General features: G+C 67.4%; 229 protein-coding genes, 3 tRNA genes and 2 pseudogenes (2 of these 234 running past the window's edge). 131 read left to right on the top strand and 103 right to left on the bottom strand.

The genetic code is table 11. The annotated features are described in order from the left end of the window. Both ligA and recG read left to right on the top strand, forming a co-directional pair. A protein-coding gene (gene ligA / locus I0K15_RS19975; RefSeq protein WP_196103227.1) for an NAD-dependent DNA ligase LigA crosses the window boundary here: on the top strand, window positions 1–1,415 show its 3' portion. It extends 691 nt beyond the left edge of the window; 1,415 of the gene's 2,106 nt are visible here — the last part of the coding sequence; the start codon falls outside the window, past its left edge; its stop codon occupies window positions 1,413–1,415. A gap of 72 nt (window positions 1,416–1,487) precedes the next feature. After that, window positions 1,488–3,575: an ATP-dependent DNA helicase RecG gene (gene recG, locus I0K15_RS19970; RefSeq protein ID WP_196103226.1), complete on the top strand. Its 2,088-nt coding sequence runs from the start codon at window positions 1,488–1,490 to the stop codon at window positions 3,573–3,575. 291 nt (window positions 3,576–3,866) lie between these two features. Here recG and I0K15_RS19965 read toward each other — a convergent pair whose 3' ends face one another. Beyond that, entirely contained in the window at window positions 3,867–4,322 is a 456-nt protein-coding gene (locus I0K15_RS19965; RefSeq protein WP_196103225.1) for an iron-sulfur cluster assembly scaffold protein, read from the bottom strand. A 70-nt stretch (window positions 4,323–4,392) separates the two neighbouring features. Between I0K15_RS19965 and hisI the strand changes: the two genes are divergently transcribed. Further along, window positions 4,393–4,755, top strand: a complete 363-nt coding sequence (hisI, locus tag I0K15_RS19960) for a phosphoribosyl-AMP cyclohydrolase (protein ID WP_196103224.1) — start codon at window positions 4,393–4,395, stop codon at window positions 4,753–4,755. Here the strand turns inward: hisI and I0K15_RS19955 are convergent. The 11 genes from I0K15_RS19955 to I0K15_RS19905 form a co-directional block, all read right to left on the bottom strand. Then, window positions 4,752–5,153 carry a hypothetical protein gene (locus I0K15_RS19955; protein ID WP_196103223.1) on the bottom strand — a complete coding sequence of 134 codons (402 nt, stop codon included), beginning with the start codon at window positions 5,151–5,153 and terminating at the stop codon, window positions 4,752–4,754. The genes hisI and I0K15_RS19955 overlap by 4 nt on opposite strands. Then, a complete protein-coding gene (locus tag I0K15_RS19950; protein WP_196103222.1) occupies window positions 5,150–5,488 on the bottom strand; it encodes a hypothetical protein in 339 nt (112 codons plus the stop codon). The genes I0K15_RS19955 and I0K15_RS19950 overlap by 4 nt, the downstream gene beginning before the upstream one ends. After that, window positions 5,467–6,357, bottom strand: a complete 891-nt coding sequence (gene gluQRS, locus I0K15_RS19945; RefSeq protein ID WP_196103221.1) for a tRNA glutamyl-Q(34) synthetase GluQRS — start codon at window positions 6,355–6,357, stop codon at window positions 5,467–5,469. The genes I0K15_RS19950 and gluQRS overlap by 22 nt, the downstream gene beginning before the upstream one ends. Beyond that, window positions 6,338–6,943 carry a class I SAM-dependent DNA methyltransferase gene (locus I0K15_RS19940; protein WP_196103220.1) on the bottom strand — a complete coding sequence of 202 codons (606 nt, stop codon included), beginning with the start codon at window positions 6,941–6,943 and terminating at the stop codon, window positions 6,338–6,340. Before I0K15_RS19940 ends, gluQRS begins: the two co-directional genes overlap by 20 nt. A gap of 255 nt (window positions 6,944–7,198) precedes the next feature. Then, window positions 7,199–8,569: a methylenetetrahydrofolate--tRNA-(uracil(54)-C(5))-methyltransferase (FADH(2)-oxidizing) TrmFO gene (trmFO, locus tag I0K15_RS19935; RefSeq protein ID WP_196103219.1), complete on the bottom strand. Its 1,371-nt coding sequence runs from the start codon at window positions 8,567–8,569 to the stop codon at window positions 7,199–7,201. A 39-nt stretch (window positions 8,570–8,608) separates the two neighbouring features. Continuing rightward, window positions 8,609–9,442: a tRNA (adenosine(37)-N6)-dimethylallyltransferase MiaA gene (gene miaA, locus I0K15_RS19930; protein ID WP_230374418.1), complete on the bottom strand. Its 834-nt coding sequence runs from the start codon at window positions 9,440–9,442 to the stop codon at window positions 8,609–8,611. A 56-nt stretch (window positions 9,443–9,498) separates the two neighbouring features. Beyond that, window positions 9,499–10,098: an ATP-binding cassette domain-containing protein gene (locus tag I0K15_RS19925; protein ID WP_230374198.1), complete on the bottom strand. Its 600-nt coding sequence runs from the start codon at window positions 10,096–10,098 to the stop codon at window positions 9,499–9,501. Then, complete coding sequence (gene modB / locus I0K15_RS19920) at window positions 10,095–10,787, bottom strand: molybdate ABC transporter permease subunit (RefSeq protein ID WP_196103216.1); 693 nt, start codon at window positions 10,785–10,787, stop codon at window positions 10,095–10,097. The genes I0K15_RS19925 and modB overlap by 4 nt, the downstream gene beginning before the upstream one ends. Window positions 10,788–10,811: 24 nt before the next feature. Further along, a complete protein-coding gene (locus tag I0K15_RS19915) occupies window positions 10,812–11,741 on the bottom strand; it encodes a pseudouridine-5'-phosphate glycosidase (RefSeq protein ID WP_196103215.1) in 930 nt (309 codons plus the stop codon). Then, on the bottom strand, window positions 11,738–12,559 hold the full coding sequence (locus tag I0K15_RS19910) for a PfkB family carbohydrate kinase (protein WP_230374197.1): 822 nt from the start codon (window positions 12,557–12,559) through the stop codon (window positions 11,738–11,740). The genes I0K15_RS19915 and I0K15_RS19910 overlap by 4 nt, the downstream gene beginning before the upstream one ends. Further along, window positions 12,556–13,476, bottom strand: a complete 921-nt coding sequence (locus I0K15_RS19905; protein ID WP_196103213.1) for an AEC family transporter — start codon at window positions 13,474–13,476, stop codon at window positions 12,556–12,558. Before I0K15_RS19905 ends, I0K15_RS19910 begins: the two co-directional genes overlap by 4 nt. Window positions 13,477–13,561: 85 nt before the next feature. On the opposite strand from I0K15_RS19905, the pseudogene I0K15_RS19900 reads away from it, so the two are divergent. From I0K15_RS19900 to I0K15_RS19885, 4 genes and pseudogenes are all read left to right on the top strand, one after another. Further along, window positions 13,562–15,160 (top strand): annotated as a pseudogene (locus I0K15_RS19900) (PhoX family protein). A 133-nt stretch (window positions 15,161–15,293) separates the two neighbouring features. Beyond that, window positions 15,294–15,815 carry a TerB family tellurite resistance protein gene (locus I0K15_RS19895; protein ID WP_196103212.1) on the top strand — a complete coding sequence of 174 codons (522 nt, stop codon included), beginning with the start codon at window positions 15,294–15,296 and terminating at the stop codon, window positions 15,813–15,815. A gap of 206 nt (window positions 15,816–16,021) precedes the next feature. Continuing rightward, the gene (locus I0K15_RS19890; RefSeq protein WP_196103211.1) at window positions 16,022–16,495 is read left to right on the top strand and encodes a hypothetical protein; all 474 of its coding nucleotides are present in this window, start codon (window positions 16,022–16,024) and stop codon (window positions 16,493–16,495) included. 325 nt (window positions 16,496–16,820) lie between these two features. Next, window positions 16,821–17,342 carry a hypothetical protein gene (locus I0K15_RS19885; protein WP_196103210.1) on the top strand — a complete coding sequence of 174 codons (522 nt, stop codon included), beginning with the start codon at window positions 16,821–16,823 and terminating at the stop codon, window positions 17,340–17,342. Between the two features lie 39 nt (window positions 17,343–17,381). Here the strand turns inward: I0K15_RS19885 and I0K15_RS19880 are convergent, their stop codons facing one another. After that, window positions 17,382–17,780, bottom strand: a complete 399-nt coding sequence (locus I0K15_RS19880) for a hypothetical protein (RefSeq protein WP_196103209.1) — start codon at window positions 17,778–17,780, stop codon at window positions 17,382–17,384. A 118-nt stretch (window positions 17,781–17,898) separates the two neighbouring features. Here I0K15_RS19880 and I0K15_RS19875 point away from each other — a divergent pair, with 118 nt between their 5' ends. The 3 genes from I0K15_RS19875 (at window position 17,899) to tsf (ending at window position 20,211) form a co-directional block, all read left to right on the top strand. Continuing rightward, window positions 17,899–18,360, top strand: coding sequence for a MarR family winged helix-turn-helix transcriptional regulator (locus tag I0K15_RS19875; protein ID WP_196103208.1), 462 nt, complete (start codon window positions 17,899–17,901; stop codon window positions 18,358–18,360). A gap of 123 nt (window positions 18,361–18,483) precedes the next feature. Then, window positions 18,484–19,260, top strand: coding sequence for a 30S ribosomal protein S2 (rpsB, locus tag I0K15_RS19870; protein ID WP_196103207.1), 777 nt, complete (start codon window positions 18,484–18,486; stop codon window positions 19,258–19,260). A 75-nt stretch (window positions 19,261–19,335) separates the two neighbouring features. After that, entirely contained in the window at window positions 19,336–20,211 is an 876-nt protein-coding gene (tsf, locus tag I0K15_RS19865) for a translation elongation factor Ts (RefSeq protein ID WP_196103206.1), read from the top strand. 393 nt (window positions 20,212–20,604) lie between these two features. Here the strand turns inward: tsf and I0K15_RS19860 are convergent, their stop codons facing one another. Next, window positions 20,605–20,922: a hypothetical protein gene (locus tag I0K15_RS19860; protein WP_196103205.1), complete on the bottom strand. Its 318-nt coding sequence runs from the start codon at window positions 20,920–20,922 to the stop codon at window positions 20,605–20,607. Between the two features lie 126 nt (window positions 20,923–21,048). Here I0K15_RS19860 and I0K15_RS19855 point away from each other — a divergent pair, with 126 nt between their 5' ends. The 13 genes from I0K15_RS19855 to lpxB all read left to right on the top strand — a co-directional run bounded on the left by I0K15_RS19855 (window position 21,049) and on the right by lpxB (window position 33,467). Then, a complete protein-coding gene (locus I0K15_RS19855; RefSeq protein ID WP_196103204.1) occupies window positions 21,049–21,711 on the top strand; it encodes a YitT family protein in 663 nt (220 codons plus the stop codon). A gap of 76 nt (window positions 21,712–21,787) precedes the next feature. Beyond that, window positions 21,788–22,516 carry a UMP kinase gene (gene pyrH, locus I0K15_RS19850; protein WP_196103203.1) on the top strand — a complete coding sequence of 243 codons (729 nt, stop codon included), beginning with the start codon at window positions 21,788–21,790 and terminating at the stop codon, window positions 22,514–22,516. Window positions 22,517–22,531: 15 nt separating this feature from the next. After that, complete coding sequence (frr, locus tag I0K15_RS19845) at window positions 22,532–23,095, top strand: ribosome recycling factor (protein WP_196103202.1); 564 nt, start codon at window positions 22,532–22,534, stop codon at window positions 23,093–23,095. A gap of 40 nt (window positions 23,096–23,135) precedes the next feature. Further along, the gene (uppS, locus tag I0K15_RS19840) at window positions 23,136–23,864 is read left to right on the top strand and encodes a polyprenyl diphosphate synthase (RefSeq protein WP_196103201.1); all 729 of its coding nucleotides are present in this window, start codon (window positions 23,136–23,138) and stop codon (window positions 23,862–23,864) included. Window positions 23,865–23,902: 38 nt separating this feature from the next. Further along, window positions 23,903–24,679 (top strand): phosphatidate cytidylyltransferase, encoded by a 777-nt coding sequence (locus I0K15_RS19835; protein WP_196103200.1) that lies wholly within the window; start codon window positions 23,903–23,905, stop codon window positions 24,677–24,679. A gap of 2 nt (window positions 24,680–24,681) precedes the next feature. Beyond that, window positions 24,682–25,845 carry a 1-deoxy-D-xylulose-5-phosphate reductoisomerase gene (dxr, locus tag I0K15_RS19830; protein WP_196105540.1) on the top strand — a complete coding sequence of 388 codons (1,164 nt, stop codon included), beginning with the start codon at window positions 24,682–24,684 and terminating at the stop codon, window positions 25,843–25,845. Between the two features lie 3 nt (window positions 25,846–25,848). Beyond that, complete coding sequence (rseP, locus tag I0K15_RS19825) at window positions 25,849–27,189, top strand: RIP metalloprotease RseP (protein WP_196103199.1); 1,341 nt, start codon at window positions 25,849–25,851, stop codon at window positions 27,187–27,189. 144 nt (window positions 27,190–27,333) lie between these two features. Next, window positions 27,334–29,610 carry an outer membrane protein assembly factor BamA gene (gene bamA / locus I0K15_RS19820; protein ID WP_230374196.1) on the top strand — a complete coding sequence of 759 codons (2,277 nt, stop codon included), beginning with the start codon at window positions 27,334–27,336 and terminating at the stop codon, window positions 29,608–29,610. After that, window positions 29,610–30,167 (top strand): OmpH/Skp family outer membrane protein, encoded by a 558-nt coding sequence (locus I0K15_RS19815; protein ID WP_196103197.1) that lies wholly within the window; start codon window positions 29,610–29,612, stop codon window positions 30,165–30,167. Before bamA ends, I0K15_RS19815 begins: the two co-directional genes overlap by 1 nt. Before the next feature lie 36 nt (window positions 30,168–30,203). After that, entirely contained in the window at window positions 30,204–30,677 is a 474-nt protein-coding gene (gene fabZ / locus I0K15_RS19810; protein ID WP_196103196.1) for a 3-hydroxyacyl-ACP dehydratase FabZ, read from the top strand. 2 nt (window positions 30,678–30,679) lie between these two features. After that, complete coding sequence (gene lpxA / locus I0K15_RS19805; RefSeq protein WP_196103195.1) at window positions 30,680–31,480, top strand: acyl-ACP--UDP-N-acetylglucosamine O-acyltransferase; 801 nt, start codon at window positions 30,680–30,682, stop codon at window positions 31,478–31,480. Further along, entirely contained in the window at window positions 31,477–32,298 is an 822-nt protein-coding gene (locus I0K15_RS19800) for an LpxI family protein (protein WP_196103194.1), read from the top strand. The genes lpxA and I0K15_RS19800 overlap by 4 nt, the downstream gene beginning before the upstream one ends. Further along, window positions 32,295–33,467 (top strand): lipid-A-disaccharide synthase, encoded by a 1,173-nt coding sequence (lpxB, locus tag I0K15_RS19795; RefSeq protein ID WP_196103193.1) that lies wholly within the window; start codon window positions 32,295–32,297, stop codon window positions 33,465–33,467. Before I0K15_RS19800 ends, lpxB begins: the two co-directional genes overlap by 4 nt. Here lpxB and I0K15_RS19790 read toward each other — a convergent pair. The 4 genes from I0K15_RS19790 to gltX form a co-directional block, all read right to left on the bottom strand. After that, window positions 33,450–33,911: a YbaK/EbsC family protein gene (locus tag I0K15_RS19790; RefSeq protein WP_196103192.1), complete on the bottom strand. Its 462-nt coding sequence runs from the start codon at window positions 33,909–33,911 to the stop codon at window positions 33,450–33,452. The two genes, lpxB and I0K15_RS19790, sit on opposite strands and share 18 nt — an antisense overlap. Then, window positions 33,908–34,603, bottom strand: a complete 696-nt coding sequence (locus I0K15_RS19785; protein WP_196103191.1) for a hypothetical protein — start codon at window positions 34,601–34,603, stop codon at window positions 33,908–33,910. The genes I0K15_RS19790 and I0K15_RS19785 overlap by 4 nt, the downstream gene beginning before the upstream one ends. A gap of 129 nt (window positions 34,604–34,732) precedes the next feature. Then, entirely contained in the window at window positions 34,733–36,037 is a 1,305-nt protein-coding gene (gene gltA / locus I0K15_RS19780) for a citrate synthase (RefSeq protein ID WP_422393993.1), read from the bottom strand. Between the two features lie 145 nt (window positions 36,038–36,182). Continuing rightward, window positions 36,183–37,592 carry a glutamate--tRNA ligase gene (gene gltX / locus I0K15_RS19775; protein WP_196103190.1) on the bottom strand — a complete coding sequence of 470 codons (1,410 nt, stop codon included), beginning with the start codon at window positions 37,590–37,592 and terminating at the stop codon, window positions 36,183–36,185. 46 nt (window positions 37,593–37,638) lie between these two features. On the opposite strand from gltX, the gene I0K15_RS19770 reads away from it, so the two are divergent. Next, entirely contained in the window at window positions 37,639–39,714 is a 2,076-nt protein-coding gene (locus I0K15_RS19770) for a ComEC/Rec2 family competence protein (protein ID WP_196103189.1), read from the top strand. 66 nt (window positions 39,715–39,780) lie between these two features. On the opposite strand, the gene lexA is transcribed toward I0K15_RS19770, so the two are convergent. From lexA to I0K15_RS19720, 10 genes are all read right to left on the bottom strand, one after another. Continuing rightward, complete coding sequence (gene lexA, locus I0K15_RS19765) at window positions 39,781–40,464, bottom strand: transcriptional repressor LexA (RefSeq protein WP_196103188.1); 684 nt, start codon at window positions 40,462–40,464, stop codon at window positions 39,781–39,783. A 90-nt stretch (window positions 40,465–40,554) separates the two neighbouring features. Then, the gene (locus I0K15_RS19760; protein WP_196103187.1) at window positions 40,555–41,727 is read right to left on the bottom strand and encodes a molybdopterin molybdotransferase MoeA; all 1,173 of its coding nucleotides are present in this window, start codon (window positions 41,725–41,727) and stop codon (window positions 40,555–40,557) included. Window positions 41,728–41,748: 21 nt separating this feature from the next. Beyond that, entirely contained in the window at window positions 41,749–42,219 is a 471-nt protein-coding gene (gene moaC / locus I0K15_RS19755) for a cyclic pyranopterin monophosphate synthase MoaC (protein WP_196103186.1), read from the bottom strand. Next, window positions 42,216–43,019, bottom strand: coding sequence for an indole-3-glycerol phosphate synthase TrpC (gene trpC, locus I0K15_RS19750; protein WP_196103185.1), 804 nt, complete (start codon window positions 43,017–43,019; stop codon window positions 42,216–42,218). The genes moaC and trpC overlap by 4 nt, the downstream gene beginning before the upstream one ends. A gap of 31 nt (window positions 43,020–43,050) precedes the next feature. Then, window positions 43,051–43,767, bottom strand: coding sequence for a uracil-DNA glycosylase (locus I0K15_RS19745; RefSeq protein ID WP_196103184.1), 717 nt, complete (start codon window positions 43,765–43,767; stop codon window positions 43,051–43,053). A 187-nt stretch (window positions 43,768–43,954) separates the two neighbouring features. After that, a complete protein-coding gene (locus I0K15_RS19740) occupies window positions 43,955–44,329 on the bottom strand; it encodes a hypothetical protein (protein WP_196103183.1) in 375 nt (124 codons plus the stop codon). A gap of 130 nt (window positions 44,330–44,459) precedes the next feature. Beyond that, window positions 44,460–45,239, bottom strand: coding sequence for a flagellar basal body L-ring protein FlgH (locus tag I0K15_RS19735; RefSeq protein WP_196103182.1), 780 nt, complete (start codon window positions 45,237–45,239; stop codon window positions 44,460–44,462). A 78-nt stretch (window positions 45,240–45,317) separates the two neighbouring features. Next, the gene (locus tag I0K15_RS19730) at window positions 45,318–45,569 is read right to left on the bottom strand and encodes a hypothetical protein (RefSeq protein ID WP_196103181.1); all 252 of its coding nucleotides are present in this window, start codon (window positions 45,567–45,569) and stop codon (window positions 45,318–45,320) included. Between the two features lie 30 nt (window positions 45,570–45,599). Then, complete coding sequence (locus tag I0K15_RS19725; RefSeq protein WP_196103180.1) at window positions 45,600–45,764, bottom strand: hypothetical protein; 165 nt, start codon at window positions 45,762–45,764, stop codon at window positions 45,600–45,602. A 785-nt stretch (window positions 45,765–46,549) separates the two neighbouring features. Further along, window positions 46,550–47,691, bottom strand: a protein-coding gene (locus tag I0K15_RS19720) for an IS3 family transposase (protein WP_422393992.1) whose coding sequence is annotated in 2 segments (ribosomal slippage) — window positions 46,550–47,428 and window positions 47,431–47,691 — 1,140 coding nt in all. Because the reading frame shifts where the segments join, the coding sequence is not laid out codon by codon here. A 168-nt stretch (window positions 47,692–47,859) separates the two neighbouring features. On the opposite strand from I0K15_RS19720, the gene I0K15_RS19710 reads away from it, so the two are divergent. From I0K15_RS19710 to I0K15_RS19690, 5 genes are all read left to right on the top strand, one after another. After that, window positions 47,860–48,792 (top strand): LysR family transcriptional regulator, encoded by a 933-nt coding sequence (locus I0K15_RS19710; protein WP_196103178.1) that lies wholly within the window; start codon window positions 47,860–47,862, stop codon window positions 48,790–48,792. Between the two features lie 90 nt (window positions 48,793–48,882). Next, the gene (locus I0K15_RS19705; RefSeq protein ID WP_196103177.1) at window positions 48,883–49,962 is read left to right on the top strand and encodes a tartrate dehydrogenase; all 1,080 of its coding nucleotides are present in this window, start codon (window positions 48,883–48,885) and stop codon (window positions 49,960–49,962) included. 121 nt (window positions 49,963–50,083) lie between these two features. After that, window positions 50,084–51,079 carry a TAXI family TRAP transporter solute-binding subunit gene (locus I0K15_RS19700; RefSeq protein WP_196103176.1) on the top strand — a complete coding sequence of 332 codons (996 nt, stop codon included), beginning with the start codon at window positions 50,084–50,086 and terminating at the stop codon, window positions 51,077–51,079. Window positions 51,080–51,302: 223 nt separating this feature from the next. Further along, window positions 51,303–53,501 carry a TRAP transporter permease gene (locus I0K15_RS19695; RefSeq protein ID WP_196105538.1) on the top strand — a complete coding sequence of 733 codons (2,199 nt, stop codon included), beginning with the start codon at window positions 51,303–51,305 and terminating at the stop codon, window positions 53,499–53,501. Window positions 53,502–53,580: 79 nt separating this feature from the next. Beyond that, window positions 53,581–54,978: an FAD-binding oxidoreductase gene (locus I0K15_RS19690; protein WP_196103175.1), complete on the top strand. Its 1,398-nt coding sequence runs from the start codon at window positions 53,581–53,583 to the stop codon at window positions 54,976–54,978. A gap of 315 nt (window positions 54,979–55,293) precedes the next feature. Here the strand turns inward: I0K15_RS19690 and I0K15_RS19685 are convergent, their stop codons facing one another. Next, window positions 55,294–55,734, bottom strand: a complete 441-nt coding sequence (locus tag I0K15_RS19685; RefSeq protein WP_196103174.1) for an Rrf2 family transcriptional regulator — start codon at window positions 55,732–55,734, stop codon at window positions 55,294–55,296. Window positions 55,735–55,806: 72 nt separating this feature from the next. Here I0K15_RS19685 and I0K15_RS19680 point away from each other — a divergent pair, with 72 nt between their 5' ends. Continuing rightward, entirely contained in the window at window positions 55,807–56,793 is a 987-nt protein-coding gene (locus I0K15_RS19680) for an NAD(P)/FAD-dependent oxidoreductase (RefSeq protein ID WP_196103173.1), read from the top strand. Between the two features lie 285 nt (window positions 56,794–57,078). Here I0K15_RS19680 and I0K15_RS19675 read toward each other — a convergent pair whose 3' ends face one another. After that, on the bottom strand, window positions 57,079–58,593 hold the full coding sequence (locus tag I0K15_RS19675) for an ATP-binding cassette domain-containing protein (RefSeq protein ID WP_196103172.1): 1,515 nt from the start codon (window positions 58,591–58,593) through the stop codon (window positions 57,079–57,081). Between the two features lie 1,138 nt (window positions 58,594–59,731). Between I0K15_RS19675 and I0K15_RS19670 the strand changes: the two genes are divergently transcribed. The 3 genes from I0K15_RS19670 to I0K15_RS19660 all read left to right on the top strand — a co-directional run bounded on the left by I0K15_RS19670 (window position 59,732) and on the right by I0K15_RS19660 (window position 61,191). Next, on the top strand, window positions 59,732–60,280 hold the full coding sequence (locus tag I0K15_RS19670) for a 3'-5' exonuclease (protein WP_196103171.1): 549 nt from the start codon (window positions 59,732–59,734) through the stop codon (window positions 60,278–60,280). Window positions 60,281–60,427: 147 nt separating this feature from the next. After that, window positions 60,428–60,841, top strand: a complete 414-nt coding sequence (locus I0K15_RS19665) for a hypothetical protein (RefSeq protein ID WP_196103170.1) — start codon at window positions 60,428–60,430, stop codon at window positions 60,839–60,841. Window positions 60,842–60,873: 32 nt separating this feature from the next. Next, on the top strand, window positions 60,874–61,191 hold the full coding sequence (locus I0K15_RS19660; protein ID WP_196103169.1) for a hypothetical protein: 318 nt from the start codon (window positions 60,874–60,876) through the stop codon (window positions 61,189–61,191). Window positions 61,192–61,463: 272 nt separating this feature from the next. Here I0K15_RS19660 and I0K15_RS19655 read toward each other — a convergent pair whose 3' ends face one another. Further along, window positions 61,464–62,750 carry a lactonase family protein gene (locus I0K15_RS19655; protein ID WP_196103168.1) on the bottom strand — a complete coding sequence of 429 codons (1,287 nt, stop codon included), beginning with the start codon at window positions 62,748–62,750 and terminating at the stop codon, window positions 61,464–61,466. Window positions 62,751–62,861: 111 nt separating this feature from the next. Between I0K15_RS19655 and I0K15_RS19650 the strand changes: the two genes are divergently transcribed. Next, the gene (locus I0K15_RS19650; protein WP_196103167.1) at window positions 62,862–63,776 is read left to right on the top strand and encodes a LysR family transcriptional regulator; all 915 of its coding nucleotides are present in this window, start codon (window positions 62,862–62,864) and stop codon (window positions 63,774–63,776) included. Between the two features lie 329 nt (window positions 63,777–64,105). On the opposite strand, the gene trpD is transcribed toward I0K15_RS19650, so the two are convergent. Both trpD and I0K15_RS19640 read right to left on the bottom strand, forming a co-directional pair. Continuing rightward, window positions 64,106–65,131, bottom strand: coding sequence for an anthranilate phosphoribosyltransferase (gene trpD, locus I0K15_RS19645; RefSeq protein ID WP_196103166.1), 1,026 nt, complete (start codon window positions 65,129–65,131; stop codon window positions 64,106–64,108). After that, window positions 65,124–65,708 (bottom strand): anthranilate synthase component II, encoded by a 585-nt coding sequence (locus I0K15_RS19640; protein WP_196103165.1) that lies wholly within the window; start codon window positions 65,706–65,708, stop codon window positions 65,124–65,126. Before I0K15_RS19640 ends, trpD begins: the two co-directional genes overlap by 8 nt. Window positions 65,709–65,849: 141 nt before the next feature. On the opposite strand from I0K15_RS19640, the gene I0K15_RS19635 reads away from it, so the two are divergent. Beyond that, window positions 65,850–67,247 (top strand): divergent polysaccharide deacetylase family protein, encoded by a 1,398-nt coding sequence (locus tag I0K15_RS19635; protein WP_196103164.1) that lies wholly within the window; start codon window positions 65,850–65,852, stop codon window positions 67,245–67,247. 120 nt (window positions 67,248–67,367) lie between these two features. Here the strand turns inward: I0K15_RS19635 and trpE are convergent, their stop codons facing one another. The 4 genes from trpE to I0K15_RS19615 form a co-directional block, all read right to left on the bottom strand. Continuing rightward, on the bottom strand, window positions 67,368–68,864 hold the full coding sequence (trpE, locus tag I0K15_RS19630) for an anthranilate synthase component I (protein ID WP_196103163.1): 1,497 nt from the start codon (window positions 68,862–68,864) through the stop codon (window positions 67,368–67,370). Continuing rightward, complete coding sequence (locus I0K15_RS19625) at window positions 68,864–70,711, bottom strand: peptidylprolyl isomerase (RefSeq protein WP_230374195.1); 1,848 nt, start codon at window positions 70,709–70,711, stop codon at window positions 68,864–68,866. Before I0K15_RS19625 ends, trpE begins: the two co-directional genes overlap by 1 nt. A 90-nt stretch (window positions 70,712–70,801) precedes the next feature. Further along, on the bottom strand, window positions 70,802–71,980 hold the full coding sequence (locus I0K15_RS19620; protein ID WP_196103161.1) for an aminotransferase: 1,179 nt from the start codon (window positions 71,978–71,980) through the stop codon (window positions 70,802–70,804). A 31-nt stretch (window positions 71,981–72,011) separates the two neighbouring features. Continuing rightward, window positions 72,012–73,106, bottom strand: a complete 1,095-nt coding sequence (locus tag I0K15_RS19615; RefSeq protein ID WP_196103160.1) for an AraC family transcriptional regulator — start codon at window positions 73,104–73,106, stop codon at window positions 72,012–72,014. 180 nt (window positions 73,107–73,286) lie between these two features. Between I0K15_RS19615 and I0K15_RS19610 the strand changes: the two genes are divergently transcribed. The 3 genes from I0K15_RS19610 to I0K15_RS19600 all read left to right on the top strand — a co-directional run bounded on the left by I0K15_RS19610 (window position 73,287) and on the right by I0K15_RS19600 (window position 75,797). Next, window positions 73,287–73,580 (top strand): hypothetical protein, encoded by a 294-nt coding sequence (locus I0K15_RS19610; RefSeq protein WP_196103159.1) that lies wholly within the window; start codon window positions 73,287–73,289, stop codon window positions 73,578–73,580. 79 nt (window positions 73,581–73,659) lie between these two features. Then, window positions 73,660–75,492, top strand: a complete 1,833-nt coding sequence (locus I0K15_RS19605) for an ABC-F family ATP-binding cassette domain-containing protein (RefSeq protein ID WP_196103158.1) — start codon at window positions 73,660–73,662, stop codon at window positions 75,490–75,492. Then, window positions 75,489–75,797, top strand: a complete 309-nt coding sequence (locus tag I0K15_RS19600; RefSeq protein ID WP_196103157.1) for a hypothetical protein — start codon at window positions 75,489–75,491, stop codon at window positions 75,795–75,797. The genes I0K15_RS19605 and I0K15_RS19600 overlap by 4 nt, the downstream gene beginning before the upstream one ends. A gap of 4 nt (window positions 75,798–75,801) precedes the next feature. Here the strand turns inward: I0K15_RS19600 and I0K15_RS19595 are convergent, their stop codons facing one another. The 9 genes from I0K15_RS19595 to I0K15_RS19555 all read right to left on the bottom strand — a co-directional run bounded on the left by I0K15_RS19595 (window position 75,802) and on the right by I0K15_RS19555 (window position 82,973). After that, window positions 75,802–76,113, bottom strand: coding sequence for a hypothetical protein (locus I0K15_RS19595; protein WP_196103156.1), 312 nt, complete (start codon window positions 76,111–76,113; stop codon window positions 75,802–75,804). 67 nt (window positions 76,114–76,180) lie between these two features. Continuing rightward, on the bottom strand, window positions 76,181–76,888 hold the full coding sequence (locus I0K15_RS19590) for an adenylate/guanylate cyclase domain-containing protein (RefSeq protein WP_196103155.1): 708 nt from the start codon (window positions 76,886–76,888) through the stop codon (window positions 76,181–76,183). Window positions 76,889–76,891: 3 nt separating this feature from the next. Further along, window positions 76,892–77,368, bottom strand: a complete 477-nt coding sequence (locus I0K15_RS19585) for a Pycsar system effector family protein (protein ID WP_196103154.1) — start codon at window positions 77,366–77,368, stop codon at window positions 76,892–76,894. Beyond that, on the bottom strand, window positions 77,361–79,319 hold the full coding sequence (gene parE, locus I0K15_RS19580) for a DNA topoisomerase IV subunit B (protein WP_196103153.1): 1,959 nt from the start codon (window positions 79,317–79,319) through the stop codon (window positions 77,361–77,363). Before parE ends, I0K15_RS19585 begins: the two co-directional genes overlap by 8 nt. Before the next feature lie 261 nt (window positions 79,320–79,580). Next, window positions 79,581–80,045: a hypothetical protein gene (locus I0K15_RS19575; protein ID WP_196103152.1), complete on the bottom strand. Its 465-nt coding sequence runs from the start codon at window positions 80,043–80,045 to the stop codon at window positions 79,581–79,583. Beyond that, complete coding sequence (locus I0K15_RS19570) at window positions 80,042–80,374, bottom strand: hypothetical protein (protein ID WP_196103151.1); 333 nt, start codon at window positions 80,372–80,374, stop codon at window positions 80,042–80,044. Before I0K15_RS19570 ends, I0K15_RS19575 begins: the two co-directional genes overlap by 4 nt. 13 nt (window positions 80,375–80,387) lie before the next feature. Further along, window positions 80,388–81,311 carry a site-specific tyrosine recombinase XerD gene (locus tag I0K15_RS19565; protein WP_196103150.1) on the bottom strand — a complete coding sequence of 308 codons (924 nt, stop codon included), beginning with the start codon at window positions 81,309–81,311 and terminating at the stop codon, window positions 80,388–80,390. After that, complete coding sequence (locus I0K15_RS19560) at window positions 81,308–82,831, bottom strand: hypothetical protein (protein ID WP_196103149.1); 1,524 nt, start codon at window positions 82,829–82,831, stop codon at window positions 81,308–81,310. Before I0K15_RS19560 ends, I0K15_RS19565 begins: the two co-directional genes overlap by 4 nt. Window positions 82,832–82,835: 4 nt before the next feature. Continuing rightward, complete coding sequence (locus tag I0K15_RS19555) at window positions 82,836–82,973, bottom strand: hypothetical protein (RefSeq protein WP_196103148.1); 138 nt, start codon at window positions 82,971–82,973, stop codon at window positions 82,836–82,838. Window positions 82,974–83,103: 130 nt separating this feature from the next. Here I0K15_RS19555 and I0K15_RS19550 point away from each other — a divergent pair, with 130 nt between their 5' ends. Beyond that, entirely contained in the window at window positions 83,104–83,655 is a 552-nt protein-coding gene (locus tag I0K15_RS19550; protein WP_196103147.1) for a shikimate kinase, read from the top strand. Then, window positions 83,652–84,767, top strand: a complete 1,116-nt coding sequence (gene aroB, locus I0K15_RS19545; RefSeq protein WP_196103146.1) for a 3-dehydroquinate synthase — start codon at window positions 83,652–83,654, stop codon at window positions 84,765–84,767. The genes I0K15_RS19550 and aroB overlap by 4 nt, the downstream gene beginning before the upstream one ends. 156 nt (window positions 84,768–84,923) lie before the next feature. Here the strand turns inward: aroB and I0K15_RS19540 are convergent, their stop codons facing one another. Next, entirely contained in the window at window positions 84,924–85,853 is a 930-nt protein-coding gene (locus I0K15_RS19540) for a DMT family transporter (RefSeq protein ID WP_196103145.1), read from the bottom strand. A gap of 221 nt (window positions 85,854–86,074) precedes the next feature. Between I0K15_RS19540 and I0K15_RS19535 the strand changes: the two genes are divergently transcribed. Beyond that, entirely contained in the window at window positions 86,075–86,785 is a 711-nt protein-coding gene (locus tag I0K15_RS19535) for an SDR family NAD(P)-dependent oxidoreductase (protein ID WP_196103144.1), read from the top strand. A 34-nt stretch (window positions 86,786–86,819) separates the two neighbouring features. Here I0K15_RS19535 and I0K15_RS19530 read toward each other — a convergent pair whose 3' ends face one another. The 4 genes from I0K15_RS19530 to I0K15_RS19515 form a co-directional block, all read right to left on the bottom strand. Further along, window positions 86,820–87,296: a GNAT family N-acetyltransferase gene (locus tag I0K15_RS19530; RefSeq protein ID WP_196103143.1), complete on the bottom strand. Its 477-nt coding sequence runs from the start codon at window positions 87,294–87,296 to the stop codon at window positions 86,820–86,822. Window positions 87,297–87,327: 31 nt separating this feature from the next. Then, window positions 87,328–87,403, bottom strand: a tRNA-Gly gene (locus I0K15_RS19525). Between the two features lie 72 nt (window positions 87,404–87,475). Next, the gene (locus tag I0K15_RS19520) at window positions 87,476–87,628 is read right to left on the bottom strand and encodes a hypothetical protein (RefSeq protein ID WP_196103142.1); all 153 of its coding nucleotides are present in this window, start codon (window positions 87,626–87,628) and stop codon (window positions 87,476–87,478) included. A 149-nt stretch (window positions 87,629–87,777) separates the two neighbouring features. Continuing rightward, complete coding sequence (locus tag I0K15_RS19515; protein WP_196103141.1) at window positions 87,778–87,915, bottom strand: hypothetical protein; 138 nt, start codon at window positions 87,913–87,915, stop codon at window positions 87,778–87,780. A gap of 184 nt (window positions 87,916–88,099) precedes the next feature. Here I0K15_RS19515 and I0K15_RS19510 point away from each other — a divergent pair, with 184 nt between their 5' ends. The 7 genes from I0K15_RS19510 to ureC all read left to right on the top strand — a co-directional run bounded on the left by I0K15_RS19510 (window position 88,100) and on the right by ureC (window position 93,461). Continuing rightward, window positions 88,100–89,128 (top strand): AraC family transcriptional regulator, encoded by a 1,029-nt coding sequence (locus I0K15_RS19510; protein ID WP_196103140.1) that lies wholly within the window; start codon window positions 88,100–88,102, stop codon window positions 89,126–89,128. 113 nt (window positions 89,129–89,241) lie between these two features. Then, the gene (locus tag I0K15_RS19505; RefSeq protein WP_196103139.1) at window positions 89,242–90,060 is read left to right on the top strand and encodes an urease accessory protein UreD; all 819 of its coding nucleotides are present in this window, start codon (window positions 89,242–89,244) and stop codon (window positions 90,058–90,060) included. Between the two features lie 6 nt (window positions 90,061–90,066). After that, window positions 90,067–90,369, top strand: a complete 303-nt coding sequence (locus I0K15_RS19500) for an urease subunit gamma (RefSeq protein ID WP_196103138.1) — start codon at window positions 90,067–90,069, stop codon at window positions 90,367–90,369. 48 nt (window positions 90,370–90,417) lie between these two features. Further along, entirely contained in the window at window positions 90,418–90,564 is a 147-nt protein-coding gene (locus I0K15_RS19495) for a peptidase M23 (RefSeq protein ID WP_196103137.1), read from the top strand. Then, window positions 90,561–90,866 carry an urease subunit beta gene (locus I0K15_RS19490; RefSeq protein ID WP_196103136.1) on the top strand — a complete coding sequence of 102 codons (306 nt, stop codon included), beginning with the start codon at window positions 90,561–90,563 and terminating at the stop codon, window positions 90,864–90,866. The genes I0K15_RS19495 and I0K15_RS19490 overlap by 4 nt, the downstream gene beginning before the upstream one ends. A 43-nt stretch (window positions 90,867–90,909) precedes the next feature. After that, the gene (locus I0K15_RS19485) at window positions 90,910–91,716 is read left to right on the top strand and encodes a cyclase family protein (RefSeq protein ID WP_196103135.1); all 807 of its coding nucleotides are present in this window, start codon (window positions 90,910–90,912) and stop codon (window positions 91,714–91,716) included. 44 nt (window positions 91,717–91,760) lie between these two features. Continuing rightward, window positions 91,761–93,461 (top strand): urease subunit alpha, encoded by a 1,701-nt coding sequence (gene ureC / locus I0K15_RS19480; protein ID WP_196103134.1) that lies wholly within the window; start codon window positions 91,761–91,763, stop codon window positions 93,459–93,461. 1 nt (window position 93,462) lies between these two features. Here ureC and I0K15_RS19475 read toward each other — a convergent pair whose 3' ends face one another. Beyond that, window positions 93,463–94,305, bottom strand: a complete 843-nt coding sequence (locus tag I0K15_RS19475) for a DUF7946 domain-containing protein (RefSeq protein WP_196103133.1) — start codon at window positions 94,303–94,305, stop codon at window positions 93,463–93,465. Between the two features lie 49 nt (window positions 94,306–94,354). On the opposite strand from I0K15_RS19475, the gene I0K15_RS19470 reads away from it, so the two are divergent. The 5 genes and pseudogenes from I0K15_RS19470 to ureG all read left to right on the top strand — a co-directional run bounded on the left by I0K15_RS19470 (window position 94,355) and on the right by ureG (window position 96,882). Next, on the top strand, window positions 94,355–94,813 hold the full coding sequence (locus tag I0K15_RS19470) for an urease accessory protein UreE (protein WP_230374194.1): 459 nt from the start codon (window positions 94,355–94,357) through the stop codon (window positions 94,811–94,813). A gap of 39 nt (window positions 94,814–94,852) precedes the next feature. Continuing rightward, the gene (locus I0K15_RS19465) at window positions 94,853–95,470 is read left to right on the top strand and encodes an urease accessory protein UreF (protein WP_196103132.1); all 618 of its coding nucleotides are present in this window, start codon (window positions 94,853–94,855) and stop codon (window positions 95,468–95,470) included. Then, window positions 95,467–95,757 (top strand): annotated as a pseudogene (locus tag I0K15_RS21225) (carboxymuconolactone decarboxylase family protein); the annotation flags it as partial. The gene I0K15_RS19465 and the pseudogene I0K15_RS21225, both read left to right, overlap by 4 nt. 85 nt (window positions 95,758–95,842) lie before the next feature. Continuing rightward, the gene (locus I0K15_RS21135) at window positions 95,843–96,259 is read left to right on the top strand and encodes a DUF3995 domain-containing protein (RefSeq protein ID WP_230374193.1); all 417 of its coding nucleotides are present in this window, start codon (window positions 95,843–95,845) and stop codon (window positions 96,257–96,259) included. Window positions 96,260–96,270: 11 nt separating this feature from the next. Beyond that, complete coding sequence (gene ureG, locus I0K15_RS21130) at window positions 96,271–96,882, top strand: urease accessory protein UreG (protein ID WP_230374192.1); 612 nt, start codon at window positions 96,271–96,273, stop codon at window positions 96,880–96,882. Between the two features lie 123 nt (window positions 96,883–97,005). On the opposite strand, the gene I0K15_RS19455 is transcribed toward ureG, so the two are convergent. After that, complete coding sequence (locus I0K15_RS19455) at window positions 97,006–97,410, bottom strand: hypothetical protein (RefSeq protein ID WP_196103130.1); 405 nt, start codon at window positions 97,408–97,410, stop codon at window positions 97,006–97,008. Further along, window positions 97,407–98,609 (bottom strand): pyridoxal phosphate-dependent aminotransferase, encoded by a 1,203-nt coding sequence (locus tag I0K15_RS19450; RefSeq protein ID WP_196103129.1) that lies wholly within the window; start codon window positions 98,607–98,609, stop codon window positions 97,407–97,409. The genes I0K15_RS19455 and I0K15_RS19450 overlap by 4 nt, the downstream gene beginning before the upstream one ends. Before the next feature lie 164 nt (window positions 98,610–98,773). Between I0K15_RS19450 and I0K15_RS19445 the strand changes: the two genes are divergently transcribed. The 10 genes from I0K15_RS19445 to I0K15_RS19400 all read left to right on the top strand — a co-directional run bounded on the left by I0K15_RS19445 (window position 98,774) and on the right by I0K15_RS19400 (window position 107,386). Beyond that, window positions 98,774–99,166: a helix-turn-helix domain-containing protein gene (locus I0K15_RS19445; RefSeq protein WP_196103128.1), complete on the top strand. Its 393-nt coding sequence runs from the start codon at window positions 98,774–98,776 to the stop codon at window positions 99,164–99,166. Between the two features lie 72 nt (window positions 99,167–99,238). Continuing rightward, entirely contained in the window at window positions 99,239–100,150 is a 912-nt protein-coding gene (locus I0K15_RS19440) for an ROK family protein (protein ID WP_196103127.1), read from the top strand. A gap of 2 nt (window positions 100,151–100,152) precedes the next feature. After that, window positions 100,153–100,407, top strand: a complete 255-nt coding sequence (locus I0K15_RS19435; protein WP_196103126.1) for a succinate dehydrogenase assembly factor 2 — start codon at window positions 100,153–100,155, stop codon at window positions 100,405–100,407. 64 nt (window positions 100,408–100,471) lie between these two features. Continuing rightward, complete coding sequence (locus I0K15_RS19430) at window positions 100,472–100,981, top strand: MarR family winged helix-turn-helix transcriptional regulator (RefSeq protein WP_230374191.1); 510 nt, start codon at window positions 100,472–100,474, stop codon at window positions 100,979–100,981. Between the two features lie 353 nt (window positions 100,982–101,334). Continuing rightward, entirely contained in the window at window positions 101,335–102,546 is a 1,212-nt protein-coding gene (locus I0K15_RS19425; RefSeq protein WP_196103125.1) for a helix-turn-helix domain-containing protein, read from the top strand. A gap of 90 nt (window positions 102,547–102,636) precedes the next feature. Next, window positions 102,637–103,767 (top strand): flavodoxin-dependent (E)-4-hydroxy-3-methylbut-2-enyl-diphosphate synthase, encoded by a 1,131-nt coding sequence (ispG, locus tag I0K15_RS19420; RefSeq protein ID WP_196103124.1) that lies wholly within the window; start codon window positions 102,637–102,639, stop codon window positions 103,765–103,767. Continuing rightward, window positions 103,764–104,693 (top strand): DUF1499 domain-containing protein, encoded by a 930-nt coding sequence (locus I0K15_RS19415; RefSeq protein WP_196103123.1) that lies wholly within the window; start codon window positions 103,764–103,766, stop codon window positions 104,691–104,693. The genes ispG and I0K15_RS19415 overlap by 4 nt, the downstream gene beginning before the upstream one ends. Before the next feature lie 37 nt (window positions 104,694–104,730). Continuing rightward, window positions 104,731–105,792 carry a peptide chain release factor 1 gene (gene prfA / locus I0K15_RS19410; protein WP_196103122.1) on the top strand — a complete coding sequence of 354 codons (1,062 nt, stop codon included), beginning with the start codon at window positions 104,731–104,733 and terminating at the stop codon, window positions 105,790–105,792. Window positions 105,793–105,858: 66 nt separating this feature from the next. Continuing rightward, complete coding sequence (gene prmC, locus I0K15_RS19405) at window positions 105,859–106,680, top strand: peptide chain release factor N(5)-glutamine methyltransferase (RefSeq protein WP_196103121.1); 822 nt, start codon at window positions 105,859–105,861, stop codon at window positions 106,678–106,680. 199 nt (window positions 106,681–106,879) lie between these two features. Next, window positions 106,880–107,386, top strand: a complete 507-nt coding sequence (locus I0K15_RS19400) for a DUF4167 domain-containing protein (RefSeq protein ID WP_196103120.1) — start codon at window positions 106,880–106,882, stop codon at window positions 107,384–107,386. Here I0K15_RS19400 and rsmA read toward each other — a convergent pair. The 6 genes from rsmA to lptF are packed head-to-tail and all read right to left on the bottom strand — an operon-like array spanning window position 107,383 to window position 114,695. Next, entirely contained in the window at window positions 107,383–108,222 is an 840-nt protein-coding gene (rsmA, locus tag I0K15_RS19395; protein ID WP_196103119.1) for a 16S rRNA (adenine(1518)-N(6)/adenine(1519)-N(6))-dimethyltransferase RsmA, read from the bottom strand. The genes I0K15_RS19400 and rsmA overlap by 4 nt on opposite strands. Next, window positions 108,215–109,168 (bottom strand): 4-hydroxythreonine-4-phosphate dehydrogenase PdxA, encoded by a 954-nt coding sequence (gene pdxA / locus I0K15_RS19390; RefSeq protein WP_196103118.1) that lies wholly within the window; start codon window positions 109,166–109,168, stop codon window positions 108,215–108,217. Before pdxA ends, rsmA begins: the two co-directional genes overlap by 8 nt. Then, entirely contained in the window at window positions 109,165–110,379 is a 1,215-nt protein-coding gene (locus tag I0K15_RS19385) for a peptidylprolyl isomerase (protein WP_196103117.1), read from the bottom strand. The genes pdxA and I0K15_RS19385 overlap by 4 nt, the downstream gene beginning before the upstream one ends. Before the next feature lie 17 nt (window positions 110,380–110,396). After that, window positions 110,397–112,511: an LPS-assembly protein LptD gene (locus tag I0K15_RS19380; protein ID WP_196103116.1), complete on the bottom strand. Its 2,115-nt coding sequence runs from the start codon at window positions 112,509–112,511 to the stop codon at window positions 110,397–110,399. A 1-nt stretch (window position 112,512) separates the two neighbouring features. Continuing rightward, window positions 112,513–113,604 (bottom strand): LPS export ABC transporter permease LptG, encoded by a 1,092-nt coding sequence (gene lptG, locus I0K15_RS19375; protein ID WP_196103115.1) that lies wholly within the window; start codon window positions 113,602–113,604, stop codon window positions 112,513–112,515. Beyond that, window positions 113,601–114,695, bottom strand: a complete 1,095-nt coding sequence (gene lptF / locus I0K15_RS19370; RefSeq protein WP_196103114.1) for an LPS export ABC transporter permease LptF — start codon at window positions 114,693–114,695, stop codon at window positions 113,601–113,603. Before lptF ends, lptG begins: the two co-directional genes overlap by 4 nt. 136 nt (window positions 114,696–114,831) lie before the next feature. On the opposite strand from lptF, the gene I0K15_RS19365 reads away from it, so the two are divergent. Genes I0K15_RS19365 through I0K15_RS19355 form a run of 3 tightly spaced genes read left to right on the top strand, consistent with a single transcriptional unit; the run spans window position 114,832 to window position 117,346 of the window. Continuing rightward, entirely contained in the window at window positions 114,832–116,316 is a 1,485-nt protein-coding gene (locus tag I0K15_RS19365; protein WP_196103113.1) for a leucyl aminopeptidase, read from the top strand. Between the two features lies 1 nt (window position 116,317). Next, the gene (locus I0K15_RS19360) at window positions 116,318–116,776 is read left to right on the top strand and encodes a DNA polymerase III subunit chi (protein WP_196103112.1); all 459 of its coding nucleotides are present in this window, start codon (window positions 116,318–116,320) and stop codon (window positions 116,774–116,776) included. A 51-nt stretch (window positions 116,777–116,827) separates the two neighbouring features. After that, window positions 116,828–117,346, top strand: a complete 519-nt coding sequence (locus I0K15_RS19355; RefSeq protein ID WP_196103111.1) for a glutathione S-transferase family protein — start codon at window positions 116,828–116,830, stop codon at window positions 117,344–117,346. A gap of 68 nt (window positions 117,347–117,414) precedes the next feature. On the opposite strand, the gene I0K15_RS19350 is transcribed toward I0K15_RS19355, so the two are convergent. The 4 genes from I0K15_RS19350 to I0K15_RS19335 form a co-directional block, all read right to left on the bottom strand. Further along, window positions 117,415–117,996, bottom strand: coding sequence for a retropepsin-like aspartic protease family protein (locus I0K15_RS19350; RefSeq protein ID WP_196103110.1), 582 nt, complete (start codon window positions 117,994–117,996; stop codon window positions 117,415–117,417). A gap of 3 nt (window positions 117,997–117,999) precedes the next feature. After that, window positions 118,000–118,623: a MarC family protein gene (locus I0K15_RS19345; protein WP_196103109.1), complete on the bottom strand. Its 624-nt coding sequence runs from the start codon at window positions 118,621–118,623 to the stop codon at window positions 118,000–118,002. Window positions 118,624–118,701: 78 nt separating this feature from the next. Beyond that, on the bottom strand, window positions 118,702–118,938 hold the full coding sequence (locus I0K15_RS19340; RefSeq protein ID WP_196103108.1) for a hypothetical protein: 237 nt from the start codon (window positions 118,936–118,938) through the stop codon (window positions 118,702–118,704). Window positions 118,939–118,997: 59 nt separating this feature from the next. Continuing rightward, on the bottom strand, window positions 118,998–120,851 hold the full coding sequence (locus I0K15_RS19335; RefSeq protein ID WP_196103107.1) for an ABC-F family ATP-binding cassette domain-containing protein: 1,854 nt from the start codon (window positions 120,849–120,851) through the stop codon (window positions 118,998–119,000). Window positions 120,852–120,952: 101 nt separating this feature from the next. Here I0K15_RS19335 and ndk point away from each other — a divergent pair, with 101 nt between their 5' ends. Then, entirely contained in the window at window positions 120,953–121,375 is a 423-nt protein-coding gene (gene ndk / locus I0K15_RS19330; RefSeq protein WP_196103106.1) for a nucleoside-diphosphate kinase, read from the top strand. A 252-nt stretch (window positions 121,376–121,627) separates the two neighbouring features. Here ndk and I0K15_RS19325 read toward each other — a convergent pair whose 3' ends face one another. Continuing rightward, window positions 121,628–122,242 (bottom strand): glutathione S-transferase family protein, encoded by a 615-nt coding sequence (locus I0K15_RS19325; RefSeq protein ID WP_196103105.1) that lies wholly within the window; start codon window positions 122,240–122,242, stop codon window positions 121,628–121,630. A gap of 73 nt (window positions 122,243–122,315) precedes the next feature. Here I0K15_RS19325 and I0K15_RS19320 point away from each other — a divergent pair, with 73 nt between their 5' ends. Beyond that, the gene (locus I0K15_RS19320) at window positions 122,316–123,302 is read left to right on the top strand and encodes a DNA topoisomerase IB (RefSeq protein WP_196103104.1); all 987 of its coding nucleotides are present in this window, start codon (window positions 122,316–122,318) and stop codon (window positions 123,300–123,302) included. Window positions 123,303–123,491: 189 nt separating this feature from the next. On the opposite strand, the gene I0K15_RS19315 is transcribed toward I0K15_RS19320, so the two are convergent. From I0K15_RS19315 to I0K15_RS19300, 4 genes are read right to left on the bottom strand one after another with little or no spacing between them, the layout of a single operon-like run. After that, window positions 123,492–123,959, bottom strand: a complete 468-nt coding sequence (locus tag I0K15_RS19315; protein WP_196103103.1) for a CinA family protein — start codon at window positions 123,957–123,959, stop codon at window positions 123,492–123,494. Next, window positions 123,956–124,447, bottom strand: a complete 492-nt coding sequence (locus tag I0K15_RS19310) for a phosphatidylglycerophosphatase A family protein (protein ID WP_196103102.1) — start codon at window positions 124,445–124,447, stop codon at window positions 123,956–123,958. The genes I0K15_RS19315 and I0K15_RS19310 overlap by 4 nt, the downstream gene beginning before the upstream one ends. Further along, window positions 124,444–125,586 carry a bifunctional 2-C-methyl-D-erythritol 4-phosphate cytidylyltransferase/2-C-methyl-D-erythritol 2,4-cyclodiphosphate synthase gene (locus I0K15_RS19305; RefSeq protein WP_196103101.1) on the bottom strand — a complete coding sequence of 381 codons (1,143 nt, stop codon included), beginning with the start codon at window positions 125,584–125,586 and terminating at the stop codon, window positions 124,444–124,446. Before I0K15_RS19305 ends, I0K15_RS19310 begins: the two co-directional genes overlap by 4 nt. Window positions 125,587–125,643: 57 nt before the next feature. Further along, window positions 125,644–126,108 carry a GNAT family N-acetyltransferase gene (locus I0K15_RS19300; protein ID WP_196103100.1) on the bottom strand — a complete coding sequence of 155 codons (465 nt, stop codon included), beginning with the start codon at window positions 126,106–126,108 and terminating at the stop codon, window positions 125,644–125,646. A gap of 149 nt (window positions 126,109–126,257) precedes the next feature. On the opposite strand from I0K15_RS19300, the gene dusB reads away from it, so the two are divergent. The 11 genes from dusB (at window position 126,258) to I0K15_RS19245 (ending at window position 140,653) form a co-directional block, all read left to right on the top strand. After that, complete coding sequence (gene dusB, locus I0K15_RS19295) at window positions 126,258–127,241, top strand: tRNA dihydrouridine synthase DusB (RefSeq protein ID WP_196103099.1); 984 nt, start codon at window positions 126,258–126,260, stop codon at window positions 127,239–127,241. Beyond that, window positions 127,238–128,302 carry a two-component system sensor histidine kinase NtrB gene (locus tag I0K15_RS19290; RefSeq protein ID WP_196103098.1) on the top strand — a complete coding sequence of 355 codons (1,065 nt, stop codon included), beginning with the start codon at window positions 127,238–127,240 and terminating at the stop codon, window positions 128,300–128,302. The genes dusB and I0K15_RS19290 overlap by 4 nt, the downstream gene beginning before the upstream one ends. Beyond that, window positions 128,299–129,750 (top strand): nitrogen regulation protein NR(I), encoded by a 1,452-nt coding sequence (ntrC, locus tag I0K15_RS19285; protein WP_196105536.1) that lies wholly within the window; start codon window positions 128,299–128,301, stop codon window positions 129,748–129,750. The genes I0K15_RS19290 and ntrC overlap by 4 nt, the downstream gene beginning before the upstream one ends. 118 nt (window positions 129,751–129,868) lie before the next feature. Then, window positions 129,869–132,067: a sensor histidine kinase NtrY-like gene (locus I0K15_RS19280; RefSeq protein WP_230374190.1), complete on the top strand. Its 2,199-nt coding sequence runs from the start codon at window positions 129,869–129,871 to the stop codon at window positions 132,065–132,067. Continuing rightward, a complete protein-coding gene (gene ntrX, locus I0K15_RS19275; RefSeq protein WP_196103096.1) occupies window positions 132,060–133,499 on the top strand; it encodes a nitrogen assimilation response regulator NtrX in 1,440 nt (479 codons plus the stop codon). The genes I0K15_RS19280 and ntrX overlap by 8 nt, the downstream gene beginning before the upstream one ends. Before the next feature lie 17 nt (window positions 133,500–133,516). Continuing rightward, window positions 133,517–134,896, top strand: a complete 1,380-nt coding sequence (trkA, locus tag I0K15_RS19270; protein WP_196103095.1) for a Trk system potassium transporter TrkA — start codon at window positions 133,517–133,519, stop codon at window positions 134,894–134,896. 4 nt (window positions 134,897–134,900) lie between these two features. Continuing rightward, a complete protein-coding gene (locus I0K15_RS19265; RefSeq protein WP_196103094.1) occupies window positions 134,901–136,409 on the top strand; it encodes a potassium transporter TrkG in 1,509 nt (502 codons plus the stop codon). A 130-nt stretch (window positions 136,410–136,539) separates the two neighbouring features. Continuing rightward, a complete protein-coding gene (gene hfq / locus I0K15_RS19260; protein WP_196103093.1) occupies window positions 136,540–136,776 on the top strand; it encodes an RNA chaperone Hfq in 237 nt (78 codons plus the stop codon). Beyond that, complete coding sequence (hflX, locus tag I0K15_RS19255; RefSeq protein ID WP_196105535.1) at window positions 136,769–138,082, top strand: GTPase HflX; 1,314 nt, start codon at window positions 136,769–136,771, stop codon at window positions 138,080–138,082. The genes hfq and hflX overlap by 8 nt, the downstream gene beginning before the upstream one ends. Before the next feature lie 786 nt (window positions 138,083–138,868). After that, entirely contained in the window at window positions 138,869–139,537 is a 669-nt protein-coding gene (locus tag I0K15_RS19250) for a toxin-activating lysine-acyltransferase (RefSeq protein ID WP_196103092.1), read from the top strand. A 501-nt stretch (window positions 139,538–140,038) separates the two neighbouring features. Beyond that, window positions 140,039–140,653 (top strand): response regulator transcription factor, encoded by a 615-nt coding sequence (locus I0K15_RS19245; RefSeq protein ID WP_196103091.1) that lies wholly within the window; start codon window positions 140,039–140,041, stop codon window positions 140,651–140,653. Window positions 140,654–140,813: 160 nt separating this feature from the next. On the opposite strand, the gene I0K15_RS19240 is transcribed toward I0K15_RS19245, so the two are convergent. From I0K15_RS19240 to I0K15_RS19210, 7 genes are all read right to left on the bottom strand, one after another. Then, on the bottom strand, window positions 140,814–141,659 hold the full coding sequence (locus I0K15_RS19240) for a CsgG/HfaB family protein (protein ID WP_196103090.1): 846 nt from the start codon (window positions 141,657–141,659) through the stop codon (window positions 140,814–140,816). Next, window positions 141,656–142,018 (bottom strand): curli assembly protein CsgF, encoded by a 363-nt coding sequence (locus tag I0K15_RS19235; protein ID WP_196103089.1) that lies wholly within the window; start codon window positions 142,016–142,018, stop codon window positions 141,656–141,658. The genes I0K15_RS19240 and I0K15_RS19235 overlap by 4 nt, the downstream gene beginning before the upstream one ends. A gap of 20 nt (window positions 142,019–142,038) precedes the next feature. Continuing rightward, the gene (locus I0K15_RS19230) at window positions 142,039–142,584 is read right to left on the bottom strand and encodes a hypothetical protein (protein ID WP_196103088.1); all 546 of its coding nucleotides are present in this window, start codon (window positions 142,582–142,584) and stop codon (window positions 142,039–142,041) included. Further along, window positions 142,584–142,922 (bottom strand): curli-like amyloid fiber formation chaperone CsgH, encoded by a 339-nt coding sequence (gene csgH, locus I0K15_RS19225; protein WP_196103087.1) that lies wholly within the window; start codon window positions 142,920–142,922, stop codon window positions 142,584–142,586. The genes I0K15_RS19230 and csgH overlap by 1 nt, the downstream gene beginning before the upstream one ends. Window positions 142,923–143,008: 86 nt before the next feature. Further along, the gene (locus I0K15_RS19220) at window positions 143,009–143,911 is read right to left on the bottom strand and encodes a hypothetical protein (RefSeq protein WP_196103086.1); all 903 of its coding nucleotides are present in this window, start codon (window positions 143,909–143,911) and stop codon (window positions 143,009–143,011) included. Window positions 143,912–144,363: 452 nt separating this feature from the next. After that, entirely contained in the window at window positions 144,364–145,581 is a 1,218-nt protein-coding gene (locus I0K15_RS19215) for a hybrid nucleoside-diphosphate sugar epimerase/sugar transferase (protein ID WP_230374189.1), read from the bottom strand. Window positions 145,582–145,613: 32 nt separating this feature from the next. Further along, window positions 145,614–145,690: transfer RNA gene (locus tag I0K15_RS19210), tRNA-Ile, on the bottom strand. A 63-nt stretch (window positions 145,691–145,753) separates the two neighbouring features. On the opposite strand from I0K15_RS19210, the gene I0K15_RS19205 reads away from it, so the two are divergent. The 5 genes from I0K15_RS19205 to I0K15_RS19185 all read left to right on the top strand — a co-directional run bounded on the left by I0K15_RS19205 (window position 145,754) and on the right by I0K15_RS19185 (window position 149,622). Then, window positions 145,754–146,182, top strand: a complete 429-nt coding sequence (locus I0K15_RS19205; protein WP_196103085.1) for an ABZJ_00895 family protein — start codon at window positions 145,754–145,756, stop codon at window positions 146,180–146,182. Window positions 146,183–146,237: 55 nt separating this feature from the next. Then, window positions 146,238–147,278 (top strand): phosphoribosylformylglycinamidine cyclo-ligase, encoded by a 1,041-nt coding sequence (gene purM, locus I0K15_RS19200; protein ID WP_196103084.1) that lies wholly within the window; start codon window positions 146,238–146,240, stop codon window positions 147,276–147,278. Continuing rightward, entirely contained in the window at window positions 147,275–147,883 is a 609-nt protein-coding gene (gene purN / locus I0K15_RS19195) for a phosphoribosylglycinamide formyltransferase (protein WP_196103083.1), read from the top strand. Before purM ends, purN begins: the two co-directional genes overlap by 4 nt. Window positions 147,884–147,980: 97 nt before the next feature. After that, window positions 147,981–148,976, top strand: coding sequence for a type I glyceraldehyde-3-phosphate dehydrogenase (gene gap, locus I0K15_RS19190; protein WP_196103082.1), 996 nt, complete (start codon window positions 147,981–147,983; stop codon window positions 148,974–148,976). A gap of 211 nt (window positions 148,977–149,187) precedes the next feature. Continuing rightward, the gene (locus tag I0K15_RS19185) at window positions 149,188–149,622 is read left to right on the top strand and encodes a YHS domain-containing (seleno)protein (RefSeq protein WP_196103081.1); all 435 of its coding nucleotides are present in this window, start codon (window positions 149,188–149,190) and stop codon (window positions 149,620–149,622) included. Between the two features lie 100 nt (window positions 149,623–149,722). Here the strand turns inward: I0K15_RS19185 and I0K15_RS19180 are convergent, their stop codons facing one another. Next, entirely contained in the window at window positions 149,723–152,221 is a 2,499-nt protein-coding gene (locus I0K15_RS19180) for a chemotaxis protein CheB (protein ID WP_230374188.1), read from the bottom strand. A 195-nt stretch (window positions 152,222–152,416) separates the two neighbouring features. On the opposite strand from I0K15_RS19180, the gene I0K15_RS19175 reads away from it, so the two are divergent. Genes I0K15_RS19175 through I0K15_RS19165 form a run of 3 tightly spaced genes read left to right on the top strand, consistent with a single transcriptional unit; the run spans window position 152,417 to window position 154,536 of the window. After that, window positions 152,417–153,184 carry a hypothetical protein gene (locus I0K15_RS19175; RefSeq protein ID WP_196103079.1) on the top strand — a complete coding sequence of 256 codons (768 nt, stop codon included), beginning with the start codon at window positions 152,417–152,419 and terminating at the stop codon, window positions 153,182–153,184. Window positions 153,185–153,194: 10 nt separating this feature from the next. Continuing rightward, window positions 153,195–154,058 (top strand): hypothetical protein, encoded by an 864-nt coding sequence (locus tag I0K15_RS19170; RefSeq protein WP_196103078.1) that lies wholly within the window; start codon window positions 153,195–153,197, stop codon window positions 154,056–154,058. A gap of 7 nt (window positions 154,059–154,065) precedes the next feature. Then, entirely contained in the window at window positions 154,066–154,536 is a 471-nt protein-coding gene (locus tag I0K15_RS19165; protein ID WP_196103077.1) for a response regulator, read from the top strand. Here the strand turns inward: I0K15_RS19165 and I0K15_RS19160 are convergent. Genes I0K15_RS19160 through I0K15_RS19145 form a run of 4 tightly spaced genes read right to left on the bottom strand, consistent with a single transcriptional unit; the run spans window position 154,533 to window position 159,415 of the window. Continuing rightward, window positions 154,533–155,432, bottom strand: a complete 900-nt coding sequence (locus I0K15_RS19160) for a dimethyl sulfoxide reductase anchor subunit family protein (RefSeq protein WP_196103076.1) — start codon at window positions 155,430–155,432, stop codon at window positions 154,533–154,535. The two genes, I0K15_RS19165 and I0K15_RS19160, sit on opposite strands and share 4 nt — an antisense overlap. Next, window positions 155,433–155,816: a Rid family hydrolase gene (locus I0K15_RS19155; RefSeq protein WP_196103075.1), complete on the bottom strand. Its 384-nt coding sequence runs from the start codon at window positions 155,814–155,816 to the stop codon at window positions 155,433–155,435. Window positions 155,817–155,849: 33 nt separating this feature from the next. Continuing rightward, window positions 155,850–156,575, bottom strand: a complete 726-nt coding sequence (locus I0K15_RS19150; RefSeq protein ID WP_196103074.1) for a 4Fe-4S dicluster domain-containing protein — start codon at window positions 156,573–156,575, stop codon at window positions 155,850–155,852. Next, entirely contained in the window at window positions 156,572–159,415 is a 2,844-nt protein-coding gene (locus tag I0K15_RS19145; protein WP_196103073.1) for a molybdopterin oxidoreductase family protein, read from the bottom strand. The genes I0K15_RS19150 and I0K15_RS19145 overlap by 4 nt, the downstream gene beginning before the upstream one ends. A 198-nt stretch (window positions 159,416–159,613) precedes the next feature. Here I0K15_RS19145 and I0K15_RS19140 point away from each other — a divergent pair, with 198 nt between their 5' ends. The 3 genes from I0K15_RS19140 (at window position 159,614) to I0K15_RS19130 (ending at window position 161,991) form a co-directional block, all read left to right on the top strand. Then, window positions 159,614–160,348, top strand: a complete 735-nt coding sequence (locus tag I0K15_RS19140; RefSeq protein WP_196103072.1) for a helix-turn-helix transcriptional regulator — start codon at window positions 159,614–159,616, stop codon at window positions 160,346–160,348. 72 nt (window positions 160,349–160,420) lie between these two features. Next, entirely contained in the window at window positions 160,421–161,203 is a 783-nt protein-coding gene (locus I0K15_RS19135; RefSeq protein ID WP_196103071.1) for an FCD domain-containing protein, read from the top strand. Continuing rightward, entirely contained in the window at window positions 161,200–161,991 is a 792-nt protein-coding gene (locus I0K15_RS19130) for an HTD2 family dehydratase (RefSeq protein WP_196103070.1), read from the top strand. Before I0K15_RS19135 ends, I0K15_RS19130 begins: the two co-directional genes overlap by 4 nt. A 33-nt stretch (window positions 161,992–162,024) precedes the next feature. On the opposite strand, the gene I0K15_RS19125 is transcribed toward I0K15_RS19130, so the two are convergent. Further along, window positions 162,025–163,128, bottom strand: a complete 1,104-nt coding sequence (locus I0K15_RS19125; protein ID WP_196103069.1) for an NAD(P)/FAD-dependent oxidoreductase — start codon at window positions 163,126–163,128, stop codon at window positions 162,025–162,027. A gap of 39 nt (window positions 163,129–163,167) precedes the next feature. Between I0K15_RS19125 and mnmC2 the strand changes: the two genes are divergently transcribed. Next, on the top strand, window positions 163,168–163,860 hold the full coding sequence (gene mnmC2, locus I0K15_RS19120) for a tRNA (5-methylaminomethyl-2-thiouridine)(34)-methyltransferase MnmC2 (RefSeq protein WP_196103068.1): 693 nt from the start codon (window positions 163,168–163,170) through the stop codon (window positions 163,858–163,860). A gap of 71 nt (window positions 163,861–163,931) precedes the next feature. Then, window positions 163,932–164,492 carry a hypothetical protein gene (locus I0K15_RS19115; protein WP_196103067.1) on the top strand — a complete coding sequence of 187 codons (561 nt, stop codon included), beginning with the start codon at window positions 163,932–163,934 and terminating at the stop codon, window positions 164,490–164,492. 25 nt (window positions 164,493–164,517) lie between these two features. Here the strand turns inward: I0K15_RS19115 and fdhF are convergent, their stop codons facing one another. The 4 genes from fdhF to I0K15_RS19095 form a co-directional block, all read right to left on the bottom strand. Next, window positions 164,518–167,253, bottom strand: a complete 2,736-nt coding sequence (gene fdhF / locus I0K15_RS19110; RefSeq protein ID WP_196103066.1) for a formate dehydrogenase subunit alpha — start codon at window positions 167,251–167,253, stop codon at window positions 164,518–164,520. A gap of 201 nt (window positions 167,254–167,454) precedes the next feature. Then, window positions 167,455–167,679: a hypothetical protein gene (locus I0K15_RS19105; protein WP_196103065.1), complete on the bottom strand. Its 225-nt coding sequence runs from the start codon at window positions 167,677–167,679 to the stop codon at window positions 167,455–167,457. 62 nt (window positions 167,680–167,741) lie between these two features. Then, entirely contained in the window at window positions 167,742–168,341 is a 600-nt protein-coding gene (locus tag I0K15_RS19100) for a glutathione S-transferase family protein (protein ID WP_196103064.1), read from the bottom strand. A 13-nt stretch (window positions 168,342–168,354) separates the two neighbouring features. Further along, the gene (locus tag I0K15_RS19095; RefSeq protein WP_196103063.1) at window positions 168,355–168,960 is read right to left on the bottom strand and encodes an FMN-binding negative transcriptional regulator; all 606 of its coding nucleotides are present in this window, start codon (window positions 168,958–168,960) and stop codon (window positions 168,355–168,357) included. A gap of 307 nt (window positions 168,961–169,267) precedes the next feature. Here I0K15_RS19095 and I0K15_RS19090 point away from each other — a divergent pair, with 307 nt between their 5' ends. Further along, the gene (locus tag I0K15_RS19090; protein WP_196103062.1) at window positions 169,268–169,627 is read left to right on the top strand and encodes a hypothetical protein; all 360 of its coding nucleotides are present in this window, start codon (window positions 169,268–169,270) and stop codon (window positions 169,625–169,627) included. A gap of 6 nt (window positions 169,628–169,633) precedes the next feature. Here the strand turns inward: I0K15_RS19090 and I0K15_RS19085 are convergent, their stop codons facing one another. Then, a complete protein-coding gene (locus I0K15_RS19085) occupies window positions 169,634–170,302 on the bottom strand; it encodes a TetR/AcrR family transcriptional regulator (RefSeq protein WP_196103061.1) in 669 nt (222 codons plus the stop codon). 131 nt (window positions 170,303–170,433) lie between these two features. Here I0K15_RS19085 and I0K15_RS19080 point away from each other — a divergent pair, with 131 nt between their 5' ends. Further along, window positions 170,434–170,883 (top strand): (2Fe-2S)-binding protein, encoded by a 450-nt coding sequence (locus I0K15_RS19080; RefSeq protein WP_196103060.1) that lies wholly within the window; start codon window positions 170,434–170,436, stop codon window positions 170,881–170,883. Window positions 170,884–170,886: 3 nt separating this feature from the next. Next, window positions 170,887–173,160 carry a xanthine dehydrogenase family protein molybdopterin-binding subunit gene (locus I0K15_RS19075; protein WP_196103059.1) on the top strand — a complete coding sequence of 758 codons (2,274 nt, stop codon included), beginning with the start codon at window positions 170,887–170,889 and terminating at the stop codon, window positions 173,158–173,160. 119 nt (window positions 173,161–173,279) lie between these two features. Here the strand turns inward: I0K15_RS19075 and mtaB are convergent, their stop codons facing one another. Together mtaB and dapF are read right to left on the bottom strand one after the other, a co-directional pair. Next, complete coding sequence (gene mtaB, locus I0K15_RS19070; RefSeq protein WP_196103058.1) at window positions 173,280–174,536, bottom strand: tRNA (N(6)-L-threonylcarbamoyladenosine(37)-C(2))-methylthiotransferase MtaB; 1,257 nt, start codon at window positions 174,534–174,536, stop codon at window positions 173,280–173,282. Beyond that, a complete protein-coding gene (gene dapF / locus I0K15_RS19065; RefSeq protein WP_196105533.1) occupies window positions 174,533–175,363 on the bottom strand; it encodes a diaminopimelate epimerase in 831 nt (276 codons plus the stop codon). Before dapF ends, mtaB begins: the two co-directional genes overlap by 4 nt. Before the next feature lie 129 nt (window positions 175,364–175,492). Between dapF and I0K15_RS19060 the strand changes: the two genes are divergently transcribed. The 4 genes from I0K15_RS19060 (at window position 175,493) to I0K15_RS19045 (ending at window position 178,034) form a co-directional block, all read left to right on the top strand. After that, window positions 175,493–175,568 (top strand) — tRNA-Lys (locus tag I0K15_RS19060). A 175-nt stretch (window positions 175,569–175,743) separates the two neighbouring features. Next, window positions 175,744–175,920 (top strand): lipoprotein, encoded by a 177-nt coding sequence (locus I0K15_RS19055; protein ID WP_196103057.1) that lies wholly within the window; start codon window positions 175,744–175,746, stop codon window positions 175,918–175,920. A gap of 104 nt (window positions 175,921–176,024) precedes the next feature. Beyond that, window positions 176,025–177,089, top strand: a complete 1,065-nt coding sequence (locus tag I0K15_RS19050) for a peptidoglycan-binding domain-containing protein (RefSeq protein WP_196103056.1) — start codon at window positions 176,025–176,027, stop codon at window positions 177,087–177,089. Window positions 177,090–177,158: 69 nt separating this feature from the next. After that, window positions 177,159–178,034 carry a DMT family transporter gene (locus I0K15_RS19045; protein ID WP_196103055.1) on the top strand — a complete coding sequence of 292 codons (876 nt, stop codon included), beginning with the start codon at window positions 177,159–177,161 and terminating at the stop codon, window positions 178,032–178,034. On the opposite strand, the gene I0K15_RS19040 is transcribed toward I0K15_RS19045, so the two are convergent. Further along, the gene (locus I0K15_RS19040; protein ID WP_277882904.1) at window positions 178,015–178,335 is read right to left on the bottom strand and encodes a DMT family transporter; all 321 of its coding nucleotides are present in this window, start codon (window positions 178,333–178,335) and stop codon (window positions 178,015–178,017) included. The genes I0K15_RS19045 and I0K15_RS19040 overlap by 20 nt on opposite strands. Beyond that, window positions 178,332–178,982 carry a TetR/AcrR family transcriptional regulator gene (locus I0K15_RS19035; protein ID WP_196103054.1) on the bottom strand — a complete coding sequence of 217 codons (651 nt, stop codon included), beginning with the start codon at window positions 178,980–178,982 and terminating at the stop codon, window positions 178,332–178,334. The genes I0K15_RS19040 and I0K15_RS19035 overlap by 4 nt, the downstream gene beginning before the upstream one ends. 80 nt (window positions 178,983–179,062) lie before the next feature. Between I0K15_RS19035 and ppa the strand changes: the two genes are divergently transcribed. From ppa to I0K15_RS18995, 8 genes are all read left to right on the top strand, one after another. Continuing rightward, window positions 179,063–179,599 carry an inorganic diphosphatase gene (ppa, locus tag I0K15_RS19030; protein ID WP_196103053.1) on the top strand — a complete coding sequence of 179 codons (537 nt, stop codon included), beginning with the start codon at window positions 179,063–179,065 and terminating at the stop codon, window positions 179,597–179,599. A 214-nt stretch (window positions 179,600–179,813) separates the two neighbouring features. Continuing rightward, window positions 179,814–181,004: an OmpP1/FadL family transporter gene (locus I0K15_RS19025; RefSeq protein WP_196103052.1), complete on the top strand. Its 1,191-nt coding sequence runs from the start codon at window positions 179,814–179,816 to the stop codon at window positions 181,002–181,004. A 114-nt stretch (window positions 181,005–181,118) separates the two neighbouring features. After that, window positions 181,119–182,039, top strand: a complete 921-nt coding sequence (locus I0K15_RS19020; RefSeq protein ID WP_196103051.1) for a DMT family transporter — start codon at window positions 181,119–181,121, stop codon at window positions 182,037–182,039. Between the two features lie 28 nt (window positions 182,040–182,067). Beyond that, entirely contained in the window at window positions 182,068–182,925 is an 858-nt protein-coding gene (locus I0K15_RS19015) for an ATPase (protein ID WP_196103050.1), read from the top strand. Window positions 182,926–182,981: 56 nt separating this feature from the next. Further along, entirely contained in the window at window positions 182,982–183,890 is a 909-nt protein-coding gene (locus I0K15_RS19010) for a homoserine O-succinyltransferase (protein WP_196103049.1), read from the top strand. Beyond that, window positions 183,887–184,738, top strand: coding sequence for an alpha/beta fold hydrolase (locus I0K15_RS19005; RefSeq protein WP_196103048.1), 852 nt, complete (start codon window positions 183,887–183,889; stop codon window positions 184,736–184,738). The genes I0K15_RS19010 and I0K15_RS19005 overlap by 4 nt, the downstream gene beginning before the upstream one ends. Then, complete coding sequence (gene ppk2 / locus I0K15_RS19000) at window positions 184,723–185,598, top strand: polyphosphate kinase 2 (RefSeq protein ID WP_196103047.1); 876 nt, start codon at window positions 184,723–184,725, stop codon at window positions 185,596–185,598. Before I0K15_RS19005 ends, ppk2 begins: the two co-directional genes overlap by 16 nt. Continuing rightward, entirely contained in the window at window positions 185,591–186,211 is a 621-nt protein-coding gene (locus I0K15_RS18995) for a TetR/AcrR family transcriptional regulator (RefSeq protein ID WP_196103046.1), read from the top strand. The genes ppk2 and I0K15_RS18995 overlap by 8 nt, the downstream gene beginning before the upstream one ends. Before the next feature lie 371 nt (window positions 186,212–186,582). Here the strand turns inward: I0K15_RS18995 and I0K15_RS18990 are convergent, their stop codons facing one another. Beyond that, on the bottom strand, window positions 186,583–188,346 hold the full coding sequence (locus I0K15_RS18990; protein WP_196103045.1) for a putative bifunctional diguanylate cyclase/phosphodiesterase: 1,764 nt from the start codon (window positions 188,344–188,346) through the stop codon (window positions 186,583–186,585). Window positions 188,347–188,519: 173 nt separating this feature from the next. On the opposite strand from I0K15_RS18990, the gene I0K15_RS18985 reads away from it, so the two are divergent. The 6 genes from I0K15_RS18985 to I0K15_RS18960 all read left to right on the top strand — a co-directional run bounded on the left by I0K15_RS18985 (window position 188,520) and on the right by I0K15_RS18960 (window position 192,638). Next, window positions 188,520–188,948, top strand: coding sequence for a DUF2852 domain-containing protein (locus I0K15_RS18985; protein WP_196103044.1), 429 nt, complete (start codon window positions 188,520–188,522; stop codon window positions 188,946–188,948). An 89-nt stretch (window positions 188,949–189,037) separates the two neighbouring features. Continuing rightward, window positions 189,038–189,508, top strand: coding sequence for an RDD family protein (locus tag I0K15_RS18980; protein WP_196103043.1), 471 nt, complete (start codon window positions 189,038–189,040; stop codon window positions 189,506–189,508). A gap of 71 nt (window positions 189,509–189,579) precedes the next feature. Next, on the top strand, window positions 189,580–190,389 hold the full coding sequence (locus I0K15_RS18975) for an arginyltransferase (RefSeq protein WP_196103042.1): 810 nt from the start codon (window positions 189,580–189,582) through the stop codon (window positions 190,387–190,389). 130 nt (window positions 190,390–190,519) lie between these two features. After that, entirely contained in the window at window positions 190,520–191,173 is a 654-nt protein-coding gene (locus I0K15_RS18970; RefSeq protein WP_196103041.1) for a hypothetical protein, read from the top strand. Between the two features lie 156 nt (window positions 191,174–191,329). Next, the gene (locus I0K15_RS18965; protein WP_196103040.1) at window positions 191,330–191,821 is read left to right on the top strand and encodes a hypothetical protein; all 492 of its coding nucleotides are present in this window, start codon (window positions 191,330–191,332) and stop codon (window positions 191,819–191,821) included. Between the two features lie 268 nt (window positions 191,822–192,089). Then, window positions 192,090–192,638: a hypothetical protein gene (locus tag I0K15_RS18960; protein ID WP_196103039.1), complete on the top strand. Its 549-nt coding sequence runs from the start codon at window positions 192,090–192,092 to the stop codon at window positions 192,636–192,638. Window positions 192,639–192,656: 18 nt separating this feature from the next. Here I0K15_RS18960 and I0K15_RS18955 read toward each other — a convergent pair whose 3' ends face one another. The 3 genes from I0K15_RS18955 to I0K15_RS18945 all read right to left on the bottom strand — a co-directional run bounded on the left by I0K15_RS18955 (window position 192,657) and on the right by I0K15_RS18945 (window position 197,115). Continuing rightward, entirely contained in the window at window positions 192,657–195,011 is a 2,355-nt protein-coding gene (locus tag I0K15_RS18955) for a TRAP transporter large permease (protein WP_196103038.1), read from the bottom strand. Between the two features lie 13 nt (window positions 195,012–195,024). Beyond that, the gene (locus I0K15_RS18950) at window positions 195,025–195,909 is read right to left on the bottom strand and encodes a TRAP transporter small permease subunit (protein WP_230374187.1); all 885 of its coding nucleotides are present in this window, start codon (window positions 195,907–195,909) and stop codon (window positions 195,025–195,027) included. Between the two features lie 120 nt (window positions 195,910–196,029). After that, the gene (locus I0K15_RS18945) at window positions 196,030–197,115 is read right to left on the bottom strand and encodes a TRAP transporter substrate-binding protein (protein WP_196103036.1); all 1,086 of its coding nucleotides are present in this window, start codon (window positions 197,113–197,115) and stop codon (window positions 196,030–196,032) included. 167 nt (window positions 197,116–197,282) lie between these two features. Between I0K15_RS18945 and I0K15_RS18940 the strand changes: the two genes are divergently transcribed. Beyond that, window positions 197,283–197,735, top strand: a complete 453-nt coding sequence (locus tag I0K15_RS18940; protein ID WP_196103035.1) for a cupin domain-containing protein — start codon at window positions 197,283–197,285, stop codon at window positions 197,733–197,735. A 7-nt stretch (window positions 197,736–197,742) separates the two neighbouring features. On the opposite strand, the gene I0K15_RS18935 is transcribed toward I0K15_RS18940, so the two are convergent. Further along, window positions 197,743–198,390, bottom strand: coding sequence for an NAD(P)H-dependent oxidoreductase (locus I0K15_RS18935; protein WP_196103034.1), 648 nt, complete (start codon window positions 198,388–198,390; stop codon window positions 197,743–197,745). Window positions 198,391–198,455: 65 nt separating this feature from the next. Here I0K15_RS18935 and I0K15_RS18930 point away from each other — a divergent pair, with 65 nt between their 5' ends. The 10 genes from I0K15_RS18930 to I0K15_RS18885 all read left to right on the top strand — a co-directional run bounded on the left by I0K15_RS18930 (window position 198,456) and on the right by I0K15_RS18885 (window position 206,632). Continuing rightward, window positions 198,456–199,049, top strand: coding sequence for a TetR/AcrR family transcriptional regulator (locus I0K15_RS18930; RefSeq protein ID WP_196103033.1), 594 nt, complete (start codon window positions 198,456–198,458; stop codon window positions 199,047–199,049). A 48-nt stretch (window positions 199,050–199,097) separates the two neighbouring features. Beyond that, the gene (locus I0K15_RS18925; RefSeq protein WP_196103032.1) at window positions 199,098–200,504 is read left to right on the top strand and encodes a cache domain-containing protein; all 1,407 of its coding nucleotides are present in this window, start codon (window positions 199,098–199,100) and stop codon (window positions 200,502–200,504) included. Then, window positions 200,501–201,127 carry a response regulator transcription factor gene (locus I0K15_RS18920; RefSeq protein WP_196103031.1) on the top strand — a complete coding sequence of 209 codons (627 nt, stop codon included), beginning with the start codon at window positions 200,501–200,503 and terminating at the stop codon, window positions 201,125–201,127. The genes I0K15_RS18925 and I0K15_RS18920 overlap by 4 nt, the downstream gene beginning before the upstream one ends. Window positions 201,128–201,391: 264 nt before the next feature. After that, the gene (locus I0K15_RS18915) at window positions 201,392–202,297 is read left to right on the top strand and encodes a calcium/sodium antiporter (protein WP_196103030.1); all 906 of its coding nucleotides are present in this window, start codon (window positions 201,392–201,394) and stop codon (window positions 202,295–202,297) included. Window positions 202,298–202,349: 52 nt separating this feature from the next. Beyond that, window positions 202,350–203,039: a DUF998 domain-containing protein gene (locus I0K15_RS18910; protein ID WP_230374186.1), complete on the top strand. Its 690-nt coding sequence runs from the start codon at window positions 202,350–202,352 to the stop codon at window positions 203,037–203,039. A gap of 200 nt (window positions 203,040–203,239) precedes the next feature. After that, complete coding sequence (locus I0K15_RS18905) at window positions 203,240–204,991, top strand: acetolactate synthase 3 large subunit (RefSeq protein WP_196103029.1); 1,752 nt, start codon at window positions 203,240–203,242, stop codon at window positions 204,989–204,991. Then, window positions 204,988–205,164 carry a hypothetical protein gene (locus I0K15_RS18900; RefSeq protein WP_196103028.1) on the top strand — a complete coding sequence of 59 codons (177 nt, stop codon included), beginning with the start codon at window positions 204,988–204,990 and terminating at the stop codon, window positions 205,162–205,164. Before I0K15_RS18905 ends, I0K15_RS18900 begins: the two co-directional genes overlap by 4 nt. Before the next feature lie 74 nt (window positions 205,165–205,238). Next, on the top strand, window positions 205,239–205,763 hold the full coding sequence (locus I0K15_RS18895) for a hypothetical protein (RefSeq protein WP_196103027.1): 525 nt from the start codon (window positions 205,239–205,241) through the stop codon (window positions 205,761–205,763). Beyond that, entirely contained in the window at window positions 205,760–206,323 is a 564-nt protein-coding gene (gene ilvN, locus I0K15_RS18890) for an acetolactate synthase small subunit (protein WP_196103026.1), read from the top strand. Before I0K15_RS18895 ends, ilvN begins: the two co-directional genes overlap by 4 nt. Window positions 206,324–206,386: 63 nt before the next feature. Then, window positions 206,387–206,632, top strand: coding sequence for a GlsB/YeaQ/YmgE family stress response membrane protein (locus I0K15_RS18885; protein ID WP_196103025.1), 246 nt, complete (start codon window positions 206,387–206,389; stop codon window positions 206,630–206,632). A 75-nt stretch (window positions 206,633–206,707) separates the two neighbouring features. On the opposite strand, the gene I0K15_RS18880 is transcribed toward I0K15_RS18885, so the two are convergent. Both I0K15_RS18880 and I0K15_RS18875 read right to left on the bottom strand, forming a co-directional pair. Then, window positions 206,708–207,145: an Lrp/AsnC family transcriptional regulator gene (locus I0K15_RS18880; RefSeq protein WP_196103024.1), complete on the bottom strand. Its 438-nt coding sequence runs from the start codon at window positions 207,143–207,145 to the stop codon at window positions 206,708–206,710. Beyond that, entirely contained in the window at window positions 207,142–207,597 is a 456-nt protein-coding gene (locus I0K15_RS18875) for an Lrp/AsnC family transcriptional regulator (RefSeq protein WP_196103023.1), read from the bottom strand. The genes I0K15_RS18880 and I0K15_RS18875 overlap by 4 nt, the downstream gene beginning before the upstream one ends. 133 nt (window positions 207,598–207,730) lie before the next feature. Between I0K15_RS18875 and ilvC the strand changes: the two genes are divergently transcribed. Beyond that, window positions 207,731–208,753 carry a ketol-acid reductoisomerase gene (gene ilvC, locus I0K15_RS18870; RefSeq protein ID WP_196103022.1) on the top strand — a complete coding sequence of 341 codons (1,023 nt, stop codon included), beginning with the start codon at window positions 207,731–207,733 and terminating at the stop codon, window positions 208,751–208,753. On the opposite strand, the gene I0K15_RS18865 is transcribed toward ilvC, so the two are convergent. Together I0K15_RS18865 and I0K15_RS18860 are read right to left on the bottom strand one after the other, a co-directional pair. Beyond that, on the bottom strand, window positions 208,754–209,491 hold the full coding sequence (locus I0K15_RS18865; protein ID WP_196103021.1) for a hypothetical protein: 738 nt from the start codon (window positions 209,489–209,491) through the stop codon (window positions 208,754–208,756). A gap of 75 nt (window positions 209,492–209,566) precedes the next feature. Next, window positions 209,567–210,028: a hypothetical protein gene (locus I0K15_RS18860; RefSeq protein ID WP_196103020.1), complete on the bottom strand. Its 462-nt coding sequence runs from the start codon at window positions 210,026–210,028 to the stop codon at window positions 209,567–209,569. A 97-nt stretch (window positions 210,029–210,125) separates the two neighbouring features. Here I0K15_RS18860 and I0K15_RS18855 point away from each other — a divergent pair, with 97 nt between their 5' ends. Then, window positions 210,126–210,689: a hemerythrin domain-containing protein gene (locus I0K15_RS18855; protein WP_196103019.1), complete on the top strand. Its 564-nt coding sequence runs from the start codon at window positions 210,126–210,128 to the stop codon at window positions 210,687–210,689. Here I0K15_RS18855 and I0K15_RS18850 read toward each other — a convergent pair. Continuing rightward, window positions 210,686–211,060 (bottom strand): bleomycin resistance protein, encoded by a 375-nt coding sequence (locus tag I0K15_RS18850; RefSeq protein ID WP_196103018.1) that lies wholly within the window; start codon window positions 211,058–211,060, stop codon window positions 210,686–210,688. The two genes, I0K15_RS18855 and I0K15_RS18850, sit on opposite strands and share 4 nt — an antisense overlap. Before the next feature lie 115 nt (window positions 211,061–211,175). On the opposite strand from I0K15_RS18850, the gene secG reads away from it, so the two are divergent. After that, window positions 211,176–211,577 (top strand): preprotein translocase subunit SecG, encoded by a 402-nt coding sequence (gene secG / locus I0K15_RS18845; RefSeq protein WP_196103017.1) that lies wholly within the window; start codon window positions 211,176–211,178, stop codon window positions 211,575–211,577. Between the two features lie 157 nt (window positions 211,578–211,734). Further along, window positions 211,735–213,378 (top strand): CTP synthase, encoded by a 1,644-nt coding sequence (locus I0K15_RS18840; RefSeq protein WP_196103016.1) that lies wholly within the window; start codon window positions 211,735–211,737, stop codon window positions 213,376–213,378. A 97-nt stretch (window positions 213,379–213,475) separates the two neighbouring features. Here I0K15_RS18840 and I0K15_RS18835 read toward each other — a convergent pair whose 3' ends face one another. After that, window positions 213,476–216,886, bottom strand: coding sequence for an indolepyruvate ferredoxin oxidoreductase family protein (locus I0K15_RS18835; RefSeq protein WP_196103015.1), 3,411 nt, complete (start codon window positions 216,884–216,886; stop codon window positions 213,476–213,478). A gap of 248 nt (window positions 216,887–217,134) precedes the next feature. On the opposite strand from I0K15_RS18835, the gene I0K15_RS18830 reads away from it, so the two are divergent. Together I0K15_RS18830 and I0K15_RS18825 are read left to right on the top strand one after the other, a co-directional pair. Further along, window positions 217,135–217,446 carry a winged helix-turn-helix transcriptional regulator gene (locus I0K15_RS18830; RefSeq protein ID WP_196103014.1) on the top strand — a complete coding sequence of 104 codons (312 nt, stop codon included), beginning with the start codon at window positions 217,135–217,137 and terminating at the stop codon, window positions 217,444–217,446. Between the two features lie 97 nt (window positions 217,447–217,543). Further along, window positions 217,544–218,455 carry a LysR family transcriptional regulator gene (locus tag I0K15_RS18825; RefSeq protein ID WP_196103013.1) on the top strand — a complete coding sequence of 304 codons (912 nt, stop codon included), beginning with the start codon at window positions 217,544–217,546 and terminating at the stop codon, window positions 218,453–218,455. Window positions 218,456–218,836: 381 nt separating this feature from the next. Here I0K15_RS18825 and I0K15_RS18820 read toward each other — a convergent pair whose 3' ends face one another. After that, the gene (locus tag I0K15_RS18820; RefSeq protein WP_196103012.1) at window positions 218,837–219,703 is read right to left on the bottom strand and encodes a LysR family transcriptional regulator; all 867 of its coding nucleotides are present in this window, start codon (window positions 219,701–219,703) and stop codon (window positions 218,837–218,839) included. A 290-nt stretch (window positions 219,704–219,993) separates the two neighbouring features. Between I0K15_RS18820 and purL the strand changes: the two genes are divergently transcribed. Further along, window positions 219,994–220,278, top strand: partial view of a phosphoribosylformylglycinamidine synthase subunit PurL gene (gene purL, locus I0K15_RS18815; RefSeq protein WP_196105531.1) — the beginning only. It continues 1,890 nt past the right edge of the window; the window shows 285 of its 2,175 coding nt (coding positions 1–285); the start codon lies at window positions 219,994–219,996; its stop codon lies off the right edge, out of view.

Here is a 220,278-nt window from a genome sequence, read left to right as displayed (position 1 = left end):
TCTTCGCCTATGCGTGGGGTGAGATCTCATCTCCGCTGGCCGAAACCCAATCCGGCGCCATTGAACGCCTTGCCCAGCTCGGCTTCCAGACCAACCCGCTGACGAAGCTCTGCAAAAGTGCCGAGGAGATGCTGACGCATTACGACGCCATCGCCGCCGCGCGCCCCGATCTCGGCTACGACATCGACGGTGTGGTCTACAAGGTCGACGACCTCGCACTGCAGCGCCGCCTCGGCTTCCGCTCCAACAATCCCCGCTGGGCGACGGCGCACAAATTCCCGGCGGAGGTCGCGGTCACGACGCTGACGGGGATCGAGATCCAGGTCGGTCGCACCGGCGCGCTCTCCCCCGTCGCCCGGCTCGATCCGGTCACGGTGGGCGGCGTCGTCGTCTCCAACGCCACCCTGCACAACGCCGACTACATCGCCGGGCGCGACAGCAAGGGTGAGCCGATCCGCGAGGGCCGCGACATCCGTGTCGGCGACACGGTGGAGATCTACCGCGCCGGCGACGTGATCCCCAAGGTCCGCGACGTGATCCTCGACCGTCGCCCGGCCGACGCCGCCCCTTACGAATTCCCCGAAACCTGCCCCGCCTGCGGCTCCCCCGCGATCCGCGAACCCGGCGAGGCCGTCCACCGCTGCACCGGCGCGCTGATCTGCCCGGCCCAGGCGGTGGAGAAGCTCAAGCACTTCGTCTCCCGCATGGCGTTCGACATCGAGGGGCTGGGCGCGAAGCAGGTCGAGGCGTTCTACGAAGACGAGTGGATCCGCACCCCCGCCGACATCTTCGCGCTGGAGGAGCGCTTCGGCTCCGGCCTGCGCCAGCTCAAGAACCGCGAGGGCTGGGGCGAGAAATCGGCGCAGAACCTCTTCGCCGCGATCCGGGAGCGGCGCACGATCCCGCTCAACCGCCTGATCTTCGGCCTCGGCATCCGCCATGTGGGCGAGACGACGGCGATGCTCCTCGCCCGCCACTACGGTAGCTGGGCGGCGTTCCGCGAGGCCATGGAGGCCGCCGTGCCGGACAGTGCCGAGCGGGCCGAGCTGATTGCCATTGACGGCGTCGGCCCGGTGCTGGCCGAGGCCATCGCGGATTTCTTCGCAGAACCCGCCGCGAAGGACCTGCTCGACAACCTGCTCGCCTATCTCACCGTCGAGGATGTCGCCGCCCCGGCCACCGAGGGCTCGCCCGTCGCCGGCAAGATCGTGGTTTTCACCGGCACGCTGGAAAAGATGACCCGGGCCGAGGCGAAGGCCCGGGCCGAGGCGCTCGGCGCCAAGGTCTCCGGCTCCGTCTCAAAGAAGACCGATATCGTGATCGCGGGGCCCGGCGCAGGCTCGAAGGAGACGAAGGCGCGCGAGCTCGGCGTCGAGATCCTCAGCGAGGATGACTGGCTCGCGCTCATCGGCTGATCTCGTGCTGCGCCTCCGCAAAACCCACCGTGGCGGCTTGCGCGCCATCGGACCATCGCGGCAGATGGCGGCATGACCGGCCGCCCAGAAAGCCTCTTCCCGCTCTTCGCCGATCTCACGGGCCTGCCGGGTGTGGGGAAGAAGACCGCGCCGCTGCTGGAGCGCCTCGACATCCGCTCGCCCAAGGACCTGCTCCTGACACTGCCCACGGGCGGCACCGACCGGCGGCCGAAGCCGAGCATCCAGGACCAGCCGCTGCCCGCCACGATCACGGTGGAGGTCGAGATCGGCGCGCACCAGCCGCCGACGAGCCGCAACCGCCCTTACCGCGTGCAGGTGCGCGACGCGGAGACGGAGTTCCTGCTGGTTTACTTCCACGCCCGCGACGACTGGATGCGCCGGACGCTGCCGCCGGGTGGGCGGCGCGTCGTCTCGGGCCGGGTCGAGCTCTTCGACGGCATCGCGCAGATGGTCCATCCCGACCACGTGCTCAGCCGGGAGGAGGCGGAGGCGCTGCCGCCCTTCGAGCCGACCTATCCGCTGACGGCCGGCGTCACCCTGCGCACGATGACGAAGGCGATCGGCGGCACGCTCGACCGCGTGCCGGACCTGCCGGAGTGGATCGAGCCCTCGGTGGTGGCCGAGAAACAATGGCCCACCTGGGCCGACGCGATCCGCACGGCCCACGCCCCGCAAGGTGCCGCCGACCTCGCCGACACGACGCCCGCGCGCCAGCGCCTCGCCTATGACGAGCTTTTCGCGCACCAACTCACCCTCGCACTCGCCCGCCAGCACGCGCGGAAGAAGCCGGGGCGGAGCACGCAGGGCGACGGCGCGCTGCGCGACCAGGCGCTCGCCGCGCTGCCCTACCAGCCGACCGGAGCCCAGACCCGCGCCGTGGCCGAGATCACCGCCGACATGGCCGCGCCCACCCGCATGAACCGGCTGCTGCAAGGCGATGTGGGATCGGGAAAAACCCTCGTCGCCTTTCTGTCCATGCTCGCCGCGGTGGAGGCCGGGGGGCAGGCGGCCCTCATGGCCCCGACCGAGATACTCGCGCGCCAGCATCTGGAGGGGCTCGCCCCGCTCGCCGAGGGGCTCAACCTGCGCCTCGACATCCTGACGGGCCGCGACAAGGGGGCGGCGCGGGAGCAGAAGCTCGCCGATCTCGCCGCAGGCCGCATCCATATCCTCATCGGCACCCACGCGCTCTTCCAACGCGACGTGGCCTTCGCCGACCTGCGCCTCGCCATCATCGATGAGCAGCACCGCTTCGGCGTGCGGGAGCGGATGGGGCTGGGCGAGAAGGGCGAGAAGGCCGATATCCTGGTAATGACGGCGACGCCGATCCCGCGCTCGCTGAGCCTCGCGCAATACGGCGACATGGAGCTGTCGGTGCTCGATGAGAAGCCGCCGGGCCGCCAGCCCATCGACACCGTTCTCGTCTCCGCCAGCCGCACTGAGGAAGTGGTCGAGCGCCTGCGCGCCGCCCTCGCGCAAGGTCGCCAAGCCTACTGGGTCTGCCCTCTGGTCGAGGAAAGCGAAGTGGTCGAGATGGCGGCCGCCGAGGAGCGCGCCCGCGCCCTGCGCGTCGCCCTTGGCGATCAGGTCGGCCTCGTCCACGGCCGCCTGCCACCGGCCGAGAAGGACACGGCGATGGCCGATTTCGTCGCGGGCCGCACCCGGCTGCTCGTCGCCACCACCGTCATCGAGGTCGGCGTGAACGTGCCCGCCGCCTCCATCATGGTGATCGAGCAGGCCGAACGCTTCGGCCTCGCCCAGCTCCACCAGCTCCGCGGGCGCGTGGGGCGGGGATCGGAGAAATCGACCTGCCTCCTGATGTACTCCCCGCCGCTGGGCGAGACCGCCCGCGCGCGGCTGGAGATCATGCGCGAGACCGAGGACGGCTTCCGCATCGCCGAGGAGGATCTTCGGATCCGCGGGGCAGGGGACGTGCTCGGCACCGCGCAATCGGGCCTGCCGCGCTTCCGCATCGCGGATCTCGAACGGCAGGCGGCCCTGATGCAGCTCGCGCAGCGGGACGCGCGGATGCTGCTGGACCGCGACGGCGGGCTGACGTCGCCGCGCGGCGAGGCGGCGCGAGTGCTGCTCTACCTGCTGGAACAGGACCGCGCGATCCGGCTTCTGTCAGTAGGCTGACAGGGTGTTCACGTTTGTTCTCATTTTTCGTTGACGCGACTCGAACTTTAAGAGAACGTTAAGGCAACAGGAGAGAACGACCGGAGAGCTGCCATGATCGCCCGCCTGATCCACACTGCCCAAGCGAACCGCACGCACATGGTGGGTGACGCCATCGGCCTCGCCGCGATCTGCGTGATGATCGTCTCGTCCCTGATGCTCTGAGCTGACCGCCGAAGGACCCCGGCCCGCCTGTCCCACGGCCGCCTCTGGCTGGTGTGGGCCGGTCTTCGCCCCACTGTCGCCGCACCTCTAGGAGGTTGCGGCGACTTTTTTGTCTGCAAGGCTCTCCATCGCCTCCACCGTCGCCTCGGGCACCAGAAGGATCGAGGCGTGGCGGTTGCGATAATCGCGCGCGGGGCTCAGCGCCTCGTACCCGTCGAAGGGCGCGTCGGGCACCGGCCCGCCCTCCTTGAGCATCGCGCGAAGCTGATCACGCGCGGTCCGCACCTCCTCCAGCGTCCGGCCCACGGCCTGGGCCGCGAACACGGCGGCGGAGGATTGACCGAGCGCGCAGGCCTTCACGTCCTGCCCGAACCGCGTGATCCGCCCGTCCTCCACGTCGAGATCGACGGTTACGGTCGACCCGCAGAGCGGCGAGCGCCGGGTCACGGTGGCCTGCGGATCCTCCAGCCGCTCGCGATGCGGAATGTCGGCTGCCAGCGCCAGAATGCGCTGCGAATAAAGCTTCATCATGTCGTCGGACATCGCGGGCCTCGCTTGTCAGTCAGCCATTCCTTAACTAGACGCCGCATACCGACATGAAAAGGGCCGAGCCATGACCGCGACATTCGACCTCGACAGCCTGCGCCTCACCGCCGACGGCCTGATCCCCGCCATCGCGCAGGCCGAGACGGGCGAGGTCCTGATGATGGCCTGGATGAACCGCGCCTCGATCGAGGAGACGCTGGCGACGGGCCAGGTCACCTACTGGTCCCGTTCCCGCCAGGCGCTGTGGCGCAAGGGCGAGACGTCGGGCCACGTCCAGCGCCTCATCGAGTTCCGGGTGGATTGCGACCGCGACTGCCTGCTCCTGATCGTCGATCAGACCGGCCCCGCCTGCCACACCAACCGCCGCTCCTGCTTCTACACCGCGGTGCGAGAGGGCGAGGAGGTCGAATTGATGGCGCCCGAGGCCTAGTCGCAGCGTTTGTCGTAGAGGCTATTGAGCGTCGCGACCTTGTCGTCCTCGGAGGTCCACGTCACCCGCGCCGTGACCAGGCAGTTGCGCCGCGGCGCCCAGATCTGCGCGTAAGCGGTCTCGGGTGCTACGTCGAAGCCTTCGTCCAGCAGCCCCTCCACCAGTGCCTCGACGGTGATCGGGCGGGGGAAGCGAGCGGCCATGCGCCCTTCGAGCTCCATGTTGGCGGCGGCGATATCCTCGGGCAGGTCCTGCAGGATCGGCGGCAGCGGCGGTAGGGGCCAGACGCGCCAGAGGGCGGACGCGATCACGGCCGCGGCAAGCACCAGCGTGAACGGCCGCTTCCAGATCGGCCGCGGATGGCGCCGTCGCGGGCGGGCGGGGCTGACCTGCGTCACGGGCAGACCAGCCCGTAGGCGCCGCCGATCGCATCCACCGTGCCGCCCTCGTTGTTCCAGACGACCCGGTAGCGACGCAGGCAGAGGCCATCGCGCCGCTCGATATCGGCGAAGCTCACGCTCCGATCCACGGCAAAGCCGTCCGTCTCAAGCACCGCGATCAGGTCATCCTCCGCCAGCGGCAGGGCGAAACGCGCCTGCACCCGCGCATTGAACGCGGCATTCGCCTCCGCCACCTGATCCGGCAGACCGGCAGCGATCTCGGGGAGGGGCGTTTCGGCCGCGAGCGGAGCCGCAACGAGTGCAGCAAGTATCAGGAGGAGGCGCGGTCGCATGGCTCGATCCCGATGGCGCGCATCACATCCTCCTGCGTCCAGCCAGCCTCACGGTACGTCCGAATCGCCCGCGCGTCATCCCGCTTGGCGAGACGCTTGCCGGCCTCGTCCCGGATCAGCCGGTGGTGGCGGTAGAACGGGACCGACAGGCCGAGCAGCGCCTGCAGCAGTCGGTGGATGGGGGTGGCCGGAAACAGATCGCGCCCCCGCGTCACATGCGTCACCCCCTGCGCCGCATCATCGATCACGACCGCCACGTGATAGGAGGTGCCGATATCGCGCCGCGCCAGAACGATATCGCCGATTCCATGCCGCAGCAGTTCGGGATCGAGGGCGATGTCGCCACGCTCGCCACGGTCTCCTTCGTCCAGTTCGGTGAAGGTGAGGCGCCGCACGGCCGCGTCGCCGCCTAGGTGCGCGATGGCCCGGTCCATGTGGAGCCGGATCGCGGCCCCCTCCGCCGGATGCCCCGCGTCCCGGCAGATCCCCGGATAGACCAGCCCGTCGGGCCCATGCACAGGCGCGCCCTCCTGCGGCGCCGACAGCGCCGCCTTGATGTCACCGCGGGTGCACGTACAGGCAAAGGTCAGGCCCATCGCCGTCAGGCGGTCCACCGCGGCGCGATAGTGCTCCAGCCGCTCGGACTGCCGCCAGACAGGCTCCTCCCACGACAGCCCGAGCCACGCCAGATCCTCGCAGATCGCCGCCTCGAATTCGGGGCGGGAGCGGGTGGTATCGATGTCCTCGATCCGCAGCAGGAACCGGCCGCCCTCCGCCGCCCGTCCCGCCGTCAGCGCTGAAAAGGCATGGCCCAGATGCAGCAGACCCGTGGGCGAGGGCGCAAAGCGCTCAACGTTTCCGGAGGACATAGACCGTCGATTTCAGGTCCCGCGCGGGCAGGTGCTCGCCATATTCGCGGAAGACGCAGTGGGCCGCCCCCGCATCGGTCCAGGCCATAACCCGCGCCTCGTAGCTCCGCTCCGCAAGAGCATGATCGTTCAGGGAAAACACGAAATGGCCGCCGCTCGGCAACCGCTCCAGCACCGCATCGATCGTCTCCGCCGGGGCGTGGTCGGGGCTGAAGAGGCCGATGGCCGCGGCGTTGGCATAGTCCTCCGCGCTGAACGGCAGTTCGCCTGCATCGGCGCGGATCAGGCTGCGATAGATCCCCCGCTCCGCCGCCCGGTCGAGCATCGCCTGCGTCAGGTCGAGCCCGTCGAGCGTCTCGAACCCCTCCAGCCGCAGCGCGAGACCGCCGAGACCCGTACCGCAGCCGACATCGATGAGGGGCGCGGCCTTGTCCTCGACCACGCTCGCGAGCGCCGCAGCACAGCGGCCCGGCGTGGCGTAGCCCGCCTCCGCCAGCTCCGCGTCATAGCTCGCCGCCCAGTCGGTGTAGAGCTCCTCCGTACTGCCGTCGATCTCGTAGACCTTGTCGAGAAACTTGTCCGCCATCGCCGCCTCCTGAAACAAAGGATAAGCGGTGCCGGACGTTATGTCCAAAAGTTGACGTGGGAAACGAACGCGGCGCGATGGCGCGGGACCGAAGCAGGTCCCGGCGCCTTGGTCGAGATGGTTAGGTAACGAACCGCCCCGGACCCGATCCGGGGCCTTTTCGAGCGGGGCGCTCAACATCAAAAAGTGGTGGAGAAAGTCTGTGAAAGGTCCCGGCGCTTCGGCCGGGACGATTGTCTCTTCGCGCCGAGCGCCTCAGGCCGCGGCGGGGACCGAGGGCAGGGTGGCGAGCCACGCCTGCCAGTCCGCCTTCGCGCGCTCGGTATAGGCGATCTTCCGGTCCTTCTTGCCGCGCCGACCCTTCGCGGGCGCCTCCAACGGCGGGAAGAGGCCGAAGTTCACGTTCATCGGCTGGAAGGTCTCGGCCTCCGCCCCGCCGGTGATGTGACCCAGCAGCGCCCCGATGGCCGTGGTCTGCGGCGGTGTCGCAACTTCCAGCCGCAGCCGCTCATAGGCCGCGAGCCGTCCCGCGAGCAGGCCCATCGCGGCGGACTCCACATAGCCCTCGACGCCCGTGACCTGCCCGGCGAAGCGCAGAGAGCTGCGCGCACGCAGCCGCATCCGCCCATCGAGCAGCCGCGGCGAGTTCAGGAACGTGTTCCGGTGAATGCCGCCGAGCCGGGCGAACTCCGCGCTCTCCAACCCGGGAATAGACCGGAAAACATCCGCTTGCGCGCCGTACTTCATCTTAGTCTGGAAGCCGACGATGTTGTAGAGCGTGCCGAGCGCGTTCTCCCGCCTGAGCTGCACCACCGCGTGCGGCTTGACGTCCGGTGCGTGCGGGTTGGTCAGCCCCACCGGCTTCATCGGCCCCCAGCGCAGGGTCTCGCGGCCACGCTCCGCCATCACCTCGATGGGCAGGCAGGCGTCGAAATAGGGGGTGTCCTTCTCCCATTCCTTGAACTCGGTCTTGGGCGCTTCGAGCAGCGCGTCGATGAAGGCTTCGTATTGGCCCTCGTCCATCGGGCAGTTGAGGTAGGCGGTCCGCTCCTCCTCCGTCTCGCCCTTGTCATAGCGGGACTGGAACCACGCCTTCGACAGATCGATGCTGTCGGCATGGACGATGGGTGCGATAGCATCGAAGAAGGCAAGGCTCTCCTCGCCCGTCAGCTCCAGCACTGCCTCGGCCAGCGCGGGCGAGGTTAGGGGTCCTGTGGCCACGATCACGCTGTCCCACTCCTCGGGCGGCAGGCCCGCGACTTCGCCCCGCTCGATGGTCACCAGCGGATGTGCTTCCAGCCGCGCCGTGACCTCGTCGGAGAATGCATCGCGATCCACGGCGAGCGCCCCGCCCGCCGGAATGGAATGCTTGTCCCCCATCTCCATGATCAGGCCGCCCGCCTGCCGCATCTCCCAATGCAACAGGCCCACCGCGTTGCTCTCGTCATCGTCGGAGCGGAAGGAGTTGGAGCAGACGAGCTCCGCCAGTCCCTGCGTCTGATGCGCGAAGGTCTCCACCACGGGCCGCATCTCGTGCAGCACCACGGGAACGCCGAGCGATGCGGCCTGCCAGGCGGCTTCGGAGCCCGCCATGCCGCCGCCGATGATATGGATCGGTTGGGTCATGGGCGTCAGATACGTGAGCCGCGCGCCGAGGGGAAGGGGTCAGACCGCCGCGAGCAGGTCCGAAAGCCGCGTCTCCGGCCCGATATCGAGCACCCGCCAGTCCTTCATCCGGTTGCGAAACCAGGTCCGTTGGCGCTTGGCGTATTGCCGGGTGAGGGTGACGGCGCGGTCGCGGGCGTCGTCCAGCGTGAGCTCGCCGCGTAGATGAGCGATCAGCTCCGGCGCGCCGAGTGCCTTGGCCGAGGGGCGCGCCGGGTCCCAGCCGGGCAGGGCGGCACGGGCCTCTTCCAGCGCACCCTCCGCCAGCATCTGGTCGAAGCGCGCGGCGATGCGGGCGTTGAGCCAGGGGATGTCGGGGCGCAGCACCAGCGGCACGGTGGCGGACAGCGGCAGGAGCGGCGGCGGCGTCTCCGCTTGCCAGTCGATCAAGGGGCGGCCGGTCGCCTCCAACACCTCCCACGCGCGCTGCACCCGCATCGGATTGGCGGCGTCAATGGCGGCGAGCGTCGCCGGGTCACGGGCGGCGAGATCGGCGCGCAGGGCCTCGGGACCGAGCGCATCGGCACGGGCGCGCACCTCGGGCGGCGTCTCCGGAATGTCGACCAAGCCACTGGTGAGCGACGTGAAATTGAGCCCGGTGCCGCCGACGATGATCGGGCGGAGGCCCCGCGCGGTGCAGTCCGCCAGCGCCTGCCTCACCTCCCGCAGCCACCGCCCGGTGGAATAGGCGACCTCGCCGGGCACATGGCCGTAGAGCATGTGCGGCGCCCGCGCTTCCTCCTCCGCCGAGGGGCGCGCGGTCAGCACCCGCCAGTCGGCGTAGACCTGCAAAGCATCGGCGTTGATGACCGCGCCGCCGTCCCGCTCCGCCATCGCGAGCGCCAGCGCCGACTTGCCCGAGGCCGTGGGACCCGCGATCAGGACCGGTGTCACGCCAGCCGCCCCTCGGTCATGGTGACGACCTGCGCGCCGAGCGCCTTGGCCTCCCGCGGATCGTGGCTGACCATCAGGAGCCGTGTGCCGCGCCCGGGCAGCTCGCGGAACAGATCAAGCGCAACGGCCTTGCGTGCTTCGTCGAGGGAGGAGAGCGGTTCGTCCAGCAGCAACAGCGACGGCGCCCGCAGCACAGCGCGCCCGATGGCCACCCGCTGCGCCTGTCCGCCGGACAGATCCGCGGGCCGCCGGTCGAGGAACTGCGCGATCTCCAGCCGCTCCGCCACCTCCGCCACGTCGCCGCGCGCACCGTAGAGCAGGTTGCGCCGGACGCTCATATGGGGGAACAGGCGCGGCTCCTGAAAGACCATCGCCATGTCGCGGCCCGCCGGCGGCACCCCGTCGAGCACCCGCCCGCCGACGCACACCCGGCTGCCATTGCCGCGCACCAACCCGGCAACGACGTGGAGAAACAGCGTCTTCCCGGCCCCGGATGGCCCGTGGATCACCGTGATCCCGGCATCGCTCACGAGGTCCGCGGCAAGCGTGAAGGCCCCGCGCTCCAGCCGGGCCGAGATGTCGAGAAACGCACTCACCTCCGCCCCGAGAGCCGCGCGCGGGTCCGCCGCTCCAACCATTCCGACAGGATGAAGGCGGCGACGGCCACGATGACGGAGATCGTGACGAGCCGCGCCGCCGCCTCGTCCCCGGTCGGCGATTGCAGGGCGGAGTAGATTGCGATCGGCAGCGTCCGCGTCTCGCCGGGAATGTTGGCGGCGAAGACGATGGTCGCCCCGAACTCCCCGAAGCCTCGGGCAAATCCCAGCGTCGCGCCCGCCAGCAGACCGGGCAGGGAGAGCGGCAGCGACAGCGTCAGGAACACCCGCCAGCGGGAGGCGCCGTGGATCCGCGCCGCATCCTCCAGCTTCGGATCCAGCGCCTCGATGGAGAGGCGGCAGGCGCGCACGATCAGCGGAAACGCCATCACCCCCGCCGCGATCCCGGCGGCGAGCGTGGTGAACGGCACCGTGATCCCGAACGCGCCGAGCGGGGCGCCAAGCGCCCCGTCCCGCCCGAACAGCGTCAGGAGGAGGTAGCCCACGACGACCGGCGGCAGGACGAGAGGCAGCTGGATCAGGGCCTTGGCGATGCTCTTGCCCGGAAACCGCACCCGGGCCAGCGTCCATGCGGCGAGGTAGGCGAGCGGCAACGCCACCGCCGTCGCGATGCCCGCGACCTGAAGGGACAGGGCGAGAGCCTGCCACTCGGCGTCCGTCAGGTTCATCCGCGCCGCCCTTTCATCTTTCCCTCAAGTACGCCCGCCGGACGCATCCTTCGCCAACTCCACCGCGATCTCGGCGGCGAGCCGGGCGTTGTTCTTCACCAGCGCGATGTTGGCCTCCAACGAGCGTCCATTCGTCAGTTCGAAGATGCGTTGCAGGAGGAACGGCGTCACCTCCTTGGCGGCGATGCCCTGCGCCTCGGCCTCGGCCAGGGCCTGCACGATGATCGGGTCGATCTCGGCGGCCGGGATCTCGGCGTCGGCCGGGATCGGATTTGTTACAAGTTGACCCCCGGGGAGCCCGATCCTGTAACGCATCCGATGGGCCGCCGCGATCTCGCCTGCGCTGTCCATCCGCAGCGGCACCGGATGTTCCGACGCCGCCGACCAGAAGGCGGGCAGGCGGTCGGTGCGGTAGCCGATGACGGGCACGCCGAGCGTCTCCAGCACCTCCAGCGTCTTCGGCAGGTCGAGGATCGCCTTCGCCCCCGCCGCGACCACCGTCACCGGGGTTTCCGACAACTCGCGGAGGTCGGCGGAGATGTCGAAGCTTGTCTCCGCCCCGCGATGGACCCCGCCGATGCCACCCGTGGCGAAGACTTCGATCCCGGCGAGGCGGGCGCAGATCATGGTGCCCGCGACGGTCGTCGCACCGGTCGCGCCCGACGCCAAAGCCGCCGCGATGTCGGCGCGGGAGAGTTTCAGGACGCCTTCCGCCTGCGCCAGCGCGTCCAGCGTTTCCGCATCAAGGCCCATGCGGATCGCGCCGTTCATCACCGCCATCGTGGCAGGCACGGCGCCCGCGTCGCGGATCACCTGCTCGACCTTGCGCGCCGTGTCGCGGTTCTGCGGCCAGGGCATGCCGTGGGTGATGATCGTCGACTCCAGCGCCACCAGCGGGCGGCCGTCGCGGCGAGCGGCCTCGACCTCGGCGGAGAAGATCAGGAGGGCGGTCATGCGGTGTCTCCGGTCAGGTGGCGGGCGGCGGCGGCCAGGGCTTCGTCGAGCGCCGCGGCGTCGTCAAGGCCCCGCAACTCGGCCGCGATATGGCCCGCGACGAGCGCATCGCCCGCGCCGGTGACGCTGCCCAAGGCCGGGCGGGGCAGGGCGCTGGTCGTTCCATCGGCTCGTGCGAGCACTGCGGCCCCGGCTCCGGCAGTGACGAGCGCGAAGCGGGCGCCCCGTTGGATCAGCTCGGTCGCCGCGCTCTCGGGCCCCGCACGCCCGGTCAGGGCGGTGGCTTCGGAGAGGTTGGCATAGACCCCGGCGCCGCGCGTGATCAGAGGGAGCAGGTGGACTGCCTTCGCCGCGCTCGCCGGAACCAGGCGCAGGTCGGAAAAGGCGGGAAGGGTTGCGAGTGTGGCCTCCGGCAGGTTGCCGTCGAGCACCACGGGGCCGTCCGTCGTCGCGAGCCCGTCGATCAGCGTGGCGGCGCCTGCCTCCAGCGCCCGGGTGTCGGCGATGGCGGCGACGAGGGCGCCGCTCCCATCCTCGATCGCGATGTAGCGGTCGGTGGGTGCGGCAATTCTCTGCAGTCGCAGGGTAATTCCAGCTTCAGCGAGCGCGGCCGCGAGCTCCTCCCCCGCCGGATCCGAGCCGATCGTGGCGGCGAGCTCCACCTCGACACCCGCCCGGGCGAGTGCGAGCGCGACGTTGCAGGCGACACCGCCGGGGCGCCGCTCCACCACGCCGGGCAGGTCGTTTCCGAACGCCACGCGGCCCTCGGCCCGCGCGATGATGTCCCAATGGGCCGCACCGATGCAGAGCACGCTCATCCGATCCATCCCAATACGAAGGTCAGCGTCACCACGCTCAGCACCGTGGAGAACAGGATCGCGGTGGAGGCGCGCTGCGGTGCGACCTCGTAGTGCTGCGCGATGATGTAGATGTTGCCCGCCACCGGCATCGCCGCCGTCGCGATCATCATGGAGGCCGCGAAGGGCTCGATGTCGAAGACGAAGAGCGCGAAGACCGCGACCACCAGCGGATGCACCACCAGCTTCAGCGAGGAGAGCCAGAGTGCGACGCTCGCCCGCTCCGCCGACTTGCCCGCCAGCGAGGCGCCGATAGCAAAGAGCGCCACGGGCGTCGCAGCGGAGCCCAGCACGTCGAGGAAATCGGCCATGGGGCCGGGGACTGGCGCGCCCGCTAGCGACCAGAGCAACCCGGCGCTGATCGACATCACCATCGGGTTCTTCAGAAGGCCCATGCCGATCGTGCCGAAGGTCGAGAGCCCCAGTCGCCCCCGGCTGCCGACGATCACCGCCACGATGACCGAGCCGAAGACGATGAGGTCCACGCAGAGCACCATCAGCACCGGTGCGGCCGCCCGCTCGCCGAACAGCGCCACCAGCATCGGGATCGCGAGGAAGCCCACATTGCCGATCACCGCCGTCTGCGCCTCGACCGCCGCGACGGCCGCACCCTGCTTGCGGACGACGGCCACGGCGGTGGCGAGCGCGTAGACCAGCACGGAGGCGAGGAGATAGCAGCCGAGGAAGGTCCAGTCGGTCAGCGCCGAGATCTCCAGCGTCGCGGTGAAGTTGAACAGCATCGCCGACAGCGCGAAGAAGAAGACGAATTTTGTGAGCACCGCCGCGGCCTCCGCCCCGAAGAAGCGGGTCGCCGCCGCCGCGTAGCCCAGCCCGATCAGCACGAAGAAGGGCAGCGTCTTGGCGATGATGGGGAGCATGGGCGGGTCCGGCGCGAAAGTGGTTCCGCCCGTGTAGCACGGATTGCCCCCGCCGCCAGCGTCATCGAACCGTATCCGTCTCGTCATGCAACTGACGCGCGACCGCAATGCGCGGCTGTCACGCTGCCGTCATCCAGCCGAGGAGGAGACCCCGATGAGCCAGATGAAACTCGACCGCCGTGCGCTGCTGCGCGGAACGGCCACCGCCGCACTCGCCGTGCCGCTGTCCGGCCTCTACAGCCGGCAGGCGATGGCGCAGGGCCGGATGGAGCCGATCCCCTCGCCCTACGGCCCGGTGCAGCCGGTCGCGGACCGCACCACGGGGCTCTACCTGCTGCAACTGCCCGAGGGCTTCACCTACCAGTCCTTCGGCTGGTCGGGCGATCTGATGATCGATGGCAACCCGACGCCGATGGAGCATGACGGGATGGCGGTCGTCCGCTCCCGCCTCGTGAACGGCGAGCCGGAGATCACGTTGATCCGCAACCACGAATCGAAGGTGCTGCCCGAGGTCGGCCTGATCCAGGCGCCCGCGACCTACGACACCGCCGATGTGACCGACGACGACGTGACGGGGCCGCTGTCGGGCGGCACGACGAAGATCGTCTACCGCTCCGGCGCCTGGGCCGAGGCAGAGCCGACGCTGGGTGGGACCATCGACAATTGCGCGGGCGGGCCGACCATGTGGAACACGTGGCTGACCTGCGAGGAAGACCTCGCCGATTTCACCAGCGAGGGCGGGCGCAAGCACGGTTACGTCTTCGAGGTGTCCGACCAGCGGGGCGAGACCACGGGCAATCCCATCGTCGCGATGGGCCGGATGGATCACGAGGCCGTTGCCCTCGACCCGCGCACGGGTGCCGTGTTCCTGACCGAGGACGACCGCAACCAGGCGGGCCTCTACAAGTTCGAGCCCAACGACACGTCCCGCCGCCTCGGCGCGCTGGAGCAGGGTGGCACGCTCTAAATGGCGAAGATCGCGGGGATCGACAAAGCTGACCTGCTGGATCCTGCGATGGGCGAGACGCACCAGCTCGAATGGGTGGAGATCGCGGAGCCCGACATGGACCCGCAGCCCTTCACCGAGTTCCCGCATGACGAGGAGAACACCGCCTCCGGCCCCTTCGTGCAGGGCCGCGACCAGGGCGCGCTGCGATTCTCGAGGCTCGAGGGGATCTGGTACTCCGACACCGACCGGCTGATGTATATCGTCGACACCTCCGCCGGGCGTGGCGAGCATGACGGCGTGGCCGACGTGATCGGGCGCGGCGAGGGGGCGGTCTGGACCTACGATCCGGCCAGCGAGACGATCTCCTGCGTGTTCAAGTCGGATAACCCGGTGGCGGGCAACAACCCCGACAACATCACCGTCAGCCCGCGCGGCGGCGTGCTGCTCTGCGAGGATGGCGGCGGTGTCGAGGATGCGTTCGGCCCCGGCGAGCGGCTGCTGGGCCTGACCCCGGCGGGCGAGACCTACATCTTCGCGAAGAACAACGTGCAGCTCGAACCGGCGGACATCCAGTCCGCAGGCAAGGCCACGACCTTCATCGAGCCGGGCGACTATCGCGAGGACGAATGGGCAGGTGCGACCTTCGATCCGTCGGGGCGCATCCTCTTCGTGAACGCCCAGACGCCCGGGATCACCTTCGCGATCACGGGTCCGTGGGAACGCGGGCTTCTCTGACGCCACCGTCCCCGGCGTTGCGCGGATGCAACGCCGGGGGCACGCGCGCATCACGCGCCGCACCTGCCCCATTCCCGCCACAACTGCCCGTATAGGTTGCGCCCGGGGGACACGTGGGTAGGGGACCTTCTCGATGCCGATCCTGATCATGTTGCTGGGTGCCATCGGTGCTGCGGCCATCTGGTACTGGCGGATCAAGGCGGCGCGCGAGATGGGCGGCGAACTGCTCGATGCGGCGAACGATGTGCGGCTGGCGGCGCGGCGCTTCGGATACCGGCGCAAGCACAACGTCCATCCCGGCGACAGCATCGACGATCCGCGTATCGCGGCGACGGGGCTGTTGATTGCAATCGCAGAATCGGACGGCGCGCTGACGGCGGCGGAGCTCGAGGCCGTCCGGCTGGAGATCCAGCGGGTCTTCGATATCGCGTCCGAAGAGGCAGACGAGCTTATCGCCGTCGGGCGCTGGGTCATCGGGCAGTGCGGCGGCGCGCAACCGGCCCTGCGGCGTCTCGCAAAGCGGTTGCGGGTGCTGGCGGGCGGCGACGTGCTGCCGGACCTGATGAAGATGGGGTCGGCCGTGGCGGCGGTCGGCGGCAACAATATCGAGGCACAGGAGGCCATCGCGCAGATACGCCGGACGATTGCGAACTGAAACCAAGGCGGCCCGGGGGTGTGGTGACGCTACGTCACTTTTCGGCGAAAATCCGCTCAATCAACGGTTGAGTAAAATTGGTCAAATTCTTGCCGCATTCTCGGTGGTAGGCTGTTTTTCGCTATCAATGCGAACAAACCGGGATTGCCGCCATGTCCCCCCTTATCCCTTTTGCCGGCCTCGTCGGGCTGGCTGCTCTATTCTATTTGAGGCTCCGCATCACGCCGGGTCTCGGTCGTGATCTGATCGCCGCGGCGCGCGACGTGCGCACTGCGGCGCAACGTTTCGGCTATCGCCAGCATGCCGATGTGCATCCGGGCGACAGCGTCGATGATCCGCGCATCGCCGCCACCGGCCTTCTCATTGCCCTGTCGCAAAGCCAGGGCGGCGTGTCCGCACCCGAGATGGAGGTGATCCATGCGGAGGTGCAGCGCGTCTTCGACATCGACTCCGATGAGGCTGACGAGCTGATCTCCATCGGGCGTTGGCTCGTGGAGCAGTGCGAGGGGCCGCATCCCGCGATGCACCGTCTCGCGCGTCGTCTGCGCTGGCTCTCCGGCCCCGCGGTGCTGCCCGATCTCGTCGCGATGTCGGAGGCGGTGAGCGCCGCCGCTCACCGCGCCGAATCCGATGAGATGGGCGAGGCGATCGCCGACATCCGGCGGGTGATCGCCCACTGATCCGACCTGCCGGGCAGGTCCGCGCCGCGACCGGAGGGACCTCCGGTCGCGATGCGTTTTGTCGCAGTGACAGCCCCCGCGCTTGAAGATCGGCGGCACACCGCCGAAATCACTCATGCCGTAACGAAAGTTTTCATTAACCGTTCGTCGATATGGACGAGGGGCGTTGGGCGTGGCAGGAGACGCGCCGAACGAGGACAGCCGGGTCGCAATACAACCGCGCCGATTGATTGAAACGACGCGTTCCCGCCCCGGTTTTGTCTCATTCTTGCCCAAGGGTGCGGGCAAGGTCTCCCACAATAAGTGGAGTTCCGGGGGGAAACAGATGACCACGACGACGATACTCTTCGCATTGGCGGGGCTGGTTGCATGCGCACTTTACTGGGTGTGGCTGCGCGCGCTCTGCATTCAGGCCGGTGAGATCGCGGGGGCAACGGACGAAGTGCAGGTTGCGGCGTTCCGCGTCGACTATCGCTGCAAGGCCGGCGTTCATCCGGTTGATACCATTGAGGATCCGCGGATCGCAGGCGCAGCCATCCTGATCGCGCTGGCCGAGGTCGAGGGCCGCACCGATCCGCTGGAACAGCAGTCGATCCTGCGCGAGGCGCGCCGCCTCTTCGCCACGGATCCTGAAGAGACCGACGCCATCGTCGCCGTCGCCGCCTGGATCGTCGCGCAATGTGGCGGTGCGCAAGGAGCGATGGGCCGCCTGCCGCATCGCCTGCGGGCGCTGGCCCAGGACAAGATGTCCCCCGAACTTCAGCGCCTCGCCGACATGGTGACGGAGCAGGGCGAGATCGCCGCTGCCCCGAAATCCGCTGGCCTGCGCCCGGTCGGCGCCGCCTGATCCGGTCTGGCCGCCCCGGATGGGACGGCCGAGGAGGCGTCAAAGCGCCTCCGGATTGCCCGGCACGATCCGCGCGATGTCGCCCCGGCTCTCACCGCTCGTCCGGTCGAGCGTGAGGATCGCGCCGTCCCGCTTGTGCACCACGGTGCAACTGCCGCGCGGCCCGTTTTCCCAGTCGACGCAATAGCCTGCGCCGTCAAGCTGCCACGTGCCGACAAGTTTCACGCCGTTCGGCAGGTCCGCGGCGACGTAGCCGTCCGGCCCGTAGAACATCGGCGCCTCGCCGCCATTCGGCCCGCCCGGACCCCCGGGGCCGAGCGTGTAGTAGACTGTGTTTCCGGTCAGCAGCCCGTCGAGCTGCGCGCTGTCGAGAGGCGTCTCCGCAGATGCAGCCGCCGCACCGAGGGTGAGCAGGGTGGCCATGATCGGTCCTTTCATCGGATATCTCCTTACCGAATATCGTCAAGCATCCTGACGATCTCTGCGCAAGGCGATTCTGTCAAGTTACCTGACAATGTGCCTTGCGCCTGAGCCGCCGCTCTGGAACAACGGCTCCATGGACAAGCGTGTCGATCATGTCGGGGTAGACCTCTGGCTGGCCTTCGAGGCCTACAAGGCTGCGATGTATGCGGGCCTTGCCGACCATGGCTTCGGCGATGTCACCGTGGCGGACAGCGACACGCTGGTGCTGATCGGGCCCGGGGGCATCGCGCTCTCCGACCTCGCGCGCCGCCGCCATGTCTCGCGCCAGGCCGCGCACGAGCAGGTGCACGCGCTGGTCCGTCGCGGCTACCTCGAAATCGTGCCGGACCCGGATGACGGGCGGAAGCGCCTCGTGCGCCGCACCGCGAAGGGGCGGGAGATGAATGCGGCGATGTCGCAGGTGAAACGCGAGCTCCAGGCGAAGCTCCTCGACCGCCTCGGCCCCGACGGGATGGAGGCGCTGCGCCGGGCGCTCGCGCTGGTGACGCACGAAACCGCGCCGCAGCCCCTTGCAACCGGCGCCGAACCCGAGTAACGCACCGCTACTCAATCCCGCAGGCGGGGGCGGGCGGTTCGGGGAGACATCCCGAGGCGTCCACCGGTTGGGCCAGATGGTCCTTTCCCCTCGCCGAGGCGAAACCGGAAAGGAAATGGACGAATGGCTCTTCCCGAGTTCACGCTTCGTCAGCTTTTGGAAGCTGGCGTTCACTTTGGCCACCAGACGCACCGCTGGAACCCCCGCATGGGTCAGTACATCTACGGCGAGCGCAACGGCATCCACATCATGGACCTGACGCAGACGGTTCCGCTGCTCGACGCGGCACTCAATGCCGTCCAGCAGACCGTCGCGAAAGGTGGCCGCATCCTCTTCGTCGGCACCAAGCGCCAGGCCCAGAAGGCCGTGGCCGAGGCCGCGGAGCGCTGCGCGCAGTACTACATGAACCACCGCTGGCTCGGCGGCACGCTCACCAACTGGAAGACCGTGTCGAACTCCATCGCGCGGATGAAGACGCTGGATGAGCAGCTCGGCGAGGGCGCATCGGGCTTCACCAAGAAGGAGCGCCTGCAGCTCGACCGTGAGCAGGCGAAGCTGACCGCATCGCTCGGCGGCATCCGCGACATGGGCGGCGTGCCCGACCTCATCTTCGTGATCGACACGAACAAGGAGCAGCTCGCCATCCAGGAAGCCAAGAAGCTCGGCATTCCGGTCATCGCGGTGCTCGACACCAACTCCAACCCCGAGGGCATCGACTACCCGATCCCGGGGAATGACGATGCGGCCCGTGCCATCGCGCTCTACTGCGAGCTGATCGCCCGCGCGGCGCTTGACGGCATGTCCGAGCAGCTCGGTGCTGCCGGCGTCGACCTCGGCGAGATGGAAGAGGGCTTCGAGGAAGAGGCCGTCGCCGCCGAAGAGACCCCGGCCGAGGCGTAAGCCACGCCCACCGTCACAAATCCTTTGCGCGTCCCCGGTAGCGGGGGCGCGGACGTTCCATTCAGGAGACAGGCAATGGCAATCACCGCTGCACAGGTGAAGGAACTGCGCGATCAGACCGGCGCAGGCATGATGGACGCCAAGAAGGCGCTGACCGAGACCGACGGCGACATGGAAGCCGCCGTGGACTGGCTGCGCACCAAGGGCCTCGCCAAGGCCGCCAAGAAATCCGGCCGGACCGCGGCCGAGGGCCTCGTCGCGGTGAAGGCCGACGGCGGCACCGCCGTCGCGGTCGAGGTGAACTCCGAGACCGACTTCGTCGCCCGCAACGCCGAGTTCCAGGAGATGGTGGGCTCGATCGCAGGCGTGGCCATGGGCGTGGACTCCACCGAGGCGCTGGCCGAGGCGGATCTGGGCGGCAAGGCCGTCAAGGACGTCGTCACCGACAAGGTCGCGACGATCGGTGAGAACATGGCGCTGCGCCGCATGGCGAAGGTCGAGGGCGACGTCGTGGCCTCCTACGTGCACGGTGCGGTGGCCGACGGCATGGGCAAGATCGGCGTGATCGTCGCGATGACCGGCGGCGACGCGGCCTTCGGCAAGCAGGTCGCGATGCATGTCGCGGCGACCAACCCGGCGTCGCTCTCCGAAGACGATCTCGACCAGACCCTCGTTGAGCGCGAGAAGCAGGTCCTGACCGAGCAGGCCCGCGAAAGCGGCAAGCCCGACGCGGTGATCGAGAAGATGATCGTCGGGCGGATGAAGAAGTACTTCGAGGAGGTCACCCTCCTGAACCAGAAGTTCGTGATGAACCCAGACGTGACCGTGGGCCAGGCGGCCAAGGACGCGGGTGCGACCATCACCGGCTTCGCCCGCGTCGAGGTCGGCGAGGGCATCGAGAAGGAAGAAGAGGACTTCGCAGCCGAGGTCGCCAAGACCATGGGCGGCTGAGCCCCTTCAACGGACTGATCAAGGCGCCGCGCGAGACATCGCGCGGCGTTTTGCTTTTGGGAGGTCGGAAACGCCGTCGGTGCGAAGAGATGAGGGCCGCGTCCTCCGAGGCGGGGTGAGGGTGAACGCCGTCTCGCAAACGCTCCAGTGGAGCGTTTGAGGCGTGAACGGGCGGAGCCCGGGGCGGGCGCGGCCCGGCGGTGCCGCCGGGTGGGAGTGTTGTTTGGTGTTCTACCACCCCGGACTTGATCCGGGGCCTTTCGCCACGAAGCGCTTCGGTTCGGAGCGGTCCCGGCGCTGCGGCCGGGACGGCAGCGCGGGTTGCCACCCGGGGCTGGACCGGCCAGCGGCATAGGACCTTGCTGGGTTCGGCTCCTTCCTCAGCCAAGCCCATCACCTGGGATCAGCCGTCGCGATCCGGGGCGCGCCGTGCCCGCCGTCGCCGCGGTAGCGCATCCGGTTGCCGTTCACCTCTATGGTCTCGCGGTCCTCGCCGAGATCCTCGGTACCCAGTGTCGCGGTCCGGCAGAAGAGGCCGTCTTCCCAGGTCCAGGTCCCGATCAGGTCCAACCCGTCGAAGCGGCCGGTCAGGCGTCCGTCGGCGTGGATCGTGAACTGGTCCGGGCCGATGCGGAACGTGCGGCCGGCGCAGGCCGCACGGAAATCGGCGCGGGTCAGGATGCGTCGCCAGCTTTCGTCGGTGCCTGACATCGGCTTCTCCCGTTCCGTCCTCGACATCGTGGTCCGGCCATCCCTCCGCTTCGGGAGATCCCCGGGTCAAGCCCGGGGATGACCACCAAACCTTGACCTCGGCCAGCATCGCGCAATGTCTGCCGAATGTCTCTTTTGCACCGCAACAACGAAGCCGGTCAGCTCGCCCGCCGCCACGCGCAGTGGGAGGGATCGGCGACGGAGCATACCGCGCTGGAGGACGGGCAGGGGATCGCGGCGGGGGTGATCGTGACGGCGCTTGGCCTCGCGCTCTATCAGGCGGCGGGGCTGGTGACCTCGGGCATGGCGGGGCTGGCGCTGGTGCTGTCGTACCTGACCAACTGGGACGCGGGCCTCCTGTTCTGGCTGCTGAACACGCCGTTCTACGTGCTCGCCATCCTGCGCATGGGTTGGTCCTTCACGCTCAAGACGTTCGCGGCGATCACCGCGCTGTCGGCCCTGATCTCCTTGCAGGGCGAGTGGCTCAGCCTCGGCGGCATCGCGCCCGCCTATGCCGCGATAACCGGGGGCGTGCTGATCGGCTTCGGCCTCCTCGGCCTCTTCCGCCACCGCGCGAGCCTTGGTGGGGTGGGTATCCTCGCGCTCTACCTGCAGGACCGGATGGGGTGGAAACCGGGGCTGGTGCAGCTCGTCATCGACCTCGCGATCTTCGCGCTCGGCCTTGCCGTACTGCCGCTCGACGCCATGGGCTGGTCGCTGCTGGGGGCCGTCGTGCTCAACCTGTTTCTCACGGTCAACCATCGGCTGGATCGTTACATCGCGCGGTGAATGCCGCTCGCTTTCCCGTTGAAACAGGCAGGGTTTCCGGGCAGGGTCCGCGCGACCCGCCACAGGAGACTCGCCCATGCCGGAAGGTACGCCCGCGCCGCTCTATTCCCGCGTCATGCTCAAGATCTCCGGCGAGGCGCTGATGGGCGACCAGGGCTTCGGGCTCAACCCTCCCACGGTGGAGCGGATCGCGCGGCAGGTGCAGGAAATCCACGCCATGGGCGTCGAGGTCTGCATGGTGATCGGCGGCGGCAACATCTTCCGCGGGCTCCAGGGCTCGGCGCAGGGGATGGAGCGGACGACGGCCGATTACATGGGGATGCTGGCCACCGTGATGAACGCACTGGCCATGCAGTCCGCGCTGGAAGCGCTCGGCATCAACACCCGCGTGATCTCCGCCATCCCGATGGACCAGGTCTGCGAGCCCTATATCCGCCGCCGCGCCGTGCGCCACCTGGAGAAGAAGCGGGTCTGCATCTTCGCCGCCGGAACCGGCAATCCGTACTTCACGACGGATACGGCGGCGACGCTGCGCGCCAACGAGATGAAGTGCCAGGCGATCTTCAAGGGGACGCAGGTTGACGGCGTCTATGACAGCGACCCGAAGTCGAACCCGGATGCGAAACGTTACGACACCGTGACCTATGACGAAGTTCTGGCCAAGAACCTCAAGGTCATGGACGCGTCGGCCATTGCGCTGGCGCGGGACAACAGGCTGCCCATCATCGTCTTTTCCCTCGCGGAGCCCGGCGGACTGGCCGGGGTCTTGAGCGGTCAGGGAAAATTCACCATGGTGGGCCAATAAGGACGAGGGGAATACATGTCCGAAGAGATCGACATCGATACAGATGCGCTGGCCAAACGCATGGACGGCGCGCTTACCAGCCTGCGCGGCGACTTCGCGAGCCTGCGCACGGGCCGCGCCTCGGCCTCCATGCTCGATGTGGTCGAGGTCGATGCCTATGGCTCGATGATGCCGATCAATCAGGTCGCCACGATCAACGTGCCCGAGCCGCGCATGGTCACCGTCAACGTGTGGGACAAGTCGATGGTGGGTGCGGTCGACAAGGCGATCCGCAACGCGGGCCTCGGCATCAACCCGGTGATGGACGGCACGACGCTGCGCCTGCCGATCCCGGAGCTGAACGAGGAGCGCCGCCGCGAGCTCGCCAAGGTCGCGGGCCAGTATGCCGAGAACGCCCGTGTCGCGGTTCGCAACGTGCGCCGCGACGGAATGGACCAGGTGAAAAAGGCCAAGTCCGCGGGAATGGCAGAAGACGACCAGAAGGTCTATACTGACGAAATCGAAGAGATCACCAAGTCGCACATCGCGAAGATCGACGCCGCCCTGGAAACCAAACAGGAAGAGATCATGCAGGTCTGACGGCCTGCCTCGATCTTCACGCCGCAACGCGAGGTGCGCCATGCCCGCAAAACGCCCCAGCAACGTCGCCATCATCATGGACGGAAACGGCCGCTGGGCGGTCCGCCGCGGCTTGCCGCGCGTCGCCGGCCACAAGAAGGGGGTGGACCGCGTGCGCGAGATCGTACGCGCGTGTCCCGATTTGGGCGTCAAGACACTGACGCTCTACGCTTTTTCCACTGAGAACTGGAAGCGCCCGGTCTTCGAAGTGGCCTCCCTGATGCGCCTGTTCCGCATCTACATCCGGATGGAGGCGGCCGCGCTGGAGCAGAACGGGGTCTGCGTGCGCTTTATCGGCGAGCGTGGGCCGCTCGACGACGATATTCAGCGGATGATGGCGGGGCTGGAGGCGCGGACGGCGCACAACACCCTGCTGACGCTGCAGGTCGCCCTCAACTATGGCGGCCGGGACGAGATCGCGCGGGCAGCAAAGCGCATGGCGCGCGACGCGGCCCTCGGCAAGCTCGATCCGGATGCGGTCGATGAGGCCACCGTGTCCTCCTATCTCGATACGGCCGCTTGTGCGGATCCGGAGCTCGTGATCCGCACTTCCGGCGAGCTGCGCACCTCGAACTTCCTGCCGTGGCAGGCCGCCTACTCGGAATACGCCTTCGTGCCCGAGTGCTGGCCCGATTTCACGGCACAGCAATTCGGCGAGATCCTCGACCAGTTCGGCACGCGAGAGCGCCGCTTCGGGGATGTGACGGCCGCGCAGGGCGGGACGGCTTGACGCTCGACCCTGCCAAATTCGCCGACCTCAGACTGCGAATGATCTCCGCCGCCGTGCTGGGCGGCGTGGCGCTCGTCGTGTTCCTGTTCGGGGGCCTGTGGAGCGCCACGCTGCTCGCCATCGGCACCGCCGCCATGATCTGGGAGTGGCGGGAGATGGTCGTGGGCAAGGGGCAGGGGCTGCGCCTGCGCGCGCTGCCCATGGTTCTGGCTGGTCCGGCGGGCGTGCTAGCGGCGGGTCTCGCGAGCCCCGCGGTGGGTTTTGCCGTGCTGTTGGTGCTGCTCGGCGCCGGGGTGCTGGCGGAGCGGGCGCGGCTGCGCTTCATCGTGCCGGGCGTGCTCTATATCGGCATCGCGATGATCTGCATCGAGGCGATGCGCAACGACTTCCGCTTCGGCTTCCTCGCGGTGCTCTGGCTCGTACTGGTTGTGATCGCGGTCGACGTGGGCGGCTATTTCGGTGGCCGGATCTTCGGCGGGCCGAAGCTGTGGCCCGCGGTCAGCCCCAAGAAGACCTGGGCGGGCCTCATCGGCTCCGTCCTCTTCGCGCAGATCACCGGGTTCCTCTTCGCGATCCTCACGCCGGTGCCCTACGCGGCGGAGGTCGCTTTGATGTCCGCGCTGGTCGCGCTGATCGCCATCGGCGGGGACCTACTTGAAAGCTCTGCGAAGCGCTATTTTGGAGTGAAGGACTCCAGCCGCCTGATGCCGGGCCATGGCGGGATCCTCGACCGGCTCGACGGGCTGATGGCCGCGGCGCTTTTCGTGGCGGCGGTCAGCTTCCTGCGCGGGCAGAACATATTCCTGTGGGGATGAGCATGCGGCGTATCTCGATCCTGGGCGCGACGGGCTCCATCGGAGCCTCGACACTGGACCTGATCGACCGGGCCGGCGGGGCGGAGGCGTTCGACGTCGTCGCGCTCACCGGCAACTCCAACGTCGCGAAGCTGGCTGAAACGGCGATCCGCCTGCGCGCGGACGTGGCGGTGACCGCCGATGCCGCACGGCTCGACGACCTGCGCAGCGCCCTTGGCAACAGCGGGGTCGAGGCGGCCGCGGGGCCGGAGGCGCTGGTGGAGGCCGCGAGCCGCCCCGCCGACTGGATCATGTCGGCGATCGTGGGCGCCGCGGGCCTCGCGCCGACACTTGCCGCGGCGCGGCAGGGCACCGCACTGGCGCTCGCCAACAAGGAAAGCCTGGTGTGCGCCGGGCAGCTCGTGCTCGACGCCTGCGAGGGTGCGGGCACGCAGCTCCTGCCCGCGGACAGCGAGCATTCGGCGATCTTCCAATGCCTCTGCGGCGAGCGTCAGAAGGAGGTGGAGCGGGTGATCCTCACCGCCTCCGGCGGCCCGTTCCGCGACCGCAGCCGGACGGAGATGGAGAGCGTCACGCCCGAGCAGGCCGTCGCCCATCCCAACTGGGACATGGGCCAGGGCATCTCCATCGACAGTGCGACCATGTTCAACAAGGCGCTGGAACTGGTTGAGGCGAAATACCTTTTCGACCTGGAGCCGGGGCAGCTCGAGGTCATCGTCCACCGCCAGTCCATCGTCCACTCCATGGTGGGCTTCGCCGACGGCTCCCTCATCGCGCAGCTCGGACCGCCGGATATGCGGGGCGCCATCGGCTACGCCCTCAACTTCCCCGCCCGCGTCGACCTGCCGGTGGAGCGGCTTGATTTCGCGAAGCTCGCGCAGCTCGATTTCGAGGCACCCGACCCCGACCGCTTCCCCTCGCTGCGCATCGCGCAGGAGGTGCTGCGCAAGGGCGGGCGGGCCGGAACGGTGATGAATGCGGCGAAAGAGGCCGCGATGGCGGGATTTCTCAACAAACAGATCGGTTTTCTCGACATGGCCGACCTTGTGGACCGTGCGCTCGACGCCCTACCTTGCGAAGGCGAGCCCGGGGCGCTCGACGAGGTTCTGGCGCTCGACGCGGACACACGCACCCGCGTCGCGGCGTGGATCGAAGGAAGGGACTAAGCGATGGAATTCATTTCGGACCTGCCGATCATCGGCGGCTTCCTCGGCGCGGTGCTGCCGTTCATCGTGGTCATCGCCATCGTCGTCTTCGTGCATGAGTTCGGCCATTACATCGTCGGGCGCTGGTGCGGCATCCATGCGGAGGTCTTCTCCCTCGGCTTCGGCAAGGAGCTGTGGTCGCGCACCGACAGCCGCGGCACGGTCTGGCGCATCGGCGCGCTGCCTCTGGGCGGCTACGTCAAGTTTCTGGGCGACGCGGACGGGGCAAGCCGTCCTGATCAGTCTGCGGTCGAGGGAATGGATGCGGAGACGCGGGCGCGCAGTTTTCCCGGAGCGGCCCTCTGGAAACGGGCGCTCACCGTCTCGGCCGGACCCATCGCCAACTTCATCCTGACCATCGCGATCTTCCTCGGCTTCATCGCCTGGAACGGCCTCGCGGTGGAGGAACCGGTGATTGGGGGCATCCCGGACTCCGTCGTCTCCGCCACGCCGCTGCAGGCCGGCGACATCGTGCGCCAGGTCGGTGACACGGAGGTGACGACCTATGTGGAGATGGTCGAGGCGTTCTCCGACCTGCCGAGCGACACGACCACGCCCTTCCTCGTCGAGCGTGATGGCGAGGTCCTGACCCTCGCCGTGCCCTATCCGCGGCCGCCCTATGTCGTGGGCGTGCGTCCGCTCTCCGCCGCCAGCCAGGCGGGGATCGAGGCGGGCGATCTGCTGCTCTCGGCCAATGACAAGCCGCTGCCGGACTTCGACGCGCTGCTCGCCGCGGTCGGCAATTCCGAGGGCGTGCCCATCGACATTACCCTGCGCCGCGGGGACGAGACGATGACGATGACCATGACCCCGCGGGTCGAGGACGTGCCGACAGCGGACGGGTTCGAGCGGCGCGCCATCATTGGCGTGACCGTCGGCACCTATATCGAGCCCGCGGTACGCACCGCCGGTCCGATCGAGGCGCTGAGTGTTGCCACCTCCCGTATGTTCGCGATCATCACCGGCACCATCGACGGGATCGGCCACATGATCGCGGGCAGCCTGAGCCCGTCCAACATCAACGGGCCGGTCGGCATCGCCCAGGTCTCGGGTGAGACGGCGGGGCAGGGGCTCACCAACTTCATCCAGCTCATCGCACTCATCTCCACCGCGATCGGGCTGATGAACCTGTTCCCGATCCCGGTGCTCGACGGCGGGCACCTCGTCTTCTACGCGATCGAGGCCGTGACGGGGCGTCAGCCCAAGGGCCGGTGGGTGGACATCGCGATGGCGGTGGGTCTCGCTATGGTGTTGTCCCTGATGGTCTTCGCAACGTATAACGATCTGAGCAGGCTGTCGCTCTAGCACCACAGCGCGGCGCCTCTGAAAAACACAGTAAAACCCACACCAAAAGAGGGTCAGGGGCAGATGCGGGTATCGATCGTTCGGGGAATCAGGCTCCCCGCGTTCAACTTTGTCTTGGCGGCATTCGTTTTCATCGGTGCGCTGGTGCCACATCAGCCAGTGCTCGCCCAGGCCGGCGGCTTCGTGCTTCAGGGCATCGAGGTGCAGGGCAACCGCCGGATCGAGGCGGAGACGATCCGCATCACCACCGACCTCGTCCCCGGTGAGACGGTGACTGCGCGCGACGTGAACGACGCGGTGCAGGCGCTGTTCGCGACCGGCCTCTTCTCCGACGCGCGCATCGAGGTGAACCCGCCCGTTCTGACCGTGGTGGTCGAGGAGAACCCGTCGATCAACCAGATCGCGTTCGAAGGCAACAGCATCGTTTCCGACGACGTGCTGCGCAGCGCCATCGATCTCAGGCCGCGGCTCGCCTTCAACCGCGCGGCGGTGGAGTCCGATGCCGCGCGCATCATTGACGCCTACCGCTCCGTCGGGCGGCTGGATGCCGAGGTGAACCCGGTCATCATCGAGCGCTCCGACAACCGCGTCGACGTGGTGTTCGAGATCAGCGAAGGCGACGTGACCGAGGTCGAGCGCATCACCTTCGTGGGCAACGAGGTCTTCTCCGACAGCGACCTGCGCGGCGTGATCGCGAGCCGTCAGGCGGGCCTCTTCTCCTTCCTCTTCGCCGGTGACACGTTCGAACAGGACCGCCTGCGCCTCGACGAGGAGCTGCTGCGCCAGTTCTACCTCGAGAACGGCTTCGCGGAGTTCGAGGTGGAGAGTGCGGTGGCCGAGCTCTCGCCCGACCGCGATGCGTTCTTCATCACCTTCACCGTCAGCGAGGGGCCGCGCTACACCTTCGGCGAGCTCGGCATCGACAGCTTCGCACCGGGACTGGAGCCGCAGGACTTCGACGGGGCGATTGCCATGTCCACGGGCGACGGTTTCGACCAGCGCCGGATCGACGACACGATCGAGAACATGCTCGACATCGCCGGCATCCAGGGCTTCGCCTTCGTCGACATCGTGCCGCGCGTCGTCCAGAACTTCGAGGAGCGCACGGTCGACGTGATCTTCGAGGTGCAGGAGGGCGATCGCGTCTTCGTCCAGCGCATCGATATCTCCGGCAACACGGCGACGCTCGACCGCGTCATCCGGCGGGAGTTCGAGCTGGTCGAGGGCGACGCCTTCAACGCGCGCCAGGTGCGTGAGGCGACGGACCGTCTGCGCGGCCTCGGGTATTTCGGCGCCGTCGACGTGGACGTGCGCGAGGGGACGGCGCCCGACCAGGCGGTGATCGACGCCACGGTCGAGGAACGTCTGACGGGCTCGATCAACTTCGGTATCGCGTTCTCGTCGGCCTCGGGCCTCGGGGGTACGGTCGCGCTGCAGGAGAACAACTTCCTCGGCCGCGGTCAGCGGGTCGGGGCGGAGTTCTCGATCGACTCCGATCGCAGCATCTACTCCTTCTCCTTCGATGAGCCCGCCTTCCTCGACCGGGAGGTCGGGGTCGGCTTCGACGCCTATTTCCGGGAGATCGAGCGCGAGACCTCGAACTTCGACGAGACCAATATCGGGATCGAGCCGCGGGTGAGCTTCCCGCTCAGCCCGAACGGTTCGCTTCAGGTCCGCTACCGCCTGTCGCAGGACGACATCGAGGGCAGCGATCCGGAGGACGTGTCGCAAGCGATCATCAACGACGAGGGCTCCGAGATCACCTCGTCTATCGGTGCGACCTACGCCTATGACCGCCGCAACTCACGCGCGGCGCCGACGGCGGGCTATCTGCTGACGCTGTCGACCGACCTTGCGGGTCTGGGCGGCGACGCGCAGTACCTGCGCAACGTGGCGCGCGGCCGGATCTACCAGTCCTTCCGCAACGACGACATCGTCACGTTCCTCGAGGTCGAGGGCGGCGCGCTGGTCGGCGGTGACGACGGCGTGCGGGTCACCGACCGCTTCTTCCTCGGCGGACAGTCGTTCCGCGGCTTCCAGTCCGGCGGCCTCGGCCCGCGGGACCGCTTCGACAACGGCTCGAACCGCGACATCGACTCGGCGCTTGGCGGCAACTACTACGCGGTGATGCGGGCGCAGGCCTCCTTCCCGCTTGGCCTGCCGGAGGAGCTGGGCCTCTTCGGCGGCGTCTTCGCCAATGTCGGCACGCTCTGGGGCCTCGACGACACCACGATCGAGGGCGATCCGGTCCGCGGCACCTTTGAGGTCGACGACGATCCGGAGTTGCGCTCGGCCGTCGGCCTCAGCCTCTTCTGGGACAGCCCGATCGGTGCGCTGCGCATCGACTATGCCGAGGCGATCCAGACGGAGGAAGGCGACGATCTGGAACGCTTCCGCCTGACGGGCGGCCGCCGCTTCTGATGCGTCTGGCCTTCGTCGCGGCGCTGCTCCTCGCTCTAGCGGGGACAGCCGCCGCGCAACCCCTCGCGGGCGATCCGCCGACCCGCATGCCGATCGGCGGTGTCCTCCTCGTCAACCCGACCGCGGTGCTCGAACGCTCCCGCACCGGGCAGGCGCTGATCCGGGCCAACCGTCTGGCGCGCGAGCGGCTGGTGGCCGAGGGGGAGCAGATCTCCTCGGCCTTCGAGCGGGAGGAGCGCGCGCTCGCCGCCCGCCGTTCGGTCCTCAGCCGCGACGAGTTCGCCGAGATCGCCGCCGAGTTCGACGAGCGGGTCCGCGCCGCGCGGGCCGAGCAGGACCGCCGCGCCGCCCAGCTCACACGGGAGGAGGAGGAGCGCGAGCGCGCCTTCGCCGAAAGCCTCAACCCGATCTATGCGGAGATCATGCGGGACACGGGGGCGGCCGCCATCCTCGACCTGCGCGATGTGGTCCTCGCCAACACGGTGCTCGACATCACGGCGGAGGTGATCCGCCGCCTCGACGCCCGCCAGCTTGACCAGGGGGAGGCCGGAGACTAGGCCTTTCCACGCACTGCCCGAAAGGAGAGACCGCCGATGTCCGAGGCTTCGACCGACTTCAAGACCACCGCCGACCTCGCCGAGATCAAGCGGATGATCCCGCACCGCTATCCCTTCCTGCTGGTCGACCGGGTCGAGGATATGGTGGAGGGCAAGTACGCGAAGGGCGTGAAGAACGTCACCGCGAACGAGCCGCATTTCGAGGGGCACTTCCCGGCCGAGGCCGTGATGCCCGGCGTCCTGCAGATCGAGGCGCTCGCCCAGACCTCCGCCGTCCTCGTCTCCGCCTCGCTGGGCCTGATCGACAAGCAGGCGCTGGTCTACTTCATGACGGTGGACGAATGCCGCTTCCGCCGGAAGGTGGTGCCGGGCGACGTGCTGCACCTGCATGTCGAGACCATTCGCGGCCGCGGCAAGGTGTGGAAGTTCAAGGGCGAGGCGAAAGTGGGCGACGAACTCGCCACCGAGTGCGTCTTCGCCGCGATGATCGTTCCGCCCGAGGGAGCCTGACAATGGCCATCGCCGACAGCGCCATCATCCACCCCACCGCCATCGTCGAGGACGGGGCGGAGATCGGGCCCGACACGCGGGTCGGTCCCTACTGCATGATCGGGCCGAAGGTCCGGCTCGGCGCGGGGCTGGAGCTCTTCTCCCACGTGGTCGTGGCAGGGGATACGGCGATCGGCGACGGCACGCGGATCTGGCCCTTCGCCTCGGTCGGGCATCAGCCCCAGGACCTGAAATATGCCGGTGAGGCGACGCGGCTGGAGATCGGCGCGCGCAACATGATCCGCGAGTCCACCTCGATCAATCCGGGGACCGAGGGCGGCGGCGGCCTTACCAGTATCGGCGACGACAATCTCTTCATGCTCGGCTCTCACGTGGGCCATGACTGCAAGCTCGGCAACCGGATCGTGCTGGCGAACAACGCCGCCATCGCCGGGCACTGCACGGTCGAGGACAACGTGATCATCGGCGGTCAGTCCGGTGTGCATCAGTTCTGCCATCTGGGGCGCGGCGCCATGATCGGCGCCGTCTCGATGGTGACGAAGGACGTGATCCCCTACGGCTCCATCGTCGGCAATCGGGGCGCGCTCGCCGGGCTCAACATCGTCGGGCTGAAGCGGCGCGGGGTGGAGCGGGCACAGCTCCATGCCCTGCGCGCCGCCTACCAGGCGATCTTCGTCGACGGGGCGGGCACCTTGCAGGAGCGGGCGGCGCGGACCCGGGACGACCATCCGGACAATGCGCTGGTGCAGGAGATCACGGGCTTCATCCTCGCCGATCACAGCCGCTCGGTCGCCACACCGTGAGCGGCCCCGACGGCCCGCTCGGCATCCTCGCGGGGCGCGGCGACCTGCCGAAACGGATCGCAGAGGCGCGTGCGGCGGAGGGGCGGCCCTATCTGGTGGTCGCGCTCGAAGGCTTTGCCGGAGGTTGGGCTGACGCGCATCCCCACGTCACTGCCCCGATTACCGGCGTGCGCCGGATCCTCGACGCGCTGCGCGGCGCGGGCTGTGCCCATCTCGTGATGGCGGGCGGCGTGGAGCGCCCCTCGATCAACCCGCTCGCCCTCGACCGCAAGGCGCTGAGCTGGCTGCCGCGCCTCGCGCCGGCGCTGCGGAAGGGCGACGACGCGCTGCTGCGCACTGTGCGCGGCCTCTTGGAGCATGAGGGCCTGACCCTGATCGGCGCCGACGAGGTGCTGGAGGATCTGCGCGTGGCGACCGGCGTTCTCGGCACCCATCAGCCCAATCGCGAGGATCAGGAGGATGCGGCCCGCGCCGAGGCGATCCTCGCCGCCCTCGCCCCGCTCGACGTGGGGCAGGGCGCGGTCGTCGCCTTCGGCCAGGTGCGCGGGATCGAGACGATCCAGGGCACCGACGCGCTGCTCGACTTCGTGGCGCGGACCCATGATGGCGACCGCGCGGGTGTTTTCGTCAAACGCTCGAAACCCGGCCAGGACCGCAAGCTCGACATGCCCACGATCGGGGTGGAGACGGTGCGCCGCGCCGCCTCCGCGGGCCTGCGCGGCATCGTGATCGAAGCCGACGCCGTCCTGATCCTCGACCGCGACGCGGTGATCGCCGAGGCGGACGCCGCCGGCCTCTTCCTGTGGGCACGGCCATGAAGCTGTTCCTGATCGCGGGCGAGCCCTCGGGCGACAAGCTGGGCGGCGCGCTGATGGCGGGCCTCGGCGAACTCGACCCCGGCGTGGCGTTCCACGGCATCGGCGGCCCGCTGATGCAGGCGGAGGGGATGGAGAGCCTCTTCCCGATGGAGGAGCTTAGCGTCATGGGCCTCACCGAGGTGCTGCCGCGCCTGCCGGGCCTGTTGCGGCGGCGGGACGAGGCGGCGGAGGCCGTGCTCGATCTGAAACCCGACGCGCTCATCACCATCGACAGCCCCGATTTCTGCCTGCGCGTCGCCGCCAAGGTAAAGGCGAAACGCCCCGATCTGCCGGTCATCCACTACGTCGCCCCCTCTGTCTGGGCGTGGCGGGAGAAGCGGGCGGTGAAGATGGCGCGGCACGTCGACCACGTGCTCGCCCTGCTGCCCTTCGAGCCGCCCTATATGGAGGCGGCGGGCATGACCTGCGACTTCGTCGGCCACCCGGTGGTCGCCGAACGTCCGCCGTCGGTCGGCGAGGTGCAGGATCTGATGGCGGAGCTCGGCCTCGACCCCGAACGCCCGATCGTCGTCGTGCTGCCGGGCTCGCGCCGCGGCGAGGTGGAGCGGCTGGCGGAGCCCTTCGGCGCGGCCCTCGGCCTGATCGGCACACCGGACATGCAGGTCGTGGTGCCCACGGCCGGGGCGGTGACGGATCTGGTGGCGGAGAAGGTCGCGGACTGGCCGCTGGAGGCAAAGCTCCTCGACCCGCGCGGCATGGCCCCCGATCTCGCCGAGGCGCGCAAGCGCAGTGCCTTTGCCGCGGCGCACTTGGCGCTCGCGGCTTCCGGCACCGTGGGGCTGGAACTCGCCATGGCGGGCTGCCCGGGGGTGATCGCCTACAAGATGGCGCCGATCACCACCTTCCTCGTGCGCCGGGCGGTGAAGGTGAAATATGCCAATCTCGTCAACATCCTGCTGGATCGCGACGCGGTGCCCGAACTGCTCTTCGACGCCTGCACGCCGGGCAATATCGCCGCGGCTCTCGACGCACTGCTGGAGGATCCGAGCGCGCGCGTCGCGCAGCAGGCGGCAATGGCGAAGGCGATGCGGATGCTGGGGCAGGGGGGCGAGCCGCCCGGTCTGAGGGCGGCCCGTTCGGTGCTGGACCGGCTAGCGCGGCAGGAGTGAGGCGCCCGTCGCCTCCACCAGCGCCTTGGGCGAGACGGTGAAGACATGGCGCGGCGTCCCCGCCGCCGCAACTACCCCGTCGAAATCGAGCAGCCGCGGGTCCATGTAGGTCGGCAGCCTGCTCAGATGCCCGATCGGGGCGACGCCGCCGATGGCGAACCCGGTCTCGCTGCGCACCTGATCGGCATCGGCCCGCTCCAGCGCGACACCGGCGACCTTCGCGGCCACCTTCATGTCGAGCCGCGAGCCGCCCGCCATCAGGAAGAGGTGGAGGTCGCCACCCACGCTCGCGAAGATGAGCGACTTCACGATCTGGTCGAGCTCGACCCCGCAGGTCGCCGCCGCCTCCTCGGCCGTGCGGGTGGAGGCGGGCATCTCCAGCACCACGATCTCGAGCCCGAGATCGTCCGCCACCTGCCGCACCCGCTCGACCGACTTGCTCATGACGGCAGCAAAGTTGCGGTCATGGCGCTCGCGCAGCGCTCGGCCAGGCCCGTCACCAGCGCGTCGACTTCGCCGACCGTGATGCCGCGGGTCGAGGCCGTCTCCGGCAGTGGTTCGGAGACGGTGCAGCGCGCGCGTCCCGCCGTCTCGCCCGTCAGCGTGTCGATCACCGCCAGCGTTCCCACCATGTTGAGCGTGAACCTCTCCGTTCCCAGGCCCATGACCTTGCCGTTTGCCAGAATGTCATAGCGCACGCTCTCCATATCGACCAGCAGGCCGGAGAAGCCGACGCCGCGCGCGGCGCCGATCGCCTCGGACCGCTGTTGGGCGGAGGTGGTGGTGGGCGAGCGCAGGGTGCGCAGGCGGCTGCCCGATTGTGCGACCAGTGCGGCGCCGACGCTCTGCTCCGTCAACGCGATCGGGTCCACCGTCGGCTCCGGGATCGATCCGATGCGGGAGGTGGCGAGCTGGGTGACGTTGAAGACGGCGACGAAGGCGGCGGCGGCGAGCGAGGTCTGCCCCTGCGTCTGTGCGCCCGGAACGCCACGGCGCAGGCTGGTCGGCCGGTTCTGGACGACTGCGACCTCGCGGCCCTGCATCAGGCTGAGATCGGCAGCGGTGTCGGGCTGGACGATGTCGCAGGCCGACAGGAGCACACTCGCGACGGCCGCGAGCAGGATGGAACGGTTCATGATGTGATCTTCCCCACGAAGAAATAGTGGAGACATCTGAAGCCGCTGGCCTGTGCAAAACAAGAATGGCCCGGATCATCTCCGGGCCATCTGCGTTATCTGTTGCTCCGGTGTGACGGAGAGTGTGGCTCAGCGGTTCTCCACGTCCGCGTAGTCGCGGAAGCCGGCACCGGTGTAGAGCTGACGCGGGCGGCCGATCTTCTGCTTCTCGTCCTCGATCATCTCCTTCCACTGGGCGATCCAGCCGACGGTGCGCGACAGCGCGAAGATCGGGGTGAACATCGAGGTCGGGAAGCCGATCGCGTCGAGGATGATGCCCGAATAGAAGTCCACGTTCGGGTAGAGCTTCTTGGAGACGAAGTACTCGTCCTCCAGCGCGATCTTCTCCAGCTCCTTGGCGACCTGCAGCGTCGGGTTGTTCTCGACGCCGAGCAGGCCGAGCACCTCGTCCGCGCTCTCCTTCATCACCTTCGCGCGCGGGTCGAAGTTCTTGTAGACCCGGTGGCCGAAGCCCATCAGGCGGAACGGATCCGCCTTGTCCTTCGCCTTCGCGATGTATTCGGGGATGCGATCGACCGAGCCGATCTCGCGCAGCATGTTGAGCGCTGCCTCGTTCGCGCCGCCATGCGCCGGGCCCCAGAGGCAGGCGACCCCGGCCGCGATGCAGGCGAACGGGTTGGCGCCCGAGGAGCCGGCGAGCCGCACCGTCGAGGTCGACGCGTTCTGCTCGTGATCCGCATGCAGCATGAAGATCCGGTCCATCGCGCGGGCGAGGATCGGGTCGACCACGTATTCCTCGGCCGGCACGGCGAAGCACATGCGCAGGAAGTTCGACGCGTAGTCGAGATTGTTGTCCGGGTACACGAACGGCTGGCCGATCGAGTACTTGTAGGCGTTCGCCGTGATCGTCGGCAGCTTCGCGATCATGCGGATCGAGGCGACCTCGCGCTGCCAGGGATCGTGGATGTCGGTGGAGTCGTGGTAGAAGGCCGACATCGCACCGACCACGCCACAGACGATCGCCATCGGGTGCGCGTCCCGCCGGAAGCCGCGGTAGAAGTTGAGCATCTGCTCGTGCAGCATCGTGTGGTTGGTCACGCGGGAGGTGAAATCCTCCAGCTGCGCCGCGGTCGGCAGCTCGCCGTAGAGCAGGAGGTAGCAGACCTCCAGGTAATGCGACTTCGCCGCCAGCTGATCGATTGGGTAGCCGCGGTGCAAGAGCTCGCCCTTGTCGCCGTCGATGAAGGTGATCGAGCTTTCGCAGGCCGCCGTCGAGGTAAAGCCCGGATCGAAGGTGAAGACGTCCGCCTGACCGTAGAGCTTCGAGATGTCGATCACGTCCGGCCCTGCCGTCGGGCTCATCACCGGCAGGTCGTAATCGTTGCCGGCCACCGACAGCTTCGCAGTCTTCTGTGGGGTCATAGCGTCGTCCATGGTGTCATCCCTGTCTTCGGGCCGATGTGGTGAGAAGCGGCCTCTGGCGTCCGGCAGCGTGTCCCCTCGCCGGACTGGTTGATCCTCGGGGAGTGTGGGCCCCCGTGCCCCCGGAACGGGGGATTGAGACGGCTCGCGACGCCCCTCAGGCCGTGGCGAGCTGATCCTCGATCCGGGCCAGGCTCTCGTCTCGACCAAGCTGGACAAGCACGTCGAACACACTGGGTGAAGTCGTGCGACCGGTCAGTGCTGCGCGCATGGGCTGCATGACCTTGCCGAGCTTGAGATCCTCGTCGCCTGCGAAGGCCTTGATTTCGCCCTCCAGATCGTTGTGCGTCCAACTAACATTCCGCAACCGCTCAGTCAATCTCACGAGCATGTTTCGAGTTATTTCATCGAGTTGGCTCGTGGCCTTTTCATCCAGCGTGAGGGGCCGCTCCGCGCGCAAATAGTAAGACATATCAACAAGATCGACGAGCGTCTTCGCGCGTTCTTTCAGAGCGGGCATCGCGGCCGCGATTGCGACCTTGGTCGCATGGTCCGGCAGCGGTTCATGTTGCACTGCCATAAAGTCGCAGAGTGCATCGGCGAGCGCTGCGTCATCCATCGCGCGGATATGCTGGCCGGAGAGGTTTTCGAGCTTCTTGAAGTCGAATCGAGCCGCACCTTTCGAGATCGCGTCGAGGTCGAACCACTCCACCGCCTGCTCGGTGGTGAAGAACTCCTCGTCCCCGTGGCTCCAGCTCAGCCGGGCGAGGTAGTTGCGCATGGCCGCGGGCAGGTAGCCCATGTCGCGGTAGCCCTCGACTCCGGGCGCGCCGTGGCGTTTGGAGAACTTCGCCCCGTCCGGCCCGTGGATCAGCGGGATGTGGGCGAAGGCGGGCCGCGTCCAGCCCATCGCGTCGAAGATCAGCACCTGCCGCGCCGCGTTGGTCAGGTGGTCGTCGCCGCGGATCACGTGGGTCACGCCCATGTCGTGGTCGTCCACGACGACGGCGAGCATGTAGGTCGGCGTCCCGTCGGAGCGGAGCAGGATCAGGTCGTCCAGCGTCTCGTTCTTCCACGCGACGCGGCCCTGCACGACGTCATCCACCACGGTTTCGCCGTCTCGCGGCGCCTTCAGGCGAACCACGTAGGGGCCGTTGCGCATCGTCGCCGGATCGGCGTCTCGCCACGGGCTCTGGAACACCGTGGAGCGGCCTGCCGCCTTCGCCTCCTCCCGGAAGGCCGCGATTTCCTCCTGCGTGGCAAAGCACTTGTAGGCCGCACCTTTCTCCAGGAGCTCGTGGGCGACCTCCGCATGGCGCTCCGCCTGGCTCGCCTGACTCACCGCGTCGCCGTCCCAGTCGAGGCCCAGCCATTTCAGCCCGGCAAAGATCGCCTCAGTCGCCTCGGGTGTCGAGCGTGCCTTGTCCGTATCCTCGATGCGCAGCAGGAACGTGCCGCCCTTCGCTCGGGCGTAGAGCCAGTTGAACAGCGCCGTGCGCGCGCCGCCGATATGCAGGAAGCCGGTCGGCGAGGGGGCGAAGCGGGTGACGGGAGGCGTCGGAGACATGCGGTGTTAACCTTTCGCTAACCATGGCCGGGCGAGGATCGCGCCCGTGTCTAGAGCATTTGCCTCCCCCGCCACAAGGCGGACCCGGCGTACGGCGCTGTCGCTGGTGCTCGAACAGCAGCGGCGGCGGCTCATCTTGTGGGCGCCGGTGTTCTATGGCGCGGGAATCGCTCTATATTTCGGCTTGCGGGTTGAGCCGACGGCTGGCGAGATCGCGGCGCTCGGTGCCGCCGGTCTCGCCGGGCTGGCGCTCGCGCGCGGTACGCTGGCGCGGGTCGCGGTCGCGGCGGCCCTGGCGTTGATCTGCCTCGGGGTCACCGGCGCCTGGCTGCGAACCCAGGCGTTCACCCATCCAGTGTTGGAGCGCGATTTCTACGGCACCGTCACCGGCCGAGTGGTCGAGATGGGACGGACGAGTTCCGGCAATCCGCGCCTCACCCTCGACGACGTGGTGCTCCACGGCGGACCACCGGTCGCACAGGTTCGGATCGCCTTCGTCGAGGGGCTGCCCGATCTGCCGCTGCCGGGCCGCCGGATCATGGTCACGGCCCGCCTTGGCGGCCCGTCCGGCCCGGCGGAGCCCGGCGGCTTCGACTTCCGCCGCCTCGCCTGGTTCCAGCAATTGAGTGCCGTCGGCTACACCGACGCGCCGCTCTTCGTCCTGCCCGATCCGCCCGGCGCGCCGGTGCTGCGCGCCCGCATGGCCGTGGCCGACGGGATCCGGGCGAAGCTCGATGAGCCCGCCGCGGGCTTTGCCGCCGCCATCCTGACGGGGGATCGCTCTACGGTGGATGGCGAGGTGCTGGACGACCTCCGCGCCTCCAACCTCGCGCATCTGCTGGCGATTTCCGGCCTGCACATGGGCCTGCTCGCCGCCTTCGTCTACGGCACCGTGCGCTACGGTCTGGCGCTGGTGCCCGGGGTCGCGCTGCGCCATCCGATCAAGAAATGGGGGGCGGCCGTCGCGCTGATCGCCGGGGCAGGGTACCTCGTGCTGTCCGGCGCATCGGTCGCGACGCAGCGCGCGTTCATCATGACCGCAGTCGTACTTGTCGCCGTGATGATCGACCGCCCGGCCTTCACCTTGCGCGCCGTCGCACTCGCGGCCGCCCTGATCCTCGCCGTTCGGCCCGAGAGCCTGTTGGAGGCCGGGTTCCAGCTCTCCTTCGCCGCCACGGCGGCCCTCGTCGCCGTCTTCGAGGATCTGAGAGGCCGCGCCTGGTGGCGGGACGAGGATCGCGGCTGGGTCACGCGGTTCCGCGCGCCGCTGGCCCTGCTCATCACGTCGTCCGTCGCCGGGCTCGCCACGGCGCCCTTCGGCGCGTTCCACTTCAATCAGGTTTCGCAGTTCGGCCTCCTCGCCAACCTGCTCGCCGTGCCGATCATGAGCATGGTCATCATGCCCGCGGGCGTCGTGGCGGGCGTCTTGGCGCCGTTGGGGTTGGAGGGCCCGGCGCTCGCCGTGATGGGTTTCGGGATCGAAACGGTGCTCGGCATTGCCCAGTGGGTGGCGGAGATGGACGGCGCCCGCCGTGCGATCCCGGCCGGGCCACTGGCGGCATTGCCGTTGATCGCGGGAGCGATGGTCTGGGCGATCCTGTGGCGCGGGCCGGGGCGCTGGCTGGCGGCGCTGCCCCTCGGGCTCGCGCTTTTCATCTGGTCGGATCATGAGCGTCCGGACGTCCTCATCGCCTCGAACGGCCGTCTCGTCGGCGCGATGACGGAGGAGGGGCGGGCGGTGAACCGCGGCCGCGGCTCAAGCTTCGTGGTTCGGAGCTGGTTGGAGAATGACGGCGCGCCGGTGAAGCAGGAGCTCGCCGCCGACCGCTGGGCTCTCCTCGACCGCGGTGACGGCTGGACCCGCGCCATGTTCGGCAACCGGCAGCTCCAGATCGTCACTGCCCGCAGCCGCTGGCCGGACACGCTGCCGGACTGCGACGCAAGCACCGTCCTGCTTCTGTCGAGCTGGCAAGGCAACACACCGGAGGGATGCGCCCTCGTCCTCGACCGCCCACGCCTCTCCGCCGCCGGTCCGATCGCCCTCTATTTTGAGGAGGACGGGATCAGGATCGACAGCGAAGCGCTCCGCGCCCGCAGCCGCCCCTGGATCCGGGGCGACTGACCAACCTCTTCATCTTTCCGGAAAATACGCCCGCGCGGCAGCGCGGAACCGCATCCTGAGATGCCGTCAGTAGGTCCGGATCAGACCCACCAGCTTGCCCTGCACCTTCACTTGGTCGGAGCGGTAGACGCGGGTCTCGTAGGCCGGGTTCGCGGCCTCCAGCGCCACGGCGGAGCCGCGTTTGCGCAGGCGCTTCAGCGTCGCCTCCTGATCCTCGACAAGGGCGACGACGATGTCTCCATTATCCGCGTCGTCCTGCTCCTGGATCACGACGATATCGCCGTTGTTGATCCCGGCATCCTTCATCGAGTCGCCCTTCACCTCGAGCGCGTAGTGCCGCCCGCCGCGGGAGATCATGCCGCCGGGAACGGAGACGGTGTTGGAGACCTGCTGGATCGCCTCGATCGGCGTACCGGCCGCGATGCGACCCATCACCGGCAGGTCGTAGGCCGAGGCCTCGACCACGCGCGCGGCCACCGGGCGCTCGCTGAGCCCGCCGGGAATCGCCGTCGGGCGGAAGCCGCTCGGTTCGTTCGCGTCTGGCATGCGCACGATTTCGATCGCGCGGGCGCGGTGGGCGAGGCGGCGGATGAAGCCGCGCTCCTCGAGCGCCGTGATCAGTCTGTGGATGCCGGATTTGGAGCGGAGATCCAGAGCCTCCTTCATCTCGTCGAAGGAGGGCGAAACGCCGTCCTGCTGCACCCTGCTGTGGATGAAGTTGAGCAAATCCAGTTGCTTGCGCGTGAGCATGGCGGTGACCCTCTCCTGCCGCTGGTGTCACGTTTTCACACGGTTCTACAAAAGTTCTCCTTTTGTGTCAACCTGTTCGCGCAACACCCCTCAAAGAGTCACGATATCGACCAGATCACCGGCTTTTCGGGGCGGATCTTCAGGCGGACGCACCGCCAGGACGTCCGCACCGGCGAGCACGGTCAGGAGCGAACTGTCCTGACGCCCCGCGACCTCCACCAACCCGTCACCGCGCAGCCGCGCGCGCATGTAGTGCTCCCGGCTGCCGTTCGCCGCGAGGTCGTGGGCGAGGGGCAGGGCGCGCCGCGGCAGCGGTCCGGCGGGCAAGCCGAGCGCCGCGTCGACCGCGGGCCGCAGGAAGAGATGCGCGCAGACGAAGGCCGAGACCGGATTGCCCGGCAGGCCCACCATCGCCGCATCGCCCAACCGCCCGGCCATCAACGGTTTTCCGGGCCGCATCCGCACCTTGTAGAAGTCGAGGGCGAGGCCGCGCGCGCCCGCGACCTCCGCCACCAGGTCGTGATCGCCCACGGACGCGCCGCCCAGCGTCACGACCAGATCGGCCCCCTCGGCGAGCGCCAGGCTCTGCTCGAGGCTCTCGCGGGTGTCGCGGGCGATGGGCAGGATCCGGGCGCGCCCCCCCTGCGCCTCCAGCAGCGCCGCGACGCCGTAGATGTTGGAGCTCACGATCTGGTTCGGGCCGGGGATCTCGCCCGGCACCACCAACTCGTCGCCGGTGGCGATCAGGGCGACCACGGGGCGGCGGCGCACCGGCACCTCGGCGTGGTTCATCGCCGCAAGCAGGGAGACGAGGGCGGGTGTGATGCGCTGGACCGGGACCTCGTCACCCTCGTGGAAATCACCGCCTGCGGGCCGGATATGCGTCTTCTCGTCAAGCCTGTCACCGATGGTGATCCGGTCGCCGTCCCGCGTCACATCCTCCTGGATGACAACGCGATCCGCGCCCTCCGGCACCGGCGCACCGGTGAAGATCCGCACGGCCTCGCCCGGACCGACGGCGCCGTCGTGGCATCCGCCCGCCTGCGCCTCGCCCACAACGCTCAGAACTACGCCCGGCTGCGCATCCGCCGCCCGCACCGCGTAACCATCCATCGCCGACGCGGCAAACGGAGGCTGCGTGCGCCGCGCCGCCAGCGGTCGGGCCAGCACCCGCCCGGAGGCGGACCGCAGCGGAACCGTCTCCTCCTCGGTCACCGCAACGAGCGACAGGATGCGCTCCAAGGCCTCGGCGACGGAGATCACGGGCGGTCCTCGCGCAACGTCCTAGTCCGCCTCGAACCGGCCGGACTTGCCGCCGTCCTTGTAGGTGAGGCGGATATCGGTGATGCGCATATCCTTCTGCACCGCCTTGAGCATGTCGTAGACGGTAAGGGCGGCGACGTTGACGGCGGTCAGCGCCTCCATCTCGACCCCGGTCTGGCCGGTGGTCTTCACCGTCGCCTCGACCTCCACCGCGGTGCCGGAGGCGTCGAGCTCCACCGCAACCTTGCTGATCGGCAGGGGATGGCAGAGCGGGATCAGGTCCGCCGTCCGCTTCGCCGCCATGATCCCGGCGAGGCGTGCTACGGCGAGCACATCGCCCTTCTTCGCCGTTCCCGCGCGTACGATCTCCAGCGTCTCCGCCGACATCTCGACCCGGCCGCGGGCGGTGGCGGTGCGGGTGGTCACGGCCTTCTCCGACACGTCGACCATCTGCGCGTCGCCCTTGGCGTCGAAATGGGTGAGGCCGCTCATGCGGGCACCGGATTGGCGAGGAGGTCGCGGGTCGCCGCCTCCACGTCCTCCTGCCGCATCAGGCTCTCCCCGATCAGGAAGGCGCGGGCGCCGTAGCCGGAGAGTTTCGCGAGGTCTGCCGGGCTCGACATACCGGACTCCGAGACGAGCAGCCGGTCGGCGGGTAATCGTGTCGCCAGCTCACGTGTCGTCTTAAGAGAGGTCTCGAAGGTCTTGAGATTTCTGTTGTTGATCCCGATCAGGGGCGAGCGCAGGTTCAGCGCGCGGTCCAGTTCGGCCTCGTCATGGACCTCGATCAAGACGCTCATGCGCCACTGCTCGGCGGCCGCCTCCAGCTCCGCCGCCTGCGCGTCCGAAACGCTCGCCATGATGATGAGGATGCAGTCGGCGCCGAGGCTGCGTGCCTCCGCCACCTGCCATGGATCGTACATGAAATCCTTGCGCAGCACTGGCAGGTCCACCGCGCCGCGGGCGGCCACCAGATAGTCCTCGTGCCCCTGAAAGCTGGGTGCATCGGTCAGGACGGACAAGCAGGTCGCGCCACCCTTCTCGTAGGCCGCCGCCAACGCCGCGGGGTGAAAATCCTCCCGGATCAATCCCTTGGACGGGCTCGCCTTCTTCACCTCGGCGATCAGCGCATAGCGGCCCGAATCCACCGTCGCGCGCAGCGCCCCGGCGAAGTCGCGCACCTTGGGCGCTTCCCAGGCGAGGGTTTCCATGTCGCCCTGGGATCGAGCCGCCTTGCGCGCGGCGATCTCCTCGAGCTTGTAGGCCTTGATGCGGTCGAGAACGTTGGTCATGCCATCCTCTTACGGCGCGCCCGCGCGCTTGTCACGCGCACCAATCGATCGGCGGGCGACCCTGTGCGGCGAGCCAGTCGTTCACCCGCGAAAAGGGTTTTGATCCAAAGAACCCGCGCCGCGCCGACAGGGGCGAGGGATGCGCGCTTTCGACGATCAGATGCGCGCCGGGCCGGATATGTTTCGCGAGCCCCTGCGCGTGCTTGCCCCAGAGGATGAAGGCGGTCGGACGCCCCGACACGTGATCGAGCACCTGCTCGGCCAACCGCTGCCAGCCCAGCCGCGCGTGCCCGCCCGCATCGCCCGCGGGCACGCTCAGCGCCGTGTTGAGCAACAGCACCCCTTGCCGCGCCCAGCCCGACAGGTCGCCGGTCGCGGGTGCACAACCCACATCCTCCTGCAACTCATTGAAAATGTTGGCAAGCGACCGGGGCAGGGGCGTCACCTCCGCCGCAACGGAGAACGCGAGCCCGTTCGCATGCCCCGGCGTCGGATAAGGATCCTGCCCGAGGATCACGACCGCCACATCCTCCGGCGCAACCGCCTCCAGCGCCGCGAACCGCAAGGACGCAGGCGGCAACACCTCCCGCTGTTCGTCTGCGAGCCGCCGCGCGATCTCCGGATAATCCACGGCAAAGAACGGCAGGTCCGCCCAGGCGCGCGGCGGCCCGCCTTTATCTGTCTCAAAGTATCCCGGGGTCTGGGGGGAGGCCCCACCGTTGTTCACCGGGTTGGCTGGGTCGGTCATTTGGGGGCGCTGTTCGCTCGGTCTTTCGCGGACTTAGGTAGCTTTTCATGAGCCGCGAGTCACACGAGAAAGGGCGCGAACCGATGGTTCGCGCCCTTTTTCATGGCTTTTGGGAGTGTCGAGCGAGCCTCGCGGTGATCCACCACTGTCAGTGCAGGTGGCGGATCGCCGGGGAGGACAGTGCTCCTCAGGACAGCCGGTTTTCGATCGCGGTTGCGACGGCTGGCGGGCAGGCCGGGTGCTTTGCGATGCGGCGGGCGCGGGCGGTGGTGGCTTTGCGGGCGAAGGCGGTGAAAAGATCGACGACGAGTTTCTCGTTCTCTTCATTTTCGAACACCGCATCCAAGGTATCGCGCATAGCGTCCAGGATCGCGGCACGCTCCTTCTCCTGGTCGACGCCGATCTTTGCGCCCACATTCGAGATCCGCTCGATCTGCTTCATCTGCGATGCGGAGAGCTGATTGAAGTTGATCTTTCCGCGGGTCTTGGTTCGCTTCAAGGATTTGTCCTCTTTGGAAGCGTCGGTTGCCGCGGCGGCGGTGGTGATGTCGTTTTGAGCCATGTTGTGTTCCTGTGACGGCGAGTTTCGAATGAGCCGCAGAAGCGCCTTTTTGGAGCGCCTTCGCGACTTCCGAGGATTTGTGAATCTCTTGCGGGATCGGGGAGAAAAAACTTGGCAGAGCCGCGATATCTCAGTCCTCGCGCCCGCCGGACCGATCCGTTTCAGTGCCGCGGCCGAGCATGCGATCGAGTGCAACGATGCGGCTCGTCAGCGACGTGCGGGCATTAGCAATCCTTGCGCGGAGAGCGCTCGGAAGACGACGCGCGATGGAGACAATGACATTGCCCGCTTGCCGGATCGCCTCGAACTCGTCCCCGAGATGGGCACGAGCCCTTTTCTCGGCGCGGTCATTCAGAACGCGCATTGCGCGCGCGAAGATCTGTGCCGCGGTGCGAGAGGTAGTGTCTCCCTCCGATGAGACACTGCCATCGGTGTCTCTCGCCATACGACCAAGATCTTCGCTCGTGATCTCGCCGTTGGCGATCTGTTTGGCGGTTCTGAGAACGATGTCCGCCCGCCGCTTTTGGGTTTCGGCAGTCTTTTCTCGCGCGTCCAGATCTCCGGCGCGTCGCGAAACAGCCACCTCTTTTCGGGTGACGACATCGTCCCGCTCCATGAGCCGCGTCTCCTGCGCCTCGCGCCACTGGCGCGGGCTGACATGCGCGCGGTGCTTCGGCACCTCGACCAGATCCGGGACGGTGTCGCCAGTCTGAGCCGTTGCCTGGGCCTCGCGGACCTGCCGGTTGTGCTGCAGGGCTTGCCGGATCTTCTCCTTGTGCCGCTCGCCCCGGTGCAGTCCGATCCGCGCAGCTTCGAACCAGGCGCCGATGCTGTCCTGACCATGTTCGTAGTCCCGAATGACGGCATGTTTCGAAGGCTGTAGCATGTGCCGCCAGTCCTCCAGCCGCACGCGCGGCAGGATGATAGCGTGGATATGGTATGCCAGCTCGTCGCGATCCGAGCGAGCATGGATACAATCCTCGCCAAACTACTGCTTGAGCCAGCGGACCGCGAGATCCTCGAACTGCTCCTCGCGCGCGGGATCATTCTCGCCCAGAAACGTGCTGAGATCGTCGTCGAACCATTTGCGGTTCGCGGTGATGATGATCTCGCGCATGGGGCCGTGCCGCGTGGCACGCCACGGATCACGAGGTCCCTCGGCGAGGCGGCGCTCGATCTCCTTCCTGCGCCGCCGCCGTTTCAGCTTTTCGAGTTCGTTAGCGAAGTTCTCGAGCCGCATCTCCGAGATCGCCCGGTGCGCCGCCTGTGCTCAGCTCCCGTCCCCGATGAGCCGCGTATTGAGCGTGCTGCGATGCGTCTCCACGTGACCGAGATCGCCACCCTGGCGCATGCGATGCCGCTCGTAACCGCCGATGTTCTCGGGCCACAGCCCCGCCATCCGCATGACAATGGGATACTCTCCACCGTGCTCCATCTCTCGACCTCCGTTCTGTGAGGTCGGGAAATTGATAACGCCGTCAGCCGCCCGGAAATCGCGCCGGAGCGAGGCTGAGAAGGGCTTCGCAGCCTGATCCGAGGGAAGGCTCGTTGGCGAAATAGGCGGGGAAACAGAAATTCGCGGCAGCCGCAAGGTCACAAGCGTTGTAGGCGAAAGCCGCCATTAAACTTTTCAAATGCGAGCGTTGCAAGCAACAAAGATTGGAAGACTGGACATCTAGATCAGCGTCCTACCAAATAGTTTGAGCAATAGCGAAGGTTCTGTAACTATGTTCCAATGAAAGGCCCTGAACCAAATTCGCCTAGAGCCCCATCGCTTCAGAGATAAATTCGGTGATAGGGTTCAAGATACTCACTGCCATTACTAGAGTAGCCATCACGATTTGGGATAATGAGAAGCTTCTTAGGCTACTTATGAGGGTCCGCATACCCAATTTCCCATGGACACCATCGAGAATCTATTGAACTCTACATCATCAATAATAGAAAGTAGTAAATGTCATTTATTCTCTTATTTATATTAGCCATTGCAAAGTGGCCCAGCTTGGTTGACGTCGAAGCGTCAATTCAGTTCATGTATCATCTCTAATCAAATTTGTGCAATGAATCAACTACACCTTGAGCTAGCGCGCGATCATTGTGCTTATATTATAGAAGCGCTGTTGTGATGCGGTTTCTTTGAGCTTTATTTAATGACCTTACAATTTGTTCATCGCCTATTTGCGCTTTAAATCTCAGGTCGGTCTTGGATACTGATATTGTCTAGCCCCCTGTGTCTGGGTCACTGATCGGGGCTTTCTCTAATATTGTTTCAGGAACGGGTGGGCGCATGTTGAGTGCCTGATGCGGGCAGGTGTGATTGTACTGCCTGAGCCAGTGATTGATGACGATCTGAGCTTGCTTGGTCGTCGTGAACCACTCCGCATTGAGAACCTCTCGCCGTAATGTCCCATTGAAGCGCTCGTTGTATCCGTTCTCCCAGGGTGATCCTGGGTAGATGCGGATGGGCTTGATCCCAACACGCCGAAGCCAGCCCTGCATCGCCTCTGCTGCGAACTCGGGTCCGTTATCGGACCGGATATACTCCGGGGAACCGTGGCGCAGCAGGAGCGGATAGAGTGCTTCGAGAACTTCGTCGGCACCCATCTTGGTGCGGACCACAACAGCCAAGGCCTGCCGCGTGAACTCGTCGAGAACCGTCAGCATCTTGTAACTGCGCCCATTGCTGAGCTTGTCATGCACGAAGTCTATTGCCCAAACATGGTTCGGGTGCGTGGGCCGAAGCCGGATGATCGAGCTGCCCTTGTGGTAGAGCCGCTTGCGCTTTTTGTGCCGCTGCGGAAGCTGCAATCCTTCCTCACGCCAGAGCCGCTCGACCTTCTTGTGATTGACCCGCCAGCCTTCCATGTGAAGCAGCTCCGTGATCTTGCGGTAGCCATATCGCCCGTACTGCTTCGCCAACCGGATCAGAGCCAACCGTAGCGCATCATCGTCTCTCTGTGTTGGCTGATATTGCAGGGAGCTCCGCGCCAGGCCAATCACCCGGCAGGTCCGCCGCTCAGACGTGGCAAGCTTCTGGCGTGTGTGAAGGACGGCCTGACGAAGCTCCTCTGTGGTCAGGCCCTGGGCTTTAGGTGGTTCAGGCTTTCCTTGAGTATGAGCTTGTCCAGTTCGAGCTCGGCGACGATCTTCTTCAGTCGGGCGTTCTCTTTCTCCAAACTCTTCATCTCCGACAGCTGCGACCGGCCCATCCCGCCAAACCGTTTCCGCCAGTTGTAGTATGTCGCGTCGCTGATCCCGACGCCGCGGCATGCAGTGGCCACGTCATCGCCCGCCGTCAGCTTCAGCTCGATCTCACGCAGCAGCTTCAAGATGTCTTCGTCTGAATGTCGCTTCCTCGCCATGCCCAATCCCCCTCTCGCGGCCAATGTAATGGCCCAGTTCTAGGGGGGAAGGACAAACGTAATGGCACAGTTCTAAGGGGGGACGGACCTCCGAGGACAGTCGTTCTCGAACAACACAGGCTCGCTTATCCTAACGCCGAAGTTGCGATCTGTTATAGGGTAGAGAATATGGATCCGACGACCCTTCGTTCCTTCATCGCCGTCGCCGAACTTCTGCACTTCCGCCGGGCGGCGGAACGGCTGGGAGTCGGCCAAGCTGTCGTGTCCCGTCACGTCCAAGCTCTGGAGCATGAGGTCGGCACCCCGCTCCTGCTGAGAACAACTCGCAGCGTGAGTCTGACCGCCGCCGGGGCCACGATGTTGGAGGAGGCGCGCGCCGTCCTGGACCGCTCGGACGCCGCGCTTCGCGCGACGCGCCAAGCCGCCGCGGGTGGTCTACCGATACTGCGGCTGGGGGGCATCGATGGCGCCCTTAACCTGCTGCTCCCGCCGATCCTGAAGGGGCTTGCGAGGCACGATCCGGCGCAGCGCGTCGCCATAACGGAGATCGTCACTTCCGGTGACGGGGCCGCGGCGGTCGCGAACCATAGGCTCGACGCGGCGCTCGTGCGACCGCCCGCGCAGGCGATCGACGGTCTCGCCTGGATGGGCGTCTGGCGTGAGCCGGTGGTCGTGGCGTTGCCTGAGGATCACCCGGCTGCTCGCCGTTCGGATGTCGACCCCGATGCCCTGTGTGATACGCCGATGATCGCCTTCCCGCGCCACGCGCGCCCGATCCTCCACGAGGCGGTCCGTGCCATCCTGGAGGCGGCCTCCGACCCGCCGCGCATCGCCCTGGAGCTGTCCGAGAAACTCACCGTCCTGACACTGGTCTCCGACGGCGTTGGCTGCGCGCTCCTACCGGCGTGGGTCTCTCGTCTGCCCGTCGCGCGTGTGGTCTTCCGTCCGCTCTCTGCCGCCGCCGCTCCTCTTACCCTTGCTCTGTGCTGGCGCAATGGCGACCCGTCAGAGACTGTCGCCACCCTCCGCCGGATCGTGCGGGATGCGGTTCACGGTGGAGCGGTGCCGCCAGACGCGGTCGCGATTGATCCAAAAAATTGAACTCCGATCCGAGATTGATCTCCCGATCGGGACAATCGACGCTTTCGTCAATGCGCTTGGAAGCAGGCTTTGTCGGGGGCGAGATAGAAGATGAGTACCTATCGTATCGTATCGCTGCCAGGCGACGGTATTGGGACGGAAGTGATCACCGAGGGACGCCGTGCCGCGGATGCCGCCATAGCCGCTGTGGGCCGCAGCATCGACTGGGTCGAGTATGACTGGTCCTGCGAAACCTACCGCACCACCGGCCGCATGATGCCTGAGGATGGTATCGACCGTGTTCGCGATGCCAACGCGATCTATCTCGGGGCGGTCGGCTCTCCGGGCGTGCCGGATCACATCTCCCTATGGGGCATGCTCATCCCGTTACGGCGTGAGCTCGACCTTTACGCGAACGTACGTCCTGTCCGGCTGATGCCTGGTGTGCCCTCACCATTGGCGAACCGAAGCCCCGAGGAGGTTGATTTCGTCGTGGTACGCGAGAACGTGGAAGGCGAGTATTCCGCCATCGGCGGCCGCATGTACGATGGTACCGAGCACGAAGCCGCCTATCAGCAGGCCGTTTTCACCCGGCGCGGCTGCGACCGGATTATGGACTACGCCTTCGCGCTCGCCGCTGATCGGCGCGCAGCAGGTAAGGGCGGCAAGGTCACGAGCGCGACCAAGTCCAACGGCATCGTCCACACGATGCCCTTCTGGGACGAGAGGTTCGAGGCGGCGCGCGGCCGCCACCCGAACGCGGAGACCGACCAGTTCCATATCGACATTCTCTGCGCGCGCTTCGTCACGAACCCCGACTGGTTCGACGTGGTCGTAGGATCGAATCTCTTTGGCGACATCTTGTCCGACTTAGGACCGGCGGTGTCGGGCTCCATCGGCATCGCGCCCTCGGCCAACATCGATCCGACGGGGCGGAACCCGTCGATGTTCGAGCCGGTCCATGGCTCGGCGCCCGATATCGCGGGTAGGGGGGTCGCGAATCCGATCGCGGCCGTCTGGACCGCATCAATGATGCTTGACCATTTGGGTGAGGCCGAGGCCGCCGCGCTCATCGAGGGTGCGATGGAGACCGTCCTCGCGATGCCGGAGGGCCGTACGCGCGACTTGGGTGGTCGAGCCAGCACGCGGAGTTGTGGCGACGCCGTCGTGCGAGCCATCGAGGCAGCGTAGCCCGGAGCGAGAACGGAAGAAACGTCCGTCCCCAAGGGGGGCGCGACCCGAGCCGGTTCCTCGCGAAGCGAAGACGAAAGAAAGCCCACGACGGACGCGGGCTATAACAGGGAGGAATACCATGTCCAGATACATCACCACCGCCGCAGCAGCCACGCTTGCGCTGACCGGCTCCGCCTTCGCGCAGGCGGATCAGGACCGCAGCGACTGGCCGAGCAGCTTTACCGTTGGCACGGCAAGCCAGGGGGGCACGTACTTCGCCTACGGGTCCGGCTGGGCCAACCTCGTGGCGGAAGAGCTGGGCGTGACCGGCGGCGGCGAGGTCACGGGCGGACCGATGCAGAACATGGCGCTGGTTCACACCGGTGACACCCAGTTCGGCATGACGACGATGGGACCGGCCGCCGAGTCGATCGCTGGCACCAACCCGATCGCGCCCGGGCTCCAGATGACCAATGCCTGCGCGATGTTCCCGATGTACCAGACTCCGTTCGGCGCGGTTGCGATCGCCTCGTCCGGGATTGAATCCTTCTCGGATATCCCCGACGGCGCGCGCATCGCGTTCGGCCCTGCCGGCGGCACCGGTGATACTTACATGCCGCTGATGCTCGAAGCGCTTGGGAAAACATTCGAGCGGCGCAATGGCGGTTACAGTGACATTGCGGGACAGCTCCAAGACGGACTGATCGACGTGATCGCCTATGCCGCTGGCGTACCGACCCCCTTCGTCACTCAGCTAGAGGTTCAGACCAACGTGAACATCATCGAGTTCACGGAGGAAGAGCAGGCGCAGATCGTCGACGCATTCCCCGTGGCGCCGTTCACCATCTCGGCCGACACTTACGAGTCGCTAGATGCTGATGCTCGCTCGGTCTCGATGTGGAATTTCGCGATCGCCAATTGCGATCTGCCCGCATCGTTCGTGAATGCGGTGGTCGACGTGGTCATGTCGGATAATGCGCGCATGGTGAACGTCCATCGTGCGGCCGGTTCCACCCTTCCAGAGCATTGGGACAAGAATGCCAGTGTCCTTCCCTGGCATCCAGGTGCTGCCCAGTGGTTCATTGACAATGCGGGCGCCGACATCCCCGCCGATCAGATCCACGGCGGCTCGTGATCCGAGGGCCCGTCCCGGTTTCTACGGGGCGGGCCACGCTCCTCGGACAGGGTGAAGCCGCTGGCGCGGCAGCACGGTCACCGCGCCTCGAGCGGGACCAGGCAAAAGGGAAGTCAGCGACATGACCGATGAGAGCAGCGAACATGCGTCGCGTCGCCTCGATGACTCTACCGATGATCTGACGGACGGTCCGGTGGAGACGCTGTTCGACGGGCGGAGCGAAATGGAGACCGATGGCCCCGTGATCGCGGAGGGCGTCGACGACGAACCGGTCGAACGCAATCGCCGCGTCTTCACCGGCCCGACCTACCTGGTCATCGCCGTGATGTCCGCGGTCTACGCGCTGTTTCACATGGCGGCGCTGAACGGCTGGTCGATCCGGGAGTGGACAGGCGTGACCGTCCCGCTCCTGCCTGTCTTCCCGCTGGAGACCTGGAACTTCCGCATCGTCCACATCGCGGGCGCGGTGCTGTTGGGCTTCATCCTCTACGCGCCCCGCGAGTTTCCCGACGACGACCGCGGCGGGCGCCATCCGCTCGACCTTTTGGCCTGGGCGGGGATGCTGCCCGCGCTCTTCGCCTGCTGGACGGCGCTGGGCTTCGCCGCGCAGATCCGCGACGGGGTGATGTGGAACGGGGTCGATACCGGGATCCGAAGCGCGGAGATCTGGCAATACGGTGTGCCGCTGATCGCGGCCACCGCGCTGGGCATCGTGATCGGCTGGCTGCGTCCCCGGGTTCGCGGGGCCATTGCACCTGCGGACCTGCTGCTGGGCGTCTGCGGGATCGGCGTCGCGATCTACCTCATCACGATCTACGGCACGCTGATGCGCAGCTCCACCGGGACGCCCTTCGCGCCGATCGGCATTAGCCTCGCCGCCGTGGCGGGCACCGCGCTGATCATGGAGCTCACGCGCCGCGTCGCGGGCCTCGCGCTGATCGTGATCGCCGCCGTCTTCCTGATCTACGTCTTCGTCGGGCACCTGCTGCCGGGCTTCCTGAACGCGCCAGCCATCGCGTGGGAGCGGTTCTTCAGCCAGGTCTACACCGATGCCGGGATCCTCGGTCCGACGACAGCCGTGTCGTCCACCTACATCATCCTCTTCATCATCTTCGCGGCGTTCCTGCAGGCCTCCAAGGTCGGGGACTACTTCGTCAACTTCGCCTTCGCCGTCGCGGGCCGGGCGCGTGGCGGCCCGGCCAAGGTCGCGATCTTCGCCTCCGGTCTCATGGGCATGATCAACGGGACGAGCGCGGGCAACGTGGTTGCCACCGGCTCGCTCACCATCCCGCTCATGAAGAAAGTCGGCTACCGCCCCACCACCTCCGGCGCGGTCGAGGCGGCGGCGTCCACCGGCGGGCAGATCATGCCGCCTATCATGGGCGCGGGCGCCTTCATCATGGCGGAGATCACGGGCATTCCCTACACCGAGATCGCGATCGCTGCGATCATCCCCGCGATCCTCTACTTCGTCTCGATCTACTTCATGGTGGACTTCGAGGCGGCCAAGCTCGGCATGCGCGGGATGCGCGACGACGAGCTGCCGAAGTTCCGCGACATGGCGCGGCGCGTCTTCCTGTTCCTGCCGATCCTGATCCTGATCGTGGCGCTGTTCCTCGGCTACTCCGTGATCCGGGCGGGCACGCTCGCCACGATGGCCGCGGCGGTGGTGAGCTGGCTCACGCCCTACCGCATGGGGCCGCGCTCGATCTCCAAGGCGTTCGAGATCGCGGGCTACATGTCGATCCAGATCATCGCGGTCTGTGCCTGTGCGGGCATCATCGTCGGCGTGATCTCCCTGACCGGGGTCGGCGCGCGCTTCTCCTCCATGCTCCTCAACATCGCGGAGGCGAACCAGCTCGTCGCGCTCTTCTTCGCCATGTGCATCGCGATCCTGCTCGGCATGGGGATGCCCACGACGGCCGCCTATGCGGTGGCGGCGTCGGTGGTGGCACCGGGCCTCGTCCAGCTCGGCATCCCGATGCTGACGGCGCATTTCTTCGTCTTCTACTTCGCCGTGGTCTCGGCCATCACGCCGCCCGTGGCGCTGGCGAGTTATGCGGCGGCGGGCATATCCGGATCGAACCCGATGGCCACGTCGGTCGCGTCCTTCAAGATCGGCATCTCGGCCTTCATCGTGCCGTTCATGTTCTTCTACAACTCCGCGATCCTGATGGACGGAAGCTGGTTCGAGGTCATCCGGGCGGGCACGACGGCGGTGATCGGCGTGTTCCTCCTCTCCTCCGGCGTGCAGGGCTGGTGGGTCGGGGATCGGGCGAACGCGCTCTTCCGGGTGGGCCTGATCGTCGTGGCGCTCTTCATGATCGAGGGCGGGCTTATCTCCGACCTCATCGGCATCGGCGGCGCCGTCGGCCTCTTCCTGCTGGCACGGATGGTGCGCGGAACGGCGCAGGCCTCTTGAGGCGGCCAGGCACCTTCGCGCCCCTTGGCAGTAGCAAGCCCGCACCCACCCAAAAGAAATCTGGAGCGTAGAGAAAAGAATGGACACCTCCATCTTCCCTGCAGGGACCGTCGTGACGGATGCCGACCTTCTCGCACCGCGGCTTAAGGACTTCCGCAATAAATACGAAGGAGCGGCGCAGGCTCTCCTGCTGCCGCGGAGCACGGAGGAGGTCGCTGCTATCGTTCGCGCCGCCGCCCGCACGGGTGTCCCTGTCGTTCCGCAAGGCGGCAATACAAGCTATTGCGGCGGCGCTACGCCTGACGCATCGGGGGATGCGATTTTGATCGGCTTCGACCGCATGGTCTCCATCCGCGAGGTAGATGCCGCGAACCGGTCCATAACGGTCGAGGCTGGTGTGATCCTTCAGACAGCGCAGGAAGCTGCGGCATCTCACGGCCTTCTCTTACCACTCTCACTGGGGGCGCAGGGAAGCTGCCGCATTGGCGGCAACATTGGCACCAATGCTGGCGGACTCAACGTCCTACGCTACGGGATGACAAGACAGCTCGTTTTGGGTCTGGAGGTAGTGCTGGCCGACGGCCAGATCGTCGACACGCTCTCACCTTTGCGCAAGGACAATTCTGGCCTGCGGATCGAGGACCTGTTCATCGGCACCGAGGGAACGCTCGGAGTCGTGACAGCTGTGTCCCTCTCGCTGTCGCCCATGCCGGTTCGCGGGGCGACGGTGATGCTCGCCCTTCGCGATCTCGCGGATGCGCCTGACCTGCTGGGCCGCATGCGTGCCGTCACGGGCGACGGTGTCTCGGCTTTTGAATATGTTTCGCGCGCGTCGCTGGATCTTGTCGCAGCCCTGTGGGGGCGGCCGTCACACCCGCTGACCGAGGCATTTGACCATGCGATCCTGATGGAGGTGGCGACGTCCGCGCCGAGCTTCGAAATCGAGCTTGCCGTCGAAGAGCTGCTCGTGGAACTGATGGAAACGGGCATCGTGACGAACGGGGTGATCGCGGCCAGCGAGGCTCAGCGCGCCGAGCTCTGGCGCGCACGCGAAACGATCCCCGAGGCCGAGGTCCATTGCGGAGGATCACTCAAGCACGATCTCGCGGTCCGCGTCTCCGCCGTACCTCAGCTCGTCGCATCGGTCGTGGAGCTGATCGAAGCGGCGAACCTGCCAATACTGCCTTCCATCTACGGCCATATCGGCGACGGCAACGTGCACCTCAACCTTGTTGGTCGTCCCAATGCCCCGGCTGACATTCTCGATCGCGCGGAGACGGAGGTGTCGCCGCAGATCTACGACCTGACCCGAGCCATGGGCGGCACGTACACAGCGGAGTACGGAATCGGCCAAGCAAAGCTCGACCTCAACCTAACCTATGGTAATCCCGGAAAGCGGTATATCTCGCGGATCGTTAAGCGGGGCCTGGACCCCAATGACATGCTGAACCCCGGAAAACTCATTGATCAGGAGTAGGCAAGCTCGAAAGCTCTTTACATATGTTCCATTTGCCAGAAGCTGTTCGAAAGCGCAAAAGTTACGCGATTATACGTGAAAGAAACGGATCTTCACAGAAGCACAGTAGACGTCTGCTTCATTCGTTTCTCGACATGGATTCCTCCTAGAACCCGCTCAACTAAAACAATCGATTTCGCCACTGCCAAAAACGCCCCATTTTTTGGCAACAGAGGCGCTCAAAAACGGCCCTTCATAGACATGCTGATCTGCGGATGAGGCGGCCGTTCAACTTTGGATGTCGAACCCGGTTCTATGAAACTAGCTGTGATGCTGTCAGCTCATTCTCCCTCCACTGCACACCCGTAGTCCTCGGCTGAGATCGCCTATGGTGACCTGCTCCAGACGCGCGATCAGAGCCTTCTCCGCGTCCTGCAGCGCAAGGTCGACAACGCCATGCAGCGCGGCTTCGATCTGGCAGTCGGCTGGATTGTCCGGACCGTCGCCATCCCGTGGCAACAGAGTTGAGCCCAGGGCGCAGTAGACGTCAGCAACTGTGATCGTGTCCGCGCTTCGGCTCAGCGTCCACCCGCCTGTACGTCCCGTTTCGGATGTTATCAGGCCTGCCTGACGCAACAATCCCAGGACCCGTCGCACGACCACTGCGTTCGTCGCGTTCTGCACGGCCAACTCTTCGGACGTGAAGCGCCGATCCGGTTCCAGGCCGAGATGGCCGAGCGCGTGGAGCGCGAGTGACAGCTTACTGTTTCGTTTCACCGCAACAATTATAGTTGCACTTTTGGCTCGAAAAAGTAACAATCACGGTTGCGATTTTTGGGAGGCAGGATCATGAGCAAAACCCAAGCCGCTCCATGCGGTCGGCGCCTCGATGACGTGGATGTCGCGATCGTCGGCGGCAGCTTCGCTGGCCTCTCCGCCGCGTATCCGCTGGTCCGCTCACGGCGCAAAACGCTGCTCATTCATGATGGAAGCCCCCGAAACCGCTTCTCGCCCGAAAGCCACAACTGGCTTGCCCTTGACGGCGCCACGCCTGAAGCCGTGCACGGCAAGGGGATCGAAGAACTCTCTCGCTATCAGTGTTTCTCGGAGCTTCAAGATCGCGTCGTCACGGCGCAGCGATCCAAAGCTGACCGACATCTCGAGCTGTCCATCATCGAGCTGACAACGGCCTCAGGTACCACAGTTCGGGCCAAACGCCTGGTCCTGGCCACAGGTATGCGCGATACGTTTCCGTTCGGCATCGACGGTCTTGAAGACTGTTGGGGCAGGTCGGTGCTGCAATGTCCCTATTGCCATGGATACGAGCACCGGGATGTCCCAACCGGCATCCTCCATGGAGGTCCGGCCTCCGTACACCAGGCCAGGAACCTGCCGGACTACGCGACCGATCTGATTTACTTCACGAACGATGCAGAGCTTGAGGACGCCGACCAGTCCGACCTTGAAAGCAGGGGATATCGCATCGAGGCGGGGAAGGTGTCTCACGTTGCCCATCGGGATGGGCTTATGGAAGCCGTTGTCCTCGCAAATGGTGACGCGATTGCGCGCGACGCCCTCTATGTGCTGCCCCGAGCCGCCTTCGCCTCCGATCTTCACAAGCAACTCGGATGTGGCGAAACCGAAGGTACGTTCGGCCCCTATGTCACGGTGGATGACCTGCAAGAGACGACGGAGCGTGGTGTGTTCGCAGCCGGAGACATGACCCGACCCGCCTTCAACGCAGTCTGGGCAGGTGCAGACGGAAATCGGGCCGGCATCTTTGCGCACCAGTCCCTTGTGTCCGTCCATAACCCCTATCGCGGAGCAAAACTCTAGCCAGCAAAAGTTAGCGCTTATACATCACAAAGCCTGGTGACTTTGGCTCACAGCGAACGCTCCTGAGGTTCCCTGCCTGACGCTCCAGACATATGCCTGCGTGACGACCGCAATCTGTTTCAGGAAGGTCGATGCCGACCGTGTCACTCTATGACATCCGACTGGAACGGCCTCAAACGCGACGCGAAGCTGCATTCCAAAGAGCGTCGCGATCGCCGGATAAATCGCATTGATCCACGCGAATGCCGCACGGATGCTCCGACGCGCTAAGGCACATCGTAAGGGTCAGTCCGCCATCATCTTGTCAAAGAACGCGTCCGGTCCGTCCAGCTCGCGCAGCCTCTGACCTTCGATCTGCCAGAAACGCGTTCCGACCGCGCGGACAAAAGCGCGGTCGTGGCTTACGATCAGAGCGGCGGCATCGCCGCGGGCGAGCTCACCTTCCAGCGCCTCCTGCCCCTCGATATCGAGGTGGTTCGTCGGCTCGTCGAGCAGATACAGCGTGGGCCGCGCAAGCCGCAGCAGTAGTAAGGCGAGCCGCGCGCGCTGTCCGCCCGACAGGCGGTCTACAGGTCCACACTGCTTCTCTACTGCGATGCCTGCCCCTGCCAGCAGAGCGCGGGCACGGGCGTCGTCCATGGCCGCATGGCGCGTGACGGCGTCTTGAGGCGACGTGAAGGCGTCAAGCTGACCCAGGTCCTGGCGAGATAGGCCAACTGTCGCGCTCGGCGCGATGCGCAGACCGCGGCTGGGCGTGACGATGGCCTCCTCCAGTGCCGCGAGCAGGCGCGACTTGCCGGTGCCGTTTTTGCCGAGCAGGGCCACCCGGTCCCCGGGCGCGATCCAGAGCCGTCCCGTCTCGAACAGGGCGGTGCCGTCGGGTGCCGCTACCGTGGCGTCGTCCAGCGTGACGAGCGCCTTGGCGTGCGATCCCTTCCCGTCGAGCCGGATTGCCCCGGCCGATCGCTCGCGATGTGCGGGCCGCGCCGTCGCCTCGATCCGCGCAGCACGCTCCTTGAGCTGGCGCGTCTTGACCACCAGCAGGTCAGAGCCGGAGTTGATACCGATGTTCTGCAGCTTCGCCGCCTGCCGCCTCAGTTGGCCGGCCTTCGCAAGATCCGTCTCGTGTCGGCGCGCCGTAGCCGCATCGGCTTCATCCAGCGCAGCGCGGGCAGCGACGTATGGCAGGTCGTAGCCAGCCGAGGCTTCGGGCCGCAGGAACAAGGTGCGGCTCGTGACGGCATCCAGGAAGGCGCGGTCGTGGCTTGCGATGACGCAGGCCACGCCGCGCGCGGGGCCTGCGAGCCAGCGCTGCAGATGGCCAATGCGGCCGAGGTCGAGATGGTTCGTCGGCTCGTCCATCAACAGCAGGTCCGGCTCGGAGACCCAGGCACGGGCGAGGAGTGCCGTGCGTTGCCATCCGCCCGAGAGCGAGTGCAGCAGGCGGTCGTTCAGCACGAGTGGCGCGCCGAGTTCGTCGAGTGCGACGTCGACTCGCCATCCTTCGGTTTCGCGCACATCCGGGGATAGTGCGTCCAGGACGGCATCGCGGAGGGTCAGCGGTAGCAGCAGCTCGGGGACGTGCTGCGGGACGAGCCCAATCACGAGGCCCCGAGCGGCCGTGACCTCGCCTTGGTCCGGCTCGGCCATGCCGGCAAGCAGCTGCAGGAGTGTGGACTTGCCGCGTCCGTTGGCTGCGACGAGGCCGATGCGGTCGCCGCGCTCGACGATAAGGTCGAGGTTTCGGAACAGGGAGGCAGAACGGATCGCGCCCAGTGCGCGAGTCTGGAGGAGGATCATGGGTCACGGCTTTCGGCTGAGCGGGCGCAACCCGAAGGCTGGTCAGGAAAGGGCCGATCGTCGTGACGGGGCGGGTGCCGGGCGTCTCTGTCCGATCAGCCCTGCGAACGGGTTCGCAGGGCCCGAACGGGACCTCGGGTGCGATCGTGGAAGCGCTTCGGCATCATTCGACCCTCCCTGGTTAGCGTTTCGGACCACGCCATGGTAGCGTGGCGGAGACCGGTCCGGCAACCTGTCTCGAACGGTGCCTCAGCTTACATTCCCCACTGTAGCGATGTGCGCCATAAGCGCCTCGGAATGCAAACTGTTCCTGTGAATACAGGCTGGAACGGTTCAGTATTTATGACCTTCAGAACCAGACCTTTGTACGGACTATAGCGAACGCCAGCTTCATCCGCTTCGGAGCTCTGAGCCTGCCCAGGTTTCGACGTCGCAACGAACAGCGGCTTCGACGGGCCGCACCGTGGCATCGTTAGGCGTCGGCGAACGGCAGCTGTGGGTCGAAGTTGAACTGGTTCTGGAGCATGCGTGGAGAGCAGGGAGCTGGGATGAGGGTGTGCTGCGCGGGTGTGTTTACTCATTAAGCAGCGCGCGCAGTCGTCGCCCCGGGGGCGTCTTTGTGCACGCGCTGCGCGTTCGTCGGGGTGCTGCCCCGAACCCCGCCCGCCGGGGGCGCCTGCGCGGCGAGCGGTCCGACGCGGACGGCGGTCCTGCGCGGACGGCGGCGGGCGTCGTTCGCCACTCCCCGCGCGGCCGGGCATGGGGCCGTTGAGCCCCTGCCTGATCCGGCCGCTTCCCCTGGCGTCTCCCGACGGGCCGGGGCGTCGTTCCGCACTCCCCCGGACCCCCTGCTCCCGGGAGCGTCGTTCTGCACTCCTCCCGAACCCGCCTGCGCGCCGGCTCGGCCGGGTCGAGAGGGGTGTCCCCTCTCGACGCTCTCCCCGATAATGCGGACCGGGATCGGATGACGGGCGAGAACGTGCGGCATGCGATCCGACATGCGCGCTTTGGGCGACGCGCATGTCGGATCGCTCGGGCAATGTGAGGCCTGAGGGCCGGGATGCGGTGTGGCCGAAGCGCCGTCGGCGTTTCCGATCTCGTCGCCCAACCGCTACTGCTCTTCGAAGGACCCTCTCCCATGCCCCTGTTCATCGACTTCGAGGCCTCGAGCCTCTCCGTCCGCTCGTGGCCGATCGAGATCGGTTTCGCCTGGATCGGCCGCAATGGGTCCGTTGCCTCGACAGGATGGCTGATCCAGCCGGATCCGTCCTGGGACGAGGCCGACTGGTCGCCCGCCAGTGCCGCGGTCCATGGCATCCCGCGCCCCGCACTCGAGGCCGCGGTGCCGGCTGCGGAGGTCGCAGCCTGGGCGCGGGAGGTAATCGGCGACGCCGTGCTGCTATCCGATGCGCCCACGTTCGACCAGCGGTGGCTTGACCGGCTGCTCGCGGCGGGCGGGATCGGTGAGGGGCCGAAGATCCACGATCTCGATGCGGCGGCCGCAGACGCCTTTTCGGCCCGCAGTCTCGATGACGAAGGCCCGATCCTCGCCCTCTACAAGGCTCTCGACCGTGCGCCGCATCCGCATCGCGCCGAAGCCGATGCCCGCGGGCTCGCCGAGGCCTGGGCGGCGGCCGAGACGGTGAAGCGTCGGCAGGCGGAGAACGGGTCCCGGCGCCCGGACTGAGCGCGACGGATCTTCCGGGAGGCTTGGGCAAGGGGCGGACGGCCTCCGCTGCGATGCGCACTCGGGGTGACGCGCATCGCAGCGGAGCCGATCCGGCAAAGAAGTGAAGCGCGTCACATCCCGCAACACGTTCTGAAGGACCAACTCATGCTGCACAGCACTCCGATCCCCGATCCGAAGATGACGGCGGACTGGCGCGATCATCTCGAACCCGGGGACGTCGTCTCATTCCGCTTCCCGCTCGCCGAAGAAGATGACGTCGGCCGTCCGAAGGCGAGGCCCTGTCTCGTGCTCGATGTCGAGCGGAGCGGTGACGACCGCCGCGTCGTTCTGGCTTACGGCACCACGTCGAGGCGCAAGACCAATATTGGCTACGAGACCCATGTCCGCACCCGCGGCGATCGTCTCGCGGCGGGGCTCGACCGGTCGACGCGCTTTGTCGGCAAGCGGCGGTTGAGCGTATCGCTGCAGAATGGCGGCTTCGCGATCTGCGGGACCGCTTCGACGCAGCTGTCGCGGCTGAGCTCAAGCGCCTGCGCGACGGCGACCTCACCTAACTGAAAGGGACCCGACAAGAGACCCATGCTCACCTCGTGCCCATCTTCCAGGCCATCGCGGAGGGCGCGCCCTACGACGTCTTCCGCGCCCGCGTCGAGGCCATCAAGGCCGATCTCACCGATCTCGACCGCCGCATCGCCACCGCCGAGGCCCTCTTCGACGCCGCCCTCAACCGGATGGAAACCCTCCTCGGCAACCCCGACCTCGTCGCCGAAGCCCACGACCACCTCACCCGCCTCATAGGCCGCATCACCCTCACACCCGACGACACCGCCCCTAACGGCATGCAGGTCACAATCCATCCCACACAGAACGGCCTCCTCGCAGGTGTCGAGATGGATGGCAAGAAGTGAACTCCGAACGCAGCCGACTGAAGAAGCATCACCACCTGAGCGATCCGATGCTGGGAGATTGCCGTGCTCCGATCGATCCAAACTTCGATAACCGAAGTACCACAAGGCCAACGTCGCCTAAGCGGGACAAAGGGGAAATTCGCTGCACTCACTCTAAGGTCAGCTTCTTCTGGCGCGTCACTAGGCCACTGCTGCAAGACACTCAGAGAACGCAATACGGAAGCGGTGCCTGTTAGTAGGACACCGCTTCCCTCGAGGCGGATCGGATGCGCCTACTCGACCACCTCGACCCCATGGACACCCCGGGGCGCGGGCATCCGTGTGTTGGTGCGGGTCACGCCGTCCGCCTCGACTGTCCACAGCTCCACCGCGCCCCGCATCACCGGATCAGTCGCATCGAAGTATTCGTTGACGCCGACATAGAGGGCGGTGCCCGAGGGGTCGAAGGCGAGGCCCTGCGGCAGGTGCGCCTCGAACATCTCCTCCTCGATGAGGCCGAGTGCGCCCGTCTCACTGTCCAGCGCGTAGAGCGAGACCGAGGCCATCGGGTCGAAGCGCGGATCATCCTGGGTGAGGCCGGTGTTGCGCAACGACAGGATCGCCACGCGGTCGCCGTCCGGGCTGATCGCGAGGGTCTCTCCCTGATATCCGCCCTGTGCGATGGACTGGATCACGTGGCGCGGCTCGGTATCGGTGGGATCGGCCACCCGGATCGACGTCACGGTGCCGGCGCTGCTGCCATAGAACCGCTCGACGTCCGGACCCCACATCAACTCCGAGGTCACGTAGTGCCGCCCATCCGGCGTGAACGCGCCCACGAAGGGGAACTTGTTGGTCGAGACGAGATTGCCCCACGGCTCGATCCCCGTCGGCGTTCCGTCTTCTGCCCTGTCGATGCGGTAGAAGGCGATCTGATTGCGGATCGTGAGGTTCACCGCAACGATGTCCTCGGTGGGGTGGAACTGGACGCTATGCGCCGGATCGAATGGCAGGTCGGGGCGGGCGACGAGGCCCAGGTCGAACGTTACCGCCTCGCCCAGCCCGTTGGCGCTGAGCGGGACGAGCGTCAGACCGTTGTCGGTCCCGAACCCCACCACTGCGACGAGGTCGCCCTCCGCGTTCAGTCGCGCGGCTTGCGGGTTCACCGGCACTTGGGTTTCGTTTACCAGCGCGGGCGCCGCCGGGTCGGAGAGGTCGTAGAGGCGCAGCGTCTCACCCGGTCGCCCCGACAGCTCCGTCAGCGTTGTGTCCTCCGGCCCGCGCGGGCGCAGCGTCTCAGCCACGATGGCGCGGGTTCCGTCGGGCGACACGTCCAGCACCATGGGCGGGCCTGCGACCGAGTTCGACACCTCGAGCGTTGCTAGCGCCGTCTCGGGCGCGTCCATGGCGAAGATCGACAAGGTGTCCACGGCATCCAGAGGCGCGCCGAGTTGGTCGTCCTCGTAGGCGGTGCCGGCCATGTCGACGTCGGACAGGGCGACCACGTAGCGCGCGGTCGGCTCGGCGAGGGCCGCTGTCGGGACGAGGGCCGCGACGGCGAAGGATAGGATGGGGCGCATCTGGGGGTCTCCTTGAGCGAGCATTCATCGATGAGAGGGATATGGCCGGCCCTTTGGCGTCTCGCCAAGTCGGTCTGAACATTCTATCATTCCAATCTGGAATGATATGACATGAATCTCGCAGCCTTCGATCTGAACCTGCTGACCGCCTTCGACGCGCTGATGGCCGAGCGGCATGTCGGCCGGGCGGCTGCGCGCATCGGTATCGGACAGCCTGCCATGAGCAAGCGACTGGCCACGCTTCGCCTTCTGCTACGCGACGATCTCTTCACCCGGACCCGCACCGGCGTGCGCCCGACCGCGCGCGCGATTGAGCTGGCCGAGCCGGTGCGCGCCTCCCTCGCGACCCTTGAGGCCGCGCTCGGTGGCCACCGGGCGTTCCGCCCCGAGCGGGCCGAGAGGACATTCCGCGTGTCGATGACCGACCATATCGCCGCCGTCCTCCTACCACCGTTGATGGCCGAGCTGGGCCGCGTCGCACCGCACGTCACCCTGTCCGTTCGCTTCGTGAACCGCCTGGATGTCGCAGATGCGCTAACCGACGGCGATCTGGACCTCGCCATGACGATCCTGCCCGACGCTCCACCTCCGATCCGCAAGGCGGATCTCTTCGAGGAAAGCTTCGTCTGTCTCGTCGCCGCGGACCATCCCGGGATCCGGTTGCCCGAGGGGGAGACGATCCCGCTCGACCTCTACCTGGGATATCCCCACGTCCTCGTAACGATGGCGGGGGACACGTGGGGCTTCGTGGACCGTCTGCTGGCCGATATGGGACACAAGCGGCATCTTGGGCTTGCCCTGCCTTACAATCTCGTCGTGCCGGAGGTCGTGGCGGGCACCAACATGATCGTCACGCTGGCGGAACGGGTCGCGGACCGCTTCGCCGACGCCGACGTCCAGCGCCTCGCTGCACCCGTGCCGTGGGATCCCTATACAGAGACGATGCTCTGGCACCGCCGCAACGACGGCGACCCGGGCCTTGCATGGCTGCGCCGGGTAATCGCGGAGGTCTGCATCACCGTCTGAACCGGCGGCGCACTTGGGTGTACCCTGACGTAACGGTCAGGCGAAGCACTTTCGACTAGCGAATATGTCGGTCGCGGCTTGTGAAAACGACACCTGGGGTAGGTTTAAGGCCACGTGAAACGTGACGCGATAGTCGCGGCATGAACCTCTAAACCGCCATTCGCGCCCGACGCAGCATCGATCAAAGAGGGAACCCAGCGGATGTTCGCGCTATGATCTAAGCCAAACTCGAAGCCATTATCGAAAAAGCCTTTGGCTCAGCCAAATAGTCGTGAATGCCCATCCATCCGGTGAACAACGGTGGGGTCCGGGGCAGCGCCCCGGCGCCGTCAGTCACGCGCTGCCGCCTGCGTGACGCGAGCCAGCGCCTCGACCTTGGCCTTCGCGGCACCGCTGTCGATGCTCTCGCGTGCCATCTCGACGCCCGCCTTCAGATCGTCCACGCGGTCCGCCACGACGAGTGCGGCGGCTGCATTGAGCAGCACGGCATCGCGATAGGCGCCCTCGGTCCCGTCGAGCAGCGCGCGGAAGGCGGCGCCGTTTTCCTCCGGACTTCCGCCGAGGATCGCTTCGAACGGATGGACGGGGAGGCCCGCCTGCTCCGGATGCAGCTCTCGGTCGACCACCGCGCCGTTTTCCAGCGCCGCGACCCAGCTTACCCCCGCGATCGACAGCTCATCCGTGCCGTCAGACCCGTGAACCAGCCAGGCTTTCTCCGCCCCCAGCACCTGCAAAGTCTCGGCCATCGGCCGGATCAGGTCGCGGGAAAACGCGCCGGTGAGCTGCCGACTCACCCCCGCGGGGTTGGTGAGCGGGCCGAGGATGTTGAAGATCGTGCGCGTGCCCAATTCCTGACGCGCGGGCATCACATGGCGGATCGCGGGGTGGTGCATCGGCGCCATCATGAAGGCGATGCCGACCTCTGCAAGCGCCTGCTCCACGACCTCCGGCCCCACCATCACCTCGATCCCCATCTGGCCGAGCGCGTCTGCCGCCCCCGACTTCGACGAGAGATTGCGGTTCCCGTGCTTCGCGACCGGCACCCCACAGCCCGCCACGACGAAGGCCGTGGCGGTGGAGATGTTGAGCGTGCCCTTGCCGTCGCCCCCGGTGCCCACGATGTCCATCGCGCCCTCGGGTGCGCGCACCGCTGCGCATTTCGCCCGCATGACGGAGGCTGCGGCCGCGTATTCGTCCACCACCTCGCCACGGGTGCGCAGCGCCATCAGGAAGCCGCCGATCTGGTGCGGGGTGGCCGCCCCCTCCATCAGCACGTCGAACGCCTCCTCTGCCTCGGCGCGCGTCAGCGGGCGTTCGCAGGCCGCCGCGATCAGCGGCTTCAGGCGGTCAGACATGGGCAGGCTCGGCGAGATCGAGGAAGGTTTTCAGCATCTTGTGCCCGTGTTCGGAGGCGATGGATTCAGGGTGGAACTGCACCCCGTGGATCGGCAGCTCCTTGTGGCTCAGCCCCATCACGGTGCCGTCGGCCACGTCCGCCGTGATCTCGAGGCAGTCCGGAATGCTCTCCCGCGCCACGGTCAGGGAGTGGTAGCGCGTCGCGTCGAACGGGCTCGGGAGCCCCGCGAAGAGGCCGCCGCCCGCATGCCGGATCGCATCGACCTTGCCGTGCATGATCGCATCGGCCCGCGTGACGGTTCCGCCGAAATGCTGCCCGATCGCCTGATGGCCGAGGCAGACCCCCATCAGCGGCGTCCGCGTCTCCGCCGCCGCGGCCACGAGCGCGAGGCAGATGCCCGCCTGATCCGGGTCGCAGGGACCGGGTGAGAGCAGGATCGCCGAGGGCCGCAGCGCCATCGCGGCCGGCACGTCGATCGCGTCGTTTCGCTCAACGCGAACCTCAGCGCCCAATTCGCCCACATAATGGACAAGATTGTACGTGAAGCTGTCGTAGTTATCGATCAGCAACAGCATGCTGGCATGCCCTTCCGCAGGCTCGAATTGAGCGTTTCAGGGGTGTCACATTGCAATGTGGCGGGTATACATGGTCGGAAGTACGGGACGGGGTCAAGAGAACATCCGCCCGTGCGGGGACAGTCCTGAGGGGGCAACGATATGGCTATGGCGTCTGGGGGCGGTAGCTTTCTGAGTGGTTTTTTCGGCGGCCTCGTGGTCAGCGCCGCGGCCTTTGTCGGCCTGACCATCGCGATCCCGCCGCAAGTCGTGGAACCGGCCGCTCCGGTCGAGGTGGCGATCGAACAGGCGCCACCGCCGGACACGCCGCAATTTCCCGAGGTGATCTCCGGCGAGGCGACGCCGAGTTCGCAATCCGCACCCGATCAGCCGTCGGCGAGCGGTGTGCCGACCGAACCGGCGCCGACGCCGGCCGTCGATCCGCCGATTTCCCAGCGGGAGATCGCGCTGGCGCCGATCCCGCTGCCCGAATCCGAGATCACGGCCGAGAGTGGCGCGCCGCGCCCGTCGAGCTCCTCGACCGGCGGCGTGACGATCCCGTCGACTTCCAGCGCGCTCGATGCGCCGGAGACGGCGGTCGTGAACCTGTCTGCCTCCTCCGCATCGCCGTCCCGCCCGCGGGCCGGGACCGGGGCGCCGGGACGCTCGCTCGGCCTCGACACGCCGACGACGGGCGCGCCGAACAGCCTGCCGCGCGCCTCCGCCACCGGTTCGCTGTCGCGGCCGCCGGTCGCTTCGATCCAGCCGGAGGCGGGTGCTACCTCCAGCGATCCGACCCCGCAGGCGCCCGAGGCTGCCGCCCCGCCGCCCAGCCTACCGGACGCCGATCCGGTGACCGAGGCCGTGGCGCAGGAGCGCTCGCCCCTGCGGCTCAACGCGGCCCGCTTCAACGATCCGGGCGGGCGGGCGCTGCTTTCCGTCGTTCTGGTCGATCTCGGCGAGGACCAGTTCCCGATCTCGACCCTCGACAACCTGAGCCTGCCGGTTACGATCGCGATCCCCGCGGACCTGCCCAACGCCGCACAGCGCGCCGCGGCGTTCCGCTCGGCCGGTGTAGAGGTGCTCGCGATGATCCCGGAGGGCACGCTGGGCGATCTCAACACGCTCGACACCACGAGCCAGCGCGAGCGCCTGGCCGAGATCCTCGCCGCCGTCCCGCAGGCGGTCGGGCTCATCGACCGCACCGGCGGCGTGGTGAGCTCCTCCACTGCGACGGCACAAGCGGTTGTCGATTATGTCGAGCTCTCCGGCCACGCGCTGCTGGTTCAGCCGAGCATCGGCCTGACGCAGCCCGATCGTCTGGCGGAGGCGGCGAACGTGCCCGCCGCCACGATCTCCCGCGTGCTGGATGCGAGCGAAGGGGTGCCCGCGATGCAGAACGCGCTGCAGCGGGTCGCGGTCGATGCGCGCAGCACCGGCAGCTCGGTCGTGATGGGCAACAGCGATGCCGCGACGATCACCACGCTGCTGACCTGGGCCATCACGTCGGGGAATCGCGAGATCGCGCTCGCGCCGGTCAGCGCAGTGGTTACCCAGTAAGGAACGGCGCGCCCGGCTGCGGGCGTCCCATTCGAGTATTTCGGCGAAGTCGAAAGCGGGGTGTCGTGCGCCCCGGCCTTCGACTTCGTTCAAATACTCAAGAAAGACCGGCCGCAGGCGTCAGCGGTTGCCCCGGCGCGCCTGCCCGACAGCCTCGCGCGCGGCAGCCATCAGGGCGCCGGCCTTGTTGACCGTTTCCTGGTATTCGGCGGCCGGGTCGCTGTCATAGACCACACCGCCGCCGGCCTGCACATAGAGTGTCTCATCCTTCAGCACCGCCGTGCGCAGCGCGATGCAGATGTCCATCTCGCCCGCGGCCGAGAAGTAGCCGACGCCGCCGCCATAGACGCCGCGCTTCTCCTTCTCCAGCTCGTCGATGATCTCCATCGCGCGGACTTTCGGCGCGCCGGAGACGGTGCCCGCAGGCAGACCGGCGAGGAGGGCGGAGAGGGCGTCGTGATCCGCCGAGAGCTCCCCTTCGACATTCGAGACGATGTGCATGACGTGGGAGTAGCGCTCGATGATGAACTGTTCGGTGGGTGTGACTGTCCCGATCTTCGCGACCCGGCCCACATCGTTGCGACCGAGGTCGAGCAGCATCAGATGCTCCGCCCGTTCCTTTGGGTCGGCGAGCAGATCGGCCTCCAGCGTCACGTCCTCGTCCGTCGTGCGGCCCCGCGGCCGGGTCCCCGCGATGGGGCGTATGGTGACCTTCCGGTCGCGGACCTGCACCAGGATTTCGGGGCTCGCGCCGATCACCTGGAAGCCGCCGAAGTTAAAGAAGAACATGTAGGGCGACGGGTTCGTCCGTCTGAGCGCGCGGTAGAGGGCGAAGGGCGGCTGGGCGAAGGGCAGGGACCAGCGCTGCGACGGCACAACCTGGAAGATGTCGCCCGCGCGGATGTAGTCCTTCGCCTTCTCCACGATCGCGTCGTATTCGGTGCGGCTGGTGTTGGAGACGGGCTCCGGCATCTCTGCCTCCGCGCCGATGTCGCGGGTCTCGCCCACCGGGGCGCGGTCGAGATCGGCGACGGCGTCCATCACGCGCTCGGCGGCTTGGTCATAGGTGCCGTCGCCCGCCCAGACCGGGGAGCAGACGATGACCTCGCCCTTCACCGCGTCGAGGATCGCGACCACAGTCGGGCGGATCATCAGCGCGTCGGGCAGGCCCAGCGGGTCGGGGTTCACGTCCGGCAGGTGCTCGACGTGACGGACCATGTCGTAGCCCAGATAGCCGAAGAGCCCGGCGGCCATCGGCGGCAGGTCCGCGGGCAGGTCGATCCGGCTTTCCTCCAGCAGCGCGCGCAGCGACGTCAGCGGATCGCGGTCGTCGATCTCGAACGCGTCCGCGTCATAGCGGGCATGGCGGTTGATCGCGGCCTCCTCGCCCCGGCAGCGCCAGATCAGGTCGGGCTTCATCCCGATGGCGGAGTAGCGGCCGCGGTTCTCGCCGCCCGTGACCGATTCCAGCATGAAGCTGTCGGTGCGCGCCCCCGCGAGCTTCAACATCACGCTCACCGGCGTGTCGAGATCGGCGACGAGCCGCGTCCAGACGATCGCGTTGCGGCCCGCCGCGAGCTCGGCCGCGACGGCCTCCTTTTCGGGATGGAGACGCATCAGCGCAGGCTCTGCACGATCTGGTCGAGCACCGTCTGGTTGATGCGTACGCCGCGCTCGTCCGCGATGGAGTTCGCGAAATAGGCGGCGACGTCCTGCTCCACATCGATGGAGGTCTGGGTGGTGAAGATCTCGCGCAGCGTCGCGGCTTCCTCACCTTCCAGATCGAACGGGGTGATGTCGGTAAGGACGACGAGTGCGGCTCCCGCCTCCGTCTCGACCACCAGCGGGGTACCGGGCTCCGCCTCGAAGAGTTGCGGCAGGAGGTCGGGGGGCAGCAGGCCGAGCTCACCGTCGCGGGTGATCTCGCTGTCCTCCTGCACGATCAGGCCGTCGCGCTCGGCAATGGCGGTCAGCGTGCGGCCTTCCTCCAGCTCCGCGCGCAGCATTTCGGCCTGCTCCATCGTGGCGGCGAGCGCCTCGGCGTCGCGCCAGTCGGCGAGCACGTCGGCGCGGATCTCGGCCAGTGGCGGCAGCTCGGGCGGGATGATCTCGTCGACGCGCACGGCATAGAAGTTCAGCTCGCCCACCTCGATCTGGTCGCGATCCTCGCCGAGGTCGGAGGCGAAGGCCTCGGCCACGACTTCGGGCGGCACATCGCCCGCCTCGCCACGCGCCACGCGGGCGGTGCCGAGGGTATAGGCGGTCTCGTCGGCGAGTTCCTGCGGAGTGGCGCCGCCGGCGATCAGCTCCTCGGCGCGGATGTTCTCGTCGATGGCAAGGTCGCCCGCTTCCTGCAAAGCGACCTCGCGGGCGAGGTCGTCGCGCGCGTCCTCGAAGCTCACCTCGCTCGCGGGCAGGATTGCGTTGATGGCATAGAGCACGGGGCCGAGATCGGTCGCGATGGGGCCGACGATGCCCGTCTCGTCCGTCGCGAAGACGGGCTCGCGCGCCGCACGGTCGAGATCGCGTTCGGCCACGAGGCCGAGGCTGATATCGCCGGAGGTCAGGCCCCGCTCGGCGGCGAGCTCGACGAGGTTGGTCTCGCCCGCTTCGATCGCCGTGCGGGCCGCCTCGGCCGCGGCCTCGTCCGGGAAGGACAGCCGCTCGACGATGCGGCGGGCCGGCTGGCGGAAGCGGTCGATCTCGGCCTCGTAGATCTCGCGCAGCTCCTCGTCGCTCACCTCGATGGTCTCGGCCAGCTCCTCGGGGATCAGCCGGGCGAAGGTGATCTGGCGGTATTCCGGGGTGCGGTAGCGCGGCTCGTTCTCCTCCAGGAAGGTCTGGAGCGTCTCGTCGCCGGGATCCTCCACCGCCTCTGGGTCGGAGGCGATCAGCGCCCAGGCGATCGAGCGCTCCTCACCTAGGAAGGTCATCAGCGTATTCGCCGCGACCGGGGGCAGGGTGGCGCCGGCGGCGACCACGTTCTGAAGGGTCGCCACGGTCTCGGACTGACGGACCAGCGTCTCGTAGCGCGCAGGGTTCAGGCCGCGTTGCTGGAGGAAATAGCGGTAGGTCGCCGCATCGAACTCACCGGCCGCATTGGCGAGACCGGGGGTCGATAGCACCGCCTCCTGCACTGCCTCGTCCGGGGTCGAGAGGCCCACGCGCGCCGCCTCGTCGCGATAGGCGGCACTGCGCAACAGCTCCGCCACCACCGCATCGTCGATGCCCTGGTTCTGCGCTGTCGCCGCATCGATACGGATCCCGAACTGGCGTTGCAGCGCGTTGATCCGGTTCTCGAAGGCCACGCGGAACTCCGTCACCGTCACGTCGGTCTTGCCCACGCGCGCCACGCTTTGCGAGCTGCCGCCGGTCAGGATGTCGGTAAACCCGAAGGCGCCGAGGCCGATGATGAGAAGCCCGATGATGACCCAGCCGAAGAAGCTGCGTTTGGAGGATCGCATGGCGGAGAGCATCGACGGCAGACCCCTGTCTTGCTTGGTTTCAAGGAGTGCTACGGGATGGGTCCGGGGAAGGCAAGCGGCCCCCGGTCTCTATGGCGTGAAAGCCGCGAGCCGCCGCCCCATCTCGGCCAGTCCGGCGGCGTCGGCATTGGCGAAGGCGATGCGCAGCGTCCCCTCCGCAAAGCCGTCGGTGTCCGTGGGCGCGAACATCGTGCCGGGCAGGATCAGGAGGGATTGCGTGTCCACCAGCGCCTTCGCAGTCCGGTCCGAGGGGGCCTCGAAGGGGTGGCGGACATAGCCGAAATAGGCGCCGCAGCCGAGCAGCTTCCACCCGTCGAGCCGCGCAAACTCGCCCTCCAGCGCGGAGCGCCGGGCGAGGATCTCCCGCCGCTCGCCCGCGACCCAGTCGCCGAGGTGCCGCAGCCCGTGCAGGGCGGCGCGCTGCCCGATCTGGTTAGGGCAGATGGTGACGGTGTCGAGCACCTTCTCCGCCTGCGCCAGCCTGTCGCGCGCCGCGATCATCGCGCCGACCCGGTGCCCGGTCAGCCGGAATGCCTTGGAAAAGGAATAGAGGTGGATCAGCGTGTCGTCCCAGTCCGGATCGGCGAAGAGGGCGTGCGGCGCCCCCTCCCGGCTGTCGAAATCGCGATAGGTCTCATCGACGATCAGGCCGAGGCCGCGGGTCCGGCAGAGCGTCATGAAGGCGTCGAGCAGCCCGCCCGGATACTCCGCGCCGGTGGGGTTGTTGGGCGTGACCAGCACCACAGCGCGGGTGCGCGCGTCGATCAGCTCCGCCGCCCGCTCCGGCTCCGGCATCATGTCGGGGCCGCAGGGCAGCAGCCGCGCCTCGATCCCCATCATGTCGAGCCACATTTTGTGATTGAAGTACCAGGGCGTCGGCAGGATCACGTTGTCGCCCGCCTGCGCCAGCGTCGCGATCGCGGCGCAGAAGGCCTGGTTGCAGCCCGAGGTGATCGCCACCTGATCCGCAGCGATCGCGCCGCCATAGGAGGCCGACCACTGTTCGGCCACCGTCTCCCGCAACTCCGGCAATCCCAGCACCGGGCCGTAGACATGGGCGGCAGGATCCCCCAGAGCCTCCGCCATGGCCGCGCGCAGTGCCTCCGGCGGCGGATCGACGGGAGCGGCCTGGGAGAGGTTCAGGAGCGGCCGCTCGGGCGGAAAGGTCGCCTCCGCGATCCAGGCCCGCGCCTCCATCACGGGCGGGGCGAAGGTGGCGGCGAGGGCGGGATTGATCGGGCTGGTCATCCCCGCAGGTGACGGCGCACCGCGGGGCTTGTCAAAGGAAACCGCCGGGGGCCGGTGCGACCCGCCGTCCGTGATCCGCCCGGTAGGCCGAGGGCGACTGGCTGACCAGTCGCCGGAAGGCGCGCCGAAACGCCCGCTCGTCGGCATAGCCCACGATGGCCGCTATGTTGGCGATGTCGGAGTCGGGTGCTGCGAGCAGGGCCCGTGCCGCCGCCATCCGCACCTCATCGATCAGCCGTTGCAGCGTGGTCCCATGCGCCCGCGCCAGCCGTTGCGCCGCCCGCAGGCTCATCCGCGCCTCCGCCGCTGCCTGCGCGGGGCGGTAGATGCCGGACAGCGCATTGCGCAGGATCGCCCGGCGCAGCTTCTTCAGCGGCGCGGGATCCATGCTCTCCTCCAACCGGTGCCGCTCCTGCGCGAAATGCGCCTCGACATAAGCGAATAGCTCCGGGTTCGCGTGCCGGATCGCGGTGTCGAGCTTCTCGCGCACCACCACCATCACATTACGCGCCTGATCGAAGCGCACCGGCACGCCGAAAACGCGCTCATAGCTCTCCACCGGGCCGTTCGCGGGCTGTGCGAAGTCGATCCGATGCAGGAAGTCCTGCGCCCCCTCCAGATCGCGCAGCAGCCGCACCGCAAGCGCCATGGCGAACTGGGACATGCGGCCGCCATCCTCGGCATTCTTCGGGTGATGGCTGATGAAACGTGCCTCGTGCGCATCCTCCTCCAGCGTGATGACGGCGCTGTTCGAGAGCAGGATGGCGTTGTCGCTCAACAGCTTCAGGGCGCTGCGCAACGTTCCCGCGAACTGCGCCCCATGCGCCAGGCCGCCGAAGACGCTGAGCGGGGCCGCGCGGGCGAGCTCCATCGGGTTGGCCTGCACCGGGCTCTTCGCCGCGAAGGCGTTCCAGAGCTTCGGCAGCACGTCGTCGGGCAGCCGCCGCTCCGGATCCACGAGGTCGAAGCCGGTGAGGCCCGTCGCCGCCTCGATCTCCGCCATCGTCATGCCGTGGGACATCGCGTAGTTGGCGACAGTGGAGATGATGCTCGCCCGTGTCGTATCGTCGGAATAGGCGGTCCAGAGCGCCCGGCGCAGCATCCCTTCTTCCAGTTCGCCCGTCATCGACCGCCTCCGCACCTGCCCCTTCTCAGATCGCGTTTCGGCGCAGGATCACAAGGGGTCGCGGAGATTGGCGCGCAGGGTCCGGTTTCGGGACCAAGCGGTCCTGTTCGCACGCGAAGGCGTCTTCGATGATCACGCCATGGTTGCAAGCGGCAACCGATGCGAACAAGGACAAGGCAGATGAAAAAGACGTTGATAGCGGCCGGTCTCGCAACCCTGCTGATGGGCCCCGCCACGGCCCAGACCGCCAGGGAACAGTTCGAGGCGGGCGGCATGGAGAGCTTCACCAACCTCGAACAGTCGATCGGCCGCGAGCTCCTGCGGCTCGGCGTGCCGGAGGACTGCCTTGGCCAGATCCAGATGACGGACGTGCGCGCGATCTCCGCCCTGGTGGCGAATGACGGCGCGGATGAGGATTCCACCCGCGGCCAGATCCGGCGCATCATCGAGCGGACCTGCGGCGATCTGAACTGACGCTGTCCGGGGCGGGGGCCGCACCTCCGCCCCCTCGGGGGGCCTTGACGCCGTGCGCCGCACTCCGCAGATGGGCGCCATGGCACAGCCCCCGATCCTGACCCTCACCGACATCGCGCTGACCTTCGGCGGCGATCCCCTCTTCTCCGGCCTGTCGCTCGCCATCCATCCGGGCGAGCGTATCTGCCTCGTGGGCCGCAACGGCTCCGGCAAGTCCACGCTGATGAAGGTGATGGAGGGCCGGGGGGAGGCCGATGGCGGCGAGCGCTTCGTGCAGCCCGGCGCCACCGTCAGCTACATGGAGCAGGATCCCGATTTCGCGGGCTTTTCGACGCTCGGCGAGTTCGCGAGCGCTGATCTGGAGCCCGGGGCCGAATGGCGCGTCGAGGCGGTGGCCGAGGGGCTCAAGCTGGCGCTGGATCAGGACCCCGCACAGGCGTCCGGCGGGGAGCGGCGGCGCGCGGCGCTCGCCCGGCTGCTGGCGTCCGAGCCCGACTTGATGCTGCTCGACGAGCCCACCAACCACCTCGACATCCAGGCGATCGCGTGGCTGGAAGAGCACCTGAAATCAACGCGTTCCGCCTATGTGCTGATCTCCCACGACCGGGCGTTCCTGCGCGCGCTCACTCGCACCACGCTCTGGGTCGATCGCGGCGAGGTCCGTCGCCTCGACCGCGGGTTCGAGGCGTTCGAGGACTGGCGCGACAAGGTCTTCGAGGAGGAGGACCTGCAACGCCACAAGCTCGACCGCCTCATCAAGGAGGAGGCCCGCTGGGCCGTCGAGGGCATCTCCGCCCGGCGCAAGCGCAACCAGGGGCGCGTGCGGCGGCTGGGGGAGCTGCGGGAGGAGCGCGCGGGCCAGATCCGGCGGCAGGGGACGGCGGCGATGGAGTTTCGCTCGTCGGGCAAATCCGGGCGGCTGGTGGTCGAGGCGACGGGGATCGCGAAGCGGTATGACGAGACGGTCATCGTCCGCGACTTCTCCATCCGGGTGATGCGCGGAGAGCGGCTGGCGCTGGTCGGGCCCAATGGCGCGGGCAAGACGACGCTGCTCAAGATGCTGATCGGGCTGGAAAAACCGGACTCCGGCGAGCTGCGCCTCGGCACCGGTCTGGCGTCGGTCTTCCTCGATCAGAACCGGGCGGCGCTGGATCCCGAGAGCTCGCTTTGGGAGGCGCTGACCGGGGATCCGGAGATCGGGGTGTCGGGGCGGGCGGATCAGGTGATGGTGCGCGGCACGCCCCGGCATGTCGTGGGCTATCTCAAGGATTTTCTGTTTACGGATCAGCAGGTTAGATCGCCGGTCAAGGCGCTGTCCGGGGGGGAGCGGGCGCGGCTGCTGCTCGCGAAGCTGATGGCGCGGGACTCGAACCTGCTGGTGCTCGACGAGCCGACCAACGATCTGGATGTGGAGACGCTGGACCTGCTGCAGGAGCTCGTAAGTGATTACGATGGAACGGTAATCCTCGTCAGCCACGATCGTGATTTCCTCGACAGGGTGGCCACGACCACCGTGCTGATGGAGGGGGACGGGCGCGCCACGGTCTATGCCGGCGGGTGGTCCGATATGCTAAGCCAGGGCGGAAAACCGGCGTATGAAAAGCGTGCACAACCCGTGCACCAGGCGTATGCCAACGGAAAGACTCAGGTGTCCGGGAGATCCTCGGATCGGGGTCCGAGGATGACGCTGGAGCAACCTGAGGAGCCCAAGGCGAACCCGGTGAAGGTCGCAGCCCTCGAGGCGGAGATGGAGAAGCTCGCGGCGGAGATCGCGAAGCTTGAGGACTTCCTCGCCGATCCGGAGCTCTTCACTCGCGAACCGGTCAAGTTCGAGAAGGCCACCGCCGGCCTCGTCGAGCGGCAGGAACGCCTCGCCGCGGTCGAGGAGGAATGGCTGGAGGCGAGCGCGTGACCCGAGTCTACAGCCGCACCTTTGCCTCGTCCGAACCCTGCTTCCTCAAGCTGGAATGCGTCGGCGGAGCGGAGCTGACGATTGCCGATACCGACAATGAGGGGCACCCCGTGAGTCTGGCTGAGAAGGCGAGGTATCTGCCGCACATCGCGGAGGCCGTAGCGTGGTTCAACGAGACGAAGCCGGAGCTCGCCGGGATGTTCGACGGAGCGCTGGTGACGATCGATCTCAGGGACCGGCCTTCGACGCACGGCTACCGCGGCGTCCTCCACTACATTGCGAAGGACATCGGGCGGAGCGGCTAACGGCTCACTGGAAGCGGAACTCGACCTGGGAGGTGCGGTCGCGGACCGTCTGGTCGAGGGGCAGGATGACGCCCTCGTGGGTGCACGACATGGAGTCGACGGCCGGCGAGCCATCGGCGCGGGACGGCACGGCGAGGAGGGCGGGCGTGGCGAACGTCGCGGCCTCCCCACCCAGCGAGACCTCGCAGATCTCGCCCGCGACGAAGGCCTCCGACCGGGAGGTCGCCACGATCGACAGGGTGCCGTCGCGGCCCACGGGATCGCCCGGTTCACAGGCGGCGAGCAGGGCGAGCGCGGGCAGGGCAATCCGGATCATCGTAGGTCTCCTCCGTGGGTTACGAGAGGAGGTGGCGCGGTTGGGCGGGGTGGCAAGTCAAGGTATGTTATGGCTTCCAGCGCCAGGTGGAGCGATACACGGGTTGTAGTGTGCCAACGTATTCTTCATGGGCAGCCTCCCACATATTCCTTCTAGGATTTCCCCCAAAACGTACTCCATCATCAAGGCGAAGATAAGCTTCGTTGCTAATGTACGTTCGATAAGTACCGGCGCGTACATCTGACAGTTTGGCAGCAAAGTTCGCTGGTTTACCTATCGAGACCAAATCATTCTGGCCGCGAGCACCTGCGCGAACGATCCAAACTCGGCCAAAGTCGATACCGACGCAGTGGCTGATTTTTAAGCTTGAGCGCTGTACACTTACATAATGCTGATTGAATCGAGGAATTATTATTTCAGATTGAACATAGTTAAGCTTCAAAGCGGCGCGAGCGGCGCGTGTTGCGGCATCATTGCCAACAAAAACACCAAGAACGCGATCTCCGTCAAAGCTTACAACTTTGCCTACCTCAGCCTTGATCAAGTTAACTGAAGCATCTAGGAAGCATTTGAGAAGTTTTGCAGCCACTCTTCGATCATACGACTCGATCATTCTAGATGAATTAGCAAGGTCAGCATAAAAATACGCAGCTTCAAGATCAACAGCACCACCCGCAAGTGCAACACTCTGCGAGTTAGGCATATCTTTGATCTCTCGATTATCCCAACTCTGAGATATAATTGCTCGTACGCGAGCATCATAGTCGATGGTCATTTTTCACCAGAATGATATTGAAAAACCCACTAGAAGTGTGGCTGCCGATACGATGCCCCAGAGTAAAATACGACGTAGCAGTTTATACCTAATCCTTGCAATCTGCGAATTAACAAAAATCTGATTTAAAAGATCTTCTTCGTAATTTTCCTCTGTCAGCATCTTCCAGTTTTTGATGAATTCAGTACGGCTCAGACCAGCGATGTGGTCAAAGAAAATTAAAGACCCCTTGGCGCCCGCTAGTCTTGGATTGTATGCCGAAAGCCACAGCAAGATAGATACAATCAAGCAGAACGTACTAAATAACAAAACTGGTGGAATAAATGAGCTTGCGCTCCAAATATTTTTTATAGCAAAGAAGAGCGCGCTTCCAATTACAATAAGTGCACCAAGCGCTATCTCAAGTTTATGATCTGCGCGGGCAACGAAATCAATCTGTCTCTGAAGGTTTTTTTCGGCGGCAACAACCCGGTCAAACATCCACATCCTCCACGAACCTAGCGTTCTCCTGGATGTACTGGAAGCGCAATTCTGGCTTCTTGCCCATCAGGCGCTCGACCAGGCCGCCGGTCTCTCCGGGGGCGTCCTCATCCACCGTCACCTTGATGAGCGTGCGGCGGGCGGGGTCCATCGTGGTCTCCTTGAGGTCCTTCGCGTCCATCTCGCCCAGGCCCTTGAAGCGGGAGATGTCGATCTTGCCGCGGCCGCCGAGGCCCTTTTCCAAGAGGGCGTCCTTCTCCGCATCGTCGCGGGCGTAGACGCTGATCGCGCCCTGCTTGAGGCGGTAGAGCGGCGGGGCGGCGAGGTAGAGGTGGCCGCCGTCGATCAGGGGCCGCATCTGGGTGAAGAAGAAGGTCATGAGGAGGGCCGCGATATGCGCGCCGTCCACATCCGCGTCGGTCATGATGATGACCTTGTCGTAGCGCAGGTCGTCGAGGTTGAACCTGGTCCCCAACCCGGTGCCGAGCGCCTGCGTCAGGTCGCTGATCTCCTGGTTGGTGGAGAGCTTGGCGGAGGCGGCCCCCATCACGTTGAGGATCTTGCCGCGCAGGGGCAGCAGCGCCTGGGTCTTGCGGTTGCGCGCCATCTTGGCGGAGCCGCCCGCTGAATCGCCCTCGACCAGGAAGATCTCCGTCCCGTCGCGGGTGTTGGTGGAGCAGTCGACGAGCTTGCCGGGCAGGCGGAGTTTCTTGGTGGCGGACTTGCGGGCCGTCTCCTTCTCCTGCTTGCGGCGCAGGCGCTCCTCGGCCTTGAGCACGAGGTAGTCGAGGATGGCGCCCGCGGATTTCGGATCGGCGGCGAGCCAGGTGTCGAAGCGGTCGCGGACGGCGGTCTCCACGAGGCGCTGCGCCTCGGTGGTGGCGAGCCGGTCCTTGGTCTGGCCCACGAATTCCGGCTCGGCGATGAAGACGGAGAGGAGGGTGGAGGCACCGGCCATCACGTCCTCCCGCGTGATCTGCGCGGCCTTGCGGTTGTTGGCAAGCTCACCGTAGGCGCGGATGCCCTTGGTCAGCGCGGCCCAGAAGCCCGCCACGTGCGTGCCGCCCTCGGGCGTGGGCACGGTGTTGCAGTAGGACGAGGTGAAGGCGTCGCGCGCGGGCGTCCAGTTGATTGCCCACTCGACGGAGCCGGGCTGGTTGAACCGCTCCTGAAAATCGACACGGCCCGCGAAGGGGGTTTCGGCATATGTGGCAGCACCTTCCAGGATTTCCTTGAGGTAGTCCGCGAGGCCGCCGGGGAACTTGAACGTGGCCTCGTCCGGCACGTCGTCGGCGGGCACGGCGGTCTTCCACCGGATCTCGACGCCGCTGAAGAGGTAGGCCTTGGAGCGGACCATCTTGAGGAGGCGCGCGGGCTTCAGCCGGGCGGATGCGCCGAAGATCTCCGCATCCGGGTGGAAGGTGACGGAGGTGCCGCGGCGGTTGGGGGCGGGGCCGATCTTCTCCACCGGACCTTGCGGCAGCCCGCGGGAGAACTCCTGTGCGAAGAGCTCGCGGTTGCGGGCCACCTCGACGCGGACATGGTCGGAGAGGGCGTTGACCACCGAGATGCCGACGCCGTGCAGGCCGCCGGAGGTCTGGTAGGCCTTGCCTGAGAACTTGCCGCCCGCGTGCAGGGTGCAGAGGATCACCTCCAGCGCCGACTTGTCCGGAAAGCGGGGATGCGGGTCGATCGGAATGCCGCGGCCGTTGTCGCGGATGGTGACGGAGTGATCGGCGTGCAGCTCCACCTCGATGCGGGAGGCATGGCCCGCCACCGCCTCGTCCATCGAGTTGTCGAGGACTTCGGCCACCAGGTGGTGCAGCGCCCGCTCGTCAGTACCGCCGATGTACATTCCGGGGCGCTTGCGGACGGGCTCCAGCCCCTCCAGCACCTCGATGGCGGAGGCATCATAGGATTGCGCGTCGTCGTTGAAGAGATCGTCGGCCAAGGGTTGTTCCCCGAGTATGGTGTCTGCCCGGAGCGTATTAGACCAGATGTTGGGGGGAGGGACCAGAGGCGGCGGCGCAACGGTCGGGCAGTGCGGCGAGGGCAGCGCCCGACCCTGGGTGGGCGCCTTGGAGCGGTGGTTCTGCGTGCTCTTTGTGCGTGAGCTGAAGGGGTGGAACCGCTTGATCCGTCGCAAAAGCGCCCTCCCGTGGGGAGGGTCGGGCGCTGCCCGGCGGTGCCGCCGGGCGGAACGCAACCGAGGTCAGTTCTTTTGCCAGAACGTGATTTGATACTCGTGAATGTCTTCGCGGTCGTCGGGTCGGAAGAACGACACCTCGCATGGTCGATCGGGAAACTGCAGGGCGAGCTTGGCGGCGTACGCCTCGGCCAGAACTTCGCCGAGATAAATGCAGGCGTCAGCGGTCACCCGCCCTTCAAGAGAGGCGTTGAAGTGGATGTGTGCCAGATGAAAGTGATTGAGCATGTTTTCCATGGAGGCACGGTCGGTGAGTTGATCCTTCCACATGTCGATCGCTTCGCGTGTGATGCCGGGGCGCAGGATGTGGTCGTCGATCAGTTGGAAGTCGGGCCAGAAGATCTCCGCGTATCCGACGGTGAGCCAGTAATCGCCCAGCACTTCTACATACGCTTCGGGCGTGATGGGTGGGCTCCAGCCGTTCAGATGCTTCTGAAAATCCGGCGGTATCCTCCGAGAAGGTGTCATCATGTTTCAGCAGCCGGATGGATTTCTGCTCCTGTTGCGTCGCGCAGATCGACACCCGCTTCCTTCAATTCCGCGGCGCGGTAGACGAGCATGGAGAGAACGCGGTCCTTTTGCGCCAGCATCGAGGCCCGGAGGCTGGAGTCGTCTTCAAGAAGGACGCCAATGCGAGCCGCGGCGCGGTCTTTGAAGTCGCCGTCGCGTTTCCAGCTTTCTGGGTGATGCCGGTGGACGTGCCAGGCTTCGTTCACGATCTCGGACACCACGTCGTTCACGTCGTCGCGGCCCGGAACGATCTCGTAGCGGATCGTCTCCCATCCATCATGTCGCTTCACCATTACGCGCCTTTCAAGCCAGCGGATGCTTCTCCAACACCAGTTCCTTCAGCCGCTCGTCAAGGACGTGCGTGTAGATCTCCGTCGTAGAGATGTCGGCGTGGCCCAAGAGCATCTGGATGGCGCGCAGGTCGGCGCCGCCTTGCAGCAGGTGCGTGGCGAAGGCGTGGCGGAGCTTGTGAGGGCTGATCTTCCCGGGGCTCAGGCCCGCCTCCACCGCGATCTGCTTGAGCATTAGGAAGAAGCTGACGCGGGTGAGGTGCCCGGCCTTCGACCGTGAGGGAAACAGGAAGCGCGAGGGCGGCGTTCCGCGGGGGCGGGCGTCTTCGGCGGCGTCGCGGGCCTCGAGCCAGGCGGTCAGCGCGTCCTGCGCGTCCTCGGACAGCGGCACCATGCGGTCGCGGCCGCCCTTGCCCTTGACGAGGATCATGCGCGGGCGGCCCCGGACCGCGGCGACGGGGAGCGAGACGAGTTCCGTCACGCGCAGGCCGGTGGCGTAGAGCATTTCGAGGAGTGCTGTGTTGCGCAGCCGCTCGGCCTCGGTCCGGCCGTGGGTGCGGGCAGCCGCGAGCAGGCGGTCGACCTCGCCCAGCGTCAGGGTTCCGGGCAGGGTGCGGGGCTTCGTCGGACCGCGGATCAGGGCCGCCGGGTCGTCCTCCCGCCAGCCCTCGGCTTGGGCGAAGCGGAAGAACTGACGGATGGCAGAGAGCCGCCGGGCGCGGGTGGTGGTGGCGAGGCCCTCGGCCTCCAGCGCGGCGATCCAGGCTTCGATATCAGCGCGGGTGGCCTCGGCGGCGGGGCGGTGGCCCATATGCTCGATGAAGAGGCCGATGTCGCGGGCATAGGCGGCGAGCGTGTTGTCGGAGGCGTCGCGCTCGGCCCGGAGCGCATCGAGGAAGGCCGGCAACCAGCGCTCGGCGGTGCCGGTGACGCTCATGGCAGCGCGTCCTGGAACAGGGTTTCGAGCGCGATGCGCCGGGCGATGTTGAGTTGCCCGGCGGCGCGCAGGGTGGAGAGGGCTTCGCCAAGGTCCTGCGCCTCGATCTCCGTCCCTGCGTCGAGAGTAGCGAGGGCGATGAGCAGCGCCTCGCCGAGGCGGCCTTGCGCGACGGCGGGCAGGGTGGTCGCGGGGCCGAGCAGGGCGTCGTGGATGGCGAGCGCGCGGCTTTCCTGATCCGTGCGCGGGACGGGCAGGGCGAGGGGCTCGGCGGTGGGGTCCATCAGGGCGAGGGCGACGCGGGCGGTGGGGCCGGGCACCGGCGGCAGCCAGGCGCGGGCGGCGTCGGGCCGCTCGTCGAGGAGGAGCCATGCCGCGACGGTAGGATCGGGCGCCTCGGCCGGGATCTCCGCCAGCGCCGCGCCGTATTCGTGGGCCAGTGCTGTGCGCAGGCCGAGGGGGGCGAGAGCTTCGTCGGCGGCACGGACAGCGGCGAGGATGCCGTCATCCTCCATCAGGGCGGCGTCGAGATCGCGCACGGCACCCGCGCGCCCCCAGATCCCGCCGGAGGCCGCAGGCCGCTCCTGCCTATAGGCGGCGAAGAGCACCGGCGGGGGCAGGTCGCCGCGGCGGACCAGTGCCTCGGCCGCCGCGATCCTGGCGCGGTGGGTGCGCTGCCCCTCCACATCGGCGTAGAGCCAGGCGAGCGGCAGATCACCCGGCGGGCGCGGCAGGCCAATCGCCTCGCGCAACGTGAAGTCGAGAGCGGTCATCGGCTCGGGCAGGGGGAGCTCTTCGGAGAGGTCGAAGAACTCCGGATCGAGGAACCAGCTCAGGTGATCGGCGCGCACGGGGTCGATGGCGCCGAGGACGAGCCCCGTCTCCAGCGTCAGGGCCGCATCGACCCAGCGCCCGTCGCGGGCGGAGCACCAGACGCGCCAGGAGAGGTCGGGCGCGAATTCCGGAAACTGCTCGATCAGAGCGCAGGCCTCGTCCCCGCGATTAGTAAGCGCGCCGAGCTCAAGCGCAAGGCGGGCGGTGGTGGCGTCGGGACGGGGGGCGCGGCTCAGCATCGCCTCCGCCGCTTCGAGCGCGCCGGTCTTCACCAGCCCCTCGACGCGGGCAGTGAGCACCTGTCCGGGGGAGCCGCGCGGCGGGCGGGCCTGGGCAAGGAGGATCCGGTGGTAGAGCGTGCGCGCAGACGGCACGCCGGTGGCGCGCACCGCCTCGATCCGCTGCACGATGCGCGGCGCGGTGGAGAGACCCCAGAGATCGGTCGGAAAACCCGTTGCCCGGCTGGGCAGAAGGCCGAGCGCATCGGGCTCCAGCGTCGGCAGCGGCTGCGTCTCGACCGAGCGGGACGGGCGGACCGGGACCGGCTCCTCGACCTCCACCGATGCATGGGGCAGGCGCAGCCACTCGATGGCGCTGCGCGGCAGCTCGACAGGCTCCGCCTCCTCGGCCATCAGAGGCACCGCACCGGCGAGTGCCAGGGCGAGGATCGGGGCGCTGAGGCGCATGGGCCTATCCGCCGGCCTGCAGGTCGATATCGATCTCGACCGGAGCGCGCGGCGCCTCGGGCGGTACGATGATCGCGTAAACGGCGAAGCCCGCGCCCACCAGCAACGCGAAAACGAAGAGATAAGCGAGAAAACGCCCCATCTGCCCCCACTTCCCAGGGTCGGGAAAGCCCTTGCCTGCTCAACAGCTTTTTGCCAGATGCTAAGGCAAAGGGGCCGGGCGGTCCAGCGCCGGAAGCCCGGCGCATCAGGCAAGGCGAGGCGAACCGGCGATGACAGGAGATCAGGACGACACGGCGCCGGCGCGCTCCATCGTCCTGATCGGGCTGATGGGGGCCGGCAAGACGAGCGTCGGCCGCAGGCTCGCCGCACGGCTCGGCCTGCCTTTCGTGGACAGCGATGCGGAGATCGAGGAGGCGGCGGGCCAGAGCATCCCGCAGATCTTCGAGACCCTGGGCGAGCCCGCCTTTCGCGACGGTGAGCGCCGGGTGATCGCACGGCTGCTCGCCGGGCCACCGTCCGTCATTGCCACAGGCGGCGGGGCCTGGATGGATGCCGAGACCCGCGCGCTGGTCCGGGAGGGGGCGACGTCCGTCTGGCTGAAGGCGACCGTCGCGACGCTCGCCGGCCGGGTGAAGGACAAGCCGGGGCGGCCCCTGCTGCACGGCAAGGATGTGCACGCCGTGCTCACGCAACTGGCGGAGCAGCGTTATCCGGTCTATGCCGAGGCCGATCTGACGGTGCAGTCGCGGTCCGGGATGGCCCATGACGAGATGGTCCGGCGCATCTTGGAGGGGCTGGAGCAACTGGAGGAGGGGCAATGATCCGCGAAACGGTCGAGGTGGGGCTCGGCGCGCGCAGCTACGATATCGAGATCGGACCGGGCCTTCTGGCCGAAGCGGGCGAGCGGATCGCACCGCTTCTGAAGCGTCCGCGCGTAGCGGTGCTGACCGAACAGCGGGTCGCGGGCCTGCATCTGGAAGCGTTGGAGGCGAGCCTCGCGCGGGCCGGCATCGAGCAGGTCTCGCTGGCGCTGCCGCCCGGCGAGGCGACGAAGGGCTGGGCCGGGCTGGAGCGCGCGGTGGAATGGCTTCTGGCGCAGAAGGTGGAGCGTGATGATCTCGTCGTAGCCTTCGGCGGCGGGGTGATCGGCGATCTCGGCGGCTTCGCGGCCGCGATCCTGCGGCGGGGCGTCGGCTTCGTTCAGGTGCCGACAACGCTGCTCGCCCAGGTGGATTCGGCGGTGGGTGGCAAGACTGGCATCAACTCGGTGCGCGGCAAGAACCTCATTGGGGCGTTTCACCAGCCGCGGCTGGTGCTCGCAGATACGGATCTGCTGGGGACCTTGCCGAAGCGCGATTTCCTCGCAGGCTATGGCGAGGTGGTGAAGTACGGGCTGCTGGGCGACGCCGCCTTCTTCGAATGGCTGGAGACGCAGGGGCCGGGCCTCGCCGCCGGAGATGTCGCGGCGCGGGCGCGGGCGGTGCGCCGGTCCTGCGAGATGAAAGCGGAGATCGTGGCGCGCGACGAGACGGAGCGCGGGGATCGGGCGCTCCTCAACCTGGGCCACACCTTCGGGCACGCGCTGGAGGCCGCGACGGGTTACTCGGACCGGCTGCTCCACGGCGAGGGGGTGGCGGTGGGCTGCCTTCTGGCCTTCCAGCTCTCGGCCCGGCTGGGGCTCTGCGCGCAGGAGCTGCCGGGGCGCCTAGCGCTGCATCTGCGCACGATGGGCATGAAGTCGTCGCTGGCGGATGTGCCGGGCGCGCTGCCCGATGCGGACGGGCTGCTGGAGCTGATGGCGCAGGATAAGAAGGTGCAGGCCGGGCGCATCACCTTCATCCTCGCACGCGCGATCGGTGAGGCGTTCGTCGCGCGGGATGTCGACATGGACGTGGTCCGGGGCCTGCTGGTGGAGGAGTTGGCTGCGCGGTAGTGCGATACCGTCCCGGCCGCAGAGCCGGGACCGCTCCGATATGAAGCGCCCCGCAGCGAAAGACCCCGGATCAGGTCCGGGGCGGTTTCAACCCGAGGAACCGTCCCGCTCGTGATCGGGCGAAATCGTCTACTGGATGATTTCCGAGAAGCCCGATCAGCCCATCCGACCCGGCATCCAGGGCGCGCGACCCGCGATGGCGCCGGAGGCGAGCAGAACGCCGGTGGCGACGATTGCGATGCCGATGGACTTCACGATGCCGACGGGCTCGCCGAGGAAGAGCCAGCCGCCGATCGCAGCCATGACCGGCACCAACGCCGCGCAGGCCGCGACCCGGCTCGGGGCGAGCTTCGACAGCGCATAGCCGTAGGTGAAGGTCGAGACGAAGCCGGACAGCACCCCCTGCATGACGATCTGGAGTGCCAATACGTCCGGCGGCGCCGTCGTGAGCCCCAGTGGCATGACGAAGGACATCGCGATGAACGCCAATGCCGACCAGAAGCAGATCATGGCGGCCGCATCCAGCGGCGCGATCCCGCTGCGGCGATAGGCAATGGTGTAGCAGGCCCAGAGGAACGCGGCGGCCGAGATCAGCAGGTGCCCGCGCCAGCTTCCGGAGGCGGCATTCGTCAGCGCCTCCCACCCGCCGACACCGAGCGCTCCGGCCAGGATCAGGGCAAAGCCGATGACGCGGAGGCGGGAGAAGCGCTCGCCCAGCACGAAGAAGCTGAGGAGCGCGACGTAGAGCGGCAGCATCGAGGGGGCGAAGACACCCGAATCGGCGACCGGCGCATATTGCAGCCCCCAGCTCAGCAGGAAGACGAAGGCGAAACCTCCCGTCAGTGCCACCGTGACGACCTCGCGCCAGGTGGCGAAGGGCGGGATCGGGGAGCGGCGCAGCCAGATCGGGGCGAAGAGCAGCGCCGCGGGCAGGAAGCGAAGGATGCCGACGTCCACCGGCCCGAGCTGTGCGGCGGCCGCCGCGCGGGTAACGATGAGATAGCTTGCCCAGATCGTGAGCGTGACGGCGACGGCGCCCCAGGCGAGCAGGGTGTCGCGGCGCATCGTTGCGGGGGCGGTGGTCATCGGAGCCTCCATCGGTCCGCGCGAGAGTGCATCGGGCGGACCGGCACGTCACGCGGTTTGTCTTTGGTCGGACGAAGAGGCTTTCGATTTCGCCCGGTCACGGGCAAAGCCCGACCGGCGGATGGGGGCCTCCGGTGTCATGGGACGGTCTGACGTCGCGGCCCGCTTGCCGCGGGACCGGCTCTCCGCCACGCTCCGGCCAACGAAGAGGGGAGGCATGCATGCGGGCGATCATCATCGGGGCGACGAGCGGCATCGGCGAGGGACTGGCGAAGAAGATGCTGGCCGAGGGCTGGCAGGTCGGCGTCACCGGGCGCCGGATCGAGCTGCTCGAGGCGATGGCCGCGACCGCGCCCGACCGGGTCTTTGCCGAGCGGATGGACGTGACCGATCCGGTGGCCGCCGAGGCGGGGCTCGCCGCGCTCATCGAACGGATGGGCGGGGCGGACATGATCGTCGTCTCCTCCGGCATCGGGCGCCTCAACAAGGCGCTGGAGACCGGGCCGGAGCTCGAGACCATCGACGTCAACGTGGTGGGCTTCACCCACATGGCGCTCGCCGCGATCCGGCATTTCGAGGGGGCGGGAGCCGGGCACCTCGTCATCATCTCCTCGATCGCGTCGCGGCGCGGGGACGGGGCGGCACCGGCCTACAATGCCTCGAAAGCCTACCAGGCGAGCTACGCGCAGGGCCTGCGCAAGCGGGTTGCACGAAAGGGGCTGCCGATCACGGTGACGGACGTGCAGCCGGGCTTCGTCGATACGGCGATCGTGCAGGGCAAGGTCTTCTGGCTGCAACCGGTCGAGAAGGCGGTGGACCAGATCTGGGCGGGGATGCAGGCCAGGCGCAGCCGGGTCACGGTGACTAAGCGCTGGCGCTTTGTCGCCTGGGCAATGCAGCGCGCGCCGGAGCGGCTGTGGCACAAGGTGTGAGGCCGGGCTTGCGTATTTCGGGAAAGATGAAGGCTCAGGCGAGCCGCTTCTCGTAGCGCAGGACCTCGAGCGGGAAGGCGTAGTCGGATGCGGAGAGGTCGACGAGGGACCGGCCTCTGAGGGTCCAGCCCGATTTCTCGTAGAACCGCGCGGCGCGGGCATTGCCGATGGCGCAGGCGAGCCAGGCGGTGCGCACCCCGGCGGCGCGCAGGCGCTGCTCCCCGTCGTCGAGGAGCGCGCGGGCGATGCCGGTTCCGCGGGCGGCGCGGCTGACGAAGAGCTGGTTGAGTTCGTCGCCCTTGATGATGCAGAGGCCTGTCGGCGCCTCGGCCGCGCCGCTGACCCGCAGGCCGGGCCAGAGCGTGTCGAGCCGTGGGGCAAAGCTGTCGCGTGTGCGAAGGGCCACGAGCTCCGCCGGGACGACATCGGCATGGGCGTCGTGCCAGCCCTCGTGCCACAGCGCCGCGATGCGGTCCGTCTCGGTTCGGGCAGGGGCGCGGACAAAGGACATGTAAAGCAACATGGTCTGTCAGAGATCTCGCTGGAGCGGGCGACCGGGTTCGAACCGGCGACCCTCAGCTTGGGAAGCTGATGCTCTACCAACTGAGCTACACCCGCGTTCCAGCCTCATCCTGCTAGGCGAGGGCGGCGCGGGCGTCAAGGGCCGCGCCGCCTCAGCGCCGTCACGGATCAGGGCTGGACGGGCAGAAGCGTGGTGATGGACTGGACCTGCGGTGCAGTGCCGAGTTTGCCGGTGGTGGGCGCGAAGCTCATGGTCGGCTCCCCGCCCGCGCAGGCGGCAAGGACGGTCAGCAGCAGGATGGCGATCAGCGGACGGGTCATCTTCGGTCTCCTCTCGTGTTTTTGGACGATGGGTCGGTCTGCCTCGTCTGGATGCCGCGGATGGGCGGAGGCGGTCTGCGCGATTTCGAAGAACCTCGTGCCGTTTCGAAATCGCGCGACCCTTTCCGGAACCGATCCGCGGGCGGGTCTCAGAAGCCCGGGGCGAGCGTCGTCAGGCCCGAGGCGTTGGGGTTCGTGCCCTCGGTCGGCGCCATCGACGCGCTGTCGGGCATGGCGCAGGCGGCGAGCAGGGTGGCGAGGGCGAGGGCTGCGATCGTGCGGACCATTCGAGGTCTCCTTCGTGTCGATGATGCGATGCAGCGGAGGTGGGAAAGGCGTGTTCACGACACCGCGCGATCTCGAAATCCGGGTGGGATTGGAAGAAAACGATCTGCTATTTTCGGAATCGACGGGCATTTGACGCGGCGTTCCCCCAAATGGATGGGGTGCGGCGTGCGGGAGGTGCGAAGAATGGAAGCCGGTGAACTCGAAACGATCGCCTTGCTGGTGCGCGGTGGCGGTGCGGCGCTGACGCTGTTTCTCGCGGTGCGCTTCGCATTGATGGGCTGCCGGACAGTGGTCGACACCGCGGGCTTCCTGTTCTGCGCGTTCGCGACGCTGCACACGCTGGGCATGGTGGCGACGCCCTCGGGCTATGGGCTCGACACGCTGAGCTGGGCGGGGCTTGCGCATCTGGCCGGGCGGCTCGATACCGTGGCGTTCTGGGTCATGGCGATGGCGATGTTCGACGACCGGTTCAGGCTGCAGAACTGGCACTTCGCGCCCGGCGTCCTGATGCTGACGCTCACGCTGATTCCTGGGACGGAGGGGCTGTGTGCGCTGCTCGTCGTCGTCCTGATGCTCCACGTGATGGTGCTGGGGCTGCGGGACTTGGACGGCGATCTGGTGGATTTGCGGCGGCGGCTGCGGATGGCGCTCGCCTTCCTGGTGCCGGCGATGGTGATCTCCTCGACGCTGATGAACACGGTGCTGACGGAGCCGGGGCCGTGGGTGGATCTGTTCGAGGCGTCGAAATTCGCTCTGTTGAGCTTCCTTTTCGCCGTGTGGCTGACGCGGATGGAGGAGGGGCTCATCGCGAGCCCCGATCCGGAGGAGCCGCGCCGCACGCCGCCGCTGCCCGCCGCCGACCGGCTGGAGCTCGACCAACTGACGCGCGCGGTGGCCGAGGGGGTCTGCTTCGAGCCGGGGCTGACCATCGGCGCGCTCGCCCAGCGCCTGGAGATGCCGGAGCATCGGTTGCGCCGCCTCATCAACCAGGGGCTGGGCTATCGCAACTTCGCAGCGTTCCTCAACGACCACCGGGTGGAGGAGGCGAAGCGGCGCCTCGCCGATCCCAGCCAGGCGCGGGCGCAGATCATCAGCCATGCCTTCGCGCTCGGCTACAACTCGCTGGCGCCGTTCAACCGGGCGTTCCGCGAGCGGGTGGGCGAGAGCCCGTCGGCCTTCCGCAACCGGGTGCTCGAGGATGCGGTTGCCTGATTTTCGTGCGGAACCGGGATTTCTGCGTCTCAGTTAGGCAAAAACGCGCCGAGCGTGCCGGACGCTGCGCTAACCCGTTGAGATCGTGCGGCACCGTGTCCTAGGCTCAGACCATGCAGCACTCGCGCGACCTCTCGACCGCTCCCACCGCTCATCAGCGGGCCCGTGGGCAGGCGTCGGTGCGGTTCGTGGACGGTCAACTCGCCGGGTTGCGGCAGCAGGGCTCCGGCAAGGCGATGCTGCCCCGGGTGCATGACCGACCCGCCGAGGCGGTCTTCGTCAACACCTGTGGCGGCGTGACCGGCGGCGACCGGTTTTCCTGGACGTTGAATGTGGAGAGCGGTCACGGCGTCGGCACCACGCAGGCGGCGGAGCGGCTCTATGCGGCGAGCGGCGGGCGCGGGCGGATCGAGACGCGGCTGAGCGCGGGCGCCGGCGCGCAGCTCGACTGGCTGCCGATGGAGACGATCCTCTTCGACCGCTGCTCCGTCGACCGGCGGATCGAGGTGGACCTCGCGGGTGACGCCGCTTTCCTGGCGGTGGAGACCATCGTGCTCGGCCGGGCCGCGATGGGCGAGGTTCTGACCCACGCGCATTTCACCGACAACTGGCGCATCCGCCGCGATGGCGTGCTGGTGCAGGCCGAGGCGCTGCGGCTGAGCGGCGATCTGGAGGAGGCGCTGAACGGCTCCGCCACGCTCGGCGGCATCCGCGCGGTCGCGACCCTGATCTACTCGGCACCCGACGCCCATGACCGGCTAAACGCCGCGCGCGCGATGCTGCCCGAGGGCGTGATCTGCGGCGCCTCGGCCTGGAACGGCCAGCTTGTCTGCCGCTTCCACGCGCCGGACAACCGGCCGCTGAAGGCCGCGCTCATCGACTTCCTGACGCGGTTCCGGGGCCTGCCCCTGCCGCGCGTCTGGCACATGTGAGGACTGATGAACCTGACCCCCCGAGAGAAGGACAAGCTGCTCGTCAGCCTCGCGGCCATGGTCGCGCGGGGCCGACTGGAGCGGGGCGTGAAGCTCAACCACCCCGAGGCGATCGCGCTGATCACCGACTTCGTGGTGGAGGGCGCGCGCGACGGCCGCTCGGTGGCGGATCTGATGGAGGCAGGCGCGGGCGTAGTCACGCGGGAGATGTGCATGGAGGGCGTGCCCGAGATGATCCACGACGTGCAGGTCGAGGCGACCTTTCCGGACGGCACGAAGCTCGTGACGGTGCACGCGCCGATCCGGTAGTGCCGGCCTCCGGCGGGGATATTTGGAGCAAGAAGAAGGAGTGGGGCAATGAGAGTACTGGTGGGGCTGGCGGCGATGCCGGGGGCGGCGATGGCGCATGGGGGCGCGCATGTGCATCCGCACGGCGTGGACGGCCTGGTGGCCGCCGTCGTGATGGTGGTGGCGATCGGGGCGCTCGCCTGGGTCTGGCGATGATCCCCGGCGAGGTGATGGCCGCGCCCGGTGAGATCGAGCTCAATGCCGGGGCCGAGGCCGTGGTGCTGACCGTCGCCAATACCGGCGACCGGCCGGTGCAGGTCGGCTCCCACTACCATTTCGCGGAGACGAACCCGGCGCTCGACTTCGACCGGGAGGCGGCGCGGGGCCTGCGCCTCGACATCGCGGCGGGCACCGCGGTGCGCTTCGAGCCGGGACAGAGCCGGGAGGTGCAACTCGTGCCCTATGGCGGCGCGCGGCGGGTCTTCGGCTTCAACGGCAAGGTGATGGGCGATCTCTGAGCCGTGCTAGTCTGCTGACGGTGAACCAGAGGGAGGCGAGACGATGTGCGATATCTGCGTGATCGAGAGCGTGAAGGCCCGGATGCTGTCGCGGCGCGACCTGTTCCGGGGGGCTGCGGCGAGCGTGGCCGTCGGGACTGTCGCGGCGACGCCGAGCCTCGCGCAGGGGGCGAGGCGGGTCGTGGACCTCACTCATACCCTGTCGCCATCGTTTCCGACCTATGGCGGCGATCCGGGGATCGCGATGGACCTCGTGCTGAACTTCGCGGAGAACGGCTACAACCTCAATCAGATCAGCCTCGCCGAGCATTCCGGGACCCATATCGACGCGCCGCTCCACTTCTCGGCGGACGGGACCGCGGTGGATGAGCTCGCGATGGGCGAGCTGGTCGCGCCGCTCGTCTGCATCGACATCCGGGAGAAGGTGGAGACGGACTCCGACGCGATGGTGACGCCCGACGATGTGCAGGCCTGGATCGACGCCCATGGCGAGATCCCGGAGGGTGCGTGCGTCGCGATGCTGTCCGGCTGGGCCGCGCGCGCCGGGGGCGAGGGCTTCCGGAATGCGGACGCGGACGGCGTGATGCACTTCCCCGGCTTCCACAAGGAGGCGACGGACATGCTGTTGGGGACCGGAGCGGCCTCGATCGGCGTGGACACGCTGTCGCTCGATCCGGGGAACTCCGCGGACTTCGCGGTGCACTACTCCTGGCTGCCCGCGGGCCGCTTCGGCATCGAGTGCCTGGCCGGGCTGGAAGAGGTCCCCGCCGCAGGTGCGACCATCGTGATCGGCGCGCCGAAGTGGGCAGGCGGCACCGGCGGCCCGGCGCGCGTGTTTGCGTTGGTCTGAACCATCTGAGGCGCGTGGCGCCAGCCCTTCGGAGATTCTAGTAAATGCCCACATCTATCCCCCGCGCCGCCTATACCGACATGTATGGTCCCACCACCGGGGATCGGGTGCGGCTCGCCGATACGGACCTCATCATCGAGGTTGAGAAAGACCTCACAACCTACGGCGAAGAGGTGAAATTCGGCGGCGGCAAGGTGATCCGCGATGGCATGGGGCAGAGCCAGGCGACGCGGGCCGAAGGGGCTGTGGACACCGTCATCACCAACGCGCTGATCGTCGACCACACCGGCATCTACAAGGCCGATGTGGGCCTGAAGGACGGACGGATCGCGAAGATCGGCAAGGCCGGCAACCCCGACACGCAACCCGGCGTCGACATCGTCATAGGCCCCGGCACCGAGGCCATCGCGGGTGAGGGCCGGATCCTCACCGCAGGGGCCTTCGACGCGCATATCCACTTCATCTGTCCGCAGCAGGTCGAGGACGCGCTCCACTCCGGCGTGACCACCATGCTCGGCGGCGGCACAGGCCCCGCGCATGGCACCCTCGCCACCACCTGCACGCCCGGCCCCTGGCATATCGGGCGGATGCTCCAGGCGCTCGACGCGATGCCGATCAATTTCGGGCTCTCGGGCAAGGGCAACGCCTCCCGCCCCGATGCGATCGTGGAGATGGTGAAGGCCGGAGCCTGTGCGCTGAAGCTGCACGAGGACTGGGGCACCACTCCGCAGGCCATCGACACCTGCCTCTCCGTGGCCGACGACATGGACGTGCAGGTGATGATCCACACCGACACGCTCAACGAGAGCGGCTTCGTGGAGAACACCGTCGCCGCCATGAAGGGCCGGACGATCCACGCCTTCCACACCGAGGGGGCCGGCGGCGGGCACGCACCCGACATCATCAAGGTCTGCGGGCTCGATCACGTGATCCCGTCCTCCACCAACCCCACGCGGCCGTACACGGTAAACACGCTCGAAGAGCATCTCGACATGCTCATGGTCTGCCATCACCTCGACAAGTCGATCCCCGAGGATGTCGCCTTCGCCGAGAGCCGGATCCGGCGGGAGACCATCGCGGCCGAGGACATCCTGCACGACATGGGCGCCTTCTCCATCATCGCATCCGACAGCCAGGCCATGGGCCGGGTGGGCGAGGTCCTGATCCGCACCTGGCAGACGGCGGACAAGATGAAGAAGCAGCGCGGCCGCCTGCCCGAGGAGACGGGCGAGAACGACAATTTCCGCGTCCGCCGCTACATTGCGAAATACACGATCAACCCCGCCATCGCCCACGGGATCAGCCCCCATATCGGCTCGGTGGAGGAGGGCAAGCGCGCCGATCTCTGCCTCTGGAACCCCGCCTTCTTCGGCGTGAAGCCCGAGATGGTGCTGGTCGGCGGCACGATCGCGATGGCGCAGATGGGCGACCCGAACGCCTCGATCCCCACGCCGCAGCCCGTCTACTCGCGGGAGATGTTCGGCGCCTGGGGCCGGTCACAGGAGGCGTCCTCGGTCCATTTCGTCAGCGGCGCGGCGGAGGTGGGGGCGCTCGGCCTGCGCAAGGAGACGGTGGCGGTCGAGAACACCCGCAGCGGCATCGGCAAATCCGCTATGATCCTCAACGCCTACTGCCCCGAGATCGATGTGAACCCCGAAACCTACGAGGTCCGCGCGGACGGCGAGCTGCTGACCTGCGAACCCGCCGAGGTCCTTCCGATGGCGCAGCGGTATTTTTTGTTTTGACCTATTCCGAACGAGCGTCCGAGATATACAGTCTCCTGACGCTTTGGTCTCTAGCCAAACCCGGCTTGGCTGTGACAGCGATCCAACCACGGTTAGCTAGGGCTGAAAGATACATATTTTCGACCTCGTCAAATAGCGGATCGGATACGAAGCCGGTTATGTATCTTCCCTCGTCACCCTCCAGTTCCAAGCGAACGGTACGATTATGGCGCGTCAGAGCGTCGACACGCACCACGAAAGTTGCCATATCTCCAATCTCTAGCTGACCGCCGGAACGAATTACATCTGCTGTTGGATGGTCAATCCTAGTCAGCACGGACGGATTATCTGGTTGAGGGATGATCAACTCATCAGCGGTATAGCCAACCGGAGATACCGCTTTCTTGGTTGCAGGAAGAACTTTATCTAAGACTTCAAGCATAAAGTCTCGGTTAGCTTGTTCACTCTCAAATCTTCCTTGATGTATCTCCTTTGTAAGCTCGGCGAGCTTATTGAAGTGCCCTGCTGCATCGCTTTCCCTACCGCCCGCCATCAAGAATACCCAACTCGTCCAGTCCCACAGGATAGCCTTCGCTCTGTCTCGGAACATATCATGAACCAGAGGCATGACAACCGGGCCAACGGACTGCAGCGTTGCTACGATTTCCAGTGAACCCGCTTGGGGTTTTTCAGCAACAATGTTAAGTGGAAAACGTTCGCGTTGCTTAGGGAAACGGTAGTCAGAGAGGGCGATGAGACCAGTGTTTGCTATCCGATCTAGCCCGATTAGGCTTTCACCTAGTTGTCGCATATCGACGTGGTGCTCGGCAGCTGCCCGTCCATCGTACTTAAATGAGAAATCCATTCTTAGCCAAATTGTTGTTAGAACCGTCTGAACTGAAGCATAAAAAGAAGTGTTCGGAAATACTGTGCGCGCCACCCACCTCACCCATTCCCATGACACCCCCGCGGACACCCTGACGCTGCCCTATGACGACCGGTTCCGGCGGCGGGTGGCGATGTCCTCGGACAATGGCCTGTCCTTCCTGCTCGACCTGCCGGAGGCGGCGGAGCTGCGCCACGGGGACAGCCTCGTGCTGGAGGACGGGCGGCTGATCCGCATCGTCGCCGCAGACGAGCCGATCATGGAGGCGACCCCCGCCGACCCTGCCGATCTCGCCCGCGTCGCCTGGCACGTGGGCAACCGCCACCTGACCTGCCGCATCGGGGCCGATCGCCTGATCCTGCGCGCCGACCGGGTGATCGCCGAGATGCTCGAAAAGCTCGGCTGCACTGTCACCTTCCGCGACGGCCCGTTCCAGCCCGAGGGCGGGGCCTACGGGCAGGGCCGTACCCATGATCATGCGCACTAGCCCCTTCATCTTTCCCCAAATACGCAAGCCCGGCCGGCCATGATGCGCTCCGTCCAACTGCTGCACCAATGGCTCTCGCCCGGCTTTCCGACGGGGGCCTTCGCCTGGTCCCACGGCCTCGACCGGCTGATCGCGGATGGGGAGATCGCGGACGGTGCTGCGCTGGAGGCATGGCTGCGCGGCGTCCTCGAATATGGGGCAGGGTGGTCGGACGCGGTCCTGCTGGCCCAGGCGCACCGCCACCCCGCGCGGCATGCCGAGATCGCGGAGCTCGCCGCCGCCCTGTCGCCTACCCGCGAGCGCCATGCGGAGACCACAGATCAGGGCGCGAGCTTCGCCCGTGTCGCCGGCGGCCGGCCCGCCGCCTATCCCGTGGCCGTTGGGGCTCTCGCGGCGCGGGAGGAGATCGAGCTCACGCTGACCCTCACGCTCTACCTCCAGGCCTTCGCCGCCAACCTCGTCAGCGCCGCCGTCCGCGCGGTGCCGCTGGGTCAGGCGGAGGGCCAGCGGATCGTCACGGCCCTCCTCCCGCTCTGCGAGACCCTTGCAGCGCGCGCGGCGGAGGCCGATCTGGAGGAGGCAGGCTCCTGTGCGGTCCGCGCCGACATGGCCTCCCTGCACCACGAAACCCAGTACTCGAGGATGTTCCGGTCATGAGCGACACCATCGAGGCCGGCCGCCGCCTGTCCGAAGAACTCAACCCTGGGATGGAGGCGGCCCTCGACGCCCGCTACGGCCATCTGCTGCCGGGCATGGCGGAGGGCGTCGTGGACTTCGCCTATGGCCGGCAATACGCCCGGCCCGGCCTGCCGCTGCGCGAGCGCTACATCGCGACCATCGCGGCGCTGACCGCGCTCGGCGGGCAGACGCGACCGCAGCTCAAGGTGAACATCGCGGGCGGGCGCAAGGCCGGGCTGAGCCGGGAGGAGATCGCGGAGACGATCTGGCAGATGAGCCTCTATGGCGGCTTCCCTGCAGCGATCAACGGGCTCAACGCAGCCTCGAAGTCTTCGCCGAGGAGGATGCCGGGTGATCGCCGGTCTCGTGGCCCTGGTCCTTCTCGCCATCGCGGGCCTGCACGCGGCCTGGGCCCTGCGGGCGACGTGGCCTGCCGCGGACGAGACCGCACTGGCGCGCATGGTTGTCGGCAGCTCCGGTATCCAAAGGATGCCATCGGTCGCGGCGTGCTGGGCCGTCGTAGGCGCGCTGCTGATCGTGGCGCTGCTGACGCTCGCGAAGGGCGGCTGGATCGCAGACCCGGCGCCGGGGCTCACCTCCCTGCTGCTCGCCGGATCCGCGGCCATCTTCGGGATCCGCGGCATCGCCTCATGGATCCCGGCATGGCGCGCGCTCTGCCCCGAGGAGCCCTTCGCCACCCTCGATCGCCGATACTACGGACCGCTCTGCCTGGCCCTCGGCCTCGGCCAACTCGCGGTTCTGATCTGAAGGAGAATGAGATGACCTCCCCCAACGGACCCCTGCGCGTGGGCCTCGGCGGCCCGGTGGGCGCGGGCAAGACGGCGCTGACGGCGCAGCTCTGCCGGGCGCTGGCGCCGAAATATTCGGTCGCGGCCATTACAAATGACATCTACACGCGCGAGGATGCGGAGTTCCTGATGCGCGCCCAGGCGCTGCCGCTGGAGCGGATCATGGGGGTGGAGACGGGGGGCTGTCCGCACACCGCGATCCGGGAGGACTGCTCGATCAACCTCAACGCGGTAGACGCGATGGTAGAGAAGTTCCCGGATCTCGACGTCGTGCTGATCGAGAGCGGAGGCGACAACCTCTCGGCCACCTTCTCGCCGGAGCTGGCGGACATCACGCTCTACGTCATCGACGTCTGCGCCGGCGACAAGATCCCACGTAAGGGCGGTCCGGGGATCACGCGCTCGGACCTGCTCGTCATCAACAAGATCGAGCTGGCAGAGGCGGTGGGCGCGTCGCTGGAGGTGATGGACCGGGACGCGAAGGCGCAGCGGGGCGAACGGCCGACGGTCTTCGCCAATGTGAAATCCGGACACGGCGTGCCCGAGATCGTGGCGTTCATCGAGCGGGCCGGCGGGCTTTAGAGACGCGGTTTCGCGCTGCCGCGCGAGGATATTTCCGTTCAAGGTGGAGGAACGGGGCGCGCCGCCGTCCTTCCACCTTGATCCAAATATCCCCGCCGGAGGCATCCGACAGTGGCAAGGGGCTTAGTCGTCGGCCTTGCGGTCGAGCGTGTCGAGCTGGCGTTTGACCAGCGTTGCGCGCAGGTCGTGCATGGCCATCAGCAGGCGGTCGGAATAGGCGGCGATGTCCTCGGCCTCGGCGCGGGACTGGGCCCATTGGGCCGCCCCGTTGATGCGGTCGATCAGGCGTTCGATGTCGTCGCGGTCACGGGCGGACAGCACCGTGCGGCGCGCGGCGATCCAAGCCTCCATCTGCGCGGTCTCGTCCGGTGTCGGCTGCTGCTGGCCGTGGGGCTTTATCTCGCCGGAGCGGATGTTGATCACTGCGAGCGGTTTCAGCTCCAGCCGCCGCTGGCGGTTCTCTGTATCCACGCGGAACACGGCGGCGCCGTTGTCCCGCGTGCGGAAGTGGAGCTCGGGCAGGCTCATGCGAGGCTCGCGCAGAAGCGGGCGATGCGGGTGCAGGCCTCGGTCAGCACGTCGTCGGAGGTGGCGTAGCTGACGCGGAAGGCAGGCGAGAGGCCGAAGGCGCCACCGAAGACCACCGCGACGCCCTCTGCATCGAGCAGTTCGCTGGCGAAGTCCTCGTCGGTTTCCAGCAGCTTGCCGGAGGGCGTGCGCTTGCCGATGCATCCGGCGATGGAGGGGTAGACGTAGAACGCGCCCTCGGGCACCGGGCAGGTGATGCCTTCGCACGCGTTGAGCAGGCGCACCACCAGGTCGCGGCGGCGCTGGAAGGCGACGCGGCTCTCGGTGATGTAGTCCTGCGGGCCGTTCAGTGCCTCGACCGCGGCCCATTGCGAGATGGAGCAGGGGTTGGAGGTGGACTGGCTCTGCACCTTGCGCATGGCCTTGATCAGCTCCTCCGGCCCGGCGGCGTAGCCGATGCGCCAGCCGGTCATGGAGTACGCCTTGGACACGCCGTTGCAGGTGAGTGTGCGGTCGTAGAGCGCGGGCTCGACCTCAGCCGGTGTGGCGAATTCGAAGCCGTCGAAGGTGATGTGCTCGTACATGTCGTCGGTCATCACCCAGACATGCGGGTGCTTCATCAGCACGTCCGTCAGCGCCTTCAACTCGTCGCGCGAATAGCCCGCGCCGGTCGGGTTCGAGGGCGAGTTGAAGATGAACCACTTGGTGCGCGGCGTGATGGCCGCCTCCAACTGCTCCGGCGTGATCTTGTAGGCGGTATCGATCGAGGCCTCGATGACCACCGGCTCGCCGCCGCCCAGCAGCACCATGTCGGGATAGCTCACCCAGTAGGGGGCGGGGATGATGACCTCGTCGCCCGGGTTCAGGGTGGCGACCAGCGCGTTGTAGAGGATCTGCTTGCCGCCCGAGGCGACGCTGACCTGCGCGGTGGTGTAGTCGAGCCCGTTCTCGCGCTTGAACTTCGCGACGATGGCCTCTTTGAGCTCGGGGATGCCGTCGGGCGCGGTGTACTTGGTCTTGCCTGCGTCCATCGCCGCCTTCGCCGCGTCCTTGATGTTGTCGGGCGTGTCGAAGTCGGGCTCGCCCGCACCGAGCCCGATGATGTCGCGGCCCTCGGCCTTCAGCTCCGCTGCGCGGGTGGTCACGGCGATGGTGGGCGAGGGCTTCACGCGGGCGAGGCTGTCGGCGAGGAAAGGCATCGGTCGGCTCCGTTGAACTGGTCGGTCCCTCATAGTGCGCCCGGGCCACGCCGATCAAGCGGGTCGCGCGGGGAGGATTGCGTGTCGGTTTGGGGCGGACAGATGCGGCCCTTGGCACTACGTTGCAGGACAAACACCCGGTTCCACAGGAGGTTGAGCGGCCGATGCAGGACGAGAGCAGCAGCCCGACACAGGACTACTATCACGAAGATACCGCGACCTTCGGCGACCGGATGGCCGCGGCGCGGGAGGCGCTGGGGCTCGATCGCAACGCATTGGCACGGCGCCTCGGCGTGCGGCCCGCGACCATCGAGAACTGGGAGGATGACCGCGCGGAGCCGCGCGCGAACCGGGCGCAGATGCTCGCGGGCGTGCTCGGCGTCTCGCTCACCTGGCTGCTGAGCGGGCAGGGCGACGGCATCGTCAGCGACGAGGGCGAAGGCGGGGCGGAGGTCGCGCCACTGCTCGCCGAGTTGCGCAGCCTGCGCGCCGAACAGCTCCGCATTTCCGAGCGCATGGCCCTGATCGAAAAGCGGTTACGGCGCGCGCTCGTCTGAACGATCCGGCTTGCCACGGCGCGAGCGACCCGATTTAAAGCGCTTCGAAGCCATCGACGCAGTGGGGCACGCATGCCGATCGGAGTGGACTACGGCGGAACCAAGATCGAGGCCATCGCCCTCTCCGACATGGGGGAGGAGCTGGCGCGCCGCCGGGTGCCCACACCGCGCCACGACTATGCGGGCTCCATCGAGGCGGTCGCGACCCTCGTCAACGAGGTGAGTGCGGAGACGGGCCTCGCCGACAGTCCGGTTGGCATGGGCATTCCGGGGGCGGTGGCGCCCGATGGTCGGGTCTTCAACGGCAATTCCACCTGGCTGATCGGCCAACCGCTTGCAGCCGACCTGACCGCGCGGCTGAACCGGCCGGTACGCGTGGCGAACGATGCGAACTGCTTTGTCCTCTCAGAAGCGCGCGACGGCGCGGGGCAGGGGGCCGACGTGGTCTTCGGCGCGATCCTCGGCACGGGCGTGGGCGGTGGCCTCGTCGTGCATGGCCGCATGATCGAGGGCGCATCGGGCATGGGTGGCGAGTGGGGGCATTCGCCGCTGCCGGTCGCTGATCTCTCCGAGTTTCCCGGACCCGAATGTTTCTGCGGGCGGCGCGGCTGCGTGGAGCAGTGGCTCTCCGGCCCGGGGCTGGAGGCCGACTACGCGCGCGATTGCGGCATCACGCCGGGCACCGGCCCCCGCGTGCCGGAGATCGTGGAGCGTGCCAAGGCGGGCGAGGATCAGGCGGAGGCAGCGCTTCAGCGCCACCGGCGCAGGCTCGCTCGCGCCCTTGCCACCGTGGTCAACACCCTCGATCCGGACGTCATCGTGCTGGGTGGCGGCGTGTCGAACCTGCCGGGTCTTGCGGAGGAGCTGTCAGAACTGATGCGACCGCATGTCTACTCGACCTATTCCAACACCACGGTACGCCGGGCGGTCTACGGCGACAGCTCCGGTGTGCGGGGTGCCGCCCATATCGCTTCGGGAGTGTGAGGATGAGCGAGGACCGCGAAACGAGGCTCAAGCGGCTGCGCATGCGGTCGTGGCGGCGCGGGACCAAGGAGATGGATATCATCCTCGGCACCTACTCGGATCACGTAATTGCGCGATTGGACGAAACCGAACTGGACGCCTATGAGGCGTTGCTGGGGGAAAACGACAACGATCTGTACGCGTGGTTTTCCGGAAGAGTTCCCGCGCCCGAAGCCCATGCCTTGACAATACAGCGGATATTGGAAAGCCGGACTTGATGTTAACGTTTCGTTTGCTCTTTACGTGCAAGTTCGGTCAAAATGTCCACGAGGAGAGCTTGTGATGACAGATTTGTCCGATATGCCGAGCGCCCCGCCGGAGCAGGAAGTTTCCGACTTTCTATCGGCGTACCTGGAAACCCTTTCGATGGTGGAGCGGCTGCACCGTCTGTTGCTCGACGTCATCAAGGACGAGTTCGAGCGCCTCGGCGTTATCGACATCAACCCGGTACAGGCGCTGCTGCTGTTCAACGTAGGCGATAACGTGGTCACCGCGGGTGAACTGAAGAGCCGCGGCTACTACCAGGGCTCCAACGTTTCCTACAACCTGAAAAAGCTGGTCGATGCGGGCTACATGCATCATCAGCGCTGCGAGGTCGACCGCCGCGCCGTGCGCGTGCGCCTGACCGACCGCGGCCGGGACATTCGCGCCCTGGTTGCAGCGCTCTTCGAGCGGCACGCGCGCGGCATCCTGAGCCGTTCGGTGTTGCAGCCAGGCCAGATTGCCGAGATCAATGCGGATCTGCGCGGGCTCGAGGTCTACTGGGGCGAGCAGATCCGCTATATCTACTGAAGACGCCGGATGCGCGACTCACATCGCGCGTCAGGTGGGGCCGTGGGGGTCCAAAACGGGGACGGATGGGGCCGTCCGGCGATTTTCCGCCGATAATATCGATCCAGGGTCCAGAAAGTCCTCTCTGTGCGGCTTGTCGTGACGAAATCGGTTCTGCACTTGAACCGCCTCTGTTACGATTGAGCCACAAGCAACGTCGTTAATGCGTTGCAAAATAGATATGATCGCCGCACGATGGTGATCGGGGGCAGATTGGGGCAGTAGACGTGGGCCGGGACAGCGTATTCGGGCATACACCGTCGGAGCACGTGGACACATCGCAGTTCGCGGCGCGCGGTTTTGATTCATATCAGGTGACGCTCGGGGACGAGCTTCGCGGCGAACGTGCCACGAAGGGCAAGTCTCTGTTGGACGTCCAGCGCGACCTCCGCATCAAGGCGGCATACATCGCCGCGATCGAGAGTTGCGATCCTGACGTCTTTCCCAATCGCGGCTTCATCGCCGGCTATGTCCGGAGTTATGCCCGTTATCTCGGCCTGGATCCGGAGGAAGTGTACGAGCGCTTCTGCACCGAATCCGGCTTCTCCGGCGTCAATGCGGAGCTGACGGGCCGCAAGTCGCGCAAGCGTGGCCTGCAGCCCGCGGTCCAGATCGACCTGTCCGAAGATCCGCTGGCCCGCGCCCGTGTGGGCGGCCCGTCCTTGAGCGGCGGCATTGATCTGCGCGCCACGCTGGGCGGCCTCGCCTCGCTCGCCGTCATGGTGAGCCTGCTGGGCGGCGTCGGCTATGGCGGCTGGCGCATCCTGCAGGAGATTCAGCGCGTTGAGCTCGCGCCCGTCGCACAGGCGCCCATCGTCGAGGACCGCGCCACGGCGCTGGCCGAAGAGGGCAATGCCGAGACGGCGCAGCCCGAGGCGCCGATCATCGCGGAGGGCGAGCGGATCGCCGCCCTCGAACGTCTCTATACCCCGGCCCGGCTCGATGCGCCGCGCCTCGACCCGCGCGACGGGCCGATCGCCTCGATCGATCCGGCGTCGGTCAGCAGCTTCGACATGTGGATCCGGCCCGAAGAGGTGGCGGAGACGCCCGGCACCGATCCGCGGCCGGAGGTTATGCTGTCCGACCTCACCGCCGCACCGGTGGCCGTCGCCGAAACCGGCCCGCTGCTGGAGCAGGAAGAAAGCCCGATCCTCGCACTGGAAGCCGTAGTCGAGCAGCCAAGCGGCGTCGCCGTCGTCGCGACCCAGCCCGCCTGGGTCCGGGTGAGCCAGGGCGATGGCGCCACGCTCTTCGAAAAGATACTCGCTGCCGGTGAAGTCTATGACGTCCCGCAGGACGTGGTCGGCCCCGAGCTGCGCGCCGGCAATTCCGGCGCGGTGTTCCTGCGGGTGAGCGGCCAGCTCTACGGGCCGCTCGGTGCCGGACCGCGAGTGGCCAAGAACGTCTCACTGGTGCCTGACGACATCCTCGCGACCTTCAACGAGGCCGAGCTCACCGACGAGCAGCGCGCAGCACTGGCGGGCCAGCTTCCGGCCGGGGACGAGACGGCGCTGTCCACGCAGTAGACCACGCCGAACGGTGCCTTCGCGTCGCGGGTGACATCCCGGGCGCGGACTCCTATCTTCGGGGCGAAGCGGGCCACCCGAGGGAAACCCATGCACAACCACATCCGCCCCTGGCGTAATATCGACCGGCGCAAGAGCCGTCAGATCCATGTGGGCCCGGTCGCCGTCGGCGGTGACGCCCCGATCAGCGTCCAGACGATGACGAACACGCTGACCTACGACGCGAAGGCGACGATCGAGCAGGTGCAGGCCTGTGCGACGGCCGGTGCCGACATCGTCCGCGTCTCCTGCCCGGACGAGGCGAGCACCAAGGCGCTGAAGGAGATCGTGGCCGAAAGTCCGGTGCCGATCGTCGCCGACATCCACTTCCACTACAAACGCGCCATCGAGGCGGCGGAGGCGGGCGCGGCCTGCCTGCGGATCAACCCCGGCAATATCGGCTCGGCCGAGCGGGTGCGCGAGGTGGTGAAGGCGGCGAAGGACCATGGCTGCTCGATCCGGATCGGCGTCAATGCCGGCTCCCTCGAAAAGCACCTCTTGGAGAAGTATGGCGAGCCGTGCCCCGAAGCGATGGTCGAAAGCGGGCTCGATCACATCAAGCTTCTGGAAGACAACGACTTTCACGAGTTCAAGATCAGCGTGAAGGCCTCCGACGTATTCCTCGCCTCCGCCGCCTACATGGCGATTGCGGAGGCGACGGACGCGCCGCTGCACCTCGGCATCACCGAGGCGGGCAGCCACTATGCCGGCACGATCAAGTCGGCCATCGGGCTCGGCAATCTCCTCTGGGCCGGGATCGGCGACACGCTGCGCGTGAGCCTCTCCGCCGATCCGGTCGAGGAGGTGAAGGCGGGCTTCGAGATCCTGAAATCGCTCGGCCTGCGTCACCGCGGCGTCAACATCATCTCCTGCCCCTCCTGCGCGCGGCAGGGTTTCGACGTGATCGCCACCGTGGCGGAGCTGGAAAAGCGACTGGAGCATGTGAAGACGCCGATGTCGCTTTCCATCATCGGCTGCGTGGTGAACGGCCCCGGTGAGGCGCTGATGACCGATGTCGGCTTTACGGGTGGCGGCGCCGGGCATGGCATGGTCTATCTGGCAGGCAAGCAAGACCACAGGCAGGACAACGAAGGCATGATCGATCACATCGTCGAACTGGTGGAGACGCGCGCCGCGCAGATCGAGGCGGATAAGGACGCCGCGGCGGAGGCTGCGGAGTGATCGGAAAAATCGCCTTCGCCGTCGCCGTCCTCATCATCATCGCCGGCATCGTCTCCGTCCTGATGATCCGCAATCTCGGCCACGACGCGCAGGTCTGGCATGTCGATCCGCTGACGGCCCCGACGCCGGAGAGCCCGAACAGCTTCCGCATGGTGCCCCAGCTCGAAGGTTTCGCGCCGTTGACCGAGGAGCGGGTGGACGCGACCGCGCCGATCTACAACGCGAACCCCGCGCTGCTGTCCCAGTCCTTCGACGAGTTCGTGCTGCGCCAGCCGCGGGTCGAGCGGATCGCGGGGACCCCTGAGCAGAACTGGATGACCTATGTGCAGGAGAGCGAGAACCTGCGCTTTCCCGACTACATCTCGGTGAAGTTCGTCGAGCTCGCGGACGGGCAGTCGAGCCTCGCCATCTTCTCCCGCGCGCGGCTCGGCTATTCGGATATGGGCGTGAACCAGCAGCGGGTGGAAAGCTGGCTGCAGGCGATCCAGCAGTTCGAGAGCGACGGGACCACGATCGCGGAGGATGGCTGGCATGTCGATCCGCTGACCGCGCCGCTGGTCGCGGGACTCGACGGGATCCGCATTGTGCCGGTGCTCGATCCCGAGCAGCCGATCACCGACCAGCCGATCGACTATGCCTCCCCGATCTTCCAGGCGAGCCCGGCGGAGCTGAGCCAGGTCTTCGATGCCGGGATCATGGAGGGTGGCAGCGCGCGCCGCATCGCCGGTGAGCCCGGCGGGCCGCGCATCACCTACGCGCTGGAGGATCTGGAGCCGCTCTACATGACCGTCGGCTTCTTCGATCTGGAGAACGGGCAGTCCACGCTCGCCATCTTCGCCCGCGGATCGTCAGAGGCGCAGCCGGATCTGTCGGACGAGCGGATCCAGGCCTGGTTCGGCCCGGTCGCGGCCCTGGTGGCGCAATAGGGTTGACCCCGGTGGCTGCCGGGGTCCACATCGCCGGATGATTTCACAGGACAAGATCGCTGCGCTCCGCGACCGCTTCGCCTATCTGGAGGCGAAGATGGCCGGCGGGCTGGACGGCGCGGAGATGGTCGCGACCGCCCGCGAATATGCCGAGCTGAAGCCGGTGGTCGAGCAGGCGGAGGCCTATGCGAACCTCGTCTCCGACATCGCGGATGCGGAGGAGATGCGCGCCGATCCGGAGATGCGGGCGCTGGCCGAGGAGGAGTTGCCCTCGCTGCGGGCGGCGTTGCCGGAGGCCGAGCGCGCGCTGCAGATCGCGTTGCTGCCGAAGGACGCGGCCGACGCCCGCTCTGCCGTTCTGGAGATCCGGGCCGGGACGGGGGGTGACGAGGCGGCCCTCTTTGCCGCCGATCTCTTCGCCATGTACCGCCGCTTTGCCGAGGCGCAGGGCTGGAAGCTCGAGGTGATCGAGGAGGGAGTGACGGAGCTCGGCGGGCTCAAGGAACTCGTCGCCTCGATCAGCGGCGAGGGCGTTTTTGCCCGGCTGAAATTCGAGAGCGGCGTACACCGCGTCCAGCGCGTTCCGGCCACCGAAAGCGGCGGGCGGATACATACCTCGGCGGCGACAGTGGCGGTGCTGCCCGAGGCTGAAGAGGTCGATATCGAGATCCGCTCCGAGGACATCCGCATCGACACGATGCGCGCGAGTGGCGCCGGCGGCCAGCACGTCAACACGACCGACAGCGCCGTGCGGATCACGCATCTGCCGACGGGGATCGTCGTGACCTCCTCCGAAAAGTCGCAGCACGCCAACCGGGCGAAGGCGATGCAGGTCCTGCGCTCCCGCCTCTACGACCAGCAGCGCGCGGCGGCGGATGCGGAGCGCGCGGCGGAGCGCAAGGGGCAGGTCGGCTCCGGCGACCGGTCGGAGCGGATCCGCACCTACAACTTTCCGCAGGGCCGCGTCACGGATCACCGGATCAACCTGACGCTCTACAAGCTCGACCAGGTGATGCAGGGCGATCTGGGCGAAATCGTCGAGGCGCTGATCGCGGCGGATCAGGCCGAACGGCTGGCAGCACTCGATGCGGCCGGATGAGGGGGCGCTGCCCCCGCGCTGCGCGCTCCCCCGGGATATTTCGACAAGCTGGATGGAGGGGAGACGGTGACGGTCGCTGAGCTTCTCGCCGAAGGGATCGCGGCCTTGCGGGCGGCGGGCGTGCCCGGGGCCGAGCGCGATGCGCGGCGGCTTATGGAGGATCTCGCCGGTGGGCATCTGTCGGCGCGGATGGGCGACGAAGTATCGGAGCCGGCGGTTTACCGCGCGCGGATCGCGGCACGGACGCGGCGGCAGCCGGTGGCGCAGATCCTTGGGCGGCGGGCGTTCTGGGGGCGGGACTTCGAGGTGACACCCGACGTGCTCGACCCTCGGCCGGAGACGGAGACGTTGATCGAGGCCGCACTGGCCGGACCCACGCCGCGGCGGATCCTCGATCTTGGCACCGGGTCGGGCGCGATCCTCGCCACACTGCTCGCCGAATGGTCGGAGGCGCGGGGCGTGGCGACCGATCTCTCAGCGCCCGCGCGGGCCGTTGCTGAGCGGAATCTCGCCACTCACGCGCCCGGACGCTTCGAGGTGATTGCCGCCGACTGGTTCGAGGGTGTGACCGGATCCTTCGACCTGATCGTGTCGAATCCGCCATATATCGCCGCCGACGAGATGGCCGAGCTCGCTCCGGACGTCCGGGACTGGGAGCCGCATCTGGCGCTGACGCCGGGCGGCGACGGGCTCGACGCGTATCGCGCGATTTCAAAAGGATACCACGCGCACCTCGCGCCAGGCGGCCGGATGCTGCTGGAGATCGGCGCGGCACAGGGCGAGAGTGCGGCCGCGCTCTTCGCCCCGGCGCCGGTGGAAGTGTTGCGCGATCTCGACGGTCGCGCACGGGTGCTCAAGATCGTGTCCGCTGACGGCACGTATGACTGAAAAAACGCACGATTGCGGTTGAACTCCGCATCAAAGGAACGATACTTAGAGCACGTTCAGAGGCGATGACTTGTGCCGCCTCCCAATGAACACCGCTTCGATCAGCGTCAGCTTATGAGTATCGCGGGCCGCCGCGCCCGGCAGAAGCAACAGACAGACCGTGCGTCCGCTGACGGCGCAACGGTGGAAATCGGACAGCATGAGACAACCGAACAAGAACCGTTCTCGGAACAAGAACAACCGCAACAAGAGCATGGGGAACGTGACGAACCGCGTGTTCGACTCCGCCGGGCCCGAGGGCAAGGTGCGCGGAACCCCGTCGCAGATCATCGAGAAGTACCAGACGCTCGCGCGCGATGCGCAGCTGTCTGGCGACCGGGTGAATGCGGAGAACTTCCTGCAGCACTCGGAGCACTACACCCGCCTGCTCGCCGAGGCGCAGCGCCAGCAGGACGCGCAGAACGCGAAGCGCGAGCAGGAGCAGGCCGAGCGCCAGCAGCAGCGTGAGCAGCAGCAGGACCAGCCCGAGGTGGAGGCCGCACCGGCCGAGGCGAGCGGCGAGTCCGATCTCGTCGAGACGCCGGAGCAGGACGCGCCGAAGCCGCGCCGCCGCCGTCGGCGGAACAACACGCCGGACGAGGGTGGCGAGGGCGAGCAGCCGACGCTGGTCGTCGTCAGCGATGACGGGGAAGCCGAGCGCGCCTAACGGCGCTCGGCCACCGCGCGAGCGAGGGCGCAGAACGCCTCCAGCCCGATTTCTTCGGCGCGCTGCGTCGGAGCGATGCCGACACCGGTGAGCACCTCCTCGATATCGGGGAGCAGCCCGCGCAGGCTGGCGCGCAGCATCTTGCGCCGCTGGTTGAAGGCGCGGGCGACGACGTCGCTGAGGATCTGCGGATCCGCGGGGTAGCGCGGCGCCTCCAGCCGGTCGAGCTGCACGACGGCGGAGCTGACCTTCGGCGGCGGGGTGAAGGCCTGCGGCGGCAGGGTGAAGGCGAGCCTCGCGTCACAGCGCCACTGGGCGAGGATCGACAGGCGGCCGTAAGCCTTTGAGCCCGGCTGCGCCACGATCCGCTCCGCCACCTCCTTCTGGAACATCAGCGTGAGGCTTTGCCAGAAGGGTGGCCAGGTGTCGGGCGTGAGCCAGCGGAGCAGCAGCTCCGTCCCCACATTGTAGGGCAGGTTCGCGACGATGCGGATCGGCGGCGTCAGGTGCGGCAGCGGATCGAGCGCGAGCGCGTCGCCCTCCAGCACCGTCAGGCGGCCGGGATAGGCCGCCTCGATCTCCGCCAGCGCGGGCAGGCAGCGGGCGTCGCGTTCGATGGCGACGACGTGGCGGGCACCCTCCATCAGCAGCGCACGGGTCAGGCCGCCGGGGCCGGGGCCGATCTCCAGCACATCGCATTGGGCGAGGTCACCGGCGCGACGGGCAATCTTCGATGTGAGATTCAGGTCGAGCAGGAAGTTCTGGCCGAGCTGCTTCTTGGCGCGCAACTCGTACTTCGCGATGACCTCGCGCAACGGGGGCAGGGCGTCAGGCACGGCGGGCCGCCATCTCCTGCGCCAGCCGGATGGCGGCGATCAGGCTATCGGGCCGGGCGCGGCCGGTGCCCGCGATGTCGAAGGCGGTCCCGTGGTCGGGCGAGGTGCGGATGAAGGGCAGGCCCAGCGTCACGTTCACCCCGTCATCGAAGCTCAGCGTCTTCAGCGGCACCAGCGCCTGGTCGTGATACATGCAGATCGCCGCGTCGTAGCGGGCGCGGGCCGCCGGGTGGAACATGGTGTCGGCGGGCAGGGGGGCGGTGAGGTCGAAGCCCTCGGCCTGCAGGCGGTCGAGGACAGGCGTGAGGGTCTCGATCTCCTCCCGCCCCATGACGCCGCCTTCGCCTGCATGGGGGTTGAGGCCCGCGATGGCGAGGCGGGGTGTGGGGACACCGAAGTCGCGAATGAGGCCCGCATGGGTGACGCGGATGGTTTCTTCCAGAAGCTCCGGCGTCAGGGCGGCGGGCACGTCGGCGATGGGGATGTGGATGGTGACGGGGACCACGCGCAGCTCCGGCCCCGCGAGCATCATGACGGGCCTTGGTGCGCCGGAGAGATGGGCCAGGAACTCCGTATGGCCGGGATGGGCGAAACCCGCACCCTCCTTCAGCACCCATTTCGCGATCGGGGCGGTGACGAGGGCGCTGGCGTGCCCGTCGAGGCAGAGCTGCACGCCGCGGTTGATCGCCTCGACCACCGCGGGTGCATTGGCGAGCGACGGGGTGCCGGGTGTGACGTCCTCGGCGAGCGGGATGTCGATGACCGGCAGCGCCTCGGGCCACGGCGTGGCGTCCGGTGCGTCGACACGCGCAACCGTTGCACCCAGCTTCTCAAGATGATCGGCTGAGCCGAGCGCCGTGAACGGCCCAGCCCCTTCGGCCCAGGCCCGCACCGCAAGCTCCGGCCCCACCCCGGCGGGATCGCCGAGCGAGAGGACGAGGGTCATCGGACGTCGATGACGGCGTCGCGCCGGAGCTCCTGCAGGTAGCCGTCGGCGAAGGCGGAGACCCGGTCGGCGAAGATCTGGTTCTGCACCTGCTGGCGCTGATCGGCGTCGAGCGAGACGTCGCGGGAGCAGAGCGCGATCAGCGAGATCGAGTCGCCGATGCGCACCGGCTGGCTGATCTGCCCAAGCTGCGCCGTGGCCAGCACGGAGAAGAGCGCGGGGTTGACCGAGGACAGCGGCTCGGGCCCGAAGCGCCCGGACCCGGGGCCGAACTCGTCGGCGCGCGCCGTCATGTCGGCACAGCCGTCGAGCCGCCGCCGCGCCTCGGTCGCGGCCGTGCGCGCCGCGGCCTCACCCCCGTCGATGGGGAAGGTGGCGCGGACATAGCTGATTGTCACGAGGCCGGAATTGCGCGTCGGCACCCGCCGTTCGTCGAGGACGGCGAGCAGGGAGACGCCGCGCGTGATCGGGATCGGACGGGTCACGCCGCCCGCATCGATCAGGTCGATCTCCGCCCGCATCGGGCCCGGCAGATCGCCGGTGGCGACCCAGCCGATCTCGCCCCCGTTGCGCGCGGTCTGCGCCCGGCTGAACTCCCGCGCGGCGGCTCGGAAGTCGCCGCCATTGCGCACGTCCTCGTAGATCTGGGTGATAAGCTCGTTGGTACGGGCCTCGCCGCGCTCCGCGTAGGGGATCGCGATCTCGGCCAGCAGCACCTCGCGCGAGATGCCGGTGGCGTCGATCATCATCGCCTCCTCGATATCGCGCTCGTTGGGCCGCGCGCGGGAGGTGAAGCGGGCCTGCATCGCGTCGCGCCAGCCGAGCTGCGCCTCGATCTGGTCGCGCAGGGTGCCGGGATCGATGCCCGCGCGGGTGAGCTGTGCCGTGAGCTGATCGCCGCTGAGCCCCCGCTGCTGCGCGAAGGCGTTGTAGCCCGCCTGCAGCTCGCGTTCGCCGACGAGGATGCCGATGCGGCGGGATTCCTGGCGCATCAGCGCCTCGTCCGTGAGGTCGGCGACGACCTGATCCTCGAGGATCGCGGGCGGCATGCCGAAGGCGCGGTAGAGCGCGCGGCGCTGCTCCAGATCGTAGAAGGTCACGACATCGTCGTTGACGACGATCGCGGGCGCAAAGGGGGTCTGCGCCTGTCCGGCAAAGGTGACCATGAGGCCGAGCGCGAGTGCGCCGACGAAACGGAATAGGGCGGTCACAGGGGTCTTCTCCTCAGTCAGGTCCCGCAGATTTGCTCGCGCCGTCTGGTGCCGAGGGCGCTTTCGCCGATCCCGGCCAGCCGCAGCGTGAGGCCGAAATCGGTGCTGGGTTCGACATTATCGCGGCGGGTAAACCGGCGCGAGGCCGAAAATTCGAAGGTCGCGCACTCGTTCCCCCAGCTCACGGCGGCGTCAACGCGAATGAAGTCGGAGTTCTCGATATCGCGGCGAAAGCCGACATCGGCCTGCCAGTTGCCGTCGATCTGGTAGCTGGCGTCGAAGACGAGCTCGGCGCGATCCTCCGGCGTGATCTCGTCCTCGCGCAGGAACACGTAGGTGCCGCTGAAGCCCAACCGCTCGCCGCCATAGGCAAAGCGCAGCTCGGTGCGCGAGGCCACGAAGTCGTCATCGGCGAGCAGCGAGCCCGAGATCCGGGTGTTGCGCGTCGCATCGAAACCCGCGGCGAGCACGTAGTCCGATTCCTCCTGCCCCAGCGTCGTGCTGCCGGGGAAGGTGTCGAGCGCCTCCTCCCGCACCACGCGGCCGATGGTGCCGGTGATGTTCCGGCCGCGCGGCGTGATGCTCTCGTAGCGCAGGCCGAGATTGGCGTAGGTGCCGGTCTCGAACCGGTCGGAGCCGGGGAAGCGGTTGGTGGAGAAGAGGTTGGTCTCGTCCAGCTCGACGAGAAGGCTGTCCTCGTTCGCCACATCCTCCGGATCGCCGCTCTGATCGCCCCGGACGATCTGGATGATGGGCTCGATCACCTGCGTGAGGCCCGCGTTGCGGGAAACGAACGGGTAGCGCAGCTCGAAGCCGACGGTGGAATCGACACGGGCATCCGTGTCGCTGCCGACCGCGGGATCGTCCGCGGTGTAGTAGAGATCGCCGCCGAAATCCGCGAAGCCGCGCAGCACGAGGCCCGGATCGGTGACGATGGTCCGGTCGAAGCCCGCACCGAGGCTGGTGCGCGACACGTCACGGCCATCGTCGCGGGTGAAGGAGAGGGCGGTGGCCGTCAGGTCTGCCCGCATCTCACCCAGTGCATAGGTCCGGCGGAACTCGGCCTCCGGCAGGATGAACGGCACAGTCTCCTGCGGTTCGTTGTCCCGCAGGCTGTCGAAATAGATGCTGCTCACCCGCCAGAAGCGGCCGGTCTGGAAGCGTTCGAGTGAGAGGGTGGAGGTGAGGCGGTCGGCCGACGAGTAGCCGAAGCTGTCGAGGAAGGCATCGTCGCTCACGGCGATGCCATCGATGCGGCCGATGATGTCGTCGCCGAAGTCGTAGTCACCCCGGGCGAACAGAAAGCCGCGGTCGTCGCCCACCTCATCGCTCTGCAGTTTCAGCGTGCCCCCCAGATCGATGGAGCCGCGCATGAAGCGCTGGCGATACTCACCTTCGAGCAGCACGCCCGCATCGGTCGTGACGAACGGCGTGAGCGTGGCGTCGCGGCTATCATCGATGACGTAGAAATAAGGAATGCGGACGCCCGACCCGAACTCTCCCGAGCTGCGGAGCTCGGGGTTCAGAAAACCCGTTGCCCGCCGGACCGACGGGTCGAAATGGCTGAAATAGGGGAGGTAGAGCACCGGCACGCCGAAGAGCTCGAACACCGCGTTCTCGTAGTAGAACCGCAGCTGCTCCGCATCGCGCACCACACGCTCCGCCCGGATCTGCCAGATCGGCGTCGGGTTCTCCTCGCAGATCACGCACGAGGATGCGGTAGTTCGGTTGAGTACCGTCAGCCGCCCGTCGATCTGCTGCAGCGAGGTGGCCGCGACCTGGAGCTGGTTGTCGATGATGGCGCGCGCACCTTCGGCGACGCCGTTCTGCAGATCCTCGTCGAGTTCCGCAAAATCGGCGTAGACCACGCCGCCGACCTCGTCGGACTGCAGGATGAGCTGGCCGGGCACGCGGACCTGACCCGCCGCGCGATCGTAGATCAGGCGGTCGGTGGTCAGCACCGTCTCGCCCCGCAAGATCGTGACGTCGCCTTCCGCGATCAGGTTGCCGGTCGCCTGATCGACGCTCACCCGGTCGGCGATGAGAGCGACACGCTCCTGCTCCACCTCCTGCGCGGCGCCTGGAAAGATCGGGGATATCAGGAGGATGAGGGGCAGAAAGAGGCGGCGCAAGCTATCCATCCTCGAGGTGTAGCAGAAGGGCGGTGGCGAGCAAGAGGGCTGCGATGGGCGGCACCCACGCGGCGAGCAGAACCGGGATGGTCCCCGCCGCCCCCAGCGCCTGCGTGAAATCCGACAGGAAGAAGATGGCAAAGCCCGACATGACGCAGAGCATCACCCGCACCCCGATCGAGCCGAACCGGACATGGCGCATGGCAAAGCCCGCCGCGATCAGCACCATCGCGGCGAAGAGCACCGGCTGCGCGAGCTGCGTCTGCAGGTGCATCCGGTGCCGGACGGAGGAGAAGCCGGACGCGTCCAGCGTCTCGATGAAACTGCCGAGCTCCCAGAAGCTCAGCGCCTCGGGATCGGCGAAGCTTTCGAGGATGCGGTTGGAGGTGAGGTCCGTCGGCAGCTCCAGCCGGTCCTCGTCGCGGGCGGTGATCGTCTGCCCGCGGGCCGTGGGGGCGATATCCCAGACGCGGGCGGCCTCGACCTCCCAATAACCGTCCTGCAGGAGCGCGCGGCGCGCGCTAATCCGGCGGCTCAGGTTGTTGTCCTCGTTGAACTCGAAGATCGAGACGCCGATCAGCTCCTCCCCCTCGGGCGTGGCGCGGGTGGCGTTGATGACGGTCTGGCCCTGCTCACTGGCCTGCCGCAGCCACAAACCCTCGGCGGAGATCGACAACAGGCTCTCGCGTCCGTCGAAATAGCGGCTGCTCAGCACCTCGTAGCGGGCGAGGGAGGCCGCGGCCATCGGGTTCCACACGGTGAAGGACAGCACGCCGAGCAGCATCGCCGCGATCATCGGGATCCTCAGGAGCCGCCAGACGGAGACGCCGGCGGCGCGGGTCACCACCAGCTCGGACGTGCGGGCGAGCCGCAGGAAAGCCGCGAGGGCCCCAAGCAGCACGACGAAGGGCAGAGTCTCGGTCAGGACAGACGGCGCGTGCAGGAGAGCGAGGGCGAGGAGGGGCGCGTCCCCTTCCTCGGTGCTCAGGTCCAAGAGATCGCCCATCATCACCAGCACGAAGGCGACGAGGAACGCGACCCCGATCCCGGTGAAGAGGCGCCGCAGGATATAGGCGGGCAGCGTCGCGATCATGCCCGTCGCCCCCGTCGCCAGAGCACCGCGCTCGATCCCGCGAGCAGAAGGAGCGGTGGTGCATAGAGGATCGGCCACATGGACGCCGATTGCTCCACCGCCGGGACGAGGCCCAACCCCACGATCCGCGCCGTCAGCGCGATGCCCACGGCGATTGCGATCCTGCGCCCGAAGCCCGCGCGCCGGTAGCTCCCGCCGAGGATCGCGGCGAGGGCGAGGATCGGGAAGGCGAGCGCGTAGAGCGGCCCGGAGATCTGATCATGCCCCTCGGCGATGAGCTCGGCCCGGCGGCCTTCGTTCCCCTCCCACAGCTCGTCCGGCGGATCGATCAGGGTGAGGGCGGTGTATTCGCGGGGCTTGCGGCGGCGGTTGCTCGTGTCCTCGGCGAGCGGGCCGAGATCATAGGCCAGCCGCTCGAATTCCAAGAGGCTCAGCGTCTCACCGCCATCCTCGAAGCGCTGCGCGGTGCCGTCGAAGAGGATCACCTGCACGCTCATCGGCCCCTGCACCAGTCGCGCCTGATCGGCGGTGTAGGTGATGGAGGGGCCGGGCCCACGCGCATCCTGGATGAAGATGCCGAGCATGTCGCCGGCGGAGTTCGCCTGCCGGACGTAAACGGTCACGCCCCGCACCGGGTGGTTGAACCGCCCCTCTCGCAGGACGCTGTTGGCAAGCTCCGCCCGCATCTCCGCCGTCCGGTCCCGCAGCTCCCGCGCGGCATTGGGCGCGAGATAGAGCGTCAGGATGCCTGTCAGCACCATCGCGACGAGGCCCAGCATGAACATCGGACGGGCAAGCGACAGCGGACTGCGCCCGGCACTCATCATCACGACCAGCTCACTCTCCGTCAGCAGGCGGTTGATGGCGAAGAGGCTGGCGGCGAAGGCCGAGATCGGCAGCACGATCGTCATCACGCTCGGCAACAGAAGGGCGGAAAGCTCCAGGAACACCGCCGCCGACTGGTTGCTCGCCACGATCGTGTCGATCACCTGCAGCGACTGCGTCAGCCAGACCAGCCCCGCGAAGATCAGCGCGAAGAAGCCGAGCGGTCCCATGAGCTGTGCCAGGACATATCGGTCGAGCTGGCGCATGGGTGGCGGGCGCTCCTGTGACGAAAAGCCCGTCCTGCTTAGGCGTGGGGGCGGTGGGGGTCAAGCGCGGGCACCTTGCCAGCGGACCGGCGGCGCTGATAGGGCTCGAAGGTGATACATTCCTGAAAGGGCCGACATGACCGAACCGCTGCGCATCACCTTCGACGAACCCGATTTCGATCGTCTCGCGGCTGCGGAGGGACGCGTCGCCGTGCTGCTCGCCTCCGACGGCGCGATGGATCGGCTGACGCGCCGCGTGAACCGCCTGACGCGCGGGGCGCTGGCAAAGCTCGGCGAGAGTGCCTTGTGGGAGAAGACGGAGACGGGCGGCGCGCAGGTGCTGAGCATGCCCGCCGGTCTCGCGGCCGAGGCCGTGGTGGTCGTGAAGCTCGACCGCCGGGCCACCCCGGCGCAGGCGCGCAAGGCCGGTGCGTCGCTGGCGAAGGCGATGGGCAAGGGCAATCTGACGGTGGTGCTGGCCTCCCACGCCAAGGCGGCCGAGATCGCGCACGGGCTGGCGCTGCGCGCCTACGATTTCGACACGCACAAGACCCCGAAGGACGAAGAGGAGAAGCCCGCTCCGCGCGTCGAGGTCATGGTGACGAAGCCCGAGAGCGTCGCCGCCGATGCCGGGCCGATGGCCGCGGTGACCGAAGGGGTCTTCTTCACCCGCGACCTCGTCAACGAGCCGGCCAACGTGCTGACGACCGAGGATTTCGCGGCACGGCTCGCCGCGATGGGCGAGCTCGGCCTCGATGTGGAGATCCTCGACGAGCCGGAGCTCGAAAAGCTCGGCATGCGCACGCTGCTCGCCGTCGGGCAGGGCTCCGTTACCCCGTCGAAAGTCGTGATCATGCGCTGGAGCGGCGGCGGGGAGGAGCCGCCGCTCGCCCTCGTCGGCAAGGGCGTGGTGTTCGACACCGGCGGCATCAGCCTGAAACCGGCCGCGGGCATGGAAGACATGACCATGGACATGGGCGGCGCGGGCACCGTCGCAGGCGTGATGCGGGCCCTCGCCCTGCGCAAGGCGAAGGCCAATGTGGTCGGTCTCGTCGGCCTCGTGGAGAACATGCCCGCGGGCAACGCGCAGCGCCCCGGCGATGTGGTGAAGTCGATGAAGGGCGATACGGTGGAGGTCATCAACACCGACGCCGAGGGGCGCCTCGTCCTCGCCGATGTGCTCTGGTACGCGCAGGACCGCTTCTCCCCGACCGGGATCGTCGATCTCGCGACGCTGACAGGGGCGGTCATCATCGCGCTGGGACATGAGAATGCGGGCGTCTTCTCCAACGACGACGACTTCGCCAAGCAGTTCCTGAAGGCCGCCGAGGACGAGAACGAGGGCGCGTGGCGCCTCCCGCTCGGCCCCGCCTACGACAAGAAGCTCAAGTCGCGCATCGCGGACATGAAGAACGTGGGCGGCCGCGACGCGGGCTCGATCACGGCCGCGCAGTTCCTCCAGCGCTTCATCAAGGAGGGCGTGCCGTGGATCCACCTCGACATCGCGGGCACGGCCTCGGTGAAGTCGGCGACGGAGCTTGCGCCCGCCGGGGCCACCGGCTGGGGCGTGCGCGCGCTCGACCGGATGATCCGCGACAATTACGAGGTGGTGGAGGACTGACGTGGAGGTCCTCTTCTACCGCCTCTCCGGCTCCACGCTCGAAGCGACGGTGACGACCTTCGCGGAGCGGACCCTCGCGCGCGGGGGCCGGATGGTGGTGAAGGGGGCCGGGGCTGCCCGTCTCGACATGCTCGACACGCATCTCTGGACCTATCGCGACGAGGCCTTCCTGCCCCATGGCCGCGCCGGGGGGCCGCACGATGCGGAGCAGCCGGTGCTGCTCACGACCTCCGACGAGGTGCCGAACGGCGCGGGCACGCTCCTCCTCGTGGACGGCGCGCGCCTTGCGATTCCGGCGCTCGACGGGTTCGAGCGGGTGGCGCTGATCTTCGACGGCAGCGATCCGCAGGCGACGGAGGACGCGCGCACCGACTGGCGGGCGGTGACCGAGACCGACCACACCGCCGTCTTCTGGGCCGAGGAGGACGGCCGCTGGGTGGAGAAGGCGCGCAGCGGATGACGCCGCTGCTGATCGGCTACGGGGGCCAGCGTCTATTCCCGCGCGGCCCGGATGATGCTGATCGCGAAGGGCGTGACCTTCGACTGGCGCGAGGTGGATCCCTTCGCGGGCGACGTGCCCGAGCACCCGATGGGCCGCGTGCCCGTGCTGGAACATGACGGCCAGCGGATCTGGGAGACGTCGGCGATCGGCCTTCACATCGACCTCGCCTTCGACGGCCCGCCGCTGACCCCGTCGGATGCGGCGGGACAGGTGCGCACGGCTCAGCTGATCTCCGCCACCGACGCCTATTTCTATGTCCCGCTGGTGCGCCGCACCTATGCCCACGCGGTGTTCCGCCCCGCGGCGGGCGCGGCGGCGATCCTCGACATGCTGGAGGGGCTGATGCCGGTGGAGGGCTTCTTCAACGGCGCCGCACCGGGCCGGGCTGATTGCCACCTCGCACCGATGCTCGCCTGCTTTGCCGAGGTGCCCGGTGCCGACGCCATGATCGCGGCACGACCGAAGCTCCAAGGCTGGCTCGACCGCATCCGCCGGACCACACCCTTCGAGCGCACGGCCCATCGCTGACGCGACCCAGCCGTTTTCACCTTTGCGAAAATACGCCCGCCGGCAGGCGGAACCGCGTCCCGAGGCGCCTAGCGCTCCAGCACCATCACGCCGTTCTCGATCGACACCCGCTCGAACCGGTCAAGATAATCGAGGCCTAGGAGCGACGTCTCGATATCGCCGGAGTTCACCACGGCGCGCACGTCGCGGTCCGTCAGCTCGCCCAGCGTCATCTCGTCGAGCCGGATGCTTGCGAGCCGCACCGTGCCGTTCGCCGTGCGCGCCGAACTCGAATAGTCGAGCGCCGCCGTGTCGAACCCGATCCGCTGCGCGTCCCTTTGCGAGATCACGATGGAGCTCGCCCCGGTGTCCACGATGAACTCCACCGGCGTGCCGTTGATCGTCAGATCCGCATAGAAATGCCCGTCGAACCGCCGCCGGATCTCCACCGTGCCCGAGCCCGTCTGCACCGTCCGCTCGGGCAGCAGCGCCGCCTCCAGCGAGCCTCGCTGATCGTAGCCGACGATAAGGGCTGCGAAGAGCAGGCCCCAGACCACGACGAACGCGACCGTCCGGCTCAGCCGCCCGCGATAGAGCGACAGGAACGAGCCGCCCAGTACGATGAGCAGCAGCACGAGATAGACCAGGTTCGCGACCTGTTGTTCACCCAAGTTTCATACTCCCAACACGCCGACGGCCCTGAGACCGTCCAAGATAAACTGGACCGAGAGGGCCGCAAGCAGAACGCCCAGAATTCGCGTGATGACGTTCACACCTGTCTGCCCGATGACACGTTCGAGCAGCCCCGCGGCAAGAAACAGCGCGAGCGCGATCACGAGGACGCCAGCCATCACCCCGATCACGGTCGCCTGGGCCTGCATGTCGCCCTGAAGCTCGTCCATCAGCAGAATCATGGTGGCCATGGCACCAGGTCCCGCGAGCAGCGGCAGCGCGAGCGGGAAGGCGGACGGATCGCGGTGCGGCTCCGGCTCGTCGGCCTGCTTCTCGCGCCGCGGATTGCGCTTCTCGAACAGCATCTCGACCGCGATGAGGAAGAGGAGCACGCCGCCCGAGATCCGGAAGGCGGGCATCCCGATGCCAACCGCACCCAGCAGCGCCTCGCCGAAAAAGGCGAAGATGCACAGGATCGCGAAGGCGATCAGCACCGCGCGCACCGCCACCACCCGCCGCTGCGCGCGGCTCTGCCCCGGCGTCAGCGCGACGAAGATCGGGGTGAGGCCGATCGGGTCGATGATGACGAAAAGGGTGACGAAGGCATTGATGGCGATCTCGGTCATGGGGGCGGGCATAGCCCGGCGCCGCGACCGGGGCCAGCGCGGTTTTTCGTGCGATGCGAAGAACCAAGGGGCTGTTGCTCAGACGCAGAGGAAGCCGACCTCGCGCTCGTTCTCGGCCATCTGCCGGTCGAAGCTGGGGCGGCCCAGCCCCTTGCCAAATTCTGCGCAAGCCGCCGCGGCGCGCACCCGCACCTCGTCCAGCGTCACGGTGCCGGGCCGGTAGGAGATCACGACGGCATTCTCGTTGGAAAAGGCGATGCGCGGGCCGCATGCGGTCAGCAGCACGAGGCCGAGGAAGGGCAGGGCGCGAAGCATGGCGGAGCTCCGGGGATCGGTTTCGGTCCGCCTCCAGATAGGGCGATGCGTGCGGTTCGTCAGCCGCCCGCCGCCTCCAGCCGCGCCGAGACGTCGAGCCAGATCGCCTCCGCCCGATCCAGCCCGTCCATCACCTCGGCACGTTTCTTCCGCAGCATCTCCTGCCGCTCGGTATCGCCGCGCTCGTAGAGGCGGGGATCGGCGAGGGAGGAGTCGATCTTGTCGCGCATCTCCTCCAGCTTCGCGATCCGCTCCTCGGCCTTGGCGAGCTCGGACTTGAGCGGTGCTGTCTGGCGGCGCACCTCTGCCTTGGGCTTCGGTTTCGGCTTTTCCTCGCGCGCGGGCTTGCCGCCGCGTTCGCTCAAGAGCATCCGGCGATAGGCGTCCATGTCGTCGTCATAGGGCCGCACGGCACCGTCCTTCACCAGCCACAGCCGGTCGGCCACCGCCTCCACCAGGTGCGGATCGTGGCTGACGAGGATCACCGCGCCGGAGTATTCGGTGAGCGCCATCACCAGCGCCTCCCGGCTCTCGATGTCGAGGTGGTTGGTCGGCTCGTCGAGGATCATCAGGTGCGGTGCGTCGAGCGTCGCGATCAGCATCGCGAGCCGCGCCTTCTGCCCGCCCGAGAGGCGGCGCACCTCGGTCTCCGCAATCTCCGCCCCGATGCCGCCGGCCGCAAGGCGGGCGCGCAGCTTCGCCGGCGGCTCCTCGGGTCGCAGGGCGCGCAGGTGCTGGAGCGGGGTTTCGTCCGCATGCAGCTCATCGAGCTGGTGTTGCGCGAAATAGCCGATGCGCAGCTTGGAGGAGCTCACGATCTGCCCGTCCTGCGGCGCGAGCCGCCCGGCGATCAGCTTCGACAGGGTCGACTTGCCCTGGCCGTTGGCGCCGAGCAGCGCGATCCGGTCGTCCTGATCGATCCGGAGGTCGAGCCCCGCCAGCACCGGCAGCCCGCCATAGCCCACCTTCGCATCGCGCATGGAGACGATGGGCGGCGACAGCTCCTCCGGCTGCGGAAAGGAGAACTGCGCGACGGAGCTTTCCACCACGCCTGCGACGGGCTGCATCCGCTCCAGCATCTTGATCCGGCTCTGCGCCTGCTTCGCTTTCGACGCCTTGGCGCGGAACCGGTCCACGAAGCTCTGCAGATGCGCGCGCTGCGCGTCCTGCTTCTTCTTCGCCGCGACCTGCTGTTCGAGCTGCGCCCGGCGCATCCGGTCGAATTGATCGTAATTGCCCTGGTAGTAGGTCAGCCGCTGCGCATCGAGATGCAGGATCCCGCCCACCGAACGGTTGAGCAGCCCCCGGTCGTGAGAGATCACGAGCGCGGTGTGCGGATAGCGGGCGAGGAAGTTCTCCAGCCACACCGTCCCTTCGAGGTCGAGGTAGTTGGTCGGCTCGTCGAGCAGCAGCACGTCGGGCTGGCTGAAGAGCACCGCGGCCAGCGCCACCCGCATCCGCCAGCCGCCGGAGAAATCCTTGCAGGGCCGGGCTTGTGCTGCCGTGTCGAAGCCGAGGCCCGACAGGATCGCTGCCGCCCGCGCCTCCGCCGAATGGGCGTCGATGTCCTGAAGCCGCGTGTGGATCTCCGCGATCCTCGCGCCGTCCGTCTCCGTCTCCGCTGCATCCATCAGCGCCGCCCGCTCCGTATCGGCGGCGAGCACCGTGTCGATCAGGCTCACGTCGCTCGCCGGCGCCTCCTGCGCTACGCCGCCGATGCGGGCCTGCCGCGGCACCTCGATCTCCCCGCCATCGAGCACCCACTCACCCCGGATCAGACGGAAGAGCGTGGTCTTGCCGGTGCCGTTGCGCCCCACGACGCCGACCTTGTGGCCCGCCGGGATCGTGGCCGAGGCACCGTCGAACAGGCGCCGGCCCTCCAGCGTGAAGGTGATATCGCGGATCGTGAGCATGGGCCTGCCATATCGCGGGCGGAGCGCGGGGGAAAGGGGCCTTTATCCGCCGCGCGGCGCGTGTTACGGGCGGCGCGACAACAAGCCAAGGAGCGACCCGAATGGCCGTGCAACGCACCTTCTCCATCATCAAGCCCGACGCCACGAACCGGAATCTGACCGGCGCGATCAACGCGAAGCTCGAGGCGGCAGGCCTGCGCATCGTCGCGCAAAAGCGCATCCACCTGACCAAGAAGCAGGCGGGCGTCTTCTACGAGGTCCACAAGGAGCGTCCGTTCTACGACGAGCTCTGCGAATTCATGGCGTCGGCCCCGATCGTGGTGCAGGTGCTGGAGGGCGAGGACGCCATCGCGAAGAACCGCGAAGTGATGGGCGCGACCAATCCCGCCGAAGCGGACGAAGGCACGATCCGCAAGGAATACGCCCTGTCGATCGGCGAGAACTCGGTCCACGGCTCCGACGCGCCCGAAACGGCAGCGGTCGAGATCGCCTACTTCTTCTCCGGCCTCGAATTGGTCGGCTGAGCCGTACGGCGGTAAGAGGTACGGGGCCGGAGGACACCCTCCGGCCCTGTTTTTTCAGGCGATGACGACGCCGTCATCCTCCGGCCCGACCGGAGGATCTCCCAACTCCAAGATCCCCGGATCAAGTCCGAGGACGACGGAACCCGAAGCGCCCCCCTTCATCTGTCCGAAAAATATCCCCGCCGGAGGCCCGCGAGCGTGAGCTCGCAAGCGAAGGTCTTGAGCGCCAGCTCGCAAACAAAAATCCGGGCGTCAGCCCGCTTCCTTCTCCAGCGCGCGCTTTGTCGCCGGGCGATCGGCCACGCGGGCGCGGTGGTCTCGGATGCGGGGCAGGGTGTCCATGTCGATCCCGTCGCCCTCCATCCAGTTCGCCACCGTGAAGAGATAGGCATCGGCCAGCGAGTAGCGCGCGCCCGCGACCCATTCGCCGACCAGCTTGTCCTCGACCCAGCGCATGGTGCTCTCGACTACTTCGGGCCCCTTGCGGGTAAGCTCCGCGATGGCCGCCGGGTCGTCGGCCCAGCGGTGACCGCGGCGGATATGAGCGTGCGCGGGATGCACGTTGGCGCAGAGATGCGCCATCATCTCGTCGGCGGCCGCCCGGGCGAAGGGCTCGGTCGGCAGCAGCTCCGCCTCCGGATGCGTCGCCGCCACATAGCCGAGCAGCGCCGGCGTCTCGGTCAGCACGCCCTCGTCGGTCACCAGCGCGGGCACCCGGCCCTTGGGGTTGATCGCGAGATATTCCGGCGTCTTCTGTTCCTCCTTCGAGAAGTCGATGACGGTCAGCTCGTAGCCGACCCAGGCCTCCTCCAGCGCGATCAGCGTCGCGCGCCCGCAGGTGCCCTTCGCGGTGTAGAGATGCAGCATCGACGCCTCCCATGGGACCAACGGTCGCGAGACTGGCGCGGAACCGGACGCGGCACAAGCGGGTCTTCGTCCCATGCGCCTCGTCCACGTCTCCGACACCGATCCCGGGATCTCCCGCCGCCGCGCCGGCCGGGGCTGGGCCTATTACGAGCCGCAGGGCAGCCTGATCCGCGACCCGGGCGTGCGCGCCCGCATCGATGCGCTGGCTGTGCCGCCGGCCTATGCCGACGTCTGGATCTGCCCTCTGGAGAACGGGCATCTGCAGGCGACGGGTCGGGACGAGAAGGGACGCAAGCAGTACCGCTATCACCCCGATTACCGCGCCCTGCGCGAGGAGACGAAATTCGCCGAACTCGCAGACTTCGGCCGCGCCCTGCCGGAGCTGCGCGCCCAGGTCGCCGCCGACATGCGCCGCCGCAAGCTGTCACGCGAGCGCGTGCTGGCCACCGTCGTGCACCTCTTGGAGCGCGCTCATATCCGCATCGGCAACGACACCTACGCGCGGGAGAACGGCTCGATCGGCCTGACCACCATGACCGAAGAACACGTCGAGGCGGGCCGCGAGGTCGTCCGCTTCACCTTCACGGGCAAGTCGGGCAAGGAACGGCGGCTGAAGCTGCATGACAGGCGCGTCTCCACCACACTGCGGCGGCTCGACGACCTGCCGGGGCAGCATCTCTTCCAGTGGGAAGACGACGATGGCGGCGTCCACCGGGTGCAATCGGGTGACGTGAACGACTGGCTGCGTGAGGTGACGGGAGCCGAGTGGACCGCCAAGATCTTCCGCACCTGGGCCGCGACGGCGATCTGCGCGCAGGCCCTGACGGAGGCGGATCCGGAGGTCCCGCGCGACCGCGCCCTGCTGCCCGCCATCGACAAGGCCGCGAAAGCCCTCGGCAACACCCGCGCCGTCTGCCGGTCGAGCTACGTGCACCCGGCGGTTCTGGAGGCGTTCGAGAAGGACGGCTGGCCCGGGCGCAGAGACATGGACGGGCCGGTGCTGGGGGAGGAGAGGCTGAGCGCGACCGAGCGGGCGCTGCTCAACCTCATATCGAACTGAGAAACGAGGGGCCCGGGCGGGCGCGGCCCGGGGCCGCCGCCGGGCGAGGCGCCGGCGTGATTTGATACCGCCCCGGACTTGATCCGGGGCCTCTTTGTTCTGGAATAACTCGTTTGCCAAAGGTCCCGGCTCTTCGGCCGGGACGGTGGTCAAAAGACATCGGCGCTCAGCACAGTTTCCGCATCTGCTCTACCCACCCGCCGCGTTCAGCAGCATCTCCAAAGCGACCTCGACGCTGCGCGCCCGCACCACGGCGCGGCCCAGAGGACCGAAGCGCATCTCGCGGTGCACCACACCGTCCGCCGAAGCGGTCGCGAAGTGGACCAGCCCCTCCGGTTTCTCCTCGGAGCCACCAGGCCCCGCCACGCCAGTGATGGCGACGGTCAGGTCCGCGCCCGAGCGTTCCCGCGCACCAACCGCCATCTCCCGCGCCACCTCTTCGGAGACAGCGCCCACGGCGTCCAGCGTCTCCTGCCGCACGCCGAGCAGGGCGACCTTGGAGGGGTAGGAGTACGTCACGACCCCCCGGTCGAAGACGTCCGACGAGCCCGGCACGTCCGTCAGCGCGCCCGCAACGAGCCCGCCCGTGCAGCTCTCCGCCGTCGCGATCGTCCAGCCGCGGGCGCGGGCGGCGGCGAGGACCTCAGCCGCGCTCATAGCAGCCACCCGTGGGAGATCGCGGCGGCCAACGTGACCAGAACCGCCGCCATCGCCCCCGCGATCAGGTCGTCGAGCATCACGCCGAGCGCGCCGCTCTGCCGGTCCGCCCAGCCCACCGGGCCGGGCTTCCAGATGTCGAAGAGGCGGAAGAGCACGAACGCGCCGACCCAGCCCGGCCATGGAAACACCCAGGCCCCGACATCGGCCATGGAGAGGCCCAGCGAGAGCGGCCAGAGGGCGATCCACTGGCCCGCCACCTCGTCGATCACCACCCAGCCGGGATCGTGGTCGTCGCCCACGGCCTTCGGGATGGCCCAAAAGCCGAGGGCCGTGACTGCCAGCGTCGCAACGAGCAATAGCCCGAAACCGCCGAGCCCGTGCAGGACCCATGCGACCGGCAGGGCGGCGAGCGAGCCCCAGGTCCCCGGCGCCTTCGGCAGGAAGCCCGCGCCGCCGAAGCTCGCGATGGCGCGCGCCGTATTCACGCGAACACCAGCGTGGCGGCGGCCTGCGCCGCGATTCCTTCGCCGCGGCCCGGAAAGCCGAGGCGCTCGGAGGTCGTGGCCTTCACGCTCACCCGCTCGGGCGCGAGCCCGCAGATCTCCGCGATCCGGGCGCGCATGGCGGCCGCGTGCGGCCCGATCTTGGGCTGTTCGCAGATGATGGTGCAGTCGAGATGGGTGATCGCAGCGCCCCGGGCGCCTGCGCGCTCCACCGCCTTTTCCAGGAAGATGTGGCTCGCCGCGCCCTTCCATTGCGGGTCGGAGGGCGGAAACCATTGCCCGATATCGCCTTCGGAGAGCGCGCCGAAGATCGCGTCGGTGATCGCGTGCATCGCGACATCCGCATCCGAATGGCCCGACAGCGCCCGGTCATGCGGGATCTCCACCCCGCAGAGCGTCACGTGATCGCCCGGCACAAGCCGGTGCACGTCGAAGCCGGTCCCGGTGCGCACATCCATCGTGGGGGTCATCCGCTCCACCTCCCGCGCGGCCCGCGCGAGGTCGGCGGGCGTGGTGATCTTGAAGTTGCGCTCCTCGCCCGGCACGGCAACCACCTCGATCTCTGCCACGCGGGCCACGGCGACGTCGTCGGCGAGATCCTGGGTGTTGGCACGGTGCGCGGCGAGGATCGAGGCGAAGCGGAAGCCCTGCGGGGTCTGCGCGCGGAGCAGGCCCTCGCGGGCGCGCGGCACTTCGAGGGCGTCGCTGCCTTGCCAGAGCGCATCGACGACGGGCAGGGCGGGGCAGGCGCCCTCAGCCTCCTCCAGCGCCTTGGTCACGGCGCGGATCAGGGTGGCGGAGACGAAGGGGCGCGCGGCGTCATGGATCAGGACGACGTCGGGCGGATCGGCGGCCAGCGCCTCCAGCCCCGCGCGCACGCTGTCGGCCCGGGTCGCGCCGCCGGGCACGGGGGCGGGCAGGGCGAGGCCCTCCACCGCCGTCTCATAGTGGGCGCGGTCGTCGGGGTGGATCACGACCTGTACTTGCTCGACCTCCGGCAGCAGCGCCTGGATCGTCCGGCGCAGGACCGGGACGCCGCCGAGCGCCGCATATTGCTTCGGCACCGGGCCGCCCGCGCGGGTGCCGCGCCCGGCGGCGACGATGATGGCGGCTGTGCGCATGGATCCTCCCGTCAATCCGCCTCCTTATGGCGAGGGAGGGGGACCGGACGCAAGGCGTCAGTCGAGCGGGCGGCGCATCTCGACCTCGCCATGTGCGATGCGGCCCGTCTCGACGAAGCCGGCGCTGCGGTAGAGCGCGCGGGCCGCGGCGTTGCCCTCCACTGCGGTGGTCACGAGGGCCGTCAGGCCGCGGGCGCGCGCCCAGGCCTCGACCTCAGCCAGCGTCGCGCGGCCGTAGCCCTTGCCCTGCTCCTCGGCCGCGATCATGAAGCGCCAGAGGAAGCAGGACTGCGGGTCGTCGCAGCGCTCCCGATACTGATGCTCGCGCATGTCGATCACCATGCAGAAGCCGACGAGGCGCCCGTCCGCCCGGATCGCGAAGGGATAGGCGCCGGTCTCGTAAGGCGCCTGCGCGAGCGAGAAGGCGTTGTCGGCGACGAAGCCGCGCTGCTCCGCGTGCACGGCGAGGTCCGTGAGCGGGATTACGTCGTCGCGGGTGACGGGCTCGAGCGAAACACTCATGGGAAAGCCTGTGGACGCCGTGGCGTCCCCGTGGCAGGACGCGCGCTCCCCTGGCGAACGCGCCACGCCGGTCCCGCGAAAGCGTTGCGTGCCCGTTGTGCCTGCCCGCTTTTTGCGCTAACCGGGAACTCTGCACAGGAATGCGGCAAATGACCCTCCAGATCGGTTCACATACGCTCAACAGCCCGGTTCTGCTGGCCCCGCTCGCCGGGATCACCGACCTGCCGTTTCGCCGGCTCGTCCGCCGCTTCGGCGCGGGCCTCGTCGTATCCGAGATGGTGGCGAGCCAGGAGATGGTCCAGGCCCGGCCGGGTGCCCGCGCGCGGGCGGAGGTGCATGGCGACCTCGGCGACGCCTCCGTGCAGATCGCGGGGCGGGAGGCGTACTGGATGGCCGAGTGCGCGAAGCTCGTGGTCGACCGCGGGGCGCGCATCGTCGACATCAACATGGGCTGCCCGGCCAAGAAGGTGACGAACGGCTATTCCGGCTCCGCCCTGATGCGCGAGCCCGACCACGCCCTCTCGCTGATCGAGGCGGTGGTCGCAGCGGTCGACGTGCCAGTGACGCTTAAGATGCGCCTGGGCTGGAACGACGACGAGATCAACGCGCCCGCGATCGCGCGGCGGGCCGAGGCGGCGGGCGTGCGGATGATCGTGATCCACGGCCGCACGCGCTGCCAGTTCTATAAAGGCACCGCCAACTGGAGCGCGATCCGCGCGGTGGTGGACGCCGTGGACGTGCCCGTGATCGCCAATGGCGACATCGTGGACGGGGCGACGGCCCGCGCCGCGCTCGCCGCCTCGGGTGCGGCCGGCGTCATGGTGGGCCGCGGCGCGCAGGGCCGCCCGTGGCAGCTCGCGTCCATCGCGGCGGATCTGGGGCAGGGCACCACCCCCGACATTCCCGAAGGCACCGCCCTCGCCGATCTGATCCTGGAGCATCACGAGGCCATGTTGAGCTTCTACGGCGCCGAGATGGGCGTGAAATGCGCCCGCAAGCATCTCGGCTGGTATATCGACGCCCACGACGTGCCCAAGGACCTGCGCCGCGCCTTGATGACGGCGACGGACCCGCGCGCCGTCCGTCCGCTGGTGGAGGAGGCCGTCGCCCGGCCTGTGCGGCTGGCGGCATGAGCGCGGATTACGAGGCCGTCTGGAACGCCAGCCCGTTCCCCGCGCTGATCCTCGATGGCGAGGACAAGATCGCGCGCGCCAACACCGCCGCCGAGAACTTCGTCGGCATGTCCGAGCGGCAGATGCGCGGCAAAGCCGTGGCGCGCTACGCGGGCGAGGGCTCCGCACTGCTCGACATGGTCGCCCAGGCGCGCGGGGCGGGGGTCAGCTACGCCCAGCACGACATCGACGTGGGCTGGGCCGACAACCCGCCGCGGGTCGCGAACGTGCAGGCCGCCCCCTTCGGCGACGGGGGCGATGTGCTCCTCCAGATCCAGCCCCGCGGAATCGCGGAGAAGATGGACCGCTCGCTGAGCTCGCGCGCCGCCGCGCGCTCCGTCACCGGGATGGCCGCGATGCTGGCGCATGAGATCAAGAACCCCCTCGCGGGCATCTCTGGCGCCGCGCAGCTCCTCGCCATGAGCCTCGGCGAGGATGACCAGGAGCTCTGCGCCCTGATCCGGGAGGAGGCCGAGCGGATCGAGAAACTGCTGTCGCGGGTCGAGCAGTTCGGCGACCTGCGCCCGGTCTCGCGTGAGCCAGTGAACATCCACGACGTCCTCAACCGCGCCAAGCTCTCGGCCGAGAGCGGGTTCGCCGCCGGTGTGCGCTTCGTGGAGGACTACGATCCGTCCCTGCCGCCGACGCCCGGCGATGCCGACCAGCTCATGCAGGTGGCGCTCAATCTCATCAAGAACGCCGCGGAAGCCGTTCCGAAGATTGGCGGAATGATCACCCTGCGCACCGCCTACCGCCCCGGCGTGATGCTGAGCCTGCCCGGCGGCGGGCGGGAGAGCCTGCCGCTCGAGATCAGCGTGATCGACAACGGTCACGGCGTGGCGGAGGACATGAAGAAGGACCTCTTCGAACCCTTCGTCAGCTCCAAGGCCGCGGGCTCCGGCCTCGGCCTCGCGCTGGTCTCGAAGATCGTCAGCCAGCATGGCGGCGTCGTGGAATGCGAGAGCGAGCCGGGCTGGACCGCCTTCCGCCTGCTGCTCCCCGTCTGGAAGGAGAAACGCTGATGGACGGCACGATCCTGCTTGCCGACGACGACCGCGCGATCCGCACGGTACTCAGCCAGGCGCTTACCCGCGCGGGCTGCCGCGTGCGCGCCACCGGCTCCGTCAACACGCTCTGGCGCTGGATCGAGGAGGGGGAGGGCGACATCGTCGTGACGGACGTGATGATGCCCGACGGCGACGGCCTTGACCTGCTCCCCGCGATCCGGCGCAAGCGGCCTGATCTGCCGGTGATCGTGATGAGCGCCCAGAACACGGTGATGACGGCGATCCGTGCCGCCGAAGCCGGCGCCTACGAATACCTGCCCAAGCCCTTCGATCTGAAGGAAGTTCTCGAACAGGTCCGCAAGGGCCTCGGCCAGCGCGACCGCCCGGTGGAGAAGGCCGCGCCCGCCGATCCGGTGCAGGAGAACCTGCCGCTGATCGGGCGCAGCCCCGCGATGCAGGAAGTCTACCGCATCATGGCGCGGCTGATGAACACCAACCTCTCCGTCATGATCACGGGGGAGAGCGGGACCGGCAAGGAGCTGGTCGCCCGCGCGCTGCACAATTTCGGCGCCCGCAAGAACGGGCCGTTCGTGGCGCTCAACATGGCCGCGATCCCGCGCGAGCTGATCGAGAGCGAGCTTTTCGGCCACGAGAAGGGCGCCTTCACCGGCGCGGCGGAGCGGCAGGCGGGCCGGTTCGAGGCCGCGGCGGGCGGAACGCTCTTCCTAGACGAGATCGGGGACATGCCTGCGGATGCGCAGACCCGGCTGCTGCGCGTACTGCAGGAGGGCGAGTTCACCCGGATCGGGGGGCGGGAGACGATCCCGGCCAATGTCCGCATCATCGCCGCCACCCACCAGGACCTGCGCGCGCTCATCAACGAGGGGCGCTTCCGCGAGGATCTCTTCTACCGTCTCAACGTCGTGCCCGTGCGCCTGCCGCCCTTGCGCGAGCGGCTGGAAGACATTCCGGACCTCGCCCGCGCCTTTCTCCAGCGGGCGGAGACGGAGGGGCTGCCGCGCAAGCAGGTTTCGAGCGAAGCGCTCGACGTTCTGAAGCAGCAGAACTGGACCGGGAACGTCCGGGAGCTCGAAAACCTGATGCGGCGCCTTGCCGTGCTCTGCCCAGACGACGTGATCGGCGAGGCGGCGGTGAGCGCCGAGCTCGCGGCCCGTCCCAGCTCCGCCGTGCCCGCGCAGGGCAGCGACGGTGAGCGGCTCGGTCAGGCGATCGAGACCCATCTCCAGCGCTATTTCGCCTTGCACGGCAACGAGTTGCCGCCGCCGGGCCTCTATGACCGGATCCTGCGCGAGGTGGAGATGCCGCTGATCGCGCTCAGCCTCGCGGCGACCCGTGGAAATCAGGTTAAGACGGCGGAATTGCTGGGCATCAATCGAAATACCCTCAGAAAAAAAATTCGCGATCTTGACATTCCGGTCACACGGGGAAAGAAGTTGATGTAGTCGTGCAACAGGGGGCCGTACGGCACATCAAGTTGTGATTTCGCGTAGTCTGCTCTCTTTTCAACGGTTTATGGAGCGCGGGCTCGCCATGCGCCGCCGCCGAACGGTGCGAACGGCCATGACCCTGACCCTCGTGGTGATGGGTCCGGTTCTCGCCATCGCCACTTGGTTAACGCTGGGCGATCTGGGCTCCGACACCTCGAACGCGCTGCGCACGGTTCTCACCCTCGATCTCGTCTACATCCTTGTCGTCGCAGGCCTCGTCGCACAGCGCGTGGCAGAGATGATCGCGGCGCGGCGCGCCCGCTCCGCCGGGTCGCGGCTGCACGCGCGGCTCACGGCCGTGTTCTCGCTGGTCGCGCTGGGGCCGACGGTGCTGGTCGCGATTTTCGCCGCCGTCACGGTGAATTTCGGGCTCGAAGGCTGGTTTTCCGAGCGGGTGCAGCGGGTTGTCGGCAACTCCTTCGCCGCCGCTCAGGCCTACGAGACCGAGCACCGCTCCAACCTCGCCGCCGATGCGCGGCTGCTCGCGGACTACGTGAACCGCAACAAGACCCGCTTTCCGCTGATCTCGCCCTCCGAACTGCGGGAGCTTCTGTCCGCCGGTCAGGCGCAGATGCAGCGGGAGCTCAGTGAAGCCTACATCATCGACGGCGCGGGCGATCTGCAGGCGCGCGGCAACCTCTCCTACCTCTTCGATTACGAGGAGCCGCCGACGCAGCTCCTCGACAACGCGCGGAGCAGCGGCGACACGATCATCATCGAGGACTGGGACGGGTCGGAGTTCCGGGCGCTGATCTATCTCGACGCCTTCGCGGACCGCTATCTCTACGTCACGCGCGATGTGGACGGGCAGATCCTGGAACTGCTCGACGAGACGCAGTCGACAGTGATGCTCTACCAGCAGCTCGAAAGCGACCGCGACGCGCTGATCTTCGAGTTCGCGCTGATCTATCTCGGCTTCGCGCTGATCGTGATCCTGGCCGCGATCTGGCTCGCCTTCTGGTTCGCCGATCGCCTCAGCCGCCCCGTGGCGCGGCTCGCAGGGGCTGCGGCGCAGGTCGGCTCCGGCAATTTCGACATGCGCGTGAAGGAGGAGAAGGGCGACGACGAGATCGCGATGCTCGGCCGCGCCTTCAACCGGATGACCTCGCAGGTGAAGCGCCAGCGCGACGCGCTGATGGAGGCGGGCGCGGAGAGTGAGCGCGCCCGGCGCCTGTTCGAGGCGGTGCTGTCGGGCGTGACCGCGGGCGTCATCGGCCTCGACCCCGAGGGGCGGGTGGAGGTCATCAACGCCGCCGCCTGCGAGATCCTGGGGCTGGAGGGGCGCGACCTCTCGGGCCTGCCGCTGGGCGAGATCGTGCCCGCCTTTGCCGCACCCCTCGCCGAATTGATGGAGGAGGGGCGCGACAGCGTGCAGGCGCAGATCCGCCTCTCGACCCCGCGCCGGACCGAGGAGCTGCTGGTGCGCGTCGCCCGCCACCGGATCGATGCCGACCGCGAGGGCGTCGTCGTGACCTTCGACGCGATCACTGACCTCGTCAGCGCGCAGCGCATGGCCGCCTGGGGCGACGTCGCCCGACGCATCGCGCATGAGATCAAGAACCCGCTCACGCCGATCCAGCTCGCCGCCGAGCGGGTGCGCCGGAAGTACGGCCGTAAGCTGGCGGAACCCGACGCGGATGGCCTCGCCCAGTACACCGACGTGATCGTGCGCCAGACCAGCGACCTGCGCCGGATCGTCGACGAGTTCAGCCAGTTCGCCCGGATGCCCGAGCCCAAGCGCCACCCGATCGACTTCGCGACGCTGATCCGCGACGCCGCCCACCTGCGCGCGACCGGAACACCGGAGCTGGAGATCGGCATGTCCTTGCCGACGGAGCCCGTCACGGTCTTCGCCGATGAGACGCTGATCGACCAGGCGCTCAATAACCTTCTGAAGAACGCCGTGGAAGCCGTTGAAACCAGATCTGAAACGGCTGGCGAGGCGATTGCGCCGCGGATCAAGGTCAACCTTGACATCTCCGAAGACGTCGCCACCCTGAGCATCATTGATAATGGATGCGGCCTTCCAGACGGCCCGCGCGAACGGCTGTTCGAACCCTACGTGACCCACCGGGACCGGGGCACCGGGCTCGGCCTGCCGATCGTCAAGAAGATCATCGAGGAACACGGCGGGTCCCTGACGCTTTCCCCCGCCGGGCCTGACGGGCCGGAACCCGGGCAGGGCGCCGAAGCGCGCCTCGTCCTACCGCTTTTCACCGACGCTGCGCCCCCCGCGCCGAATTCGACCGACAGCGAGACAGAACATGCCTGAACCAGCGCTTTCCGACATCCTGATCGTGGACGATGAGGCCGATATCCGCGAGCTCATCGCCGATATTCTCGGCGACGAGGGGCACGGCACCCGCACCGCCCACGACGCGGACAGCGCGATGGAGGAGATGAACGCGCGCGCACCCGACCTGATGGTGCTCGACATCTGGCTCAAGGACAGCCGGATGGACGGGATCGAGATCCTGAAGACCGTGAAGCGCGACAACCCCGCCGTTCCGGTCATCATCATCTCCGGCCACGGCAACGTGGAGGTGGCGGTTGCCGCCGTGAAGCAGGGCGCCTACGACTTCATCGAGAAGCCCTTCAACATCGACAAGCTCCTGATGGTGGTGAACCGCGCGCTGGAGGCCTCGCGCCTGCGGCGGGAGAATGCGGCCCTGCGCGGGACCGAGGCGCAGTCCGCCGAGCTGATCGGCGGCGGCTCCGCCGTGCGCACCCTGCGCCAGCAGCTCGACCGGGTGGCCAAGTCCAACGGCCGGGTGCTCCTATCCGGGCCGCCCGGGTCGGGCAAGGACGTGGCAGCACGCTACCTCCACCAGCAGTCGGAGCGGGCCGACAAGCCCTTCGTCATCGTCTCCTCTGCCACGATCGAGCCCGACCGGATGGAGGAGGTGCTGTTCGGTGTGGAGCACGAGGGCCGCTCCCACGATCCCGGTCTCTTCGAGCGCGCCCATGGCGGCACGCTCTTCTTCGACGAGGTCGCGGACATGCCGCTCGGCACCCAGTCGAAGATCCTGCGGGTGCTCATCGACCAGGCCTTCACCCGCATCAACGGCTCGGACACGGTGCGCGTGGACGTGCGCGTGGTCTCTGCCACCAACAAGAACCTCGCGGTGGAGATCGAGCAGGGCCGCTTCCGCCAGGATCTCTTCCACCGGCTCAACGTGGTGCCGATCGAGGTGCCGGGGCTCGACGCGCGGCGGGAGGATATCCCCGCGCTCGTGGAGCATTTCGTGGGCATCCTGCATTCCGAGCAGAGCCTGCCGAAGCGCGCGCTCAGCGACGAAGCGGCGGCGATCCTGCAGACCCTGCGCTGGCCCGGCCATGTCCGCCAACTACGCAACATGGTCGAGCGCATCCTGATCCTCGGCCCCGAGAACGGCCCGATCCAGCCGTCCGAACTGCCGCAGGACGTGGATGCGGGCGACGGGGAGGGGGGCGACGCGCTCTCCGCGGCCCTCGCCGGCCTGCCGCTGCGCGAGGCGCGCGAGGTGTTCGAGCGCGAGTACCTCATCGCCCAGATCAACCGCTTCTCCGGCAACATCTCCCGCACGGCGAGCTTCGTCGGGATGGAGCGTTCGGCGCTTCACCGCAAGCTCAAGTCGCTCGGCATCGTCACCCTGTCGCGCGGCGGCACCCGCATGGCCGCGATCGACGAGATGGCGACCGCCGAGCAGCAGCCCGAAGCCTGAACCCCTAAGGACCCCGCATGAAGGTCATCGTCTGCGGTGCCGGCCAGGTGGGCTGGCAGATCGCGCGCCACCTGTCCTCCGAGAACAACGACGTGACCGTGGTGGACAACGACGCCGCCCTCGTGCGGCTGATCACGGATTCGCTCGACGTGGCGGGCATCACCGGCTTCGCCTCGCACCCGGATATCCTGGAGCGGGCAGGGGCGCGGGACGCGGACATGATCATCGCGGCCACGTTCTCGGACGAGGTGAACATGATCGCGTGCCAGGTCGCGCATTCGGTCTTCACCGTGCCGCGGAAGATCGCGCGGGTGCGCGCGCAGAGCTATCTCGACCCCGAATGGTCCGACATCTACCGGCAGGACCACATGCCGATCGACGTCATCATCTCGCCGGAAAAGGAAGTGGCCGAGGCCGCGCTGCGCCGCCTCGCAGCCCCCGCGGCCTTCGAGATCCACGGCTTCCTCGACAATTCCGCGCAGCTCATCGGCCTGACGCTGGACGAGGACTGTCCGGTGCTCAACACGCCGCTGCGCCAGCTCACGGAGCTCTTTTCCACCTTGCGCGCATACGTCGTCGGCATACGGCCGGAGAGCCGCCGCCTGCGCGTCGCAGACAGCGACGATCAGCTCTTCGCCGGAGATCAGGTCTACCTCTTCGTCGCCAATGCCGATCTCGACCGGACGATGGAGATCTTCGGCAAGACCGTCACCTCCGGCAGCCGCTCCCTGATCCTCGGTGCCGGCAATGTCGGCCTGAGCGTCGCGCAGACGCTGGAGGAGCAGGGCAAGAAGGCCCGCGCCAAGCTCATCGAGCGCAACCGCGAGCGGGCGGAATTCGCCGCGGACAGCCTGGAGCGGACGATCGTGCTCAACGGCGACGGGCTCGACGTGGACATCCTGGAGGAGGCGGGCATCCGGAACGTCCACTCCTTCCTCGCCGTGACCGACGACGACAAGACGAACCTGCTCTCCTGCGCGCGGGCGAAGTCCATGGGCGCGCGGCTGACGATCTGCCTCATCAACGATCCCTCGCTGGCCCCGCTGATGCAGCCACTGGGCATCGACGCCTATATCAACCCGCGCGGCACGACGGTGAGCTCCATCCTGCGCCACGTGCGCCACGGCCGGATCCGCGCCGTCTATTCCGTCGGCGATGCGGAGGCCGAGGTGATCGAGGCGCAGGTCCTCTCCACCTCCTCCATCGCGGGCAAGCGCGTGCGCGACACGGACCTGCCGGAGGGCGCGATTATCGGGGCGTTGCAGAAGCGCGGACAGCTCGTCATCCCGCGCGGCGAGACGATGATCGAGGAAGGCGACAGCGTCACCATCTTCTCCATGAGCGCGCAGGTGCCGGAGATCGAGAAGCTGTTCCGCGTCTCCGTCGACTTCTTCTGACGCCATGGACTGGCGCCGCTCCCCGCTCTTCGTCTTCTTCCTGCTGGGGGCGGCTCCGGTCATGCTGGTGCCGTGCATCGCGGCCTACATGGATGGGGATCACGACACGGCGCGGCCCTTCTTCTACGGCACGATCCTGACGGTGTTCTTCGCGCTGTCGCTGGGGCTTGCGCTGATGAACCGGACGCCGCGCAGCACGGCGCGCTCGCACCTGCTGGCGCTGATGGGCACCTATATCCTTCTGCCGATCTGGCTCGCCGTGCCGCTCGCGATCCTGGTGCCGACCCTGACGCCGGTGGTGGCCTATTTCGAGATGGTCTCGGCGCTCACCACCACCGGGGCCACCGTCTTCGACCGGCCCGGGCGGCTCCCGGACGCAGTGCACATCTATCGCGGCCTCGTCGGCTGGGCGGGCGGCTTCCTGATCCTCGTCGCCGCCGTCGGCATCATGGCCCCGCTCAACATCGGCGGCTTCGAGATCCGCTCCGTCGTGCTGGGCGCGCGGCCCGGCGACGGGCGGATCCGCGTGGGCTCGGCCGAGGCGACGGACCGGATCCTGCGCGCCGTGGGCGTCGTCGCCCCGATCTATGGCGGGCTCACGGCGTTGCTCGGCGCGCTGCTGCTGGTGGCGGGCGAGGCGCCGCTCGACGCCTTCATGGGCGCCATGGCGGTGATCGCGACCTCCGGCATCACCGCGACGGGGGCCGCGACCGGGGCAGGGAGCATCCCGGCAGAGATGGCGATGGCGCTGTTCCTGCTGATCGCCGCAACGGCCCTGATCTACGACCCTTACCGCAGGCGCGAATTCGGCATCTGGCGCAGCGATCCGGAGCTGCGCGTGCTCGTCGCCCTCGTGATCGGCCTGCCGACGATCCTCTTCCTGCGCCACTGGGTCGGCGCGCTGGAGCTGGATCAGACCGTCGGCGGCTTCTACATCGCGATGGCCGCCCTTTGGGGGGCGATCTTCACCACGATCTCGTTCGTGACGACCTTCGGCCAGCAGAGCGTCGCGTGGGACACAGCGCAGGCCTGGTCCGGCCTGCCGACGCCGGGTCTGCTGCTGATGGGTCTCGCGATGCTCGGCGGCGGGGTGGCGACGACCGCGGGTGGCGTGAAGCTCCTCCGGGTCTACGCGCTCTACAAGCACGGCACGCGGGAACTACGCCGCCTCACTTTGCCGCACTCCATCGGGGGGCAGGGGCAGGCGGCGCGGCGGATCCGGACCGAGGGCGCCTACATTGCCTGGCTCTTCCTGATGCTGTTCTTCGTGGCGCTGGCGGCGCTGCTGCTGCTGCTCACGCTCACCGGTCTCGCCTTCGACCAAGCCCTGCCGCTGGCCACCGCGGCCTTGTCAAACACGGGTCCGGGCTATGAGCTCTTCGCCGCCCAACCGCGCCGCTACCTCGATCTGGGCCCTGCGGTGCATCTCATCCTGTCCTTCGCGATGATCCTCGGCCGGCTGGAGACGCTGGCCTTCGTCGCGCTTCTCAACCCGGAGTTCTGGCGCCGCTGAATCACAAGGTTTTTTGCAGGCGCACACTAGAAATTGACGGCAGGCCACGCCACTATCTGCCAAGCAAAACAAACAAACAGCCGCCAGACGCGAAGTGCGCAGAGCGTGCCAACTCGGAGAGTGTGTGACCATGGCCAATGACAAGCAGAACCTGCAGGATGCCTTCCTCAACAATGTCCGAAAGGCCAAGATCCCCGTCACGATCTTTCTCGTGAACGGTGTGAAGCTGCAGGGCGTCATCACCTGGTTCGACAATTTCTGCGTCCTCTTGCGCCGTGACGGGCAAAGCCAGCTCGTCTACAAACACGCGATCTCCACCATCATGCCGTCCCAACCGGTCAACCTGTACGAGCCCGATTCTGAGTAAACCGTTCGAGACCGAGGTCGCGAAGACCCGCACCGCCGTCCTTCACCCCGACCTGCGTCGCGCCGATCAGCGCCGCGCACCCGAATACGCCTTGGCCGAGGCCGTGTCGCTCGCGCACGCCTTGCCGGAGCTCGAGGTCGTGGGCGAACAGGTCGTGCCGGTGCCGCGGCCGCGCCCCGGCTATCTGTTCGGGCCCGGCAAGACCGATGAGCTCGCCGACTGGATCGCGGCGGAGCAGATCGCCCTCGTCATCATCGACGGGCCGGTCACCCCGGTGCAGCAGCGCAACCTCGAAAAAGCGTGGAAGACCAAGATCCTGGACCGCACCGGTCTGATCCTGGAGATCTTCGCGGATCGCGCCCAGACCCGGGAGGGTGTGCTGCAGGTCGACCTCGCGGCGCTGAGCTATCAGAAGACGCGTCTGGTGCGCTCCTGGACCCACCTCGAACGGCAGCGCGGCGGCCTCGGCTTCGTCGGCGGCCCGGGCGAAACGCAGATAGAGGCGGACCGCCGCGCGCTCGACGAGCGGATCAACCAGATCCGCCGCGCGCTGGAGAAGGTGGTGAAGACCCGCGGCCTGCACCGGCAGGCCCGCGCCAAGGTGCCGTATCCGATCGTGGCCCTCGTGGGCTATACCAATGCGGGGAAATCCACGCTTTTCAACCGGCTGACCGGGGCCGATGTGATGGCGAAGGACATGCTCTTCGCCACGCTCGACCCGACCATGCGGCAGGTGGAGCTTCCGTCGGGCCAGACCGTGATCCTGTCGGACACGGTGGGTTTCATCTCCGACCTGCCCACGCAGCTCGTCGCCGCCTTCCGCGCCACGCTCGAAGAAGTCCTGGATGCAGACCTGATTCTGCATGTTCGGGACATCGCGCACCCCGACAGCGCCGTTCAGGCGCAGGACGTGCGCGATATTCTCGAGAGTCTGGGTGTGGCAGAAGAACGACGGAACGCGATGATCGAGGTCTGGAACAAGGTCGATCTGCTCGACGAGGACGGTCTTTCGGCGGCGGAACGCGCCGCGGATCGCCACGCGCGGCACCTCGCGATCTCGGCCACGACCGGGCGAAATCTGCCCGAGTTGCTGAATGAAATCGATGCCGCGCTGCGGGATCCCGTGAGCACCGAAGTGGTGGACCTTCCGCTTTCCGCAGGTGAGGCTGCGGCCTGGCTCCACGCCCGCAAGCTGGTAAAGTCCAGCGATGTGAGCGACTTGCGCCTGCAGCTCACCGTCGAGTGGTCGCGCAAGCAGAAAGCCCAGTTCTATAAGTTGCACCGCGATATCATTGCCGTGTCCTGAGGGGCCGACTGTGGTAGTCTTGGTTAAAGCGGTGGCGGAGCGTCCAGCTTGTTCCGCGACATTCCGCCACAGCTACGACATCACGTAATCACGTGAGATCTACTTCGATCGGCAGGTAGTTAGATCAAAGTACACGTAAAAGGCGACTTGACCCTACGTAAGAATTATCCTCAGGTTGTTGTGCGCAATGACGGAGTGGGGGCGGCGTGCGAGTACCGTTTACAAAAGGAACCGACAGTTTCGGTGGCGTCCGAGCTGCGACAGTTTCGAGCGGGCTGCACTATGCCTTAAGGTCGCTCTCCAAGCTCCTCAATCTCACCATGTTTTACGAAGTTCGTTGCCATTTGCGCTGGTGGCGTGTTCCCCACGCTTCGTAGATCGTATTGGCCGCGCCGCTTGCCCCACGTGCGATGCGGTCAACGTCCCCGGAGGCACTCATCCCTCACCGTCCCAGTGTCTCCGGGGGCTCTTTTCCAAACCACCGCGATCGAGAGAAAAAGCCGCGAATAACTTCGCTCGATTGACGGGTAAACTTTTAGATATCAATACAGCCGATTTTTAGTCCGATATGTGCTGCACTGCACACAAACGGCACTACCTTCCGTAACTGCTGAGAGTGTCTGGTCTAACCGTGGTCGGGCGGGTCGGCGTGAAGCCGCGTACTCATGTTGCGGATGCGAAAACGGGGGCAGGGGACCCCGGTCGGATCCGGGCGTTGGTCATCCGCAAGCCACCGTCTACGGCCACTGCCAGGCGAGTTGGAGAACCGCGCGAGGGGGTATGCGCATGTCCACTTCATTCTACACCGCTTTGGGGGCGGAGGTCCTGAACGACCTCTACGGGTCCCGAAAGGCCCTGAAACAGCCCATCGGCGCCTATTACAAGGCAGTCCGGGGCGCGATCCTCGATGAGGAGCAGGAGGCCTTTCCGGAGCCTGCGCGGATCGAGACGCTCTTTGCCCATACCTGTGGCATCGACGGGCGTGAGCCGTCCCGGCGGCGTGCGCCGTGCATGGGCTATGCGCTGGAGCTGCTGGCGCGCTCGCAAGGCCACCGCAGCTTTCCGCTGGGCTTTTACGTGCGCCGCCACATCCTGCCGGCGTTCGACCACGGGCAGACGCGCTTTTTCTTCGATGGCAGCGGGATGCCGCGCGCACTCGTGACCTGGGCGTGCCTGTCCGAGGAGGTCGAGTGGGAGAGCCAGCAGACTCTGCGGCCGCTCGAGTTCGACGAGTGGAACTGCGGCGACCGGATCGTCTTCAACGACTGGATCGTGCCTTACGGCAACCTCGAGCAGGTCGTGGCCGACATCACCACGATCCTCGCGCCGGAATCCATGGCGTCGGGCGACGAGTTCGATCGTAACGATCCGCTGGCCTTCATCAAGCACCGTGCCGAGGTGGCGCTTGGCTACTCGGTCGCCGAGCCGGACGACACGCGCGTCGGACGGTCCTGAGTTCTCTGATACCAAACGGGGGCGCCAGTGGGCGCTTCCGTACTGCATGCATATTTAACATAATTATGATTATGCATGCTTGATGTCCCATGGCGCTGGTACGCAGGCCCTATTGCGCACGCATCCGGACAATTGCGCACGCATCCAGACACCAGAACACCGCCTGACGCAGGCGGCGTTCGTCTCTTCTCACTCAGAGCCAGTTGTGCTCCGCGCGGTTGATCGCGACCAAGCGTGAGAACCTGGGGCGATCATAGCCCGCGCCACTCGACAACATCATCCCGGCTCACCAAGCAGGACTGAGTTCAGGCCGCGTTCGGCACAGCTTTCATCCCGCCCGCACCGGTATCGCCCCGATATGACGCAATTCCCGGTCCGCCGATTTCGTGAAAATTGTCTCTGTTCACGAGATGTCGCTGTCGCTAAAGATGTTATGCTCCTGTCTCTTGCAACTTTGAATTTATCGAGTTGCGTAATCTACTTGGCGTTGCGGAGTGTGGCGTGCTCGACCATCGGCTCTTCTTTCTCAGCTTCTCGTCCGGCACGGCGCTGGAGACGGTGCGACGCTGCGTGATGGCCGCCGGAGGGCGCGCCCAAGTGCTGGAGGACGCCGTCACCCTCCCCGTCCCGTCGGAGAGTGAGGCCGCGAGCGCGCGCAAACCCGTCCTGATCTTCGAGGCGCCGAACGCGCGGGTGATCGCGGACACCGTCCGCCGGGTCCGTGCCGGGCATCCGCGCATCGGTCTCGTCACCGTCGCGCGGCACGAGGCGATCGGCGCGGTGCCGCCGGGCCTGCGCGACCTGCTCGACGGTGTCATCCCGCCGGATTTCGAGGAGGAGGACGTCGCCGCCCTGCTCCGCCTGATGAGCCACGACCTCGTCGTGCGCCCCGCGCCCACAGCGGGACCGGTCGATGAGGCGCACGCGATGGCACTCAGCCAGCGCGAACGTCAGGTCGTCTCCAAGGTCGCGCTGGGACTCACCAACAAGGAAATCAGCTCCGAGCTCGGCATTTCGCAGAACACGGTGAATGCGCATATCGCGACGATCTTGCGGAAGACGAGTGCCGCCAATCGCACTCAACTTGCGGTATGGGCTGCGAGAAATCTGATCTGAGGGTCGCAAACCGGAAGCAGGTGTGCCTCTCCCGATTGTGCTACCAATGTCAGATCAGGGCTTTACCCCCCGAACGAGTGGGAGAGACACCCTTAAGAAGTAGCCTATCGGGCCCGCATTATCAATGAATGCGGGCCTTCAAAGCGTTTTCAGGATGGGATCAGATCACTGGGAGGGAACTCGTCGCCTCGCGGTAATGCTCGATCATCTCGGCCCCCAGCTCCGGGTCGGAGAAACCCCAGACCCCAGCATCGGCACCCTCGACGATCAGGCTGTAGACCGCGAGCTCGATCGCCTTGCGCAATGCAATGCTCACCGGCTCGTTCCGGGTGATGCCGGCCTCGACCTCCAGGATCTCGTCGGCAGCGACATAGGAGAAGATCGAGCCGCGACCGAGCACCGAATAGACCGTCTTGGTCGTCACGACCGAGGCCAGAACCTCGCCGTTCTGCACGCTGATCGCGCGCAGGCCGACCGTGACCACATCCTCGCGGTACTGCGTATCGACCCCGACGCCGAGAAAGCGGACACCTGCCCCGCCGGTCTCGATATTGCTGTCGTAGTCGATGATGCCCCCCTCCAGGATGATCCCGGCGAAGAGGAGCGGCGGCAGCGAGCTCGTCTGCTGGCCCAGATAGGCAAGCCGCGTCTGGTCGATGATCTGCCGCTCGCGCAGCAGGTTGTCGACGGAACTGCGCTCGACCACGCGGAAGAACCGGCCCTCAGCGACGTCGCGCAGCACATCGACCAGCACGGCGTCGCCGCCCTGGGTCACGGCCTTGGAGAACTCCGCGAAGTTCTCGTTCGGGCGCTGCTGCCCGGTCACGTCCGGAAAGCTGTAGACCGCGACATCCACGGTCGAGAGCGCGGGCGGAATGCTGGTGAGGCGCGCCCGCTCGTCCGTCGGGAACTGCGGCTGCGCCGGGCTCGACGAGATGGGGGGCGTCGGCGCGCACCCGGCCAGCAGGCAGGCGCCTGCCAGCACCACGGCGATGACGCGTTTCATGGCTGGACCTGCTGGATCTGTGCCGGGCCGAGGCTTCCGGTCGGAGCCGCGGCCGAGGAGGCCGCAGGCGCAGGTGCCGCCGACGTGGTAGCGCCGCCTCCACCGCCCGCACCACCCAGATCGATGGTGATCGGCGGGAAGGAGATCTGCGGCACGCCCCCGCCCCCACCGCCGCCATTGTCGCGGAAGCGGTTCTGGATATCGGCGAGCGCGATCAGGTAATCCGCGTTGTCCGAGAACCCGCCGAAGCCGGGATTGATCGGACGGTAGACGATGGGCCCCGCCGCAGCGGTGGTGGCCGCGAGGGCCAGCGCAAGCGAGGTGGCGAAAAGACGGGTGGGCAGTGAGGGCATGGGCATGACGGTTCCTCCCGGCAGGCTCAGTTGACGGTGATGGTCGAACCCGGCGGCGGGTTCCTTATGATGATGCCGCCGGCGTAGCTTGCCCCCGCTTGGCCGTAGGTGAGTGTGACGTTCTCGGCATTCTCAAGGCCTACGACGCCTGTGAGGTTGTTGCCGACCTGGACCCCGGCGACGGTATTGTCCCGTCCGCCGCGCACGAGCCCGATCATGGTGTTGTCGCGTCCGATCTGCACGAGACCGACCACGGAGCCGGGCGAGTTGTCGATGATGATCGCCCCGGTATTGCGTTGTCCGGCCTGCAGCAGGATGCCGTTCGCATTCGGGCTGCCGGCGTTGAACACGCTCGCCCGGTTGTCGTTTCCTTGCTGCAGGATCACGGAGTTGAGGTTGCGCATCGCGCCGCTGTCGGTGGCGATCGGCGCGGCGGGCGTTCCCTGGGAGACGACCACCTGCTCGACCGACACGCCCGTCACCTGCGGCACCGCCGGCAGGTCCAGGGTCTGCGCACCCGCCGGAAATGCGGCGAGGCCTGCGACGGCGGCAACTCGAATGAAACGCAACATCAGATTTCCCTTTGCGTCGGGCAGGCGACGCGGATGCCGCCCTGCTCCACATAGGCACTTACTTCGGGCACCGCGTCGTTTCCGGCGGCCGAGAATACGGCGCGCGACACGACGACCTCTTCGGCCCCCTGCCCCACGAAGGTTCCCCGCTGCGAGGCGACGGAGGTGTTTCCACCCGTCGTCCGCCGGGTATCAATCGCGTAGGAGGCCGGGCCAGTGCCCCCTGTCGCGAGGACCTCGATCAACAGGATCCCGTCCTGCGGCGCAATTCTCACATAGCATGACAGAGGGGACGACCCCATGGCCTGTGCGAAGAGCAGTGCAGCAAGAGACAGCATCTCGAGGTCCTCACTTGGGTGTCCGGGGCACGAGGGGGAAGTTGCCCCGGACAATGGCGCGTGTGCAAAAGGTCAGTTCAGCCGAATTAGCGGCTGGACTGATAGTTCACGGCCGAGTTGTTGGAGCCGTACTGCATGATGGCCGCAGAGTTGTTGTTGCCATCCTGGAACGATGCGGCGGAGTTGCCGTGTGCACCGCTGTTCAGCGCAGAGCTCGTCACCTTGAAGAGGCTCGGGTCGAGGCCACCCGAATGGGTACCGCCGGAGACGTCCTCGACGGTGAAGCCGAGACCACCACCCTGGGAGACGAACACGTTGTTGTTGCTGCCTTCCTGAAGGGTGGCAGCGGTGTTCTCCGAACCCTGCTGGAAGACCACGGCGCTGTTGTCGTGACCGACCGAAGCGATGGCGAGGTAGTTGTCCGGGCCACCCATCTGGACGCCGAGAGCGGTGTTGCCGGAGCCGAGCTGGGCCACGGCCGCACCGTTATCGTCGCCGTTCTGGATGAGGATCGCGCCATTGTTCTCGCCGGTCTGGCTGATGGCCGCCTCATTGGCACTGTTGGTCTGGCTGATCAGCGCCGTGTTGTCGGTGCCGATCTGCAGGATCGCGGACTCCTGGAAGTCACCGACCTGCATGTTGATGGCGGAGTTGCCCTCGCCGACCTGGAACTGGATCGACCGGTTGGCCTCGCCACCCCGCTCGACGTCGATATTCGACGCGTCTGCCGGGCCAGAGCCGTTGCCGCCCGAACGGGCGAGGACGCGGTCGCCGACGGCCGCATTGGCCGAGGTGCTGTCACCGTTGCGCGTCCGCGCGCTGGCCTGCTCACCCCGCACCGCGGTGCTGGCACGATCGTCAGTCTCCGTCGCGGAGGCCCGGGCCGTGCTCGGGTTGGCCGAGACATTGGCATCGTCGACCGCGACGTTTTGGGCAAAGGCGCCCGTTGCGAGCGCAAGAGCGCTCGCCGTAACGAGAAAGAACTTCATAACAGGTAACTCCCTGATCTGACGAAAAAAGGATCACCGGATGTCCGACAATCCCCGTTTGGTAGCGAGACGAGGCTAACGTCAAAGATCGCTCGATCACAACCTAAAATTGATCTGAATCGGCAGATTTTCGCCCATATCGTTCCCGATACGGGCTAGTTACTTCTGATGGTTGGGCTGTTCTGGCATTTTGGAAAAGTAATCACTTTCAAGGCTTTAGGGCGGGAGCTGTGATTTCCCGTTTTTGCATTCGGCAAACAACCTGGGCGTGCAGAGAAGCCACAATCTGCCTCTTTGCGCGCCACCTGCTGCCACATTGCGCGGAACGTCGCTCGCCCGAATCGCATTTTGCGGCGTTACGCCGTGTCGCTGAGAGAGCGCCTGAAAGGTCTGCTCCAGATCTCTGAGATTGAACCCGAAAATCGGCATACAGATCCGAAGTCGGTGCGCGATCAGCCCGCCGACTCGGTCGGTGCCTGATTCACCCGGTCCCCCCGGCCGCCGCCGGTCGCAGTCGCCAAGATGATCCGCAGATCGAGGAGCAGGCTGCGGAGCGCGACATAGTCCCGGTCGGTCTCGGCCAGCCGGACTGGCGCGCTCATGTCGATATCCTGGATCTGCGCCCAGCCGGTGATGCCCGGACGGATGTCGAGGACGCCGCGAACGCGGCGCGCCTCCACCAACTCGGTCTGTACCGGAAGGCAGGGTCGCGGGCCCACCAGGCTCAACTCGCCGCGCAGGATGTTCACGACCTGCGGCAGCTCGTCGATCTTGGCCCGGCGCAGCACCGCACCCAGAGGCGTGACGGCGGCAGCGGCAATCTCGTGGGTGCCGCGTTGCGCCGTGCCCGTCTGCATGGTGCGGAACTTGTAACAGGTGAAGCTGTGCCCCTTCCGCCCCACCCGCTCCTGCGCGAAGATCCCCGGCCCCGGCGAGCCGATACGCACCATCAGCCAGACGAGGATCAGAAGCCACCACAGCAACAGGATCACGGTAAGCGCGAAGCCGTAGTCTATGATGCGCGCCCCCGCGGCGTAGAAGCGGTTGCCCGACTGCGTGTCGGTCACGATCTCCTTCCGCGCCTCGGTGCCCTGAACATGCCGCAGCACCGCCTCGGCGACCCGCGATACATGCACCGTCGGCCGCAGGGCGCCGAGCGCCTGCCGCGCCGTTGGCCGCAAAGGCGCGGGCAGCTTGTAGAGATGCGCGAGCGTCCCGCGATAGGTGTCGTCGCCATAGACCGCGGCGAACCGCAGGTTCACGACGCGCAAGCCTTCGACCGAAGCCAGCAGGGCCTCCCCCTCCGCCTTCGACCGGCCATAGGGGGTATCGGTGCCGACCTTGATTGTGGTCGCGTTGAGCAAGGTCGAAATGCCGGCGGTCCGCGCGGCCTCCACCACCTCGCCCAGAAGGGTTACGTTGACCGCGCGAAACTCCTCTTCCGAACCGGGCCGATCATTGTTGAGCACGGCGAGGTGCAGCAGGGCATCGGCGCCCCTCCCAAGCTCGGCGAGCGCATCGTAGCCGCAAGTCTCTACCCCCGGCCCAGCCATATCCGTCATCGCGTCCGGATCGCGCCCCACCAGCACCAGCTCTGCGCCCGCCGCCCGCAGAATCGGCACGAGCTGGCGTCCGACGAAGCCCGACGCTCCAGTGATCACAATGCGCACGATGAGGGATCCTCCGGCAGGGAGTGGGATCGTGGTAGGCCCGGCAGGACTTGAACCCGCAACCAAAGCGTTATGAGCGCTCTGCTCTAACCAATTGAGCTACAGGCCCCCGACAGGTATCGAGCGATAACAGACGCCCCACCGGGGTCAAGAGCCTGCGAGGAGAGCCACCATGACCGACGAGCCGCGCACACCCTATCTGGGCTACTACCTCGCGATCCTCGTGGCCGCGATCATCGGGATGGCGGTGCTGATCTTCGTCGTCCAGTGGCTGACCGGGGTGAATATCGGCGGCGGGGCTACCGCGATCGTCCCGCCCATGGCGGCGGCCATGCTGGTCGGCCAGCGGTGGGCGAAACAGCGCGGGGCGACGCCCACGTCGAAGGAAGCCTGGCGCTTCGCCTTCGTCGCCGGGCTCGTCTTCTTCGCGCTGCAAATCCTGCTCGCGCTGATGGTCGCGGCCTCCGGCGTGCTGGGGCCGGTCAACCAGGGCTTCATCGGGCTGATGGTCGGCCTCGTGATCGCCTACACCGCCGTCGCGATCCTGATGCACCGCTGGTTCGTGATGATGGGCGCGCGCTCGGCGCTGAAGGCGAAGTGATGGACACCCCCCGCCCCCGCCGCTAGACACCGCTCAACGGACGCGAGGAGGCCCCATGACCAAGCTCACCTATGCCGATGCGGGCGTGGATATCGAGGCCGGAAACGCGCTGGTCGACCGCATCAAGCCGGCGGCGAAGTCCACGGATCGGGCGGGTGTCATGGCCGGGCTCGGCGGCTTCGGCGGGCTCTTCGATCTGAAGGCCGCGGGCTACTCGGATCCGGTTCTGGTCGCCGCAACCGACGGGGTCGGCACCAAGCTGCGCATCGCGATCGACACCGGGCACCTCTCGGGCGTCGGCGTCGATCTGGTGGCGATGTGCGTGAACGACCTGATCTGCCAGGGAGCGGAGCCCCTGTTTTTCCTCGACTATTTCGCCACCGGCAAGCTCGACGTGTCCGAGGCCGCGCAGGTCGTCGAGGGCATCGCCGAGGGCTGCCGCCAGGCCGGATGCGCGCTGATCGGCGGCGAGACGGCGGAGATGCCGGGGATGTACGCCGCCGGCGATTTCGACCTCGCAGGCTTCTCCGTCGGCGCGATGGAGCGGGGCACCGCCCTGCCCTCGGGCGTCGCGCCCGGCGACGTGCTGCTGGGCCTCACATCCTCCGGCGTGCACTCCAACGGCTACAGCCTCGTGCGCCGGATCGTGGCGGACCATGGCCTCGACTGGGATGCGAAGCCCAACGGCCTGCCGGGTGGTGCGACGCTGGGCGAGGTGCTGCTCGCCCCCACCCGCATCTATGTCCGCCCGGCGCTGGCCGCGATCCGGGAGGGCGGGGTGAACGCCCTCGCCCACATCACCGGCGGCGGCATCACCGAGAACCTGCCCCGCGCCCTGCCCGAAGGCTGCGGCGCGCGCGTGAACCTCGATGCCATCCCCCTGCCCCCGGTGCTGTCGTGGCTGATCGGCGCCGCAGACCTGGACGAAGCCGAGGCGCTCAAGACCTTCAACTGCGGCGTCGGCCTGATCCTCGTGGTGGCCGAGGGCGCGGTCGACGGGGTCGTCGCGGCGCTCGAGGACGAAGGCGAGACCGTGCTCCACCTCGGCGAGGTCACCGCCACCCCCGGCATTGCCTACGAGGGCGCCCTGCGTTGAAGCGCGTCGCCATCCTGATCTCCGGCGGCGGCTCCAACATGGTGCGGCTGGTGGAGGAGATGCAGGCGGGACGCATCGACGGCGCGCCCGTCCTCGTCCTCTCCAACCGGCCACAGGCGGCGGGGCTGCAGCGGGCGGCCGCCCTCAACGTCCCCACGCAAGCCCTTGATCACAAGAGCTTCCCGGATCGCGCCGCGTTCGATGCAGCCCTCCACGACGCGCTCACCGCCGCGCAGCCCGACATCGTCTGTCTCGCAGGGTTCATGCGGATCCTCACGCCGGAGTTCACTGCGAAGTGGGAAGGGAAGATGCTCAACATCCACCCGTCCCTGCTGCCCCTCTTCCGCGGTCTCCACACCCACCGGCAGGCGCTGGAGGCGGGCGTCACCGTCCACGGCTGCACGGTCCACGGCGTCACCGCGGCCCTCGACGACGGCCCGATCCACGGGCAGGCGGTCGTCCCGGTGCACCCGAATGACACGGAAGCAGACCTCGCCGCTCGCGTCTTGGTTGAGGAGCACAAGCTCTACCCGGCCGTGCTCGCCGCCCTCTGCGCGGGCCGCACGCCGCACATCGCCCAAAGCGGAGCCTTTCCCGAGGCGTAACCCCACAATCCCGAGGGTGGACAGGTGCACTGCAATAAGTATCTATCCAACCCGACAGGTGACATAACCGTCACGCCACAACCTGAAGGAGATTCCCATGGTCAAGGTCGCCATCAACGGCTTCGGTCGGATCGGGCGCAACGTGCTGCGCGGCATCATCGAAAGCGGGCGCACCGACATTCAGGTGGTCGCGATCAACGATCTGGGACCGATCGAGACCAACGTTCATCTCCTCCGGCATGACAGCGTGCACGGCAAGTTCCCGGCCAACGTCACCATCGACGGCGATACCTTCGATTGCGGCACCGGCCCGATCCGCGTGACCGCCGAGCGTGACCCGGCCGCCCTGCCCTGGTCCGATGTCGACGTGGCGCTGGAGTGCACCGGCATCTTCACCGCCAAGGAGAAGGCGGAGATCCACCTCAAGAACGGCTCGAAGAAGGTGCTGATCTCCGCGCCCGGTGCCAACGCCGACAAGACCATCGTCTACGGCGTGAACCACGAGACGCTGACGGCCGATGACAAGGTCGTCTCCAACGCATCGTGCACCACCAACTGCCTCTCCCCCGTCGCCTATGTCCTCAACGAGGCCATCGGGATCGAGAAGGGCTTCATGACCACGATCCACAGCTATACCGGCGACCAGCCCACGCTGGACACGATGCACAAGGATCTCTACCGCGCCCGCGCGGCGGCCGTGTCGATGATCCCGACCTCGACCGGTGCGGCGAAGGCCGTGGGCCTCGTCCTGCCGGAGCTGAAGGGCAAGCTTGACGGCGTCGCGATCCGCGTGCCCACGCCCAACGTCTCCGTCGTCGACCTCACCTTCAACGCCGTGCGCGAGACCAGCGTCGAGGAGATCAACGACGCGATCCGCACCGCCGCCGACGGCAAGCTGAAGGGCATCCTCGGCTACACGGACGAGCCGCTGGTCTCCATCGACTTCAACCACGACCCGCACTCGTCGATCTTCCACATGGACCAGACCAAGGTGATGGAAGGCACGATGTGCCGGATCCTCACCTGGTACGACAACGAATGGGGCTTCTCCAACCGCATGGCCGACACCGCCGTCGCGATGGCCAAGGTCTGAACGACCCTTCAGCTCTCGATCGGAAGGCCCGCCCCATCGGCGGGTCTTTCTCGTTTCGGGCGTCGCGCATCGGGTCTCGACCCCTCACATTCAACGCAAAAACCCGCGATTTCAGTCATTTCTTCAGCGAGGGGATGTGATTGGCCAGTGATCGGATCGCCTGACTAGCCTGCCTCCACCGCATGTCGCGGAGACACAACGGGAGAGTATCGTGATCCGGAACATCCTCGCAGCCCTTGCCGCCGCTGCCACCCTCGCCTTCGCCACCCTGCCCGCCTCGGCCGGGAACCAGCTCGCCGTCGCCATCGGCGGCTACGACACCGTCTCCTACCACCAGGACGGCCCGATGCCAGGCGAGGCGCGCTACAACCATTTCTGGAACGGCGCGATCTGGTACTTCGCGTCCGCCGAGAACCGGGACACCTTCGCCGCCGACCCCGCCCGCTATGCGCCCGCCTATGACGGCTACTGCTCCTGGGCGGCGAGCCAGAACTACAAGGCGCCCGGCGATCCCAACGTCTGGCAGATCGTGGACGGCACGCTCTACGTCCAGGTGCACGAGCGCGCCCGCGAGCTCTGGCGCGAGGACATCCCCACCCACATCACCGACGGCGACGAGAACTGGCCCCGCATCCACCCGTTCTGAGCGGGCGCGAATAGAGCAGACATCAGCAGGCCCGCCGAAACGGCGGGCCTTTCCAATCTCGCACGCGCTGCTGTTAGAGCGGCATCACTGGCGCTGACGGCTAGACCAGCGCCTTCAAACCGGCGGGGACCACCATCATCACCGCGCCGGCGAGCTGGTTGCGGGCGTTGCGGTAGGGGACAGCGCGCACCACGGACGGCGTGCCGTTCAGCTCGTATTCCAGCTCCACCGTCTCGCCCCTTTCCACCACGTCGGGCAGGAAGCTGAGCGGGCGGGGGAAGCCGTCGGGCAGCTCGCATTGCGCGATATGGACCTTCGGCGCTTCGGAGGGGATCGAGAGCACCTTGCGCGCCTCGTTCGACGCGCGCACGACGTTGAGCCGCAGGTCGAGCACCACCACAGGCAGCGCGAGGTGGGCGAGGATCGATTCCAGCTCCTTGGTGACGAGGCTCAGCTCCATCGAGTTGATCTGCTGCTCCTCGTTGACCGTGATCAGCTCCTCGTTGGTGGACTGCAGCTCCTCGTTCGCGGTCTCCAGCTCCTCGTTCGTCGACTGCAGCTCCTCGTTGGTCGACTGCAATTCCTCGTTGAGGGACTGGAGTTCCTCGTTCGAGGTCTCCAGCTCCTCAATGGTCTGCTGCAGCGTCTCCCGGGTCGAGGCGAGCTGGCGGCGCAGCTCGCGCACCACAAGCTCGTCGCCGGGGTTCTCGTCGACCAGCGCCAGTTCCTCGGCGCTTTCGTCGGTCTCGGCGAAGACGAGGAGGTAGAGCGTCTCGCCCCCGCGCTCGCTCGGCAGCGGATAGACCGAGAGGCGCAGCGCGCGCTCGTTCGTTCCGCCCGGCATCGGTAGAAGGCCAGAATGCCGCGCCATCTCGCCCCGTTGCGCGAGGGAGATCAGCACCCGCGCCTCGTTCGCAAGCCGCCCTTTCAGGTAATCGACCGAGGCACCCTTCACGTCGCCCGACGGAATCGACACGAAGTCGTCGATCTCACCGAAGACCCGGCGCAGCTTGTAATCCGAGGTGACCAGCACGGCGTTCGGACCCAGCGTGCTGACGAGCGCGGCAAAGCGGCCGTCCTCGCGGTTCTCATGGCGAGCGGCCTGCTCCTCCAGCCGCTGGACGGTCCGCATCTGCGCCCGGGCACTGGGGCGCAGCGGCGCGAGATCGACATCCGCCGCCTCACGCTTGCGGAAGATCTTGCCGCCCGTGCTGTCGCGCAGAAACAGGTTCTCCACCCCGGTCATGCTCTCGGCCATGCCGAGGAAGACGAGGCCGTCCTCCTTGAGCGCTGTATACATCCGCGACATCACCCGGTACTGCAGCTCCTGCCCGAAATAGATCAGCAGGTTGCGGCAGCAGACCAGGTCGAGGTTCAGGAACGGCGGATCCTGGGAGACGTTGTGCTCGGCAAAGAGGATCACGTCGCGCAGCGGTTTGACAACCTTGAAGCTGTCCCCGACCGCGGTGAAGTAGCGGGTCAGCAGATCCTCGCTGACCTTGGTCATGGAACTGGCGGGATAAAGGCCGCGGCGCCCGACCTTCAGCGCCTCCCGATCGATGTCGGAGGCGAAGATCTGCAGCCGGTTGCGATCGATCGTGTCGGGGCCGCCCATCGCCTCGGCGAAGAGCATGGCGATGGAGTACGCCTCTTCCCCCGTCGCACAGCCGGGCACCCAGACGCGCAGCGGCAGCGTGTCGTCATGCTCCTCCACGATCCGCTTGATCGCGGTGTCGAAGCGCTTGAACTCCTGCTGGTCGCGGAAGAACGACGTGACCGAGATCAGCATGTCTCGGAACAGCGTCTCGACCTCGTCCTTGTCGGCGCGCAGCCGCTCGACATAGTCGGCGATCCGCTCCAGCCCGAGCGCCGCCATCCGCCGCTCGATCCGGCGATGGATGGTGGACGGCTTGTAGTCGCGGAAATCGACATTGGTCTGCGCGAAGAGGAGCTGGTTGATCTCCGCCAGCGAGTTCACCGGCGGCATTAGCGCGGCGAGCCCCTCGGCATCGCGGGAGGTCTCGAGGATCTCCTTGAACTTCACCCCGATATCCTCGGGCGGCAGCACCAGGTCGATGCAGCCGGTCCGCTGGGCGGACATCGGCATGCCGTCATACTTCGCGCTCGCCTCGTCCTGCGCGATCGTGATACCGCCCGCGGCCCGGATCGCGCGCACGCCGAACGCGCCGTCCGAGCCGGTGCCCGACAGGATCACGCCGATGGCGCGCGGCCCGATCTCGTCGGCCAGGTCGATGAAGAAGCCGTCGATCGAGGGTTTGGGCGCGCTCGGCGTCTGGTCGGGCGGCAGCAGCTCCAGCCGGCCATTCGCGATGGACAGGTTGCTGTTGGGCGGCGTGATGTAGATGTGATCGGGTTTCGGCACGACACCCGACGAGATCTCGACCACCGTCAGGTGCGTCTCACGCGAGACGAGGTCGCGCAGCAGGCTCTTGTGCTGCGGCGCCATGTGCTGGACCACGATGTAGGTGGCATTCGCCTGAGCGGGAAGGTTTTTTGCAAGTACGCTTAACGCTTCGAGACCACCGGCGGAGGCTCCGATGCCGACCCAAGCCATGTTGAATTTGCTGCCGTCGGCCATAAATTTCGCTTTTTAACTAATAGGTTGTGGGGCGTTATGACTGTATCGTCAAAATCGTTAACATGAAAGTAGCATTCTGGGTAACCATACGCACCGCCCCGTGCCCACGTGACACAGGGCTGTGCTTGCTTGCCATGATCTGAGGGAGCAACCATACTCTCGGTTCACCATGCGCCATCGCGCGAAGGACCTTCGATGTCGGACCAGCGGGACAATACGAGTGAGGGCAACAGGGCGTCCGGCCACGCCGGTGGCGCCCCGCGCCTGTCGGAGCTCGCACCGGCGATCACCATCCACGCCCAGATGTCCCAGACGCGCGGCGTGACGGTTAACGGCATCGAGCTGCTCTTCGACGACACCCGCATCCGCCTGACATTCGAGGCCGACCGCAACGTCGCCGATGTCTTCGGCCGGGAAATGGCGGAGTTCGTCACGGGGCTGTGCCATGAGGCGCCCGAGAACGGCAAGATGCTCTCCCTGCCCGATCTGAAGGCCAGCATCTCCGGCTGCGAGCTGGAGGGAGCGGCGATCCTCGCCCGCGCCTATGCGGAGAACGTGGCCGCGATCACCATCCGCCTGCGCCGCCTGCAGGGCAACGCGCTCGCCTTGCTGCAACCCGGCGTGCTGCGCGACGACGCGACCTCCCGCGCGCTTGAGCGGGCGGTGGACGAGGCGATCGAGCGGATCTACGTGCCGCTGCGCAATTTCGAGACCTCGATCGATCTTGCCCTGCGCGAGGGGCGCCGCGGCGAGGCCGAGCGCATCCACGCCCAGATCATTGCCTTCCGGACCGAGATCGACAACATCTGCTACAATTTCGAGCGGCTGCTGGCCGACGACCTCGCCCGCCGGGACGCCGCACGGCCCGCCCTGCCCCCGGTCGAGGATGTCGAGGAAGAGAGCGGCAGCGAGCAGTCGCCCGGCGGGCCGCCCTATCTGCGGCTCATCCCCGGCAACCGCTGACCTCACCGCGATGGAGATCGACGTCAACGTCGCGCCGCCTGCGCAGCGGCAGGGTCTCGTCATTGCCGACGCCACGCTCAGCCGCCTGATCGCCGTCAGCGACACGGTCGCACAGATGACAGGCCGGTCGGACGCGCCCACCGACCTCTCCGAGCTTTTCACCGCGGCCCTCGTCCATGAGATGCGCAACATCGCGGGGCTGCGCAGCGCGCAGGACGAGGGGCTCTATCTCGGCTTCCGCGACGTGGGCGGCGTGCAGCTCGCCGTGCGGTTGGAGACGCGGGCCAACCTGATCCTCATCTCGCTGCAAAGCCCGGTCGATCCGATCTCGGACCTCGCGGATTCGATGCTCGCCCTGCGGATGCTGCTGCGGGGCATCGACGCCGCCGCCTTCGCCCGCGGCGATCTCGGCATGCTCGCCTGCCGCAACCTGCGCCTCACGATCGCCGCGCGGCGCGTGCGGCTCGCCCGCGCGACGGAGGCCGGGCTGACGGTGGAGGCGGAGGCCGGATGGATGCCCGACGGCCAGGGCCTCGACCCCGCCAACTGGACGCGCACGCGCCTTGACGAGGTCATGGCGCACGAGCCCTTCCGCCATGTCGCCCCGACCGATGTCGCCCCGCCCGCCTTCCTCCCCGTGGCCCCGCCGGGCATCACCGTCGAGCCGCCGGCATGGCCCTCGGACCTGCCCCGGCCGGAGGCCGATCTCCTCATCTTGATGCGCGAACCGGTCGCCGGCACGCCCCGGTGCTTTTTTTGCGAGACCTTTCATCCCGCTCCGCTACCTTTCTCTGCACTGTCCAGCGTCGCCATGTTCCTGCGCGTCCTGGACCTGTTGGAGGGGGTCGGCCGATCGGCCGACAGGCGAGAATAGGACTGGGATGACAACGATCCTGATTTTGGAGGACGACCAGCCGCTGGCCGCCGAATGGCAGATCGCCCTGGAGGGTGAGGGCTACACCGTCGTGCACTGCCGCGACGCGACCTCGGCGCTCGATTATCTGGAGGGGCACGACGCCGACCTCGTGATCGCCGACATCTTCATCTACCGCGAGGGGACGCTGACCTCCGATGGCGGGGTGAAGCTCGTGGGCCTGCTGCGCGCCGCCGGGGCGCGAACCGAACGGCCGGACCTGCCGATCATCTCGATCACCGGCCAGCCGCAGGACGGCCGCTTCGTGCCGCCGGTGCTCGATCTCACGACGTCCCTCGGCGCCGACCTCGCGCTGGAAAAACCGGTGCCGATCCCGGATCTCCTCGGCCATGTTCGCTCGCTCATCGGTAGCCGCGACGCACAAGGCACCACGCTGAGCAGCGCGCCGGAACAGGCCGAGCGGGACGCGGACGGCTAGGCGCGCGCCGCCCCGTAATAGAGCATCACGGCGTGCCGCGCCTCCGCAAAGAACAGCCAGCGCTCGACGAAACACCCGGCGAGGGCTGCAAGGGCCGCGACCAGCGGCAGATATGAGAACGTGAGTGCCGGCACCGCGAAGAGCAGCGCCACCATCCACATGCGCAGCGCATCCGCGTGCCGCCGCGCGATCTCGAAGCCCATCTCCCGCATCAGGAAGTTCTTCTGCGAATGGGGCGCCTCCAGCAGCCGCACCTCGCCGGACAGCCCCGTCGCCGCCGCGGCATCGAGCCGGTCGGTCCTCAGCACCCGCCGCCGGTAGCCGATCTTCGCCACCGCCGCCACGATCCCGGCCACCGCCACGAGATAGAGCAACGTCCCGGCCGCCCGCCCGGTCAGGTCCAGCACCGCGAGGAACAGGAGCCCCCCGGTCCAGAGCCCGAGCCCCAGATAGGAGGCCACCGTCCACCCGGTATGCCAGTCCCGCACCGCCTTGATCGAGGCGTAGATCATCGCCGTGCAGACCAGCACCGCGACGGCCCCGAGCATCGCGAGCGTCTGCGCCAGCCCGATCCACCCGGCCTCCGACCCCGTCAGCCAGCCCAGCCCCCAGGCGGCCATCGGCGCGAAGGTGGCGACCGCCATCACCCCCTCCCGGCTGAGCCAGCTCGTGCGCCACTGGCTGAACGCCCGCCAGGCCCGCTCCGGATGCCCCAGATGCAGTGTGGAGCTCACCAGCCCCGCCACGATCAGCGCGCCCGCGAGCACCAGCACGCCCGTGTTCCACCCCGGCGGCAGCGCAAAGCCGCGTCCGGCATAGAGCCCCAGCCAGATCAGGAGCCCGTAGCCGAGCCCCGAGACCACGGTGAAGAAGATGACAGACTTCGCAGGATGCATTCAGCCGTGCTCCCGCGCGGCCGTGACCTCGAGCTCGACGCGCGCTTCGGCCGGGCTCAGCGCAATCACCTGCACCAGCGTGCTCGACGGGCGCGCGGCGCCGAAAAGCTCCCGATGAACCTCCGCCACCGCGGGCTCGTCGTCCATGTCGGTGAGGTAGACGGTCGAGCGCACCACGTCGTCGAGGCGGAAGCCCGCCTCCTCCAGCGCCGCCTCCACCGTGGCCGCCGCGTCGCGTAGCTGCCGTCCCGCCCCTTCCATCAGCGCGTCGCCCCGCGCCGTGGTGCCGGACACCCAGCAGGTGTGGCCCACGACCACAGCCCGGGAATAGCCGTAGGCGTCCTCGTTCGAGTCCCCCGATCCGATCAGCCGCTTCACGCCCATGGCTTCATCTTTCTCCAAATACGCAAGCGACGCTCATGCGCTGAGCACCCGGTCGACCAGCCGCGCGAAAAAGCCCGCCTCGCCCTCGACCACCGGCTCCAGCTTCGCCTCGGCCACGGTGCGCGGGCGCGGCGGCAGGTACTTGTTGACCGGCTTCGTGCCCTGCTCCGGCATCAGGTCGTAACCGCCCCGCTCGGCCACCAGCTTCGACACGCCGCTTTCGGGATCGCCCAGATCGCCGAAATGCCGCGCACCCGCCGGGCAGGTGTTGACGCAGGCCGGGACGCGGGCGTCCTCGGGCAGGTTCGGATTGTAGATCCGGTCGATGCAGAGCGTGCATTTCTTCATCACGCCCTCCCCCTCGTCATATTCCCGCGCGCCATAGGGGCAGGCCCAGGAGCAGAGCTTGCAGCCGATGCAGGTCTCCGCATTGACCAGAACGATCCCGTCCTCCGCCCGTTTATAGCTCGCGCCCGTGGGGCAGACGGTGACGCAGGGCGCGTCGTCGCAATGCAGGCAGGACTTCGGGAAATGCACCGTGCGCTGGCCGACCGCGTCCTCCGTCTCGAAGGAGTGGATGCGGTTGAACCACACACCCGACGGGTCGTCCCCCGTGGCGAGCAGATCGGTCAGCGGGCCCGAATGCCCGCCCTCGTTCCACTCCTTGCAGTTCACGGCACAGGCATGACAGCCGACGCAGATGTCGAGGTCGATGACCAGGCCCAGCTTTTTTTCGGTTTTCTCGGGCAGCGAGGTCATTCGAACCGCTCCTTCGTGGACAGCCATTCGCGGAACGGCACCGCCTCGCCCACGCTCTCGGTCGGCACGACCTTGGCCCCGTGGCCCGAGGGATCGGGCATCTTCGCCGGATGCTCCATCGGCTCGAAGGTCGGCGAAAGGCCCGGCGCGCATTTCTCGATCCGCACGCGCAAGTCGAACCACGCGGCCTGCCCCGTGACCGGGTCGGAGTTCGAATACCGTTGCCCGCCTTCACGCGGCGGGAGAAGTTCGCTGATCACGTGGTTGAGCAGGAACCCTTTTTCCGCCTCCGGCGCACCCTGCGACAGCCCCCACGCCCCCTTCCGCTTGCCGATCGCGTTCCAGGTCCAGACCGTGTCGCGGTTCACGCCGGTCACCAGCTTCACCTGGCATTTCAGTTCGCCATCGGGGCTCGTCACCTTCACCCAGTCCTCGTCCCCGACCCCGATCTCTGCCGCGAGGTCGCGGTGAATAAACAGCCGGTTCTGCGCCGTGATCTGGCGCAGCCACACGTTCTGCGAACCCCAGGAGTGGTACATGTGCATCGGCCGCTGGGTCAGCGCGTGGAGCGGGTAATCGCCCTCCGCCTCCTCCGGCGCATACCAGATCGGCAGCGGATCGAAATAGGTGCGCACCCGCTCGCGATGCCGCTCCGGCGCCTGATCAGCGGCGAGGCGGAAGCGTTGCAGCACCTCCGAGTAGAGCTGGTATGGAATGGGTGCTGCTTCCGGGATGAACCCCATCCGCGCCGCATGCGCGAGGTAGGCCGCGTTGTGCGCCTTGTTGAACTGCGCCTCCAGCGGCAGATGCTCCTGCCAGAAGCCGCCATTCTCGATATAGCGGTCCAGCTGGTTGGGGTTCGGCGCGCCCCGCCCGTGATCCTCGCCATTGCCACGCCACCCGGCGAGCGGCCCCAGCGCCGCGCCCCGTTCGTGGTTGACGATGTAATCGGGATAGCCGCCGGGATATTGCGGCGCGCCGTCCGGCGTCACCATCCCCGGCAGGCCGAGCCGCGCGCCGAGGTCGAGCAGCACGGTCTGGAACGGCCGCACGTCGCGGTCGGGCTCCACCACCGGATGCCGGATCGCGTCCGCCGCCCCCTCCGCCGAGGAGATCGGCCGGTCGAGCAGCGAGATGCAGTCCCACCGCTCCAGATAGGTCGTGTCGGGCAGGACGAGGTCGGCGTAAGGCACCGTCTCCGACCAGAAGGCGTCGGAGTAGATCACCTTCGGGATGCGATACTCCCCGTTTTCATCCTTGTCCGTCAGGTACGTCATGGCCGCACCCGGGTTCATCGCCGAGTTCCAGCCCATGTTCGCCATGTACATGAAAAGCACGTCAACGGGGTACGGATCGCCAGCCCAGGCATTGTGCATCACCATGTGCATCAGCCCGTGCGAGCTGAGCGGATGCTCCCAGGAATAGGCCTTGTCGATGCGCAGCGGCTCGCCCGCGCTATCGACCAGCAGATCCTCCGGCCCTGTGGGATTGCCCAGCGGCATGCCCGCCAGCGGCTCCCCAGCCCGCGCGGGCCGCGCCGGTTTCGGACCCGGCGGCGCGGGCTTGGGATAGGGCGCCTTCATCCGCCAGCCGCCGGGGCAGTCGACAGAGCCGAGGATCATCTGCAACAGATGGATCGCCCGGCAGGTGTGAAAGCCGTTGGCATGAGCCGAGATCCCGCGCATCGCGTGCATCGACACCGGCCGGCCGGTGATCGTGTCGTGCTTGCGACCCGTCCAATCCTCCCACGCGACGTCGAGGGTGATCTCCTTCTCAAACGCCGCTTCGGCGAGTTCGGCGGCGATCCGGCGGATCTGCGCAGGCTCCACGCCGCAGGTTTCAGCCACCTTCTCAGGGGCATACTCGTCAGAGAGAAAGCGCCGCGCGAAAAGCTCGAAGGCCGGTACCGAGGTCCGCCCATCCGCCAACTCCGCCCGCCCGGTCAGCACCGGCTCGACGCCCGGCGCGCAGGGCTCGACCCCGCCGCGGGTGAGGCAGAGCGGCGCCCCATCTTCCCGCGCGAACAGCCCGTGATCCGCGTCGCCCGGTGCGTCGATCACCAGCCAGTGCGCGTTGGTGTAGCGGACCAGGAACTCCCAATCGACCTTCTCGGCCAGCAGCAGCTCCCGGATCAGGGAGAACACCAACAGTCCGTCCGTCCCCGGCCGGATCGGCACCCATTCATCGGCAATCGCGGAGTAGCCTGTGCGACACGGGTTCACGCTGACGAACTTCGCCCCGCGCGTCTTGATCTTGCCGAGCCCCGTCTTGATCGGGTTGCTGTCGTGATCCTCCGCCACGCCGAACATCAGGAAGTATTCGGTCCGGTCCCAGTCCGGCTCCCCGAACTCCCAGAACGCGCCGCCCAAGGTGTAGAGCCCGGCGGCCGCCATGTTCACCGAGCAGAAGCCGCCATGCGCCGCGAAGTTGATGGTGCCGAACTGCGCGGCCCACCACCCCGTAAGGCTTTGACTTTGATCGCGTCCCGTGAAGAAGGCGAGCTTCTTCGGGTCCTTTTGCCGCACCTCGCCCAGCCAGTCGGTGGCGAGTGCGAGCGCCTCGTCCCACTCGATCTCCTCGAACTCGCCCGAGCCGCGGGGGCCGACGCGCTTCAGCGGCTTCGACAACCGCGCCTGGCTGTAGTGGTTCATCAGCCCGGCGGAGCCCTTGGCACAGAGCACGCCCTTGTTCACGGGGTGGTCGGGATTGCCGTCTATGTACCTGATCGCGCTGCCTTTCAGGTGCACGCGAATCCCGCACCGGCAGGCGCACATGTAGCAGGTGGTGTACTTCACCTCATCGGCGACGACGGGGGTCAGATCGACCTCTGCCTGTGCCATGCTGCCACGCCTCCAGAGTCTTCTATAAGAGTCAGCCTACTCTGCGTCACCCGGCTCCGCGACGCAAGCGGCATCGGCTGGCCAAAGGCCGCCAACCGTGCAGGTCCCTGACTTAGAACGGCTTTTCCACTCCGTGGAACCGAGACCCTTTTTGTGAGTTGTTGATGCAGCGGGCAAAAGCCCAGGAAGGAAGTCAGAATGTTTCGCTTCGACGAGACGACGACCGACGTTTTTATTAGCGATCTAGAAGTCTGCGACACCACGGATGCGGTCTGGCGTGTTGTGGTCGATCTTTTTGACGGCTCGCCCTTTAACCGGATCAGTTACCACGTGATGCCGCTCTATTGGGCGACGACGGACCAGCCGCCGCAGATCCGCACCAACGGATTTTCGGAGGATTGGGTCCGCCGCTATCACAGCAGCCGCCTCTGGCTGGTCGATCCGATTCCCATGACGGCGATCGGGCGCTCCGTGCCGTTCCTGTGGTCGGAGATCGTGGAACTGCGCGAGCTCACCCAGGCGGAGGAGGACTACATCGAGCTCCTCGCCGAGGCTCGGCAGGGCAACGGCCTCGCCGTGCAGGTCTTCGGCCCGAACGGACGCAGCGGCTATTTCGGCCTCGGCTTCGGCGACAGCAAGCCGGCCTTGTCGCGCGGTGCCGTGCGGCAGCTCCAGTGGGTCTGCCAGCTCGCCCACCACCGCTATTGCGAGGTCGACACCGTGCCGGCCGCCGCCCTGTCGGGGCGCGAACGTGAGGTCCTCTACTGGGTCGCGCGCGGCAAGTCGAACAGTGCGATCGCGGAGATCCTCGCGATCTCCAGCTACACGGTGGACGCCTACATGCGGCGCATCTACCAGAAGCTCGGCGTGAACGACCGGGTGAGTGCGGCGATCCAGGGCCTCGGCTCCGGCCTCATCAAGGCCGCGGCCTGACCACTCCGCCGGTTGCGGGCGCGGCCATGCGGTTCTAGAATCTGACCAATTCAAGAACCGCGAAAGCCCGCAATGCCTTTTCAGAAGATCGAGCCCGAACGGGTCGCAGACGCCATCACCCGCCAGATCGAGGCGCTGATTCTGCGCGGCGTCCTGCGCCCCGGGGAGCGCCTGCCGGCGGAGCGGGAACTTGCCGCCCGCCTCGGCGCCTCCCGCCCCAGCTTGCGCGAGGCGCTCGCCGATCTGGAGGAGCGGGGCCTGATCGTCACGCGCCCTGGCAGCGGCGCCTTCGTAGCAGAAGTCCTCGGATCCGCCTTCGCCCCACCGCTCATCGCGCTTTTCGCCAGCCATGACGAGGCGTTCTTCGACTACCTCGCGTTCCGCCGCGACCTCGAAGGGCTCGCCGCCGAACGCGCCGCCCGCTACGCCACCCCCACCGATCTCGACGTGATCGACGCGGTGTTCCGGCGGATGGAGGCCGCGCATCCCAAGCGCAACCCCGATGACGAGGCCGCCCTCGACGCCGAGTTTCACATGGCCATCGTGGAGGCGGCGCACAACGTCGTCATGCTCCACATGATGCGCTCGATGTTCGAGCTGCTGAAAAAGGGCGTGTTCTACAACCGCCAGCTCCTCTTCGGCGTCCGTGACACCCGCGCAACCCTACTCGGCCACCACCGCGCCATCCGCGACGCGATCCTCGCCCGCGACCCGGTCGGTGCGCGCACCGCGCTCGAGGAGCATCTGGGCTTCATCGAGGAGTCCATGCGCGAGCATCTGCGGCGCGCCGCCCTCGAGGAAACCGCCCGCCTGCGCTACCAGCAGATCACCGGCGAGACGGAGCACGCGACGTGACCCACCCCGCCCTCGGGCGCTCCGAGACGCGGGAGGAGGTGATCGACCCCGCCCGCCTCGCCGCCCTGCGCGCCGCGCTCGACCTGCCGGAGGGCGGCGACACCCTGCCCCCCTTCGCCCACCAGATCTACTTCTGGCAGGCCGAACGCCCCGCCGCCCTTGGCCGCGACGGGCACCCGGCGACCGGCGGCTTCATCCCCGATCTCGGCCTGCCGCGCCGGATGTGGGCGGGTGGACGCCTCACCTTCACGGCCCCTCTGCGCACCGGCCTGCCGGCCCGCAAGACCACCACGATCACGAACATCGCCGAAAAGGCCGGCCGCTCCGGCGCCCTCGCCTTCGTCACGCTGGAGCACCGGTTCGAGCAGGACGGCACCCTTTGCGTGACCGAGGAGCAGGACCTCGTCTACCGCCCCGACGACGCGCCTGCGGCCGCCCCGCAGCCCTGCGAGCGCATAGAACCGGAGCCGCAAAGCGCCGACCCCACGCTCCTCTTCCGCTACTCCGCGCTCACCTTCAACGGCCACCGCATCCACTACGACGCCGATTACGCGCGACAGGTGGAGGGCTACCCGGGCCTCGTCGTCCACGGCCCCCTCCTCGCTCAACTCCTCGCCCTGCGCGCCGAACGAACTCTGGTCGGCCTCACGACCTTCACCTTCCGCGCCCGCTCCCCCGTCACCGCAGGCGAACCTTTCGAGACCTGCGCGGAGCATCGCGACGGCGCCCTCCACCTCTGGATCCGCGCCGCCGACGGCCGCCTCGCCATGACCGCCGAGGCGACCTGACCCTTCATCTTTCGTTCAAATACGCAAATCCCGTCAGAGGCCCAGATGCGCCTCGACCCGGAAACTCTCGGGCCAGCCGACATCCTCGCCCGCGAGCTCCCGCGCGAGCATCGCGCCCACCTTCTCGCCCAACCCGAAGCCAATCTTGAAGCCGCCCATCGCGGCAAACACCCCCGGTCCGCCCGGCACGGCGCCTACCATCGGGTCCCGCCCGTTGGCCCGCGGCCGCTCCCCAGCCCACCGGGCCACGACGCGGCCCACGCCGAGCCGCGGGCAGACCGTGCGCGCCCGCTCCAGCACCGCGTCGAGCTGCGCATCCGTGCCGCGCGGATCGTCGTAGTCCCGCTCGCTGGTCGCCCCCACCGCCACGCCGCCCGTCGCATGCGGGATCACGTAGAGCCCGTCCGCATAGAGCAGCGGCAGGTCCGGCGCCTCCATCTCCAGAAGCAGCGCCTGCCCCTTCTCGCCGCGCCCCGCGACCTCGCCTACGAGAGGTGCGAGAAGGTCGAAGCCGGCGACCCCGGCGGCGACCACGATCCGCTCGGCGAGGATCGGACCGGAGGACGTCTCGACCCGCCCCGGCGCCACCTCCGTCACGGGCCGCGCCACCTCCAGCCGTCCGCCGAGCGCCAGGAAGGCCCCGGCCAACGCCGCGCAGGTCGCCGCCGGGTTCAGCCGCCCGGTCAGCGTGTCGTAGGCGATGCCCTGCGGCGCGGCCTCGACACTCAGCCAGCGCGGATAGGCGTCGCCCGGCAGCACCTCCAGCCGCGCGGCATCCCCCCAGCGCTCGGCCGCCTCCACCGCCCGCTCCCCGGCGCGCATCCGCGCGGCCTCCGTCGCCAGCGGCACCAGCCGCCCGATCCGGCCGTAGCCCGTGGGCAGCCCCGAGAGCCGCTCGACCTCCGCCAGCGCGGGGCCGAGCGCCAGCAGAGCCTCGAGCTGGAACTGCTTCTTCGCGTTCCACCGTTCCGGCATGTGAGGCGCCAGCGCCCCGACCAGGCCACCGCTCGCCCCATGCCCCGGCGCGGGCCCCGCTTCGACGACCAGCACGTCATGCCCGGCCTGTCGCGCACGCAGCGCCGTCCACAGGCCGAACACGCCCGCCCCGATCACCAGGATTTCCGCCCGCTCGCTCATCCCTGTACCTCGCCCCATCGACCCCTTAGACACCGTGCCATGAGCGATAGCGACCTAATTCTGTGGCGGGAGAACGGCACGCCGGTCTCCGCCCGCTTCGACGATCCCTACTACTCGGTCGAGGATGGATGGGCGGAGACGCGGCATGTCTTCCTCGCGGGCAACGACCTGCTGGCGCGTCTCACGCCCGGCTTCCACGTCGCCGAGCTCGGCTTCGGCACCGGGCTCAACCTGATGGCTCTGGCGGCGGAGGCCCCCTGCCCGATCCGCTTCACCAGCTTCGAGGCGTTTCCGCTCGCTCGCGACGACATGGCCCGCGCCGCCGCCCGCTTCCCGGGCCTCGCACCCCAAGCCGAGGCCCTGCTCGCCGCCTACCGCCCCGAGGGCGGCCGGTTCCAGCTCGGCCCCGTTTCCGTCGAGCTCATCATCGGCGATGCGCGCGCGACCCTGCCCCGCTGGGACGGCCTCGCCGACGCCTGGTTCCTCGACGGCTTCGCCCCGGCGCGCAATCCGGAGCTCTGGTCCAAGGCGCTGATGGCTGAGGTCGGGCGCCACACCGCGCCCGCCGGCACCTTCGCCACCTACACCAGTGCAGGCGCCGTCCGCCGCGCGCTCACCGCCGCGGGCTTCACCGTCACGAAGCGCCCCGGCTACGGCCGCAAGCGCGAGATGAGCACCGGCCGCCGCGGCCCCGGTCGGCAAGACCCCGCCGAGGGCCACACGCCGGATTGATCCCGAGGCGCTTGAACCCCACCGCACACCTGCGCGTAGTCCCCCGACAACCAGATCGGGAGAACCCGCCGATGCGCGCCACACTGCTTCTGTCCGCCATTGCCCTGAGTGCCTGCACCGTCCCGGTGCCGGTCCCCACGCCGACCGCCAGCGCCCCCGACACCCGGCCGCGCGCCGGTCAGACGAGCACGATCGAGCCCTGCACGATCCTCGAAGTGACCGAGGCCGAGATCGCGCCGGAGGAAAACGGCCTCACCCGCATCGCCTCGACCGTCGGCGGCATGGCCGGCGGCCTCGTGGGTCTCGGCCAGTCCGGCAGCTCGGCCGGTGGCGCGCTGAGCCGCACCTTCAACGGCTCCCAGACGCTGGGCGTGGAATACACGGTGGAGACGACGGACGGCCGCACGCTCATCGTGCTCCAGGACATCCCAGAGGGCGAACCGGCGCTGGCCGCAGGCGGCGACTGCCGCATCCGCTCCACCCCTTCGACGGGCCTCAGCCGCATCCTGCCGCCGGTAAACGCGAGCGCGGCAGGAGCCGGAGCGGGCTCCGAGTTCTCATGGGCCGATGCCATGGAGTCGGTAAGCGGGACCGGGGATGCGGAAAGCGCCGCATCCGCTTCATCTTTCTGAGGAAATCCCCGCCCGGAGCGGCGTCCTATTCCGCCGCCAGCGGCACCGCCTCCACGCGGCAGGCGGCGAACTTGAACTCCGGGATCTTGCCGTAAGGATCGAGCGCCGGGTTGGTCAGCACGTTCGCCGCCGCCTCGACGAAGGCGAAGGGCAGGAACACCATGTCCGGCGAGACGGCTCGGTCGGCTCGCGCCATCACCTCCACCGCGCCGCGGCGCGTCACCAGCCGCACCGTGCCGCCCGCCTCGACACCGAGCCGTCGCAGGGTGGCGGGGTGGAGCGAGCAGTTCGCCTCGGGCTCCACCGCATCGAGCACGCTCGCCCGCCGGGTCATCGCACCCGTATGCCAGTGTTCGAGCTGCCGCCCCGTGGTCAGCACCATCGGGTATTCCGCGTCCGGCACCTCATCGGGCGGCACGATCTCCGCGGGGGTGAAGCGCGCGCGGCCGCCGTCCCGCGGGAAGCCGTCGCCGAAGACCACGGCCTCGCCCGGCACATCCGGGCCCTTGACCGGATAGGTCACCGCATCCTCGGCCTCCAGCCGCTCCCAGGTGATATTGTCGAGGCTTTTCATGCCCTTCTTCATCTCGGCGAAGACCTCGTACGGCCCGGCATAATCCCAGCCGAGACCGAGCCGTTTGGCGAGCTCCACCGTGATCCACCAGTCCTCCCGCGCCTCGCCCGGCGGCGGCACGGCGGGGCGGCCCATCTGGACCTGGCGGTTGGTGTTGGTGACGGTTCCCGACTTCTCCGCCCAGGCGGCGGCGGGCAGGATGACATCCGCGTAGTTCGCCGTCTCGGTCAGGAAGATGTCCTGCACGACGAGATGATCGAGCTTGGCGAGAGCTGCCCGCGCGTGCTCCACATCGGGGTCGGACATCGCCGGGTTCTCGCCCAGGATATACATTCCGTTAATGTTACCGGAATGCACGGCATCGAGAATTTCTGTAACAGTTAACCCCTTCTGGTCCGAGAAGCCGCCACTCCCCCAGATCTCCGAAAAGGCCGAGCGCACGCCATCGTCGGTCACGCTCTGATAATCCGGCAGGAACATCGGGATCAGCCCCGCGTCCGAGGCGCCCTGCACGTTGTTCTGCCCGCGCAGCGGATGCAGCCCGGTCCCCGGCCGACCGACGTGACCGCACATCAGCGCCAGACTGATCAGACAGCGCGAATTGTCCGTGCCGTGAACGTGTTGGCTGACACCCATGCCCCAGAAGATCATGCCCGCCCGCGCGGTCGCGAAGTCCCGCGCCACCGCCCGCAGCGTTTCCGCCTCGATCCCGCAATGGGCCGCCATCTCCTCGGGCGGGAAGCCCGCGAGATGCGCCTTCATCGCCTCGAAATTCTCCGTCATTCCAGCAACATACTGGCGGTCGTAGAGCTCCTCCTCCACGATCACATGCATGATCGCGTTGAGCATCGCCACGTCCGCGCCCGGCTTGAACTGGAGCATGTGGGTCGCGTGCCGCTTCAGCGCCTGCCCCCGCGGATCCATGACGATCAGTGTGCCGCCGCGCTTCGCAAACTGCTTGAAGTACGTGGCCGCAACCGGATGGTTTTCCACGGGATTTGCACCGATGACGATGGCGACGTCGGCATTCTCGATCTCGTTGAACGTCGCGGTGACAGCGCCGGACCCGACATTCTCCATCAGCGCCGCCACCGAGCTCGCATGGCAGAGCCGCGTGCAGTGATCGACATTGTTGTGGCCGAAGCCCTGCCGGATCAGCTTCTGGAAGAGATACGCTTCCTCGTTCGAGCACTTGGCCGAGCCGAAGCCCGCAACCCGTTGACCTCCCAGCGTTTTCAGGCCGTAGGCGGCGGCGTCCATCGCCTCCTCCCACGTCGCTTCGCGGAAGGTTGCGAGCGGGTTCGCCGGATCGACGTTCAGCCCCTTCGCAGCGCCCTCCCGCCGGATCAGCGGCCGGGTCAGGCGATGCGGATGCGCGATGTAGTCGAAGCCGAACCGTCCCTTCACGCAGAGCCGGTTCTCGTTGGCCGGGCCATCGGCGCCGTCGACCCAGACCACCTTGTCATCCTTCACTTTGAGCGAAAGCTGGCAACCTACTCCGCAGTAAGGACAAACCGACTTCACCTCGCGGTCGTAACGGGCGCTGTCGGTGACCTCGGCCGGCATCAGCGCGCCGGTGGGACAGGCCTGCACGCACTCGCCGCAGGCCACGCAGGAGCTCGCCCCCATCGGGTCGTCGAAATCGAAGACGATCTTCGCGTCGTGGCCGCGCCCGGCCATGCCGATCACGTCGTTGACCTGCACCTCGCGGCAGGCGCGGACGCAGAGGTTGCAGTGGATGCAGGCGTCGAGATTGACCGACATCGCCACGTGGCTGTCGTCAATGAGCGGCACCCGCGCCCGCTCGATCGCCGGATAGCGACTCTCGCGCACCCCCTGCACCGCAGCCATGTCGCGGAGGTGGGAGGACGCGTCCCGCGCCTCCTCCGGTTGATCGGCGAGGAGCAGTTCGATCACCCCGCGCCGCGCCGTCTCCGCCCGCTCCGTCGCCGTGTTCACGACCATGCCCTCGGACGGCTCGCGGATGCAGGAGGCGGCGAGCGTCCGCTCCCCCTCAATCTCCACCATGCACGCGCGGCAGTTGCCGTCCGAGCGATAGCCCGGCTCGGGCCGGTGGCAGAGATGCGGGATCGCGAGGCCCCGGCCATGCGCCACCTCCCAGATCGTCTGGCCGGGGGCGGCGGTCACGGTCTCGCCGTCGAGGGTGAAGGTGATGGTGTCGGTCATGGGCATCCTCGCTCTGCCCGAGACTTAATCACTCCGCCGCGCGGTGCGAAACGCGGTTCCCGACACGAGACGCACCGTTTGCGCCCACCTCGCGTTCCGATGGGAAACGCCCGCCTTCCTCCTTGTCCAAGTATCCCCGCCGGAGGCCAGGAATTCTCGGACGAGAATTCTGCAAAGACCTCTCGGGCGAAAGGTCTTGGGTCAGCCGAAGAGCCGGGGTTTGAGTTGCAGGAGCGTGCGGTTCGTCTCCTCGCTCGCGGCCTTGCCGGCGAGCACCGCGGTGTGGATCGCCGCGGCCTGAACCATGGCGGCGACCAGCTCCGGGGCCGCGGCCGCGTGGCCCTGTCCGAACTCCGCATCCACCGCCGCCCGCGCTTCGGCGAGCTGGCGGGCGGCGCGGGCCGCGGCTTCTGCAACATGATCCATGGCGTGTCTCCCGTTTGGGCGGGAGATGGGCCGGTTCCGGCGGCGGGCCAGCGCCTGCGCGCTCAGGGCGCGGTGGCCGTCATCTCGGGACGCGCGGCGAAGCCCTCGAACCAGGCGGCCAGCGCGGGCCGTTCGCCGCGCCATTCACCCACGGGCCCACGGAAGTCGAGATAGCCCAAGGCGGCGCCGAGCGCGATCTGCCCCATGTCCACAGGCCCCGCGAGATGCGCCATCCAGCGGCCTTCGAGGACGTCGAGCGCGCGGAAGACCTTCGCCTTCTGCCCGTCCATCCAGGGGGCGGACTGCATCTCGTCGGGCCGGACACGGCCCTCGTAGATGATCAGGAGAGCGGCATCCATGACGCCGTCCGCCGTCGCCTCCAGCACCTTCACGTCCCAGCGGCGGGCGGCGGGGTACATGTTCGTGCCCCACAGGTCGTCGAGATATTCGCAGATCACCCGGCTGTCGTAGAGTGCCGGACCGTCCTTGCGCACGAGGCACGGGATCTTGCCGAGCGGGTTGACGGCGAGCGGCATGGTGCCGGTCTCCACCGCGTTGCCGGCGGCGTCGATCGCCTCGAGCGCGGCATTGCACCCGGCGATCTCGGCCAGGATCCGGACCTTGCGGCAATAGGGTGAGGCGGGGTTGTCGTAGAGCTGCATGGGCCGTCTCCTCTCAGGCGGGCGGGTCGCGCATCCACGCGGCAAGATGGCGGAGTTCCGTGCCGTGGCCAGTCTCGACCGCGTCCGCGGCGGCGAGGCGGTGCGCCGCCTTCTTGTTCTGGTTGAGCTTCCAGGTGCCCTCCACCGCGTCGATATGCAGGCGGACAGGCACGATCATCCGCATCATGCGGGTCGCGACGTCCGGCGTCATCTTCGCCATGGTCCAGGGCCGCTTGTCGAGCGGGGTTTCGTGCCGTGCCGAGAGCGCGTCGAGATGCGGGCGCAGGACGTCGGGCTCCAGCACGTCCAGCCGGCCGCGCAGGTGGACGGCGACGTAGTTCCAGGTCGGCACCTGGTCGTCGGCGCCGTACCAGTCGGGCGAGATGTAGCCGTCTGGCCCCGTCACGGCGAGGAGCGCAGGACCCGCGGCCCGCAGGATCGGGTTGGAGCGGGCGAGATGCGCCTCCGCCACCGTCCCGTCCGCGTCGAGGAGGAACGGCACATGGGCGGCCAGCGGCCCGTTGGGGCCGTTCACACTGAGCGTGCCGAAGCCGCGGCGGCGCGCGAAATCGATGTTCTGCGCGCGCTCGGCTTTGCGGAAGGTCGGGTTCGGGTGCATCGCGCGAAGGTCCTGTCCTGTGCGGACCTATCCTTCGCGTCCTGACGGGGCAGCGGTCAACGCCGGTATTGTAGCCGTGCAATGCCCCGTCGCCGCGGTGCGGACGGCCATCTCACAAAATAGATCAAATTTGAACGTTAACCTTTGTTGACGAAAGGTTAACAAAACGCCATCCGGAAAGAGAACAGTATCGGATCAGTTCTATTCAGTTGATCTCGGCACTCTTCATATAACCAGAGGTTGTTCAGCCAATTTGGGGTGGTCGGACAACCCGCCGAAGACAACGAAACGTGGGGTTTCACTCATCATGAAGAAGATTGTACTGGCCGTCGCCGCCGTGGCGGTCCTGTCGGCCTGCGCGAAATCGCCATCCTCCATTGCGCCGGTCGCAGTCTCGTCCAGCGAATATTCGAGCCTGAGCTGCGATATTCTTGTGAACGAGATGAACCGCAACTCACTGGAACTGGCCGATGCGGTCTCGCGTCAGCGCTCCGCCCAGGCGGCAGACGCGGTCGGCGTGTTCCTGGTGCTGATCCCGCCATCGGCGCTGATGGGCGACGCCGAGGGCGACGTGGCCCTCAACAAGGGCGAAGAGATCGCGATGCAGCGCGAATACGATCGCCGCTGCCGTCAGATCGCGACGGGCCCACTGCGCCCCGCCTCCTGAACGAGGTCAGAGGACCGCGCGGCGTTCCTGCGCGATGTTCTCGATGCCGCGCAGCATGGCCTGCGCGGCGAACCGCACCGTGGGCTCGAAATCCGGGACGTTGTCGCAGAATTCGGGCTCGCGCAGTACCACCGCCACATGCTCCGGCGGATGGGTCATCGGGTAGAGGCCCGCGATCATCATGTAGAGCATCATGAGGCCGCGATGCGCCTCCTCCGGCTGCCAGTGCGGGATGGCGCGGCAGAGCGAGTCGGCCACCTGGGCGGAGCACGCGTTCAGCCGCCGCTTCATGCCGCGGATCGTGTCGCCGGTGATGTTGTGCTCCAGCACCGAGGCCATGCGCGAGGTCAGCAGGCAGAGCTGCGGGCGTTCGATGAAGCACTCGGCCATCACGTCGGCGACGTGGGAGACGGAGCTCTGCCCGTCGATGCGCTGTTCGAACGCATTGCAAAGATCCTGCACATCCGCGACCAAAAGCTCGAGCAGGATCTCCTCCCGACTCTCGAAGTAGCGGTAGAGCCCGGATTTGACGACGCCGGCCTCCTGCGCGATGGCGTTGAGACTGGTTCCGTTGAAACCGTCGCGTTCGAGCACGCGCGCGGCGGCGTCGAGGATCATCCGGCGACGGACTTCCTTGTGTTCGGGCGAGCGGGCACGCTGAAACATCTTCGTCATGCTATCCTAGCTAGCGTTGCTGCGACCGTTTCGCAAGACAAATAACGGAACGTCGGTCTCTTATTGACATTGACTGACCGAGCTTCGTACTTTCGTATTGAATATCGAATGCCGAGGGGAAGGACCGCGCCATGCTACTCACGATCAACGGGGCCGACTACGAGGTCGAGGCGCCCGAGGATATGCCGCTCCTGTGGGTGCTGCGCGACCTCCTGGACATCAAGGGACCGAAATTCGGCTGCGGTGTGGCGGCCTGCGGGTCGTGCACGGTGCTGGTGGACGGGGAGCCGGTCCGCTCCTGCTCCTACCCCGCCTCCGCCGTCGAGGGCGAGGTGACGACGATCGAGGGGATCGCGCAGGGCGACGTGCTGCACCGGGTGCAGGAGGCCTGGATCGAGCACAACGTGCCGCAATGCGGATATTGCCAGTCGGGCCAGATCCTCGCCGCCGTGGCGCTGTTGGAGCAGACGCCGCGGCCCACGGACGAGGATATCGATCTGGCCATGACGAACCTCTGCCGCTGCGGGACCTATCCCCGCATCCGCGCCGCCATCAAGACCGCATCCGGGCAGGAGGGCTGAACCATGGGTATCGGCAAGATCGTCCGCCGCACGTTCCTGGGCCTCGGCACCGCTGCCGTCGGCGGGGTCGCCTTCGGCGTCTGGTACTACAACCGCCCCTACGACAATCCTCTGGAGGCGGCCGAGGGCGAAGGCGTCTTCAACCCCTTCGTGAAGATCGCGGAGGACGGGACCATCACCGTCATCACCCCGCGCGCCGAGATGGGTCAGGGCATCCACACCACGCTCGCCGCGATGGTGGCCGAGGAGCTCAACGTCTCGCTCGCCGCGGTGCGGGCGGAGGTCGGGCCGAACGCGCCGGTCTACTACAACTCCGCCATGCTGGCCGAGGGCGCGATGCCCCCGCATTTCGAGGACGGCTTCGCCGCGCAGGCCCAGCGGGAGACGATGCGCGTCGTGGGCAAGCTCTTCGGCATGCAGGTGACGGGCGGCTCGTCTTCGGTCATCGATGGCTACGTGCGGATGCGCGAGGCCGGGGCCATGGCCCGCGCGGCGCTGATCGCCGCGGCGGCGGAGCGATGGGGTGTCGCCCCCTCCAGCCTGCGGGCGGAGAATGGCAGCGTGATCGACACCGCCAACGAGCGCACGGCGAGCTATGGCGAGCTGGCGCTCGCCGCCGCCACGGTCGAGGTGGATACGCCCGCGCTGAAGCCCGCCTCCGAATGGCGGGTGCTCGGCCGCTCGCAACCCCGCGTGGAGATTGGGGAGAAGGTGACGGGCGCCCCGATCTTCGGCATCGACGTCGAACTGCCCGACATGCTGCACGGCACGGTCGTGATCTCGCCCCGCTTCGGCGCGCCCGCACTCAGCGTGAACATGGACGCGGCCCGCGCCGTGCCCGGCGTGCGCGACGTGGTGGCAATCGAGACGCAGACCGGCCGCGGCTTCGGCATCATCGCGGATCACACCTGGGCGGCCTTCGAAGGCGCCCGCGCGCTCGAGGTCGAGTGGGGCGCCGCCCCCTACCCGCCCGATGACGAGGGGATCGACGCGCGGCTGGTCGAGGCGATCCAGGCCGATGCGGATCACGCGCTGATGGACAAGGGCGACGTGGACGCCGCCTTCGCCGATCCGCAAGGCAATTTGGTCGAGGCGGAATACGGCGTGCCCTACCTCGCCCACGCGACGATGGAGCCGATGAACGCGACGGCGCAGATCACCGATCAGGGGCTGGAGCTCTGGCTCGGCACCCAGGCGCCGGGGATCGTGGCGGGGCGCTGTGCCGCGATGCTCGGCCTCGAATACGAGCAGGTCACGGTGAACCAGCTCCACCTCGGCGGCGGCTTCGGGCGGCGTGGCGAGGTGGACTATCCGCTCTATGCCGCGGCCCTCGCCCAGCATGCGGACGGGCGGCCGATCAAGGTGACGTGGAGCCGGGAAGAGGACATGCGCCACGACACCTACCGGCCCGCCGCGCTCGGCCGCTTCCGCGCCGTGGTGCCGGAGGGGGGCGCTGCGACGGCGGTGGAGATGAAGATCGCCGCCCCCTCGATCATGGCGAGCGTGATCGCGCGGACCTATCCCAACCTCTCGGCCATGGGGCCGGACAAGACGATCACCGACGGCGCCTACAACCAGCCGGTCGCGATCGAGAACCACCGGGTCTCGGCCCATGTGGCGGACCTCGCGATCCCGGTCGGGTTCTGGCGAGCGGTCGGCAACAGCTATAACGGCTTCTTCCACGAAGGCTTCATGGACGAGATGGCGGAGGCCGCGGGCATGGACCCCCTCGCCTTCCGCCTCGCCATGATGGGCGACGACGACCGCCTCGCCCCGGCGCGCGCCTGCCTCGAGCGGGTGGCGGAGATGGCGGGCTGGGGCGAGCCCCTGCCCGAGGGCAAGGGCCGCGGCATCGCGCACATGCTCTCCTTCGGCTCCTGGGTCGCGATGGTCGTGCAGGTGGACGCGACCGAGGACATCCGGATCGAGAAGGTCTGGGTCGCCGCCGACCCCGGCACCGTGATGGACCCGCGCAACTTCCGCGACCAGATCATCTCGGGCGCGATCTTCGGCTTCTCCCAGGCGCTGGGACAGGAGATCAACTTCGCCGATGGCCGCGTGGTGCAGGAGAACTTCTGGGACTACACGTTCATGTCCATGGGCCAGTCGCCGGAGTTCGAGATCGACCTGCTGCAGACCGCGGACAAGATGGGCGGCGCGGGCGAGGTGGCGACGCCGCCGGCAGCCCCGGCCCTCGCCAACGCGATCCATGACGCAACCGGGCAGAGACTGCGCCGGATGCCGTTCAGCCGCGACGTGCGTTTCCTGCAGGTCTGAGGCCTGCGCCTGCAGCGGGCGTCGTATCTTGGATACTTGAAGACAGATGAAGGCGGGGCGCGGTTCCCGCCTTCATCTTTCCGGCAAATACGCAAGCGACGGTCCTGCCGGGTGGCCGCTCAGGCGGCGAGGCGCTGGCCCTGGGTGCCGGTGATCGTCGTCTCGACGATCTCGCCCACGGGCTGCGGGGAGGCGAAGGCGACCTCGGTGAAGCCTTCCGTCCGACCCATGTCGGGCGCTTCGGTCAGGACGCGGTGGGTGCGGTTTACCTGCGCTGCGAGGTGGCGGGCGACGGCATCGTCCCCGGCGGTGCGCAGGCGGGCGGCACGCTCCTTGATCGCAGCCTTCGCGACCTGCGGCATCCGCGCGGCGGGGGTGCCGGGGCGCGGGGAATAGGGAAAGACGTGGAGCCAGGTGAGCCCGCACTCCTCCACCAGCCGCAGGGAGTTCTCGAACATCGCGTCGGTCTCTGTCGGAAAGCCCGCGATGATGTCGGCGCCGTAGACGATGTCGGGGCGGGCCGCGCGCATCTCCGCGCAGAAGCGGATAGCGTCGTCGCGCAGATGCCGGCGCTTCATCCGCTTCAGGATCATGTCATCGCCCGCCTGCAAGGACAGGTGCAGGTGCGGCATCAGGCGCGGCTCGGTCGCGATGGCCTCGACCAGCGCCGGGTCCGCCTCGATCGAGTCGATGGAGGAGATGCGCAGGCGCGGCACGCTCGTCAGCTTCAGGATCCGCCGCACCAGATCTCCGAGGCGCGGCTCGCCCGGCAGGTCGGCGCCCCAGCTCGTGAGATCGACGCCGGTCAGCACGACCTCGTTGTAGCCCTTGTCGACGAGCCGCTGGATCTGTTCCACCACCACGCCCGCGGGGACGGAGCGGGAATTGCCGCGGCCGTAGGGGATGATGCAGAACGTGCAGCGGTGGTCGCAGCCGTTCTGGACCTGCACGTAGGCGCGCGACCGGGTGCCGAAGCCGTCGATCAGGTGACCCGCCGTTTCGGTCGCGGACATGATGTCGTTGACCTGTACGCGCTCGGTCTGACCGATGAAATCGGGGCCCTGCGCGATGCCCTCCCACGTCTCCGCCTGCATCTTTTCGAGGTTGCCGACGACGCGGGCGACTTCGTCCATTCCGGCGAAGGTTTCGGGCTCCGTCTGCGCGGCGCAACCCGTCACGATGACCTGCGCCTGCGGGTTGTCGCGCTTAAGGCGGCGGATGGCCTGCTGCGACTTGCGCACGGCCTCCGCGGTCACGGCGCAGGTGTTGACGACGACGGCGTCGCGCAGGCCAGCCTGAGCGGCGAGCTCCTTCATCGCCTCGGTCTCGTACATGTTGAGACGGCAGCCGAAATTGGTGAAGACCGGGGCGCTCATACCGCGCCCTCCAGGAAACTCGCGGTAAAGGTGCCGGAGAAGACGTGGGCGACCGGGCCGCTCATCCAGACGCCGTCGTCCCGCCAGTCGAGGCCGAGCGTGCCGCCGTCGAGCCGGATCGAGACCCGGCGCTCGGCCAGTCCCCGACGGGAGGCGGCGACGGCGACCGCGCAGGCGCCGGAGCCGCAGGCGAGCGTCTCGCCCGCGCCGCGCTCCCAGGTGCGCTGGCGCAGGGTCTGACGGTCGAGCACCTGCACGATCTCGACATTGGTGCGCTGGGGGTAGAGCGGGTGATGCTCGATGGTCGGGCCGAAGGTGGGCAGGTCCACGGCCGCGGCATCCTCCACGAAGAAGACGCAGTGCGGATTGCCCATGCCGACCGCGGAAGGCGCGCCCTCGATGGGCAATGCGTCGAGGTCGACGTCCTCGGCCAACGGGATCTCGCGCCAGTTGAGCACCGGCGGCCCCATGTTGACGGAGACGACGCCCGCGTCGCGCACGCCCTCCAGCACGCCGCGGCCGGTGCGCAGGGCGATGCGCTCGGCCCCCGCCTCGTCCATCAGCAGGGAGGCGACACAGCGGGTCGCGTTGCCGCACGCGTCGCTGAGCGACCCGTCGGCATTCCAGAAGGTGAGGTCTGCGTCCGCCTCCTGCCCCGGCCCGATCACCGCAAGCTGGTCGAAGCCCACGCCGCGGTGCCGATCGCCGATCGCGCGCACTTCCGCCGCCGTGGGCGCGCGCACGCCACGGCGCGCGTCGATCACGACGAAATCGTTGCCCGCCCCGTGCATCTTGAGGAACGGCAGGTCCTGTACGGCGTTGTCCATGCGCGCGATATACGCCGGGCCGGACGGGTTGACCATAGGGTCAGCCATGCCTCCACGTCATGGCAGGTCTTTGTTCGAAAAGGGCCCTTGACCCCTCCAAAGACCGTCGGTAGAAGCCGCGCATCGGTCGGGCCCGTAGCTCAGTTGGTAGAGCAGCTGACTTTTAATCAGTAGGTCACAGGTTCGAATCCTGTCGGGCTCACCACCGATCCTCTCTCCAGCGATACATCTGCAAGTTGTGCTAAGCGCCCGGAATGTCGTCGCTTTTCCGCCACGCTCGGCCGTTTCCCGCCGATGGGGCGGCACGACCCCTTTGCGATGTGCCCAAGCTGTGACAGTTTCAGGGCCAAGTGTTCAACAGCGGCGCGGAAGGGGCCGGCATGCGCAGCATATCTCTGCTTTTCACCGGGGCGGTCTTCGTGCTGAGCGGGTGCAATGTCGACCTGGTCCTGCCGCGCAGCGATCCACCCCAAGACGGCGAGATCCGGGTGATCGACCTCAACGACCGGACGCAGAACCGCGCCATCATCAACGGGCAGGAGGTCGGCTCTCAATGAGCCGCCGGACCGGCCTCCGCCCGGTGCTGCCAACTGGAAAACGAGACGCGTGCCGCACCGCCGACCTGCAGGCCCGCCGCGAAGGACGAGGATCGACCGACCCAATGACGATACGAGTTTTGCTTCTGGCGACGGCTGCGGGCCTCGGACTGAGCGCCTGCGGGCTGGGCGATACGCGCCTGCCCGAGCGGGTGGAGGAGCCGGGCGCCGCCCAGCCGGTGGCGACGACCGACCTCACGCTGCTCGCCGCCGCCGAGGGCAATTTCAACGACGGCCCGCCCGATGCGCTGCCCGGCCAGTGCTACGCCCAGGCGACCCGCCCGGCCCGGTTCGAGACGCGGTTCACCCAGGTGGTCGACCAGGAAGCGACCGAGCGGTTCGAGGTGATCCCGGCGACCTACCGCACCGAAACGGTGCCCGTGGTGGTCGAGGAGGCCTATACCCGCGTCGAGGTCATCCCCGCCGTCTACGACACCGTCACCGAAACCGTGGTGGTCGAGCCCGCGCGGGAGGAGACGGTGACCGTCCCCGCCGAGTTCCGTGAAGTGATCGAGCAGGTCCCCTCCCGCCCCGCCTACCGCGCGTGGGAGCCGTCGGGCCGCATCGTGCCGACGGGTTCGAATTTCAACGGCGGCCGGGTGATCGGGAACCGCACGCTCGCGGGCGGCTCCACCGAGACGCTGGTCGAGTATCCCGCGACCTTCGAGACGGTGCGCCGGCAGGAGCTGGTCCGGGCCGAGAGCACGCGCGTCGTCACCATTCCCGCCGTCACGCGGGAGGTCACGCGCCGCGTCGTGGTCGAGCCCGCGCGCACGGTCGAGGTCGTGGTGCCCGCCGTGACCCGTGATGTGGAGCGCCGGGTCGTCGACCGGCCCGAACAGATCGAGCGGATCGAGGTGCCCGCCACCTTCCGCACTGTCGAGGAGCCGGTGCAGGTCCAGCCCGCCGATCAGGTCTGGGTCAACGTGCTCTGCGACACCGCCTATACCCGCGTGCTGGTCCGCGACGTGCAGCGCGCATTGCGCACCCGCGGCTTCTACAATGGCGGCATCGACGGCGTGGTGGGGCCGCAGACGCGCTCCGCGATCCGGGCCTACCAGCTCGAGCTCGGCTACGACACGCCTGCCCTGACCATGGAGGCGCTTCAGGATCTCGGCATCACGTCCTGATCCGGGCTCCGTTCAGTTTCATCGGGCGTCCGGACACACCGGGCGCCCGTTTCGCTTCGGGAGATTGCCATGACCGGCCGCGCGCGGCTCGGCGCCGTCCTGTGGATGATCGGCGCGACATGCTCCTTCGCCGCGATGGCCGTCGCGGGGCGGGAGATCGCGGCCGATCACGACACGTTCGAGCTGATGCTCTACCGCTCGATCATCGGGGTGGGCATCGTGCTGGGCCTCGGCGGGCTGACGGGGCATCTGGGGGAGATCCGGTTCGCGCGGTTCCGGCTGCATCTCGTTCGGAACGTTGGACATTTCACCGGGCAGAACCTGTGGTTCTTCGCCGTCGCGACCATTCCGCTGGCGCAGGTCGTGGCCCTGGAGTTCACCACACCGCTCTGGGTCGCGCTGGCCGCTCCGCTGCTGCTGGGCGAGGCGCTGACCTGGCGCAAGGGGCTCGCGGTGCTGCTGGGCTTCGCCGGGGTGCTGGTGGTGGCGCGCCCGGGTGCCGTGGAGCTGGAGCCCGGCGTGATCGCCGCCGCCCTCTGCGCCATCGGCTTTGCCGTCAGCTACATCGCAACCAAGGCGTTGTCGGAGACGGAGACGACGACCGGCATCCTGTTCTGGCTGACGGCGATGCAGACGGTCTTTGCCCTGGTCTGCGCGGGTTTCGATGGGGACATCGCGGCACCGGTACGGGGCGCAGTGCCGTTCCTCGTGCTCGTCTCGATCTGCGGGCTGTCCGCACACTATTGCCTGACGCGGGCGCTGATGCTCGCGCCCGCCTCGGTGGTCGCCCCGCTCGACTTCGCGCGGCTGCCGCTGGTGGCGGTGGTGGGCTGGGCGCTTTATGGTGAACCCTTCGCGCTGGCGATCCTCGCAGGGGGTGCGCTGATCCTGGTTGCCAACTTCCTCAACCTGCGGAGCCCGGCGGTCACAGAGTCGAGATCTTGAGGCCCGCGACGCCGGCCACGATCGCGAAGATGGAGATGAGCTTCATCGCCGTCATCTGCTCGCCCAACAGCAGATAGCCGAGCAGCACGGTGCCGAGCGTGCCCACCCCGGTCCAGATCGGGTAGGCGACGCTGACCGGCAGCGTCTTCATCGCGAGCGTGAGGAACGTGATGCCGAGGATCACGGCGACCGCAGTCACCAGGGTCGGTGCGAGGCGGGTGAACCCTTCGGAATACTTCATGCTCATGGCGAAGGTGATCTCGAAGAGCGCTGCAATGCCGAGGAAAATCCAGGCAATCATGACGGGGATCCTTTGGTGAGAACGAGGGTGGGAAGGGCGGCAAGCGCCGCGTCGGGCGGATCACCGGCGGCGGCATGGACCATGGCACCGTCGGCGAGCAACAGGATCTGACGGGCGAGCGCTGCGGACGGCAGGTCGGCGCGGACCTCGCCCGCTGCCTGCCCTGCCCCGAGCCGGTCGGCGATCCGCGCCTCGATCCTGTCTGAGGTCGCACGCGCCGCCGCACGGAGCGGGTCCGGCAGGTCCATCTCCGCCAGCGAGCGGACCAGCAGGCAGCCGGGCGCGGCAGCATCGGCCGCGTCCCGGCGGAAGATCGCGGTGAGCCGCTGCAACGCCTCCGCCGTGTCTGGCGCGGCGAGCGCCGCATCGACCTCCGCCAACCGCCGCGTGGCATAGGCGTTGAGCGCCGCGGCGAACAGAGCGGCCTTGTCGCCGAAGGCGTAGCGCAGGCTCTGGCGGTGCAGGCCCGTCGCCTCCTCCAGCATCGGATAGGTCGTGGCGTGGAAGCCATGCGCGCGGAAGGTGTCGAGCGCGCGGGCCAGCACGTCGCCCTCCTCGAAGCTGCGGGGGCGGCCGGGGCGGCCCTCATCGACGTCGGATATTTGTGTACGCTCGGTCATGAACGGGAAATGTGTACGGTCGGTCATGAATTCAAGCGCCCTTCCCCCGTGCGCCCTCTCCATGCTAGGCGACGCGCGGAAACCGCACCGCATCAGGAGAGCGCGACATGAACATCGACAAGATCCCCGCCGGCAAGAACCCGCCCAAGGACATCAACGTGGTCATCGAGATCACGGGCGGCGCGGGCGGCGGGGCGCCGGTGAAGTACGAGATCGACAAGGACTCCGGCGCCGTCTTCGTCGACCGGATCGTCAACACGCCGATGTTCTACCCCTGCAATTACGGCTTCGTGCCCAACACCCTGCACGCGGACGGTGACCCGACCGACGTGCTGGTCCTCACCGATTTCGCGCTGGCGCCGGGCACCGTGATCCGCTGCCGCCCCGTGGGCGTGCTGAAGATGGAGGACGACGGCGGCATGGACGACAAGCTGATCGCCGTCCCGGTCGAGAAGGTCGATCCGTTCCAGGCCGGCATTCAGGACCTTACGGACGTGCCGGAGAAGACGCGCGAGCGCATCAAGCACTTCTTCGAGCACTACAAGGACCTCGAAGCGGGCAAGTGGGTGAAGGTCATCGGCTGGGGCGACAAGGCCGAGGCCGAAGCGATCCTGCAGACCTCCCTCGACGCGATGTCGAAGTAGTTTTCACCTAAAACCAGTGGTTGAACGCGCACCGCTCCGGGTAACCGGGGCGGTGTTTTCGATTGTGTTTGCGCAACAACATTTCAACCAGGGGGCCGCGTTGACGTGGCGTCCGATATTGACCGGATTTGTCGCACTTCGCACAGTCCCCTCACCTTTCACCAAAGCGTCACGCAAGAAGGCGCTGCATAGGCCCGCTAAGGGGGGACAACTCATGAAGAACATCACGAAGCTGATGTGCGCGACGGCTGCCGTCGCGGTCGCAGGGACCAGCGCCGGTGCCGCCGGCCTCGACCGCTCCGGCCAACCGATCAACATTCTGTTCGAGGAAGGCCGTTACGTGGAAGTCGGCGTCGGCCGCATCTTCGCGAACGTGGACGGCGTGGACCCGCAGGGCAACGAAACCGGCGATGGGCCGGAGGACTACACGATCTACAGCGGCGGCTACAAAGCCGACATCAACGACCAGTGGTCCTATGCCTTCATCCTCGACCAGCCCTACGGTTCGGACACGTCCTATCCCGACGAGGGTAGCATCTTCGACGGCACCTCTTCGGACCTGAACTCCCAGGCACTGACCGGCCTGCTGCGGTACCGCATGGCGAACGGCTTCTCCGTCTATGGCGGCCTGAAGCTGCAGCGCGTCGAGGCCGAAGCGACAGTCGGAGCGGCGCAGCTGCGTGCCGGGACGTCCGCACGGCTTGCGGCGGCCGGTGTTCCGGCTGCGGCGATCCCCGGTATCGTGGCAAACATCACCGACTACACCGTCGATGCGGATCCGGATATCGGCTTCGGCTACGTCGCCGGTGTCGCCTATGAGCGGCCGGAGATCGCGCTGCGCGTGGCGCTGACCTATCACTCCGAGGTCGAGCACCGGAACGACACGGTGGAGAACGGCGTCTTCATCGGCAGCACCGGCGCGCCGGTTGCGGTCACCGACCAGGCGAGCACCTCTGTGACCGAGTTCCCCGATGCGTTCACCCTCGACTTCCAGACCGGTGTCGCGCCGAACACGCTGGTCTTCGGCCGCATCCGCTATGCCGATTACGAGGAGTTCGAGCTGGCGCCCGAGGCGTTCACCGAGAATACCGGCGCGGCGATCGCGTCCTATGAAGAGAACGTCTTCGCCTACCAGCTCGGCGTGGGCCGCCGCCTGACAGACAACTTCTCGATGTCCTTCGCGGTGAGCTACGAGGAAGAGGGTCCGGCCGACGACGCCACGCCGCTGACCCCGGTCAACGGCCGCATCGGCTACACCCTGGGTGGCGTGTATGAGCGCGACCGGATGAAGATCACGGCCGGCATCAGCTACACCGATCTGGGCGACGTGACGGCGGACGACCTCGGCACGTTCGAGGACAACGACGCGCTGGCCGTCGGTGTCCGCGTCGGCTTCCGCCTCTGACAAGAACACCCCTGTGACTTTGAAGGCCCGCCCAGTTTTGGCGGGCCTTTTCTTTTGCGCGGTCGCGCAGGAAACGGGTGGTGAGCCGATCTGCGGCCCGCTAGCGTCCGCCGCATGACGCAGCAACAGACCATGTCCAACGCCGCCTGGGCGCAGCTCTTCCTGCTGGGGCTGATCTGGGGCGGCTCGTTTTTTTCCATCGCGATCGCGCTGAGGGAGATCGGGTTCCTGACCTCGGTCGTGCACCGGGTCGGGTGGGCGGCGCTGGTGCTGATCGCGGTGGTGGCGATCCGCCGCCACGCCCTGCCCCGCGGCTGGCAGGTCTGGGTCGGGTTCCTCGGCATGGGGCTTTTGAACAACGTGATCCCCTTCACGCTGATGGCCTGGGGGCAGACGCAGATCGAGACCGGGCTCGTCTCCATCCTGAATGCCGCCACCGCGATCTTCGGCGTGCTGGCCGCGGCACTCTTCCTGCGGGACGAGCGGCTGACGGTGCCGCGGGGCATTGGCACGGTGCTGGGCTTCGCCGGGGTCGCCACGATCATCGGGTGGAGCGCGCTGGCGAGCTTCGACATCCGCTCCATCGCGCAGCTCGCGGTGATCGGCGGCACGATCTCCTACGCGCTGGCCGGGGTCTGGGCGCGGGTGATGCTGAAGGGCCTGCCGCCGGAGGTCGCTGCGGCTGGCATGCTGAGCGCCTCGTTCGTGGTGATGCTGCCGCTCGCCTGGGCGGTCGAGGGCCCGCCATCGCTGGCGCTGCAACCGGCGACCTGGGGCGCCATCGGTTACTACGCCATCGTCGCCACCGCGGGGGCGTACCTCCTCTATTACCGCATCCTCGCCATCGCCGGGTCGGGCAACCTTCTGCTGGTCACGCTTGTGATCCCGGCGGTCGCGATCAGCCTTGGCGCGGCATTCCTGGGGGAGAGCCTGCCCGCGTCCGCCTTCGCCGGGCTGGCGCTGATCGCCGCGGGTCTCATCGTCATCGACGGCCGGGTGCACCGCGCCCTTTTCAAGCGGACGGCCAGCGGCTAATCCGGGTCGGCACCGCCCGGAGGACAGCATGATCTACACCACGCCCGAGAGCTGGCGCACCGCGCCGGAGAAGCGGGTTGCGCTCTTCGGCATGTCGGGCCTCGGCAAGACGCATGTGGCGGACCTGCTGCGCCGCACGGGGGGCTGGTTCCACTACTCCGTCGATTACCGGATCGGCACGCGCTACATGGGCGAGCACATCGTCGACAACTTCAAGCGCGAGGCGATGAAGGTGCCGTTCCTTGCGGAGCTCTTGAAGTCGGACTCGATCTACATCGGCTCCAACATCACCTTCGACAATCTCGATCCACTGTCCACGTATCTGGGCAAGCCCGGCGATCCGGCGCAGGGCGGCATCCCGATCGAGGAATACAGGCGGCGGCAGGAGCAGCACCGCGAGGCGGAGGTTGCGAGCCTCATCGACACCGTCCGCTTCGTCGAGCGGGGGCGGGAGATCTACGGCTATCCCCATTTCGTCTGCGATACGGGCGGCTCGATCTGCGAGGTGGTGGAGCCCGAGGACCCGGATGACCCGGTGATCGCGGCGCTCACCTCCGCCCTGCTCCTCGTCTGGATCAAGGGGGATGAGGCGCATGTGGACGAGCTCGTCGCCCGCTTCGACCGGCAGCCGAAGCCGATGTACTACCGTCCGGCGGAGCTTGCGCGGAACTGGGCCGACTGGCTGGCCGAGACCGGCGATGCGCCGGACAAGGTCGACCCCGACGCCTTCATCCGCTGGTCCTTCCGCCGGGTGATCGAAACGCGGCAGGCGCGCTATGCCGCCCTCGCCCGCCACGGCATCACGGTGGAGGCGGCGGACGTGGCCGCCATCCGCTCCGCCGCCGATTTCGAGCGGTTGGTGGCCGACGCGCTCACGAAGCGCTGACTTGCAGCCCCCGGCGGACCCGCCTACATCAGCGATCCGCCGGAAGGAGAAACCCCATGCCCATCAAGATCCCCGCCGATCTGCCCGCCCACAAGGTGCTGACGGACGAGGGCGTGATGGTCATGTCCGACGAACGCGCCGTGCGCCAGGACATCCGGCCGCTGCAGATCGCGCTCCTCAACCTCATGCCGATGAAGATCCAGACGGAGACGCAGTTCGCCCGGCTGATCGGGGCGACACCGCTGCAGATCGAACTCACGCTCATCCGCATGACCGAGCACCAGTCGCGCAACACCTCGCGCGAGCATATGGAGGCGTTCTACACCACCTTCGCCGAGGCGCGGGAGCGGCGCTTCGACGGGCTCATCATCACCGGCGCGCCGATCGAGCTGAAACCGTTCGAGGAGGTGAGCTACTGGGGCGAGCTGCAGGAGGTCTTCGACTGGACGCAGAGCCATGTGCACCACACGCTGGCCGTCTGCTGGGGTGGACAGGCGATGCTGCACCACTTCCACGGGGTGCAGAAGCACGCGCTCGACGCGAAGCTCTTCGGTGCGTTCTGGCATCGCGTCGGGGTGCCGACCTCGCCTTACCTGCGCGGCTTCTCCGACCGCTTCGTGGTCCCGGTGAGCCGGTGGACGGAGGTGCGCCAACCCGATCTCGACACCGCGGGGCTGACGACGCTGGTGGCGTCGGACGAGGCGGGGCCGTGCCTCGTCGAGGATCCGGCGCATAGCACGCTCTACATGTTCAACCACCTGGAATATGACAGCGGGACGCTGAAGCAGGAATACGACCGCGACGTGAAGAACGGGACGCCGATCAACGTGCCGGTGAACTACTACCCGGACGACGATCCGAGCCGGAGTCCGGAGAACCGCTGGCGCTCGCACGCGCATCTTTTCTATGGCAACTGGATCAACCAGATCTACCAGACCGTCTCCTTCGGCTGGGTGGACGGGTGACGCCGACCGGCGCGTTTCTCACGGTGGACGGCGCGCGAGTGCATTACCGCCGCGCCGGGTCCGGGCCGCAGCTGGTGCTGATCCACGGGGCCAACGGTAGCTTGCGGGACTGGTCGTTCCGGCTCTTCGACCGGCTGGCCGCAGCCTGGGACGTGGTGGCGTTCGACCGCCCCGGCCACGGGTTTTCGGATCGGATCCGCAGCGCCCACAACATCCACATGCAGGCCACGCATCTGCGCAAGGCGGCGGAGGCGCTCGGGATCACGCGGGCCGTCCTTTGCGGCCATTCCTTCGGCGGCTCCGTGGCACTCGCCTGGGCCGATGATGCGCCGGACAGCGTTGCGGCCCTCTGCCTGCTCGCCGCCCCCAGCCATGAGTGGGAGAGCACGGCCGGCCGGATCTACGCCCTCGCGGATGCGCCGGTTCTTGGCCCCGTGGCGAGCGCCGTGCTGCCGCGGCTCGCCGGGCCGAAGCTGGTGGAAGACGCGCTCGCCCGCGTCTTCGCCCCCGATCCGATGCCGGAGGGGTATCCGGACGCGCTCTCCCCGCAGCTCGCCCTGCGCTACCGCACCGTCCGGGCGAATGCCGCCGACATCAACCGGCTGAAACCGCAGCTCATCGCGATGACGCCGCGCTATCCGGCGCTCGACATGCCGGTGGAGCTTTTGCATGGCACCGACGATCTCGTCGTGCCGCTGCACATCCATTCCGAGCGCCTGATCGGCGCCCTGCCCCGCGCACGCCTCACACGGCTGGTGGACACGGGCCACATGCCCCATCATACCCGCTCTGACGAGATGTTCGCCGCGCTAGGGCGGTTGAGGGAGGCCGAATGGACCGCAGCCTGATCGGACAGGTCACCGACTACTACCAGAACGATGCGCCCAAGGCCGTGCGCGAGGCGATCGAGGAGGCGGGCAAGAAGGACATCCTGGCCCCCGGTTTTCCCTACGACGACCGGATGGACAAGGACGACTACGAGGCCGCCCTCGATCGGCTGCAGATCGAACTCGTCAAGATGCAGTCCTGGGTGGAGGAAAGCGGCGCCCGCGTCGCCGTGGTCTTCGAGGGGCGCGATGCGGCGGGCAAGGGCGGGGCGATCACCCGGTTTCGCGCCAACCTCAATCCGCGGGTGGCACCGACCGTGGCGCTCGCCAAGCCCACGGATGTCGAGCGCGGCCAGTGGTATTTCCAGCGCTACATCAAGCACTTGCCGACGACGGGGCGCATCGCCCTCTTCGATCGGAGCTGGTACAACCGCGGCGTGGTGGAGCATGTCTTCGGCTTCTGCACGCCGAAGGAGCGGGAGCGCTTCTTCGCCCAGGTGCCCGAGTTCGAGGAGATGCTGGTCGACGAGGGCGTGCACCTCTTCAAAATGTGGCTGACCGTGGGCCGGGCCGAACAGCTGCGCCGCTTCCTTGCGCGCGAGAGCGATCCCCTCAAGCAGTGGAAGCTCTCGGGCATCGACGTGCAGGGCCTCGCGAAGTGGGATGCGTATACGGCCGCGATCGAGGAGACGCTGACCCGCAGCCATTCCGACCACGCGCCCTGGGTCGTGGTCCGCGCCGACGACAAGCGGCGCGCGCGGCTCGCGGTGATCCGCCGGGTGCTGCACGCCCTGCCCTATTACGGCAAGGACATGGACGCGCTGGGCGAGATCGACCTCGCGATCTCGGGCGGGCCGGAGCTTCTGGTCGGCGATGCCTGAGAGGAAGGGCTATCACCACGGCAACCTGCGCCAGGCCCTGGTCGAGGCGACGCTGAGCCTGATCGAGGAGAAGGGGCCGAACGGCTTTACACTGGCGGAGGCCGCGCGGCTGGCGGGTGTGTCGGCCGCGGCGCCCTACCGCCACTTCAAGGGCCGCGAGGAGCTGATCGAGGAGGTCGCGCGGCAGGGCTACGAGATGTTCGCGGACCTTCTGGAGCACGCCTATGCGGGCGGGCAGCCTTCGCCCATCGCGGCGTTCGAGACGGTGGGTCGGGCCTATCTGCACTTCGCGCGGCGCGAGCCCGGCCACTACATCGCGATGTTCGAAAGCGGCGTGTCGGTGGCGGGCAACCCGGAGCTCGCCGCGGCCGAAGAGCGCGCGACGCGGGTGCTGACCCAGGCGGCCGAGACGATGACCGCCCACCTGCCCCCGGACCGCCGCCCCCCGCCCTCGATGGTCAGCCACCACATCTGGGCGATGAGCCACGGCGTCGTGGAACTCTTCGCCCGCGGCGCCCCGGGCAGCCGCGCGCCCTTCTCACCGGAGGAGCTTCTGGAGTCGGGCGTCGGCATCTACCTGCGCGGCCTCGGGGTCATTCCGGACGACGCCTAATGCTTCTGAGTACGCACGATCGAGGTGGCGTGCTGTTGGGGTAGAGCGAGGTTCGGTCTGGTCCCGGACGGCTAGACAGCCTCCAGTTACATTGCGAAGAAAACTACGTGTCTGCTCCCTCACCTTTGAAGAAGCCAAGCGCGTCGTCTATCTTCGAGACTGCGGTTGGTGCAGAAGGGATGCGGCACGCCGATGGCAGGCTCTCGACGAGCAGAGCGGTGGCCCATGCGCCCTAGGCTTGCACAGAGGCTCGCACCTAGCGTCAGCTTCCAGAGCCGCCCGACCTCGCCACCTTCCTTTCCGCTCCACCCACACCGGAAGAGGGCGGCCGGTTTGCGCACGCGTTCAGCCGAGCGCCCTTATCCTCCGCGTCACCCGGCATCCCGCGCCGCATCGGGTGAGGATTTGGCGAGGCGGGCGTGGGCGGGGAGTTGGGCGTAGGCGGCCAGTTCCTCCAGGTCCATCGGCTTGCTGAAGAACCAGCCTTGCAGCGCGTCGACGCCCATCGCGCGCAGGACGCTGACCTGCTCCATCGTCTCGACCCCTTCGGCGACCACCGCGATCTCCAGCGAGCGGGCGATGTCGATGATGGCGCTGATGACCTTGCGGGCGTGTTCGGACTCCACCACCCCGGCGACGAACTGGCGGTCGATCTTCATCCGGTCGGGGGAGACGCGCAGCAGGCTGATGATCGAGGCGTAGCCGGTGCCGAAATCGTCGACCTCGATGCCGATCCCCATCTCGCGCAGGCTGTCGATCTGCCATTTCCAGCTCTCGTCGATCTCGTCGAAGAGGATCGTCTCCACCAGTTCGAAGCTGAGCTCGCCCGGTTCGAGCTTCAGCCCGCGCAGGCTGTCGAGGAGCCGGCCGTCGGCGAGCCGCTGACCCGAGACGTTGACCGAGAGGTGCGGGATGTTGTGGCCGTCCGCGCGCAGGCCTCGGATTTCTTGAATGGCGCGGCTGAGGATCACGGCGTCGATGTCGGCGATGCGGTCATGGCGCTCCGCCACCGCGATGAAGCGGCTGGGGAGCAGCAGCCCGTCCTCGGGATGGCGCCAGCGGGCCAGCGCCTCGACCCCGCAGAGCTCCAGCGTGCGTGCGTCGATCTGGGGTTCGTAGAACGGGCAGAACTCGTTCTCCTCCAGCCCGCGGCGCACATCCTCGGCGAGGCGCAGATCCTCGCGCATGTCATCGTTCATGCCCGCAGAGAAGAGTTCGACGCGGCCCCGCCCCTCGGTCTTCGCGCGGTAGAGCGCCATGTCGGCGTTGACGAGAAGCTGATCCGGCGCGGCGTCGTCGGAGGGCATCGCGACACCGACCGAGGCGCCGATGCGGCATTCGAGGCCCTTGTAGCGGATGGGATGGGAGAGACGCTCGACCAGCCGTTCCGCGAGATCGAGGATCGGGGCGTCGTCGCCGTCATGGGGGCAGAGGATGGCGAATTCGTCGCCACCGACCCGGCTGACGAAATCGCCGAGCCGGCTCACCTGGGTCATGGTGGTGGCCACCTGCCGCAGCACGTGGTCGCCGGCGAAGTGCCCGTAGGTGTCGTTGATCTGCTTGAAACGGTCGAGGTCGATATGGAGCACCGCGATCCGCTCGCCCTCCCGCTCCGCCTCCTTCAGCCGCTTGTCGAGGTAGCGGCGGTTGGCGAGGCCCGTGTGGGCGTCGTGGAGGCTCACATACTCGATCTTCTCCTTCGCCTCCTCCAGCAGCAGGGCCTTCGCCTCCGCCTCGCTTTTCAGGCGGCGCAGTTCGGCGAGCGCGCTTTGCTGTTCGTCGTGATAACTGGTGATCTCGAAGACGAGGCCGACGATGCCGGGCGAGCCATCGGGCAGGGTCACGCAGACCTTTTCCACGATCCAGCGGCGGCCGTCCTCGCCATAGCGGTGGCCGGTGACCCGCCCCTCGCTGACGCAGCGGTCGTCTTCGGCGGCGAACTTGCGGGCGGAGGCGGCGTCGAAGACCTCCTCCCCCGTGCGGCCGACGATATCGTTCTTGTCGACATATCGGCGGAAGGCGCGGTTGGCGAAGAGATAGACCTCGTCCAGCGTCTTCACGAAGATCGGCGAGTGCGACAGCTCCACCGCCTCCGCAAAGGCCTCCAGCATTGCAGGATCCATCTCGTAATGCACGTCGCCGCCCCCTGTCCTGTGTCTCCGGGTGGCGGTAACCCTAGCCGCAAAAGCGTTAGCAGGCCGTTTACGGCGGCAAGACGCGATATTTCGGATGCACGCCCTTGAACCGCGGCATCCGGTCGCCCACCTATGTGAATGTAAATAACATTTACATCACAAAGAGGACACCGATGACAACCGCGACCGCCTATCTCCACAATGCCGAAAGCTGGCTCGATCAGCGCGGCAAGGGCGCCTGGATCGCCGCCATGGTGCTCGGCTTCATCGTCTTCTGGCCCGTGGGCCTCGCCCTGCTCTTCTACATGATCTGGAGTAACCGCATGTCCTGTTCCAAGAAGCACTCCCGCTGGGGGAAATCCTATCGCCGCACCTATTCGCGCTCGTCCGGCAACTCCGCCTTCGACGCCTATCGCGACGAGACGATCCGCCGGCTGGAGGAGGAGCAGGAGGCGTTCCACGCCTTCATGGAGCGGCTGCGCAATGCCCGCGACAAGGCGGAATTCGACCAGTTCATGAACGAGCGGCGCGACAACCCGCGCCAGGATGACATGAACGGCGACCAGAACGGTCCCGGGACGGCAACCCCACAGTCGGCCTGACGACCGCGGCGCGGCCCCTCTCCCCCCTTGGGGCCGCGCTCCTATATCAAGATCTATGGCACCACACCGCCGCTGCACGAGAGGACCACATGAGTCAGACGCGCGCCTACAATCCCAACTACCGCCCCGTGGGCGGGCTGCCCGATCCGGACACCGATCCGCAGTTCTACGACGGTGTGACAGCGCGGCGCTTCTTTGCCTGGATCATCGACGTAGTGGTGGTCTGGGGTCTTTGGCTGGTGCTGGGCCTTCTGACATTCGGCCTTGGCTGGCTTCTGCTGCCCTTCTTTGCCGTGGTGGACTTCGCCTACCGCACGCTCAGCCTCTCGGGTCGCTCGGCTACGTGGGGCATGCGGATGATGGGGATCGAGCTGCGCGATGGCTTCGGCCAGCGCTTCGGCCTCGGCCAGGCGCTCGTGCATACCGGCCTTTATACCGTGTCGCTGATGTTCATGGTGAGCCACGTCGTCTCGATCATCTTGATGGTGGTGACGGCCCGCGGACAGGCCCTGCACGACATCCCGCTGGGATCGACAGCAATCAACACACCTGTTGATTGACAGGCGATGGACCCTGACCCACTCTACGTGGGTCAGGGACACCTGCGCGTCCCGGCTGCCATCGGGTTTTCATGCGTCATCTGCCTCCTAACGTACCGCAGTTCTATGTGACGGCGCCGCAACCCTGCCCCTATCTGGCGGGCCGGGTGGAGCGGAAGCTGTTCACGGCGCTGCAGGGGGCCGACAGTCAGAGGCTGAACGACGCGCTGTCCCGCCAGGGCTTCCGCCGCTCGCAGAACGTGCTCTACCGCCCGTCTTGTGCCGATTGCTCCTCCTGCCTCTCGGCCCGGCTGCGGGTGAGCGATTTCAGCTTTTCGCGCAACCAGCGGCGGGTGATGAAGCGCAACGCGGATCTGACCCGCAACGGCACCTCCCCCTGGGCGACCGAGGAGCAATATGCCCTCTTCCGCCGCTATCTCGACCACCGGCACGCGGATGGCGGCATGGCCGACATGGACATGTTCGAGTTCGCCGCGATGATCGAGGAGACGCCGGTCAAGAGCCGGATCATCGAGTATTCCGACGACCAGGGCAACCTGCTCGCCACAGCACTGACCGATGTGCTGGAGGACGGGGTGTCGATGGTCTACTCGTTCTTCGAGCCCGATGCGCCCAGCCGCTCGCTCGGCACCTATCTCATCCTCGACCATGTGCGCATCGCGCGCGAGGCGGGGCTGCCTTACGTCTATCTCGGCTACTGGGTGCCGGGGTCCGACAAGATGGCCTACAAGGCCCGCTTCCGCCCGCTGGAGATCTATCTGGGCGGCCAGTGGCGGGAGATCGAGGATCCCAACGCGCTCGACATGGGCGCGCATCCCCTGTCGCTGGACCCGATCCAGGACCAGGTCGCGGCGATCCAGCTTCCCGACGGCAAGGTGTGATCGGACCGCAGGTCCAAAAAGTTCCGTTCTTGCGAAAAATTATTTCTGTGAACTTCTGTCGCAGCTCCTCGTTTACCACCTGCATCCGGCTGATCGGCCAATGCGAGAAGTAACAAGGGGAGTAGTTCCCATGACCATCGTTAAGCATACTCTGATTGCCACGACCATCCTCGGCCTCAGCGCCGGTGCCGTTTTCGCGCAGAACGCGGGCACCCGGGTGGACACGACGACGACCATCGAAGAGAACACGACCGGCGCGCTGGACGCGATCGGTGACGCAGCCGCCAAGACCGGCGACATCGTGACCGACGGCGTCGGCGGCGCCGTGGAGCTGGTCGGCGAAGGGATCGAGGCGACGGACCGCGTGCTCGGCGCCCCCGCCACCGCGACCGGTGACGCCATCCAGGGCGGCGGCGAGCGCATCAGCAACCTGCTCACCAGCAGCCAGGACACGATCACGACGCGCGCGCAGGTGACCTCCGTCGTGCCGGAGAGCGAGCTGGAAAGCCGCATGGCCGACGGCACCGCGGTGCACGACCTGCCGAATACCGAGCTGATCGGCGAGTATGTCGTGACGCTGGACGGCACGACCATCGGCCGGATCGAGCGCATCGACCGCACCTCCGCCGGTGAGATCCGCGCCCTGCGGGTCGAGACGGTGGCCGAGACCGAGACCATCCTTCAGATGGTGCCGGACGCGGCCTTCAAGACCGAGGAGAACGTCACCCTCGCGCTGACCGACGAAGAGTTCGTCGCGACGCTGGAGGCGGGCGGCGCCCTCTGATCGAGATATGACACGCGGCCCGCATCCCTTGCGGGCCGCACACCCTAACCCACCGCAGCGACATCCTTTTTTCCTTTTGTTGCAACGATCTGCCCCGTGGATCGTTGGTGAGGGGATGGGGCAATCGCTTCACCGATAGAGACGGGAGATACTTTCATGATGAAGATTTTTGCAACCGCAGTCAGCCTTGCCGCCCTGATGGGTGCGGCCCACGCACAGACCACCGCAGCACCTGTCGAGGGCAATGAGCCCGCGGGCGTCAGCGTCGTCGACACGCCGGCCGAGGCGATCAACGACACGCTCGACGGGGCCGATGCCGAGCTCACCACGCAGGCCGACATCCTGGCCATCGTGACGCAGACCGAGCTCGAGGCCCGCATGGCCGAGGGCACTGAACTCCAGAACCTCGAAAATCTCGAGATCATCAACGAGTTCGTCTACACGATGGACGGCACGCTGGTCGGCCGCATCGAGTCCCTGCAGCGCGACGCCGCCGGTGATGTCGGCCTCGTTGAACTGGGCGTCGAGACCCAGGAGCACCCGATCCAGTTCCTGACCGACACGATGATGAAGACCGATGACGGCATTGTGCTGGCCATGACGGACAGCGAGTTCGAGCAGATCATGATGCTGAACGACGCCGAATAAGCGCGTCCGACACGTTTCCAAGGGCCGCCCGGGAGAACTTCCGGGCGGCTTTTTTCATGGCCGGATGAAGAGCGCGGAAGAAATCAGCGTTAACAAGACCACCGCGAACATGTGCCGCAGACCGATAAAGCTCTTTAAAATAGGGATGCGGCTCAAATCTGATCGAAGTTTTCAGCAGATTTTAGTCAACCGCGCCGAAATTAACCGCAACCAAAGGCGATTTCATCGGTAAGTCCCCGAATGGAACGCGATGGGTGGGGAGGACGCGATGTCCGGCAAGATGACAACGGCGATCAGTATCGCGCTGATGGCCATGACGGGCCTCGCGGCGCCGATGCATGCGAATACCGTGCGGTTCGGGGGAACCGTCGGGCAGGACGGGCGGACGCGGGCGAACACCGCGCAGCAGGTGCGGATCTACACCGCGCACGCCACCAACCCGCAGGAGGAGCTGGCCGCCGCGCAGGAGCGGGTCGCCCAACGTCTCGCCGCCGCTCAGCAGAGGATCGAGGCGCTGCGCGCGCAGGGGGAGCGCTACGCGGCACAGATGCGGACCGAGCCGATCCCGGAGACGACCTTCGGCCACCTGATCGGCCGCCCGGTCGAGGGTGCGAACGGCGAGCTGCTCGGCGTCGTGGAGACGCTGCGCTACGACCGCTTCGGCTGGGTCAACGCGGTCCGGATCCTGCGCGCGGACAATGGCGAGATAGCGGAGTTCGCCATCGCCCGCGACACGCTGCAGAGCGACAGGATCGTGCTCGGCGTCACCCGCCGCGCCTTCCTCGATATGCTGGAGGCCTCTGCGCACCCCTCCTGAGGCGCGCCATACCAGCGCTTAGCTCAGCCAGTCCGGCACGATCGTCACGATCCACGGCATGGCCCAGAGGAGTGCGAGGCCGAGCACCTGGATCCCGACGAAGGGCACCACCCCACGATAGATATGGCCCGTCGTGACACTCTTCGGCGCCACCCCCCGCAGGTAGAAGAGCGCGAAGCCGAAGGGCGGCGTCAGGAAGCTCGTCTGCAGGTTCACCGCGATCATGATCGTCACCCATTTCGGATCGAGCGTCCCGCCGTAGATCACGGGGCCGACGATCGGGATGACGATGTAGATGATCTCGAGGAAATCGAGCACGAAGCCCAGGATAAAGAGGACGAGCATCACGATCAGGAACACCTTCTGCTCGTTGTCGATCGAGCGCAGGAAGTCCTGGATGTACTCCTCCCCGCCGAAGGAGATCAGCACGAGGTTAAGGATCTGGCTGCCGATCAGGATGGCAAAGACCATCGCCGTGACCTTCGCCGTCTCCCGCACCACCGGGGTGAGCACGTGGCCCGTGAACAGGACCCAGCAGGCGTAGAGCAGCCCGAGGATCGCGGTGAAGTAGCATGCAATGGCCACGAGGAACGCGATCCGGTCCTCCATCTCCACGATCACGAGGTTCATCCGCAGATCGAAATTGGTGCCGAGGATCAGCATCAGCGCGATGGCGAGCGCGGTGACCAGGATCGGCGTCGTGGACTTCCCCTGATCCTCCAGCTTGCGGAAGGCGGCGAGGAGCAGCGCACCGGCCGCCCCGAGCGCCGCGGCGGGCGTCGGGTTGGTGATGCCGCCGAGGATCGAGCCGAGGACGGCCACGATCAGAACCAGCGGCGGGAAGACGACGCGCAAGAGCTCGTTCTGCCCCAGACGCTGCGCGGCGATGCGGCCCGACCAGAGCAGGATCGCATAGGGAATGGCGAGGATTAGGAACGTGTCGCCCGGGCTCGCCACCGGCGAGATGAAGAGCGCGTCGAAGAGCAGCCCGAGCCCGATGCCCCCGGCGCCGACCAGCAGCGGCCAGGCGGGCGCGCGGGGTGCGACCCCGGCGGCGAGCGCGAAGACGAGACCGGCGAGCACCCAGACCACCATCAGCGAGGAGGACAGCGGTGCCGCGTTGGCGATGGCCTCGGCGCGGGCCGCAGCCAGCTCCTCCGCGGTCAGCGGCACATCCTCGGCCTGCCCACCGCCCGCGGCGTCGATCTCCGCCTGCTGGGCGACTGCGGCGTCCCATGCCTCCTGCCCGTGACGGAAGATCATCGCCTCCTGACAGGTCTCCGATACATTGGTGCGCAGGTCTGCCTGCTGCGTCTGCTGGGCGGCGCTGGCGAGGTTGATCCCCTGCCCGCCCGCGAGCCCGACCTGGCCGAGGCCGATGGCGAACAGGATCACGGCGACCGGCACCGCGAGGAACCAGGTGAGGTTGTGGTAGGGGCCTACCATCTCCACATCCCGCCGCTCGGTCTGCACCGGCGGTGCCTTCTCCGGGCGGAAGAGCGCGAAGCCGAACGCGTAGGCGCCGTAGAGGAAGGCAAGGAAGACACCCGGCAGGATCGCCGCCTGGAAGAGCGTGCCGACGGACAGAACCGCAGGCTCTCCCAGATAGGTGAGCGCGTCCGAGCAGCCGAAGCTCTGCGCCCGCGTCTCCTGCGCAGTGGAGTAGAGATCGCCCGCCAGCGTGCCAAGGAGGACGATCACGATGGAGGGCGGGATGATCTGCCCCAGCGTGCCGGAGGCCGCGATCACACCTGTCGAGAGCTCCGGCGAGTAGCCGTTGCGCAGCATCGTCGGCAGGGCCAGCAGGCCCATCGTCACCACGGTCGCCCCGACGATGCCGGTGGAGGCGGCGAGGAATGCGCCCACGACCACGATCGATACGGCGAGGCCGCCCGGCAGTGGGCCGAAGACCCGCGCCATGGTGGTGAGCAGATCGTTGGCGATGCGCGAGCGCTCCAGCGTGATGCCCATCAGGACGAACATGGCGACGGCCAGCAGCGTCTCGATCGACGGGCCGGCAAAGACCCGCTCGTTCATCCGGTTGGTGATGTTGGAGATCGTCCGGTCGAAGGCCCGCTCCCACCCCTGTGGGAAGAGCGGCTGCTCATATGTCGGCAGATCCGGGTATCGGAAGAGCGAGATGGACTCGCGCGCCACCCCCTCGGCCAGCAATGCCGCGTATTCCGCCGAGCGGTCGTCGACCGCCTGGTGGATCAGCACGCCCGCCTCGGACAGCGCGGCAAGGATGCCGAAGGAGATCACGCCCGCCCCGCCGATGGCGAAGGCCACCGGGTAGCCCGACATGATCGCCGTGAACAGGCAGGCGAAGGTGATGATCAGGCCGACCTCGACCCCGTCCAGACCGAAAAGCATTTACGTCAGTCCCCTAGTGAATTTCGGCCGCGGTCTCGGCGATCTCGTCGCCGAGCCGATCCTTGTCGAGATATTTGCCTTCGCTCTCCGGCCCCTCGATGAACTCCAGGAGGCTGCGGTAGAACCAGCTCCACGCCATCACGAACATCAGGCCCGCGAAGCTCACGATCAGGACCTTGAAGAGGATGTACGCGTCAAAGCCGCTGGGGCTGAAGCCGATGGTCTCGATGTTCCAGCGCACGGCGCGCGCGCGCGTCATCAGCCGCTCCAGATTGTCGGTGGCCGAGACCGGCGGCGTGATCATGTTGCGCCACATGAAGAACCAGGCGAAGAGCCAGATGATCACCATCACCGGCATCATGAAGAGCATCGAGCCGATCATGTCGATCACCCGCTTGGTGCGGAAGCTCGCCCCGGCATAGAAGAGATCGACCCGCACATGCCCGCCCTGCACGAAGGTGTAGGCGACGCAGAGGGCCACGATCATCGCGTTGTAGAGCTTCAGCCCCTCGGACCACCACGACACGTCGCGGGTGAAGATGATGTCGCCGACGCCGAAGCTGATCGCGCTCTCGCGGAACAGGCCCTGCAGGAACACGACCATCACCTGCTGGAGCACCATGACGAGCCCCGCCCAGGCGAAGAAGCGACCGAGCCAGTTCTGCCCGAACTCGATGGACCGCACGACGCCCCACAGGAACGGCCGGTGGATGAGCCCCGCGATCAGGATGCCGATGAAGATCGAGAGGGTCGCGAAGAAGAGCTCGCTCGACGCGCCGTAATAGACGAAGCGCATCAGGTTCTCGCGGTCCTCCCAGGCCAGCCAGGCGGAGGGATTGGCCAATGCGATGAAGATGCCGGAGAACCCGGACCAGAGTTCTATGAAAAACCAGCTCAATGCCTCGAGCATTGGACCCTACCTGCGTCGGACTGCGAAATGCGAGAACGGGCGGATGCGCGGCGGCGTCCGGCCCGGTGGTGCCGGGGGCGCGCGACGGCGCACCCCCGGTCGGATGGATCAGCCCAGCACGCGGTCGCGCTGTGCCGTGTAGACGCCCGAGGACCGTGCGATCCAGCCCGAGGACTTCTGCATGGAGTCCATCGCGGAGTTGTGGATGCGGGCGTAGAGCTCGTCACCCATGTTCTCCTCCAGCACCTCCTGGGAGGCCTGGCCGAACGCATCCCAGACCTCGTCCGGGAACTCCTTCAACTCGACGCCGGCGGACTGCAGACGCTGCAGCGCGGCCCCGTTCTCGGCCATGAACTGGGCGAGGTTGATGGAGTGTGCCGCGGCCGAGACGTTCTCGATGACCGCCTTGTGCGCGTCGGAGAGCTCGTTCCACACGTCGAGGTTCGTGGCAAGCGACAGGGCCGCGCCCGGCTCGTGGAAGCCGGAGGTGTAGTAGATCTTGGTGATCTCCTGGAAGCCCGCCTTCTCGTCCGCCCAAGGGCCGATCCACTCGGTCCCGTCGATCGCACCGGAGGACAGCGCCTGGTACACTTCGGCACCGGGGATGTTCTGCACGGAGGCGCCGAGGCGGCCGAGCGCCTGGCCGCCGAGGCCCGGCATGCGGAACTTGAGGCCGTTGAAATCCTCGGGCGAGGCGATCTCGCGGCTGAACCAGCCACCGGCCTGCGCGCCGGTGTTGCCCGCGATGAAGGAGTGGATGTTGAAGATCTCACCCAGCTCGTGGTGCAGCTCCTTGCCGCCCATCCAGTAGTACCAGTTCTGGATCTCCTGCGCCGTCATGCCGAAGGGCACGGCGGTGAAGTAGGCAAAGCCCGGGTGCTGGCCGACGAAGTAGTAGTCGGCACCGTGATACATGTCCGCCTGGCCGGAGGCGACGGCATCGAACACCTCGAACGCGCCGACGAGCTCGCCCGCGGCCTTCAGGTCGATGGTCAGCGCACCGTCGGTGGCGGCCGTGATCATGTCGGCGCAGTACTGCGCGCTGTCATGCACACCGGCGAGGCCGCGGCCCCAGGTGGTGACGAGCGTCAGCGTGCGGCGGCCCTGCGCGTAGGCCGGGGCGGCCAGCGCGGTGCTCGCGGCCGCGGCCGAGCCGCCGATCGCGGAATTCTTCAGGAAAGAGCGACGATCCATGGATACCTCCCAGTAGCGCCCACCCTTTTGAATGGGCGGATCGAATAATGGCGCGACCGTAGCGAGTGAGGTGCGGGGTTCCAATACCTACAAACCCGTAGAGGGTACATGGATTGAAACCTGGCCGCCCTATCTCGTCCCCGAAGCGCCTTGGAAGGGAGCATATCATGAAACGGCAGGGCATCCATCGCGGCGCGGGGGACGGCACCCCGAACACCGCCTTCGGCATCGCGCGCACCATCTCGATCAGCGCGGCAGAGACCGGAGGCGCCTTCGGCGTGTTCCGCGAAACGGTGGAGGAAGGCCAGGGCCCGCCGCTCCACATCCACTGGCGCGAGCACGAGCTCTTCACCGTCCTGTCGGGCCGGGTCCGCTTCGTCTGCGGCGAGGACGAGTTCACCGCCGGCGAGGGCGATCTGGTGATGATCCCGCCGGGGCTGCAGCACACATTCGTTGGGGTGGAGCCTGCGGGCTCGGTGGTTCAGGTGATCCTGACGCCGGGCCGCGGGGCGGACTTCTTCGGGGAGACCGAAGGGCTCAACCCCGCCGAGGACAAGGCGCGGGTCGAGGAGATCGCGGCGGCCTACGACCTCGAGTTCGTGGGGCCGCCGCTTCGGTAGGATCGCATCAGGCCCGCGCACCCCGTGCCGTGATCGAGCTGTGCGCGGGCACGGGTGCCGCGGTGCGCACTGGCTTCTCCGCCGCCGTGCGGCCCATGTCCCCTGCCCGCTCGATCCAGCGCGACCGGTCGCGCGGCGTGGAGCTCTTGACCGAGCCGAACTGCACGATCTTGCGCGGCGTGATGCCGCAGAAGTCGAGCACCTGGTTCTTGAGCATCCGCCGTCCCGGCTTGCGGTAGAGCCAGGTGTCGAGCCAGGGCGGCGTGTCCGAGGTCAGGATCACGTCGCCGGTGCGGCCTGCCAGGAGCTTGTCCCACCACATGCTGTCCTTGCGGTACTTGAAGCCAAACCCCGGCACGAGCGCCTTGTCGAGCACGGCCTTCGCCATCGCCGGAATGCTCGCCCACCAGTACGGGAAGACGAAGAGGACGTGGTCGGCCCAGGCCATGTTCTCCTGCCAGGCCACCAGATCCGGATCGATCTCCTGCCGCCCGACATAGCCCGGGAAGTTCGGATCGAACTGCATGTCGGCGAGGTTCTGGCGCCGCACCTCGGCGCCTGCGGCGCGGGCCTCGGCCTCGTACCGGTCGGCGAGCGCGCCGCACAGGCTCTCCGCCCGCGGATGGCCGACCCAGATGAAGATGCGCTTGGTCATGGGGTTCTCCTTTCGCTTTACACCGTGTCAATTGACACGATGTCAAATGCCAGTAGATTGACACCATGTCAAGTGCAAATGAAACGACCCGCGATCGCCTGCTCGCCGCCACCTGCACCCTGCTGGCGCAGTCCGAGGGGAAGCCCGTGCGCCTCTCCGACATCGCGAAGGAGGCGGGGGTGAGCCGCCAGGCGCTCTACCTCCATTTCGACAACCGCACCGATCTTCTGATCGCCGCAGTGCGCCATGTGGATGCGACCTCCGACATGGATGCGCGGCTGGAGGAAAGCCGCACGGCCGCGACGGGCCGCGCCCGGCTCGACGCCTATGTCCGCGCCTGGGCCGACTACATCCCGGTGATCCACCCGGTCGCCCGCGCCCTCCTGCTCGCCCGCGAAACCGACGAGGCGGCGGCCGCCGCATGGGACGACCGGATGGAGGCGATGCGCGAGGGCTGTGCCGCCGCCGTTGCCGCGCTCGCCCGCGACGGCGACCTGCGGACGGATCTGGAGGCGGCGGCGGCGACCGATCTGCTCTGGACCCTGCTCCACGTCCGCAACTGGGAGCATCTGCATCTCGACTGCGGCTGGAGCCACGACGCCATCCGGCGCGAGATCGCGGAGGCCGCCCGGCGCGTCCTGCTTACGCAGCCCGCTTGATCCCGCCGCCCGCCTCGCGTCTTATGTGGCACCTGTGGGGGATGTGGAATGCGGGTGAGCCTGCGCGACAGAATGCGGCCGAGCTACGGGCAGAAGGTGTTCCTTCTGGCCACGCTGCCGCTCGTCCTCGCGGTCGCCTGCATCGCGACGCTCGTCGCCTACCAGTCCCGTCAGCTCGCCGAGGAGGAGATCGCCTTCCTTGAGGAGACGCTGCTGGAGACCAAGCAGGCCGAGCTGCGCAATTACATGAGCCTCGCGCGCAACGCGATCTACCACATCTACGGCCCTGCCGGACCGGATGACGAGGAGGCGAAGGAGCGCGCGGCCCAGATCCTCGCCGCGATGACCTACGGCAAGGACGGTTTCTTCTTCGTCTACGATTATGACGGGACGAACCTCGTGAGCTCCAAGCAGACGGAGCTCATCACCCGCAACTGGATCGACCTGACCGACAGCACGGGCACGCCGGTCGTGCAGCCCCTGATCGACCTCGCCCGGCGCGGCGGGGGCTACCACGAATATGTCTGGCCCAAGCCCTCGACCGGAGAGGAAAGCCCGATCGTCAGCTACGTGATCGGCCTGCAGGACTGGCGCTGGGCGGTGGGCACCGGCATCTTCATCGACGATGTGCGCGCGGAGGTCGCGGCCACGCGGGCGGAGATGGAGGCGCGGATCCGCGACACCTTCCTCTGGATCGCGGCCATCACCTCCGTCGTGCTGCTCGGCGTCTTCGCCTCCGGCATGCTCATCAACATCCGCGAGCGGCGGCTGGCCGACAGCAAGCTCGCCGTGCTCACCCAGCGGATCGTCGACACGCAGGAGGAGGAGCGCGCGAGGGTCGCGCGCGAACTCCATGATTCCATTTCCCAAATCCTCGTCGGCATCCGCTACGGGCTGGAGCTCGCCCTGCGCCGGATCGACGGGGGCGGTGCCGTGAAGCCGACGCTGGAGAAGGCGGGCGACCAGCTCAACCTCGCCATTCACGAGGTGCGCCGGATCAGCCGCGACCTGAGGCCCGCGGCGCTGGATGACCTCGGCCTGTCGCCAGCGCTCAAGACCTTGTGCGAAGAGTTCGAGACGCGTACAGGCATCCGCACGCGGCTCGACACGGTGGCGCTGCGCAACTCGCTGAGTGCCGAAGGCAAGACCGCGCTCTTCCGTGTGGCGCAGGAGGCGCTGACCAATATCGAGCGGCACGCGGGGGCGACCGAGGTCAAGCTGCGCATCAAGCCGCACCGCCGCGGTGCGGCGCTCACCATTTCGGACAACGGCCGCGGCTTCGCCCCGCGGCGGCAGGGACAGGGGATCGGGCTGAGGAACATGGCCGAGCGTATCGAGCATCTGGGCGGAACCTTCCGCATCTCCTCCTCGCCCGAGGGCACGCGGATCGAGGCGAACCTGCCCGCGCACCACCTGACCTCTGGCGCGCCGGCGCGGGAGACGGCGGAGGCATGAGCCGCATCCGCGTCCTGCTCGCCGACGACCACCCCCTCGTGACCGAGGGCGTGCGCGCCGTGCTCGAGACCTTCGACCAGATCGAGGTCATCGCCGCCGTGGCGACAGGCCGCGATGCGGTCGACACGATCGAGCGCATGGCCCCCGACGTCACGCTGATGGACCTCAACATGCCCGGCATGAACGGGCTGACGGCGACCGAGCTGGTGCTCGAACGCGACCCCGAGGCGCGCATCGTGATCCTGTCGATGCACGACAATCCTGAATACATTTCAACGGCTTTGCGGCATGGCGCGAAGGGCTACCTGCTCAAGGACGTCGCGACCGAGGAGATCGTGACCGCCATCGAGAAGGTCCATGCCGGGGAGACGTATCTGTGCACCGGCACCGAAGGCGCGCTGACGCCGGAGGGGGAGCGCGAGGTGCTCACCAGCCGGGAGCAGATGGTGCTGTTGCGGCTGGCGCGCGGCCTCTCGAACAAGGAGGTGGCGCGGGACCTCGATATCTCCGTGCGCACCGTCGAGACGCATCGGAAGAACATCAAGCGCAAGCTCAACATCGACACCACCGCGGGGCTGACGCGGTACGTGCTGGAGAGCGGGCTGCTCGGGCTGACCGACTGAAGGGTTAACGCCGGATGCCGGCGTATGATTTGCGTGCACAGGGCGTATGACATGCGTATGCCAAGCGCTTCGCTCAGGTATTCAGCGTTAACCATCGGGCCAGCCGGGGCCTCCGGCGGGGATATTTCGACAAGGCAGAAGAGGTAAACCTGTGCACGACGGGCCGCCGTCAAGGCGTGCAGGGCCCCGAAAATTTTTGCGCCACGCCCTTTTCGGGGCCCGCGATGCATCCGACATGCGCGCTGCCATGGCGTGGAGGATGCGATGCTGGGCCTGATGCTGGTCGGGGGATTGGTGCTGCTCATCGCGGGCGGCGGCGGGCTGGTGAGCGGCGCGGTAGCGTTGGCGCGGCGGCTGGGACTGTCGGCGGGCGTGGTGGGTGCCGTGGTGCTCGGCTTCGGGACGTCGGTGCCGGAGCTCTCGGTCTCGCTGCGCGCCGCGCTTGCGGGCTCGCCCGACATCGCGCTCGGCAACGTCGTGGGGTCGAACACGGCGAACATTCTGCTGATCCTAGGCCTGTCCGCACTGCTGGGCGGGATGCTGCGCGTCAGCCCCGGCGAGCGGACGGATATCGCCATCGGTCTGGCGGCAGGCGTCGCCCTGCTGGCGGCGGCCCTAACCGGGGAGGTCGGGCGGCTCGCGGGGCTCGTCGCGCTGGCGGGACTGGCAGGATACCTGGCGCTTGCGCTGCGGCGGGAGGCGGAGCCGGACGATGGCAGCGCCCGGCCGCGTCTTGGCGTGGCGCTGGTCAAGCTGGGCGCGGGGCTCGCGGGCGTGCTGATCGGTGCGGACCTGCTGGTGCGCGGCGCCGTCGGGCTGTCGGAGGCGGCGGGGCTGTCGGAGGCGGTGATCGGCCTGACCATCGTGGCCGTCGGAACCTCCCTGCCCGAGCTTGCCACCTCGATCGCCGCGGCGCGGCGGGGTCAGGCCGCACTGGCCGTGGGCAATGTGGTGGGCTCCAACATCTTCAACCTGCTGGGCATCCTCGGCGCGACGGCGGTGATCGCGCCGGTGGCGGCGGCACCGCGCTTCGCGGCACTCGACATTCCCGTGATGCTGGCCGCGATGCTGGTGCTGCTCCTCCTCGCCCGGCGTGGGATCGGGCGCCGGGCCGGGGTGGCGCTGCTGGCGGGCTATGCCGGCTATCTCGTGCTGATGCAGGTGCCGTGAAGGTGACGGGCGCAGATCGCGCGTTATCTCCTTGAGGCAGAAGGAGAAACCGATGCGCTCCTCGAACACCACCGAACCGGCGATGCTTCGGATCTGCGCGGCACTGGCCCTGCTCGGCTGTGTCGCGCTGATCGGCGGGAACGTCGTCGGCAGCCTCGTGGTGCCGGATCACGACTGGGTGGCCGACACGGTGAGCGACCTCGCCGCCGGCGAGTGGGAGATCATCCAGGATGTCGCGCTCTACGGCTATGCGGGCGGGCTGCTGGCGCTGGCACTCGGCTGTGCCAACGCCCATCCCGGCGGGCTGTGGTGGAGCGCATCGGTCTTCGGCCTTGCGGTGCTGGCGCTGCTGGTGACCGTGATCGGGGCGCGGAACGAGTATGGTGACGGGGACAATGAAGGGATCGTGATCCACCTCTACCTCGTGATCGGGCTGGGGATGCTTTTCACGCTCGTGCCGCTAGGTTTGCAGGGGCCGATCGGGGAGCGGTCGGCGATGCGCCGGATCGTGCTCCTCGCCTGCACCGCGGCATGGGCGGTGGGTGCGGGGGCTGGGTCTGCTGACCGTGGGCATGATCGCGGTGATCGCCCTGCATCTCGACGCGCATGGGCGCGCGGCGGCGGATTGATTCGACCGCGAAGCCCTCGCGATTTGCCGGATCGGTCGCGCGCGAGACCCCCAACGAAAGAAAATGTGCATTTCACCCCAATTCGCGTCACTTTCTCCGCCGAGAGAGGTTGACCCCCTGCCCCGCTCCTGTAAAACAACCCTCGTGCAGCGGAGAGAGCGATGAGCATCGTCGTACTTATTGGAAGGCGCGTCTGACCCCTCGGGAGAGAACCCCGCAGGAGAGAGACGCGCATGACCCCCGGACGGGGGTTTTTTTGTGTCCGCCGCATGGAGTGAAATCGGGGTGCGTCCCCGCGAGAAGGAAGAGACCCATGACCCGCATGACTGGCGCAGAGATCGTCGTTAAGGCCCTCCGTGATCAGGGCGTGGATACCGTATTCGGGTATCCCGGCGGCGCGGTCCTTCCGATCTATGACGAGATCTTCAAGCAGAACGAGATCCGCCACATCCTGGTCCGGCACGAGCAGGCGGCGACCCATGCCGCCGAGGGCTATGCGCGCTCCACCGGCAAGCCGGGCGTGGTTCTGGTGACCTCCGGCCCCGGGGCGACCAATGCGGTCACGGGGCTGACGGACGCGCTGATGGACTCGATCCCGATGATCGTGCTGTCGGGCCAGGTCCCGACCTTCATGATCGGCAATGACGCCTTTCAGGAGGCCGACACGGTCGGCATCACCCGGCCCTGCACCAAGCACAACTGGCTGGTGAAGGAGACGGATGTGCTGGCGGGCACGCTGCACCAGGCGTTCCACGTTGCCGTCACCGGGCGGCCGGGGCCGGTGCTGGTCGATATCCCCAAGGACGTGCAGTTCGCCAAGGGCGATTATGTCCCGCCGAAGAAGGCGGATCTGGGCCATTACGCGCCGAAGGTGAAGGGCGATCTGGCCGCCATCGAGGCGGCGGTCGAGCTGATCGAGAATGCGGAGCGCCCGATCCTCTATTCCGGCGGCGGCGTGATCAACTCGGGCCCCGGTGCGAGCCAGCTCCTGCGCGACCTGGTGGAGAGCACCGGCTTCCCGATCACCTCCACCCTGATGGGGCTGGGCTGCTACCCGGCCTCGGGCGAGAAGTGGATGGGGATGCTCGGCATGCATGGCACCTACGAGGCGAACATGGCGATGCATGATTGCGACGTCATGATCTGCATCGGCGCGCGCTTCGACGACCGGATCACCGGGCGGACGGATGCGTTCTCCCCCGGTTCGAAGAAGGTGCATATCGACATCGACCCTTCCTCCATCAACAAGAACATCCACGTCGACATCCCCATCGTCGGCGATGTGGGCCACGTGCTGGAGGACATGCTGAAGGTCTGGAAGGCGCGCGGGCGCAAGACCAAGGCCGAGGCGGTGAAGAAGTGGTGGGCGAAAATCGACACCTGGAAGGCGATCAAGTGCCTCGGCTACACCCAGTCCGGCAAGACCATCAAGCCGCAATACGCGCTCGAGCGGCTGGAGGCGCTGACCAAGGGACACGACCGTTACATCACCACCGAGGTCGGCCAGCACCAGATGTGGGCGGCGCAGTACATGGGCTTCGAGGAGCCGAACCGCTGGATGACCTCGGGCGGGCTGGGCACCATGGGCTACGGCTTCCCGGCGTCGATCGGCGTGCAGATCGCGCATCCGGATGCGCTGGTCATCAACGTCGCCGGCGAGGCGTCGTGGCTGATGAACATGCAGGAGATGGGCACGGCGATGCAGTTCAAGGCGCCGGTCAAGCAGTTCATCCTCAACAACGAGCGACTGGGCATGGTGCGCCAGTGGCAGGAGCTGCTGCATGGAGAGCGGTACTCGCATAGCTGGTCCGAGAGCCTGCCCGACTTCGTGAAGCTGGCCGAGGCCTTCGGCGCGAAGGGCATCCTCTGCGACGATCCCGACGATCTGGACGAGGCGATCCGCGAGATGATCGCCTATGACGGCCCGGTGGTCTTCGACTGCGTGGTCGAGAAGCACGAGAACTGCTTCCCCATGATCCCGTCGGGCAAGGCCCACAACGAGATGCTGCTGGGTGAAGCGTCGACCAAGGACGCGATCGATGCGGGCGGGGCGGTGCTGGTGTGAAGCTCGTTCTCGCACTGCTGATTGCCTTGTCGCCCGGCGCCTTTGCGCAGCAAACACTACTGTCCGGCGACTCCTACGACCTCCGTTCCGGCACCGTACCTCTCGTGCTGTCGGACGGAGATATCGAGAGCTTTCGCACCGAAATCGCCGATCACCGATTGCCCATCGAATGACAAGGAACCCTATGTATTCCCTTGAAAAGGCTAGGCGCAGCGCACTTGCTCCCTTCTCTCGCATTCGATCGCCGTTGGCAGTGCTCGCTGTTGCAGCAACTCTGTCGGCGTGCTCCGGCACCGAGACAGCAGATGGTATCCGTGCACTGAGCGCATCGCCGCAGGCACTTCGCGACGTCTACGAAGGCCGCACGCTACGGGTGTTCCGACCGGATACCGGTACGCAGATCGAGTATCTGGCGAGCAACGGCGACGCTTATCTCTGGTCCGACTTCGGCCCGAACATCGCTACAGGTGAGTGGTGGACCGATCGAGGGCGTGATGGTCTTGTCTACATATGCTTTCGATACGGTCCCGAGGGCCCCCCGGCGATCGAGGGCGGCGCGCCTGAGGACGGGGGCTGCTCACGCGGAACGTCCATACTTGATTGGACCGTCGAACTGGTCGAAGGGGATCCGTTCGACCTAAGGAACGGCGGGACGGTTCCAGCCGTCCTACCCGGCGGCGCAGATGTCTCCCTCGCAGAGGCATCGACACTATCCTCGGCGGACATCACCCTTGGCGATGACCTCGTGACCTGGAAAGGCGGAGCACAATGAGCCCCCTCGACCTCAAGAAAGGCGCCTCGCGCAAGAGCGCCTATGATCTCAAGACCCCGTTCGGCGACAGCCAGGAGCGGCACACGCTGGCCGTGCTGGTCGACAACGTGGACGGGGTGCTGGCGCGCGTCATCGGGCTCTTTTCCGGGCGCGGCTACAACATTGACAGCCTCACCGTGGCGGAGGTGGACCATACCGGCCACCGCTCGCGCATCACGGTGGTCACGACCGGCACGCCGCAGGTGATCGAGCAGATCAAGCACCAGCTCGAACGCATGGTCGTCGTGCACGAGGTCCACGATCTCACCGTCGAGGGCCCGAGCGTCGAGCGGGAGCTTGCGCTGGTGAAGGTCCGCGGCACCGGCAATGACCGGGTGGAGGCGCTGCGCACGGCGGAGATCTTCCGCGCCCGCGTCATGGACACGACGACCGAAAGCTTCATCTTCGAGCTCACCGGCGCACCCGACAAGATCGACGCCTTCGTCGAGCTGATGGTGCCGCTGGGCCTCGTCGAGGTCGCCCGCACCGGCGTCGCCGCCATGGCCCGCGGCTCCGAGTGATTTTTTGACCTCCCGGCCCTGTGGCCCCACCTCCTGCCCCAGGGCAAGCTGAGGGAGAACGACATGGGCTGGATCGTCGCAATCATCGTGGGCGGGCTCGCGGGCTGGATCGCCGAGAAGATCATGAAGGCCAATCACGGCCTGCTCACCAACATCTTCCTCGGCATTCTGGGCGCGATGGTGCTGAATGCGCTTCTCAGTCTCGTGGGGCTCGGCTTCGCGGCCACGTTCTTCGGGCGGCTGGTGGCTGGGGTACTCGGCGCGTGCCTGCTGATCTATGGCTGGCGGATGGTGAAGGGGCGGACCTGACCCCTTCCAGCTTGAGATAAATATCCTCGCCTGAAGTCTTCGCCAAAGGCGAAGGAGGCAGCGCGAAACCCGCGTCTACTTCTCCTCGGAGAGCAACACGTTGCTCTCCACGTCGCCCACGCCTGGCAGGGTCATGATGCGGCGGCGAAGGATGCGCTCGAAATCGGCGAGGTCGCGGGCGACGACGCGCAGGCGGTAGTCGTAGACGCCGATGACCTGCTGGACGAGCTGGACCTCGGGGATGGCGACCACGGCACGCTCGAAATCGCCCATCGCCCCCCTGCCCCGGGCCGCGAGCTTCACACCGAGGAAAACCGTGACGCCGTAACCGAGGGCGGCGCGGTCCACGATCAGGGCGCGTCCGGTGATGATCCCTGCCTCCTCCATCCGCTTGATCCGGCGATAGGCGGCGGGTTGGGAGAGGCCCACCGCATCCCCCACCGCCTTCGCCGACAGGCCGCCGTCGGCGCGCAGGGCATCGAGGATCGCGTGGTCGGTCTCGTCGAGAGTCATACCGGCACCGCTTCCATGTTCTTCAGTTCGCTGACCAGCATGAGGCTCTCCACGTCGAGGATGTGGGGCAGCGCCATGATGCGGTCGCGGTAGATCTGCTGGTAATGCGCGAGGTCGCGGGCCACCACGTCCATGCGGATGTCGACGCGGCCGAGCAGGGTCTGGATCGTCTCGACCTCCGGGATCTGCCGCGCCTCCGCGATGAAGGCGTCGAAGGCGTTGCGCGCGGTCTTGTCGAGGGTGATGCGGAGGAAGACCTGCACCTCCCAGCCAAGCTGCCGCCGGTCGATCAGGATGCGGCGGCCGCGGATCACCCCGTCCCGCTCCATCCGCGCGATGCGCCGCCAGCAGGGGGCATGCGACAGCCCTGCCCGCTCGGCAATCGCCGCCACGGAGGCGGCGGGGTCGGCCTGCATCTGACGCAGGATGCGGCGGTCGGTATCGTCGAGCATGATTTTCGCGATCGAGGCTATCAAACGAATGGAATTTCGCTTCTATGCCCCATTCAGGCAGAGAAAGAAATATCCATCGCGCTGTCCTGCGTATCTTGCCGCCATCCGGGGAACACCAAGAAGGAGACAACCCATGCGCGTCTATTATGACCGTGACTGCGACATCAACCTCATCAAGGACAAGAAGGTGGCGATCCTGGGCTACGGCTCGCAAGGTCACGCCCATGCCCTGAACCTGCGCGACTCGGGCGCCAAGAACGTCGTCGTGGCGCTCCGCGAAGGCTCCGCGTCCAAGGCGAAGGCCGAGGGCGAGGGCCTGCAGGTCATGGAGATCGCCGAGGCCGCCGCCTGGTGCGACGTCATCATGTTCACCATGCCCGACGAGCTGCAGGCCGAGACCTACAAGAAGTATGTCCACGACAACCTGAAGGAAGGCGCTGCCATCGCCTTCGCCCACGGCCTCAACGTGCATTTCGGCCTGATCGAGCCGAAGCCCGGCGTCGACGTGATCATGATGGCGCCCAAGGGCCCCGGCCACACCGTGCGCGGCGAGTACACCAAGGGCGGCGGCGTGCCCTGCCTCGTGGCCGTGCACCAGGACGCCTCCGGCAAGGCGCTGGAGATCGGCCTCTCCTACTGCTCGGCCATCGGCGGCGGGCGCTCGGGCATCATCGAGACCAACTTCCGCGAGGAGTGCGAGACCGACCTCTTCGGCGAGCAAGCGGTGCTGTGCGGCGGCCTCGTGGAGTTGATCCGCGCGGGCTTCGAGACGCTGGTCGAGGCGGGCTACGCGCCCGAGATGGCCTACTTCGAGTGCCTGCACGAGGTGAAGCTGATCGTGGACCTGATCTACGAGGGCGGCATCGCGAACATGAACTACTCGATCTCCAACACGGCGGAGTATGGCGAGTACGTCTCCGGCCCGCGCGTGCTCCCTTATGACGAGACCAAGGCGCGGATGAAGGGGATCCTGACCGACATCCAGACCGGCAAGTTCGTCCGCGACTTCATGCAGGAGAACTCCGTCGGCCAGCCCTTCTTCAAGGGCACGCGGCGCCTGAACGACGAGCACCAGATCGAGCAGGTCGGCGCCAAGCTGCGCGAGATGATGCCCTGGATCTCCGAAGGCAAGATGGTGGACAAGGCGCGGAACTGATCAGTGTACTGACTGCGGCCTGCCCTTTATCGGGCAGGTCGCGCAAAGACCGTCAAAATCGAGCTGTGTCTGCGAATTGATACCTTCCAGAAGCATATAAAGCTGCTCTTGGAAGTATTGGTTTACCCGCTCCACATGCGATTTGACTGAGAAGACGAAGTGATCGTCCAAGTCCTCCGCAACAAGCGATAACGGTGGTGGCAGAGCCCTGACACCGAAATAGCAGATCACTCGCGCCTCTGCGATAGAGATATCCAGTCCTGTAGCCGATCCGTAGGATCGCAGCAAAGACTGAGTGCAAAGCACATCGCGCAGGATAGAACGCTTCTTTCCTGCATCGAAGTGGCCGTTGCCTCGTTTGATTTCGTAGGCACGCAGCGACTTGATGCGGCTATCGTACACAAAACTATCTACTTGGATTGTTCGAGCAGGATCACCATAGGGCAACTCAATCAGTCCGCCGTCGGGGATATCAGAGTTTCTACCGTTGATCGCCCGATCCGCGATATCAGAAACGCGAAACTCTGGCTCATGCCATACGGTAAAGTACTCCGACTCCGACAAACGCTCACGGAGCGCTCGCTCCAGTATCTGACCATGACGCTTGTAAGCCGAGCTGATGATACTGGTTTGGCGAGAGTATCGTTCGCCGCCGATAGGGTCAGTGCGAAAACGAGCCCTCGCCGACGCCGATATCGTGTCGTCAACAACAGGTCTAAGTTTGTCCAACGTACCCATATTCATTCCTCGGAGTACGAATGAAGACAGTAACGCAAGACATTTATAGAGCGAGTCTTTTTCGAGAACGATTAACTACATCCACCACTTGAACTCGCGCAGGTGGCGGTGGAACCAGCCGCCGATCGAGAAGTGGTCGCGGCGGATCATCAACACGAGTGCGATCATCGCGGCGAGGATCGCGAGGTCGATGACCTGATTACGGTTGACGGGGAAGGTTCCGGCCTCGTTCAGGGCGAAGGGGTCGAAGAAGCCCTCCCAACGTCTTGTCACCGTGAAGAAATGCATGATCAAGAGCCCGCCATAGCTGAAGAGCCGCATGAGCCCGACCGCGGCCAGCGCGCAGAGCAGGATCTGCACCCCGGCGATGGCGTAGACCTGGAAGAGCGAGACCTCGACCCCGTCGAAGTTGCGCGCGAGGTTCTGGTACTGTGTGGGCACCACGATCTTGTTCGCCGCCCACACGAAGATGAACCAGGCGAGCCCCAGCCTCATGATCAGGAGCGCCGCGCCGTCGAGCCTATCCTGTGCCGTCATTCCGGGTCCCTCCTCTGCCGTGCCCCTAGCATGACCTCGGCGTCGCACCGCTCACAAGCCTGTTGGCAGGGCGTGAGCGGCGGGTTAGGCCCTGACCATGCAACTCGACCTGGCCAAACGCACCGGCTTGCCGGACGCGCTGCGCGTTCTGGTGGAGGCCTACCCGCGGGAGACGTGGGAGGCCCACCCGAACTTCGACCAGCTCACGCAGTTCTGGCTCGATCGGCACCTGATGTTCCGCCAGATGCTCGCGGCACTGACGGGTGGGACGGAGGATTTCCTCGACGGCCAGATCGATGCGCGCGACTACGCGCAGGAGATCGGACGTATGGGTCAGGCGATGCTGCAGGAGCTGCACAGCCACCACTCGATCGAGGACGCGCATTACTTCCCGGTGCTCGCGCGGCAGGATGCGCGGCTCGACCGCGGCTTCGAGATGCTGGACCGCGACCACCACGCGCTCGGCGAGGCGATGCAGAGCTTTGCGGACTGCGCCAACACGCTGCTGCCCGCACTGGCAAAGGACGGCCGGCGCGAGGCGGGGGCGATGGGAACGGAGCTCGTCCGCTTCCACCGCTTCCTCGACCGGCACTTGCAGGATGAGGAGGAGCTGGTCGTCCCGGTCCTGCTGAAATACGCACCGCCGGAGTTCCGGCGCTAGCCGATGGGTTGGCCGAAAGAGAGCAGCGTTACGTCCTCGTCGATCACGTGGAACTCGCGCTGGCCATAGACCGTGTCGAACGGAGGGCGGACGCGGCCATTCGGTAACTCGGCGAGGCGCGGCGCACACTCGGCATGGAGCGCATCGACATCCCTGACATCGATGTAGCAGTGGATCTGCCGCGCGGGGTCGCTCAGATCGACGCCCGGCCCTGGCAGGATGAGCCGCAGGGCGGCGGCATCCCGGATTACGAACGCGTAGTCCGCCGACCGGACCCGGGCCTCGAAGCCGAGCATGTCGACATAGAAGCGCAGCGCACGGTCCATATCGGCGACGAGCAGGAAGGGCGTTACGCGCAGGAGTTCGGGCATCGGCTCACCTCCGCTGCGGAGCCTAGCAGGTCGCTGGCGTTTTCGCATCGACACCCCCATATCGCTTTGCTAGACACCGCCCATCCTGGAACCCAGACGCAACGAGGCGCGCTTCATGGCCAATGTCCTTCTCATCGTGCAGCTGATCCTGGCGCTTGCGCTGATCGGCGTGGTGCTGATGCAACGCTCCGAAGGGGGCGGGCTCGGCATCGGAGGCGGTGGCGGCGGAGGCGGCGGCCTGATGTCGGGTCGTGGTGCGGCGACGGCGCTCAGCAAGGTGACGTGGGCGCTGGCGACGGCGTTCCTCGTGGTCTGCCTGATCCTGACCATCCTCGGCGCGCAGGAGAGCGGCGATGCCTCGGTGATCGACCGCCTCGGCACGGAGCTGCCGGCGCGCGAGGTCGATCCCTCACTGCCGCCTGCGCTGCAGGGCGACCTGTTGCCGCCGAGCGTGGACGGTGGCGTGGTGCTGCCGCCCGCAGACGGTGGTGCGGCCCTGCCCCCGGCGGCCGACTAACCCCATCCATCGCGCATCGCGGCGGCCCCTCCTACCAAATGCGGGGGGCCTCTTGCCGGAATCGGGATTTGAGGCTAAGCACCGAGTCCCGTGGCACGGCGTGGTTTTCCATTTGAACCTTGTGGCCGCATGAGGCCGACACGGGGAGCTTTCGGGCATGGCACGTTACATCTTCATCACCGGCGGCGTGGTCTCGTCCCTGGGCAAGGGGCTTGCATCCGCCGCCCTCGGCGCGCTGTTGCAGGCGCGCGGCTATTCGGTGCGGCTGAGAAAGCTCGACCCCTATCTCAACGTCGATCCCGGCACGATGTCGCCCTTCGAGCATGGCGAGGTGTTCGTGACCGACGACGGGGCGGAAACCGATCTCGACCTTGGCCATTACGAACGCTTCACCGGGGTGGCGGCGCGCTCGACCGATAGCGTGAGCTCCGGCCGCATCTACCAGACCGTGCTGGAGAAGGAGCGGCGCGGCGAGTATCTCGGCAAGACGATCCAGGTGATCCCGCACGTCACCAACCAGATCAAGGAGTTCCTGGAGATCGGCGGGTCGGAGGTCGACTTCATGCTCTGCGAGATCGGCGGGACCGTGGGCGATATCGAGGGCCTGCCCTTCTTCGAGGCAATTCGCCAGTTCGCGCAAGAGCAGCCGGCGGGCCAGTGCCTGTTCATGCATCTCACCCTGCTGCCGTGGATCGCGGCCTCCGGTGAGCTGAAGACGAAGCCGACCCAGCACTCGGTGAAGGAGCTGCGCTCGATCGGCATCGCGCCCGACATCCTCGTCTGCCGCGCCGACCAGCCGATCCCGACCAAGGAGCGGGAGAAGCTGGCGCTCTTCTGCAACGTGCGGCCGGAGCGGGTGATTGCGGCGCTCGACCTGAAATCGATCTACGAGGCGCCGCTGGCGTACCATCGCGAGGGGCTGGATCAGGCGGTGCTCGACGCCTTCGGCATCTCACCTGCCCCCGCACCGAAGCTCGACCGCTGGCGCGACGTGGCCGACCGGATCTACAACCCCGACGGCGAGGTGCGCATCGCGGTGGTCGGCAAGTACACCCAGCTCGAGGACGCCTACAAGTCGATCAGCGAAGCGCTGACCCATGGCGGGATGCACAACCGGGTGAAGGTGCGCACAGAGTGGATCGACGCCGAAGTCTTCGACAAGGACGACCCGGCGCCGTATCTTGAGGGCTTCCACGGTATCCTCGTCCCCGGCGGCTTCGGCGAGCGCGGCACCGAGGGCAAGATCAAGGCGGCGCGCTATGCGCGGGAGAACGACATCCCCTATTTCGGCATCTGCCTCGGCATGCAGATGGCGGTGATCGAAGCGGCGCGCAACCTCGCCGACATCTCCAAGGCAGGGTCCGAGGAGTTCGACGCGGAGGCCGGCAAGGACCGGTTCGAGCACGTGATCTTCCACATGAAGGAGTGGAACGAGGGCAACCGGACCGTGAAGCGCTCGATCGACGACGACAAGGGCGGCACCATGCGGCTGGGCGCCTATGACGCCATGCTGGTCGAGGGCAGCCAGGTCGCCGGGATCTACGACACGCAGGAGATCAGCGAGCGCCACCGCCACCGCTTCGAGGTCGACATCACCTACAAGGACCGGCTGGAGGAGCAGGGCCTCCTCTTCTCGGGCCTCTCGCCCGACGGCGAACTGCCCGAGATCGTGGAGATCCCGGATCACCCCTGGTTCGTCGGCGTGCAGTTCCACCCGGAGCTGAAGTCGAAGCCCTTCGCGCCGCATCCGCTCTTCGCGAGCTTCGTGCGCGCGGCGATGGAACACTCGCGGCTCGTCTGAGCCTCATCACTCTCGTCCAATACGCCCGCCGGAGGCATTCGACAGACGGGTCGGGTGCCTCCGGCGGGGATACTTTGAGAAGAGAGAATGCCGGGCGCTACTCCGCCGCCCGCAGGATCGGGGCGCCGCCGGCGCGGAACTGGGCGAGCAGCTCTTCCCGGCGCTTTGCGGCTGCTTCGGCGTTGGCCTGCTTTACATGGCCGAAGCCCTTGATCTGCAGCGGGACGGTCGCGATCGCCACGGCGAGGTCGTGGGTGCTGGCGTCGACCTTGTCGAGGATCTCGGCCATGTCGGCCTCGTATTCCTGGATGAGGGCGCGCTCCATCCGGCGCTCCTCGGTGCGGCCGAAGGGGTCGAGGGGTGTGCCACGCAGCATCTTGCCGCGGCGCAGAAGCTTCATGGCAGTGAGCATCCACGGGCCGAACTCGCGCTTGACCGGGTGACCCTGGGCGTCGGTCTTCGAGAAGATCGGCGGGGCCATGTGGAAGCGCATCTCCTTCACATCGTTAAATTTCTCGGCGACCGCGGCCTCCAGCGTCTGGGCGTGGAGGCGTGCGACCTCGTATTCATCCTTGTAGGCGAGGAGCTTGTGATAGCCCTGTGCGACGGCGAGGCCGAGCTCGTCACTGACGCCGCGGGCGCGGTCGACAAGCTTGCGGTAGCGCTTGGCGAGGCGACGGTTCTGGTAGGCGCGCAGGGCGTCGGCGCGGAACTCGATCTTCTCGTCGAGGGTCTTTTCCGCGTCCTCCACGGCCACTGTCAGTTTCGCAGCCTCCTGCGGCGCATGGACCGCCCAGCGGCCGAGTTCGAAGGCTTCCTTGTTGCCCTCGACACCCGCGCCGTTGATCTCGATGGCGCGGTAGAGCGCGTCGTGGCTGAGCGGGACCATGCCCGCCTGCCAAGCCGCCCCCAGCATCAGGACGTTGGCGTAGATCGCGTCGCCCAGCACCTTTTCCGCAAGGCGCGTGGCGTTGAGGAACCCGACTTCGTCATCGCCGAGGCGGGCGCGGAGCGCGAGGCTCATGCGGTCGGTCGGGAGCTGGAAGTCGGTGTTGCGGGTGAAGTCGCCGGTGATGATCTCGTGGCTGTTGCAGACCGCGCGCGTCCGGCCACGGGTCATCAGGCCGAGAGTCTTGGCGCCTGCCGCGACCACCATGTCGCCGCCGATCACGCCGTCCGCCTCCCCCACCGCGACGCGGATCGCGCTGATATCGCTGGGTTTCTCGGCGATGCGGGCGTGGATGTGGACGGCACCCCCCTTCTGCGCGAGGCCCGCCATCTCCATCACGCCCGCGCCCTTGCCTTCGAGGTGGGCTGCCATGGCGAGGAGCGCGCCGACGGTGACGACGCCGGTGCCGCCGACGCCGGTGATGACGAGGTTGTGGGTGCCGCGGATCGCGGGCAGGTCGGGCTCCGGGATCTCACCGAAGCTCACCGACTGGCGCGGGGCCTTCGCGACCTTCGCGCCCTCCAGCGTCACGAAGCTGGGGCAGAAGCCGTCGAGGCAGGAGAAGTCCTTGTTGCAGCTCGACTGGTCGATCTGGCGCTTGCGGCCGAGCTCGGTTTCCAGCGGGATGATGGAGACGCAGTTCGACTTCACGCCGCAATCGCCGCAGCCCTCGCAGACCGCGGGGTTGATGAAGACGCGGCGGTCGGGATCGGGGAACTTGCCGCGCTTGCGGCGGCGGCGTTTCTCGGCCGCGCAGGTCTGGATGTAGATGAGGGCGGTCACGCCGGGGGTTTCCCGCAGTTCCTTCTGCACGGTGTCGAGCTCCGAGCGCTCCCGCATCTCGATCGGGAAGGCCTTGGGGTCGACATCCTCTTTCGGGTCGTAGACGCCGACGATCTTGGGCACGCCCATGGCCTGCAACTCGCGCGCGATGCGGAGGGCATCGAGATCGCCCTCATTATGCTGGCCGCCGGTCATGGCGACGGCGTCGTTGTAGAGGATCTTGAAGGTGATGTTGGTTCCGGCGGCGAGTGCTGCGCGGATCGCCTGCACACCCGAATGGTTGTAGGTGCCGTCACCGAGGTTCTGGAAAACGTGATTGGTGGTGGAGAACGGCGCCTCGCCGATCCAGTTCGCCCCCTCCCCGCCCATCTGGGTGAAGCCGACGGTCTCGCGGTCCATCCACTGGACCATGTAGTGGCAGCCGATGCCCGCATAGGCGCGGGAGCCCTCGGGCACCTTGGTCGACGTGTTGTGCGGGCAGCCGGAGCAGAACCACGGCAGGCGGGCAGCGACCTCCTCCGCATTGTCGGCCTTGGCGGCGGCGTCGAGGACTTGCATCGCGGTGTCGAGACGTTCGGAGCTGAGCCCCTCCTCCTTGAACAGTCCGCCGAGCTTGCGGGCGATCAGCACCGGGTCGAGCGCGCCCTTGACGGTGAAGAGAAGCTCGCCGTCCTCCTTCTTCCAGCCGATGACGCGGCGGCCGTGGCGGTTGTCGAAGATCGCTTCCTTGATCTGGACCTCGATCAGCTTGCGCTTTTCCTCGACGCAGATGATGAGGTCGAGATCTTCGGACCAGTCCTGCATCGACTTCATGTCGAGCGGCCAGGTCATGCCGACCTTGTAGGTGGTGATGCCAAGGCGCTTGGCCTCCTCCTCATCGATGCCGAGGAGTTGCAGCGCGTGCACCGTGTCGAGCCACGACTTGCCGGCGGAGACGATGCCGATGCGCGCCGACTTGTCGCCCAGCACGCGGTGGTCGAGCTTGTTGGCGCGCCCGAAAGCCTCCGCCGCGAAGCGCTTGTAGTCGTGAAGCCGCGCCTCTTGCGCCACCGGCGTGTCGCCGAGGCGGATGTTGAGGCCATCGGCGGGCATGTCGAAATCGGTGGGGATCTTCACCTCGACCCGGCCGGAGGATCCGTCAACGACTTCCGTGACTTCGATCGTGTCCTTGAGACATTTGATCCCGACCCAGCAGCCCGTGTAGCGGCTGAGCGCCCAGCCCATGATGCCGTAGTCCAGCACTTCCTGCACGCCGGCAGGGGCGAGGATCGGCATCAGCGCGTCGACGAGCGCGAATTCGGATTGGTGGAGGACGGTGGAGCTTTCGCCCGTGTGGTCATCGCCCATGGCCACGAGGACGCCGCCGAGCGGCGAAGTACCCGCCATGTTGGCATGGCGAAAGACGTCGCCGGTGCGGTCCACGCCCGGCCCCTTGCCGTACCAGAGGCCGAAGACGCCGTCATACTTGCCCTCGCCACGGAGCTCGGCCTGCTGCGATCCCCAGAGCGCTGTGGCCGCAAGGTCCTCGTTCAGACCGTACTGAAAGACAACGTTTGAAGCCTCCAGCTCGCGTTTTGCGCGCATCATCTGCTGGTCAACTCCGCCCAGAGGCGACCCGCGATAGCCCGTGACGAGTCCTGCCGTGTTATGTCCCGCGTTCACGTCACGTTCGCGCTGCATCAGCGGCAGGCGCACCAGCGCCTGAATGCCCGACAAAAGCACGGTGCGCTTCGACAAATCGAAGCGATCTGAAAGGGATACGTCCTGCAGCGTCATATCCGTCCAACCTCCCTGGCTCCCAGGCGCCGTCCGTTGTGGATCTATCGCCTCCCATTAACCTAGGTCAGGAAGTATGACCTTTCAAGAAAACTTTTGCCCCGGCTAAGTGTTTGAAAAAGACTAAAAAAACCCTTTTGACACTTGATGTTGACGAATTTTAAAGCGAACCTGCGATGGAGAGGGTACGCTAGAGCCGTCGGGAGTGCGTCTCAATTGCTCCCGGAGTGAACGAAAGGTGGACCACCGTGTCGAACGTGACGAAGACAGACGAACTGGCCCGAGCTCCGGCTCTGGAACAGATCGGGGACCGCTGGACGCTGCTGATCATCTGGGCCTCGTTGAACGGCATCAGTCGCTTCGATGATTACCAACGTCAGCTCGGGGTTGCCCGTAACATCCTTTCGACCCGCCTCCGCCGTCTGGTGGAGATGGGCATCCTGGTGAAGAAGCCGGTGCACGAGGGCGCGCGGCGCCTTGAGTACCGGGTGACAGAGAAAGGACGCGAACTGCGTCCGGCGCTCGAGGAGATCGAGCATTGGGGCAGCCGCTGGCGCTGAGCCCGCCCCTTGAGAAAGTGGACCGCCAAGCCGCCTGACGGCTTCGCGCTCCGCTCTCGTTCCTGTATCGTCCCGTCAAATCGGCCGGGAGACCGTGATGGACTGGGACAAGCTTCGCATATTTCATGCCGTTGCCGACGTGGGGAGCCTGACCCACGCGGGTGACACGCTGCATCTCAGCCAGTCCGCCGTCAGCCGCCAGATCCGGGGGCTGGAGGAGTCGCTGAACGTCACCCTATTCCACCGGCATGCGCGCGGGCTGATCCTCACCGAACAGGGGGAACTGCTCTATTCCGCCACCCGCGACATGGCCAAGCGGCTGGCCGCAGCGACCGCGCGGATCCGCGACAGCGAGGACGAGGTCTTCGGCGAGCTGCGGGTCACGACGACGACCGGCTTCGGGACGCTGTGGCTCGCCCCGCGGCTGAAGCGGCTCTACGACCAGTATCCGAACCTCAAGATCAACCTGATGCTCGACGAGCGGGTGGTCGACCTGCCGATGCGCGAGGCCGACGTGGCGATCCGGCTGAAGGAGCCGAGCCAGGCCGATCTGATCCGCCGCCGCCTGATGGACGTGCGGATGCGGTTCTATGCTTCCGACACCTATATCGAGAAGCACGGCCGGCCCGACACCTCCGAGGAGCTGATGCGCCACCGGATCATCGGGCATGCGCCCGACGCGCCGCAGGTGGCCGCGGGTCAGGCGTGGCTGCGGCCCTTCCTCGATGCGGATCACGCGAGCCACCTGACCGTGAACAACTATTTCGGGGTGCTGCAGACGGTGATCCATGGCCTGGGCATCGGCGCTCTGCCCGACTACATCGCCGTCGAGCGCGACGATCTGATCAACGTGGTCCCCGCGCAAGCGAGCGCCGTGGTGCCGGTCTATCTCGCCTACCCCGAAGAGCTGCGCCATTCCAAACGGGTGGCCGCGTTTCGCGAGTTCGTGCTGGAGGAAATCGCCGCATACAAGCGCGGGTTGCGCGCGGCGGCCGCCGCTGCCGAGTGAGGCTATGCGCACACACCATGTCAGCTATGCGCGATGAGACGTCCGGTTTTACTTGTCTTCGTCAGACGTGCCGCCTACGTAGGCTGTCAAGACAGGCAGACGTGTAGCGGAAACGCTGCTTCCTGTCGGTCTTGATACCTCCCTGTTGGACTTCGGCCGAGCTCTCGTAGCTCGGCCCTTTTTTTTGTTCGGGAGGCCCTCCGTTTCAGAGCGATGAGGGCCGCGCCCGACCTGGAGGGCGCTTGCGGGGTGGGGTTGATAGGTCCGCGCCTTCAAGCATTCACGCCGTGCCTTCTGCTTTCGACATCGCCATCGCGCCCTCCTGGGGGAGGTCGGGCGCGGCCCGGCGGTGCCGCCGTGCGGGAGGATTGTTCACAGCGCTCATCCAACCTGCCTCCGCAGCCACCGGATCGTTTGCGCCACCGCCGGGCGCTGCGGGCCCAGGCGGTGGACGATGTGGTAGCCGCGGCCCGGCAGGTCATCCTCCCACAGCACCGCGACGCGGCCCGCCGCGATGTCGTCCTCCACGAACAGGCGGGCGGAGGAGACGACGCCCTGCCCGCCGCGCAGGGCCGCGAGCGTCATGTGGCCCGGCAGCTCGGTCACGTTGCGCCTGGCCTTCAGGTCGAGTCCCATGGCGATCAGCCAGCTGTCCTGCTCCTCCGGCGACGGCTCCTCGAACCATGGCAGGTCGTAGAGATCCTCCAGCCGGTCCGGCGACCAGTCCGGCACCATCTCGGGCGCTGCACAGACGACAACTGAACTTGGCATCAGCAGGGTCGACTCCAGCCCCGGCCAATCCCCCTTGCCAAAGCGGATTGCGAAGTCGTGGGTGCCCGCCGTCAGGTCCACCAGATCGACGGATGGGTTGAGCGACAGCTCCACCCCGGAATTGTCGGCGCGGAAAGCCGCGAGGCGCGGCATGAACCAGTCGGAGGCAAAGGTCGGCGTCAGCGTGATGCGCACCGGCAGGTCGGCCGCGTCCTGCCGCAACCGCTCCACGCCCGCGCGGATCGTGCCGAAGCCGTCGGTGAGCTCCCGGGCGAGCTGCGCCCCCGCATCGGTCAGCGACAGCCCCCTTCCTGCGCGCACCACCAGCGGCAGGCCGATCTCCCGCTCCAGCGCGCGGACCTGCTGGCTGACGGCGGCATGGGTCACGTTGAGCTCCCGCGCGGCGGAGGAAAAGCTCGCATGGCGGGCCGTGACCTCGAAGGCGCGGAGGGCGGCAAGGGGCGGGAGGTAGTCCATCTGAAAGCTCAGCTTATATGTTGCAAATCGTTCTGAGTCGGCTTCACGGCGCTTCATGGCCATATTGAGCGCATGATGACGATGCATGAAGGAGCCGCAACATGCTATACCTGCTTTCAGATACCTTCCGGATCGCCACCCGCACCGATCCGCTGGACCGCACCCTGATCCCCGTCTCGCGCAAGCGCTGGCAACGCCGGCAGGAGAAGGCGCGCAGGTGACTTGTTTTCGGGGCCTCCCCCCCTCTACAAGGCGGCAATCACCGCGCTTGAGAGCCGAGGCCCCGAATGATCCAAGAGCCCGCCATCACCCCTGACCTGATCGCCGCGCACGGGCTAAAGCCCGACGAGTACGATCGCATCCTGGGGCTCTTGGGCCGGGAGCCGACCTTTACCGAGCTCGGCATCTTCTCGGCGATGTGGAACGAGCACTGCTCCTACAAATCCTCCAAAAAATGGCTGCGCACGCTGCCGACCGAGGGGCCGCAGGTGATCTGCGGACCCGGTGAGAATGCGGGCGTGGTCGATATCGGCGACGGCCCCGATGGAAAAAGGTTGGCGGTGGTCTTCAAGATG

This window comes from Pontivivens ytuae, assembly GCF_015679265.1.
In the GTDB taxonomy this organism is placed as follows: Bacteria; Pseudomonadota; Alphaproteobacteria; order Rhodobacterales; family Rhodobacteraceae; genus Pontivivens; species Pontivivens ytuae.
Note: the sequence above shows the minus strand (reverse complement) of the source record. Positions and strands in the feature narration are given on the sequence as shown.

Bases quoted from the DNA above. Each gene is read 5' to 3' on its own strand.
- I0K15_RS19745 (WP_196103184.1), bottom strand. From the start codon at position 43,767: ATGACCGACCCAGCCAACCCGGTGAACAACGGTGGGGCCTCCCCCCAG.
- I0K15_RS19965 (WP_196103225.1), bottom strand. From the start codon at position 4,322: ATGTCCGACGACATGATGAAGCTTTATTCGCAGCGCATTCTGGCGCTG.
- I0K15_RS19020 (WP_196103051.1), top strand. From the start codon at position 181,119: ATGACGCAGCAACAGACCATGTCCAACGCCGCCTGGGCGCAGCTCTTC.
- I0K15_RS19090 (WP_196103062.1), top strand. From the start codon at position 169,268: ATGAAGAAGATTGTACTGGCCGTCGCCGCCGTGGCGGTCCTGTCGGCC.
- dxr (WP_196105540.1), top strand. From the start codon at position 24,682: ATGCGGCGTATCTCGATCCTGGGCGCGACGGGCTCCATCGGAGCCTCG.
- I0K15_RS18855 (WP_196103019.1), top strand. From the start codon at position 210,126: ATGCAACTCGACCTGGCCAAACGCACCGGCTTGCCGGACGCGCTGCGC.
- dapF (WP_196105533.1), bottom strand. From the start codon at position 175,363: ATGGACAACGCCGTACAGGACCTGCCGTTCCTCAAGATGCACGGGGCG.
- I0K15_RS19500 (WP_196103138.1), top strand. From the start codon at position 90,067: ATGAACCTGACCCCCCGAGAGAAGGACAAGCTGCTCGTCAGCCTCGCG.
- I0K15_RS18910 (WP_230374186.1), top strand. From the start codon at position 202,350: ATGCGCTCCTCGAACACCACCGAACCGGCGATGCTTCGGATCTGCGCG.
- gap (WP_196103082.1), top strand. From the start codon at position 147,981: ATGGTCAAGGTCGCCATCAACGGCTTCGGTCGGATCGGGCGCAACGTG.
- trpE (WP_196103163.1), bottom strand. From the start codon at position 68,864: ATGCGTCTCCATCCCGAAAAGGAGGCCGTCGCGGCCGAGCTCGCGGCG.
- I0K15_RS19665 (WP_196103170.1), top strand. From the start codon at position 60,428: ATGCTGCACAGCACTCCGATCCCCGATCCGAAGATGACGGCGGACTGG.
- I0K15_RS19860 (WP_196103205.1), bottom strand. From the start codon at position 20,922: ATGTCAGGCACCGACGAAAGCTGGCGACGCATCCTGACCCGCGCCGAT.
- I0K15_RS19465 (WP_196103132.1), top strand. From the start codon at position 94,853: ATGATGCGCTCCGTCCAACTGCTGCACCAATGGCTCTCGCCCGGCTTT.
- I0K15_RS19170 (WP_196103078.1), top strand. From the start codon at position 153,195: ATGGAGATCGACGTCAACGTCGCGCCGCCTGCGCAGCGGCAGGGTCTC.
- I0K15_RS19790 (WP_196103192.1), bottom strand. From the start codon at position 33,911: ATGAGCAAGTCGGTCGAGCGGGTGCGGCAGGTGGCGGACGATCTCGGG.
- I0K15_RS18925 (WP_196103032.1), top strand. From the start codon at position 199,098: ATGCGGGTGAGCCTGCGCGACAGAATGCGGCCGAGCTACGGGCAGAAG.
- I0K15_RS19125 (WP_196103069.1), bottom strand. From the start codon at position 163,128: ATGAGCGAGCGGGCGGAAATCCTGGTGATCGGGGCGGGCGTGTTCGGC.
- I0K15_RS19615 (WP_196103160.1), bottom strand. From the start codon at position 73,106: ATGACGGGCGAACTGGAAGAAGGGATGCTGCGCCGGGCGCTCTGGACC.
- I0K15_RS19250 (WP_196103092.1), top strand. From the start codon at position 138,869: ATGTCCACTTCATTCTACACCGCTTTGGGGGCGGAGGTCCTGAACGAC.
- csgH (WP_196103087.1), bottom strand. From the start codon at position 142,922: ATGCTGTCTCTTGCTGCACTGCTCTTCGCACAGGCCATGGGGTCGTCC.
- mnmC2 (WP_196103068.1), top strand. From the start codon at position 163,168: ATGAGCGATAGCGACCTAATTCTGTGGCGGGAGAACGGCACGCCGGTC.
- I0K15_RS19315 (WP_196103103.1), bottom strand. From the start codon at position 123,959: ATGAGCGCGGCTGAGGTCCTCGCCGCCGCCCGCGCCCGCGGCTGGACG.
- I0K15_RS19145 (WP_196103073.1), bottom strand. From the start codon at position 159,415: ATGGCACAGGCAGAGGTCGATCTGACCCCCGTCGTCGCCGATGAGGTG.
- I0K15_RS19075 (WP_196103059.1), top strand. From the start codon at position 170,887: ATGGGTATCGGCAAGATCGTCCGCCGCACGTTCCTGGGCCTCGGCACC.
- pyrH (WP_196103203.1), top strand. From the start codon at position 21,788: ATGCCGGAAGGTACGCCCGCGCCGCTCTATTCCCGCGTCATGCTCAAG.
- I0K15_RS18905 (WP_196103029.1), top strand. From the start codon at position 203,240: ATGACCCGCATGACTGGCGCAGAGATCGTCGTTAAGGCCCTCCGTGAT.
- I0K15_RS18960 (WP_196103039.1), top strand. From the start codon at position 192,090: ATGTCCGGCAAGATGACAACGGCGATCAGTATCGCGCTGATGGCCATG.
- I0K15_RS19690 (WP_196103175.1), top strand. From the start codon at position 53,581: ATGGACACCTCCATCTTCCCTGCAGGGACCGTCGTGACGGATGCCGAC.
- I0K15_RS18935 (WP_196103034.1), bottom strand. From the start codon at position 198,390: ATGACCAAGCGCATCTTCATCTGGGTCGGCCATCCGCGGGCGGAGAGC.
- I0K15_RS19150 (WP_196103074.1), bottom strand. From the start codon at position 156,575: ATGACCTCGCTGCCCGAGAAAACCGAAAAAAAGCTGGGCCTGGTCATC.
- I0K15_RS19095 (WP_196103063.1), bottom strand. From the start codon at position 168,960: ATGCACCCGAACCCGACCTTCCGCAAAGCCGAGCGCGCGCAGAACATC.
- I0K15_RS19050 (WP_196103056.1), top strand. From the start codon at position 176,025: ATGACGATACGAGTTTTGCTTCTGGCGACGGCTGCGGGCCTCGGACTG.
- I0K15_RS19160 (WP_196103076.1), bottom strand. From the start codon at position 155,432: ATGCATCCTGCGAAGTCTGTCATCTTCTTCACCGTGGTCTCGGGGCTC.
- lptF (WP_196103114.1), bottom strand. From the start codon at position 114,695: ATGCGCCAGCTCGACCGATATGTCCTGGCACAGCTCATGGGACCGCTC.
- pdxA (WP_196103118.1), bottom strand. From the start codon at position 109,168: ATGACCCTCGTCCTCTCGCTCGGCGATCCCGCCGGGGTGGGGCCGGAG.
- moaC (WP_196103186.1), bottom strand. From the start codon at position 42,219: ATGAGCGGCCTCACCCATTTCGACGCCAAGGGCGACGCGCAGATGGTC.
- uppS (WP_196103201.1), top strand. From the start codon at position 23,136: ATGCCCGCAAAACGCCCCAGCAACGTCGCCATCATCATGGACGGAAAC.
- I0K15_RS19555 (WP_196103148.1), bottom strand. From the start codon at position 82,973: ATGGGGCGTTTTCTCGCTTATCTCTTCGTTTTCGCGTTGCTGGTGGGC.
- aroB (WP_196103146.1), top strand. From the start codon at position 83,652: ATGATCCGCGAAACGGTCGAGGTGGGGCTCGGCGCGCGCAGCTACGAT.
- I0K15_RS19205 (WP_196103085.1), top strand. From the start codon at position 145,754: ATGACCGACGAGCCGCGCACACCCTATCTGGGCTACTACCTCGCGATC.
- I0K15_RS19895 (WP_196103212.1), top strand. From the start codon at position 15,294: ATGCCGATCCTGATCATGTTGCTGGGTGCCATCGGTGCTGCGGCCATC.
- I0K15_RS19710 (WP_196103178.1), top strand. From the start codon at position 47,860: ATGGATCCGACGACCCTTCGTTCCTTCATCGCCGTCGCCGAACTTCTG.
- secG (WP_196103017.1), top strand. From the start codon at position 211,176: ATGGCCAATGTCCTTCTCATCGTGCAGCTGATCCTGGCGCTTGCGCTG.
- trpC (WP_196103185.1), bottom strand. From the start codon at position 43,019: ATGACCAACGTTCTCGACCGCATCAAGGCCTACAAGCTCGAGGAGATC.
- I0K15_RS19135 (WP_196103071.1), top strand. From the start codon at position 160,421: ATGCCTTTTCAGAAGATCGAGCCCGAACGGGTCGCAGACGCCATCACC.
- gluQRS (WP_196103221.1), bottom strand. From the start codon at position 6,357: ATGTCCTCCGGAAACGTTGAGCGCTTTGCGCCCTCGCCCACGGGTCTG.
- ntrX (WP_196103096.1), top strand. From the start codon at position 132,060: ATGCCTGAACCAGCGCTTTCCGACATCCTGATCGTGGACGATGAGGCC.
- hfq (WP_196103093.1), top strand. From the start codon at position 136,540: ATGGCCAATGACAAGCAGAACCTGCAGGATGCCTTCCTCAACAATGTC.
- I0K15_RS19670 (WP_196103171.1), top strand. From the start codon at position 59,732: ATGCCCCTGTTCATCGACTTCGAGGCCTCGAGCCTCTCCGTCCGCTCG.
- I0K15_RS19540 (WP_196103145.1), bottom strand. From the start codon at position 85,853: ATGACCACCGCCCCCGCAACGATGCGCCGCGACACCCTGCTCGCCTGG.
- I0K15_RS18955 (WP_196103038.1), bottom strand. From the start codon at position 195,011: ATGCTTTTCGGTCTGGACGGGGTCGAGGTCGGCCTGATCATCACCTTC.
- I0K15_RS18940 (WP_196103035.1), top strand. From the start codon at position 197,283: ATGAAACGGCAGGGCATCCATCGCGGCGCGGGGGACGGCACCCCGAAC.
- I0K15_RS19785 (WP_196103191.1), bottom strand. From the start codon at position 34,603: ATGAACCGTTCCATCCTGCTCGCGGCCGTCGCGAGTGTGCTCCTGTCG.
- modB (WP_196103216.1), bottom strand. From the start codon at position 10,787: ATGAACCTGACGGACGCCGAGTGGCAGGCTCTCGCCCTGTCCCTTCAG.
- I0K15_RS18835 (WP_196103015.1), bottom strand. From the start codon at position 216,886: ATGACGCTGCAGGACGTATCCCTTTCAGATCGCTTCGATTTGTCGAAG.
- I0K15_RS19100 (WP_196103064.1), bottom strand. From the start codon at position 168,341: ATGCAGCTCTACGACAACCCCGCCTCACCCTATTGCCGCAAGGTCCGG.
- I0K15_RS19705 (WP_196103177.1), top strand. From the start codon at position 48,883: ATGAGTACCTATCGTATCGTATCGCTGCCAGGCGACGGTATTGGGACG.
- trkA (WP_196103095.1), top strand. From the start codon at position 133,517: ATGAAGGTCATCGTCTGCGGTGCCGGCCAGGTGGGCTGGCAGATCGCG.
- I0K15_RS18860 (WP_196103020.1), bottom strand. From the start codon at position 210,028: ATGACGGCACAGGATAGGCTCGACGGCGCGGCGCTCCTGATCATGAGG.
- I0K15_RS18820 (WP_196103012.1), bottom strand. From the start codon at position 219,703: ATGGACTACCTCCCGCCCCTTGCCGCCCTCCGCGCCTTCGAGGTCACG.
- I0K15_RS18850 (WP_196103018.1), bottom strand. From the start codon at position 211,060: ATGCCCGAACTCCTGCGCGTAACGCCCTTCCTGCTCGTCGCCGATATG.
- I0K15_RS18970 (WP_196103041.1), top strand. From the start codon at position 190,520: ATGACCATCGTTAAGCATACTCTGATTGCCACGACCATCCTCGGCCTC.
- I0K15_RS19510 (WP_196103140.1), top strand. From the start codon at position 88,100: ATGGAAGCCGGTGAACTCGAAACGATCGCCTTGCTGGTGCGCGGTGGC.
- I0K15_RS19015 (WP_196103050.1), top strand. From the start codon at position 182,068: ATGATCTACACCACGCCCGAGAGCTGGCGCACCGCGCCGGAGAAGCGG.
- I0K15_RS19940 (WP_196103220.1), bottom strand. From the start codon at position 6,943: ATGGCGGACAAGTTTCTCGACAAGGTCTACGAGATCGACGGCAGTACG.
- trpD (WP_196103166.1), bottom strand. From the start codon at position 65,131: ATGTCTGACCGCCTGAAGCCGCTGATCGCGGCGGCCTGCGAACGCCCG.
- I0K15_RS19575 (WP_196103152.1), bottom strand. From the start codon at position 80,045: ATGATGACACCTTCTCGGAGGATACCGCCGGATTTTCAGAAGCATCTG.
- I0K15_RS19640 (WP_196103165.1), bottom strand. From the start codon at position 65,708: ATGCTGTTGCTGATCGATAACTACGACAGCTTCACGTACAATCTTGTC.
- tsf (WP_196103206.1), top strand. From the start codon at position 19,336: ATGGCAATCACCGCTGCACAGGTGAAGGAACTGCGCGATCAGACCGGC.
- I0K15_RS19675 (WP_196103172.1), bottom strand. From the start codon at position 58,593: ATGATCCTCCTCCAGACTCGCGCACTGGGCGCGATCCGTTCTGCCTCC.
- I0K15_RS18930 (WP_196103033.1), top strand. From the start codon at position 198,456: ATGTCAAGTGCAAATGAAACGACCCGCGATCGCCTGCTCGCCGCCACC.
- I0K15_RS19625 (WP_230374195.1), bottom strand. From the start codon at position 70,711: ATGCGATCCTCCAAACGCAGCTTCTTCGGCTGGGTCATCATCGGGCTT.
- purM (WP_196103084.1), top strand. From the start codon at position 146,238: ATGACCAAGCTCACCTATGCCGATGCGGGCGTGGATATCGAGGCCGGA.
- I0K15_RS19325 (WP_196103105.1), bottom strand. From the start codon at position 122,242: ATGCTGCATCTCTACACCGCGAAGGGCACCTGCGGGCGCGCGACGCTG.
- I0K15_RS19455 (WP_196103130.1), bottom strand. From the start codon at position 97,410: ATGAGCCTGCCCGAGCTCCACTTCCGCACGCGGGACAACGGCGCCGCC.
- gltA (WP_422393993.1), bottom strand. From the start codon at position 36,037: ATGGACGACGCTATGACCCCACAGAAGACTGCGAAGCTGTCGGTGGCC.
- I0K15_RS18975 (WP_196103042.1), top strand. From the start codon at position 189,580: ATGCGTCATCTGCCTCCTAACGTACCGCAGTTCTATGTGACGGCGCCG.
- I0K15_RS19400 (WP_196103120.1), top strand. From the start codon at position 106,880: ATGAGACAACCGAACAAGAACCGTTCTCGGAACAAGAACAACCGCAAC.
- I0K15_RS19605 (WP_196103158.1), top strand. From the start codon at position 73,660: ATGGCACAGCCCCCGATCCTGACCCTCACCGACATCGCGCTGACCTTC.
- frr (WP_196103202.1), top strand. From the start codon at position 22,532: ATGTCCGAAGAGATCGACATCGATACAGATGCGCTGGCCAAACGCATG.
- I0K15_RS19035 (WP_196103054.1), bottom strand. From the start codon at position 178,982: ATGACCGACCGTACACATTTCCCGTTCATGACCGAGCGTACACAAATA.
- I0K15_RS19345 (WP_196103109.1), bottom strand. From the start codon at position 118,623: ATGACCGAGATCGCCATCAATGCCTTCGTCACCCTTTTCGTCATCATC.
- I0K15_RS19695 (WP_196105538.1), top strand. From the start codon at position 51,303: ATGGAGACCGATGGCCCCGTGATCGCGGAGGGCGTCGACGACGAACCG.
- I0K15_RS19880 (WP_196103209.1), bottom strand. From the start codon at position 17,780: ATGAAAGGACCGATCATGGCCACCCTGCTCACCCTCGGTGCGGCGGCT.
- mtaB (WP_196103058.1), bottom strand. From the start codon at position 174,536: ATGAGCGCCCCGGTCTTCACCAATTTCGGCTGCCGTCTCAACATGTAC.
- I0K15_RS19490 (WP_196103136.1), top strand. From the start codon at position 90,561: ATGATCCCCGGCGAGGTGATGGCCGCGCCCGGTGAGATCGAGCTCAAT.
- I0K15_RS19055 (WP_196103057.1), top strand. From the start codon at position 175,744: ATGCGCAGCATATCTCTGCTTTTCACCGGGGCGGTCTTCGTGCTGAGC.
- I0K15_RS19230 (WP_196103088.1), bottom strand. From the start codon at position 142,584: ATGTTGCGTTTCATTCGAGTTGCCGCCGTCGCAGGCCTCGCCGCATTT.
- I0K15_RS19505 (WP_196103139.1), top strand. From the start codon at position 89,242: ATGCAGCACTCGCGCGACCTCTCGACCGCTCCCACCGCTCATCAGCGG.
- I0K15_RS19700 (WP_196103176.1), top strand. From the start codon at position 50,084: ATGTCCAGATACATCACCACCGCCGCAGCAGCCACGCTTGCGCTGACC.
- ureG (WP_230374192.1), top strand. From the start codon at position 96,271: ATGACCTCCCCCAACGGACCCCTGCGCGTGGGCCTCGGCGGCCCGGTG.
- I0K15_RS19340 (WP_196103108.1), bottom strand. From the start codon at position 118,938: ATGCTTCGCGCCCTGCCCTTCCTCGGCCTCGTGCTGCTGACCGCATGC.
- I0K15_RS19445 (WP_196103128.1), top strand. From the start codon at position 98,774: ATGCAGGACGAGAGCAGCAGCCCGACACAGGACTACTATCACGAAGAT.
- I0K15_RS18885 (WP_196103025.1), top strand. From the start codon at position 206,387: ATGGGCTGGATCGTCGCAATCATCGTGGGCGGGCTCGCGGGCTGGATC.
- lpxA (WP_196103195.1), top strand. From the start codon at position 30,680: ATGGCCATCGCCGACAGCGCCATCATCCACCCCACCGCCATCGTCGAG.
- I0K15_RS19680 (WP_196103173.1), top strand. From the start codon at position 55,807: ATGAGCAAAACCCAAGCCGCTCCATGCGGTCGGCGCCTCGATGACGTG.
- gltX (WP_196103190.1), bottom strand. From the start codon at position 37,592: ATGTCTCCGACGCCTCCCGTCACCCGCTTCGCCCCCTCGCCGACCGGC.
- I0K15_RS18995 (WP_196103046.1), top strand. From the start codon at position 185,591: ATGCCTGAGAGGAAGGGCTATCACCACGGCAACCTGCGCCAGGCCCTG.
- I0K15_RS18965 (WP_196103040.1), top strand. From the start codon at position 191,330: ATGATGAAGATTTTTGCAACCGCAGTCAGCCTTGCCGCCCTGATGGGT.
- I0K15_RS19080 (WP_196103060.1), top strand. From the start codon at position 170,434: ATGCTACTCACGATCAACGGGGCCGACTACGAGGTCGAGGCGCCCGAG.
- I0K15_RS19010 (WP_196103049.1), top strand. From the start codon at position 182,982: ATGCCCATCAAGATCCCCGCCGATCTGCCCGCCCACAAGGTGCTGACG.
- I0K15_RS19595 (WP_196103156.1), bottom strand. From the start codon at position 76,113: ATGATCCGGATTGCCCTGCCCGCGCTCGCCCTGCTCGCCGCCTGTGAA.
- ndk (WP_196103106.1), top strand. From the start codon at position 120,953: ATGGCCGTGCAACGCACCTTCTCCATCATCAAGCCCGACGCCACGAAC.
- lexA (WP_196103188.1), bottom strand. From the start codon at position 40,464: ATGCTCACGCGCAAGCAACTGGATTTGCTCAACTTCATCCACAGCAGG.
- I0K15_RS18840 (WP_196103016.1), top strand. From the start codon at position 211,735: ATGGCACGTTACATCTTCATCACCGGCGGCGTGGTCTCGTCCCTGGGC.
- I0K15_RS19910 (WP_230374197.1), bottom strand. From the start codon at position 12,559: ATGAGCGTGCTCTGCATCGGTGCGGCCCATTGGGACATCATCGCGCGG.
- I0K15_RS19550 (WP_196103147.1), top strand. From the start codon at position 83,104: ATGACAGGAGATCAGGACGACACGGCGCCGGCGCGCTCCATCGTCCTG.
- I0K15_RS19520 (WP_196103142.1), bottom strand. From the start codon at position 87,628: ATGACCCGTCCGCTGATCGCCATCCTGCTGCTGACCGTCCTTGCCGCC.
- I0K15_RS19155 (WP_196103075.1), bottom strand. From the start codon at position 155,816: ATGGGCGTGAAGCGGCTGATCGGATCGGGGGACTCGAACGAGGACGCC.
- I0K15_RS19235 (WP_196103089.1), bottom strand. From the start codon at position 142,018: ATGCCCATGCCCTCACTGCCCACCCGTCTTTTCGCCACCTCGCTTGCG.
- I0K15_RS19320 (WP_196103104.1), top strand. From the start codon at position 122,316: ATGCGCCTCGTCCACGTCTCCGACACCGATCCCGGGATCTCCCGCCGC.
- lpxB (WP_196103193.1), top strand. From the start codon at position 32,295: ATGAAGCTGTTCCTGATCGCGGGCGAGCCCTCGGGCGACAAGCTGGGC.
- I0K15_RS19105 (WP_196103065.1), bottom strand. From the start codon at position 167,679: ATGGATCATGTTGCAGAAGCCGCGGCCCGCGCCGCCCGCCAGCTCGCC.
- I0K15_RS19305 (WP_196103101.1), bottom strand. From the start codon at position 125,586: ATGCGCACAGCCGCCATCATCGTCGCCGCCGGGCGCGGCACCCGCGCG.
- trmFO (WP_196103219.1), bottom strand. From the start codon at position 8,569: ATGACCCAACCGATCCATATCATCGGCGGCGGCATGGCGGGCTCCGAA.
- I0K15_RS18875 (WP_196103023.1), bottom strand. From the start codon at position 207,597: ATGCTCGACGATACCGACCGCCGCATCCTGCGTCAGATGCAGGCCGAC.
- I0K15_RS19165 (WP_196103077.1), top strand. From the start codon at position 154,066: ATGACAACGATCCTGATTTTGGAGGACGACCAGCCGCTGGCCGCCGAA.
- I0K15_RS19650 (WP_196103167.1), top strand. From the start codon at position 62,862: ATGAATCTCGCAGCCTTCGATCTGAACCTGCTGACCGCCTTCGACGCG.
- I0K15_RS18920 (WP_196103031.1), top strand. From the start codon at position 200,501: ATGAGCCGCATCCGCGTCCTGCTCGCCGACGACCACCCCCTCGTGACC.
- ispG (WP_196103124.1), top strand. From the start codon at position 102,637: ATGCACAACCACATCCGCCCCTGGCGTAATATCGACCGGCGCAAGAGC.
- I0K15_RS19175 (WP_196103079.1), top strand. From the start codon at position 152,417: ATGTCGGACCAGCGGGACAATACGAGTGAGGGCAACAGGGCGTCCGGC.
- hisI (WP_196103224.1), top strand. From the start codon at position 4,393: ATGACCGCGACATTCGACCTCGACAGCCTGCGCCTCACCGCCGACGGC.
- ppk2 (WP_196103047.1), top strand. From the start codon at position 184,723: ATGGACCGCAGCCTGATCGGACAGGTCACCGACTACTACCAGAACGAT.
- miaA (WP_230374418.1), bottom strand. From the start codon at position 9,442: ATGGCGGAGCGGGACGGCGGCGCGGTCATCAACGCCGATGCTTTGCAG.
- I0K15_RS19180 (WP_230374188.1), bottom strand. From the start codon at position 152,221: ATGGCCGACGGCAGCAAATTCAACATGGCTTGGGTCGGCATCGGAGCC.
- I0K15_RS19815 (WP_196103197.1), top strand. From the start codon at position 29,610: ATGCGTCTGGCCTTCGTCGCGGCGCTGCTCCTCGCTCTAGCGGGGACA.
- dusB (WP_196103099.1), top strand. From the start codon at position 126,258: ATGACCCTCCAGATCGGTTCACATACGCTCAACAGCCCGGTTCTGCTG.
- rpsB (WP_196103207.1), top strand. From the start codon at position 18,484: ATGGCTCTTCCCGAGTTCACGCTTCGTCAGCTTTTGGAAGCTGGCGTT.
- I0K15_RS18945 (WP_196103036.1), bottom strand. From the start codon at position 197,115: ATGGATCGTCGCTCTTTCCTGAAGAATTCCGCGATCGGCGGCTCGGCC.
- I0K15_RS19635 (WP_196103164.1), top strand. From the start codon at position 65,850: ATGGCTATGGCGTCTGGGGGCGGTAGCTTTCTGAGTGGTTTTTTCGGC.
- I0K15_RS19485 (WP_196103135.1), top strand. From the start codon at position 90,910: ATGTGCGATATCTGCGTGATCGAGAGCGTGAAGGCCCGGATGCTGTCG.
- I0K15_RS19915 (WP_196103215.1), bottom strand. From the start codon at position 11,741: ATGACCGCCCTCCTGATCTTCTCCGCCGAGGTCGAGGCCGCTCGCCGC.
- ureC (WP_196103134.1), top strand. From the start codon at position 91,761: ATGCCCACATCTATCCCCCGCGCCGCCTATACCGACATGTATGGTCCC.
- I0K15_RS19365 (WP_196103113.1), top strand. From the start codon at position 114,832: ATGACCGAACCGCTGCGCATCACCTTCGACGAACCCGATTTCGATCGT.
- I0K15_RS18985 (WP_196103044.1), top strand. From the start codon at position 188,520: ATGACAACCGCGACCGCCTATCTCCACAATGCCGAAAGCTGGCTCGAT.
- I0K15_RS19280 (WP_230374190.1), top strand. From the start codon at position 129,869: ATGACCCTGACCCTCGTGGTGATGGGTCCGGTTCTCGCCATCGCCACT.
- I0K15_RS19535 (WP_196103144.1), top strand. From the start codon at position 86,075: ATGCGGGCGATCATCATCGGGGCGACGAGCGGCATCGGCGAGGGACTG.
- ilvC (WP_196103022.1), top strand. From the start codon at position 207,731: ATGCGCGTCTATTATGACCGTGACTGCGACATCAACCTCATCAAGGAC.
- I0K15_RS19905 (WP_196103213.1), bottom strand. From the start codon at position 13,476: ATGCTCCCCATCATCGCCAAGACGCTGCCCTTCTTCGTGCTGATCGGG.
- I0K15_RS19040 (WP_277882904.1), bottom strand. From the start codon at position 178,335: ATGATTGCCTGGATTTTCCTCGGCATTGCAGCGCTCTTCGAGATCACC.
- I0K15_RS19355 (WP_196103111.1), top strand. From the start codon at position 116,828: ATGATGCTGATCGCGAAGGGCGTGACCTTCGACTGGCGCGAGGTGGAT.
- I0K15_RS19530 (WP_196103143.1), bottom strand. From the start codon at position 87,296: ATGTCCTTTGTCCGCGCCCCTGCCCGAACCGAGACGGACCGCATCGCG.
- I0K15_RS19220 (WP_196103086.1), bottom strand. From the start codon at position 143,911: ATGAAGTTCTTTCTCGTTACGGCGAGCGCTCTTGCGCTCGCAACGGGC.
- I0K15_RS19495 (WP_196103137.1), top strand. From the start codon at position 90,418: ATGAGAGTACTGGTGGGGCTGGCGGCGATGCCGGGGGCGGCGATGGCG.
- I0K15_RS19265 (WP_196103094.1), top strand. From the start codon at position 134,901: ATGGACTGGCGCCGCTCCCCGCTCTTCGTCTTCTTCCTGCTGGGGGCG.
- I0K15_RS19655 (WP_196103168.1), bottom strand. From the start codon at position 62,750: ATGCGCCCCATCCTATCCTTCGCCGTCGCGGCCCTCGTCCCGACAGCG.
- I0K15_RS19590 (WP_196103155.1), bottom strand. From the start codon at position 76,888: ATGACCATCGACTATGATGCTCGCGTACGAGCAATTATATCTCAGAGT.
- I0K15_RS19025 (WP_196103052.1), top strand. From the start codon at position 179,814: ATGAAGAACATCACGAAGCTGATGTGCGCGACGGCTGCCGTCGCGGTC.
- I0K15_RS19085 (WP_196103061.1), bottom strand. From the start codon at position 170,302: ATGACGAAGATGTTTCAGCGTGCCCGCTCGCCCGAACACAAGGAAGTC.
- I0K15_RS19115 (WP_196103067.1), top strand. From the start codon at position 163,932: ATGCGCGCCACACTGCTTCTGTCCGCCATTGCCCTGAGTGCCTGCACC.
- I0K15_RS19835 (WP_196103200.1), top strand. From the start codon at position 23,903: ATGATCTCCGCCGCCGTGCTGGGCGGCGTGGCGCTCGTCGTGTTCCTG.
- lptG (WP_196103115.1), bottom strand. From the start codon at position 113,604: ATGATCGCGACGCTGCCCGCCTATATCCTGCGGCGCCTCTTCACCGGG.
- I0K15_RS19875 (WP_196103208.1), top strand. From the start codon at position 17,899: ATGGACAAGCGTGTCGATCATGTCGGGGTAGACCTCTGGCTGGCCTTC.
- I0K15_RS19855 (WP_196103204.1), top strand. From the start codon at position 21,049: ATGTCTCTTTTGCACCGCAACAACGAAGCCGGTCAGCTCGCCCGCCGC.
- ppa (WP_196103053.1), top strand. From the start codon at position 179,063: ATGAACATCGACAAGATCCCCGCCGGCAAGAACCCGCCCAAGGACATC.
- I0K15_RS19475 (WP_196103133.1), bottom strand. From the start codon at position 94,305: ATGGATTTCTCATTTAAGTACGATGGACGGGCAGCTGCCGAGCACCAC.
- I0K15_RS19045 (WP_196103055.1), top strand. From the start codon at position 177,159: ATGACCGGCCGCGCGCGGCTCGGCGCCGTCCTGTGGATGATCGGCGCG.
- I0K15_RS19560 (WP_196103149.1), bottom strand. From the start codon at position 82,831: ATGCGCCTCAGCGCCCCGATCCTCGCCCTGGCACTCGCCGGTGCGGTG.
- I0K15_RS19450 (WP_196103129.1), bottom strand. From the start codon at position 98,609: ATGCCTTTCCTCGCCGACAGCCTCGCCCGCGTGAAGCCCTCGCCCACC.
- prfA (WP_196103122.1), top strand. From the start codon at position 104,731: ATGATTTCACAGGACAAGATCGCTGCGCTCCGCGACCGCTTCGCCTAT.
- I0K15_RS19740 (WP_196103183.1), bottom strand. From the start codon at position 44,329: ATGGCTCAAAACGACATCACCACCGCCGCCGCGGCAACCGACGCTTCC.
- I0K15_RS19430 (WP_230374191.1), top strand. From the start codon at position 100,472: ATGACAGATTTGTCCGATATGCCGAGCGCCCCGCCGGAGCAGGAAGTT.
- I0K15_RS19140 (WP_196103072.1), top strand. From the start codon at position 159,614: ATGTTTCGCTTCGACGAGACGACGACCGACGTTTTTATTAGCGATCTA.
- I0K15_RS19585 (WP_196103154.1), bottom strand. From the start codon at position 77,368: ATGTTTGACCGGGTTGTTGCCGCCGAAAAAAACCTTCAGAGACAGATT.
- I0K15_RS19610 (WP_196103159.1), top strand. From the start codon at position 73,287: ATGAAAAAGACGTTGATAGCGGCCGGTCTCGCAACCCTGCTGATGGGC.
- I0K15_RS19885 (WP_196103210.1), top strand. From the start codon at position 16,821: ATGACCACGACGACGATACTCTTCGCATTGGCGGGGCTGGTTGCATGC.
- fdhF (WP_196103066.1), bottom strand. From the start codon at position 167,253: ATGACCGACACCATCACCTTCACCCTCGACGGCGAGACCGTGACCGCC.
- I0K15_RS18980 (WP_196103043.1), top strand. From the start codon at position 189,038: ATGAGTCAGACGCGCGCCTACAATCCCAACTACCGCCCCGTGGGCGGG.
- ilvN (WP_196103026.1), top strand. From the start codon at position 205,760: ATGAGCCCCCTCGACCTCAAGAAAGGCGCCTCGCGCAAGAGCGCCTAT.
- I0K15_RS19730 (WP_196103181.1), bottom strand. From the start codon at position 45,569: ATGCGGCTCGAGAACTTCGCTAACGAACTCGAAAAGCTGAAACGGCGG.
- I0K15_RS19725 (WP_196103180.1), bottom strand. From the start codon at position 45,764: ATGGAGCACGGTGGAGAGTATCCCATTGTCATGCGGATGGCGGGGCTG.
- I0K15_RS19620 (WP_196103161.1), bottom strand. From the start codon at position 71,980: ATGACCAGCCCGATCAATCCCGCCCTCGCCGCCACCTTCGCCCCGCCC.
- I0K15_RS18880 (WP_196103024.1), bottom strand. From the start codon at position 207,145: ATGACTCTCGACGAGACCGACCACGCGATCCTCGATGCCCTGCGCGCC.
- I0K15_RS19240 (WP_196103090.1), bottom strand. From the start codon at position 141,659: ATGAAACGCGTCATCGCCGTGGTGCTGGCAGGCGCCTGCCTGCTGGCC.
- I0K15_RS18915 (WP_196103030.1), top strand. From the start codon at position 201,392: ATGCTGGGCCTGATGCTGGTCGGGGGATTGGTGCTGCTCATCGCGGGC.
- I0K15_RS19435 (WP_196103126.1), top strand. From the start codon at position 100,153: ATGAGCGAGGACCGCGAAACGAGGCTCAAGCGGCTGCGCATGCGGTCG.
- I0K15_RS18865 (WP_196103021.1), bottom strand. From the start codon at position 209,491: ATGGGTACGTTGGACAAACTTAGACCTGTTGTTGACGACACGATATCG.
- I0K15_RS19335 (WP_196103107.1), bottom strand. From the start codon at position 120,851: ATGCTCACGATCCGCGATATCACCTTCACGCTGGAGGGCCGGCGCCTG.
- I0K15_RS19290 (WP_196103098.1), top strand. From the start codon at position 127,238: ATGAGCGCGGATTACGAGGCCGTCTGGAACGCCAGCCCGTTCCCCGCG.
- I0K15_RS19300 (WP_196103100.1), bottom strand. From the start codon at position 126,108: ATGAGTGTTTCGCTCGAGCCCGTCACCCGCGACGACGTAATCCCGCTC.
- I0K15_RS19565 (WP_196103150.1), bottom strand. From the start codon at position 81,311: ATGAGCGTCACCGGCACCGCCGAGCGCTGGTTGCCGGCCTTCCTCGAT.
- I0K15_RS19515 (WP_196103141.1), bottom strand. From the start codon at position 87,915: ATGGTCCGCACGATCGCAGCCCTCGCCCTCGCCACCCTGCTCGCCGCC.
- fabZ (WP_196103196.1), top strand. From the start codon at position 30,204: ATGTCCGAGGCTTCGACCGACTTCAAGACCACCGCCGACCTCGCCGAG.
- I0K15_RS19950 (WP_196103222.1), bottom strand. From the start codon at position 5,488: ATGCGACCGCGCCTCCTCCTGATACTTGCTGCACTCGTTGCGGCTCCG.
- I0K15_RS18825 (WP_196103013.1), top strand. From the start codon at position 217,544: ATGGACTGGGACAAGCTTCGCATATTTCATGCCGTTGCCGACGTGGGG.
- rseP (WP_196103199.1), top strand. From the start codon at position 25,849: ATGGAATTCATTTCGGACCTGCCGATCATCGGCGGCTTCCTCGGCGCG.
- I0K15_RS19440 (WP_196103127.1), top strand. From the start codon at position 99,239: ATGCCGATCGGAGTGGACTACGGCGGAACCAAGATCGAGGCCATCGCC.
- recG (WP_196103226.1), top strand. From the start codon at position 1,488: ATGACCGGCCGCCCAGAAAGCCTCTTCCCGCTCTTCGCCGATCTCACG.